Source organism: Kribbella sp. NBC_01510 (assembly GCF_045040325.1).
Lineage (GTDB): Bacteria > Actinomycetota > Actinomycetes > Propionibacteriales > Kribbellaceae > Kribbella.
The window spans coordinates 1,589,687-1,818,499 of record NZ_CP109418.1 but is presented as its reverse complement, the minus strand read 5'-3'; the positions used below and the strand labels follow the sequence as shown (position 1 = coordinate 1,818,499).

The window sequence follows — 228,813 nt, the reverse complement described above, 5'->3', positions numbered from 1 at the left end:
GATCGCGCAGCACGCGTTCGGGGACACGCAGTTGCCGGTCGGCGTGGTGACCGGCGTGGTGGGTGCGCCGTACCTGATGTTCCTGCTGGCTCGGGCCAACCGGGTCGGGAGTGGTGGCTGAGAGATGGAGAACTCTGTGGAACACAGCTTGGCTGCCGATGGGCTCGCGGTCGGCTACGACCAGCGCGAGATCATCCACGACCTGTCGGTGCGGATCCCGACCGGGAAGATCACCGTCATCGTGGGCGCCAACGCCTGCGGCAAGTCCACGCTGCTGAAGACACTGGCCCGGCTGCTGAAGCCGTCGCGCGGGACCGTGCTGCTGGACGGCAAGAGCATCCAGTCGATCCCGACCCGGGAGGTGGCGACCAAGCTCGGATTGTTGCCGCAGTCACCGACCGCACCGGAGGGGATCACGGTCGCCGACCTGGTCGGGCGCGGGCGATACCCGCGGACCCGGTGGATCCGGCAGTGGACCAGGACCGACGACGAAGCGGTCGCGGCCGCGATGACGTCGACCGACGTACTCTCGCTCGCGGATCGGCCGATCGACGAGTTGTCCGGTGGTCAGCGGCAGCGGGTGTGGATCGCGATGGCGCTCGCGCAGGAGACGGACATCCTGCTGCTGGACGAGCCGACGACGTTCCTCGACCTGACCCACCAGTTCGAGGTGCTCGATCTGCTGGTCGACCTGAACAAGTCCGAGGAGCGGACGATCGTCCTGGTCCTGCACGACCTCAACCAGGCCTGTCGGTTCGGCGACCACCTGATCGCGATGAAGGACGGCGCCATCGTTGCCGAGGGCAACCCTCGGGAGGTGATCACGGAGGAGGTCGTCGACGATGTCTTCGGCCTCGCTGTCAAGGTCGTCCCCGACCCGGTCGCCGGTACGCCGATGGTCGTCCCGATCGGCCGCCACATCACTCGCACCAACGCCGTCAACGATGCGAAGCCGTCGGCCGCGACAGCATCTCCCATTGCGGCCGCCCTGGCCGCCTCCGCCGCCGCCAACGGCATCTGCCGCCCCATCGACCGCTGAGCCCCATACCCCGATCCGGATACCCGGCCTCGAGTCGTGGATCGCGGCTCTGTGCCAAGCGCCGTACGTCCACCAGAATTCACGACTCGGTGCCCGCGCGGAGGTCGCGGGCCGACAAGTGGTGGGGGCGGACCTGCGCCACTCAGCAACCATCCCCGAGTCACCCCGCCCACGCTCGGCAACTCGCGGAGGCCGGTCATCTCCGGGGGGTTGGAGAGTGGCAGCAGTCCGCCGAAGTGATCGCCGTGCAGGTGAGAGACGACGATCGTGCGGATCTCGTTCGGATCGAGGCCGGCCTGCCGCAGCGCGGTGAGACTCGTTGCCCCCGCAGTCGACCAGAACCTGCGATTCCAACGCGATGCAGGTCTGAAAGCGTCCGCCAGACCCGCATGCGTACCCACTGCCAACGATCGTGACGTCCGTCATCGCGCCACTCTGGCGCGGGTCTGGTACAGGATCAGGCCGGCCAGGAGGGCGCCCAGGGTGCCGAGGGCGAGGTCGCCGAGGGTGTCGGTGTACGCCGTCTGGAGCTCGGTCGAGTTGCGGACGAAGGCGAAGTACTCACCGATCTCCCACACCACGGCCGCGGTAGCGCCGAAGCCGAGGGCTACGAACGCCGTCAGACCGCGGGAGAGGTTGCGGAGTGCGAAGGCGAGCAGGACGCCGGCGGTGAGGAAGCCCCAGAGGATGAAGTGCATGGCGTCGTCCCACCAGTTCACCGTGTCGAACAGGTTGAGCCGGTTGCCGATCAGATCGATCAGCCACGGGAGCGTCATCAGCAGGTCGGCGGGCCACGGGTAGCGGTCGTGCAGCTTGCTCTTCGCCCGCCCGTAAACCCACCACCACAGCGGCAGCGCCATCGCGCCGATCGGGTAGACGATCAGCCGTACGGTCGACGCCTTCCCCTTGATCCCGCTCAGGTCCGGCCAGATCAGTGCCGAGAGCAACAAAGCGAAAAGCAGTACCTTCGCGGTCAGAGCGGCGTACCGGATGACGTTCACCCGCACCGTCGGCGTGGCCGTGGCAACCATCGTCGTCATGCCTCTCAGTCAAACCGACCGCTGGGCGAGGCGGATGAGTACAACTACGCGAAAGACCCCCGCGATGCCGCCATTGTGGCGGATCGCGGGGGCCCCGGACAGAGGATCAGCTGACGCTGATCAGGTCGACCACGAAGATCAGGGTCTCGCCGGGCTTGATCGCGCTGCCCGCGCCGCGGTCGCCGTACCCGAGCTGCGGCGGGATGACCAGCTTGCGCCGGCCGCCGACCTTCATCCCCTGGACGCCGGTGTCCCAGCCCTGGATGACCTGGCCGACGCCGAGCTGGAAGGCCAGCGGGGCGCCGCGGTTGTACGACGCGTCGAACTCCTCGCCGGTCGAGTGGGCCACGCCCACATAGTGCACATTGACCCGGGAACCGGCCTTGGCCTCGTCGCCGTCGCCCACGGTGATGTCGGTGATCTCGAGATCCGCCGGCGGCGGCCCGTCCGGAAAGTCGATCTCTGGCTTCTCAGTCATGTCACAAGCTAAGCAGATCAGCCCTCGGACCGTTCAAGCGCCCGTTACCGGCCGGCCAGAACCTCGCGCAGCCTGGCGGCGAACTCCTCCGGCTTGCCCGGCATCCCGTACTCGTTGCCCAGAAAACCGCCGTGGTTGCTCGGGAACGTCACCGGCGCGAGCCCGAGCCGCTCGGCAACCGCCTTCCCGGCCCGGCCGGCGAGCTGCTGCCGGGACTCGTCGCCGACGGCGAGCACCAGCCGGTCCTTCGCCTTCTCGAGGGCGTCGAAGTCCGGCTGGTACGACGTACAGCCGCGGATGTTCTGTCCCAGCAGGGCGTCGTCGCGCGAGCTGTCGTCCTCCGTCGGCAGCCCGAACGTGGCCGGGTCCGGAACCAGCTGCTCGGTGTAGTCCGCCGGGAGCTCGCCCTCGAAGCCGACCAGCGCGATGAACTTCGCCATCCCCGCGCCCATGCCGTCCCGCTGATAGGTCTGGTAGATGTCCTCGCACGCGGCCAACGCCGCCTCGCGGTCCGGCAGGATTCCCGCCAGCGGCGGTTCGTGGGCGACCAGCGTGCTGATGAGGTCGGGTCGTTGCGCGACCAGGGCCAGCGCGTTCACCGCGCCACCGCTGCTGGCGAACAGCTCGACCGGACCGGCGTCGAGGGCCTCGAACAGTGCCACCAGGTCGGCCGCGTGGTCGTCCGGGGACAGTTCACCCCAGCCGTCGGTGCGGACGCTCCGTTCCACCCCGCGCGGGTCGTAGGTGACCACCGTCCGGTCGGCGAAGTACGAGGCCAACGTCGGGAAGCCGCTCGCGCCCATCGGCGAAGCGATCAACAGCAGCACCGGCTGGTCGCGCTCGGCGAGATCGCCACGGACGTCGTACGTCAGGGTGGCGCCCGGGACGTCGAGCGTATGGGTGACGGGGTCCGGCATGGCAGCTCCTCGATGGTTCGTGATCGCGAACGATCGTGCTCTTCACCGGGGAGCCTAGACCGCTCCCGGCCGACCTGGACAGAGTCGGCATGGACCCGTCCGGCGTTACGTCGGCGATCGGGCGGAAGAAGATCGTGCTGATGCTCGCGGCGGTCGTCGTCCTGACCGCGCCCGCAACAGCATGGCCGACGCACGCCGGGGTTCCAGGCTGCGACGATCTCGTTCGGCGTGAGTGAGAAGGCACCCGGTAAGGTGCCAGCGGTCCCTGTGACGCCCTACGAGACCGCATGCCGTGCCAGCCGACCGTCCGGGCGGATGACTCCGCCATTGTGATGCTTGACGGCCATGTGCAGGTAGGCCAACAGGCCGATCGGAGTCAGCACGAGACTGGAGAACAGTGAGTAGAACGGCATCAGCAGCATCCAGCGGTCACGAGCCCGCCAGTGCAGCCAGATCACCAGCAGGTAGTAGATGCCCACCGCACCGACCAGCGGGAGCCCAGGATGGATCACGGCCGCCCAGCGGAACGGGAACGCTCCGATCGCGATGACCGCGCCGTACAGCCAGAAGAAGGGGTGCCAGATCACGAAGCGGATGTTGGTGACGAACAGCCGGAACTCCCCACCGCTCCAGGCAAGTCGCTGACGCCACCAGGCCTTCAGGGTGTTGGGTGCCGACGTCAGGATCTCGAACGGAACGTGGCCAATCTTGTAGCCGATGGTCTTGGCGATGACGCCGAATTCGATGTCGTTGCCCTGGAAGAACAGCGAGTGCCGGTTCATGACATCCCGCAGCGCGATCGTCCGACCGGCATGGCAGGCGCCGGACACCAGCCAGGGTGCGATGAAGCGCAGTTGCATCGCCAGCCGGTACTCGTGCCGCTGCAGCTTCACCAGCCAGTTCGGCTCGTCGCGGATCACCAGTCGGACGCTGGTCACGTCGTAGCCGTCCTCGCGAATCTCGCCGACCAACTCGTCGAACGGCCGGACGGTTGCGGAGTCCGCGTCAAGCATGATGACGTACTCCGTGTCGACGATCTGCAAGGCGTCACGGATGATCCGGTCGCGGGTGGTGCCGGACGTGGCGCGCTGACCCGAGCCGGTGGTAACCAGGCTGGGGCTGCGATAGATGTTGAAGCTATGCCGGTTGGCGATGGCGGCCAGGTCGGCGTAAAACTCGGGCGTCTCGCCAGCCGTGGTGCACAGGACGACCCGGGCGTTGTACTGCGCCAGGTAGCCGACGTTCTCCAGGTAGCGGGCGCTGCCGTAGATCGGAACCAGGACAGTGAAGTCGGCGTGCCAGGCCTTTGTGTCCTTGTGGCCGAAGCCGCGAGCCCGCAGCCCGGCGACGGTGTCCAGCAGCGCCATTGCCAGCACCGGCAAGAAGATCATCCAGGACGCGTTCACGCAGCGATGCCGTTCAGGGTGTTGGCCTCGATCAGCCGGAGCATCTCGGCGCGCAGGTCCTGCGGGGTCGCTCCGAGGCGGACGGACCGGTACAGGATCTCTGCCTCGCCCTGCAGCATGGCGTGCTGGCCGGTCTCTCCATCGACGTGCACCTTGCTGATGCGCGGGTGCGGGGTGTCCCTGCGGGGCTCAAACGGGTCGTACAGTTCCTCGTGCAGCTTCTCGCCCAGACGTAGGCCGGTGTAGACGATGTCCGGCGTGCCCGTCTGGGTCAGCCGGGCAAAGCGATCGATGACGTCCAGGATCCGGATCGGGTCGCCCATGTCGAGCACGTAGGTTTCGCCGGACTCCGCGAGCACTCCGGCCTCGATCACCAGGGCGGCTGCCTCGGGGATCGTCATGAAGTACCGGGTGACGTCGGGGTGGGTGACCGTAACCGGCCGACCGGCGCCGACCTGCAGGTCCAGGGTCTCCAGGAACGAGCCTCGGCTGCCGAGCACGTTGCCGAACCGCACACTGGCGATCCGGGTGGCCGAGCCGACGTGGCTGGCCGCGATCAGTTCGCCGAGACGCTTGCTCATACCGAGCACCGAGGTCGGCCGGGCGGCCTTGTCAGTCGAGATGTTAATCACGCGCTTGACGCCCGCCGCGATGCTGGTCTCGACCACGTTCTCGGTACCCCGGACGTTGGTGATGATCGCCGCAGCCGGGGACTTCTCCAACAGGGGCAGGTGCTTGTACGCGGCGGCGTGGAATACGATGTCCGGCCGGACAACCTCCATGACCTGCGCGATCTGGGAGCGGTTGGCCACGTCGGCGAGGACGTAATGCTGGTCGTCAAGCAGGCCGATGCCTTCGATCTCCTGTTGCAGCCGGTAGAGCGCGTACTCGTCCTTGTCCAGGTAGTACACCTCCAGGACGCCCAGCCGGTGCAACTGCCGGACGATCTCGGAGCCGATGGAGCCGCCGGCGCCGGTGACCAACGCGGTGGTCCCAGCGACCAGGTCAGACGCCTCCCTGCCGTAGACCGGATCGGCTGTCCGGCAGAGCAAGTCGGACGCCATGCGCGACCAGGTCCTCATTCGATATCCCTCCGTTGTGATGATCAATGCCCCCGCTCCCTTTGAGTCGAGTACGTAGGACGCCCCCGAGTTCGAACAGTGGTGGGACGACAGCCAGCACCCGTACTCCCTCCCGCTCCAGCGCACTCTGGAGATCGCCCGCGGCCCGGCCCCGCCTTCACCAACCGCACCACCGTCCCCGTCACGTGGACCGCAAACGCCTGCTACTACTGGCACTGGAACCGGTAACCGCAACGTCTGAGGAAGTGCGGGACACCCCCCATATGCACGCCCCGCACTTCTTCGGACGCTGCGGTTCTGTCACTACTTGATTCCGCTCGCCTGTTCGCTGGTCCTCGTATCGACCAGCTGAGTGACCACCCTGAGCAGGTGCTGCAGCTCGGAGGCGGTGGGCGCGAGCTCGTACGCGTGGTGGTGGCAGGCCCGGCTGAGTGCGTTCCAGGCGTACTCCGCCTTCGCCGCGATCCCGCTCTGGTCGAGCGCACGCAGGACCAGAAGGCGGGACCGCATCCGGACGGGGTGATCGATGCTGACGATCAGGCGGGCACAGCGCGCGCTGACCTCCGCCTCCAGCGCCTGTCGGATCAGGAATGCCGCAATCCGCATCCTCCGCGGTAGGGCTGGAGGGTGGCTACCATCGAGCATGTCGTTGGCGCGCTGGAGCAGTTCCTCGGACTTCACGGCCGCGCACCGAGCAGGTCGTCGACGGTTCGGCGAACATCCGCAAGGGCTCCAGCTGGGTCGGCCGCCAGCTGACCGTGAACCCCACGGCTGCAGAGGTTCACCGTCGCCTTCCGGTACGACGCCGGCGCGCTCCATTTGCTCAGATCTCTTCCGGCAGCGCCGTATAGGGCGAGAGCGATCCGTTGAGTTGTCTTCAGAGCCTTGGTCCAGGTTTCCTCAACCTCGCCACGACTAGCCCCGCCGGTGAGTCGATGACGGAAGTAGATCTCGTGCGCTGCCGCCTCGACCGCGAGCCGTGCGTACGCGGGGATCGCCTGGTCGAGCACGGTCGCCGGAACGTTCTCGTCCCGAAGCAGATCACGCAGGTCATCCACATATCGTCGGGCCGGCGACTGGCACTCGGTGACCTCGACCTTGGACCCGGCGCTGCGCTCGACCTGGACGATCCGTGCGAGAGGCGCAGTACGTCGCACCGATTCAGCGAGTCGGTCGTCATGGCTGAAGACGACAACCTGTCGATTCCTCGCGTACTCGATCAGCACCTCGGTCAGGCCGTCCACCTTCGCGGGATCCATCGCCTGCACCGGATCGTCCAGTACGACGAATTGCAGCGGGCTCGCCGACATCGTTGCCCGGGGCAAGAACAGCGCCAAGGCGATCGCGTTGAGTTCGCCCTGGCTCATGACCGGCAGGGCTTCGGTCGCGACGCCGTCAACGGTGGCCTTCAGATTCACCTTGCCACGCGTCCGTTGACCGGAGAGCGTGATCTTGTCCAGGTCAATGCTGCTCTCCTGGCGGAGCTTCGCCCAAATCTTCCGCGCCTCGTCCGCGAGTGGTTCGATTCGCCCGTTGCGCAGGGTCTCGGCGTTCTTCTTCAGCCAGGCGAAGGCCGCAGTAACCTCTGCGAGGTCGGCGCTGACCGCGTCCGCCGCGCGTTTTAGCTCGACCCATGCGGCGATCCGCTGGGCGAGCTCGCGCCAACTCTCGTCTCGTCCGCTCAGCTGTGCGGATGCCTCGTCACGCAGCAGTGAGAACCGCGTAATGAGCGACGCAATCCCGGACGTGAGGTGCCGAGCCAGCTCCACGTCGGAGGATGGTGCCTCACGCCAGGCCTTCAGCGTTGCTTCCGCTTCGGGCAGGCCAGCCAGCGCCAGGTCGCCCCTCAGAATCGGGAGTTCCGGTACGGCGATCTGGGCGAACGCGGCCTCTCGGCACTCCGTCAGCTTCTGGTGGGCTGATCGGACCGCGGCCAGTTCCACCTTCTCGGCTTCGAGTTGTGCGGCGACGCGTTCACGCCACGAGCCATCAAGTGCACCGACACTACAAACCGGGCAACTCTGGTCGCCGTGCTCTGAGTAGAGAGCAAGTGCCTGCTCCAACAGGTTGCTCCGGGCATCCGCCCGTGTCGGTCCAGCGCCCATCAGCGCCAGTTCCTGAACCGCGGCGAGGAGGTCTTGGGCTGCGCGTTCGACCTCCTCTCTGTCGGGGATGGCGACCTCGCTCAGGGCCTGAAGACGCTCGCCGAGTTGGTCCGGTGCCGACATGCCCGTCGCGAGCCTGCTGAGCAGCTCGAGGTTCGGCTTGTTCTTCTTGATCTCAGCGAAGGCCGACTGAGCACGCTCGTCCTGCGCCGACTCGAGCAGCAGCCTCAGTGCGCGCTTCGCTGCAGTCACCTCGGTCGATGGACCCTTGAGTCGCTTCACCTCGTCCGAGAGCCGGTCAATTCCGTCTGCGATCTGATCCAGCCCGAGGATGTTTTCGAGGGATCGATACAGGTCGGTTGGAGATCCGTCGAGCCGCCGGCCCAATTCGTCGTACGAGAGGATCGGTCGGTACAGCTCAAGGGCGTTGCGCCACCCGAGTGAGTCGATACCGGCCTTGCGCTTCGCGCTCTGGCGCTGGGTCCAGACCTTGCGGTCTTCGAGATTGCCGTCGGCGGACCATTCGACGCCGATCTCCGTCCGGCCGGCTCCCTCCTCGGCCAGTTCGATCTGAAGGGCAGCCGGGTGGCTCTGATGCAGGTTGCGCCATGAGTCCTTCCAGAACGAGGCCTTCTTGCCGAACCAGCGGTAGCTGTCGCCGGTGAGGGCATACTCGAGGGCCTCGGCAAAGCTGGATTTCCCCGAGCCGTTCCGGCCGGCGACAACAGTGAGGCCTGGGCCCGGGTGCAGATCGAGTCGCGAGGTCTCGCCGATGCCCCGGAAGCCCGACACGCTGATCGACTTCAAGAAGGCGCCGACCGGTGGCTCCTCGACTTTGGCGGTGGCAGTGCCGGAGGTCGACCTCGTCGCGGCCACTCCGCTCAACTCAGCGGCCAGGGCGTCGTCACCTTGCATTGAAGCGAGCACCAGGAACGTCTGTCGTTCGGAGAGTTCGGGGTCGTCCGCCGCCAGATTGAATACGGTCTCGACAACCGAGAGGTCTTGCACAGCTGCCGATGGGGTCTGCGTGTTCGTCAGTTCGGTTTCGTTCATGACTGCGGAACCTCCGGGAACCAGGACGTGACGACGTTGACGAGATGGACGAGGTTCTGGGTACGCATGACGGGTGCGGAGGCCTCCGGCTCGAAGTCCGGCCGAGTCGCCGACTGCCGCCAGATGCCAGCGTCGGATACCGGCGCAGCCATGTGTGGATTCAAGGTGGCGAAGAAGGCGGTGATGTCGTCGTCAGCGATCTCCTTTGCGCGGAGCGCATGGAAGGTGCCAGCAAGCACGCGGAGCATGCCGACCGAGCCCAGCAGCGAGCGGCTGCGCAAATCGACCGCACTGAGCCTTCCCTCGGCGACGTCGGCGAGATCACCGAAAGCCTCGGTGATGCAGTCGAGGAAGCCGTGTACACCTTCGACGACAGCCTCGTCAGACAGTTCGCTCTCACGGCGAGAAGTGATTCGCCCGCCGGCCCCGACGGCGACTGCCTTGGTGAGGTCGGCGACGTGCTTGGCGCCGATCAGATTGAGGTTGTTGCGAGTCATCCGGTCCTGCTCCAGATCGACTCGGCCCTTGAGGAGCGCGTAGTCGAGTACGCGGTCGAGGGTTCGGTTGGCGATCTTCGAGCCGTCGAAGCGAGCGCGCAGGGCGGTCGAGATCCCCTTCGCGTTGTCTGCCACATCGACGAACATCTGCCGGGCGAGGACGGAGTCGGGCTCGACGTAGATGTCCAGGCCGATGGCCTCGTGCTCCAGCCGGCTCAGCGCCTCCCGCAGTTCGGCGAGCCTCGCTTCCAGTTTCGTGGCGCGGTCACCAGAGCGAGCCCGGGAGAGATCCCGGTCGCACTTGCTGATCTCCTCGGTGAGTTGACGGAGACGCAGCCTGGTGCCGAGGATCCTGTGCTGCCCATCGATGGTGGTGAGGGCGCCCACCGTCCCCGTGGACCACGGGATGTCCAGGTACCCGACCTTGCCGTCGCTGCTCTCCAGCGGGTGGAAGGTGCAGCCGCCGTTGTCCCGCGCTAGCAGGGTGGGCGCGACCCAAGCCGAGTGTGTGCTGACGTAGTCGCCGAACGACTTCGCATGCCGCGGGTCCACCTTCCGGTTGTCCGGATCGGGCTGGCTCGGATCCGGGACCGGCAGGATCTTGTCCAGGTCCAGCAGCGGAACGCGGGTGCTGTACACAGTGCGGCCGCCCTGAAGGCTGCGCATGGCGAGGTAGGTGTCGGTACGGCGGCCGGCCGTGATGCGGCTCGTGTCGACGCTCAGCGTCATCGAGGCTCCAGGGAGTTAGTGCGGCGTGAACGGCATAAGAGAATCATGCTTTGTGAACATAGTCAACAGGAAACTCACGAGGTGCTGTGTACACGCTCTGGACTGTGTATGGTTGCGCTGCGGCCGCAGTGGCGCCGTTCCACGGAAGGAGACTCATGGACCAGCCAGGCATGGTCTCGTCGACTGGCATCGCGAAGCTGGCGGGCGTCGGCCGGGCGGCCGTGAGCAACTGGCGTCGGCGCTACGCGGATTTTCCGCAACCGGTGGCCGGTACGGCGACCAGTCCGGCGTTCGACCTCGCCGCAGTGGAGAGGTGGTTGTCGTCGCAGGGCAAGCTGCCGGCCGCTAGCGCTCCGGAGCGGATCTGGCGGGAGATCGAGGCGGCCTCGGGCGGTCCTGATCTGGCAGGCGCCTTGTGGCTTGCCGGTACGTCGCTCTTCGCGCGCTGGGCGGATGCCGAAGGCGGTGCCGAGCTGTTGTCTCCTGACCGGCTGGCCGGCGTCGTGCGTCGAGTCCACCCAGTGGCCGCTGACCTGTTGGCCAAGGGTATGCCTGAAGCCTGGTCGCCTCGAGAGCAGGCGGTACTGGCGGCTGTCGAGCGACTCGAGGCCGATGAGGAACCGGCCGTTGTGTTCGAGCAGCTATACCAGCAGTACTTGTCCGCTCGTGGCTCCGCATCCGACTACATGACGCCCGCCGGGGTGGCACGGTTGATGCTGCAGCTGGCTGGGCCTGTGGGCAGTGTGATGGATGCCGCGTGTGGCACTGGCTCGCTGGTGGCTCAGGCCGTGGTCGCGGGCGGGGGAGCTCCGGTTCAGTGCTTTGCCCAGGATCTCGACGCAACCGCCGCCCGGATCACCCAGGTTCGGCTACTGTTCGCGCACCGGCTGGCAGGCGCAGGTGGTCCTCCGTCGATCGTGCGCGTTGGCGACTCGCTGCGGGCTGATGCTTTTCCTGGCCAACTGGTTGATGCGGTGGTGAGCAATCCACCATTCGGCCTCCACGACTGGGGACACGATCAGCTCGCTTACGACCAGCGTTGGGCCTTCGGCGGCCTTCCGCCACGCACCGAACCGGAACTGGCCTGGGTCCAGGATGCGCTCGCTCATCTTGAACCGGGCGGCCTGGCAGTGCTGCTGATGCCGCCGGCCGCCGCGTCACGGTCGGCGGGGCGTCGGATACGTGGTGAGCTATTGCGCCGCGGTGCGCTGCGGGCGGTGATCGGCTTGCCGGCGGGGTTGTTGCCGTCCACATCCATCGGTCTGCATATTTGGATTCTCCGCCGACCGGCTGGTGGTGAGCAGCCGAGCCACATGCTGGTCGTCGACACCGCGAGTGCTCCCGACGGTCGCAAGGTTGACCTGGCCGCCGTCACCGATACCGCGGTTGACGCGTGGCGGGCGTTTGACAGGGAACCTGCGGCCTTTGGTGAGCAATCTGGTGTCTCCCGGGCGGTTCCGGTGATCGAACTGCTTGACGAGGACATTGACGTCTCGCCTGCGCGTCATCTTCCGGCCGACGTCGGGCCGGAACTCGATGCCGCGGATCTCCTTGCCGCCCGTGATGATCTTGTTCGCCACCTGGCTTCGCTGGAGCGCTCGATACCTCGTTTCGTCGAAGGAGGTGAGTCATCGCTGGCGTCCGCGAGGCGCGCGTCTCTCGAGGAGCTCACACGAAGCGGGAGCCTGGTGATCCACCGCCGGCTGCTGAGGTCCGGTGCGGAGGATGCTCCTGCGAACGCGCCGGCCGTGACCGGCGTCGATGTTGTCCGATGCGCAGCACCGAGCGGTAGCGCACCGGCCGATGCTGTCTCCGTTGAAGCTGGTGATGTGCTCGTGCCCAGCCTTGGCCGTGCGCTCATCGCGCGTGTCGCGACGGACGAGCAGGTCGGCGCGCGGCTGGGGCCGAGCTTGCGCGCTATCCGAGCCGATCCGCAGGTGCTGGATCCGTGGTTTCTGGCGGGGGTGTTGTCGGCTGGTGAGAACGCGCGCGAGGCTGCGCGGACGTCGTCGACCATGCGCGATGTGATGCGGGTCAACGTCAAGCGGCTGCAGGTGCCGGTGCTGCCGCTGGAGGATCAGAAGCGCTACGGTGAGGCGTTCCGTCGCCTCGCCGAGTTCGAAGCGGTGCTGGCACGTGCCTCCGATGAGGGCCGGGAGTTGGCTCGCGGACTGTCCGATGCGCTGAGCAGCGGCGTTCTTGCCCCTGAGCCGGGCGAATGACACGACCTTGGTATCGATTCAGCCTCCCTCGGTAACGCTCGGGAGCATTCGAACGATCCACTACACGTACATGGGGAGAGGGATCCGTTGAGCGACACGACGCCGAAGAACCTGGCGAACTTCATCTGGCAGGTAGCTGACCTGCTGCGGGGGGACTACAAGCGAGCCGACTACGGCAAGGTGATCCTGCCGTTCACCGTGCTGCGCCGCCTGGAGTGTGTGCTGGAGCCGACGCGCGACGCGGTGCGGGAGAAGGCGAAGGATCTGTCGGGAAGTTCGATGGATCCCACGCGATTCCTGACTAAGGCGGCCGGGGACCGACGGTTCTACAACATCACCGCGCACACGCTGACTTCAGTTGCGAACGCGCCGGACGAAGCGGCGAAGAACCTGCTGTCCTACGTACGCGGCTTCTCTCCGAACGCGCAGGAGGCGTTCGAGAAGTTCCGCTTCACCGAGCAGGTGATGAACCTGGCCGAGGCAAAGCTGCTGCACCTGGTCGTGTCTCGATTCGCCGACTTCGACCTGCATCCGAATCGCGTGTCGAACCACGAGATGGGCTACGTCTTCGAGGAACTGATCCGGAAGTTCGCTGAAGACTCCAACGAGACTGCCGGTGAGCACTTCACGCCGCGAGAGGTCATCAAGCTGATGGCCGGCCTCCTCATCGCGCCTGACCTGGCCGACATACAGGTGCCTGGGATGAGCCGGACAGTGTACGACCCGGCCTGCGGGACCGGCGGCATGCTCACCGCGGCAGAGGAGTTCATCCTGTCGCACAACTCCGCGGGCCAGGTCTACTCGTTCGGCCAGGAGCTGAACCCGGAATCCTGGGCTATCTGCCGCTCGGACCTGATGATCAAGAACCAGGATCCGGACAACATCAAGCTTGGCAACTCGTTCACCAGCGACCAGTTGCCGCAGAAGAAGTTCGACTACATGCTGTCCAACCCGCCGTTCGGTGTGGAGTGGAAGAAGGCCCAAGCCGAGATCGTCGAGGAAGCGAACGACCTGGGGATGCGCGGCCGCTTTGGCGCAGGCCTGCCGCGGATCAACGACGGTTCGCTGCTGTTCCTGCAGCACATGCTGTCGAAGATGCGGCCGGTGAGCGAGGGAGGCAGTCGACTGGCGATCGTCTTCAACGGCTCGCCGCTGTTTACCGGCGCCGCCGAGTCGGGTGAGTCGAAGATACGCCAGTGGATCCTGGAGAACGACTGGCTGGAAGCGATCGTCGCGCTACCGGATCAGCTCTTCTACAACACGGGCATCTCCACGTACTTCTGGATCCTTACCAACCGCAAGGCTCCGGCGCATCAGGGCAAGGTCGTACTCCTCGACGCCCGCGAGTACTGGGCGAAGATGCGCAAGTCCCTTGGCGACAAGCGCAAGCTGATCCCTGACGACAAGATCGAGAAGATCCAGCGCCTGTACGCCGACGCGCTGGCGGTTGCCGACGACCCCGAGCACGAACTGCATGGCAAGGTGAAGGTCTTCTGCAACGAAGACTTCGGATACCACCGGATCACGGTGGAACGCCCGCTGAAACTACGGTTTGAGGTCACCGACGAAGCGCTGGTCGAACTGGAAGCCGCCCTCAAGTCCGGCAAGTCCACCTCGCAGTATGACGGTCGCGACAACCTCCTGGCGGCCCTCCGGGGATTGGTCGGCGAAGACCCGTCCTACAAGAAGGCAGCCTTCGCCTCAACATTGCGCGATGCGCTGGCCAGCCTCGGTAAGGTGCCGCCCGCGGTCGACAAGGCAGTCTGGAGCGCGGTGTCGGTACGCGACGCAGAGGGCGAGCCACAACTCAAGAAGGGCGCGTCCGAGCCCGACCCCGAACTACGCGACAACGAGAACGTGCCACTCGACGAGGACATCGACACCTACGTCGAACGGGAGGTCCTCCCGCACGTCCCCGACGCATGGGTCGACCACGACAAAACCAAGATCGGCTACGAAATCCCCTTCACTCGCCACTTCTATGTCTACACTCCACCGCGTCCGCTGGCAGAGATCGACGCGGAGTTGAAGGAACTGGAAGCCGAGATCCAGCAACTCCTCGGCGAGGTAGCGTCATGAGCTGGGCTTACAACGTCAACACGGCCGCGCTTGATGTCGCGCCGCCAGATTGGCGCCGGGTTCCAGCCTGGACGATCTTGAGACGGCGCGATGAAACTCGCCGCGCGGATGCTGAATTACTGTCGGTCTACCGCGACCACGGCGTTGTTCCGAAGAGCAGCCGTGACGATAACTTTAACAAGCCAAGCGAGGACCTGAGCGCGTATCGCTTTGTTCGACGAGGTGACTTGGTCCTCAATAAAATGAAGACTTGGCAAGGATCGCTCGCGGTATCGGACTTCGAGGGAATCGTTAGCCCGGCCTACATTGTGTGTGAGTTGTCGCCAGACGTTGACGCGAGGTTCGTGCACCACCTTCTAAGGTCGGAACCCTATATCAATCTCTATCGTTCTGTGTCGAAGGGTATCCGCCCGAGTCAATGGGACTTGCCGTTCGATGAGTTCAGGATGTTGCCTTTGCTGCTGCCGCCGCTGGAGGAGCAGCGACGCATCGCCGACTTCCTCGACACCGAGACAGCCCGTTTGGACAATCTCACTTATCTCAGGTTGAGGCAGAGAGCGTCCCTTGACGAACGCAGATGGGCGCATTTCGAGCGCTCGCTGTCCAGTGTGTCCTCTGAACCCGGGCGTCTGCGGAGGTCGTTTGACTCCATAATCGATGGCCCTTTCGGCAGTGCCTTCTCCAGTGACGACTATGTAGATAGTGGAGCGAAGGTTGTCCGTCTTGGAAATATCGGGTTCGGCGAGTATCGCAGGGATTTGCAGGCACATATTTCAGAGGATCTCTTTCGGCGTTTCAGTAGATACAGTGTGTTACCGGGAGACGTGCTGATCGCTGGCTTGGGAGATGCTAAGAACCACGCCGGTCGAGCGTGTGTAGCGCCGCCCAACCTTGGCCCGACTATTGTAAAAGGAAAATGTTTCCGCGCTAGAGTGATATCCGGGAGGGCGGATCCCAATTTCATCGCGCTGCTGCTTTCTTCGCCGCGGGGAGAGTCAGCGTTCGAAAGTCGTGGATCCACGCGCTCAATGATTAACCTTGAAATAGTCAAGTCGGCTGTTTTTCCCATGCCGTCATTAGAAGATCAGCGATCGATGGTCGCGGAAACGGGCGAACATTGGCGCTGGCTGGCTAACGTAGGACGAGTCATTGATTCCCAGACCTCATTGGTCGCGGAGAGACGGCTCGCATTGATCACCGCAGCAGTCACAGGGCAGATTGATGTGGCCACAGCCAGGGGAGTGGACGTGTCGTGACGAGGGCACATACGGAGGAAGCGTTTGAGGAGGCGGTTCAGGGGGCGTTGGTCGCGACTGGCTGGCTCCACGGGAGTGCAGACGCGTATGATCGCGAGTTGGGGCTTGACGCCAGTCAGTTGATGCCGTTTGTGCAGGTTGTGCAGCGAGATGAGTGGGACACGCTCGTTCAGTATGCGGGTGGCGATCTTGCGCTTGCTGAGCAGGAGTTCCTGCGCTTCTTGGCGAAGGAGATCGACGGCCGCGGTGCGCTCGACGTGCTGCGTAATGGTGTGAAGGATCGGGGTGTGCGGATCCGGCTGGCCTACTTCCGGCCGGCGCATACCGTGGCTGAGGATGCGTTGGACGAGTATCGGCAGAACCGGCTCTCCGTCATCCGGCAGCTTCGGTATAGCGACACCAGCACTAACACCCTCGACCTGACGCTGTTCGTCAACGGTATCCCCGTCGCCACTGCGGAGCTGAAGAACCCGCTCACCAGGCAGACCGTGGAGGATGCCAAACGCCAGTACCGCTACGACCGCGACCCGAAAGAGTTGCTGTTCGCGAAGCGGGCGTTGGTTCACTTCGCCGTCGATCCGGATCTGGTCTTCATCACTACGAAGCTGCGCGGAAAGGACACGGCGTTCCTGCCGTTCAACCAAGGCACCGGGGGCGCGGGCAACAGTGGCGGAGCAGGCAACCCGCCCGTTGACGCTGATGGCTCCGGGTATCGCACCGCCTACCTCTGGGAACAGGTCTGGAACCCGGACAACTGGCTCGACCTCATCAAGCGCTTCCTGCATGTCGAAGATCCGAAGAACGCGAAGGGTAAGGGCCGCACCAATGGCCGCATCAGCGTGCATGACCGCACGCTGATCTTCCCGCGCTACCACCAGTGGGACGCCGTGCGGAAGCTCACCGCGCACTCGGCGCGGCGCGGCTCCGGCAACAACTACCTCGTCATGCACTCCGCCGGCTCTGGCAAGTCGAACACGATCGCCTGGCTGGCCCACCGACTCTCCACCTTGCACGGCTCTGCGGAACCAGGCGCGCTCGACGAGGACGCAGTACAGCAAGGGCTTATCGCGGCCAATGAGCCGGTCTTCCACAAGGTCGTTGTGATCACCGACCGGTCCGTGCTGGACAAGCAGCTCCAGGACACGATCTACCAGTTCGATCACACTCCTGGCGTCGTAGAGCGCATCACCGGGACGGGCGGCTCCAAGTCCGCGGAGGTCACGAAGGCTCTCGCCAACACGGCCACTAAGATCGTCATCGTCACCGTCCAAACCTTCCCCTATGTGCTCGAGGGCGTCTCGGCGCTTGCGGACAAGCGGATCGCAATCATCGTGGACGAGGCGCATTCCGGACAGTCCGGCGACTCGGTCACCAAGCTCAAGAAGGTACTGCGTGGGCTCGGCGCCGAGGAGACCGGCGATGACGAGGACCCGCTCACGTCGTCCGCCCTGGCCCGCGGACGGCACCCCAACCTGTCGTACTTCGCGTTCACAGCGACGCCCAAGAGCAAGACCCTGCAGTTGTTCGGCGTAGACGACCCGGTGACTGGTGATAAGCGGGCCTTCCACGTCTATTCGATGCGCCAGGCAATCGAAGAGGGGTTCATCCTCGACGTCTTGCGCAACTACACGACGTACAAGACATACTGGCGCGTCGCCAAGGAGGGCGCCGAGGAGATCGAGGTCAACCCTGACAAGGCGGGTGCTGAACTGGCTCGCCTGGTCTACCTCGACCCGGCGACCATGCTCGGGCACGCGGAGGTGATCCTTCGCCACTTCCACGCTCACACGCGCAAGCAACTCGGTGGTCGGGCCAAGGCGATGGTGGTCACTCGGTCGCGGGAGAGCGCAGTACGGATGTATCAGGCGCTGCACGAGAAGCTGGATGACCTGAGCATGGCCGACCCGGGCATCCTGGTGGCCTTCTCCGGTGAACTGTCGGTCGACGGGATCAAGTACACGGAGCCTGTCATGAACGACCACATCTCCGAGAGCGAACTGCCGGGCGCGTTCGCATACACCCGCGCCGACGACCCGAACGCCAAGGCGCGTACCGGTGACAAAGATGGTGCTCCACTTCGCCGCGAGTTCCGGATCCTCGTTGTCGCCGACAAGTATCAGACCGGGTTCGATCAGCCGCTGCTCACCACCATGTACGTCGAGAAGCCGCTCTCGGGTGTTGCCGCGGTGCAGACGCTGTCCCGGCTGAACCGCACGCATCCGTTGAAGAATCAGGAAGACCTGTTCGTCCTTGACTTCGCCAACGAGGCGGAGAACATCCAGAACGAGTTCAAGCCTTACTTCGAGGAGGCCGTGACGACGCCGGCCGACCCGAATCTGCTGTACCAGAAGCAGCGCGCTGTGATGGATCACCAGATCCTAGTCGAGTCCGAAATGCATGCGTTCATCGACGGCTACCTCGGCGCTCAGCCGGCGGTGGAGGCAGAGGGCGGCGGTCGGAGCTGGGAGAAGAAGCACGCCGGCCTGTATCGGCACATCGAGCCCGCTGTGCAACGCTTCGACAAGTTGGCGGCTGAGGATCGAGACGCTGCGGACCTGTTCCGCTCGGACCTCACTGACTTCGTCCGCAAGTACGGCTTCCTTGCCCAGGTCATGCAGTTCACCGATGCCGAACTGGAACGCCTCTACCTCTACGGCAGGCATCTGCTCAATCGCCTGCCGGCCCGGCAGAATCCGGCGATGGACATCGGTGAGGTCGACCTCACTCACCTCCGGGTCAGCAAGACCGGTGATCATGACGTCAGCCTCGAACCCGAAGGCGAGCAGGTGCTGCCCGGGTTCGACGAGGGCGGGGGCGGGATCGTCAAGGACCCTCGGACCGCGCTGCTCGCGGATCTGATCAATGACTTCAATGAGCGCTATGGCCTTGGGCTCAGCGAGGCTGACAAACTCATGTACGAGGAGCGGGTTGTTGCCGCGGCTGAGGATCCCGATCTCGAGCAGGCGGCTATTGCCAGCCGCAACGAGGGCGACTTCGAGATGCCGTTCAACAAGCGGTTCCCGGACATCATGGTCGAGCGAGCCGAGGTGGGTACCAAGTTCACCGAGAAGTTCTTCTCCGACAGCGAGTTCCAGGGCCGACTCACCCGCGAGGCCCGCAAAGCGGCGTACCGGATGATCCGGCGTCGCCACAACCTGCCTGAGGCCACGGGGTGAGCCGAGACCTAAGGCTTGATCGCGGAGCGTGACGGACGGCAAACTGTCCAGACACCTTGGGGAGGAGGGGCGTGGCTGCTTCGTCACAGGTCATCGCCGGACGTTATGAGTTGACCACGCCCATCAGCCGGGGAGGCATGGGCGAGGTTTGGCGTGGGTACGACACGGTGCTCGACCGCGACATCGCAGTGAAGCTCATCCTTCCCGGCATCGTTGACACGGAGGAGGATCGCGAGGAGCTGATCGGCCGCTTCAAGCGCGAGGCCAGAGTCACCGCGAAGGTCGAACATCCTGGCGTGCCGGCGGTCTACGACGCAGCCTTCGACTCCAGCGTTGATCGGCTGTTCCTGGTGATGCAGCTCGTCCACGGGGTCTCGCTGGCCGACGTGCTCGCCGAGCGTGGCGCCCTGCCGACGGCATGGGCGGCTTCCATCGGGGCGCAGATCTGTGCCGTCCTGTCGTATGCGCACGCGGTGCCGATCGTGCATCGCGACCTCAAGCCGGGCAACATCATGATCGCCGAAGGTGGCGGCGTGAAGGTGCTGGACTTCGGTATCGCGGCAGTACTGCGAAGTGGTGTCACCAAGCTCACCTCGACCGGGCGCATCGTCGGCACAAAGCCGTACATGTCGCCGGAGCAGATCCAGAACCTTCCGATCAGCCCGCGCAGCGACCTGTATGCCCTGGGCTGTCTCCTCCACGAAGTTCTCAGCGGTAGGCGTGTGTTCGACGCCGAGGACGAGATTGCCTTGATGTATCAGCATCTTGAGTCGGCCCCCACACCGCTGCGCCAGCTCGTACCGGAAGTGCCGGCCGATCTGGAAGCCTTGGTGCTGGAGTTGCTGGCCAAGCAATCGACGGATCGGCCGGAGAGCGCCTGGGTGGTCTATGACCGCCTGGTGCCCTTCCTGCCGTCGTCCGAGCCTGACTCCGATGATCAGGAACCGCCGGCCGGTGCTGTGCCCGATCCGACGCGGCCGTATCGACGTCCGGGCGCCCCCCGCCCGCGACCTCGCGTCACGTCGGTAGCCGAGCCGTCGATGAGTCCGGATGTCGACCAAGAGGAGATCGACGATGCGCTCGCACAGGTCGAGGAACTGGTCGATCACGATCGCTTCACTCAGGCCACAGATATGTTGGCCGAGTTGATCCCCCGCGCCTCCGCGGCTTTTGGGCTTGACGGCACGTCGGTGCTCGATCTCCGCGTCAGCTACGCGGCAACACTGTTCCTCGGCGGCGACTATCGCAGAGCCGCGCCGCAGTTCGAGGCGCTAGCGGCCACGTTCGAGCGGATCAAGGGGCCGCACGACGAGGAGACACTGGACTATCGGCGCCAGGCGGTTGTCTGCCGAATCGCGCTGGGGGAAACTGACGCGGCCATTCCGGAACTCGAGTCGATCATTCGCGTTCAGGAGCAGGTTGATGCCTTCAGCCGCGACTACGTGGAGTTGCGTCTGAGTCTGGCGCGGCTTCACATCAGCGCTGGTCGGCACCAGGAGGCGCTGGACGAGTTGCTGCGCCTGCACCACGACGCCGTTCGCATCCTTGGCCCAGACGATGAACTCAGTGCAGACATCCACGAGGTGCAGACTCGGCTCGAGCAGGCAGCGAGTGACTGAGCAGCGATAGGCGCATCGATCAATCAGAGGGGCTGCGAACGTGGTTGTGCAGGGGGACGCGTCGGGATCGCAGGTCGGCGATGCGGCGATTGACCGAGCCAGGTCGAGGGTTGGCCGACCCGCGCACGACCTACTTGCGAGGCTCGAGGGCATACACCGTCGGGCGGAGATTCTCTCAACTCAGCCGGAGGCGATCCGTGCCAGCGCACGCGATCAGACTGCGCTGCTGACCCGACGTCAGTTCCAGGCTGAACTGGAGAACCTTCCCACTACCGCATTGCAGGAGGTGCTCGGCAAGCGGTCGAACATCTGGTCGAAGTCGGCGTAGCGGGTGACGCGGGTGAGGACCTGGTCGCCTTGGAAGCGGAACCGGATCAGCGACCCTTCCATGATGTTCTTGCGGCTGGAGTCGTTGACACGGATCTCGGTTGTCTTTCGGCCGGTGGCGATGAGATCGAAATAGCGCTTGTAGATGCCCATCTCGTGGGCTCGGATCTGCGGCTCGGTGGGTCGTGCGGTCATCAGTCGGCCAAGTCCTTGACAGTGAAGAATTGCTTTGGGTCTGAGAAGCTCGTTGACGAGCCCGAGATCTGCGGCAGCTTCTTCGGCGTACCAACTGAGCTTGGGCGTCCCGGTCGCGATAGGCTCGGCCATGCCCTGGAACAAGCCGTTGACTACCGGCGACCTTCATAAGCTAGCCGAGGATGCGTTCGACAGTGATGACCCGCAGGTGCTTGCTGCCGATCTTGTCGAGGCGGTCGAGCGCGGCGAGGTGGCGGACAAGGCGGACATCGGCCTCGCGCTGATGTTGGCTGCGGAGATCAGCGACGACGCAGGGGATCCGATGGCCGCCCTGCCGTTGGCCGAACGTGCGGTTGAGGCGTACGAGCTGTATGGAACACCACCGTATGGGTATCCACGAGCCTATCGGGCGCAACTGCTGATGAAACTTGGCCGCGAGGAGGCGGCGATGGCTGAGCTGTCGGCGCTGCGCGGGCTGCTGACGGAGGATGTCAGCGCGGCTTCCTACCTGAGGGACGTGTTGTCGGCCGCCGGCCGAGCAGAGCTCGCGGAGCAATGGTTGTCCGAGGCGCTGAATGAAGCGTTGCGGAGGCGGTCTGAGCTGGAGTCGAACCGATCGGATCCGGCGTACGGAGAGGCTGCGACGGTTGCCTATCAGCTCGCGCAGCAGCGTTATGGGATCCGGCGTGATCTTGGGTTGCCGTATGATGCCAACGACGCTCTGGCCGACCGCCTGCTGGAGTCGGTGGCGGGCCAACTGAGCGCCGACGAAGACGATTACGAGGGCACCGCGGTGCTGTTCTGGCCGAAGACGCAGTTCGACGCTTTGCTTGCCCGCTGGCCGGCACTCGCCGAGCAATACGGCCAAAGCTGGGATGAGCACAGAGCCCGGCTGCAGCAGGGACTCACGCTCCTCACCGACTCCAGCGTCACTCAATTGGCTCTGCTGTCCGGTTCGGCCGACGGCTTAGCCGAGTACGCGTCGAGCTGCGATGGCGACCCGGTCGATCCTGAGGTGCGCCAGGGATACGTCGAGCATCTGGAGCATGGGGATCCGCACGAGGCCAGATGGCCGCCCGGGCGGAACGAGGCCTGCTGGTGCGGGTCGACGAACAAGTACAAGAAATGCTGTCTGCCGCGCTCCTCGTGACCCGGCGGTCCGCACCAGTCGCCCCACCGACCGGGCCACCCGGTCCAGCGTCCGAGCCGTCGCGCGACCGGCGGGGAGTGCCGCTTGGCCCCGAGATGTGCATTTCGACAGGACGTGTCGTCACGACCCGGCCGGTGCCAGGCGTGAACGCGCCGACCGACCACCGCCCCTGGACCGACACATCCTGTCGAAAATGCACACCCGGGCCACCCTCGGAACACCCGGGCCACCCTCGGAAGGCCAGCTCACCTATCCCCGGGACTTCGGCGACCCACCACTGGAAGCGATCGAGCCGCCACACCGCAACCGGACCTCGGACACTACAAAGTAGGAGTCAGGGGCGGCCGGCGTGGTGCGCTGGGGCTGTGTGGGTGAGGAGACGGCCGGTGTGGGGACCGTTCAGGAGGCGGTCGAGGTTGGACTCGAAGGACTCTTGCATGTGCCAGTCGGCGATGAGCATGTAGAGGGTTCGGCCGTCTTCGCCACCCAGCGTGCAGGCGAAGCCGGCGTGTTCGAGCGGGACGGTTTCGAGGATCTTGCCGCCTTCGGCGATGCGCAGGCAGGCGGGGGCGTCGTCTGCCCAGCCGGGCGTCCAGATGGCGCCGTCGGCGTCCATCACCATGCCGTCGCCAGGATGCGGAGCCCACACACGGCGGTTCGACAACGAGCCGTCGGATGAGAGGTCGTACCCCGTCAACGTGCCGGCGAAGGACTCCGCGATCACGAGGGTCTTGTTGTCGGGCGTGATCACCATGCCGTTGGGGAAGGCGAGTTCGTCGGCTACCCGCCGTACCGAACCGTCGGGAGTGATCAGCAGGATGAAGCCGGGACGTTCGCCCTCACCCGGATGGAAGTCGCAGCCGCCGTTGACGTAGATGTTGCCGCGCCCGTCGACAACGATCTCGTTCAGACTGCCGTACGAGGAGACATCGGCATGGACCACCAATTCGCCGGAGGGTTCCTGGCGCAGCAGCAGCCCTTCCTGCCCGGAGGTCACCAGCAGGCGACCGTCCGGCAGCCAGTCGATCGAGAACGGGAGCGTAGTCGGCACCCGAGCCATCACCTCGCGGTGACCGCTCGCGTCGACCGCCAGGACCTCCTGCGTCCCCCAGTTGGAGCACCACAGACGCCCGTCATGCCACCGCGCCGACTCCCCGATCACAAGCCCCGTCAGCAGTACCTCGGTCATCGCACAACTCCTTCCGTCTTTACCCCTACACGAACAGAAGAGGCGCGAATCGACCGCACAACGTCCGAAGAATCGTGGCTTATAGCCCACGACTCTTCGGACGTAAGCGACCTACTCTTGTCGATTTGGCTGCGACGACGCGGTGGTGGGCTTGGTGTTGTGCAGTTGGGTGATCGCGGTGGTGAACTGCGGGTACCGCGCCACCCAGGCAGCCGGTGTCGGCGCGGGCCAGTGTCGGGCTCGTCGTCGATCGGTTACCTCCAGTGAAAGCGCAGTCTTACACCGCCCGGGGGGCGTCCGGGCCAGAGCACGCTAGGCTGATGGCCCGTGAAGGTCTTGGTGATCGGCTCCGGCGGCCGCGAGCATGCACTGGTCTGGGCGCTGGCCCAGGACCCCGATGTCGAGCAGGTCGTGGCGGCCCCGGGTAACCCTGGCATCGCCGTGTTGCGCCCGGCGTACGACGGGCAAACGATCGTTTGCCGTTCGGTGGACATGTCCGACCACGATGCGGTGGTCGCGCTGGCGAAGGCGCTCTGCGCCGACCTGGTCGTGGTCGGACCGGAGGCGCCGCTGGTGGCTGGGCTGGCCGATCCGCTCCGGGATGCCGGGATCGCGGTCTTCGGCCCGTCCAGGGACGCCGCCCAGATCGAGGGTTCGAAGGCGTTCGCCAAGGACGTGATGGCCGCGGCGAGCGTGCCGACCGGCCGGGCCTATGTGTGTACGACGCCTGAGCAGGCGGCGGAGGCGATCGACGCTTTCGGGCCGCCGTACGTCGTGAAGGACGACGGCCTGGCCGCGGGCAAGGGGGTCGTGGTCACCTCCGACCGGGACGAGGCGCTGGCGCATGCCGCCGAGTGCGAGCAGGTCCTGATCGAGGAGTACCTGGACGGCCCCGAGGTGTCGCTGTTCGCGATCACCGACGGCACTACCGTGCTGCCGATGCAGCCGGCCCAGGACTTCAAGCGCCTCGGTGACAATGACGAGGGCCCGAACACCGGTGGCATGGGCGCCTACACGCCGTTGCCCTGGGCACCGGACGACCTGGTCGCCGAGATCACCGAGAACGTGCTGCAGCCGACGATCGACGAGCTGCGCCGCCGCGGTACGCCGTTCAGCGGCCTGCTGTACGCCGGTCTCGCGCTGACCTCGCGGGGTGTCCGGGTGATCGAGTTCAACTGCCGCTTCGGCGACCCGGAGACGCAGGCCCTGCTGCCGTTGCTGAAGACCCCGCTCGCCGGCCTCCTGTACGCCGCCGCGACCGGGAAGCTGGCCGATCACGGACCACTGAGCTGGCAGAGCGCTGCATCAGTGGCGGTCGTGGTCGCCGCGAAGAAGTACCCTTCCAGCCCGCGCAGGGGTGACGTGATCAGCGGTGTCGACCAGGCCGAGGCCGACGCGGTCCGCGTCTTCCACGCCGGTACGGCGCTCGACGGCGACGAACTCGTGACGTCGGGCGGCCGGGTCCTCGCGGTCAGTGCCACCGGCAAGGACCTCGACGAGGCCCGGCAGCGCGCCTACGCCGCGGTCGGCCAGATCCGCATCAAGGGCTCCCAGCACCGCACCGACATCGCCCTCAAGGCCGCGCGCGGCGAGGTCACCGTCTGAGCCTGCGGGTGCGGACATGAAGAAACCGCCGACCCCGGGACGGGCCGGCGGTTCCGTTCTGCCTGGGTCAGGCGGTGCGCGGTTCCGCGCTGCTCAGCTTCGGCATCAGCTCGGCCTCGGCGGGGACCCGCCTCAGGTGGGCGAAGCCCAGCGCCGACAGGATCAGCAGGAGCCCGGCCGCGATGAAGGCGGCGATGGCGCCGATGAGGGCGATCTCGCCCATCTTCCCGAAGGCGTAGGCGTTGAGCAGCAGGCCACGCAGCGTCTCACCGCGGAAGACGGTCTGCACCTGGCCGGCCAGCTTGGCGTCGGTCGGGTTGGCGAGCGACTCCTGGGACAGCTGCGAGTAGGTCTTGCCGCCGGCCATCTCGTTGATGTGGACCGCGATGAAGTGGTTGGCGTAGGCCTCGGCCTGCGCGCCGGTCACCAGCTGCTGGCCGGCGTACTGGGACAGGTAGGGCTTGACGGCCGGGTCGTTGAGAGATTCGCTGCCCGCCTTGGGGAAGAAGATCTTCTGTGCGGCGAGCTGACTGTGGACCTGGTCATCGACGAAGTTGTGTGCCCACAGCATGAGACCGCCCGCTGCGACCAGGACGATCGCGAGGACGAGGCCGGCAGAGGTGAGCAGCGCGTCGAACGTCTTGCGGCGCATGATCGGTTCCTTTCAAGCCGCGGGGTGCGGCTGCAGAGTGTTGAGGTGTGCTACTTCGAGTGTTCGGCCCGCGGCCCCGTCGCGGCTATGCACCGAACGGCCCTGATCCGTAGGCCGATGGACCCGCATCAGTCGGGAACCTTTCCGCCGTTCCCGACACAAGACGAGTGCAAGGCAGTCGTGTCGGGAAGGGAGCGCGGATGCGCAGCGGTGTGGAGTCGTGAGCGGCCTGCTGGTCGTCGAGGACGGAGTGAGAGTGTCCGGTAGTTCGGACCGGCGTCTGTGGGACCGGACCGTGGAGGGCGACGCCGACGCGTTCGCAGAGCTGTACGACCGGCATGCCCGGGCGATCTACAACTTCCTGTATCGGCGCACCGCTTCCTGGAGTGACGCCGAGGACCTGACCTCGGCGGTCTTCCTGCAGGCGTGGCGGCGGCGGTCCGAGGTGGTGCTCGACCGCGAGTCGGCCCTGCCGTGGCTGCTCCGGACCGCCGACTACACGGTGCGCAACGACTGGCGCTCCAAACTGCGGTACCGCCGGGCACTGGCCGCCGCGGAACGCTTGCCCACCGAGATCGGCGACCACGCCGACGAGGTGGTCGGCCGGATCGACGACGACGAGCGGATCCGGGCCGCCCGTGCGTCGCTGAAGCACCTGCGCCGCCAGGAGCGGGAGATCATCGAGCTCTGCGTCTGGGCCGGCCTGGATCAGGCCGCCGCCGCAGTCGCACTCGACGTCCCGATCGGCACCGTGAAGTCCCGGCTCTCCCGCGCTCGCAAGCGTCTGCGCGAACTCAATCTTCCGTCTGTTGTGGAGAACCAGTCATGAACACGCTGCCGCCGGAGCGGGATCTGCCCGCCGTTACCCGAACCCGTCAACGTCATGAGCTGATGGCCATCGTCGACCACGAATCCGCCGCACCCGGCGGGCGCCGCCGCTTCGTCCCCCTGGCCGCTGCCGCCGCAGTCGTCCTCGTCATCGGCGCCGCGATCGCCGTACCGTCGCTGCGCAACGACAAGTCGGCCGGCCCGGCCGGGAGCCCGACAACCGCGGCGCTGGGGGTTCGCACAGTCTTCGAACCGCTCGACGCTCGCAGACATGCGGCCTTTGTCGCGAAGTGCATGGGGACTCGCAGGTTCAGCCCACCGGCCAAGCAGCTCGACGGCTTCGAGGCCGTGAACCCGCCCGAGAATGCGCGCGTGACGACCTTCGTGATCTATTCCGCGATCGGCGGCTGGGACTACTGCGGGTTCGGCCCGAAGGGCAATCGGGTCGGAGGCCATGGCCTGAACGCCGGCCAGGCGATCTTCGATCCGATCTCGGAAACCGGGGTAGGCACCGGGGCCTACGTGAAGGGCGTCGCTCGCGTCACCATCACCCCGCGCGGTGGGAAGACGTACGAGGCGGAGCTCCGGCACGGTTTCTACTTCGCATCTGTGCCCGATGTCCCGTTCGACAGGACGCGCACGGACAGTACGCCGGAGGAGTACGTCACCCGGGCGTACGACGGGAACGGCAAGCTGATGTACACGAGCCCGAGGACCGTCGCGGAGCTGAAGGTCCGTCAGGCCCGGTGCGTCCTGGATCCGGCCGGCAAGACGTACCTGGCCTGGAGCGGGCCGTCACTCGAGGAATCCGGTGACGGGTCCACCGAGCACCCTGCTCCGGGCATGCCCGACCCGAAGACCTGTATGCAGGCCCTCATCTGGAACTGGCTGCCCTGACGATGCTCCCGTGCCGCCCCGGTTCGTTGCACCTGGCGAACCGGGGCGGCAGCCGGTGGTCTTGCCTGCGAGGATGGTGGGGTGCTGCGCAGCTGGAGGTTCGCCCTGCTCGCCCTGGTGATCGGCGTCACGCTGGCAGGGTGGTCTGCGTACGGTGGGTCCGGTAAGTCCGCCGTCGTGCAGCTGGCGGTGTTCGTCGTTCTCGCGTTCCTGTTCTCGCCGCTGGTGTTCCCGCGATCGGTGAGCGCGGCCGAGGCGGCGGTCGGGGGCAAACCCATCGTCTACTGGCGACCTGGGTGCCAATACTGCCTGCGACTGCGGTTGGTGCTGATCGGTGCGGCCGGTCGAGCGTCCTGGGTCAACATCTGGGCCGATCCCGAGGCCGCTGCGGCGGTGCGGGCGGTCGCAGACGGCAACGAGACGGTTCCGACCGTGGTGGTCGACGGAGTGGGCCGAGTGAATCCCGGGCCACGATGGGTGCGGGAGCGGCTGCGGGCTGGACCGGTGGCTGAGTAGGTGGCGAGACCAGGGAGAATGGAGGGGTGTCGAAGCCCAGCAAGCCCCGGATCCCCAACGTTCTCGCCTCCCGATACGCCAGTCTGTCGATGGCGCAGCTGTGGTCGCCCGAGCACAAGATCGTGCTCGAGCGGAAGCTGTGGGTGGCGGTGCTCAAGGCTCAGAAGGAGCTCGGGGTCGACGTGCCGGACGGTGTCGTCGAGGACTACCAGCGGGTGATCGACCAGGTCGACCTGGAGTCGATCGCGGCCCGCGAGCGGGTCACCCGCCACGACGTGAAGGCGCGGATCGAGGAGTTCAGCGCGCTCGCCGGGCACCAGCACATTCACAAGGGCATGACGAGCCGGGACCTGACCGAGAACGTCGAGCAGCTGCAGATCCGGGCGAGTCTCGAGCTCGTCCGCGATCGCGCCGTGGCGACCGCCGTACGGCTCGGGCAGAAGGCCGCCGACCACGCGGCACTGGTGCTGACCGGCCGGTCGCACAACGTCGCCGCGCAGGCGACCACGCTGGGCAAGCGGTTCGCCTCCGCGGCGGACGAGCTCCTGGTCGCGATCGCGCGGATCGAGGAACTGCTCGAGCGCTATCCGCTGCGTGGCATCAAGGGCCCGGTCGGTACGTCGCAGGACATGCTCGACCTGTTCGGCGGCGACCCGGCGAAGCTGGACAAGTTGGAGAGCGACATCGCCTCCCACCTCGGGTTCAGCCGGACGCTGACCAGCGTCGGGCAGGTGTACCCGCGGTCCCTCGACTACGAGGTCGTCTCGGCGCTGGTGCAGCTGGCCGCGGCGCCGTCGAGCCTGGCGACAACGATCCGGCTGATGGCCGGGCACGAGCTGGTCACCGAAGGGTTCAAGGAGGGCCAGGTCGGGTCCTCGGCGATGCCGCACAAGATGAACACCAGGTCCTGCGAGCGCGTCAACGGTCTCGCTGTGATCCTGCGCGGGTACGCCTCGATGGCCGGCGAGCTGGCCGGCAACCAGTGGAACGAGGGTGACGTCTCCTGCTCCGTCGTACGGCGGGTTGCGTTGCCGGATGCGTTCTTCGCGCTGGACGGGTTGTTCGAGACGTTCCTGACCGTGCTGGACGAGTTCGGGGTGTACCCGGCCGTGGTCAGCCGGGAGCTGGAGCGGTACCTGCCGTTCCTGACCACGACCAAGGTGCTGATGGCGGCGGTCAAGAACGGCGTCGGCCGGGAGACCGCGCACGAGGTGATCAAGGAGCACGCCGTCGCTACTGCGCTGGACCTGCGCAAGGGCCTGGCGGAGAACGACCTGTTCCGCCGGCTCGGCGCGGACGGCCGCCTCGGCCTGACCGAGGAGCAGATCATCGGCATCGTCGGCGAGCCCCTGTCCTTCACCGGCGCGGCGGTCGCCCAGGTGAACACCGTCGTCGCCCAGATCGACGAACTCGCCAAACGCCACCCCGAGGCCGCCGCCTACACGCCGGGTGACATTCTCTAGCTCGTGTTCGAACCGCTCACGTGGGCGCTGGTGGCGCTCTCTCTTGCCGCGATGGTGTACGCCATCGTGCTGGCAGCGCGCGACAAGCGGATCGATTGGCCGCTTCTGGGCGTCCTCGGGGTGGTCGAGGTCGGCCTCCTGGCCCAGCTGGTCATCGGCATCGTGCAACTGGTGCAGACCTCCCGGGATGTCTCGGGACCGTTCTTCATCGGGTACTTGGTCGGCTCGCTGCTCATCTTGCCGATCGGCGCGCTCTGGGCGCTGGCCGAGAGCAGCCGGTGGGGCGCCGGTGCACTCGCGATCGCCTGCCTGGTGATCCCGATCCTCGAACTCCGCCTGCACGAGATCTGGACGGCGTGAGATGACGGACCCCGAGGCGACCAGGCATGGACCCGGCCGGATCTTGATCGCGGTGTACGGCGTCTTCGCGCTGGCCGCCACCGCTCGGGCCGGAGTGCAGATCGCGACCAAGTTCAGTGACGCGCCGATCGCGTACATCCTGTCGGCCGTTGCCGCGGTCATCTACTGCGCGGCGACCTTTGCGCTGGCCAAGGCGACGAAGGTCTCGCGTCGTGTCGCCACGGTCGCGATCGCCGTCGAGTTGGTCGGCGTCCTCGCCATCGGAGCCTTCAGCTACGCCGTGCCGGACGACTTTCCGGATGCCACCGTCTGGTCGCATTTCGGCCAGGGTTATGGGTTCGTGCCGGTCGTGTTGCCGGTGCTGGGCCTGCTCTGGTTGCGCCGTACCAGCTGATTCAGACTGCCAGGAAACTGCCAGCCCTGCGCAGGGGCTGACTCAGGTTGACCGGACAGCATCGGTGGCATGCAGATTCCAGGTCATCCTCGGGTCGAGATCGTCGTACCCGTCAAGAACGAGGAACACGACCTCGGTCCGAACATCAGGCGGCTGCGGGCGTTCCTGGATACCGCCTTCCCGTTTCCGGCCGAGGTCTGCATCGCGGACAACGGAAGCACGGACGCGACATATGAGATCGGCATGCTGCTCGCCACCGAGCTGTCCGGAGTCCGGATCGTCCGGCTCGAGCAGTCCGGGCGCGGCCGAGCGCTGAAGCAGGTCTGGTCCGAGAGCACGGCCGATGTGCTCGCCTACATGGACGTCGACCTGTCCACCAACCTGAACGCGCTGCTGCCGCTGGTCGCACCGCTGTTCGCGGGGCACAGCGATGTCGCCATCGGCACCCGGTTGTCGAACAGCTCCCGCGTGGTCCGGCGGCCGAAGCGGGAGTTCATCTCGCGCTCGTACAACCTGTTGCTGCGGGCAACCTTAAGTGCACATTTCTCCGACGCTCAGTGCGGGTTCAAGGCGATCCGCGCCGACGTCGCGCGGGAACTGCTGCCGCTGATCCAGGACACCAGCTGGTTCTTCGACACCGAACTGCTGGTCCTCGCGGAGAAGGCCGGGCTGCGGATCCACGAGGTGCCGGTCGACTGGGTCGACGACCTCGACTCGCGGGTCGCGATCGCGAAGACAGTCGGCGAGGATCTGCGGGGGATCTCGCGGCTGATGCGCGATCTCGGCCGCGGCCGGATCGATCTCGAGCCGATCCGGGAGAAGTACGGCCGCCCGCGGATCCTCGATCCTCGTACGGCGATGGCCGCGCGCGTACTGCGGTTCGGTGCGATCGGCGTGCTGAGCACCGCGGCGTACGCACTGCTCTATCTCGTGCTGCGGCAGGGCATGCCGGCCCAGGTCGCGAACGTCCTGGCGCTGTTGATCACCGCGGTCGGCAACACCGCTCTCAACCGGCGGATCACCTTCGGGGTCCGTGGTCTGGAGAACCGGTGGCGTCATCAGCTGCGGGGCCTCGTTGCCTTCGGCATCGGCTGGAGCCTGACCGCGTGCTCACTGTGGCTGCTGCACACGGCGATCGCCGTACCGCATCAGGTGGTGGAGATCGCCGTCCTCACCATCGCGAACCTGGCCGCGACTCTGGTCCGGTTCAGCCTCTTCCAGGCGTGGGTCTTCGACGACGACGCGCCGACCCTGCCCGCCTTCGAACCCCCGGCGGTTCTCGACCAGACCCGGAGCAACTGACATGGCAACCCTGACCGACCCCGTCCAGGCGACACCACGCCGGGCTCGGACGATCAGTACCCAGTACACGATCGGCCGCGACAAGGTCCTGTACGGCGGGCTGCTGGCGCTGACCGCGATCGCGTACCTGTGGGGACTGTCCAAGAACGGCTACGCCAACGAGTACTACGCGGCCGCGGTGCAAGCCGGGTCGACGAGCTGGAAGGCCTGGTTCTTCGGCTCGTTCGACGCGTCGAGCTTCATCACCGTGGACAAGACGCCGGCGGCGCTCTGGGTGATGGGGCTGTCCGGGCGGATCTTCGGGTTCAACATCTGGAGCATGCTGGTGCCCGAGGCGCTGATGGGCGTCGCGAGTGTCGGGTTCGTGTACGTGTCGGTCCGGCGGTGGTTCTCCGCGAACGCCGGCTTGCTGGCCGGTGCGATCCTCGCGCTGACGCCGGTCGCCGTACTGATGTTCCGCTTCAACAACCCGGACGCGCTGCTGATCCTGCTGCTGTGCGCCGGTGCGTGGGCGGTGACGCGGGCGATCGACTCGTCGCGGCATGCGGCTCGGTGGATGATGCTGGCCGGGGCGCTGGTCGGGTTCGGTTTCCTGACGAAGATGTTGCAGGCGTTCCTCATCCTGCCGGCCTTCGGGCTGGCGTACCTGATCGCCGGGAAGCCTGCGCTCGGGAAGCGGATCGTGCACAGTGTGCTGGCGCTGGTCTCGCTGATCGTCAGCGCCGGCTGGTGGGTCGCGATCGTCGAGTTGCTGCCGGCGTCGGCACGGCCGTACATCGGTGGGTCGTCGACGAACAGCATTCTCGAGCTGACGCTCGGCTACAACGGCCTCGGACGGTTGAGCGGCAACGAGACCGGCTCCGTCGGCGGCGGACAGGGCAACCCTGGGTGGGGTGGCGCAGCCGGTGTGCAGCGGTTGTTCGGCGGTGAGTTCGGGTCGCAGATCGCGTGGCTTCTGCCGGCTGCTCTGCTCGCGACGATCGTCCTGGTCGTTGCTGCGGGCAAGGCTCCGCGGACGGACCGGACGCGGGCGTTCGCCGTACTGTGGGGTGGTTGGCTGGTCGGCACCGGGCTGGTCTTCAGCTACATGCAGGGGATCATCCACAGCTACTACATGATCGCGCTGGCGCCGGCGATCGGGGCGCTGATCGGCGCGGCGATGTCGGTGCTCTGGCGGCGCCGGGACCAGTGGTTGCCGCGGGCAACGCTGGCCGGTGGGATCCTGCTGACGGCCGGCTGGAGCTTCGCGCTGCTGAACCAGACGCCGACGTGGCAGCCGTGGTTGCGGTGGGTGGTTCTGCTGACCGGTGTGATGGCGGCCGGTGCGCTGGTGTTGCTGCCGGAGCTGAAACTACATCGAACGGCGGCTCGGCGGGCCGGGCTGTTCGCGGGCGCGCTGCTCACGGTGAGCGCGCTGGCCGGGCCGACGGCGTACTCGCTGTCGACGATCAGCACGGCGCATACGGGTGCACTGCCGTCCGCTGGGCCGGCTGGAGCCGGCGGGATGCGGGGTGGGCCTGGTGGCGGCTTTGGTGGCCGGATGGGTACGCCGCCTGGGCAGACCGGGAACGGGACGACGGGCAACGGTACGGCGGGTGGGCCGGCGACTGGGAACGGTGCGACCGGCAACGGGACGACTGGTGTGCCGGGGACTACCGGTGACGGGACGACTGGGCCTGGTGCGCGCGGCGGTGGAGTCGGTGGATTCCTTGGTGGTGGCGGGATCAGTGGAGTGTCGACCGACTTGGTGACGCTGCTGCAGCAGGGTGCGAAGGGTTACACCTGGGCGGCCGCGGCGGTCACGGCGAACGGAGCCGCGCCACTGCAGATCGCATCCGGCGAACCGATCATGGCGATCGGTGGCTTCAACGGCACCGACCCGGCGCCCTCCCTGACCGAGTTCAAGCAACTGGTTGCCCAGGGCAAGATCCACTACTTCATCGGCAGCGGCAGCGGCGGAGGCGGCTTCGGCGGCGCCCGTGGCGGCACCTCCAGCGAGATCTCCACCTGGGTATCCGAGAACTTCCAGTCCCGAACCGTAGGCAACACCACCGTCTACGACCTCACCACCAACACCACAAGCTAAGAACCGGAGCACACCTATGACGCAAAACCCCACCTCCAATCCAGGCGCCACTCCGGAGGCCCAGTGGCAAGCGGCGCGTGCGGCCGGCCCCCGCCCGCAACACGACGCAGGCGCCGCACCGCAGTCCGCCGCCAACCCCGCCCCGCAGTTCAGCGCGGGCGCCGCATCGCAGTCCGGCGGAGGCGCTGCTCCGCCCCAACCCACCACTGGTCCTGGCCCGCAGTACACGCGAGGCGCCGTACCTCACCAGACCGACGGGCCTGGCCCGCAGTACGGCCCGGGGGTCGCGGCTTCTGCGGGTGCGGCTGGCACGGCGCCGGCGGCTGAGGGGGCTGGGAAGGGCGGCGGGCGGCCGAGCAATGTGGTGTTGGCTGGAGCAGGTTCGTTGCTTGCGGTGCTGGCGTTCCTTGGTGGCATGGCGGTTGGCCACTCGTGGGACGGGACTTCGACGCAGCAGAACCAGTTCGGCGGCCCCGGCGGTGGTGGCTTCGGCCGCTTCCCGGGACAAGGCAACGGTCAGGGCACCACCGGTCAGGGCAACACCGGCCAAGGCCAGGGCACGCTTCCCGGCCAGGGACAGGGCAGCACGGGTCAAGGCAGCACGGGCCAGGGCGGCACAGGTCAAGGGAGCACGGGGCAGGGCACGCTTCCCGGGCAGCAAGGGCAGGGCACCCAGCCTGGCACCGGTACGCAGAACGGTTGAGCCCACACCAGCTGACCTCGCGAAAGCAGCCCGGCGGGCCTCGAGCGGACACTCGGCCCGCCGGGCACCGTGCGGCGTCCAACCCCACCTTGTGCACGGGGCAACCATCCAGGAGGCCCGCAGGTGGTTGATGGGTGCACAAGGTGGGCTGGGAGTGTCCACCAAGTGGAACGGACTGTCGCGACGGAGGATAACGACACGCGAAGACGGTTCGCCAGGTGGTGGGGTGGGGTAGGGATGGGGGCGTGGAATGGTCGAACGTCACCTGGTTCCTGACCGCCCTCGGTGCGGTCGTCGTACTGCTGACGCGCGTTCGCCTCGGCGGCACCGTTGTCGACGGCACCGGTCACGGCGCCGGCCGGCACGGGTACTCAGCCGCCCTGCTGAGGCTGCACACCGTCGTCGGCGTCATCACCCTGCTTGGGTGGGTCGTTGCCCTGGTCACCGGTCACCGCGGGATCGCCCTGGTCGTACTGACCGGATGGTGGCTGCTGACGGTCATCGGATTGTTGCTCCTGGCCCGTTGGCTTCCCAGCGGGGGCAAACACTCCGAGGACAAGCAGAGCGACGCGTGGGGCTCCGGCGCAGGCCTGTCCGTCCTGGGCCACGTCGGCATGCTCCTCGGCGTTTGCTACTTCACGTTCGTCATCATCACCGACCGGTTCTGAGCCCTTCGATCAGCGCGGTGACAGAACGCCGAACGCCGGCTTCGAACGCCTCTGGTGAGAGCGTTGCCCCCGCCCCGGCGACCCGGTCGTACAGGAGTCCGTCCATCATCGCGGCGACCGGCCAAGCCGCTTCCGACGGATCTGGTACGCCGAGCCTGTCGAGCAACTTTGCGAGCAGAGAACGTAGTTGCCGTCCGCCCGCATCGATGGCGGTCCGCAACTCCGGCTGACGACTCGCCTCCAGCGACAACTCGTACCGCGCGACCAGATCGTCCGGCCGATCCCGCGCCAGCCCGACCGTCATCCCCACCAACAACTCCACCGGCGGCACGCCCACACCGCTTGACGCCTGTACGCCCTCGGGTGCGGCGGCGCTCACGTCACGCGCGAGCATGCGGTTGACGCAGGCGGTGAGGAGGGCGTTGCGGGTGCGGAGGTAGTAGGACGTCGAGCCCGGCGGGAGGCCGGCCTCCGCGTCGACCGCGCGGTGGGTGAGCCCGCGCAGGCCGCGGGTCGCGACGAGGTGGATCGCGGCGTCGGCGATGGCGTCCCGGCGATCCGCGCCCAGCGGAACCTGCTTCGTCACGCCGGTCAGTCTCGCACTTCCCAACCTAACTCTACAGATGTAGAGTCTCAGCCATGAGTACGGCGATCGTGGTGGGAGCGGGCATCGGCGGGGTCACGGCGGCCGTCGCGCTGCAACGGTGCGGGTGGCAGGTCACAGTCCTGGAGCGCGCTCCGGAGTTGGGTGAGGTAGGAGCCGGGATCTCGGTCTGGCCATCGGTGGTCGCCGTTCTCGAGGAACTCGGGGTGAAGGGTGTCGAGAAGGCGTCCGCGGTCTCCAAGCCGGCCGGGATGCGCAAGCCCGACGGCCGATGGGTCGTCGCGGCGGCCGATCTCGGCGTCGAGATCCCGGTGATGATTCACCGGGCGCAGTTGCACGACCTGATCACGGCCGAGTTCGGTCCGGCCGTCACGGTCCGCACCGGGTACGACGTCACCACGATCACCCAGGACGACATCGGCGTGACGATCAACGACGACCTACGGGCCGACCTGGTCGTCGCCGCGGACGGGATCCGCAGCACGATCCGGACCACGCTGTATCCGGCGTACGAAGGGCCGCGGTACTCCGGGTGCACGGCGTACCGCGGGATTGCGGATGTGGACATCGACGACGGTGGCGGGGAGACCTGGGGCCGGGGGCAACTGTTCGGATTCGTACCGCTGATCGACGGTCGGTACTACTGGTACGCGACGGCGAACCAGCCCGCCGGTGCTCGGAGTGAGCCGGCGGCGTTCCGGACCTGGCACGACCCGATCCCGAAGCTGCTGGCCGGCTCGGAGAAGGTGCTGCAGAACGACATCTATGACCTGACGTTGCCGCTGGTGCCGTTCGTGCAGGGGCGGGTCGTGCTGCTCGGGGACGCGGCGCACGCGATGACGCCCAACCTTGGACGCGGTGCATGCTCAGCGATCGAGGACGCCGGCGCCCTCGCCCGGCACCTCGGCGAGAGCACTGATCTGATCACTGCTCTCGCTCGGTACGACGCCGAGCGCCGCCCCGCGACCACCAAGCTGGTCAAGCGGTCCCGGGGTCTTGGCCGGGTGGCCCAGGTGGAGAACCCGGTGGTGTGCGCGATCCGCAACGGCCTGTTCACCCTCGGCGGCAAGCTGGTGTCCCTGCGGAAGCCGAAGCGCAAGGTGAAACAATCGCGTCCGTGACCACACTTCCGCAGGCGCCCGAGATCCCCGGTGCGAAGCATGTCCACTCCGGCAAAGTCCGGGACCTGTACGAGCTGGAGTCCGGCGATCTGCTGATGGTCGCGAGCGATCGGATGAGTGCCTTCGACTGGATCCTGGAGCCGCCGATCCCGGACAAGGGCAAGGTGCTCACCGCGATGAGCCTGTGGTGGTTCGAGCAACTGGACATGCCGAATCACATCCTGTCCACCGACGTACCGGCCGAGGTCGCGGGCCGGGCAGTGGTGTGTGAGCGGCTCGCGATGTTCCCGGTCGAGTGCGTCGCTCGCGGGTACCTGAGCGGCTCCGGTCTGCTCGACTACAACGACACCGGCGCGGTCTGCGGCATCCCGCTGCCGCCCGGGCTGGTCGAGGGCTCCCGGCTGGACGAGCCGATCTTCACCCCGGCGACCAAGGCCGACCTCGGTGAGCACGACGAGAACGTCTCGTACGACGCTGTCGTGGCGACCGTCGGCGCGGAGACTGCCGCTGCGCTGCGGGACCTGACCCTGGCCATCTACACGCGGGCGCGGGCGATGGCGGAGGAGCGCGGGATCATCCTGGCCGACACGAAGTTCGAGTTCGGTGCGCGGGCGGACGGGACGATCGTGCTGGCCGACGAGGTGCTGACGCCGGACTCGAGCCGGTTCTGGCCGGCTGACCAGTGGGCGCCGGGGAAGCAGCAGCCGTCGTACGACAAGCAGATCGTCCGTGACTGGCTCCAGTTCGACTCCGGCTGGGACCGTCACTCCGGCGAAGCTCCGCCGCCCCTGTCCGACGAGGTGGTCGAACGCACCCGATCGGCGTACGTCGACGCGTATGAGCAGCTGACCGGCCGAAAGTTCGAGGGCTGAACCACATTTGAGGGGGCCAACCTCGGAAGTGGTGGGTTGCCCCGTTGAGATCCCAGGGGCAGCCCACTATCTGAGGGGTTGACCGACTCCTGCCCGATGTGTGGGTGATCGTCGGCCGGGTGTGCTGCGGGATAGCGGCGATGTCTGTGTCCCAGGCGCTCGCACCACGTCCTGTCCCAGGTCCCGGCCACGACGTCCTGTCTCGGGGCCCGGCCGGCCGCGGGATCCGCCGCGGCCTCGCGCAGGTACCGGGGACCGCGGACAAGGCACAACCTGTCCGAGGACCCCAGAGGGTGTCCCAGGTCCCGCAGCTCGGCACCGATCCCACCGCCACCAGCACGAGCCCCGCCCAGTTGCAGCAACCCCCGGTGTGGTCCACCACGGTGGCGGCCGCTGCGCGGGATCGGCTGGACGGAGGCTGATCGGATGCCGTTGGAGGCTGGGACGTGCAGCTCGACAGGAAGTGTCGGCCCCGGCCGCGGCCGGGCGGCCGGTTTCAGGCGTGAATGCCTGACCCGGCCAACACCCCGGCACCGACACATCCTGTCGAGCTGCACATCCCAACCGCCCCACACTCACACCACCCCACACATCCAGCAAGACAGCCGAAATGGCCTCCACCAAACCCACCACGACCTGTCCCAACCCACCACGACCTGTCCCAACCCACCACGACCTGTCCCAGCCCACCACGACCTGTCCCAGCCCACCACGACCTGTCCCAGCCCACCACGACCTGTCCCAGCCCACCACGACCTGTCCGAGCCCACCACGACCTGTCCCAGCCCGCCACGACGTGTCCCAACCCGCCGGCTCCGGTCCCGCCCGGTGCTGTGTGTCGGCGCGGACATGGCCCGATCGACCCATCTCATGGGTTGACGTCCGAGATGGTGGGTTGGCGCCCCGGAATCCGGTACGCCAACCCACCGCATCGGACGTCAACCCACCGCATCGGACGTCAACCCACCGCATGGGACGTCAACCCACCAGATGCGCACGCCGGGTCGCCTACCGCCTGGGCGAGTTGGCGAACCGCCGGACAACCAACGCCGACCGCGTGCCCGGCATACCTGTCGGGCCGGTGGTTTCACCGATGACCTACCGCCCGTCACATCACCCACACATGAAACAGAAGTACCGGCCGGGCCCATCAAACTGGTCTAGAAGAGGCCGACGCCCAGGGCCAGGAGGACGAAGCGGCCGGCTCGGCCGGCCAGGACGGACAGGCTGAAGGTGAGGACGCCCATCCGGGAGGCGCCGCCGATCAGGGCGACGCCGTACAGGGGTGGGATCCCGACGAAGGCGCTCAGCAGCGTGACGGGGATACCCCAGCGGCGGTCGCTCATCGCGTCGAGCAGCCGCTTGCTGACCTCGCGGTTCCACTGCACGAACCGGCCCCAGCGGGTCCCGAGGTTGACCGGCTTGGGCTCCTTCGTCTTCCGGGCGGCGTACCCCGGCCGATAGCGGACGGCGAGGAACATCGCGACCTTGCCGATGGTCTGCCCGATCGAGATCCCGATCGCGGCCACCACCGGGTCCAGTGCGCCGGACACGCCGACGCCGAGGACGTACGCCTCCGCGTTCAGCACCGGTACGACGGCGGACCCGATCCCGAAGCCCACCGCCAGCACGAGCTGCCAGACCCACATGACCCCGAGGCTATGCGCCGCGGCCAACGTTGCCACGCAACTCAGCCCCACACCCGGGGTGAACCAGGGTCCCGCCCGAGCCGGCCCGTCGCCCCCTTGACAGCCACGGCTGACTGGGTACGGCGAGCCGCCGTCCACGCAGGATCGCGGTCAGCCGGAACGACGGGACCACCTCGACAGTGTCCTGCGATGCACTCATGAACGAGTCTCCTTTTGCTGGGAGATGCGTTCGAGGGCGCTGTCGAGCCAGCGCAGGTCGGCGTCGAGGTGGGCCACGATGTACTCGCGGACCAGCGGCGAGGTCGGGTCGTCTGCGGCCGGCGTCTCCCGTAATTCGCGGATCCGGCGCAGGTGGCTCGCGCGCTGCCGGGCCAGGAACGCCGCCACGTCACCACCGGTCCGGATCGCCGCGACGAGTTTGCGCAGTACCTCGTCCGCGCTGCCCCAGGCGGGTGGCACCGGGTCGCTGAGCCAGTCCGTGAGGTGGTCGCGGCCCTTGGTCGTCAGCGCGTAGACCGTCCGGTCCGGGCCGCCGCCGGAGGTCTTGTCGACCACCTCGACAAGTCCGTCCCGCTCCAGCCGGCCGAGTGTCGTGTACACCTGCCCGAACGCCAGCGGCCGGCTGTCCGGGAACCACGTGTCATGGCCGCGCTTCACGTCGTACCCGTGCGCCGGGCCGGTCGAAAGCAGCCCCAGGACGAGCTCGGCGGTTGCCATGGCAGCGACTATACACTGCGTGTATGTACTGAGTGAATAGTCCACGATGCGGAGTTCTGGGGCTGGATCGGTAGGATTCAGGCGTCACCCCGGAACGAGACCTGGAGTAAGTCAGTGGCTCGCGTTGTCGTCGACGTCATGCTCAAGCCCGAGATCCTCGACCCGCAGGGCAAGGCGGTGCACGGCGCGTTCGGCCGGCTCGGCTTCGACGGCGTGGCCGATGTCCGGCAGGGAAAGCGGTTCGAGATCACCCTGGACGGCGAGGCGACCGAGGAACGGGTCGCCGAGATCCGCAAGGCCGCGGACACGCTGCTGGCCAACCCGGTGATCGAGGACTACACCCTCCACGTCGAGGACGCGCAGTGAAGATCGGGGTCGTCACCTTCCCCGGCTCGCTCGACGACGTCGACGCCCGCCGCGCAGCCGCGGTGGCCGGTGCCGAGGCAGTCGCGCTCTGGCACGGCGACGCCGACCTGCACGGTGTGGACGCGGTCGTCCTGCCGGGCGGCTTCTCGTACGGCGACTACCTCCGGGCCGGTGCCATCTCGCGGTTCGCGCCGGTGATGGACACCATCATCAAGAGAGCCGGCGAGGGCCTGCCGGTGCTGGGGATCTGCAACGGCTTCCAGGTGCTGTGCGAGTCGCACCTGCTGCCGGGCGCTCTGATCAAGAACCACCACCGCAAGTTCATCTGCAAGGACCAGCCGCTGCGGATCGAGAACAACCGCACCGCCTGGACCAGCGACTACGACGCCAACCACGAGATCACCATCGTGCTCAAGAACCAGGACGGTTCGTACGTCGCCGACGAGGCGACCCTGGACCGGCTGGAGGGCGAGGGCCGGGTCGTCGCCCGCTACCTGGACGAGAACCCGAACGGCTCGTACCGCGACATCGCCGGGATCACCAACGAGCGCGGCAACGTGGTCGGCCTGATGCCGCACCCGGAGCACTGCGTCGAGCCACTGACCGGCCCCAGTACGGACGGCCTGGGCTTCTTCACCTCGGTGCTGAAGGCCGTCGTCTCCAGCTGATGAAGTCGTCAAGGTTGCGGCGCCTCCTGGCCCGCAGCCTCTTTCTGACCGCGGCGGCCGTGCTCGCCGCCACCGGTACGGCGAACGCCCAGCCGGCGAGCCTGATGGCCAAGGTCGTGGTGATCGGCGTCTCCGGTCTGACCTGGAGTGACGTGAAGGCGTCGCCGGAGCTGACCGCGCTGGTCGACCAGTCGAACGTCGGCTCCATCACCGTGAAGACCGCCGGCCCGCACACCTGTCCGATCGACGGCTGGCTGACGATCAGCGCCGGCACCCGGGCCTGGGGGAGTGTGGCCGACCTGCCCTGCGGTGACCTGCCGGCTGTCACCAACGGCAAGGTGGCCGATTGGCAGACGTACATCGACCGCCAGGCCGAACACCACACCGGCGCACCGATCGGTCGTCTCGGTCAGGCCGGCTACCCGATGTGCGGCTTCGGACCGGGTGCGGCGATCGCACTGGCTCACACCGACGGCTCGGTGGTCAACTGGCAGCCCGACTTTGACGCGGCCAGGCTGGCGAGCAATGACTGCGGTGACGCGGTCATCGACGCCGGCGCGCTACCTCTCAGGGAAGGGCGCGCGGAGGCGCGCAATCGGGTCGCGGATCTGGTCGCCCAAGCCCGGGCCGCCGGCGGATGGGTTCTGCTGGTCGGCGTCAGCCAGGAGGTCGCCAACGCACACCAGGAGCCGCTCGTTGCGATGCAGCTCCCGCCGGACAACGGTCCGCGCTGGCTGACGAGCGACAGCACCCGCCGACCGGGTCTGATCCAGCTGACCGATATCACCGCAACCATTCTCAGGGGGCGGACAGCCGCAGAAGTCGATCCGGCTGGGGTGGCGAAGGCTGGGCCGCTGGATGGGAACGAGATCCACTCCACCGGTGACGTGCACACCGATGCGGACGCGGTGATCGAGAACCGGCTGGACACCAACCAGCGGTTCGAGCAGCCACGGCCGATGCTGGTCGCGGTCTCGATGACGATCCTGGCCGCGGAGCTCCTCGCGATCGCCTGGTTCTGGATCACGCGCAGCCCGCGGTCCCGTCGTACGCTCGTCTTCACGCTGTTGACGCAGGGTGGATTCTTCATCGCGGTGTTCCTGTCCACGGCGACCGTGTGGTGGCGGTGGCCCGCGCCCGCTTTCTCCTTGTACTGCGTGGTTCTCGGGATCAGCGTGGTCCTGGCAGGCGTGGCTCAGGTCGTGCTGAAGCGCTATGCGTTCCTGGGGATCGCGTTGACGGCGTACGTGATCTTGCTGGTGGACGGCGTGCTTGGGACGCCGCTGCAGTTCGGGAGCATGTTCACCGACGGGCCGGTGATCGGTGGACGGTTCTATGGCTTCGGCAACTCCACTTTCGCGACGCTTGCGGTCGCAGCCCTCGTCACTGCCGGCTGGGCCGCGCAGAAGCTGATCGACAAGAGCAGAGCGCAGGCCGCGCTCGCTGTGCTTGCGATCGGCGGCGCTGCGATCGTGGTGGACGGCAGACCCGGCTGGGGGACCGACTTCGGCGGCATCATCGCGCTGACCCCGGCTGTGCTGCTCATGGCCTGGCTGACCTGGCGCGGCAGCATCTCACTGCGTGCATTGATCGGTGTGGGTCTGACCGGCGTGCTAGCTGTGTCCGCCGTCGCCTACCTCGACTATCTGCGGCCGCCGGACCAGCGGAGCCATTTCGGCACGTTCGTGGCCCGGCTGCTCGACGGGGACGTGAGCGACGTACTGATCCGCAAGCTGCAGATGGCGGTGCAGTTCTTCACCGGTCCGTCCGGCTGGGCCATGCTCGTGGCAGTGGTGCTGTGCATGCTCGCCACTGTGCTGCCCGAGAAGGTGCCCTCGGAGTCCTACCGCCGCTTCTACACCAGTCTGCCGATGATCCGGCCGACTCTCCTCGCCCTGTCGACCTGCGGTCTGGTCGGCATGCTGCTGAACGACGCCGGCGTCGCCCTACCCGCGATCATGGCCGGCTTCGCCGTACCACTGCTGGTGGCTCACCTTGTGACCGCTGAGCAGCCCGCTACCGTTTCACCTGAGTCCCACCTAGTGCAGGAGTCCTAACGTGTCCACCGACACTGTCAGCAACGCCAGTAGCACCCCTGACGTCGAGCAGCCGTGGGCGGAGCTCGGCTTGAAGCCGGATGAGTACCAGCGGATCCGGGACATCCTGGACCGCCGGCCGACCAGCTGCGAGCTGGCGATGTACTCGGTGATGTGGAGCGAGCACTGCTCGTACAAGTCGTCCAAGGTGCACCTGCGCAAGTTCGGCGAGATCCCGCAGGAGACGCCGGCCGGGAAGATGCTGGCCGGCATCGGTGAGAACGCCGGCGTCATCGACATCGGCGAGGGGTACGCCGTCACGTTCAAGGTCGAGTCGCACAACCACCCGTCGTACGTCGAGCCCTACCAGGGCGCGGCGACCGGGGTCGGCGGCATCGTCCGCGACATCCTCGCGATGGGCGCCCGCCCCGTCGCGGTGATGGACCCGCTGCGGTTCGGCCCGCTGGACGCGCCGGACACCAAGCGCGTGCTGCCCGGGATCGTCTCCGGCGTCGGTGGCTACGGCAACAGCCTCGGCCTGCCCAACGTCGGTGGTGAGGTCGTCTTCGACCCGACGTACCTGGGCAACCCGCTGGTCAACGCGCTCTGCGTCGGCGTGATGCGGCACGAGGACCTGCACCTGGCCAACGCGACCGGCGTCGGCAACCAGATCATCCTGTACGGCGCCAAGACCGGTGGCGACGGGATCGGCGGAGTGTCGGTGCTGGCGTCGGAGACCTTCGCCGAAGGCGGTCCGACCAAGCGGCCGGCGGTCCAGGTCGGCGATCCGTTCATGGAGAAGCTGCTGATCGAGTGCACGCTGGAGCTGTTCGCCGCGCGCGTGGTGGAAGGCATCCAGGACCTCGGTGGCGCGGGCCTGTCGTGTGCGACGTCCGAGCTGGCGAGTGCGGGCGAGGGCGGCATGTACGTGTCGCTCGACAAGGTGCCGCTGCGGGATGCGTCGCTCGCGCCGGAAGAGATCCTGATGAGCGAGTCGCAGGAACGCATGATGGCGGTCGTCACGCCGGACAACGTCGAGGCGTTCCTGAAGATCTGCGCCAAGTGGGACGTGCAGGCCGACGTGATCGGCGAGGTCACCGACACCGGCCGGCTGCAGATCGACTGGCACGGCGAGCGGGTGGTCGACGTACCGCCGCGGACCGTCGCGCACGAGGGGCCGGTCTACGAGCGGCCGTACGCGCGCCCGGACTGGCAGGACGAGCTGCAGGCCGACGGCGCGGAGAAGTTGCCGCGGGCAACCACACCCGCCGAGCTGCGGGACACCCTGCTGACGCTGGTCGCGTCGCCGAACCTGTGCGACAAGTCCTGGGTGACGGACCAGTACGACCGCTACGTGCTGGGCAACTCGGTGCTCGCGCAGCCCGAGGACAGCGGGATGATCCGGGTCGACGAGACCAGCGGGCTCGGTGTCGCGGTGTCGACCGACTGCAACGGGCGGTTCGCCAAGCTCGACCCGTACACCGGCGCGAAGCTCGCGCTGGCCGAGTCATACCGCAACGTCGCGACCACCGGCGCGCGGCCGGCCGCGGTGACCGACTGCCTGAACTTCGGCTCGCCCGAGGACCCCGCTGTGATGTGGCAGTTCGCCGAGGCGATCCGCGGCCTGGTCGACGGCTGCAAGGAGCTCGGTATCCCGGTCACCGGTGGCAACGTGTCGTTCTACAACCAGACCGGTGACACTCCGATCCTGCCGACCCCGGTGGTCGGCGTACTGGGGGTCATCGACGACGTCACCCGTCGTACGCCGATCGGCTTCACGCCCGAGATGGAGGGCCACCAGCTGTACCTGCTCGGTGAGACCGAGGAGGAACTGTCCGGGTCGGAGTGGGCGCACGTCATCCACGGCCACCTCGGTGGACGGCCGCCGGCGATCGACCTGGCGGCCGAGCACCAGTTGGCCGACATCCTGATCAACGCGTCCCGCGACGGCCTGATCGACGCGGCGCACGACGTCAGCGACGGCGGCGTGGCGCAGACGCTGGTCGAGTCGGCTCTCCGCGGCGGTGTGGGTGCGCGGGTGTGGGCGCCGGACGGGCTCGACCCGTTCCTGTTCCTGTTCGCGGAATCGGCCGGCCGGGCGGTCGTCGCCGTACCGCGCACCGAAGAGGTCCGGTTCACCGACATGTGCACGGCCCGCCGCTTCCCGCACGCGAAGATCGGCGTCATCACCGGCGACACCCTCGACGTCCAGGACCAGTTCGAGGTGCCGCTGACGGAACTGCGGACGGCCTGGACGCAGACGCTCCCGGCCGCCCTCAACTAGCCGGCCGCGCGACGACCCGGGCGCTGTGAGTGCCCGGGTCGGCAGGCCGTACCTGTCGGTCTCAGCCGACCAGTGCCACGCGCTGAGTCGCCTCGGCCAGGACGCGGTTCAGGCCGGCCTGGTCCTGCGGACGACCGGCGACCGTGACCTCGATGTAGGCCCGCTTGCCGTGCTCCAGGGTGTCGATGAAGCGCGTGGTGACCCAGCGCTGGCCACGGGCCCCGTCGCGGTACGTGTAGGTGATCGACGTGTAGGCGACCGGCGGCGCGGTCCACGGCACCTTCGACTTCACCGTGCCGTGGGCGCGGGCGACGATCTTCAGGCCGGGGACGCCGTGCAGGGCCTTGACCCGCTGCTGGGAGGCGGTGTTCACGCTGACCTTGCCGTCGAGGCCGCCGTCGACCCGGAGCATCCAGGTGTTCGAGCTGTCGGTGAACTTCGCCTCGTACAGGCCGAGCCGGGTGAACTTCCAGCCGGTCGGCGCGTAGACCGAGACGTTGCAGTTGCCGACGTGACCCCAGCACTTGTACTTGTAGCTGAGGCTTGCCGGGTTGAGCGCGGGCTTGGCGTGGGCCGCGACGCTCGTGCGGGCCGGCGCGGCGGCGTCACTCGGCGCGACACCCAGTACGAGCCCCACGGCACCGATGATCGCGGTGCCGACCAGTACGCGAAGCGTGGTCTTCTTCATGTTTCCGTCCTTCATGGCCAGGGGCTCCGTTCGGCCCTTCGCGACTTGAGATGACGTGGTGCCCGCCCGCGGTTGAGCGCCGACCTTGTGAGCAACGTCTCCGCGGGACCCGGCAACCAAATGGCGTTCGGCGGTCGGGCCACCGGGCGTCTGGCACACTCGAAGGGACGAGTGAGGTGAGCGGATGGCGGAGCGGCGGCCGGTCAAGCCGAGTGAGCTGATGGGGCTCGCGGTGGCGGCCGGGCAGGAGGCTCGGGTTGCGGCTGCGCGGCGCCGGATGGCTGGTTTGCGGTTGAGCGATGAAGAGCGGCGGATCTGTACCGACGAGCTGGCCGAGCAGTTCGCGGTCGGTCGGCTGGATGAGGGCGAGCTGCATCGGCGGGTGGATCGGCTGAACGACGCGGTGACGCATGCCGACCTGCAGCCGATCTTCGCCGACCTCCCGGCTCCATCGCTCTACAAGCCCGAGTCGAAGAAGCCTGGCAAGTGGCGGTGGGCCGCGTTCGCGGGCGCTGTGTGGATGGCCCTGCCGTTCGCGCTGACCGGACTGGTGCTGATGGTCTTCGGCCGTGAGATCGCGGCGGCGATCTTCGGGTTGCCCGCGCTGGCCTGGGTGTTCTTCACGTACCGCTGGGCTTCTCGCCCGCAGCGCGAGGAGCGCCGTCGGTCAGGAAGCTAGCGTCGACCCCGCCCGTCACCCGAAAGGCGCCGCCATGCCCGAATCCGCCCACGCCGTCGCTGTTGACCAAGCTGGCGGGCCGCCGGCTACGCGCGGCGGGCATTACGTCCCGCAGCGGGCGCCGCTGAAGCCGGTCCCGTTCCAGAAGCTGCCACCCGGCGCGATCGAACCGCGCGGCTGGCTCGCGCGACAGCTCGAGCTGCAGGTCAACGGCCTCTGCGGCCGGTACGACGAGATCTCGGACTTCCTGGTCTACGACACCAACGGCTGGGTCGATCCGGCCCAGGGGGCCTGGGAGGAGTTGCCCTACTGGCTCCGCGGCTTCGGCGATCTCGGTTACGTGACCGGCGACACCGGCGTACTGACCAGGACGCAGCGCTGGATCGACGGCATCCTTGCGACCCAGGCTCCGGACGGCTGGTTCTGTCCGGAACGACTGCGGACCTCACTGGAGGACGGTCCGGACTTCTGGCCCGGCATGCCGTTGCTGGCCGCGTTCCGGTCCTGGTATGAGTACTCCGGCGACGAGCGGGTCATCCCGTTCATGACGAAGTACCTGCAGTTCCAGAACACGCAGCCCGCCGAGGTGTTCAACCGCTCGTGGGGTGCCTTCCGGTGGGGCGACAACATCGATACTGCGTACTGGCTGTACAACCGCACCGGCGACGAGTGGCTGCTCGACCTGGTGACGAAGATGCACTCCGGCTCGGCCGACTACATCACTGGCATTCCTACCTGGCACAACGTCAACCTGGCGCAGGGATTCCGCGAACCGTTGCAGTACTGGCTTCTGAGTGGCGACGTGCAGCACCGGGCGGCGACGTACCGGAACTATGCGACGGTGATGGGGCGCTACGGTCAGTTCCCGGGTGGTGGGTTCGCGGGGGACGAGAACTCGCGGCCTGGGTTCGGTGACCCGCGGCAGGGGTTCGAGACGTGCGGGATCGTCGAACTGATGCACAGCTGCGAACTGCTGACCCGCTTCACCGGTGACACGGTCTGGACGGACCGGTGTGAGGAACTCGCGTTCAACTCGCTGCCGGCGTCGTACGATCCGCAGCAGCAAGTCATGCACTACATCACCTGTGCCAACAGCGTGCAGCTCGACGACCGGCCGAAGCACGGGCAGTTCGAGAATCCCTTCGCCATGCAGGCCTACAAGTACGGCGTGCATCAGTATCGGTGCTGCCCGCACAACTACGGCATGGGCTGGCCGTACTACGCGCAGGAGCTGTGGCTGGCGACGACGGACAACGGACTGGCGGCGTCGATGTACGCCGCCAGCAAGGTCACCGCTCGCGTCGGTGCGGGAGACCTGGTGAGCATCGTGCAGGACACGGAGTACCCGTTCTCCGACAAGATCACCTTCACAGTGCGGACTGCACGCGATGTCCGATTCCCCTTCTATCTAAGGCGTCCTGGCTGGGCGCAAGACGTTTCGGTAGATGTGAACGGCCAGCCGGTCCGGACTGCCGGCGAGTGGATGAAGGTGGATCGCACCTGGCACTCGGGCGACCGCGTCGAGCTGGTGCTGCCGATGCGGACCACCACCCGGGTGTGGAACGACAACCACGACTCCATCTCCGTCGACCGTGGTCCGCTGACCTACTCGCTGAAGATCGACGAACGCTACGAGCGCATCGGCGGCACCGAGGACTGGCCGGAGCTGGCTGTCTATCCGGAGTCTCCGTGGAACTACGGTCTGGTGCCGGATGCGCAGTTCGACGTCGTACGGCGGGACGCCGGCGAGAACCCGTTCACCACCGAGGGCGTGCCGCTCGCGTTGACCACGCAGGCTCGGCGGATCCCGCAGTGGGAGACCGACACTGAGGACGTGGTCGGACTGCTGCAGCCTGATCCGGCCCGCTCATCGGAGCCGGTCGAAACGGTGACTCTCATCCCGATGGGCGCCGCGCGACTCCGGATCACGTCCTTCCCGCAGGTGTCGTCAGATGGAGAGGAGTGGATCCGCCGTACCCGGATCACCGCCTCACACGTCAACGACGGGGACTCACTCGAGGCGGCGGACGACGGCCGGCTCCCTACGTCGTCCGCGGACACATCAATCCCGCGCTTCACCTGGTGGGACCGGCGTGGGACGACGGAGTGGATCCAATACGACCTACGCGAAGTCCGCGACCTCTCCCAGGCATCGGTCTACTGGTTCGACGACACGGGGTCCGGGGAAAGCCGGGTGCCGGACTCGTGGCGGGTCTTGTGGCTCGACGGGGAGACCTGGCGCGCAGTCGACAACACCATCCCGTACGCCGTGACCGCAGACCAACTGAACACGACAACCTTCACACCGGTCCGGACGCAGTACGTCCGAGTCGAGGTCGGACTGCGTCCGACCTGCTCCGGTGGAGTTCTGCACCTGGCCCTCGACTGATGGACCAGGCGTACCTAAGGACAGGAAGTAGTGCGGATCCGGGCGGAAAGTTGGCTCGGGTTCACGCTCAGCCGGGGCTATACGTAGATGACTACATCCTGTTCTTAGGTACGGCGGATGGCGGTGCCGTGGGTGTTGGCGAGGTGGGACCGGGGCTGAACTAGCCTGTGGGGCGTGGAGGCTAGGTTGCGGCTGGCGGTCGCTGCGGATGGGCCGGCGATCGCGGAGTTGGCGCGGGCTTCGGTGCGGGAGGTGTTTCCGGCGTACCACGACGAGGTGCAGACCGCGAGCGCGGCGGAACACATCACCACTCTGGACACCGCGCTGATCGATGACGGCACGTACTACGTGTACGAGGCCGCCGACGAGATCGTCGCGTGTGGTGGGTGGAGCCGGCGGAACAAGCTGTTCAACGCGAGTACGGCGGGCGCCGACGAGCGACTGCTGGACCCGGCCACCGAGCCGGCCCGGATCCGGGCGATGTTCGTCCGCGGGGACTGGACCCGGCGCGGACTCGGGCGAGGGATCCTGACCGCCTGTGTCGACGCGGCCCGGGCGGAGGGGTTCACCCGGCTCGCGTTGATGGCGACGCTGCCCGGCGTACCGCTGTACAAGGCCTTCGGATTCACCGAGGTGGAGCCCGTCGACCTTCCCATGCCCGACGGCGTCGTCCTCGAGGGAGTCGCAATGGAACGACCGATCGACCTGGAGGACTACGCATGACTGCAGGCACCAAAGTCTTCGCCCCGGACGGCACCGAGGTCGTCCTCGGCGAGATCGGGACCCGCGTGCTGCTGAAGAACTCCCGCGTCCGCGTCTGGGAGGTGTCACTGCAACCCGGCGAGGCACAGGGCTGGCACCTGCACCACAACCCGTACGTCGTCCTGTGCCTGTCGACGTCCCCCTGTCACATGGACTGGCTCGACGGCAGCCCGGCACGGCAGCTGAGCGAGACCGTCGGCGGCTCGGTGTATCGCCCGGTGTCGCCGGTGCACATGCTCACCAACGACGGTACGGCGCTCTACCTCAACCGGTTGATCGAGATCCTCGACCTGGGCGAGGAGGCGACCGGCGACCCGTACTTCGTGGTCGCGGGCGTACCCGCGGACGCCGGGTTCGAAGAGGTCGGTGAGATCCCGGCCAGGGTGGTCGTCGACGAGGACGACGTACGCGTCCAGCACGTCACTCCGGACGCAGGCGAGGCCTACACCTGGCACACCGGCGCCTACCCGGCCCTCGTGGTCGACCTGGACCTCGACAACCCCGACGTCACCTACCTGGAGCCCGGCGAGACCTACACCCTCCCCGCGAAGCCCAACCGCACCGCCGGCTTCAACCTGGTCGAGCTGTTGTACTACAGCAAGCCGCGCACCTGAGCAGCGTCCCGTGCCGCCAGCACCGCGGCAGTGTCGACCTCACTGAGAACTGCCTGCCGTAAGCGTGCCTTCACCAGCGGGACCTGCGGACCGACCGCGCTGAGCTCCTCCACCCCCAGAGCAGCAAGCAGTACTGCGGACTGCGGATCGCTGGCGAGGTCACCGCAGACTGCGACGCGAACGCCTGCGTTGCGAACGACATGGTCGATCAGCTGCAGTACTGCGGGGTCGAGGCCGTCGGCGAGTGGGGCGACGGCGGTGTTGGTGCGGTCTGCGGCCGTTGTGTATTGGGTGAGGTCGTTGGTGCCGATGCTGACGAAATCCAGCCCGGTGGCGAGGGTGGCGATCCGGAGTGCGGCGGCCGGGACCTCGACCATGATGCCGACCTCCAGGCCGTCGGGCCGTGGGCCGAGATCGTCCAATTCGTGGAGTCCCCAGGCGACCTCGTCCGCGGTCGTCACCATCGGGAACATCACGTGCACCGGAGTCTCGGCCGCGACCCGGCGGACGGCTTCGAGTTGATCGCGCAGCAGTTCGGGACGCCGCCGGAACACGCGGATCCCGCGCTCGCCGAGGAACGGGTTAGCCTCCCGGTCCTGCGGCAGGAACGGCAGCGGCTTGTCGCCGCCGATGTCCCAGGTCCGGATCGTGATCGGCTTGCCGTCCAACGCTCGCGCGATCGCCCGGAACTGCTCGACCTGCTCGTCCACGGTCGGCGCCGTACGCCGATCACCGAACAACACCTCGGTCCGCACCAGCCCGGACCCGTCCGCACCCCGCGCCTCCACCGCATCCTGGACGGCGCCGACGTTGACGAGCACGTCGATCGTCCGCCCGTCCACGGTCGTCGCCGGCTCATCGGCCCGCGTCAACGCCTGCTCCCGCTCACCGCGCCGCTCAACGATCGTCGCCCGTACGGCGTCTTCGTCCGGAGCAATCTCGAACGACCCGACCCGCGCGTCAAACGCAACCACCACCCCCGCCGGCACCTCGACGTCCCCGATCCCGGTGATCAGCGGAATCCCGCGAGACCGAGCCACAATCACCCCATGCCCGGTCGTCCCCGCGGCCCGCACAGCAACTCCGGCAATCCGGCCGGCATCAAGCGTGGCAGCCGTCGCCGCATCCAACTCAGGCACGACCAGGATGCTCCCGTCGGCAGCGCTGTCCGGGGTAGCTCCGGCCGACGTGGGTTCGTCGGCGGCGCTCCCGGTGAGAGCGCGCAGTACGCGGTCGCGGACGGCTCGCACGTCCTGCGCCCGTTCCCGCTGGTAGGCGTCGTCCAGTCCCTCGAAGGCGGCCGCCAGTTCGTCGTAGGTCTGCTTCCACGCGACGGGGGCAGGCGTACCTGCGGTGATCGCCGCCCGGATCTCCTCCAACGGCTTGCGATCGTTCAGCAGCGCGAGGTGCGCGGCGAAGATCTCCCCATGGTCCGGGCTGCCGTCCCGCAATCCGCGAAGCTCGTCCCCAACTGTCGCCACCGCCTGGTCGAGGCGACCCAACTCGTCGTCCCCGGCAACGTAGCCGCTCAGGTCGACCGCCACACCGGCCAGGACCGCGGGCCCGATCGCCACATCCAGCCCTGACCCACCGGTCCCCGCGGATCCACCCGTGCCTGGCTCCGGTGCGCCTCCTCCGGCAGCTCCTGCTCCGACTCCGCCGGCAGTGTCGCCGAAGTTTTCCCCTGCCAGCTTGGTGATCGCCGCCAGGACCTCGGCAGCCTGCGCACCGCTCGCTCCCACCCGCAGCCGGTGACCCTGCTGAGCGTTCAGCGTCGCGACCATGCTCAAGCTGCCGGCGTCAACCGGCCCACGCCCCGTGTCGAGATCGGTGAGCGTGACAGTGGCATCGAAACCATTGACCAGGCCAACGAGTCGCGCAGCCGGCCGCGCGTGCAGCCCGTGCTCGTTGCTCACCGCAACTTCCACCGTCTGGTCGGCCTCAACCGCAGCAGTCGACTCGGCAGCACCGCCGACTCCGAGGTGGTCCTGCTTCCCGAGCAACCCGCGCTCGGCCTCGGCCGCCACCGCGTCGAGAGGCGCGCCGGTGGACGCGGTGACCACTGCGGCGACCAGGCCCTCGACCAGTGGCGCGCTGGACAACCGGACGCGCCCGGCGAGCTCGGGATCGACGAACTCCAAGGCCAGTTCGGCGCTCAACACGGCACTGCCGAGGTCGAGGAGAATCAGTACGCCGTCCGGGCTGTCGGCGGTCGTGATCGCCTCGGAGACCGCCGCCGCGTCCGTGCCGAACGTCGTCTCGTCCAGCCCGGCCGCGACCGCGATCACCGGACGGCTGTCCTCAGCAACCATCTCCGACGCCAGCCCCACCGCCGCCGCAGCCAGCGCCCGGCTGTGCGACACCACCACGATCCCGATCATGGGAGCGTGCGAGCAGCCGACTCCAACAGCAACGTAGTACTGGTCGCACCCGGGTCCTGGTGGCCGGCGCTGCGCTCGCCGAGGTAGCTCGCGCGGCCCTTCCGTGCCACCAGCGGCACGGTCGCATCCCGGCCCTTGGCGGCCGCCTCCGCCGCCGCGGTCACCGCACCGGCGAGATCCGATCCGCCTGCCACGGCAGCGTCGTACGCGTCCAGGGCCGGCGCCCAGGCGTCGTACATGGTCTTGTCGCCCAGCTCCGGCTTGCCGCGCTGAAGGATCCCACCGACCCCGGCCGTGAACGCCTCCCCGATCGTCGCCGGGGTCAGTTCGGCGCCGGCCAGCGCGGTCCCGAAGCGCAGGAAGAACGTGCCGTACAGCGGCCCGCTCGCCCCGCCGACCTTGCTGACCAGCGTCATCCCCGCCTTCTTCATCAGCTCGTCGACCGACCCGAACGCGGTCCCGTCCAGGACTTCCACGATCGCCCGGAACCCGCGGTCCATGTTGATGCCGTGGTCCGCGTCTCCGATCGCCGCGTCCAGTTCGGTCAGGTACGCCGCGTTGTCGTGAAAGGTACTCGCGGCATCCCGCAGCCAGTTGACGAAGTTGTCCACTCCCATGCTCACGCGCCCCAGCGTAGGCCGGGGGTGTTCACCGGTGCGTCCCAGAGGCGTACCAGTTCGTCGTCCACCTTCAGCAGCGTGACCGAGCAGCCGGCCATCTCGAGGGAGGTGATGTAATTGCCGACCAGAGAGCGGGCGACGGTGATGCCCGCGCGGTCGAGCAGTTTGGCGACCTCGTTGTACATCAGGTACAGCTCGATCAGCGGCGTACCGCCCATGCCGTTGACGAAGGCAATGACCGAGTCGCCTTGCTGATAAGGAAGGTCGCTCACCACCGGGTCGACGAGCATCGCGGCGATCTCGCGAGCCGGTGCCAGTGGCAACCGTTGCCGGCCGGGCTCGCCGTGGATGCCGATGCCGACCTCCATCTCGTTCTCGGCCAGGTCGAACGTCGGCTTGCCGGCCGCCGGGACCGTGCAGGACGTGAGCGCCATGCCCATGCTGCGGCCGTTGTCGTTGACCTTCTTCGCCAGGTCCGCGATCTCCTGCAGCGGGCGCTCCTCCTCGGCCGCCGCGCCGACGATCTTCTCCAGCAGCACGGTCACGCCGACGCCGCGGCGGCCGGCGGTGTAGAGGCTGTCCTGTACGGCGACGTCGTCGTTCGTCACCACCGACAACACCTCGGTGCCGGCGTCGGCGGCGGCCAGTTCAGCGGCCATCTCGAAGTTCATCACGTCGCCGGTGTAGTTCTTCACGATGTGCAGGACGCCCGCACCCGCGTCGACCGCCTTGGTCGCGGCCATCATCTGGTCCGGCACCGGCGAGGTGAACACCTCACCGGCACAGGCCGCGTCGAGCATCCCGGGTCCGACGAACCCGCCGTGCATCGGCTCGTGTCCCGACCCACCGCCGGAGATCAGTCCCACCTTGCCCGGCCTCGGGGCGTCCTTGCGGTACACGATCCGGTTTTCCAGATCCACCCGCAACCGATCCGGATGCGCTGCCGCCATCCCCTGCAGCGCCTCACTCACAACATCACCAGGTTCGTTGATGAGCTTCTTCATGCCACCCATCTGAGCACACGCCCGCCCGGAACGGGAGTCCCACGCTCAGGCCGCCGTCGTCGACGGCAACGGGATCGACCGGATCGATCGGCTCACCGTGAGCGGAGGAGCCGCGACGGTGATCAGAACGCCCAGGACGCAGACTCGGCGCGCTGATGGCCGGTCTGCCGCGTCCTGGTCGGAGGCCGGACCCGGATCCGGTGACCTGAGACAGCTTGCGGTGGGCGGAGACCTGCAATACCAGGGCCCCTCCCACCACGTCCTGTCCCAGGCCCTCCCACCAGGTCCTGTCCCAGCCCCTCCCACCACGTCCTGTCCCAGCCCCTCCCACCACACGTCCTGTCCCAGCCCCTCCCACCACGTCCTCTCTCGGGCCTCGGCCACCACGTCCTGTCTCGGGCCCCGGCCACCATGTCCTGTCCCGGGCCCCGGCCACCACGTCCTGTCTCGGGGCCCGGCCGACCGCGGGATCCGCCGCGGCCTCGCGCAGGTACCGGGGACCGCGGACAAGGCACAACCTGTCCGAGGACCCCAGAGGGTGTCCCAGGTCCCGCAGCTCGGCACCGATCCCACCGCCACCAGCACGAACCCCGCCCCGTTGCAGCAACCCCCGGTGTGGTCCACCACGGTGGCGGCCGCTGCGCGCGGGATCGGCTGGGCGGAGGCTGATCGGATGCCGTTGGAGGCTGGGACGTGCAGCTCGACAGGAAGTGTCGGCCCCGGCCGCGGCCGGGCGGCCGGTTTCAGGCGTGAATGCCTGACCCGGCCAACACCCCGGTACCGACACATCCTGTCGAGCTGCACATCCCAACCGCCCCACACTCACACCACCCCACACATCCAGCAAGACAGCCGAAATGGCCTCCACCAAACCCACCACGACCTGTCCCAGCCCAGCACGACCTGTCCCAGCCCAGCACGACCTGTCCCAGCCCAGCACGACCTGTCCCAGCCCACCACGATCTGTCCCAGCCCACCACGATCTGTCCCAGCCCACCACGACGTGCCCCCAACGCGCCGGCTCCGGTCCCGCCCGGTGCTGTGTGTCGGCGCGGACATGGCCCGATCGACCCATCTCATGGGTTGACGTCCGAGATGGTGGGTTGGCGCCCCGGAATCCGGTACGCCAACCCACCGCATCGGACGTCAACCCACCGCATCGGACGTCAACCCACCGCATGGGACGTCAACCCACCAGATGCGCACGCCGGGTCGCCTACCGCCTGGGCGAGTTGGCGAACCGCCGGACAACCAACGCCGACCGCGTGCCCGGCATACCTGTCGGGCCGGTGGTTTCACCGATGACCTACCGCCCGTCACATCACCCACACATGAAACAGAAGTACCGGCTGACCCATCAAATGGCCAGGCCCATCAAATGGCGGCGCGGTTCACGTGGTCGCGCGGCGAGGGTGCGGGGTCGGTCAGTCCTTGGGGCGGAGGAGGGGGCGGACGACCTCGCGGGCGTCGTGGATGCGGGACTTGACGGTGCCGAGCGGGGCGCCGACGAGAGCGGCGATCTCCTCGTACGAGAGGCCGTAGACGTCGCGGAGGACGAGTGGGGTGACCATCTGCGGGCGGTCGCGTTCGAGGGTTTCGAGGGCCTCGAGCAGGTCGAGGCGGGTGCCGGCGATGACGCTGGTGGTGCGCGGGTCCGGCTTGTCCATCGTCTCCGGGTTGTGCGCGGCCTGCGCCGTACGCTTCAGCTTGCGGTACGTCGAGCGCGCCGAGTTCGCCGCGACCGAGTGGACCCAGGTGGAGAAGCTGCTCCGGCCGGAGTACGTGCCGATCTTGGTGGCGATGTTCAGCAGCGCCTCCTGGGCCGCGTCCTCAGCATCCGCCGAGTACGGCAGCACGCTGCGGCAGATCCGCAGTACACGCGGGTAGATCTGCCGCAGCAGGTCGTCCATCGCGTGTTTGTCGCCCGCCTGGGCCCGCTCGGCCAGGGTCCCGAGGTCGTCGGTCGGGCTGGTGCTCTCGCTCATCTGCGCCTTCGCTGTCGATCGGCCCCCGGCCTGGGACTCTTGGTACTCCATAATGCCTTGTATGGGGGTCCCAACCAGGCTTGGCCGCTACGTCGTGCGACGACGCCTGGGCTCGGGTGGTTTCGCTACGGTATGGCTTGCTCACGATGAGCAACTGGATGCCGAAGTGGCGATCAAGGTGCTCGCCGACAACTGGGGGCACGACGACTCGGTCCGGCAGCGGTTCCTCGAGGAGGGCCGGTTCCTGCGCCGGGTGGAGTCCGAGCACGTCGTCCAGGTCCACGACGTCGGCGAACTCGAGGACGGCCGGCCCTTTCTCGTGCTCACGTACGCCGACCGCGGCACGCTGGCCGATCGACTGAAGAAGCAGCCGCTGCCGGTGGCCGAGGCCGTCGACGTCGTCGTCCAGGTCGGCCGCGGCCTGCAGGCCCTGCACCGGCGCGGCCTGCTGCACCGGGACGTGAAACCGGCGAACGTTCTGTTCCGCAGCACGGACGACGGCGAGCGCGCCGTACTGTCCGACCTCGGCCTGGGCAAGTCCCTCGACGAGGTGTCGCGAATCACAATGCCCGGCGGCACCCCGTCGTACGTCGCTCCCGAACAGGCGATGGGTGAGCGGCTGGACCAGCGGGCCGACCAGTACTCGCTGGGCGCGGTCGCGTACGCCGCTCTGACCGGGAGGTCACCGCATCAGGTGGACGGGCTGGGCGCGGCGAGCCGGGTCGAGGCCGCGCCGCCGCCGAGCTCGCTCGGGTTCGACCTGCCGGATCTGGTCGACGCCGCCATCGTCCGCGCACTCGACCCGGACCGGGAGAAGCGCTGGCCGGACGTCCAGTCGTTCACCCGCGAGCTCGTCGGCGCGTTGGACGAGACGACCCACGACTTCCCGCTCTCGATCCGCGAGTCGGTGACGGTCGCCGTACCCGCGGGCCCTGAGGAGGACGGCGAGCCGACCGCCCTCAGCGATGCGAACACGCCGACCATCGTCAAGACGTCGTCCACTCCGGACGCCGACTCGAGTGTCGGGGTGCTGGCGGCGGCAGTCGAGTCCGCAGCCGCAGAGCTTGCGGCCGAAGGTACGGCGGAGTCGCCGACGGGGACCGGGACCGCCGGGGCGCAGCCCGAGCCCCCTGCCCCGCGGAAGCGGCAGCGCGGCCGGTGGGTGATCGCGGCCCTACTCGCGCTGATCGTGGGCGGCGGCGCGGGCTTCGAGGGGCAGCGTTATCTGGCGGCGCGCGAGCTGATCGGCGTCAACTACAGCGGGTTCTCGCTGACCCTCCCGCGCGGCTGGGCGAAGTCGGTGGCCGACTCTGAGTGGCAGCCGCCAGGCAGCTCCAAGTCGTATCCGGCGCTCCGGCTCAGCCAGGACGGCGACTGGTCGACGCGCACCCCGGGCGTCTTCGTCGGTGTCACCGATGCGCGCGACGTCAAGCTCGCCTTGGTCGCCAGTCCGCAGTTGAACTGCAACACGCTGGGGGATCCGACGCCGTCGACCGGCGACGGGCGGACGGTGACGGATCAGGTTTCCAGCGGCTGTGGGGACGGCGGCGCTATGCTCTTCCAGCGAGTCGTGGACACGGGGACCACCGGCTCGATGCTCATCCAGGTCCTGCTGCCGAAGAACCAGCCCGACCGCGCCCGCGAGATCGCCGAATCGGTCCAGTACACCGGCTGATGAGCACCGGCCCTGTTGTCCCAGCACGCTTGAGGAATCCCTGGTGCGAATCCCGACGGAACGGCTCCGGCCGTCCCCTGCGCTGATCCAGTCGACCCGGCGGCGCTTCTACCGCCTCCGCTCCACGATCTTCCGCACCATCTGGCCGATCGACTGAACGATCAGCTACACGGTGAGCCAGGTAGCCGCGAGGCCGAGGAGCCAGAGGCCGCCTCCGAGCCAGGCCAGGGTGTGCAGGCCGCTGACCATGTTGTGGCTGACGACTGCGCCGTACACGGCGACGCCTAGAGCACCTACCGCCTGGCGGCAGGTGTTGTTGACGCCGCTGGCCAGGCCGGCCCGGTCTGGCGGAAGGGACGCGACGGCTGCGTTGACGACCGCGGCTGTCAGGAAGCCCATGCCGAGGCCAAGACCCAGCTCCACCGGTACGACGGCCGCGTAGCCATCGCGTACGCCGAGCAGACAAAGCGATCCGGTGGCGCCGAGGATCAGTCCGATCGTCATGGGCAGGCGTGGGCCGTAGCGGGCGGTGATCCGGCCGGACACCGGTCCGAGTACTGCGAGCGGGAGGAAGAGCGGGATGAGCTCGAGACCAGCCCGGAACGCGTTGTGGGCAAGGTGTTCCTGCAGGTAGAGCGTCATCACGAGCACTGTGCCGAGGCCGACGAAGTTCATCAGTCCGGCAACCACGTTGGCGCCGATGAAGTCCGCGCCGATCCGCAGTCGGGTCCGGGCACGCTTGTGCGCTGTCTGCACTCGGGGCACGAGCCGCCACGCCACCGGCAGGCCGATGGCGATGATCGGCAGATTGATCAGGAAGACCGCACGCCAACCGAGCCCGCTGACCAGTGCGCCACCCAGGAGAGGCCCAGAAGGCAGCGCAAGTGCTCCCGCACCGGCCCAGATGCCGACCGCGCGTGCTCTTGACCCACTGTCGGCGTACAGGTCGGTGATGACGGCCAGGGTGCCGGGGAGGAGTAGTGCGGCGCCGACGCCCTGCACTGCTCTTGCTGTCACGAGTCTTGCTGTCACGAGCAGCTGGATATTAGGGGCCGCACCGCAACCCAGCGACGCGAGGCCGAAGACAGCGAGACCTGCGAGCACCACGCGCCTATGGCCGATCCGGTCGCCCAATGCGCCGAAGACGAGGAGCAGTGCGGCCAGCGTGATCATGTATCCGGCGACAACCCACTGCTGCCCGGTCAGACTGGTGTCGAGCCCGGTCCGGATGGACGGCAGAGCCACGTTGACCACTGTCACGTCCAGCTGGACCAGGAAGATTCCGATGCAGAGCAGGCCGAGCAGCATGCGTCCCACCCTCCCACCGGAAAACTTCGGGCTGCGCCGAAGTGTGGCGATGTCAGCATGGAGACATGAACGGAGATGCCGACATCGCACGCGCGGCCGCTCCCGAGCGGTCACGCTCGCCCCGACCGGCCGTCAGGAGCTGAGTAAGCTCGTCGAGCTGTCCAGGAGCTTGTCGAGGGTGTTGGTCAGCGAGGTGTGATCGGCGAGTCGTCGCGAGCGGCCGAGTCGGCGGCGTGCTGCAGGACGTCTTCCAGCGCGGCCTGGTCCTGGGGGAGTCCGGTGACCGCGATCTCGAAGGTGCAGAGACCGTCGCCGTTGGCAACCCAGCGGACGACTACGTAGCGGACCGAGTTGTCCGGCACATAGGTGTAGACGAGCGTCGCGTCGTGGGTGTCGGGATCGACGGTCTGGGACTTGATCGAGAGCATCTGGTTGGCGGGGACCGTCCCAAGATCCACGAGCTTTGCGGCCATCGAGTCGGCGGGGGACCGGCGGATCGTGAACCCTGCCTCGATCCGCAGCCAGCGCTTGCCGGTCGGGTCGGTGTAGCGGCCGATCTTCGGGGGATCCGGCTGGGTGAAGTTCCAGTTCCCCGGCACCCGGAGGCTGACCTCCGAGCGCACCACGCTGGTCGCGGCGAACTGGCGGGTCTTGTAGTGGAGGTCGTCCGCGTTGAGCGGTTCGCTGTTGTCCGGCACGATCTTCTTCGGCGGCGGGGTCGGCGTCGTACCGACCGTGGGTGATGGTGTCGACGGCTGGAGACTTCCGAGCGGGGCGGCCACGCCGGATGCGTCCGACCGCTCGGCGGTCGTCAACAGCCCGACGCCGTACCCGCCGGCGCCGCCGATGGCGATGACCGCCACCAGCCCGGACGCCAGCAGAGCGCCAACACTCCCCCGTCCAGCCACGCCGGCCCCACCTCCCCAGCTCTCCCTAAACCAAGGACCCGCAAACTGGACCCCAGGTTGCATCCCTCAGATAACAATTCCGTGAAACACCCACCCCGACGAGTCAGTCCTCCGGGGTTACCGACTGGGCTGCTTCGTCGGCGACCAGTTCGAGGGCCTTGGCGTCCTGGGGGAGGCCGGTGATCGACATCTCGACGTTGGCCAGGCCGTCGCCGGCGGTGGCGACCCAGCGGACCATGACGTAGCGGACCGTCTGGGTCGGAATGTAGGAGTAGATCAGCGTCGAGATCGGCCGCGACTGGCCGTCGTCGCCGGTGACGGTGTCGTCGGTCTGCGAGACGATCTGGAAGTTGTCCTCGTACGGCAGGCTCGACTTCAGTTGGGCGATCAGCCGGTCCCGCTGCTGAGCAGGGGTCAGCTCGACCCGGAAGCCGGACTCCACCCGCACCCCGCGTTCGCGCAGGGAATCCAGGAACTTCACCTCACCCGGCGCCTTCTTGTTCACCGACTTCTCCCAGCCCGCCGGCACCCGCACCGACAACCGCACCGGCGGCAACGACTCCTGGTGAACCGTGAACGTCTGTTTCCGGAAGTCCAGGTCGTCCACCGTCAGCGCGGGCAAGTTGCTCGGCACGGGGGTCTTGACCGGCAGGGACGGCTCGCTCGGGGAGACGTCGCCGATGGGGACGGCGTTGCCGGAGGCGGTGGGGAGGGGGGTGTCGAGGTAGTCGCCGGTGAAGTAGCCGCCGGTGGCGCCGAGGGCTACGGCCAGGAGGAGCAGACCGGTCAGGAGTAGTCGTTTCACCCGGGCACCGGTCCTGGACTCACGGACGCGGTGTGCGGGGAGGGCAGGGCAGGACCGCCGGTCGGCAGTACGGCGTACGCCGTACGGGCCGGGTCGGGAGAGGCGGTCGTGAGCACGGTGACATCTTCTCAGGCGAGGCGGGCCGCGGCGCAAAATCCGCGGCGGACGGCTTTTCACACCGATCCAGACTGAATCCTTTCAATGAGGTCTTGACACCCTCCGGGGGCGTCCGTAGCGTCCCGCGTGTCAAAAGTAACACCATCTCGCGGTTACTTCACATCGCCCGGCGGTATCTCAGCGTTCCATGCTCAGGAGGAACCATGACACTCGATCAGTCCGTCAGCCGAAGGCGGCTCCTGCAGCTGATGGGTGGCGCCGCAGCGGTCGGCACGCTGGCAGCCTGCGGCGGCAACGGCGGCTCGGCGTCGTCCGGCGGTCAGCTGAAGGTGATCGGCGCCGGCAGCCAGGAAGCCGGTCTGCGCAAGGCACTCGACGACTACAAGAAGGTGCACTCGGACTTCGACTTCAACCTCTCGTTCTCACCCGCCGATCAATTGCAGACCGCGCTCCGCGCCCAGCTCGCGGCCGGCAACGCGCCCGACCTGCACGCGGTCTACCCAGGCAACGGCAGCGCGATGTCGATGGTCCAGCTGAGCAAGGCGAACCTGCTCGCCGACCTCAGCGACCAGTCCTGGACGCAGAAGGTCCCGGCCGGCTTCAAGGGCGCGTTCGGGCAGGACGGCAAGACCTACATCTTCTCGCCCGGCACCAGCGTGCTCGGCGCGATCTACAACAAGAAGGCGTTCGCCACCGCCGGCGTCGAGCCGCCGACCACCTGGTCGGAGCTGCTCACCGTCTGCGACAAGCTGAAGAAGAAGGGCATCGTCCCGATCGCACTCGGCGCGCAGACGCCGTGGGTGACCCAGCTGATCGACTACGCGCTGGTCCCGGGCACGGTCTACGCCAAGACGCCCGACTTCGACGACAAGATGATCGCCGGCAACGCGTCGTTCGCGGACTCCGGCTGGGCCGACGCGATGACGAAGTACCTGGAACTGCAGCGGCGCGGCTTCTTCAACGACAACCCGAACGGTACGACGTACGAGCAGGCCACCTCGATGGTCGGCACCGGCAAGGCCGCGATGGCCGTCCAGGTGTCCGCGGTGCTGCAGGCGTTCCGCGAGGCGTCGCCGTCACCGGACGACCTCGGCATGTTCCCGTTCCCGGCGACGGATGTTGCCGCCGACAACTGGATCCCCGGCGGCGTGGTGGTCGGCATCGCGGTCAGCGCGAAGAGCAAGAAGGCCGAGCAGGCGAAGAAGTTCATCGAGTACTGCGGTCAGCCGGAGACCGTGAACGCGTGGGCCGAGGCGGTCGCGTGCGTCCCGCTGTACTCCGACGGCGACGCGAAGGTCGACCCGGTGCTGACGCCGTTCCTGCCCTACCTGAAGGACGACAAGGCCGTCCCGTTCATGGACCAGCGTTGGCCGAACGCCGAAGTACAGCCCACCCACTTCGCCGTCGTCCAGGAGCTGCTCGGAGGCAAGACCACGGTCGACGGCGCGCTCAAGAAGATGGACGAGGCCTACCGGAAGTCCGCATGACCATCACTGCAGAGGCGGTACGCCGCGACGCCGTGAAGGTATCGCGGCGTCGCCGGGGCGGTATCACGCCGCCCTGGCTGTTCGCCGCTCCCGCCCTGGTCGTCTACGCGCTGGTGATGCTCTACCCGAGCATCGTCGGCGCGGGTTCGGCGTTCACCGACTGGTCAGGTGTGGGCGAGTCGCGCTCGTTCGTCGGGCTGGAGAACTTCGAGCAGCTCTTCCACGACGACCAGGCGCTCGGGGCGTTGCGCAACACGTTGTTCCTGACCATCGCGATCGTCGTTGTGCAGAACGGGATCGGGCTGCTGCTCGCGCTCGGGGTGCACGCCGGCATCAAGAGCCGGATGGTCCTGCGCGTGGTGTTCTTCGCGCCGGTCGTGGTCAGCCCGGTGATGGTGTCGTTCCTCTGGAAGTACGTCTACAACCCCGCGCCGGACGCGGGACTCAACGCCGCGCTGAACGCGATCGGGCTCGGCTCGTTGCGGCAGGACTGGCTCGGGAACCCGTCACTGGCGATCTGGTCGGTCGCCTTCACAGTGATCTGGCAGTGCGCGGGCTACTCGATGGTGATCTTCCTGGCCGGTCTGGAAGGCGTTCCGCAGGAACTGCACGAGTCTGCAATGGTGGACGGCGCCGGGACGGTCGCGCGATTCCGGCACATCACCTGGCCACTGCTCGCGCCCGCGGTGACGATCAACGTGATGCTGTCGACGGTCGGCGGCCTGACGTTGTTCACCCAGATCATCGCGATGACAAACGGCGGGCCGGGGTACGCCACCGACACCTTGTCGACCGTGCTGTACAAACAGGCCTTCGTGTACGGGAAGTTCGGCTACAGCACCGCGGTCGCGCTGGTCCTGGCGATCTTCGTCGCGGCGGTGTCCTTCATCCAGATCGGGTACCTGCGCTCGAGGGAGACGACGGCATGAGGAGCGGCTACCGGCCCCGCACCCTGGTCCGCGAGGTCGTCATGATCGCGGCCGCGGTCGCGTTCCTGTTCCCGGTCTATGCGCTGGTGACCTTGGCCTTCAAGGATCCGGAACAGATCGCGAACAAGCCGCTGTCACTGCCCGATCCGCCGTCGGTCGGCAGCTTCTCGAAGGCCTGGCAGTCAGCCGCACTCGGATCCGCGCTGCTCAACAGCACGCTGATCACCGTGTCGAGTGTCCTGATCCTGATCGTGCTCGGGTCGCTGGCGGCGTACTTCCTGGCCCGGACGGCGTCCCGGCTGAGTTACAGCCTCTACATCCTGTTCCTGGTCGGCATCATCCTGCCGTTCCAGCTCGGGATGATCCCGCTGTATCAGGTGGTCAACGACCTGGGCCTGCTCGGGACGTACCAGGGCATGATCCTCTTCTACACGGGGATCCAGCTGCCGTTCACGGTGTTCCTCTACACCGGATTCATCCGGTCGTTGCCGGCCGACTACACCAACGCGGCGCTGATCGACGGCGCCTCGCATCTGCAGGCCTTCGGCTACGTGATCTTCCCCCTGCTGCGGCCGATCACCGGGACCGTGCTGATCCTCAACGCGGTCCACATCTGGAACGACTTCTTCACCCCGCTGCTGTATCTCGGCGGCTCCGGCCGGGAGACGGTCCCGGTCAGAGTGTTTGCCTTTGTCAACGAGTACACCTCCGACTACGGACTCGTCGCAGCCGGCCTGGTGCTCGCGGCGCTGCCGATCCTGGTGGTGTTCCTGGTCCTCCAGCGCTACGTCATCCGCGGCTTCTCGTCCGGCCTGAAGGGTTAGCCGGTAGGGCCGGCAACAGCACACCTCGTGCAGCTCGACAGGATGTCTCGGGCGACAGAACGGGGATCACGGCGTAGGCATGCGGCCGGCGACGAGGAGTGGGCGTATACGTCCTGTCGACCTGCACCCTCCCTGGCATGAGGACACCCACACCGCCCTACTGAACGGCCTTGGGTCAACCCGTGAGATTCTCCCGCCGAGAGCCTCCCGCGGAGCGTCTGCCTGCGGGAGGCCGGTGGCTCAGTGCCGTGGAACCGGGACTCCCCGGCGGGCGTCGTACTGCGCATGAAGCTCAAGGTCCGGGTCGTGCACTACCGATGTCAGGGGCGCGACTGCTGGTACGCCGACATCGATGACGCGGACGATCGCCAGCCCGACGATCCCTACTGGTGCGCCGACGGCTGCCGCACGCAGGCCGAGGCCATCACCGCCGCGTGCACCCAGCTCGCGGCCCTGGACCAGGCGATCGCCGCGGGCACTCTTCCCCGCCGGATCAGCGAGATTCCGGCCCGCGGTAGAACCGCGGCCGCCTAACATAGGGCGATGCTCGGGGAATCGGACGGCACGACAGGCAACGCCACGATCGAGCAGATCGGCCGGCGCCGGACCTTCACCACGACACTCCAACTCGCGCTCATCCTCGCGGTGGTCCAGTGGCCGATGCGGGCCGCGGTCCACGACGCGGCCGGCTCGGCCATCGCGTGCGAGGTGCCCGGCCGGCTGTCGCTGCTGGTCGACGCGATGTTCATCATGGCCTACGTCTACGCGGCGTTCCGGGCTTACAAGTACGTCAAGTTCCTCACCCGTCAGTCCTTGCTCAATCGTGAATCCTGGCAGGGGATCGCGGCGATCGGCTCGTGGCTGGTCTTCGGCGCGGCCGGGCTCGACGTCGTCGAAGACATCCGGCTGTGGAGCGAGTTCGGCGCGTCGACCGGCGCGTGCGCTGATCTGTCGACGGGCTGGTTGACCTGGCTGATGCGGGCGGTCGCACTGGTCGGAGCGCTCGTACTCGCGGTCTCCTTGTTCGCCACGAGCCGGCTGGGCCAGCGGAAGTTGTACGGCGTCCGGCTCGACCCACCGGTGACGTTCAAGCGGCCGATGGACGATGGCAAGGACTCCGGCCGGCTCGTGATCACGTGCTCGGGCGGCGGCATCCGTTCTGCGTCGCTCTGTCTCGGCGCGCTGCAACTCCTGCGCGAGCGAGGCCTGTACGACAAGGCCTCGACGGTGATCGGCGTCAGCGGCGGCGGCTACATGGCGGCGGCCTTCCACGTCCTGCGGCGGACCTGCACCGACCCGTTCTCACCCGGCTCGCCGGAGCTGGCGAGGCTTCGCCGGCAGACCCGCTACCTGTTGTCGGGCGGCCGGGCGATGTTCCGCGCGGCGCTGTCGGTGCTGTTCGGTCTGGTCGTCAACCTGTTGCTGATCGGGATCATGCTCCGCGCGATCGCCTGGGTGCTCGGCTGGTTCCTGGCCGACCGGCAGGTGATCCTGCCTGGATACTCCGAGATCCGGGTCGACTGGCGGCCGAACGACTCGTGGTTCTTCGTCGGCCTGTCAGTCGGCCTGCTCGCGGTCAGCGCCGCGATGTTCGTGATCGAGAAGGTCTGGGATCGCTGGGCCCGGATGCCGGACGCGGTCCGCACGGTCCTGACGACGATCGGGAACGTCACCCTCCGGTACGGCCTACCCGTCGCGGGGCTGCTCCTCGGCGTACCGGGAGGCCTTTATCTCTTGGGGGAACTGCCCGGTGACTCGTCCGATCAGCCGAGTCTGCCGTCCGCCTTGCTGGCGTTGGTCGACCCCACGAAGCAGGGTCTCGCGTCGTTCACCACGTTGGTCGTCGTACTGATCGGGCTCGGCAAAGCGGTGTTGAACGGGCTCGCGGTCGAGGGCAAGTCGGCGCCCGGGGTGCGGGCCCGGCTGCTCGCGTTCGCGCGGACCGAGCTGGCGCCCTGGGTGGGCAGCGCGATCATCATCGTTGCCGCGGTCATCGTGTTGCTGCGCTGGACCGGCGGCTACGCGACCGACCGTTCCTATCAGGAGGACTGGAACGTCGCGTTGATCCTGGCCGCGATCGCGCTGGCGATCAAGCTGCTCACCGACGCGAACCGGACGTCGCTGCACTCCTTGTACCGGGAGCGGCTGTCGCGCGCGTTCCTGGTGACGCGCAAGGACAACGGCGCCGCGGTCGCACTCGACTACCACCTGCGGCTGCGGTACTCCGAGTGGGCGAAGCCGGTTACCGGCGGTCCGCAACTCGTCATCGCCGGGGTCGCGAACGTCGACGACCCGGACTTCGTGCCGACCGAGCGGGACTGCGTCCCGTTCATCTTCGATGCCGAGCAGATCGGGATCGTGGGGGACCGGTCGCTACCCGACGGTGGGCACCGTACGACGGACGATTACGAGCGCGAGGCCGACGTACTCAAACGCGAGGTGACGGTGCCGGCGACGATGGCGATCAGCGGTGCGGCGCTCAGCCCACTCACCGGCCGGGTGAATGGCCGGACCAGGCCGGTCCGGCTGCTGCTCGCCGTACTGAATGCCCGCCTGGGTGTGTGGCTGCCGAACCCGTACTGGAACAACCGCGCGGAGCCCGCCTTCCCCGAGCAGCACGGCTTCGTGCCGAAGGTCCGGCGCTACATCGGCAGCGTGATCGACAAGCCCGGCCCGTACCGCCTGCTGCACGAGGCTGTCGGGTCGCCGTCGATGTACGAACGGCGGATCTACGTGACCGATGGTGGTCACTACGACAATCTCGGGCTGGTCGAGGCGCTCCGTCGCAAGCCGGCCCAGGTGATCGTGATCGACGCTTCGAACGACGCCGAGGACCGGCTCACCGCGCTGGCCGAGGCGATCGCGACCGCGCGGATGGACCACGGCATCCAGATCGACATCGACCCGGCGCCGATGATCCGCGGGCCGAAGCCGCGCGCCGACCGGGCCTGGGCGTACGGCATCGCGACGCATCCGCTCCAGGACGGCGAGGAGAAGCAGTACAAGACCGAGATCTTCTTCGTGAAGGCGGTGCTGGCCGGCCAGCTCGAGTGGGATCTCGAGCAGTACGCCGTCGAGCACTCGGACTTCCCGCGCCGGACCACGGGCGACCAGTTCTACGACGAGTGGGATTTCGAGGCCTATCGGGCCCTCGGGTACGCGCTGACCCAGTCCCTCACCGATCACCACCGCGTCGCCGCCCGGCTCGCCGACTTGTAACACTCCGTCACGGTGACTGGATGTAATCCCCGAGGGGGACTCACCATGGCGACATTCAACTCACCACCGGGCTGGCCTGCGCCGCCGACGCCCGACTGGCAACCATCAGCGGGCTGGCAGCCCGACCCGTCCTGGCCGCCGGCGCCTCTCGGCTGGTCCTTCTGGCTGAACGCGCGCGGCCTCCGCTCCCGCGGCCCGAGTAGGCGGTACGGCGCTGAGCCGCCGCTGAAGCTGGTCGCGGGCTGGGTGGCCGGCGGGACTGCCTTCCTCGTCATCCTGGCGGCGATCGGTGGTGGCGGCAGCGAGGCGTCGACCGCCGCCACGTCGGTCCCTGGCCCTGCCGTGACAGTCCCCGGGCCGACCACCACCGTCACGGTGCGGCAGACGGTTCCCGGGCCTACGGCAACTATCACGCCGCCGCCGCTGCCGGCCCGGACCGTGACGATCAAGGCGCCGCAGGCAACTACCACGGTGACGGAACCTGTGCCGCTGGTGCAATTGCCTCAGGCCGTCAAGCCGGGAAAGACGACGGCACCCCCGGCAGCGGCTTACTACGCGAACTGCTCGGCGGTGCGGGCGACCGGCAAAGCGCCTTTGTACGCAGGGGATCCGGGCTACGACTCACACCTGGATCGCGACCATGACGGCGTGGCGTGCGAGTGATGCCTTGACGACACTCTGTAATCACGGCTGAATCTGTGGATAACCCGCGTTCGGGCTGTGGACAAGGCAACGGAATCTGTGGACAAGGCAACGACTGCGGATGCCGATGCACGTGCAGTCCGCCTGGTGAGCGGGTGGTTGCCGTCGACCGGTGCTGGTGGTCTGATGGGTGACCGTGCACCGGGCGAAACTTTACGAAGATTTAGCCGTGACGTTCGGCGCGCCAGGTCGTTGATCTGTCAGACAGTTCGCGATCAGCGGATCGCTGGGGAATCCGGAGGGACCGCTCGTGTACCGATTCAATCCACCGCCCGACTGGCCGGAGCCGCCGAGTGACACCTGGCGCCCACCTGCGGGTTGGGAGCCCGACCCCGAATGGCCGGACGCGCCGGCCGGTTGGGGCTTCTGGGTCAACCGCAACGGCCGTCGGTCCAGCGGCCCGATCGGCGCCTATGGAGCCATCGACGCCGGCCGCCTGGATCTCGCCACCGCCGACCCCGCCCTGGTCCTGATGCACTCCTGACACCCATCGAGCCGCGACCCGGTCCTGGGTGCGGCTCTCATCACCTCTCCTGCCGGCTAAGCGCAATCGCCGGGAGTGCTCGGCTCCCACACGCTTCCCAGCCGCGGGAGCCGCGTCGCGTCCACCGAGCCGCCGCGTCGTGTCCGCCGAGCCGCGGCGTCGTGTCCGCGGAGCCGCCGCGTCGCCGCCCGCCGAACCGCCGTCCGCCGAACCGCCGTCCGTCGGGCCGCCGTCCACCGAACGGCCGAGCCCCGTCCGGCGAGCCACCGAGCCCCGGGGTCGCCGTCCGTCGGGCCAGCGTCCCCGGGGTCGCCGTCCGTCGGGCCAGCGTCCCCGGGGTCGCCGTCCGTCGGGCCAGCGTCCCCGGGGTCGCCGTCCGTCGGGCCGGCCTCCGCGGAGTTGCCGGGCCGCTGGCCAAGTCGGGCGTGGGGGGCTTGGGTGGGTTCCGGGGGGCGTGAACAGGAAATAACCTGTCGTGGGGCCCCGGTTGCTGTCCGAGCCCCCGGCTTTCGGCGGGCTCTGGGGTGGGCCGGGCGCGAGGGTGGAGCCGGGTTCCGGCGCGAGGGTGGAGCCGGGTTCCGGCGTGGGAGAGGAGCGGGGCTCGGGGGCGGGGTTGGTGGGTTGTGGATCGGGGTGGCGGGGTGACCGAGTTCGGACGTGGGGTGGCGCGTTCTTATCGTCTTCTGGTGTTATGTTATCAATGCAGATAACACCCGACCTGGAGGCGTGATCGTGGCAGGACCCGGCTGGATCGGCGTCGACCTTGGTACGCAGAGCGTGCGTGCCGTGGTAGCCGACGCCGACGGCATTGTCCTGGCGCGCGCGACCCGCCCGCTGACGAGCCACCGCGACGGCGCACGGCACGAGCAGGACCCGCAGGCCTGGCTCGACGCGGTCGACGGAGTGCTGGCCGAGGTGACCCAGGGCCGAATCGAAGGTATCTCCATCTGCTCCACCTCCGGCACGTTCCTCCTCACTGACCCGAGCGGCCGCCCGGTCACCCCCGCGCTCATGTACGACGACGCCCGCGCGGCCGACCGTCGTGACCACATCGTGGACGCCGATCCGGAGCGCTGGTCGACCGCCATGCAGCCCACCTGGGCTCTCCCCAAGATCCTTGCGCTCGTAGCAGACGGTTACGACCTCGCCAGCCAGCGCGTCGTCCACAGCGCCGACTTCGTTGCGGCCCACCTGGTCGGTCACCCGGTCGCCACCGACACCAGTCACGCCCTCAAGACCGGCTACGACCTGATCGCCGATACCTGGCCGACCGCCGCCTTCGAGAAGCTCGGTCTGCCGATCAGCGCCTTCCCCGACGTCGTCCTTCCCGGCACCGAGCTCGGCCGCACCTCGGCCGGCGTCCCCGTCTACGCCGGCATGACCGACGGCTGCGCCGCCCAGATCGCCGCCGGCGCCCTCGCCCCCGGCGCGTGGAACTCGGTCCTCGGTACGACGCTCGTCCTCAAGGGCGTCAGCAAAGACCTCCTCGACGACCCGACCGGTGCCGTCTACAGCCACCGTCACCCCGACGGCGGCTGGCTCCCCGGCGGAGCGTCCAGCACCGGTGCCGGCGTACTCACCGAGCTCCTGCCCGGCGCAGACCTCGACGCGCTGGACCAGGCCGCTCGCGCACTAGGCCCGATCGACGCCGTCACCTATCCGCTCACCAAGACCGGCGAACGCTTCCCCTTCGTCGCGCCGCGGGCCGAGCCCTTCACCCTCGGCGCGACCCCGGACGACCTGCACACGTACGCCGCCGTCCTGCAAGGAGTCGCCTTCATCGAGCGCCTCGCCTTCGAGCACCTCGAAAAGCTCGGCGCCGACCCGGTCCGCTCCGTGTCGTTGACCGGCGGAGCGACCCGCAGCGGCTACTGGAATCAGCTCCGCTCCGACGTCCTCGGCGTACCGGTGGAGCTTCCGGCCGTCCCGGACCCGGCGTACGGCATGGCCGTCCTCGCTGCCTCGGCCGGGACCGAGGTCACCGCGACCGCGCGCAGGATGGTCCGTGTGGACCACATCCTCGAGCCGCGCAAACAATCGCTCGACGACCTGTACGGCGAGTTCGTCGCCGAACTGGACCGCCGGGGGTACCGCGGATGAGGACCACGATCGTCCTGGCCCGTCATGGCCGGACCGCATGGCATCACGGCAACCGGTACACCGGTTCGACGGACCTCCCGATCGACGAGGTCGGCGTACGACAGGCGCAGCAACTCAAGGAGTGGGCCACCGACTACGCGCCCGACGCGCTCTGGTGCTCACCGATGCTGCGGGCCCGGCAGAGCATCGCACCGGCGGCCGAGGCGCTGAGGCTCGAGCCGACGCTGGATGCGCGGCTGCGCGAGGTCGACTTCGGCTCGGCGGAGGGCAAGGTGCTCGGCGAACTCCCGCCGGCCGTGGCCAAGGCGTTCCAGCTGGATCCGGTGCGCGACCACTTCCCGGGCGGTGAGCATCCCGCCGAGGCCGCCGATCGCGTGCACGAGGTCTTCCAGGAGATCGTACGGCGGCATGACGGTCAGAAGGTGCTCGTCGTCGCGCACAACACCCTCCTGCGGTTGCTCGTGTGCAGGGCGCTCGGGTTGCGGCTGAACGACTACCGCAGACTGCTACCTGCACTCGGCCCCGCGGCGTTGGTGCGTTTCCGGTGGGAGGACGGCACAGTGGGTCTCGAGGCGTACAACCTTCCCGCAGTGCGAATGGAGACCCTGGCATGACATCGGATGTCGACGGTGACACCACCGAACTGAGCCGTCCCGCGCGCCGGCAGGCCGAGATCGCGGCCTACGTCGTCAAGCACGGCTCGGTCTCGGCCAACGATCTGGTCGAAGCGTTCGGGGTGAGCGTGATGACGGTGCACCGCGACCTCGACGAGCTCGAGCGCCAGGGCGTGGTGCGCAAGTACCGCGGTGGCGTCAGCGCGCAGCCGACCAGCGTGTTCGAGAGCAACGTGGCCTATCGGCTGAACACCGCGACAGCCGAGAAGGCCGCGCTGGCCCGGCATGCCCGCGCGATGATCGAGCCCGGCATGTCGGTGATGCTCGACGACTCGACCAGCGCGCTGGCCCTGGTCGACCTGTTCGAGGACATCACTCCGTTGACCGTGGCAACGAACTTCCTGCCGGCGATCAGCAAGCTGACCCAGCTCCGGGACATCACCCTCGTCGCCCTCGGTGGGATCTACTCCGCGACGCACGACTCGTTCGGCGGGATGCCGTGCGCGGAGGCGGTCGAGGCGCTGCACACCGACCTGCTGTTCTGCTCGGTGTCCGCGGTGTCGCCGACGCACGCGTTCCACCAGGAGGAGGAGATCGTCCTGGTGAAGCGGGCGATGCTGCGGTCGGCGCGGACCAAGGTGCTGCTGGTCGACCACGCCAAGCTGCAGCGCACCGCCCTGCACCGGCTCGCCCCACTAACCGACTTCGACATCGTGGTCGTCGACGAGAAGACCCCGGAAGACTTGATCACCCCGCTGCGCGACCACGGCGCCACCGTGGAGGTTGCGAAACTCTAGGAGGGGGAGCTTATGGACGTCGGAGTAGACGTCGGCACCACCGTTACCAAGGCCGTCGCGTTCGACGACGACGGGCGGCCGGTGGCCGAGGCGTCCCGGCCGACCAGGCTGGTGCGGCCCGGGACCGGGCGGTTCGAGCACGAGACCGCGGAGATCGTTGCCTCGGTCAACGGGGTGGTCGGTCAGCTGGCTGGAACCGTGGGCGACCGGCCCGGCGTCCTGGCGATCACCGCGCAGGGTGACGGCCTGTGGCTGGTCGATCCGGCCGGTACGGCGCTCCGCCCGGCGATCTCGTGGTTGGACGCGCGGAGCAGTGCGATCCTCGATCGCTGGACCGCCGACGGTGTCGCCGAGCGGGTGTTCCGCCGATCCGGCAACCGGATGTTCCCAGGCGCCTCAGGTCCGCTGCTGGCCGCCGTACTCGCGGAGGAGCCTGACGTCATCGCTCGCGCCGGGACAGCGGCGTACTGCAAGGACGTCGTGATGCAGCAGCTCACCGGCGTTCGCGCGACGGACGTGTCGGACGCGTCCGCGCCGTTCCTCGACCCACGCACGAATCAGTACGACGACGAGGCGCTGAAGGCGACCGGACTCTCGGAGCTGAAGCACCTGCTCGCACCGGTGGAGCCGGTCGGACCAGTCGGCGAGCTGCGCGATGACTCGACCGGAATGGCCCGCGGGACCAGGGTCTCCGCCGGTCCGTACGATCTCCCGGCCGCAGCCGCGGGCGCCGGTGTCTCCCGGCCCGGCGATGCTCTCCTGACCGTCGGTACGACGCTCGCCTGCCAAGTGGTGACCCGCGAGCTTCCCGTGGACGGCGAGCCCGCAGGGTTGTTCCTCGGCACCTGGACACCCGGAGTCTGGCTCCGGGCGATGCCCGCGATGGTCGGTACGGCGGCGCTCGATCGGGTGCTCGCCCTCGTCGGTGCCGGCACGGACCGCTTGCCCGAACTGCTCGCGGAGAGCCCGGTCGGCGCACAGGGCGTGACGGTTCTTCCCTACCTTTCCGAAGCCGGCGAGCGCGCGCCGTTCGTGGACACCCGGGCCCGCGGCACGATCGACGGGATCTCGCTGTCCACGACGGCGGCCGACGTGGTCCGTGCGACCTGCGAAGGGATCGCGTACGCCGCTCGCCACTGTCTGGAGGCGGCCGGGTGGACCGGCCGGGTGACCGTCTGCGGCGGCGGTGCCCGCAGCCGGGAATGGACCCAGATCCTCGCGGACGTGCTGAATGCGCCGCTGCACACGGCCGAGGCCGAGCAGGTCGCCGCCCGCGGTGCGGTGATCTGCGCGCGCCGCGCGATCGATCCGGACAGCGCCGGACCGGAGTGGATCGCGGAGACCCGCCAGGTCGATCCGGACCCGGCCCGGGCCGCGTTCTATGCCGAGGGTTACACCCACTACCTACGCCGGATCGAGGCGGCCCGCCCGCGCTGGTCCGACCCCGCACCGACCTTCGACCAGCAGCGCTGAAACGCACCGCCTTCACTTCAGGAGTTCGATGAGAACCGTCAAGACATTGCTCGCCGGCGACCACTTCGTTCGCAACGACCTGCTCGCCTCGGCACTGTCCACCATCCGCGGAGTCACCTTCGACCTCCGCGAGATCACGCTGCCCTGGCCGCTGACGCCGTACGGGCGGGTGGCCGAGGTGGACGAGGCGAGCGACGCCGAGGACCAGCTCATCGCTGCGCTGGACGGGGTCGAACTGGCGATCACTCAGATGGGCCCGTTCACCGAGCGGGTGCTGGACTCCGCACCGGAGCTGCGCTTCCTGGTCGTGTGCCGCGGTGGACCGGTGAACGTGAACGTGCCCGCGGCGACCAAACGCGGGATCGTGGTGGCCTCTACCCCCGGCCGCAACGCGGTCGCGGCCGCCGAGCATGCGGTCGCCCTGACGATGGGTGCCCTGCGCAACCTTCCCCGCCTGCAACGCACCCTGGAGCAGGGCGAGTGGCGCAGCGACCTCTACGCGTACGACGAATGCGGCCTGGAACTGGACGGATCGACGGTCGGGCTGATCGGGTACGGCGCGATCGGGCAACGAGTCGCCCGGGTGATGCTTGCCTTCGGCGCGCAGGTTCTGGTCGCCGATCCCTACATCGACGAGGCTCCCGAAGGCATCGAACTGGTCGAGCTCGACGACCTGCTGCGACGGTCCGACGTGGTCAGTCTGCACGCCCGGCTGACCGACCAGACCCGCGGGCTGATCGGTGCCGACCAGATCGCGTTGATGCCGCGAGGCGCCGTACTCGTGAACACCGCGCGCGGCGGGCTGCTCGACTACGACGCGACCGTGGACGCGTTGGAGTCCGGGCAGCTGGGTGCGGCGGCTTTCGACGTGTTCCCGGCTGAGCCGGTCCCGGCGGGATCGCGGTTGCTGACCGCACCCAATGTGGTGATGACGCCACACCTGGCCGGCGCGACCCGGCAGACCGCTCACCGAGCCGGCTCGATCGCCGCCGAGGCGGTCGCCGCTTATCTCACCGGGAAGGACCCGGTGGGACTGGTCTCGGCGTAATCAGGGCACCTGTACCCATCATGAAACTCGCAACATCAACCACCTGGACCGAACTGCTGCTCCTCCTGGTCGCGTTCGTGCTGTCGATGATCATCGGCATCGAGCGGCAGCTGCGGCAGAAGAGCGCGGGGATGCGGACGCACACGCTGGTCGGCACCGGGGCTGCCCTCTTCACCCTCGTTTCGGGGTTCGGCTTCAACGCTGTGCTCGGCACCGAGGTCAACCTCGACCCGTCCAGGATCGCGGCCCAGATCGTGTCCGGCGTCGGCTTCCTCGGCGCCGGGGTGATCTTCATGCGCCGTGATGTGGTCCGCGGACTGACCACCGCGGCCACCATCTGGATGACCGCCGCGATCGGGATGGCGTGCGGTGCCGGGATGCCGGTGCTGGCGGTCGCCGCGACCGCGCTGCACCTGGTCGCGGTCGGTCCGTTCGCCCGGGTCGGCCGGTTCCTGCCGTCACCGGACCGGCGTCGCCTCGTGACGGTGCGGTACGACGACGGGTCCGGCGTACTGCGCTCGATCTTGTCGACCGCGACGTCGATGGGCTTCGAGGCGTCGGTCGTCGGCACGGAGGTGCACCGCGACGGCGACCGGCCACAGGTCCGGGCCTCGATGCGGTTCAGCGGGCGGCCGCCGTTGCAGCACCTGGTGCTCGCGCTCGACGACCTGGACGGCGTCACCGGAGTGCGGCTGCGGAACGATGACGACGACGATTGAGATCATCAGCTAAGCTGATGGTATGAACTCGTCTGATGCCGCTGCCCACGAGATCCGTACCAGCCTGTTCCGGCTGGTCCGCCGGCTGCGTCAGGAGCGACCCGAGGGGGAGCTGAGCTATTCCCAGCTGAATGTGCTGGGCTGGCTCGAGCGTGAAGGCCCGATGACGAACGCCGACCTGGCTGCCGCCGAGCGCGTAACCCCACAGACGATGATGCGCGCGACCGCCGACCTGGTCGCCACCGAACTCATCAGCCGTGCTGATAATCCGACCGACCGACGCCAGGTGCTGCTGAAGATCACCGCGGCCGGCACCACCCTCGTCCGCGAGGACCGCCGCCGCCGCGACACCTTCCTGGCCCAGGCGATGGCGAGCACCCTGACCCCCACCGAGCGGGAGCTCCTCCGCCTGGCCGCCGGCCTGATGGACAAACTCTCCGAGGTCCAGGAATGACGAAGGCTGTCGAAGAGACGCGCGCTGCCGAGGAGGTTCAGGCGCAGCCGGGGCTGCCGGCGAAGTATGCGGCCTCGGTGGGGTTGGGCACGCTCCTGCAGCCGCTCAACTCGTCGATGATCGCGGTTGCCCTGGTGGCGATCGGGAACGACTTTCACGCCGGCACCGAGACTCAATGGCTGGTGTCCGGGCTCTATCTCGCGACCGCGATCTCCGCGCCGACCGCTGGGCGGCTGGCCGATCTTCTCGGTGCGCGGCGCGTGTTCCTGGCCGGACTCGGACTGGTGGCTCTGGTCTCCGCGCTGGCTCCGCTCGCGCCGAGTCTCGGCTGGCTGATCGCGGCGCGGGTGTTGCTCGGCATCGGGACCGGCGCGCAGTTCCCGTCCGGCGTCGCGATGATTCGCCGGATCGCCGATCGGCGGAAAGCCTCCGCGGTCGGCGCGCTCGGGCTGATCTCGGTCTTCGCCCAGACGTCCGCCGCCCTCGGTCCGAGCGTCGGCGGCTTCTTGGTCGGCAGCTTCGACTGGCAGGCGATCTTCCTGGTCAACCTGCCGGTGTCCGCGATCGCCGGCTTCTTCGTCCTGCGCCTCGTGCCCGCCGACCCACCGCGACCGGCCGACGACGGCCGCAAGCTGTGGCGTGAGATCGATCTGGCCGGCCTGTTCCTGTTCAGCCTGGCGATGACCGCGGTGATGCTGGTCCTGCTTTCGCTCACCGGCCAGCCGACCTGGTGGTTGCTGGCAGTAGCAGTCCCGGTGGCTGTGCTGTTCGTCCTGTGGGAACGGCGGGCCGCCACCCCGTTCGTCGACGTCCGCCTCCTCGCCCGCAGTGCACCGCTCTCGCTCGGCTACCTCCGCACGATGCTCACTTACGTCGCGTTCTACGCGATCTTCTACGGCCTCCCCGGCTGGCTCGAGCAAGCCCGCGGGCTCGATCCGACACAGGTCGGCCTGGTGGTTCTCCCCATCGCGGCCCTCGGGGCGATCACCGTTATCGGCGCCACCAGACTCGCCCGCAACCACGGTCCACGGCTCCTGCTGGTGATCGGCTCGGCCGGGCTTCTGGTCGGCGGTGCCGCACTCGCCTTCGGCGTCCACGCCGGTACGCCGATCGTCGTACTCGTCCTGATCAGCGCGGTTCTCGGCGTACCCAACGGGTTCAACGGACTCGGTAACCAGCTTGCCGTCTACAGCGCCGCGCCGCCCGAGGCCGCCGGTGCCGCGGCCGGTCTGTTCCGGACCTCGCAGTACGTCGGCGCCAACCTGGCGTCGGCCGCGATCGCGCTGGTCTTCGCCGGACCGGCTAGCGACGCCGGCCTGCACCGACTCGGACTCCTGGTCGGTGGAATCGCTACGATCCTGCTCGTTGATGTGATCTTCGTGAGAAAATCACACTGATCATCTATACGACACCATGAAACGGTGATAATTTCACCGCGTGCTGAACATCCCGCCCCTCGCCGACCTCTGCGCGCTGGCCGCCACGCTGGCGACCGCGGCCGGTGAAGAGCTGCTCGCCCGCCAGCAGAGCCTCTCGATCGACGCGCCCGATGTCGAGACCAAGACCTCCGCCAGCGACCCGGTCAGCGCGGCCGACCGCGCGTCCGAGAAACTGATCACCGATGGTCTCACTGCGGTCCGGCCCGGCGACGGCCTGCTCGGCGAAGAGGGCGCCACCCGCCCGTCCGACACCGGACTCACCTGGGTGATCGACCCGCTCGACGGCACAGTTAACTATCTCTACGACCGCCTCGACTGGTGTGTCTCCATCGCCGTGCAGGACGAAGCCGGCGCCTTGGCCAGCGTCGTCCACCAGCCTCGGACCCGCATGACCTGGTCCGCGATCCGTGGCGGCGGTGCCCGCCGCGACGGCTTCGTACTCGGACCACCACGACAGGTCGGCCTCGCAGCGGCTCTGGTGAGCACCGGGTTCTCGTATCTTGCGGAGCGTCGGGCCGAACAGGCTGACCACCTCCGCCGCGTGCTGCCCGCCGTACGAGATGTACGGCGCGGCGGGTCGGCCGCGCTCGACTTGTGCTCGGTCGCCGACGGGACGGCGGACGCGTACTACGAGCACGTGATCCAGCCCTGGGACATCGCCGCCGGAGCGCTGATCGCGCGCGAGGCCGGCGCCGACACCATCGGCGGACCCGGCACCGCACTCCCGAACGGCATCTTGGCCGCCGCTCCCGCGCTGGCCGTCGCTCTTGTCGAACTACTCGCCCTATCAACCCTGAGGAGGTCGGTGTGACCACACTGGACCTGCCGGTCCGGACTCATCCGGACGAACGCCGGCTGGCCGCCGGTGTCGACCACAGACGGCGCCGGCGCCGCCGCGAGTACGGGCTGTTCGCCCTGCTGGTGGCGCCGAACCTGCTGGTGATCGCGGTCTTCGCGTACTGGCCGATCATTTACAACGCCTTCCTCAGCCTGACCGACTGGAACATGATCGCGGCCCGGCCGACCTTCGTCGGGCTCGCGAACTACGGCCGCACGCTGACCGATCCGGCGTTCCACAAGACGCTGTGGATCACCATCGTGTTCACCGGTCTGATCGTGGTCGGCAGCCTGGTGATCGGACTGGCGCTCGCCTTCCTGTTCAACCTGCCGCTGAAGGGCCGCGGCGCGGTCCGGACGATCGCGTTCGCGCCGCACGTTCTGTCCGGCGCCGCCGTCGCGACCATCTGGGCCTTCATCTTCGACCCCGGCTACGGCCTGATGCGGGCGCTGATCGAGCCGTTCGGCGCCGAGCCGCCGGACTGGATGAACAGCTCCGACTGGGCGTTGCCGGGCCTCGTCATCGTCTACCTGTGGAAGAACGTCGGCTTCGCCGCGCTGATCTACCTGGCCGGTCTGCAAGGGCTGCCGAAGGATCTCGACGAGGCGGCCGCGATCGACGGTGCCTCGACGTGGACCCGGTTCCGGGCGATCAAGCTCCCGTTGCTTGCCCCGATCACCTTTTTCCTGCTGATCACCACGGTGATCGGCACCTTCCAGGCCTTCGACGTGATCGCCGTGATGACTGGTGGCGGCCCTGGTGATGCCACCACCACGCTGAGCTGGTCGATCTACAACGAGGGCTTCCAGGCGTTCAACGCGGGCCGTGCGGCCACGCTGTCGATCATCATGTTCGTGATCCTGCTGGTCGTCACCGCGGTGCAGGCCCGGGTGATGGAGAGGCGGGTGCACTACCGATGAAGGTCCGCGCGATCCAGTACGTCGTACTGATCGGTGTGGCGGCCGTGTTCCTCGGCCCGCTGTACTGGCTGTTGTCGACGGCGTTCAAGCAACCGTCCGAGATCTATCAATGGCCGCCGGCGTGGTGGCCGCACCTCACCTGGGAGAACTTCAGCCTGGCCTGGAAGGCCGCGCCGTTCGACCGGTTCTTCCTCAACTCCACGATCATCACGGTGCTCGGCACACTGTTGAAGGTGACGAACGCGGTGCTGACGGCGTACGCGTTCGCCTTTCTGCGGTTCCCGTTCAAGAAGGTGCTGTTCTTCCTGGTGCTCGGCGCGATGATGGTGCCCGGTCACGTGACGCTGCTGCCGAACTACTTGACCGTGGCAACACTCGGCTGGATCAACACGTATGCGGGCCTGATCATCCCGGGCATCGGATCGGCGTTCGCGACGTTCCTGATGCGGCAGCACTTCCTCACCCTGCCGACGGAGGTGACGGACGCGGCCGCGGTCGACGGCGCCGGACACCTGCGCACGTTGTGGCGGGTGGTCCTGCCGATGTCGCAGCCGATGCTGATCACGGTTGTCGTGATCACCGCGGTCGAGGAGTGGAACAACTTCGTCTGGCCGCTGATCGTGACCAACTCCGCCTCGATGCGCACACTGCCGGTCGGTCTGCTGATCCTGAAGGACGAGGAGGGCCTGGCGGCCTGGGGAACGATCATGGCCGGCACCCTGCTGGTGCTCGCGCCGATGCTGCTGATCTTCCTGATCGCCCAGCGCTACATCGTCGGCGGGATCACCCAGGGAGCTCTGAAGGGATGAGAATGCACCGCAGGATGTTCCTCGGGGTCGCAGCCGGCGCGACGCTGGCGGGCTGTGGCTACCGCTCGGTCGACGCGATCTACTCGCAGCCGGCCGGATCCGTGCCGAAGCAGTACGCGAACCGCGTCCGCGTCGTCTTCTGGACGTCGTACGGCGGGGCGAACGGCAAGGCGGTCGACAAGCTCGTTGCCAAGTTCAACGATTCCCAGCAGGATGTCTACGTCGAGGTGCAGTTCCAGGGCAGCTATGACGACGTGGCCCAGAAGGTTGCGGCCGCCCTCGTTGCCAAGCAGGCGCCGGATCTGGCCATCCTCTCCGACGTCACGTGGGAACGCTTCTTCCTGAACGAGGCGCTCGAGCCGCTGAACGGCTACTTCACCGACGGCTTCGGTCCGGCCGTCTATCAGCAGAAGCTGTTCGGCGAGTACGTCGTGAAGGGGCAGAGCTGGGCGGTTCCGTTCGCCCGCAGTACGCCGATCCTCTATTACAACCGGGATGCGTTCGCGAAGGCCGGCCTGCCGGATCGCGCGCCGCGGACCTGGAGCGAACTGCGGTCCTGGGCGCCGGAGCTCGCCAAGGTGCAGTCCGGCGGACGTTCGCTGCGGACGATCGCCTTCGCGAAGATCGACGGCGACTGGCAGTTCCAGGGCAACGTGTGGCAGTTCGGCGGTGCGTACTCGAAGGGCCTCGACGTCACCATCGACCAGGACGGCGCGGTCGCCGCGGGCGAGTGGCAGCGGCAGATGGTGCACGACCTGGGAGCTGCCTACATGGCCAGCAGCCCGAGCACGGACTTCGCCAACGGACTGGTCGGCGTCATCCAGGAATCGACCGGTGGCATGAAGACCATCTCGAGCAAGGCGAAGTTCAAGGTCGGCGCCGGGTTCATCCCGTCCGAGGTGGCGTCCGGGCTCGCCACCGGTGGTGGCGGGATCGGGATGTTGCGGAATATCTCCGCCGAACGCAAGCAGGCCGCCGCCACGTTCCTGGCGTTCCTCGCCCGGCCGGAGAACTCGGCCTTCTGGACGACGCAGACCGGCTACCTGCCGGTGGTGAACGCGGCCCGCGAAGACCCCGAGCTGAAGAAACTGATCGCCGAAAAGCCGAACTACGGAGTCGCGATCGCCCAGCTCGCGAATGCCCGCCAGCAGGACGCGATCCGCCTCTACGGCCGCAACGCCAACGTCGTCATCTACACCGCCCTGCAGCAGATCTACGCCGACAACGCCGCCCCCAAGAAGGTGTTCGCCTCGGTCGCCGGCCGGCTCGACGCGATCGGCGCCGAAGTCAAACGTCTCTACGAGGAGAAGGTTCTGTGATCATCACCGGCCATCGCGGTGCGCTGGGGACCGAACCGGAGAACACGTTGCGGTCGTTTCGGCGTGCGGTTGCCGACGGGTGTGACGAGATCGAGCTCGATCTTCGCGTTACCGCCGATGGTGAGCTGGTGATCTTGCACGACGCGACTGTCGACCGGACGACGTCCGGATCGGGGGAGGTCGCGGCGATGTCGTACGACGACCTGCGGTCGCTCGACGCGGGACTTGGCGAGGTGGTGCCGACCTGGGCGGAGACGGTCGCCGAGATTGGAATCCGCTTCCAGGCCGAGGTGAAGGCGGCGGACGCCGTACCGCTGCTGGCGCAGACGCTGAAGGCGGATCCGTCGCTGGCCGATCGGACGCTGGTGACGTCGTTCCACCCGGAGATCCTGCTGGCCGTCCGCCGCGCCTTCCCGGCCGCGGCGACCGGCCGGATCTTCGGCCGTACGCCGCCTGTCGCCGAGCTGGTCGCCCTCACCCGGGAGGCCGACGCCGGCACGGCCCTCTGCGGCATCGCCGGCCTGACAGTGGAGGGCGTGGCCGAACTGCACGAGTCCGGCCTGGATGTCACCGCCTGGCCGGTGCCGGACCAGGCAACCCTCGCCCAAGCGGCCACCCTCGCCGTCGACGGCATCACCACGGACAACCCGCACCTGCTCCAGCCGGTGCGATAGCGGACCGCCACGCCATCACAATCTGATCCACCCGGCCACTCCCAGCGTGGCCCGCCCGCAGAACCGCGGATTGTGATGGCCTGGCCGTCCGGGTGCGTGGTCCGTGTCACACGTTTCAACGTGTGAATTTGTTCTTCCGTAGAAGATAAATGTGTGATTGCCTTGCTCGCATGGGAATCAGCATCGGTGTGGTCGGAGCCGGCCAGTTCGCGCCCTCGTTCCTGCGGCTGTGGTCCGCGCACCCGGACGTGTCCGACGTGCGGCTGACCGACGTACTGCCGGAACGGACCGCCGCGATGGCGGCCAAGCAGGGCATCTCGATCACCTATCAGTCGTTCGACGAGATGCTCGCGTCCGACGTGGACGCGGTGGCGATCTTCACCCAGCGGTGGCTGCACGGCGAGATGGCGATCCGGGCGCTCGAGGCCGGCAAGCACGTGTACTCGACCGTCCCGATGGCGATCGAGGCGGACCAGATCGCCCGCATCATCGAGCTGGTCAAGGAGACCGGCCTGACGTACATGATGGGCGAGACCAGCTACTACTACCCGTCGTCGGTGTACTGCCGGCAGAAGCTCGAAGGCGGCGAGTTCGGCCGGGTCTTCTACTCCGAGGGCGACTACGTTCACGACATGGACCTCGGCTTCTACGCCGCGTACCAGTACAGCGGCGGCGAGGAGTGGAAGAAGACCGCTTCGTTCCCGCCCATGCTCTACCCGACGCATGCCGTGGGCAACGTTCTCTCGGTGACCGGGCAGCACGCCACACACGTGTCCTGCATCGGGGTGAAGGACGACCGTGGCGACGGTGTCTTCGACAAGGACGTCAGCCAGTTCGACAACGACTTCAGCAACGCGACCGCGCTGTTCAAGCTCGCGGACGGTGGCGTGATGCGGACGAACGAGATGCGCCGCGTCGGCTACCCGTCGCACATCCGTGAGTCGCGGCTGCGCGTGTTCGGGACCGAGGGCAGCTTCGAACAGCTCGCGACGACCACGCTTTGGCAGACCAAGGAGGGCGTCGAGGACGTCAGCCAGTTGATGGAGACCAAGCCCAGCAGCTCGCTCGACGACGCCGACCTGGCGAACGTCGACCCGGCGCTGCGAGACGCGTTCCGGTCTGGGCTGTCGCCGGTGCACGACCGGAGCCGCCTGCCGGCCGAGTTCGCCGGCATGCACAACGGCCATGAGGGTTCGCACCACTTCCTCGCCGACGATTTCGTCCGCGCGGTCGCCGACAAGGCCCTTCCCCCGGTCAACGCCTGGGTCGCCGCCCGCTACACCCTCCCCGGCATCTACGCCCACCAGTCCGCTCTGCAGGGCGGCGTACAACTCGAGATCCCCGACCACGGGGACGCGCCCGCCTAGACGTCGCTTTCCGGAACATCTCTGCCACCAGGTGGCCGCTTGTTTCCGGAAAGCGGAGCTAGAGGTAGTTGCTGAGCTCGATGAGATTTCCATCGGGGTCACGCAGGTAGACGCTGAGGATCGGCCCGGTCGCGCCAGTGCGCTCGACCGGGCCTTCCTCGATCTCGACGGCGTGCGCGATCAGCTCGGCCCGCACCTGCTCGATCGGGTCGTCGACGACGAAGCACAAGTCCGCGGTCCCTGGCCCCGGACACGCCGCCTTCGGCTCGAACTCGTGCCCGACCTGATGCAGATTGATCTTGCTGGTCCCGAACGCGAGCGCCCGCCGGCCACCCTTGAACGTGACCGCCTCCATCCCCAGCACCCGCTGGTAGAAGCCGGTCGTCGCCTCGAGATCCGCGACCGTGAGCACCAGATGGTCCAGTCGATTCACCTTCATGCTTTGTAGGATCGCGTATGGCTCTGGATCTGTTCGCCGGGATCTCGGTGAGTGACTACGCGGCCGCGGTCGCCTGGTACGAAAAGCTGCTCGGAGCGCCGCCGAGCTTCGTGCCGAACGACATCGAGGCGGTCTGGGAGGTCGGCGAGCATCAGTTCCTCTACATCGAGGTGGTGCCTCAGCATGCCGGTCATGCTCAGCACACCTTGTTCGTCGAGGACTTCGAGGGTGTGATCCGGGCGATCGCCGAGCGCGGGATCGAGCCGGCGGTGCGTGAGACGTACGAGAACGGCGTCCGGCACGTCACCTACTACGACCCGGACGGCAACGAGGTCTCGTACGGCGGCGCCCCGGTCGAGTGACACGTGTCGCACGGTCGAAAGTGGTTCAGCGGGACAGATGGCTGACTCTCGGGGGAGGGGCCTTTATCGGGGGCTGGGGAAATAGCGGCGCTCCGGTCGGTTCCGTGGGGTTTGCCCGTGCCGTCGACCGGATCCCCAGGCCATCACAACGAGGCGCGGACGATGGCCTCGCGCGGGCGGTCGCGGCGTTTCGGTGATTGTGATGGCCTGGAAGTCCGCCACAGCCCGCCCGGCGGTGGGTTGGGCGATGCCGCGCCGCGGATCGGACGTGCACCACTCACCAAGCGGCGCGATGCCAGCGATGCCCGCTTGGCCGCGAGCAGTCGGCGGTTGCCGGACCGGGTTGGTGAGTGTGCCACGTCCGCCCAGGTCGCGACCCGCGGGCCGGCCGGGTCAGACTGGGGAGGATCTTCCACCCGGTCCGGTCCACCCGGTCCGGTGCACCCGGTCCGGTGCACCCGGTCCGGTGCACCCGGTCCGGTCCACCCGGTCCGGTCCACCCGGTCCGGTCCACCCGGTCCGGTCCACCCGATCCGGGACGAGATCCTCCCCACCCCGGCGGCAGCCGACAGAACCAGGCCGACTGCCGAGACGCGAAGGAGGCGAACGGACCCCCCCACGGATGCGTCAGCCGAAATAACGTGTGTCAGCCCACCGGTTCCTGTCCGGGGCCGCAGCTCCTTGCACCCCCAGCCGGCTACCTCACCCGAGTTCAGGGTTCGTGGTCGGCTCGGTAGCGGAAGAGGTCGGGGAGGAAGTTCTCCAGGTTGCCGATCTCCTCGACGTGGTGGCGGGTCCAGGCGGCGAGCTTCGGTGTGGGGAACGCGCGGTCGTGGGCGATCCGGTTGAGGAACAAAGTCGCGAGCGGAGTGGTGTCGCCGACGGTCAGCCGGGTCGTGTAGCGGGAGCCGCCGCTGGCGGGGGTGAACTCGTTCTCCAGCCGGACCATCGAGCTGCCGAGCAGGCGCTTCGTCATGATCGCTGCCTGGCTGTCGACCGTCTCAACGGTGACGTGAAGGTCCATCACCTTGCCGGGATCACGCCCGAACGCCTCGGTGAGATGCAGCCGCGAACCCGGGCCGACGACGGCGCCAGGGCTCGTCAGCTCGTACGAGATGTGGTCGAGCGGATGCCAGACGAGATACCGCGGCCAGATCCCACCGGCGTACTGCATCGTCCCGGGGATGTGCCCGTACCACCAGGCCAGCATCTCCGGCGTGACCTGCTCGAGGGGTGCGTGGGTGATCGTGACGATGGTCCGGTTGTTGTCCGAGGACATCGACACCGCCGCTGACTCGAGCGGCCGCAGCGGCCAGAGAACCGGACGCGGGGCAGGCAGTTCCGGCGCCTTCATCCCGAAACGGTGCCCGAACCCCACGCCCCCAAACCCGCCTCACCCCCGGACCCGTCTCACCCCCGAACCCGTCTCACCCCCGGACCCGTCTCACCCCCGAACCCGTCTCACCCCCGAACCCGCCTCACCCCCGAACCCGCCTCACCCCCGAACCCGCCTCACCCCCGAACCCGCCTCATCCCCGAACCGCGATCACGTCCAGCTGCCCCCACGCCAGAATCCGGACCGCGACCACCACCCGACCTTCCAGCTCCGCCCGCAACAGCCGATGGACCCCATCCAGAACGGTGAGCCGCCCATCAGTTCGCCGTACGACGTCCAGCGGGTGGTCGAGGTCCGCGGCCATCGTCCGTTGGTACCGCTCGTGATACCGCACCGGATCAGCCGCGACCTGATGCGGCGTGACCTGGAACGGGCGGCCGTCGTACAGCCAGAACGGCAGGTCGAGGTGCGGCGCCAGATCGGCAAGTGGGACCCGGGTCGTGGGGAGGTCCAGGCGATGGAGTACGGCGACATCCCAGTGGAAATCGAGGAGGTACGGGCGTAGGTCCGGGGGAACGAGGTGGGCCAGGGGGAAGGGTTGGCGGGTCACTCGTAGATGCGGCGGAGGCGGTGGGACATGGAGTTCTCGATGTGCTGGGTCATCGCGGACTCGGCGGCTGTGGGGTCGCCGGAGGTGATCGCCTCGACCAGGGTGCGGTGTTCGGTCAGGACCTCGGGGCCGATGTCGCGGTCGTAGTGCAGGCGGAAGATGTGCAGGTGGCAGTGGGTGCGCTCGAAGGCCAGCCGGACCTGCTCGCTGCCCGACAGCGCCGCGATCAGCAGATGGAACCGGTTGTCGTGCGCGGTCAGTGACTTGTAGCCGGCGTAGTCCACCGACGTCGGCTCGACCGCGTTCGCCAGTTCCGCCTTCAGCCGCGCGCGCCCCTCGGCGTCGATCAGCTCGGCCGCCCGGCGCGCCGCCCACGGCTCCAGCAACTGCCGGAACCGGTACAGGTCGTCGAACTCCGCGAGCGAGAGCAACGGTGTCGCGCGGTACCCCTTCAGCGGCTCCTTGACCGCCAGTCCCTCCGACTCCAGCCGCGCGAGCGCCTCCCGCACCGGCGTCGACGACACCTGGAACTCCCGCGCCAGCCCGTCGATCGAGATCCGCGCGCCGGGCCGGATGACGTGGTCCATCAGCATCGTCTTGATCGCCTCGTACACGTCGTCGGCCAGCATCTGCCGCCGGAGCAACCGCCGGTCCTGCGGCTGAGGAGTCCCAACGAGGTGCGTGGGTTCCGTCATCGGCTCTCTCCGGATCCTGGTCGCGGCCTTGACCCAGCCGGTCGGGTTCGGCAGGGTGACACTGGTAATCATGCATCATGCACGATTTGGCCCCGGCATAGCTACGGGAAGGCAGAAACGATGGTGAGGTTCGACGAGGTCGGCGTACGGCCGGAGCCGGGGGACAACGTCGCGATCGCCTCCCGCCGGCTCGAGGCCGGCACCGAGATCGAGCTCGGGGGTACGACGGTCACGCTGCCACACACCGTGCTCGAAGGACACCGCTTCGTGATCGACCAGGTGGGTCCTGGTGAGGCGCTCACGTCCTGGAACACGCCGTTCGCCCGCGCCTCCCGCGACCTTCGCCCCGGCGACTACGTCTGTACGCCGACCAGCCTGGCCGCGGTCACCGCCCGCGGAGTCGAGGGCCTTCCGGCCGAACCGTCCGCCACCAACGAGCCGCTCGACCCGTACGAGCTCGACGAGTCAGCGCTGAACTTCGGCCAGCAGGTGACCAGCGTCGAGCAACCCGGCACCTTCCTCGGCTACCCCCGCGAGCAGGGCGCGGCCGGCACCCGCAACCACGTCGTCCTGATGGCGACCAGCTCCCGCAGCAGCGGCTTCGTCACCGAGCTCTCCCGGCGCTTCGACGGCGCGGCCGCGGGCGACGGCGTCGTACCGGTTGCGCACACCGAGGGCGGCGAGGACGAGGTCCCGAACAACCTGCACTTCCTGCTCGCCACTCTGGTCGGCTTCACGCTGAACCCGAACGTCGGCGCCGTCCTGATCGTCGACACCGAGGACGACGTGGTCTCCGGCCAGGCGATCAAGGACTTCATGGCCGAGCACGACTACCCGGCGATCAAGGTGCCGCACGCATTCTTCACCCGCCGGGCCGGCTTCGAGCACGACCTCACCGAAGCCGGTGCACTCGTCGAGCCGTGGCTGCCGATTGTCGACCATCAGACGCGCACCGAGGTCCCGCTCGCGGATCTGAAGATCGCCCTGCAGTGCGGTGGCTCCGACGCGTTCTCGGGCATCTCTGCCAACCCGCTCGCCGGTCTGGTCGGTGCGGAGGTGATCAAACACGGCGGCAGCGCCGTACTCGCGGAGACCGACGAACTGATCGGCGCGGAGCCGTACGTACTGAAGAACGTCCGCGACCTCGCCACCGCGCGGCGGTTCCTCGCCACGATCCGCTCGTTCAAGGAACGGGTCGGCTGGCACGGCCACACCGCCGAGGGCAACCCCTCCGGCGGCAATGTCTATCGCGGTCTCTACAACATCGTGCTGAAGTCGATCGGCGCCGCCCGCAAGCTGCCGCGCGAGGTGCGGCTGGACCACGTGATCGAGTACGGCGAACCGCTGCCCGGCAACGGCTACATCTTCATGGACAGCCCCGGCAACGACCTCGAGTCCGTGGCCGGCCAGATCGGCAGCGGCTGCAACCTGATCTTCTTCACCACCGGGAACGGCTCGATCACCAACTTCCCGTTCGTACCGACCGTCAAGTTCGTCACGACCAGCGCCCGGTACGAGCGTCTGCACGCCGAGATGGATGTGGACGCGGGCCGGTACCTGACCGGTACGCCGATGGCGGACCTGACCGCGGAGACGTTCGACCTGACCGCCCGGGTCGCGTCCGGCGAACCGAGCGCGGGGGAGCGGGCCGGCCACAGCCAGGTGTCGATCTGGCGGAACTGGAAGCAGAGCGGTCCGCGCGAAGGCGTCTCGATCAGCACCGACGGCCGGATGAGCCGCCAGTTGGCCGACCTCCCGGCCGAGGATCGTGACGCGCCCCTCGATGGCCTCCCCTTGGCTGGGCTTCGCTCCGATGCACGCACGGCGGCACGCCTGCTGCAGGTCGACGACCGTCTCGTGCCCGAGGCTGTCGGGCTGATCCTGCCGACCAGCCTGTGCTCCGGCCAGATCGCACTGCGGCTCGCAGCCCAAGCGGAGGTAGAGAAGTGGGCCGGTGACGCGGTCACGCGAATGGTCGCGCTCCCGCACACCGAGGGGTGTGGCAGCAGCGGCGGCGCGTCCGAGGAGACGTTCGCCCGCATCATGGTCGGCTACCTCCTGCATCCGAACACGCGGATGGCTCTCCTTCTGGAGCACGGCTGCGAGAAGACCCACAACGACTACTTCCGCTCGCGTCTGGTCGAGGCCGGCAAGGACCCGTCCCGCTTCGGCTGGGCCAGCATCCAGGCCGACGGCGGTCTCGATGCCGTCGGCATCAAGGTGAAGGACTGGTTCAACAGTTTCGACTTGGACAAGCCGGTCGAGCAGCGCGGCAACCTGGGCGCACTCACGGTCGGCCTGGACGCGCGCGGCCCGTTGACGGACACGACTGCGGAGGCGCTGGCGCTGATCGGCCGCGAGATCGTCGGCTCCGGCGGTTCCGTCGTACTGTCGTCGCGCGGTGCCCTGCTCGGGCACGCCGGCTTCCGCGCGGCCGCGTTCGGCTCGGCGGATGAAGTGGGGCCGACGATCGCGCACGGGCAGCGGCTCGCGCAGCCGGGCTGGCACGTGATGCGGATGCCCGGCACCGACTGGATGGAGACCGCGACCGGCTTCGGCGCGAGTGGTGTCCAGCAGATCCTCGCGCATGTTGCCGGCGGCACCTTGTCCGCGCAGCGGTTCGTGCCGGTCGTCGAGATCAGCAACGATCCGGAGACGGTCGCGACGTTCGGCGACGACCTCGACGCGGTCGCCACCGGTGACGCGGCCGACCAGGCCCGGATCGGCCTGGACACGATCGCGATGGTGGCGAGCCGGCAGCTCGTCCCCAAGGCAGTTGCCTCCGGCAACGTCGGCTTCCAGATCACCCGTGGCCTGCTCGGCACCTCGATGTAACTGTGCACTCTGAATGAAGGGTCTCTCCATGCATTTGGTCCGTTACCAGTCCCCGGCCGGCCGGCCGGTGGTCGGCGTACGCACCGGCGACACCGTGGCTCCGCTCGAAGGCGTCAACAGCGTCGCGGAGCTGCTGCGACTCCGGCTGGACGAGTTGCAGACGGCGGTCGGCAAGGTCGGGGAGGCGGTCCCGGTCGACGGCGTGAAGTTCCTGCCGCCGCTGGACGGACGGGGCGAGGTGTGGTGCTCCGGCGTCACGTACGAGCGGTCGCGTGGCGCTCGGATGGAGGAGAGCACCGAGCAGTCCGTGTACGACAAGGTCTACACGGCTGACCGGCCCGAGCTGTTCCAGAAGGCGCCGGCCTGGCGGGTGGTGACCGACGGCGAGCCCGTCGGGATCCGGGTCGACTCCGGTCACGACGTACCCGAGCCGGAGCTCGCGGTCGTCGCGAACAGCCACGGTCAGATCGTCGGGTTCACGGTCTGCAACGACATGAGCTCGCGGTCGATCGAGGGCGTGAACCCGCTGTACGTGCCGCAAGCCAAGCTGTTCGCCGGTGGATGCGCGCTGGCGACCGGGATCCGCCCGGCGTGGGAGGTCGCCAACCCGAAGGACCTCGAGATCGGCGTGGTGATCGAGCGAGCGGGCGACGAGGTGTTCGCGGAGACGACGTCGACCGCGAAGCTGGTGCGTGAGCTGCAGGACCTGATCGACGTGCTGTTCCTGCCGAACGACTTCCCGGACGGCGTGATCCTGGCGACCGGCACCGGGATCGTGCCCGAGCTGGACTTCGCGCTGGCCGAGGGCGACATCATCACGATCACGATCGCCGAGGTCGGCACGCTGACGAATACGGTGGCCGTCGGCCGGGAACCGTTCACGTTCCTGGCGACAGACAACTTGGAGGAGAAGCGATGACCCAGGACACCACCCCCGCCGAGCTGGAGCAGGCGCTGGTCGCGGCGACAGCGGCCGCACCGGCGCTGGGCGCGGCCGAGCCCGCGGTCCGGGCCGGGTGGATCCGCGCTGTCGCCGACGCGCTCGACGCGGCCGCGGACGAGCTGGTGCCGATCGCGATGCGGGAGTCCTCGCTGCCCGAGGCACGGCTGCGGGGCGAGGTCGCGCGCAGCACCGGTCAGCTGCGGATGTTCGCCGACGTTCTCGAAGAGGGTTCGCTGCTCGAGGTCGTCATCGACACCGCGGACGCGCAGGCGAAGCCGGTGCCGCGTCCGGACCTGCGGCGGGTGCTGGTGCCGCTCGGGCCGGTGCTGGTGTTTGCCGCCAGCAACTTTCCGTTCGCGTTCAGCGTCTGCGGCGGGGACACCGCATCCGCACTGGCTGCGGGGTGCCCGGTGATCGTCAAGGCACACCCGGGCCACCCCGAGCTGTCCGCGCGTACCGCCGAGGTGATGATCTCGGCGTTGCGGGCCGCAGACGCGCCGGATGGTTCGCTCGGGCTGATCCAGGGCTTCGACGTCGGCGTCACCGCGCTGAAGGACCCGCGGATCACCGCGGCCGGGTTCACCGGCTCGGTGCCGGCCGGGAAGGCGCTGCACGAGATTGCGGTCACCCGGCCGGAGCCGATTCCGTTCTACGGCGAGCTCGGCAGCCTGAACCCGGTGTTCGTCACCCGGACGGCGATCGATGCCCGGGGCAAGGACATTGCGACCGGGTACGTCGGTTCGTTCACGCTCGGCGTGGGTCAGTTCTGCACGAAGCCCGGTCTGCTCTTCCTGCCGTCCGGTCATGGGCTCCAGGAGCAGCTGACCGAGGCGACCGGTGGGGTAGCCGAGGCGCCGATGCTGAACGACCGGATCCACGACGGATTCAGCTCCGGGCTCGACCGCCTGCAGAAGGTCGACGGCATCCGGGTCTGGGCCTCTGGCGGTGCGACTCTGCTGCAGACCACGGTCGCGGAGCTGCTGGCTCGGCGGGACGAGATCCTGGAAGAGTGTTTCGGCCCCGTCTCGATCGTCGTGGAGTACGACGGGGTCGAGGAGTTGAAGGCGGCTGTCGAGGCCTTCGAGGGGAATCTGACCGCGACGCTCCACGCTGAGGACGCGGACGCCGAGTTGGCGCGTGAGCTGCTGCCGTTGCTGACGGCCCGCGCCGGCCGCGTGCTCTGGAACGGCTGGCCGACCGGGGTCGCGGTGTCGTGGGCGCAGCATCACGGCGGTCCGTTCCCGTCGACCGTCGGCTCGATCCACACCAGCGTCGGGGTGACCGCGGCCCGCCGGTTCCAGCGGCCTGTCGCGTACCAAGACGCTCCCGATGCGGTGCTGCCCGACGTACTGAAGGACTCGAACCCGGCCGGCATCAGCCGCCGGCTGAACGGGACCGTAACCACAGCTGAGGTGACTCGATGAGCGATCTTCCCCCGACCAACGACCCGGGTGACGCCGACCTTCCGGCCGACGTCGCCGGAGAGCCGACCTCTGAGAAGACCGGGACGACCGGTGAACCGGGGCGGCCCGATGCGCCGATCGGGCGGCGGAGTTTCGATCACTGGTTCGGTGAGAAGGACCGCAACGGGTTCATCCACCGGTCCTGGATGCGGGCGCAGGGCTTCTCCGAGGAGGTGTTCGACGGCCGCCCGGTGATCGGCATCTGCAACACCTGGTCCGAGCTCACGCCGTGCAACGCGCATCTGCGCCGGCTCGCGGACTCGGTCAAGCGCGGCGTCTGGCAGGCTGGTGGATTCCCGCTGGAGTTCCCGGTGATGTCGCTCGGCGAGACGATGCTCCGGCCGACCGCGATGCTGTTCCGCAACCTGCTCAGCATGGACGTCGAGGAGTCGCTGCGCGGCAACCCGATCGACGGCGCCATCCTGCTGACCGGCTGCGACAAGACCACGCCGGGCTCGATCATGGGCGCCGCCAGCGTCGACCTCCCCACCCTGGTGGTCACCGGCGGTCCCATGTTGAACGGCAAATTCCGCGGCTGCGACATCGGTTCCGGTACGGCGGTCTGGCGGTTCACGCAGGACCGCAACGCCGGCCGGATGTCGGAGGCGGACTACGCGGCGGCCGAGTCCGGCATGTCCCGCAGCAGCGGCCACTGCATGACCATGGGCACGGCGTCGACGATGGCCTGCATGGCCGAGGCGCTCGGGCTCCAACTGACCGGGTCCGCGGCGATCCCGGCCGTCGACTCGCGGCGGTACTCGATCGCCCAGCAGGCCGGTCAGCGGATCGTGAAGATGGTCGAGGAGGACCTCAAACCCAGCGACATCCTGACGCGCGACGCCTTCGCGAACGCGGTCCGGGCGAACGCGGCGATCGGCGGCTCGACGAACGCCGTCATTCACCTGCTCGCGATCGCCGGCCGGGTCGGCGTCGACCTGACGCTGGACGACATGGACGAGTGGGCCCGCGGGGTGCCGTGGCTGGTCGACCTGCAGCCGTCGGGCAAGTACCTGATGGAGGACTTCTACTACGCCGGCGGCCTGCCCGCGGTGATGAAGGAGATCCTGCCGCTGCTCAAGGCCGACGCGATCACCGTGACCGGGAAGACCATGGGCGAGAACGTCGCCACCGCGGAGCGGACCGACTGGAGTGGTCAGGAGGGTCAGCCCGCGACCGCCGTCATCCGGCCGGTCGGCAACCCACTGGGCAGTGGTGCGGGAACCGCCGTACTGAAGGGGAATCTGGCGCCGGATGGTGCCGTGATCAAGCAGTCGGCGGCGTCCGAGCGGCTGCTGCAGCACCGCGGCAAGGCACTGGTGTTCAGCAGCATCGAGGAGTACGACAAGGCGGTCGACGATCCGGAGCTCGACGTCGACGAGGACACTGTGCTCGTGCTGCAGAACTCCGGTCCGCGCGGCTACCCGGGCATGCCGGAGGTCGGGAACATGACGATCCCGCGCAAGCTCGCCGAGATCGGCGTCGACGACATGGTGCGGATCTCGGACGCGCGGATGAGCGGTACGGCGTACGGCACCGTCGTACTGCATGTCACGCCGGAAGCGGCTGTCGGTGGGCCGTTGGCGCTGGTGCGGACGGGTGACTGGATCGAGCTCGACGTACCGGCTCGGCGGTTGCATCTGGATGTGTCCGAGGAGGAGTTGGAGAAGCGACGTGCCGACTGGCAGCCGCCGGTGCCACCGACGGATCGCGGCTGGGCCCGGCTGTACGTCGACCACGTCACGCAGGCGAACCAGGGCTGCGACCTCGACTTCCTGATCGGCCGCACCGGCTCCGCCGTAGCGAGACAGAGCCACTGATGACGTCCGCACAACCGCCGAGCGAAGCAAGGCGTTCGTGGGGGCCGTTCGAGGCCATCCGTGGGTTGCGGCCGGCGGGTGTGCTCCCGCCGGTGACGCCGATCCGGCGGCTGATCTCGGATCTGCCGACCTCGCCGGACCCTTACGCCGCCGCGCAGGAGGCCCTGGACCCGCTGCGGGATCGGATCCTGCCCGGCGCGCGGATCGCGGTGACCGCGGGCAGCCGGGGGATCCACGATCTCGTGCCGGTGGTGAAGGCGGCGGTGGACTGGCTGACCGCGGTCGGCGCTGCGCCGTTCGTCGTACCGGCGATGGGCTCGCACGGCGGTGCGACCGCGGACGGTCAGCTCGAGATGCTCGCCGGCCTCGGGATCACCCCGGAGTCGGTCGGTTGCCCGGTCGAGGCGACGATGGAGACCGTTGTCGTCGGCACCCTTCCCGACGGTACGCCGGTGCACCACGACGCGCTGGCCGCGAAGGCGGACGGCGTCCTCCTGGTCAACCGCGTCAAGCCGCACACCGACTTCCGCGGACCGATCGAGAGTGGCGTGGCGAAGGTCCTCGCCATCGGGCTCGGCAACCACAAAGGCGCTGCCGCCCTGCATGCCGGCGGAATCCCGTCGCTGGGTGGCGCGATCGAGGCCGCTGCCCGGATGGTCGTTGCGCAGGGCAAGATCCTGGGTGGGCTCGCGATCCTGGAGAACGCGCTGGAACGGACCGCCGCGGTGGAGTTCGTCGAGCCCGACGGCATTGCCGGCCCGGCCGAGAACGCCTTGCTGCAAAGGGCCGGCAGCCTGCTCGGCCGATTGCCGTTCGACGAGCTGGACGTCCTGGTCGTCGACGAGATGGGCAAGGACAAGTCCGGTGCCGGGATGGACACGAACGTGATCGGCCGGTGCTGGGTGCACGGGATCCCTGAGTTCGACTCGCCGTCGATCGCGGCGATCAGTGTGCACTCGCTGTCGCCGGCGTCGCACGGGAACGCGTCCGGTCTCGGTCTGGCCGACGTCATCCCGGCCCGAATGCTGGAGCAGATCGACCTGCAGGTGAGTTACGTGAATGCGCTGACCTCTGGTGCCGGCGGAGCGCGGCGGTCCCGGTTGCCGATGGTGATGGAGGACGACGAGGCCGCCGTACTCGCCGCGGTGACGATGTGCGGCCGGCGGGACTGGTCCGAGCTCCGGCTGGCCCGGATCAAGGACACCCTTTCCCCGAACGAGTTGATGGTGACGCCGGCCCTGCTGACCGAGTCGGCCGAGCGTTTCGACCTGGAGATCACCGGTACGGCGCGGGACCTGACGTCGGCCGGGCGGCTTGGACCCTGGAGTGACAGATGAACCTTCGCGAAGCGCGCGCCCTGCTGGCCGATCGTGGTTTCCGCCCGGGGGAGACGTCCACGCGGACGTTCCCGGACGGATCGCCGTACAAGGTGGAGATCCCCTCCTGTGAAGGGCCGCGGGTGATGACCGCGGTGCTGGAGGAGGCGAAGACCCGCGGGATCACGATCGACCGGGTGTCGCAGGGCAGTGGTGTGATGATGCTGACCGACGCCGAGATCGAGGAGATGCTGTCGCTCGGCGCGTCGGCCGGGGTCGAGGTCTGCCTGTTCCTCGGGCCGCGTGGTGCGTGGGACATCGGTGGGCAGGCCAAGGTGTCGGCCGCGGTCGGTGGTGTTGCGCGAGGCAACGAGATGGTTGCCGCGTCGCTGTGTGACGCCTACCGCGCGGTGGAGCTCGGCGTCCGGAGTCTGCTGGTGGGAGACATCGGCGTCCTGGAGATCCTGGGCGCGTTGAAGGTGGAAGGTGAGCTGCCGGCCGATCTGGTGCTGAAGACGTCGGTGCTGATGCCGTTGCCGAACGCACCGACTGCTCGGCTGTACGAGCGGTTGGGCGCGACCAGCCTCAACGTGTCGACGGACCTGCCGGTGCCGGTGCTGGCGGAGATCCGGTCCGTGACGACCGTACCGATCGACATGTACATCGAGGTGCCGGACGACCAGGGCGGGCACGTCCGGTTCTACGACGTACCGGAGATCGTCCGGGTCGCGGCGCCGGTGTATCTGAAGATGGGTCTGCGCAACGCGCCGAACATCTACCCGGTCGGTGCGCACCTTTCCGGTACGGCGGAAGCCCTCGGGCGCGAGCGGGTCCGCCGGGCGGAGTTGATCCTGCGGCTGCTGGCCGAACAGGATGAGGGATGAATGATCCGCTGGTAGCTCGGCTCCGGTCGGCGCTCGGTGACGCGGCGGTCGTCGACGATCCCGACGTACTGGACAGTCATCGCAACGATCACGCGACCTTCTGCACTGCCGGGGTGCCGCGCCTGCTGGCCCGTCCCTCGTCGACCGCTGAGGTGGTCGAGGTTCTGCGGGCGGCTGGGTCGTTCGACGTTCCGGTGGTGACCCAGGGAGCTCGGACCGGGCTGTCCGGGGCGGCCAACGCGATCGACGGATGTTTGTTGCTGTCCACCGCTCGAATGAACCGGATCTTGGAGATCTCGGTCGAGGATCAAGTGGCGGTCGTCCAGCCAGGCGTCGTGAATGCCGATCTGTCCCGGGCTGTGCTGGCGCAGGACTTGTTCTACCCGCCGGATCCGTCGTCGTGGGAAATGTCCACGGTGGGTGGCAACATCGCGACCAACGCCGGTGGGCTGTGTTGTGTGAAGTACGGCGTGACGGCAGATTTCGTGCGCGGACTGGAGGTGGTGCTGGCGTCGGGCGACGTCGTCCGCACCGGCCGGCGGTCGGCGAAGGGCGTCGCGGGCTACGACCTCACGCGGTTGATCGTCGGATCCGAGGGCACATTGGGCGTGGTCACCGAGGCGACGCTCGCGCTGCGTCCTGCGCCGGAGGCTGCGCTGACCGCGGCTGCCACCTTCCTGTCCATCGAGGACGGGATCGCCGCCGCGGCTGCCGTCATGGCGTCCGGCCTGCGTCCCTCCCTGCTCGAGTTCATCGACGGTCCGACCGCGCGTGCCATTCAGGACTACCGCGACATGGGGCTGCCGGCGGACGTCGGATCGTTGCTGATCGCGCAGTCGGATCGTGGCCCTCGTGCGGCCGAGGACGTTGCCCGGATCGCGGCGATCTGTTCTGCGCATGGCGCCGTCGAGGTCGCCGAGGCATCCGACGCCGAGGAGTCGCGGATGCTGCTCGAGGCGCGCCGGCTGGTGAACTCCGCTCTCGAGCCGCTCGGAGTGACGCTGATCGACGACGTCGCCGTACCGCGGTCGAAGCTGGTCGCGTTGCTGCGCGGGATCGCGGAGATCGGCACGAAGTACGACGTACTGATTTGTTGCCCTGGGCATGTGGGTGACGGCAACATGCACCCGACCGTCGTCTTCGAACGCGACGATCCGGCGGCTGAAGCTCGCGCGCTGGAGGCCTTCGGCGCGGTGATGGAGCTCGGGCTGGCGCTGGGCGGGACGATCACCGGCGAGCACGGCATCGGCACGTTGAAGGCCAGCTGGCTGGAGACAGAGCTCGGTCCGGTGAGTCTGGAGTTGCACCGGCGGATCAAGCAGGCCTTCGATCCGGAGAACCTGCTCAATCCCGGCAAAGTCCTCGTGTGATGCGGGTCGACGTCGAGCCGTCGGACAGCCTGGATGCCCTGCGCCGCAAGGCCTCGATGGTGCGGCCGTCGCCACGGCAGGTCGCGTGGCAGCGGCAGGAGCTGACCGCGTTCGTGCACTTCGGGCCGAACACGTTCACCGATCTGGAGTGGGGGACCGGTGTCGATGATCCGGCCGTCTTCGACCCCTCGGCGCTCGACTGCTCGCAATGGGTGCGGACGCTGGTGTCGGCGGGCTTCAAGAGTGTGATCCTGACGGCCAAACACCACGACGGCTTCTGCCTGTGGCCGAGCCGGTACCTTCCACATACTGTTGCCGCGAGCCCGTATCGCGGTGACGTCGTGGCCGCGTTGGCCTCGGCGTGTCGGGAGCAAGGGCTCGGGCTGGGCTTCTACTTGTCGCCGGCCGATCTGTACCAGGAGAAGGCCGACGGGGGGTACTACGGCAACGGCAGCCCGGTCGTGTCGTCGGAGATCCCTTCGCTGGTCGTCGACGAGTCGCTGCCACGGTTCCGGTACGACGTGGACGACTACAACCGGTTCTACCTCAACCAGTTGTACGAACTGCTGACGCAGTACGGGCCGATCGCCGAGGTCTGGCTGGACGGCGCCAACCCGACGAGCACGGCGCAGGCCTACGCGTATGAGGCGTGGTTCGATCTGATCCGGCGGCTCGCGCCCGACGCGACCATCGCGGTCGGCGGGCCGGACGTGCGCTGGGTCGGCAACGAGGACGGATTCGCCCGTGAGACCGAGTGGAGCGTCGTACCCTTCGCCGGTCAGCGGATGGTCGCCGAGCAGACCGCGTCCGACGTGGCCGGCCCTCCGTTACTGCGGAAGGCCGACGAGCTGCGGTGGTATCCGGCCGAGGTCGACGTCTCGATCCGGCCGGGCTGGTTTTACCACGCTGCTGAGGATTCGGCCGTGAAGTCGTTGCCGGAACTCCTGGACATCTATCGCAAATCGGTTGGCCGCAACGCAGTACTGCTTCTGAACATGCCGCCCGACCGCCGCGGGCTGTTCGCCCCACCGGACGTTGCCCGACTGGCCGAATTCGGCGCGGCGGTCCGCGAGTACTACGAGACCGATGTGTCGTTGCCGGCAACCGTGAACGTGATCGACCTCCGCGAGGACATCTCACGCGGCCAACAGGTCGAGTCCTTCGCCGTCGATGCTTTGCTTGCCGGCGAGTGGACGCAGGTCGCCGCCGGTACGACGATCGGCCACCGGCGACTGCTCCCACTCGACGAGCCGCTGCCGGTGAGCGCCGTACGCCTGCGCATCCTGTCATCGCGGGCCGAAGCGACCGCGGCGCTGTCCCTTCACTACGACCCGACCATCTGACGGTCCCCCTGCCTGGAGTCGAACCAGGGACCCGGCCTTCGGAGGGCCGAGCGTGCATCCGTCACCAGAGGGTCAGGTACGCCGCCACCTGGTGCGGCGTACCTTTCGCGGTGTTACTCCTCGACTGAGACGACGCGGGTCCAGTCGGAGCAGTCGGCTTCACACCAGACGTGATCGCCCGCGTGGGCGATCCGATCACGCTGCACATGCCCACAGGCAAGCCGCACCCGGCGCAACGCGTGACCCTGCTTCACTGGAGCACCGGTCCTACCGCCGGGCACTCGCTTTCGATTCCTGAGGTCGGCCATGGCCGGTCCTCCTCTCTTTCCTGTTGCTATCGGTTGCCCAGGGCTCCTTTGCCCTGGCGCGTGCAGGAGGCAGGATTCGAACCTGCTCAGTCGAGACAACGGGTTTACAGCCCGCCCCACCTCTCCCACGGTGGCGCTCCTGCTCATCGCTTGGGGAGGTAGCGACCACGGTCGCGCAGTACTCCTGGTACTCGTCCCCGAACGTCTCGGCGAGCCTTCGTTCCTCACACAGAACGTCGCGATGCACAGCGGCCTCGGGGATCCGGGGGGTCCGTAAGACAGCGGTCAACTCTGGGTTCGTGTGGCTTCCTCTAGTGCGTTGACGAAGGCGTCCGGTTGTTCGATATGGCGGATGTGTCCGGCGTCGTCGATCACGTTCGGATCCCGTTGACCTCGATCCGCCCTCGCGGGCCGGCGGTTCAGGCCAGGCGGACCAGGGAACCGCCGGCGGTGATGCCGATCGAGGTCTGTACGCCGGCCACGGTCAGGTCGACGACGTACGTCGTACCGGACCAGCGGGTGCGATACGTGACCGAACCGGTTGCCGGCACCGGGGCGATGAACGACAGGATCGACGCCGTCGTCCCGGACCGCGCGAACATCAGTGTGGGCGCTGCCAGCCGCGTGGTGATGTTCGGATAGGTCCAGCCCTGGATCGGGTTGGTCTGCGCCTGCTTGAGCAGGATCGCCCCGGGTGGCAGCGGCTGCCGGTAAGGCACCTGGAACAGGATCGTCCGGGTGGTGTCGCCCGGCCGCATCGCCAGTGCGGTCGTCCGCGAGTACACCGTCGCCTTCTGATCCGACGGCAGATGCCACAGCGTCTGGAACTGTTGTGCCTTCTTGGCCGACGCCCGGTCGAGCGTGACGACCAGATCCGGACTCCTGAGCACCAGCGTGGCCCGGACGCGGCTGATCCCGGTCCCGGGGACGTCTGAGAACTCGTAGAAGTCCGACGTCGGGTTCAGTGCGTACCGCGTCAGCTTGGTGGCCGGAAGCAGGTCAGCCGACAGCGGCGTCGTCATCGAGCTCTGCGCGAACGGACTCTTCGCCCACGTGCGCCAGACGTCGTTCTGGTAGCCGGCGTGTCCGCCGTCGATCACGATGTCGCGTCCGCGAGCGGTGTACGTGAGCGACGTGTGGTCGCTGTGCCCGTGCAGCTGTCGCGCCGGCCCGTACCTGATGCTGTACGACGACTGGTCCGCGAACGTAGCGTTCGTGCCCCAACCGGAGCGGCCGAAGACGTAGCCCGCGGAGTACACCCCGACGCGCTGCGTGGGTGCGATCCCGGATGCGCCCTGGGACCCGGCGTACTCGAGTGGTGTCCCGGCGATAGGCGCCGTACGCACGACCTCGGAGTCGCCGATCTGATGGAGATTGCCCAGCGAGTTCGTCGCCAGGGCAAGCCAGTCCGCCATCAGGGCGCGTCGCGTGGTGATCGTCGTACCGGGGTCGGCGCCGCACGCGCGCAGTACGTCGACCGCACGGCCCCAGAGGGAGTAGTTGAACTGTGCGTACGCGGTCGACTGCTCGTTGGTCGATCCTTGCGCGTCGATCGAGGTGGTGATGGCGGCAGCGAGACGATTCTGGGCGAGCGTCTTGTAGTCCGCGCGATCGAGTGTGCAGCCGACGCCGAACAGGGCGATGCTCTCGTCGGTGCCGTGATTCCACGCACCGCTCCAGTTGTTGACCAGGAACGTGGCGTGGTCGAGCAGGGCGCTGTCGAGCCAGGAGTACTGCGCCGGGAGCGTGGTGACCTTCAAGCCGGCCAGGACCGCTTGCCGGGTACAGATGATCACGTTGGTGCGGTGCATCGTCGACTCCCAGGCGCCGACGTCCGCCTTCCAGGAGTACGGATTGTCGAGCACCCAGTCGTGCACGATCGTCGTCACATGCGCCAGGGCGTTCGTGTCACCCTGGCCGGCCGCGGTGATTCCCTGCCCCAGCCAGCGCAGTGAGTGGAACCACATGTACCAGCTCGGATTGTTGTAGGGGTTGAGTTTCCAGTTGATGTTGCCGCTGCCGTTGCCGACCTTGTACGGCTTGAACCCGCCCCAGGCATAGACGTCCTGCAGGACGGACGACAACGGTGTCGCATCGTCGACGGTGCTGAACCCGGGGCACGTGTACGTGCCGGCAGCTGCCACCCCCGCCGTCGACTTGGCGTCGCGCCGCGTCGTGATGTCCTTCGCCGGCGCGGCGGTCGCCGCGATCACATTTGTTGCCCCCGGCACGAACTGCGCCCCCGGTGGCTCCGGCAGATCCGCCGCGACCGCGATCCCCGGCCCCGCCGCCACCGCTCCCGCGGCGGCTGTCCCGCCAGCACCAGCCGCGCACGCGACCAGCAGCCCAAGCACCAGAATCCACCGAACCATGTACGTTCCCCACCACTAATCCGCGGCCCCCCCAGGCGGCGGTGACAACCCCGTCACCCGCACGATGGTCAGTTCGCAGGAAAAGTTGCGGGCAGCCCCGACAACCTCGAAGCGTGCCTACGCCCTACCTCTCGGTATCAGCGGCGAGAGCAAGCTTCGACCTTGACAGCCGGCCCACGTCTCCCACGGTGGGCCGGCGGCCCTGGGAAGGTCTCGCGGGAGCCGACTGTGCGGCGTAATGTCAATTCATGGTGCCGTTCGGCCGGAAGACTCCGGTCCAGCTGACCGTGGAGCCGTCGACGGTCACCGCCGGCGAGGAGATCATTTGCCGCGTTGACGTCGGGGAGATCGACGCCAAGGTTCAAGGTGGCCAGGTCGAGCTCTGCTATATGAACACCTACTCTCAGCGCCCTGACAGCGACGGGGACAGCACGGCCACCGCGGCGGTGATGGTCCAGACGGTCCCACTGTTCGCCGGTCCCCCGGAACCCGGCCAGCGGGTCTTCCGCTTGCGCCTCCCCAAGGACGCACCCCCGAGCGTCGAAGACACCGTCGAGTGGCAGGTCTGGGCCACCGTGGACCGGCGTCGAGGCCTCGACACCTGGGAGGACGTGCCCCTGGTCGTCCAAGCCGCCCCCGGCGTGCTGGCACACCGCATGCAGACTCCGACGGAGTCTTCGACCGAGATACCGATGACCGTCGAGCTCGCGACACGAGAGCTTCGGCCCGGTGGCATTCTGGCCGGCACCGTGACCGCGAACCCGGCTGTCGAAGGGGTCACGCGGGGCTTGCGTGTGCAACTGGTCAGCGAGCGCCACGAGCAGGACGGCATCGTCAAGCGCGACGTCGAGGCCGTCGCGACGCTTACCGGTGAAGCTGATCTGCGGCCGGGCGTATCGATCTTTTCCCCCTTCCAGATCGCTGGCCCTGCGGACCCCGCCCCGTGCTGGGAAGCGGAGTACAACTCACAGCACTGGTACCTGGAGGTCGTCGCCGACCTGCCCTTCATGCGGGACGAGGTCACTCGCATCGAACTGTTGGTAACTCAGGGACGGAGAGTGCAGGACGTCAATGAGCCACCACGTCGCTAGTCTCGGCCGCACAACCAGCGACGATTCCAGCCTCCGCCGAGCAGTGACACTCACCAGCCCTGCAGAACTGACCTTCGTCTACTGCACCCTGCGCACCCCGCACCGGATTCGAACCGGCGGCCTTCCGGCTGAGAACCGGACGTCCTGCCACTAGACCAACGGGGCCTGCAGGGACGGCCAGTTCGATCCAGCCGTCCCCAGCGGTGAGAGCGAGATTCGAACTCGCGGGCCGGCGAACCGACCGACGGTTTAGCAAACCGCTGCCCCTGCCTTCAGGCGGATCTCACCAGACCGTGCATAAGAACAGGAGGTAGTCCCCGATTGCTCGCGCCCAGCCGCCCACCGACGCCTGCTGACCGGGCCAACCACCCACTACTTCCTGTCCTTCTTGCACGCTCTCCTGCTCTTGGTCGGCGCCGCCCGCCGTCTCCCCTGACGACGGCGGGCGGCGCATCTTGTGGATAACTTCCAGGCCACTGGGCCTCGCACTTGTACGCTTAGTGCAGAGGAAGAGGCGCACGACGGGCAGGCGCACGCCGGACACTCGCAGCCGGGCAGCCACACCCCACCGGGCAGACGCAGCCGGACAACTCCAGCCGATTCAGCCCTTGACGCAGATGAGCTGCTTGAGGTGGGCGACGACCTCGACCAGGTCGGACTGGGCGGCGATGACGGACTCGATGTCCTTGTAGGCCGCGGGGATCTCGTCGATCACCCCGGCGTCCTTGCGGGACTCGACGCCCGCGGTCTGCGCAACCAGGTCGTCGACCGTGTACCGGCGCTTCGCCTCGTTGCGGCTCATCCGCCGGCCTGCCCCGTGTGAGGCCGAGTAGAAGGACCGCGCCGAGCCGAGCCCACGGACGACGTACGACCCGGTGCCCATCGACCCCGGGATCAGCCCGAGGTCTCCGAGCCCGGCCCGGATCGCGCCCTTGCGGGTGACGAGCAGGTCGAGCCCGTCGATGTGCTCCTCGGCCACGTAGTTGTGATGGCACGAGATCGGCTGCTCGAACCGCACTTCCTGCGGGAACGACTCCCGCACCGCCTGCATCACGAGCGCCAGCATCACCGCGCGGTTCCGCGATGCGTACTCCTGCGCCCACGTGAGGTCCCGCCGGTACGCGTCCATCTGCGGCGTACCGGACAGGAACACCGCGAGATTGCGGTCCGGCAGATCCGCGTTGTGCGGCAGGTCCCGGGCGATGCGCATGTGCCGCTCGGCGAGTTCCTTGCCGATGTTGCGGCTGCCCGAGTGCAGCATCAGCCAGACCCGGTCCTCGTCGTCGAGGCAGACCTCGATGAAGTGGTTGCCACCACCAAGAGAACCCATCTGCTGCTTGGCCTTCCGCTCCCGGTCCTGCACCCCGTCGTGCAGGCTGGTGAACCCACCCCACAGCCGATCCCACGGCCGCGGGTCGAGCCCGAGCCGACGGACCCCGACCGGCTCCACATGCGCCCGGAAACCGACCGGTACGGCGGCCTCGATCCGCGACCGGATCGCCGCCAGGTCGTCCGGCAGGTCCGCGGCCGTCAGCGAGGTCAGGACGCCTTCCATCCCGCACCCGATGTCGACCCCGACCGCGGCCGGCGATACCGCCTGCTTCATCGCGATCACGGACCCAACGGTCGCGCCCTTGCCGAGGTGCACGTCCGGCATCACCCGGACCCCGTGCACCCACGGCAGCGCCGCGATGTTCCGCAGCTGCTGCAGCGCCTGAGCCCCGACCTCGTGCTCGGGCGCCCACATGAGCGTAGAGCTCTTGGCCCCACTCAGCTCCACCGGAAACTCCACGTTCATCTCCCCACTCTCCTCGATGGTTGACATGCGGCGGAAGCAGGTCTCGAACCTGCACGCCCGCTGAGGGCTGACCGTTTTCGAAACGGCTGCCGTTAGGCCGAAGCTCGGCTTATTCCGCCTGGGACAGCTGCCAGGGCAGGGGTCGAACCTGCGGGGCCTCGGGTCAGAACCGAGGGTGGTCACCGTCGCCCACCTGGCATCGCACTCCGCCGCGACGCCGGATGGGTGTCGCGTCAGAGCGCTAACTCGGCACGGGAAGGGATCCATGGCTGCCACAACAGCGACATCCCGGCCTCTTCCGGCGTGCGCGAGCCCTTCTTCTCGTTGCACGCTGCGTGCGCGGCGACGGCGTTCAGCCACTCGCCGCGTCCGCCACGTGAGCGCGGGACGACGTGGTCCATGGTGGTCGCTCCCGGCTTGCCGCAGTACGCGCAGATGTACTTGTCCCGCTTCAGTACGCCGACTCGCGTGTACTGCAGCCGCCCCGACGCGTACCGCCACTTCGTCACCACGTACCGGACCAGGCGCAGCACTCGAGGAAGAGGGAACGGTCCGATGCTGGCGCCGTCATGCGCTTCCTCGACGACGGCGACCTCCCGGACGAGCATCCGGATGGCGTGCGGGATCGACACGACATGGAGCTGCTCGTACGAGGCGTTCAGCACGATCACACCGCTCATGTGGTTCCTCCTCCCTTCCAGTGTGCCCGACCGCGCGCCGTCAGGTCGGTGATCTCGGTGTCGGTCAGTCGGTGCGGCCCCAGGGATTCGAACCCTGAACCTCCTGGTCCTAAGCCAGGCGCCTCTCCCAGTTGGGCCAGAGCCGCAGGTACTGCGTTTGTGACGTACGGCGACCGCCCGCCCGGGCCCGGCCGTCGTGCGGATCGGGTACGACGCTCTCCGTCGTACGCAGCGGATCGTCGTGGTGAGGGTGTCCGGCGGGGCTCGAACCCGCTTCCTCCGGGTCCACGTCCCGGCGCATCGCCCACTTCCGCTTCGGACACAGCACGCCCGGCAGGACTCGAACCTGCACCCTCCTGCTTCGTAGGCAGGCGCTCTCTCCGATTGAGCCACGGGCGTCCAGTGCCCTGCGCCGGATGTGGTGCGGAGTTCCGTCGCAGGGCACGTCTGTGGCGCCCGCTCGGCCGGTAGCAAGCATCCTGCGGGCGCCTGGTCCAGCTGGAGGGACTCGAACCCCCGACGTCCTCATCCCAAATGAGGTGGCCTAGCCGCTGGCCGACAGCTGGTGACGTCCCCAGGGCGTTGCGGCCCCGGGGACGGTTGCCCGGGTCGCGCCCGGGCGTCTTCCCCGGCGCACGGGCGGCGCCGCAGGGAAGGTCTCCTGGACCGGTCCGCGGCCCTGGAGAAAATGCGATGAATGTCCAGTTGTCAATTGTTCGTGCCGGTATTCGTGAATACCGGAAAAGCATCGGTGGAAGGAATCGAACCCTCATGACGCGGGTTTGGAATCCGGTCCGCAACCATTGCGCACCGACGTGGGGTGAAACGGGCAAAGAAAAAGGAGCCGCCTGCTGCCGGACACCCGGCTCAGACGACTCCTGGGAAAATCTCCCGCTCGGAGATCACCCAGGTGGGCCGCCCGTACGCGGGCTCAGCTCGCTGCCGAGCTGGTGGTAGAAGGCGTCTTCGCGCACGGATCGCAGGCATGCCGACAAAACCATGGGGCCAGGCCGCCATGCCTTTCTCGGGTTCCGCGTGCCGTACACGATGTCTCCTCGATGTAGTAGTCGTTGCGGAATTAGTCTCACGCATCCCACACAGCCAAGTCAACGCATTTCCCGCATCAATTGTTCCCGAACCTATTAACTGCCCTCTCCGACGTACATCGCCCCCCTCAGGTTCCCCACCCACCCCGAGGCTCGGCCCTCACTTCCGCGCCCATTCCGACCTGCCGGCCCCGCAAGCTCTGCGCCTCACCTCGACGCCCAGACCCCTCGAGTTCTGCGCCCCTCACCTTGGCTCCGGGCCCCTCAAGTTCAGCGCCCCGCCGCTCCGATTCCGTCCGCCAACCCGGCTCCCGGGCCCCTCCACGGACCGCGACCACTCAGCTACGATCGCGACAGATCCGGCCGGGCGGGGTATCCGATTCGGAATCACCCCCACCCTCCCGCTACACTCTTGCCTCGGCGTCCGCGCCACCCGCCGCCTTAGCTCAGTCGGCAGAGCGTCTCACTCGTAATGAGAAGGTCGTCGGTTCGATTCCGACAGGCGGCTCCACCCGAACCCCCAGGTCATCCCTGAAGGAGCGGGGCCGGTCAAGAGGTGCTTGTGACCGTGCTTTCTGCTTCTCCGCTTGGGTTGGAGGCGCCGAGGTAAGGCGTCGGGGTCAGGGCTCAGGCGTGCCCCGACCGCGCGTGAGGCCTGCCTCACCCGTTCGGCGGACATCGTCTGTGATCGGTCAGGAGACCGCGCCGTCGGTCGTGCCCTGATCAGGAAACGAGTCGTGCGTGGGTGCCGCGGTGGGTTCCTGCCGGCAACGCATCTGCTGCGAAGTCACAAGACGCCCCTTCTTGGCGTGAGGAGCAGCGCGAGCGCGACCGCCGCAATCGTGTATCCGGCGAGGACGAGGCCACCCGCGGATGCGGACAGCAGCTTCCCGTCGAGGTTGATCGAGGGGCCGAGCTGCAACAGCGCATAGGTTGCGTCTCCGGGCATCCACCTTCCGACCGCCGGGAACGACGCGGCCAACTGACTCGACTCGGCCCAGTGCGCCACCATCTCGGCGTCGGTCACGACCGCCCGGCTCGACTGTCCCGCAAAACGGTCGTTTCGGAACAGACGGAGCCCGGATCCGCTGTTCGATGAATCTGGGCATGCGTGGTGTGCGCACGATTTGCTCTGCAAAGTCACCACCGCGTGCGGATCTTGGTGGGTGGCCTCCGCCGCCTGATTCGATCTCAGCCCTGCCGGGTCATCCGGACCTCGAACTCGGGCTCGTAGTTGACGCTGCTGTCCGGATCGACTGCCATCTTCAGGTCGCCTCCGGACAGGTGCGTGAAGACCACGGTCCACGGGTTGCAGTCCCGGTTTACGGGGGCGAAGCGCATCGTCAGCCGGGAGTCGGTGGCGTCGCTGACGGTCAGCGGGCCGCCGTAGCACGATGAGGCGCCGCTCGCCAACTCGCCCTTTTGCAGCTCCTTGCCGAGCGTGGCAGTGAACTGCGCTCCGTCGGGGCCGTTGCTGCCGTGCCACTGGCCGTCGAACGACGCCGGGATCGTCTTACCGTGGGCGGCCTCATCGAGTACCCGCCAGGTGACCACACCACCCACGAGCAACGCAGCGACCGCTAGTGCGGCCACGATCACCCGTCCTCGGATCGTCCCCGGCCTCCAACGCCTCCGAGACGTCGTCGGTGTGGTGGGTCCCGGCTGGCGAGCCGGCGTCATTGCCGTCAGCGGGCGTCGGATCGGGCCAGTCGCGCCGGCCGCGGCGGCCGGTCCCATCGGTGGCGCCAGGTCGGCTGCGTCCGACGGAGCGGTGTAGGGTGACCCGCCGAGGACGGCCGCCGCCGCGGCCCCGACGGTGCGACTGTCGTCGTCGGCCAAGGTCTCGAGGGCCTGTCGGGCAGCCAGCACCAGACCTTGGTGGCGGCCGGACAGCAGCCGGGCCAGCTCGTCCACCGCACCGGCCCGGACGCCGGCGAGCGGGCTCTCGATGGATTGCTGGAGATCCGGCGGCAGCGCGGCCGGTTTGGTGACCGGCGTGTTGCGCCGAGCGATCACCAGGTCACCCTGGACGCCGAAGGTCCACTTGCCGGGCGTCTGGTGCGGGGTCACCTCGCGAACCGCGTCGTAGACGTAGTCGTACAGCTCGTCCAGGTCTACATACCCGTCCTGGTCACGGTCTGCCTCCCCAGTGCTGAGACCACGGACCATCGCGGTCGTGAACACCGAGGGAGCCGGATCGCCGGACTCGGTGAGCTCACCACCCTCGAAGGCGTATTCGACGGCGCCTGACGCCGTGATCACCGCTCGCCCGCGGCCACCGAAGCGCTCCTCCAGGTCCATCACCTTGGTGGCGCGCGCCCGCATCCCGCGATCGAAGGCGCCGGCGTAGCAGCAGTCGAGGAACAACACGATGCGGTGCGACCGGCTCTGAGTCATCCGGCGGTTTACGAAGTCGGCGGCGACCGCGGTCGCACCCAGCAGGCGGAGCCGAGTGTTCGCCATCGCGAAGTACAGTTCGCCGTCCTGGTCCTTGATGCCATGGCAGGAGAACTGCAACAGTAGGAGGTCGTCTGGAGAGCGGTCGGTAAGGAACTCCTCGACGGCCTCATTGACCAGGTGGGCCGGCTCGTTCAGCAGCGTCCGGACCTCGAAGCCGCCGATCTCCGGGTCGCTCAACACCGCCGCCAGGGCGCCGGCGTCCGCGGCCGGAGCCCGCAGTTCGCTGAGCCCCGGATCCTGGTACTCGTTGCTCGCCACAATCAACGCGCTGCGGCTGCCGCGAGCCGACTCCAACCAGGCGCCACCAGCCATGGTCACAGTGTGCCGTCGGGCCGACCGGTTGGGAAGGCGCCCAGGCGCCAGCACGAGCATGTCGCCCGGGCGCAGGTAGCCAGCCAGGCGATGAGCTCGGGCCGGCCTCGCGGCCGGACTGCTTGTCGGCGAACACCTTGCTGCGCCGGGTCTCGGTCAGCGTCCGCGGCTGCCGGTGTGGCCGCGTGGGCCTGCGCAGGACCTTGATCGCGGCACTGCCGCGGACGACGCCATCGTCCTTGGCCGATTCGCTGCCTGTTCCGGGCTGCAGTGAATCGACCCGCCGGTTAGCTCCACGGCGACCTGGTCGAGGTCCACCCAATCCACGACGCGCGAGCCAGCGCCTGACGCAAAGGTCGCCCGAGGCGTCGCGACTGGCTGTAGCGACGCCGCCGGGTGGTGTCGGCAACGATCAGCACCCGGGCGCCCACCGCACCGAACCGGGCGCATGCCTGCCACGCCGATCACTCGACCGGCTGGCCGCGCAGCACGACCTGGCGCACTGCTCGCAGCCCGGTCACGTCCCGGGCCAGGTCACCGGCGACCACGATCAGGTCCGCGTCGTAGCCACGTGCTAGTCGTCCCTTGCGCTCGCCCAGCCCGCACACCTGTGCCGCGGTGCTGGTCGACGCAGCCAGTGAGTCGACGACACCGGCCACCGCGGCGAGTTCCACGACCGACTCGGCGTACAGCCCGTGGGCCTTGTTCGGCCCGATCCCGGCGTCGGCGCCGCCGACCAGCCGAACCCCTGCCTCGTGCATCTGCCGGACCAGATTCTGGCGCTTCTCGACCAGCTCCTCAGGGGTGACACCGGCCTCGCGCATCCGCTGCTTCAGCGCCACCGGCGCGCGGCGCAGCGCCTCGACGGTGAACCCTCCGATAGTCGGGCACACGGCCATCCCACTGTCCGCGAGCGCCCGGAGCTGCGCTTCGGAGGCAGCGATGTCGCGGAGCGCGGCCAGTCCCGGCGCGGCGGAGTCCCCGGACCGTGTGAGAAAGCCGGCGTGCTCGAGCCCGTCGGTGCCGACCGCGACCGCCTGGTCGATCGCCAGGGCCGCGTGCGCGTGAGCGGTCACCGCCAGCCCGGCTCGGTGGGCCGTGTCCACGAGCAGCCGTAGCTCGTCGAGGGCGAACTGGGGCGCATAGATGTCGGTGTCGGGTGTGTTGATGCCCCCGCTGGCCATCACCTTGACCACGTCGACTCGCCGCTCGACCCGCTGCCGGACCGCGGCGTGCAGGTCGTCGGCCCCGGCCGCCTCTCCGCCGAGGTACCAGCAGTGGCCGTGTGGTGTCGTGACTGGCGGGCCCGAGGCCACGATCCACGGCAGCCCGTCGTCGCGGGCGCGCTGTGCGTCGCGCCGGTCGACGACGTTGAAGTTCCTGTCGCCCAGGTCGCGCACCATGGTCACCCCGGCGGCCAGGTGCCGGCGCAGCGCCTCGGTCACGACGGCCTCGATCTCTTCGTTGCTGTAACCGGCCACCCGGTCCAGCGCCATCGGCCCGCTGTCGGCAACCAGGTGTACGTGAGTGTCGATCAGGCCAGGCAGCACTGTCGCGTCGCCGTGGTCGTACAGGGCGCAGTCGGCGGGGAGGTCGTACGTGGCGGCCTCGACCCCGAAGATGCGGCCGTCGTCGATCAGGACGGTGACGCCTCCCGCCACGAATCGCTCACCATCGAAGCACACACCCGCCCGGACCGCATACACAGGACTTCCCTACCCCCTAGGCCGCAGCTTGACAAGGATCGGCTGGGGCCAAAATGCGCCGGCCCGGTGGGCCTCGCGGTGATCTGATCGATGCGCTCGGCACCCACACTTTCTGACGGTCTCGTGGTCGCTGCCCGTGGCGAGAATGTCCCTCAAGGTCAATGGTCGTTAGGTAATTGTGATTCGTGACTGGCGAGCGTAGTTTTTCTGGCACGGATCCAGGTGCCGCGGATCCATCGCTGGGCCAGCGGACGGGGGGAGTTGTAGCGGCGGCGTGGAGCCATTCGTGGAGCGAACTGCCCGATACGGATGAAAAATACGGGCACCGGAGATAGGTTCCTTGCAAGGCATCACGCCTGAAGACGGCAGATGTGACGGTGACCTTCCTCCTCGTAATGAGAAGGTTGTCGGTCCGACGTCGACAGGTGGCCCAACCGGCAGCGCGTGGCGCGGAGGCAGCACCCGACCCGCCGACAACGTACGGATCTGCCGAATTCAGGAAGTTCCGCGGCGGACCCGATCGTCGTCATCCTGCGGTAGAAGGGTGCGCGGTTCCGCTACCGTCAGGCTATGGTCATGCTTGCTCGAAGAGTCGTCAGGTACCAACGTCGGTTGCTCGCCGGTGTTCGAGGCTTGTGGTGGTCGTGATGGTCGAAGGCTCAGGACGTCCTCGAAATGATTCGGTGAATGAGGGTACAGACCGGGACGATGACCTTGTGGTCCCCGGTTTGACGGTTCAGCGTGAAGCCCCCCTCGAGTCGCTGCAGGCTCAATTGATCGGAACTCTCGAGATCGACACTTCAACAAACTGCCTGGTAGTCCGCATTGCAGTCGGCACCGGCGACAGGCTCGTCGACGTCGACGTTGCTTGGCCCCCAGGCTGGAGTGTCGCAATCCGTGACGGCGAGATCGTCCTGATCGACGCCGCCGGGCAAACGGCCCGGAGGCTGGGCGACGAAGTGTGGGTCGGGGGAGGTTCCGTGGACGCCGACCAGGCCAATGTTGTTTCGTGTACAGGCCGCAAGCAGGTATTCGTAGCGTCTGGGTTCAGTGGTCCGTGAGTTCTCGCCGCCCGGCATCAGGACGCTTGGCGTGCGAGGCGAACCAACTGCCACGAGCCGCCGTCCTGGCGTCTGATCGCCGGCCTCTTGACCAACAAAGTGCGGTCGTGTCGCGGACAGTTAAGGCGCGTGGAAATGCCGAGGACTGTGGGCCATCGACAACGAGCGCATGTCATTTTGCGTACGGAGCGCGGACGAGGCCAGTGTCTGTCGCGTTGCGCGACGAGCTACTTGCTCGAGTCGGGCACGCGCCGAGCCATCTCGTCGACCACCTGATCGACCCGCTCGACAATGATCCGTTGTTGCTGATCCGGCGCGAGATCGATGAACCGGGTCCATGGCAGCACAGTCTCGACGTACTGCATGCTGCCGTCGTCGGTTTGTCCGGGCGCTCTGATCAGTCGGCTCCGCTCGTTGTGGAGCACGAGGACAATAAAGAGCCGTTGGCCGCCGGTCGCCGCGCGCCATTTCAGAGCCGAGTCGAGGAGCTCGGCCTCGGCCGCCGTGGCCTCAGCGAGCTCTGTTACACGCTCTTCCTCGCGCAGGCTGAAGTAGCGCTTCCATTCCTTGTCGTACTCGCTGCCCGCGTGGAGCTTCAGCCAGTGCTGGTCAGTAGTCACTGGCACCTGCAGCTGAAGTACCGTCCGGGAGGACATTGGCCATAGCGCCGATAGTACGGGCGGATCTCCGGTCGGAAACGTCCGGATCTGCCGCGTTCCGCGCACTGTCGTGCCGATGAGCGGATGTGTGGTCTACACCGGCGTGAAGGCGTCGGGGTCCTCGTCGAGTCGGGTGCGGAACGCATCGACGAGCGTTTGATCTCCGGGTATCGCCCGTCCATACTCGTCATCGGCTCGCACCTCCAGGTCCTCCGCTCGGTCGTCGTCGTCCAGCGCGCCTGCGTTCATTTCCTGTTGCACCATTGCCACGACATCCGCGGCTGAGTCGAGCCGCAGCCAGTGGTAGCCCGACTGAGCCGCTTCCAGTTGCTCCGGCGTCATGCGCTCCACAGCGTCCAAGAGCCCACCGCTCATGGCCAGATTGTGCAGGCGAAGAGCAGACGTCAGCGCAAGGTCGCCCAGGCTCGGGTCGAGGCCTCCGCCGTTGATAGCGGCGCGGTTCCAGATCTCGTCGGCGGCATCCATGAAGCGAATCTTTGCAGCAGGGCTCTCTGCTCGACGCCACGACCGCGGCGGCCACGGAACGCACTCACATGCCGCGATCCGCGCGACTGCCCATGACCGGACGAGTCGTGCGGACACCTGGATAATCGCCCCATGGCGAAGTGGCTCTGTCCGTGCGGCAACCAGATCAGGTCCAGCGGCGCGATCCCAAACCCGCAGGAGTGGCACCTTCTTTCTGACGCCGGTCTAAGCGAACTCTTCGACGATCACGTTCAGGACGTCAGCCCCGAAGACGTCGAAAGGCGAAGCCGATACGCGTACAGATGCGATCAGTGCGGACGACTTCACGTCTTCTGGGACGGCCTTGGCGAGTGGCCGCCGACCATCTACTCACCGGAGAGCACCTGAACCGACTCCCTGGGCCAACCACCGCGGATGCCGCGCTTCGCACGTCCGGATCTGCCGCGAGGAGTGAAACGCGACCGTGTCGATGTCAGATCACTTGAGTTGGCCGACCGGTCAGCACGATCGGATCACCCGGAGTAAGTCGGCTCCGGTAGCGACCAATGCCACGGCCTCATTGAGGCCTTCTGGCAAGTGAATGCGCTGAGCTTCGTCGGTGAGGCACGTCGGACAGCCGACGGGCATGATCACCCAGCGAGCCGCCCGCGCTCCTTCAACGAGGAGCTCCCATGGCTTCTGTCCGGTGATGTGGTTGGCCATCATGCCGTCGCCGTCGAGGTAGACGACTGCCGAGCCGTCGCCATACTCCACGAGCAGGTAGGAATGCTCGGGCTCCTCGCGCACGACGAAAGGATCGAGCACCTGCCGCATTAGTTCACCGCCGCCGGGCACGGCGTCACCGTGTGCGAGCCGCTGGAAGAAGACATCGAAGGACACAGGCACACAGTGCCACGGTGGATGTCAAGAGCGCACGGATCTGCTGCACGCAGGGCGGCGCAGCGTGGCCGCTCATGCCGCCTGAGGTTAGTAGCCTTGCCTTCATGTCGACCAAGTCGGAGCGACGGGCCGCGCGCGAGGTGGTTGCGGCGTATCACGAGGCGCGTTTGGGTGAGCTTGTCGGGCGTGTAGGGGAAGCGCTGGATCGCTTTCGCGCCGGCGATCTGGACGCGTTCGCCACCGATCAGGTCATCTTCCAGTACAGCCGTGCCGCGAACGAACTGTGGAAGTTCTGCAACCTCTCCGACGTCGTGTTCACCGCGCAGGTAGTTGCCGAGCGGGCACCGACGGACTGGTGGGAACGTGGAGCGCCGCAGCGAAGATAAGTCGGTGACGCAGATAGCGATGAGGTCGGCTCGACCTGCGGCGATCAGCCCGGTCATGCCGATGTGCGTGCGTCTTGACCGGGCACGCCGCGCTACCGAACAGGGACCCGAACCGATCGAGCAGCTCACCGTCTCGAGCCCTCGACCCGTTGGGCGGTGGCATTTTCAGCGGTGCCAGCGGTGCCACACGAGCCGAAGCCATCGACGTTGCTTCGTAGCCACCGGCTCGGCCGTACCACCACTGGGGCAGATCCGCTCCGCGGATGGCAGCTTGATGCCGGCATGGAATGCGACCATCCGCTGTCGGTCGTCGTCGAGGCCGCTGGAGGGCAGCCGGTCCGCGATGCGAGCCCGCTGCTCGTCAGGAAGCCGGCCCCAGGTAGTTGCTGCGCTCACCTCGAGCCAGTTTCTGAGGCCAGCACGTCCGAGGGACGCCAGGTGCGGGTCTGGGTCGGCCGCGGCACGCAGGTCAGCTTCCGCGCGATGCCAGCCACCAGCTTCGCGCGAGAGTCGCCATGCGGCACGCCTGCTCGTGGGCTGGGTCGATGCCCAGGCCACCGCGGCTGTAGATGCCGGAACACCCAGCCTGGCAAGCCCGCGGGCGGCGGCCGTACTGACGCGGGCGCCCGGGTCGAGAAGGACCGGCGTGAGCAGCTGAACGACCTCGTCCGGCCGTCCGCGACCGAGAACGGCGTTCACAGCCGCTGCCCGGACGCGGACGCTGGCGTGGTCGAGGTGCGCTACGCAGGTCGGCAGGTCCGTCTCGTCGCCGACGACGGCGAGACCGTCCATGCACGCCGCGCGTACCCGAGCTGCGACTCCAGCGTCCGTGAGCTCTTGGCGGTAGTAGGAGGCGACGTTGAATCCTCGTCGGTGGGCACGCCACCGCGCCTGTTCGCGCACTCGAGGCGCCCGATCGGTCAGCAGCCGGCCGAGAGCGGTGTCGCTGAGGTCGGCGTCAGGCACGCGCGTCAGCGCCACGAGTCGCGCCTCGACGGAGTTCGCGTCTAGAAGAGCGGCCAACTGGTTTGCGTCTGGGGTAGCCATCAGCCAGTCGGCGCACGTCCCGCGTAGCCACTGGTCGGGGTCGTTTCGAGCAGCAGCGACCAAGTCCTCCGAAGTGAGCAGTTCTCGGGTGTGGCCGAACGTAAACGCCCAGCGGCGCACGTGTCGCCGGTCGCTGGCTGCCAGCCTCGACACCAATTCGCTGGCAGGCGTGGCCTGAAGGAGGGCATCTTGTACGTCGGCAAGGGCCTGGGCGGCGTGCTGCCGGTTGCGGCCAGCCAGGAGCACGTCCAGGACCAGCTCGGCTGTGTCCGGAGCCAGGCGCGGGCGGAGGCCCTCCCATGCCTGCATGCGCACCTGTGACACATGGTCCAGCAGGCGCACGCTCAGGGCCGACGTGGCCACCTGAGAGCTCGCTGCTGCCAGGGCCTGCGTTGCGCGCTCCCGAAAGCGGCCATCGACGTGCATGCTCGTCACAGCGGCGACGAAGCCACTGGGCTCACCCACGGCCGTCCCCAGCCATCCCCGGACTCCGCTCACCGGCGTCCTGTCCGCGTACGTGAACCTCCGGGCCGCCTGGTCGAGGAGCAGCCAAGAGCGACCATCGAGACGCCCAAGCGTCTGCGAACCAACAAGCCAGTCCGCGGGTCCACCTTTGATCGCTGCCGCAGCCAACCGGGTGGCGAGCTCGCGAGCTTCCTTCGCCGTGATCACGCGGCCATCTTGTCCTGTTCGGACGCAGCAGTCGCATGGGTTTGCCCCGCGTCTAACTGGACAGGGACATCGAGCCGCCGATTCACACTCAGCTCAGGAATGTCCTGTCATGCTGCGATTCGCGCAATCATGCCGATGTCAGCGCGCGGCATGGTTGGCAGCGGCACTCCAGCACTCCTTGCCTGCCACGTTTTCCCGGGACTCAGAATGCTCGCTCGCTGCTCGACGGGCCGGTGAGAACTGTGGGCACGTACTCGAGGCGCCGCCGCTGCGGTCGATCGCCGGCATTGGTCACGGCGGCTCCGCCGCACGCGACAACAACCATGGTCGAGCCGGACTGTCGGGGCGGTCGATCGGACGCGGGATCGCGTGTTCGACGACTTGATGGGCAGATGGCAGAGCGTTCATCGGCGTTGGGGCCAGCGGCGGTTCAGCTCGTGTCATCAGGCTGAACTATTCGGGCGGATCGTGCGTGTTCATCTGTACAGGCCTCGGCTCGCACAGGCCCACGAGTGTAGGGCAGGTCAGGACATGTCATCGCAGCCTACGGCAACCGGTTCATTCCGTTCGTTCGGTGTCAGCCACCGCACGCTAATCGCATGGCGACTACTTAGTGCGATCATGTTGCTGGTGATGGGCGGGATCCATCTCTACCTCGTGTTCTACGGAGTAGGCGGCTTGCTTGGCGCGCTGTTCCTGCTGAACGCGGTTGGCGCGCTCGTGCTGGCAATCGCGGTGACCGTGCTGCGTGGGCGGCTCCTGACGCTGGCAACGGCACTGAGCCTGCTATTCGTGGTGGGCACGCTGCTTGCGCTGGTGCTCGCGCTGACCGTTGGATTTTTTGGCATTCACGAGGTCTTAAGCTTCAAGCTGGTGCCCACCACACTGGTGGTGGAGTCCATCGGCACGATCGTATTGGCGGTAACCGCCGCGCTCGTGTTGCGGTCGCGACGAGCATCCTGACGGCGCACTTACCGGCAACATCACACCTTGTGCCTATGGCTCCGATCATCGGTAGCGCCGATCATCGTCGTCGTATCCATGGGCACAAGCAACGGAAACTGATCTGCCGCGATCCGCGCGCTCATGGTCGCGGGCGGACACCCAGAAGACGAGAGGTTACGGTCGCCTGGTGACCTACGAATTCAACCTTGTTGCAGAGAGTGGGGAACTGCGCTTTGTCGGGCGCGGCTTCGAGCGGGCCACGTTCCTTCTGTCCGAATTCCAACCTGCTACCCGGGTGAGCCTTGTCGGCACCCCGCCTGCGCGGATCCTGGCGCTGGGAAGCGCCACAGAGATCGCACCCGGGCTACTTGCCGACGTCGAGGCACTCGCAGGGACGCCGCTTCGATACGAGCTGTTGGACTAAGCCGCCGCGTCCGCTCACGCCGCGATCCGCGCGCTGTCATGCCGAGATCAGGAAGTTCCGCAGGGACCCGATCGTCCTCATCCTGCCGTAGAAGCCGGTTCAGTTCGCCGCCCGTCCGACCCGACCCGTGCTGTGGTTCAGCAACTCCAGGTCGACCATGACCATCGCGACCCTGTCAGAGGCATCGCGCCCGATTCGGATCGGATAGAACCCATCGCCCATGCCGCAACTGATGAAGACAGCCGCTGTGCCACCCGAGGCGTCGGCAATGGCCGCGAACCCGGCATCGCTGGCTTCGCGTATGGCGGCGTCGCCCCGGTCTTCATCGCCACTAAGCAGTGCGAGCGACTCTCGCTTGGAAGCGTCGTAGAAGCAGGCCGTGCCGGCGTCGACACCGACTCCAAGGACCTTGCCGTCTGATCCCTCGTCGACCCAATTCCACCTGGCGACTGGGTTGTCGCTGATCTTGACTGTGGCCGCCGTCACGAGACGGCGGGGGAGGTCAGTCCGCCCGTTGGAGGGCAATGCAACGACGGACAGCAACACGGGGTAGGTACCCGGAGGCACCTGCGCCACCACAGGCCAAGCTTCGTCGAAACTGCCAAAGTAGGCGGGATCACCAGCGACGACCCGCCCTGTGGCAAGGTTCAGATGACAAACCTCGACAACCTCCAGCGTGGACACGTCGCCCTCGCGCCATCGATGCTGCGCGCCCTGTTCCAAAAGGGCCTCGGCAGCCAGCCAGTCATCAAAACCCATTCATCCAACCTCTCCTGAGACGCCACAAGCTACCAGGACGAGTGCCGGTCCGCGCGATGCATGGAATGCACTCATCTGCCGCCGAGAGTGCGCGGTCATGCCGGTGAGCGGCGTTGGCGACGGCACGGGAAACTCCCACTCGTGCCAGGGCTACTTACGGAGCATTGTCCAGAGTGTCGGGCCGTCTTCTGGGAGTGAGATCTCCTGGATCACGGCGAAGCCAAATCGCTGGTAGAGCGGCACGTTCCTCAGATTGCTGCTCTCCGTATAGGCCGGCCCGCCAATGCTTGCCAGGCGGCGCTCCAGCAACGCCGACCCGACGCCTCTTCCCGGCGTCGAGGCGCCGAGCTGCGCGAGATACCAGAACTGTCCGGCCGGCCTCGCCCGCGTGAAGGCGCGCTCCAGTACAACGCCGCGGCGGAAACCCGAGCCCATCCCAAGAAGCAACCTCGACAACCCCATCAGCCCTTGTCGAAGTGACAAGCTGTGGCCCGGTGGATCCCACAAGGCAGCCCCCACCGGTTGACCGTCGTCCAATGCGATGTCGGCGCAACCGGGAGCGGCATGCAGGTGAGCGGCATGAGCTCGAAACATCTGAACGTCGCCGCCTGCCTTCGGCATGAGCCAGCGGACCACGGGATCGGCGACGAACGCAGTGGCCAAGACCCTGCTGATTGCAGTCTGGTCCTGCGCCGTGGCTCTGCGGACCTCCAGCATGGCCAGGAGTCTATGGGGCGCAGCCTCGCCAAACGAGAGCAGACTCGGACATCCGCATCTGCCGCGATCCGCGCGTTCGATGAGCGGCGTGCGCGCAAGGGAATGATCGGGCGTGCTGGCTGGCGTTGCAGTTACGTCTGCATGGCGACGTGGTGGAAGGCCTTATTGGCTCGGCACTCGCTTGACCCGAACCTGGCCGGGCATCGACCGAGCGGTCCGAGCGGCCGGCCCAGGCACGGAGAACTCGGAGTTGAGATATAACGGGCATGCCTTGTCGTTTCGTCTTCGGTGAGCGTTGGTGATCCGGCACTGGCTACGATCGCAGAATGACCGAGACCATCACTCCTCGGCAGCTTGCGGCCGAACTGAGCGTCAGCGACCGGATCATTCGCCAGTGGCTTCGCGACCAAGGATGGCAGAGCGTCCCCTACGCTCGCTGGGAACTTACGCCCGATCAGGCTGACCAGGTCCGAGCCCGCTTCCGCCGCTGATGTGTCCACCGGCGGCCTGAGGCTGCTGCACGGACCGCGTTTGAGACGCACGCTCATGCCGCCCGAGCTCACTCACATGCCGATGAGCGGACACGCCGGGGGTGCTAGCTCGCGAAGACTTCTGAGGCGAATTCCGCGTCGGCCTTAGGGTCGACGGCCAAGTGCCAGTGCGCCGTGATCTTCCCGTCCCGCAGGTGGTGGACGTCGACATACTGGCCGGTGTGGCTGCGGTCCCCGAACGTGAGCGTGCTCTCGTGGAGGATCACGGCGTGCTCGTCATTGGCCAAAATGTCGTGGATAGCGACGCTCATCTGCATGCCCGCGTTCTGGAAGACCTGGCCCAGGAAGGCCATGACCTGGTCGCGTCCGCGGTATACGCCCTCCATGCCCGAGGTGGACTCGTACCAGGTGATGTCGTCGTCCAGCAGCGCCGCGAATGCGGCCATGTCTGCCTTGTCCATGGCCTCGTAGGCCGACCGGATGACAGCGGCATTCGGGTGCTCGCTCATAGCCTCTCTCCTCAGTTCAAACCGTGTCGTGGTGTGGTGCTCGCCTTTGCCCCGGCCACGACCTGGCTTGGCAGTGGGCCACGGACCAATGCGGCTGGATCCATGCAATCGACCCTGCCGACGACCACAGGCGAAGACATCACTTGATCAAGTGATGTGCCGTGCCGCCGAATCGACAGGGCCGCAGTCCGCCGCGTAGTCGCCTGTGGCGCACGACGGACCGCCCGCTCATGTCGACAGCGATCCGCTCACATGTGGGCCGGTGCACCGCCCAGCTCGTCACTGCGACTGTTGAGCCGGCGGTGGCTGGCGCGGTCGCCTCCGGTCCCTCGTGCGCACAGACGCGGTAGTGGTCGGGGTTGACGCCGGCGGCGGTGCAGACCGCCCCCTGATCGTGGGTCGGAGTGGGCCGGCGGACGGGGGAGTTGTAGCGGCGGCGTGGAGCCATTCGTGGAGCGAACTGTCCGATACGGAGGAATAATACGGACACCGGAGAGAGGTTCCTTGCACGAATCACGCCTGAAGACGGTAGATGTGACGTGACCTTCCTCCTCGCAATGAGCAGGTCGTCGGTTCGACTCCGACAGGCGGTCCGCTGTGATGTTCAGGACATCCCGTACAGGTGAACCCACGTTTGGTGGGTTCACCTGTTTCCCTTCTTGACTTGGGTCGCGTTCGGGCAGGCGCGAGCCGGGCAGTGCGCTGACCTGCAGTGTTGCAATCACCCCTTGAGCCCGCCCGCGAACTTGCGCACTAATCGGGGCGCAATTCTCCTGATCAAGGCCGATCACCGCCACCGTCGACAGTTGCTCCGGGCAACCATCGGTGCAGCCGGGTCGCCCTGAACCGGGTGTCAGGCGAGCCGCTCGATGTAGGAGGTGCGACTGGCGAGGCCACGAAGGCTCTGTTCAGCGTCTATCCGCGCAGCCTTTAAGGCGTTTGCGGTACCAAAGGACGTCCGTTCCGGATGGGAAGTCCTCGACGCAACCCACTAGTTCGTAGCCGTTCCGCTCATAGAGAGCCCGGGCCTGAAAGGCGTAGGTGAAGTGGACGGTCTGCGAGCACCCGCGGGCTGCCGCTTCGGCTTCGGCGGCGGCGAGGAGCCGCGTCGCGAGGCCGCGCCCACGGAGACTCGGCTCCACCCACAGGCTCTGCAGTTCGCAGCAGTTGCCCCAGGTCCACCCGCTGATGCCGGCGACGACCGTGCCGGCGTCGCGGACGAAGATCGCCAGGTCGGCTTCGCCGCCGAGTCCCATGGCGGCGGACGCCTCATGACGGATCTGCGTTTCGAGGACGTCGATGTCGAGCGGATCCGGATGATCCTCGATGTGGAACTCGACAGCGGTCGGCTCGTCAGACACCGGCGATCTGCTCGATCAGCGAGATGTCGTCGAAGTAGGTCCGGAAGGACCGGATCTTCCCTTCGCGGAAGTCGGCCACGGTGACGCCGGGCAACTGGACGTGCCGTCCTGTTGCTTCCAGCACGGTGTCCCCGAGCACGAGTGGCCCGGTGTGGTCGGATTCGACGAGCCATTCGGCGAATGCCTTGTTGCCTACTTCGTCGAGTCCCCGGAACGTGATCACGACGTTGGAGAACGCTTCTTCACGGAGGGCGGACAGGTCAGCGAGTGCTGCCAGCCCGAACACGGTGGCGTATGGTGACCAGCCGACGACGTCATCGGTGAACAGGGTCTTCAGATCTGCCGATGCGCCGCCGACCTCGGCCTTGAGCGCGTTCGCCAGCACCTCTTTGCGAGATCCACTCATTTCAGCCCCCTGTTCCTGCCGGGAATCGATCGATTCGGCATCTTCTGGCAATCGGGCACGCGTTCATGTCCCGAGTATCTTCGCCTTGGCAGCGGTGAACTCTTCGTCTGAGAGCGCGCCCGAGGTGTGCAGCTGTGCGAGGTGTTCGATCTCGTCGGCCGGGTCCGCCGGAGGGGGCGCATATTGCGCCTGGTCATCGGCCGGTGCCTGGTCGTCGGCGGGTGCCTGGTCGTCGGCCTGCTGCTCGTCGGCCTTCTTGGTCTCGTGGTGAGCGATCGCCGCTCCGGCAATGAGCGCGCGCCGCCTTGTCCGTCGCCTGAAACCCATGGGAGAACTCCTTCCCGTTCGTCCGGCCGACCTGCGTCGGTCCGGACAGTGCGCGTCCATCGCCGCATCACCAGTCGACACGAGCTATCCGCACCAGCCACGTTGCCGCACCGGGCCGTTGTGCACACTACCCAGATGGGGTGATTCCCGTGATCGTGATAGCAGCCCGGCGGGCCGCGGCGCTCGCGATTTCTGTCACGAGCGCACTCGGTTGTGCGCCTCGCGAGCAGACTCTGAGGTCCGCTGTGCACTTGGGCAATCGCCGCTATCGGTCGTTCGTCGGGTGTGAACGTCGTTCAGGTCCCGCCGACAGTCGTGGTGGCCAAGGTCCTTGGGCGAAGAGTTGGCGAGGACGGCGACCAGATTCTCGCCGAGTGTCTGGCTGATGTCTGCAGGCGACAGCGGATGGTAGCGAAGGTCGTGACGCCGCTGAGGCGGCGAGCATCTCCTCGGGGAACAGCCGATGACAGTTCCGGCGCACCGCCGGTTCGGCCTCTTGCCGACCCGGGTCGAAACGAAACGCCGCTGTCCCGTCCAACAATCCCGGCTGCCCGGCCGCCACATCCACCGTCATCGACCGCTGCCGGTCTGGAGCCGGATCTACGCGTAGTTCCTGGCCGATCCACGCCCTCTAGGCGGGCATTGGCGCCCGCGAGAACACCAATCACCGGCGGAGCTACGATGCTGGCGTGCGGACGCCGATCAGGAACCCGCCGGACCCGATGTATGCGGAGTTCGAGGTACACCGGACGATGATCTGTGACCGCGTCCGCACCGGGGCCTTCCGGCGTGCGATCGAGTCGGTGGTGCGCCCCGGCGACATCGTTCTCGATGTCGGAGCGGGAAGCGGCATCTTGAGCGTGTTCGCGGCGCGGGCGGGTGCCGCGCGCGTCTACGCGGTGGAGCGGACGTCGGCCGCCGTGCTGGCGCAGGAGCTTGCCGCCGCGAACGGGGTCGCGGAGATCGTCCAGGTGATCCACGGCGACCTCATGGACCTCGAGCCGCCAGAACGTGTCGATGTGATCGTCTCGGAGTGGCTCGGTGGGTTCGGGATCGACGAAGGGATGCTCGTTCCGGTCATCGTCGCCCGTGACCGCTGGCTCAAGCCGGGTGGGGTCATGATCCCCCGTTTGGTCACGGCGTGGGCCGCGCTGGTGCACGACCGCTACCTCGCGGAGATGGTGGAGTTCCTGCGGGACAACCCGTACGGCCTCAGGTTCGACGACCTGATCGAAAAGACCGTCAACGAGATCTTCTATTCCGGCACCTTCCGTCACCTCGCGGCGCACGACAGGCGCTCCGAGGCGAGCCAACTGTGGGCGACGGACGCCGGCCTGATCCCGCTTCAGCAGGCGCAGGCGCCTCACCAAGCCGAGGCGGTGCTGCCCGTCCTTGACCACGGAACGGCCAACGCGCTCGCGCTGTGGTTCAGCGCCGAACTCGCGCCCGGCATCTCGCTGTCGGTGGGACCCGGCGATCCGCCGACGCACTGGGGGATGACGACGGCCCCGCTACGCTCGCCCGTGGAGCTCACGCCCGGTATGTTCGTCCGCGCCAGAGTGAGGACCGCCCCAGCCCGGTCGGCCGGGACATGGACCAGCTGGGCTGTCGCGCTGCCAGGCGCCGACTGGGAGGAGCACGACGAGCAGGCGGTCTGGCAGGAGATTGACGACTGAGCAATCTCAGCAACCGCCGGGGGCTCCCCGGCGGCGCAAGCGTGTCGCCGGAGCGCTCTCATGGCTGCCCTTCCCCCGGGTTTGGGCACCAGCACGGAGTTGTCCGCCCGGTAGGGTAGTTCGTCCCTGTCAGGAGCCCGTGGATCTGGCCTGCTCTTCTTTGCTCGGGGGGAGGCAAGAGTTCAAAGCTGACGACCACCGGTCAATGCTCGTCGTCGAGGAGTACTGCTAGGTGGCGGTGAGTGTGCCGTCGACCGATCCTCCAAACCGGCTACCTGCTAACGGATTTGCTAACAGGACCTGTGGACGGCCGTAGACGGATCCCCCCGATCCGAGCCCCTGCACGCTCAGCACCGGACACGGCAGATGGCTCCGTGGACTCATGTCGACGGCCGATCAGCACCTTTGAATCTCTCGGAGTCGACCGGGCCGCGTGCGATTAGCGAGCGATTACGAGGGGTCAGCCGGGGTCACCCGATGGACACCGGCCCGCGCTCGGGGCTAGGCGGTGAGCGGGCCGTCGACCGATCTTTCAAGCGGGCTACGTCCGGGGGAGTGCTGCCCCCGAGGTGCCCCCGGACGGCCCGGAACAGCCGTCAACGAACTGTGACCAGCGAGCATCTTCGACACTCGGGATCGCGGGTCGCTCGGCTGTCTGCGCCTGTGGTGACGGACTCGTCATTAGAAGGTCGTCGGTTCGATTCCGACAGGCGCCTCCACCCCTGGTCAGAGGCAACTTCGAGTCTCGGCGTTTCGTCGTTCCTAGTTGCGGTCGCGGCGATGCCCTTGTCCTACAGTCTCGGTCGGAGGTCGTTGTCTCGAACCAACATCCTGACCCGGCACCATCGCGGAGCCGCTGCTGCGCGGGACCGGGTTGGGAACCCTGCCGGTACTGCGCCGGCGGCGCAGTACCGGCAGGGGGTCAGGAGATGCGATAGAGGGAGCCGCCGGCGGAGATTCCGACGGATGTGCGGACTCCGCCTACGGAGAGGTCGACGATGGTGGCTGTGCCGGATGTACGAACCGCGTAGGTGACGCCTTGGGTCGCTCCCACGGGGACGATGAAGGAGAGAATCGAGGCGGAGTAGCCGGACCGGGCGAACATCAAGGTGGGGGCCGAGTTGCGGGTGGTGATGTTCGGGTAGTGCCAGCCCTGGATGGGGCTGGTCTGGCCCTGCTTGATCAGGATGGCGCCGGCCGGGAGGGCTTGCTTGTAGGGCACTTGGAACAAGATCGTCCGCATCGCGTCGCCGGTCTTCATCGCCAGCGCGGTGGTGCGGGAGTAGACCGTGGCCTTCTGGTCCGACGGCAGGTGCCACAGCGTCTGGAACTGCTGGGCTGTCGTCGAGCTCGCTCGGTCCAGCGACATGATCAGGTCTGGGTTCTTCAGCACGAGCACGGCCCGGGTGCGGTTGATCCCGACGCCCGGAACGTCTGTGAACTCGTAGAACTCCGACGTCGTAGAAACCAGGGAGCGTGTCAGCTTCGTTGCCGGGTATTTCTCCGCCGACAGTGGTGTCGTCATTGTGCTGGCCGAGAACTGACCTTTGGCCCACGTGCGCCAGACGTCGTTCTGGTAGCCGGCGTGGCCACCGGTGATGAGGATGTCGCGGCCGCGGGCGGTGTACGTGATTCCGGTGTGGTCGCTGTGGCCGTGCAGAGCGCGTGAGGGCCCGAAGCGGATGCTGTACGTCGACTCCTGCGAGAATGGGCGCGTCTCTCCCCAGCCGCTCCGCCCGAAGATGTAACCCGCGGAGTACACGCCGACGCGCTGCGGCGGGACCACTCCCTTGGTGCCAAGGGATCCCGCGTACTCCGTGGGGGTGTCGGCGAACTGGTTGGTGCTGACCACTTCGGAGTCGCCGATCTGGGGCAGCTTGCCCTGCGAGTTCGTGGCGAGCGCGAGCCAGTTCGCCAACAACGCGCGCCGCGAGCTGATCGTCGTACCCGGGTCGGTTCCGCATTCCTGCAGAGCCGTGACCGCTCGGCCCCAGAGCGAGTAGTTGAACTGGGCATACGCGGTCGACTGCTCGTTGGTCGATCCCTCTGCGTCGATTGAGGTTGTGATGCCGGCGGCGAGGCGGTCCTGGGCGGTCTGCTTGTAGTCCGCGCGATCCAGCGTGCAGCCGACGCCGAACAGCGCGATGCTCTCGTCGGTGCCGTGGTTCCAGGCGCCGCTCCAGTTCGCGATCAGGAACGATGCGTGGTCCGTCAGTGTCTGGTCGAGCCAGGCGTACGCCGGTGGCAGTGTGGTTTGCCCGAGCCCGGACAGGACTGCCTGTCGGAGGCAGAGCAGCACGTTGGTCCGGTGCATCGTGGACTCGTAGGCCCCGATGTCGCTCTTCCACGAGTACGGGTTGTCCGTGACCCAGTCCTTCGCGATCGTGGTGACACGATCCATCGCGACGGTGTCACCCGTGCCGGCGGCGGTGATGCCCTGGCCGAGCCAGCGCAGCGAGTGCAGCCACATGTACCAGCTGGGGTTGTTGTACGGGTTGAGCCGCCAGTTGATGTTGCCGTTGCCGTCGCCCACCTTGTACGGCGCGAAGGTGCTCCAGGCGTAGGTGTCCTTGAGGAGGTTCGCGACCGGGTTCGGGTCGTCGATGGAACTGTAGCCGGGGCAGGTGTACTTGCCGGCTGTCAGCGACGTGGTGGTGGACGTCTTGATATCGGTGGCAGGTGGAGCGGTCGGCGGGATCACGTTGCTTCGACCCGCCTCGAACTGGGCAAACTTCGGCTCCGGCAGATCCGGCGTGACGGCAATCCCGGCCGACGGAGCGGCGGACGACCCACCGGTGATGGTGAGGGTCGCCACAACAGCGGCGGCCGAGGCCGCAGCGATCCAGCCGACCAACTTTGCAGACATGACAGCTTCCCCACCCTGTAAGACACTGATGCCGCTCTCAGCGGCCTGACCACCCCGTGGCGCCCCGCAGCTCGGCGACCGCTCGCCGCAGTACCGATGCCGGTGCTGATGCGAAGCTTCATGGTTCTGTGCGGAGTTCGCAATGTCAAAAGCTGCAACCACCTCCCCGCAGTACTTCGCCTGTCAGGTCGCAGCTCCCGAAGCACCGTCCGGCTCTCGTCAGGCGCGACTCGTACCTAGACCGTCGATCTGCACCAGCTTGCCGCTCGACGTCACCTTCACCACCACAGTGCCGCTGCGGTAACCGAAGGCCGGCAGCGCGATGACGGCCCGGTACTGGAGCTTCGCGTTGTAGAGGCTGACGGTTCCGACGGCGACGTTGTTGACGTACACCCGCACCGAACCACAGGTCGGACACTTCGTGGCCACACCGGAGCCGGTGTCCGATCCGGTCCAGGAGACCGGAATCGTGGACGCGAGCGTGAACGGTTGCGCCGGCCCACGCAGTACGGCGGCAGGCCCGCTCTGATCGACGAGCCATGGCTTCGTGACCGACGCCGTTCGTCCGTTGGGGTGGGTGACGCTGACCGTCAGCGTGTGCGCGCCGGCCTTCTGGGCGGGAGCCTGCCAGGTCCCGGGCGCGCAGGGTGTCGCCGGGCCGCTGTCCACCCGGCAGCTCAACGCAAGCCCGCCGATCGCGTCGTCGGCGTCCGCGACGGTGATGGTCGACCCACCCCAGGAAGCACCGTGGCCGAAAGTCGGTCAAGATTAGCTGCCTCGTGGGGGAAGCGCCAGTGCGGTCAATTTCCGTTGACCGGCCTCTGCGCAAGGTGCGCGTTGCGCAGAGTTGGTCTGATACAGAATGGTTGCTCGCGTCAAGGGACCGCGAGCGTCGCGGCAATGATCCCGTGGTCGATCGGTCTCGGAGTTGGGGTCGACATGCGTGGCATCACTCGTGCACAAAGTCTTGGATAGCCGATGCGACGACGAAGATCCTCCTCGTCATGAGAACGTCGACCTTCGCGTTGCTTGGGCTTGCCGCCGATCCCAGCAAGTGGCATCCGCCAGCAGATGCGGCGACAGATGTCCGTCAGGCGTTCCGATCACCGTCGAAATGCGGCCGCCAGCTGGCTGATCACACCACAGGCCGGCTCTACGGAGCCAGGCCTCATCGCGGCTTGCTTGTGACCTATGCCTCTGTCGCCTCGCGACGGAGTGCGCACACGCTGACGGTAGAAGTTGCATCGTGGGGAGGTGATGGCGGTGCCTCCGATTGTGGGTGACATCGTCGTTGAACGGCGTCGGATCCCAGCTTCGGCAAAGGGAGAGACATGATGAGATCGCGCGACATCCACGCCACGACCGCGGGGATGCTGCTCATCGCAGCGACCGCCGCGAGTTTGGTGGCCACGGCCCTCTTGGGGTCGCTCCTCGACGGGCCCGGCTTCCTGGCGGGCGTGTCCCAGCACCAGGATCGAATGCTCACTGCGGGACTCTTCCAGCTGGTGGCAGCCTTCACCAGCGCAGCCATCGCCATCTCGTTCTACCCCGTGCTGCGGACATACGCAGCCGGCATGGCGCTGGGATCCGTCGGCTTCCGGCTCATCGAGGGGGTGTTCTATGCCCTCTCGGCTGTCGGCACGCTGGTCCTGGTGGCGTTGTCGGACCAACTGTCGGCGAGCGGAGTGATCGGCGCGACTACGCAAGTATCGGGCGAGCTGGTACGCGACCTGCGCGAGGCTGCCGCAGTGGCAGGGGTGTTGGCATTCTACACCGGCGGAACCCTGTACTACCTGGTCTTCTTCCGGTCACGACTGATCCCGCGTTGGCTGTCGATCTGGGGCCTTGCGGGTACGACGTTCGGAGCCATCGGTGCCCTGCTCGTCCTGTTCCGAGCGATCGACACCATGTCGGGTCCGCAAGTTGCGCTAAACGTCCCGATCGGTGTGCAGGAGATCGTGCTGGCAGTCTGGCTTATCTGGAAGGGATTCAGCACGACCGTCCCGGCACCGGTTGCTGATCCGGGTACGCCCCTGACCCACGCTCGGGCTTGACGAAGTACGACGCCGCTTCTGACGGATGCGCGGACAAGTAGCCGCGATCCGCGCACTCATGCCGATGACAGTGCCCGCGCGTCGGCTGGCACATTCGACATGGCCGAGGCCGGCTGACTCTGTCCTGTCGGCGCGCTGGGGCAGGACGACCGCTCGTCGAGGCGCGCGGAGGCGTCGCACTGGACGTGCGGTGGCCGACAGGATAGGTCCCGCAGCGTTCGATGCCGACGGCATGCACCTGACACGTGCGGCTTACGAGGAGCTGGTGTCGGAGATCGCCGACGCGATCGAAGCGAGCACCCAGTGAGACCCCTCCCGGTGGCGTGATCGACGTGCAGCGCAGGTTCCCCCGGACGCCACCGAGGGACCGACCACGAACCACCCTGCCAAACCACGGAGTCGTGGGCTGGGAAACGTACGCATCTGCCGCATTCCGCGCGCTCATGCCGAATTCAGGAACCCCTGGAGACCTGCGCGAGCGAGCACGCTCGCCTCTTGACCGCGCCGACCTGAACCTAAACGGTGGCAGCTATCGCGGCGATGCGGAGGGACTGCCCGCGCCTTGACACGTAACCGTCAATTCTGGCTCACGCTAGTCCCGAGAATCAGCACCAGTACCAGTCGTCGGTCAGGTGTAGACACTCACCGAGTCCGAACCTTTCGTCGGCCACGATGAAAGTCTCCGCCGGCGACACGCTGTGCACATAACCGATGGATCCACCAAGGATGCTCTGGTTCTGTTCGAGGTAGACACTCCCAGCCGACGTCCCGGCTGCTTTCCCGGTGATCGACAGGTCGTGGGCCCACCACGGCAGGTTCTCACCGGAGTCGAACAGATCCTCGGCCACCAGCGGAGGCGGATGTGCCGCGATGTAATCGAACTGCGCCCGATGCAGCCGCAGGTAACTCGACGGCTCGAGCAGCGACCAGTTAGTGAACCACACCGCGACCAGGCCAAGAACCATACCGACCACGACCTTCGCGGACCGCCCTCGGACGAAATACACAGTCGTCACCACCGCAACCAGCCAGCAGCCGAGTTGGCCTACCTGGAACACGAGGGTGAACCCCCCGAACGGCGGCACCGGAACCACCTCACACAACACCACCAGCCCCCATAGCGGCACAACAGCCCCCACTGGCAGCCGACGTCTCCCCTCACTTGTCGCGGGGACGGGCATCGTCGTCATGCCCGGGGAGACTACCGCGAGCAGGGTTTGGTTCGTTTCCGGGAAGGAGCCAGAACCTGCTGCAGCTGCAGCTGCAGCTGCAGCCGAAGATTAAGGAGCTGTAGACGTCGACGACCCGGGAACGGACCAACGAGAGACTGATAAGGCCGGCATGCGCAAAATCCGTGTGACTTGCACTCACATGCCGCGATCCGCGCGGATATGCCGAGTTCGGGACGTTGGCAAGCAGTCGCTCAGCGCAGGCGGCGGTCTACGAATCCCGACTCGAAGCTTCCAACGGAGACTGCCTGGCGAAGCGCGTCTACAGTTGTGTGCTCCTGCGTGAGGTGACCGAGATCCTTCGCCATCCACTCGAAGGATCGAAGGCGTTCGTCGACTGTCACGAGGTCATGCGTGTGATCGAACATCATCGTGAAGTAGGAGCGATGATCGTCGAATCGCGTGCCGACCACCTCATCCGGCACTGCCGATCCAAGTAGCGCATAGTCCACGACGACGTGACCGTTGTTGGCGCGACGGATGGCCTCATCACCCGTCCAGGCCCGGACTGCCGCTCCCACAGTCATGGCCCGCCGTGACCATGCGGCGCCGCGATCCAACTCGAAGACCCACGTGAGTTCGTCAGAAGTCACGAACCACCGGGCACCCCGTGCACGACTCATCCCAGCGGCGTCCATTGCGGTGACGACAAGATGTCGGATTTCGTGGGCCTCCACGCCGCACATCCTGTCACCCCTGCAACGCACGGATCTGCCGCCGAGGGTAAAGCGCGCTCATGCCGATGTGCGGATGTCCCCAAACCGCGCCGGGCGGCCTAGCGTGAACCCACGGTGACAGCGACGACCCGGAGGCGACCATGGACCAGGAAGAGATCTGCGCGGAGATGGATCGCGTCCGAAACGACTACCGAGATCTCGTCGACACCGCCACAGTCGCCGAGCTTCGCAAGCCAACCGACGGCACGAAGTGGAACAACGAGCAGTTGCTGTTCCACATGCTCTTCGGGTACTTACTGGTGCGGAACCTGAGGATTCTCGTCTGGGGGTTTTCCCGACTACCCGACGGCGCGTCCCGGCGGTTCGCCGCGCTCCTGAACGCCGGCGCCCGCCCGTTCCACGTCATCAACTTCGTTGGCTCCCTGTTCGGTGCGCGCACTCTGGGATACGCCCGGATGGAGCGGCTCATGGACCGCGTGCTGAGCAACCTCCAGACATCGCTGCGAACACGGCCGGAGCGTGCACTGGACCGAGGCATGCATTTCCCAGTCCGTTGGGACCCCTACTTCACGGACTACATGACACTGCGGGACGTCTACCACTACGCCACCCAGCACTACGACCACCATCGCAAGCAACTGACCCTCGCGAGCGTTCGGGGGTCGTGAGGCTCGGGTCCTGAACGCGCGGATCTGCCGCGTTGAGGGCAGGCTACGCACGTATCGGTCATCCGCCGAAATGCGTGGACCTCAACCCCGGCTGGGGCACCATGGGCGCGTGCCTGATCGAGTCATGTTCGTCCAACTCAAGACCGGCCACGGAACCGACCAAGGGCCGGCCTGGATCAGCCGTGTGAGGTTCAACAGAACCTGGAAGACGGCCTATTGGCACGGCCGAACCCTGGCCCGCGGCAAGGGCATGTGGGACGCGAACTTCTACGACACAGACACGCACGAGGAGTTCTGGCTGTCCGGCCCTCATCGCGACCGTCGAGACACTCGTTGGAGCAACATCGAGCCGACGGTGGACGACGACGTCCTCGACGTCTACAACGCCTTCCTCGACGGCGCCCCCCTGCCCGGACGTGAGCGTGGCTGAACGCCCTGACATGCCGCGGAGAGTGAAGCGCGCTGATGCCGAATTCAGGAAGTTGCTCAGCGGACTAGATCGCCGTCCACCTGCGGCTGGAGGAGCGCGCGGTTCGGATACCGTCGGGCTATGGCCGGCTGGGAGAGTCTGCGTGTGGATCTGCGGCGGTTGCGCGACGAGTCACCGGGCGCGCTCGTGGTATTTCCTGCCCCCGATTTCGAGCGGCGTGAGCGGCGGTTCCGCATCGATCTGGCCGCCTGGGCAACCGACATCGCGGTCATGTTGAACGCGAAGTACGGGGACGTTGTGGATCTGCGTGTCGGGGCGATGACCTTTCCGGCCAGACAGCTGTGGGTGACCGACTACTCACGCCAACTACACGGAGAACCTGCTGAATCCGCCGGGCTCGACGTGCAACCCCTGTCTCCGTTGACGGTCCGGACCGGCTGGTACAAGCACCAAGACGTGCTGGTAACGAATCGGGCCGCGCACGAGCAAGTGCTCCTCACCGCCGGCGACCTGACATCAGCGGTGACCGACAGCTCCGGCAGCGTGGTCGGTCTGTACGTCGGCCCGCACACCATGGCCCGGGTGGGGTTCGCCATCGAACCTCACCAGAGCCGCCCCGTGCCCGTCCTGATCGGCACAGCCTCGGTGGTTCCCGACCTGGGGTACGCAGTCCCGCCCGGACAGTGGCAGCTGGTCATCGCACCACAGACCGACAACGGCAACATCCTGACGGCGCCGATGGAAATCACCATTACGCCGTAAACAGCACGAGGAGCTCCGCTCAGCGGCTCACTGGGATGCACCCCACACCCCATCGACTTTCATGCCGGGCCCTTGGGGACAACCAAGAACGCACTGATTTGCCGGTGTCCGGTGCACTCACGATGAGTGGACTCCGACCTGGGCTAGCGTGTCGGCGTGCTCCTCACAAGCGGCAACATCCAAGAGGAGTTCCTAAGGACCTTTCCGCAGGCAGCCGCCGCTGTTGAGGCAGACGACGGCGCAGATCCCGCAGGGCGCGTCGACTGGGTGTTCCGCCACGATGTGATGCCCCACGCCATTGGCGACCCGGCTGCCCTGCGCGATGTCTTCGCCTGGATTGAGCGATTGCTGCAGTCCACTGACAGCATGATCGACTACTGGACTGCAGTACGCCTCCTTGGTCGGACGTTGGGGTGGCCGGAATGGGTGCCTCTCGTCGAGGCGCACGCAGGGCCACTGCTTGCGACAGCGATGAGCAGATAAACCTACGCCTCAGCCGCACGCTCATGCCGCTGTCAGCGCGAACCAACATGCCGATGAGCGCGCTTTGCCGTCCTGCCGATCTCAGAGCATCGCGCGTCGTGCAGGATGTTCGCCATGGGCGTGCTGTTCGACTACTTCGCAGCTGCATCCGATGAGGAAGCGGCGACCGTCGTTGATCGTGTTGGTGGCCCCGGGTCCCAGGCGACGATGATTACTCTCCCTGAAGGGCGGCAGCGCGGGATATTCCGGCGCAAGCGCCCGGCGCCAGAGCCCGCGCTCGGCGCAGATCCCGACCTCGTCGTTCACGACACGCTTTCGGTCAAGGGCATTGACCCTGTCGTGCAACTGGGAACGCTCGAGGAACTGCTCACGGGGCGGCCATACGACGAGGTGGTCGACGATCCTCGAAGCGGTCACAACCTCGCAATGCGCGACGGGGGTGAGCGCCTTGTGGTGACCCCCTGACCCCCTGACCGCGGCCCTCGCCGAGGCCGGCGACGAGACCTTGGAGCGAGTGGCCTGAAACGGAAGAGTTCTGGAACGCGGCCGGCCCAACTGACCTCGCGGAGTTCCTGAAGGAGTTGGCCGGACTTGCCCAGCGAGCGCGGGCTGGCGATCAGAAGCTCTACTGCTGGATCTGTGTCTAGCCACTGAGACGTGCGCTTGGCCGCGGGCCGCGACCGAGGGTGGTCGAGATGCATGGCATGACTCGTGGCACGAAACGACGGCTACGCATGGGGAATCTCGCGCTTGCTGCGGGTGCCCGTGTTGCTAGAAGCGCTGGTAGAGAGCGGATGCGACGCTGTCGTTCTTCCTCGCAATGAGAAGGTCGGTTCGATTCCGACAGGCGGCTCCGCCCGGAGCACCAAGAAACCCCAGGTCAAGGCACATGACCTGGGGATCTTTCATCTCTCGGTCCCATTAGAGGGCCTAGCGGTCGTGCTAACGCGGTCGCAGCGCGGACTGGTCCGGGCCGCCTTCGTCCTCCTCGTTCGGAGGAGCGTTCCGGCCGCAGCGACGGCGATGGAGTCAGTTGGCCCTGGGTTGCGGCTTGAAGCGGCGAACTTCGTGTGGCCAACCGCAGGCCTCTGCGACCTTGGCCGCCCACATCTTGGCGGTCTCGTCATCGGCCACGTTCACCAGAGCGAACCCGCCCAGAAACTCCTTGGTCTCGACGTATGGTCCGTCGGTGAGCAACACCTCGCCACTGGTGGGGTCGGCGCTGTAGACCGGGCCGTCCTCCTCCTCCAGCCCCCCGGCGAAGACGTAAACGCCGGCAACCTTCATCTCGTCCACGACCGCCCTGGCGAGTGGCCCGCGCCCGCCGAACCACTCTTCGGTGTGGTCACCCACCCACTGTTGGTTGAAGTAGATGAGGTACTCGGGCATGTCTGCTCCTTCGGCTCGAGCGGACCCGCTGTCCGCCTCCACCTACGCTACGAACGGCGCCCGGTGGATACGACAGGCTTTCGGCAAGAGTTTTCACGGGACCTCCGCCGTACGGCCTCCGCTCAGGCGCCATGTATCCCGTGTTCGCGGAAATCCTCGGCCACAGCCAGCCCGACACCACCGCGGTCTGCGAACGGGTCCCTGACGGGGCGCGCTCCTGACCGCTGTGGGGGCCACGAGCGGGCGACATGAGCGCTATGACGCCGAAGTTCATCCGGATGCGTGTCGGGCCTGCTCCAGGTTCGACTGGTGGGGGCCGGAGAGCCAGTCTTGATCCAGACGCGCGTCGACCGGTTCCTCTCCTCGCCGCAACGCGTCGATGTAGGCACGATCGGCGGCCAGGCGGGCCGCCGCCTCGGGACCCTTGGCAACGGCGCCGTGGCCGGGGACCACGACATCGACGTGCCTGGCAGCCTCACCCAGCCGGTCGAGTGCCGTCTCGTAGGCGCTCACCTGATCGGGGCGGCGAGGGTCGAGGAGCGGGATCAGGACGTCGGAGAGCATGTCGCCGGCAACCAGGACGCCACGGTCCGCGAGGAGGACCGCGGCGTGGCCGATGGCGTGCGCCTGATGCTCGACGATCTCGCCGGGCACGGGTCCGCCGTCCTCGGGCAGCGGGGTGAGGAGCCCGATCAGTTCGAGAGGGATGCCCGACGCGCTCTCCGCTGCCATTTTCTGTGCCCGCTCTCGGGCTTCGCTAGCTACCTGGGCGCCGCCGGGAGTGGCGTAGCGCGGCACCTCACCGAACCGGGGATGCCACAGCAGGTGGTCCCAGTGGGGATGGGTGGAGAACCCGGCAACCACCGGAATGCCGAGCCGGTCCACGTCATCGGCGAGTTCGTTCAGATCGGAACCGTCGATGCCAGGATCGACCAGGATCAACCCACCCTCCCCGCGCACCACGATGGCATTGCTCCAGACCCACTCGCTTTGACGGACCCAGACACCGTCAGCCACCTGATTCAGCATCCATCGACTCTGTCAGTACAGCCACCCCGGCGCAATCACGCTGAGCAGGAGAATGCGCCGGGTCTGCGCGTCCTGCCGGATTAACCTCTGATGGATCGGCCGGCACCCGAGCGGCACGATGTGGAGAGGAGCCGAGCATGGGCGAAGTGACCAGCTCGCCGATGGGCAAGACCTATCTGTCCACCGCGGTGACGGAGGATGGCAAGCCCAAGCAATTGGTCTCGAACACGCGCACTCGGCTGGAGTTCGCGGAAGTGCCCAACCGGAACGACGAGGGTCCGCGCGCGTGTATGACGTCCTCAGGGCGTACGCCGGTTGCAACGAACTCTCCGGCACTGTCGACCGCACCAGAACAGAGCTGACCTCACCGGGGTCGTCCACCACCGACCACGCATGCACAGGGGAAACTGCCGAGGTGGAGACCGCGATCCTGACCACCCTCAGGGCCAAGGTCACCTACACCATCGACTACAACCGTCTGACCCTTCTGACCCCCGCCGGGACCGGCCTCGACCTCACCGCCGTCCGCTGAGCCTGAAGTCGAAGGCCCTGGTTCGACGGGGTTTCGTAGGAGACCAGCAGCCGGCCATCGGCGTGCGGAGGCCTTCAGGCGGGGGTCGGGGTTGGCCAGCCGGCGTGGTCTGCTGCCCAGGCCAGGGCTTCATCGGCGACCTGCTCCCAGCCCTTATGGGCGGGTAGCAGGTGAGGCATGCCTTCGTATTCCTTGATCTCGGTGATGGTCTTCGGGGACTTGTAGTGCTTGGCGTTGGAGCGCTGCACGCTCGGCGGCATGAGGTGGTCCTCGCCGCCGGAGACGAACAGCAGCGGGGGCCGGTTGCCGTTGTGGTAGTCGACGTGGACGTCCTGCGGGCCGGGCTCGAAGTTCGCCAGCACGCTGTTCCAGAAGATCCGCCCGGATGCCGGGACGTGGTACCGGTGGTAGAGCTCGAGGGACTCCTCCTCGGTGAAGGTGTTGGCGAACGTGTACTTCCACTGCTCGGGCGTCAGGCTGACGGCCTTGTGCCGGTTGGCCGGGTTCTTCAGCACCGGGAACGACGCCTTGAGCTGGGACAGCGGGATGACACGCACGCCCTCGGTCGGCGCGGAATTGATCGCCACACCCGCGACCCCGAATCCGTGGTCCAGCAGGACCTGCGTGAACGCACCGCCCGCGGAGTGGCCCATGAGGATCGGCGGCTCGTCGAGGGCGCCGACCACCGACTCCAGATGCGAGACGATCGCCGGGGCAGTCAGCGCCTCGATCGGCGTCGGGTCGGCGTTGAGGGCCTCGACCTCGACCTCGAACCCCGGGTAGGCGGGCGCGATGACGTGGTAGCCGGCTTGTTGGTAGCGGTCGATCCAGTGTTCCCAGCTGCGCGGTGTCACCCAGAAGCCGTGGACGAGAACGATGGTCTTCATGAGGGGCTGTCCTTCCGGCGGTAGTCGGTCTGGTGACCTACACCTCTATGTCCGAACAGCTCGGCGACATGTGACAAGAACTGTCCTCGCGCTGTTGACGTTCACCTGCGGATGCGGGCTAACTGAGGCAACGCGGTACGCCGGGGTGGCTCTGGTCGCCGTTCGACGTCAGGAGGAGTCATGGCCAACGATCGCAGCGATGCGACTGGCTTTGAGACGGATATCAAGCCCCTGTTCCGCGAGATCGACCGCCAATCGATGCTGAGGCACTTCGACCTCTGGTCATACGACGACGTCAGCCGGTACGCCGACGCGATCCTCGCGCGCCTCCGAGACGGCACCATGCCATGCGACGGCTCCTGGCCCCAGGCGCAGATCGACCTCTTCCAACGGTGGGCGGAAGATGCCAAGCCGCAATGACCGCTGACTCGGCGAGGGCGGAGGGATGCAGGGAAGGGCTTCTCTCGCGGATCGTCGCGATGGTGCTTGGGCTGGGGGTGGGGCATCCGGTCCGGGTAGGGATTGATGGGTCGGATGCGGCCGGGAAGACCACGCTCGCTGATGAGTTGGCGGAGCGGCTGCAGGGGCATCGGCCGGTGATCAGGGCTGGGGTCGATGGGTTTCGGCGGCCGCGGGATGCCAGGCCGCGGCCGGGGGAGACGTTCCCGGGTGGGTACTTCGATGACTGGTTCGACAACGAGGCCGTCGTGGATGGTTTGCTGTTACCTCTCGGGCCGGCCGGGGATCGTCGGTACACCACCATGACGTTCGATGATCGTGCGGACTTGCGGGTGGTTGCGCCGGCTCAGGTCGCGGCGTCTGATGCGGTGCTGGTGTTCGACGGGGTTTTCGTGCTTCAACCCGCGCTAGTGGCGTATTGGGAGGTGGGCCTCTACCTCCACGCCGATGAGGGCGAGATCTTGCGGCGCGGTGTTGCCAGGGACAGTGAGTGGTTCGGGGGCGAGGAGGCAGCCTTGCATGCACTGACGACGAACTTCCTCCCTGGATATCGGCGCTATCAGGAGCTGCACGACCCAGCGGCCGTCGCGCACGTCGTCGTCGACAACACCGACCCGCAGCACCCCGTCGTACAGAAATTCACTCCGCCTGCCAGTGAATGAGGACGTCGTCGGCAATGTCGTCGATGGTGCGGGCGGCTGTGTTGATCGCGAAGTCGCTGACATCGTCGGCGGTCAGTAGTGCGGACAGTTCGGCGGCGCGGGCGACGAGTTTGGTCAGACTGGCGCCGCTCTCGCGGCCGCGACCGTGGATGCGCTGTGCGAGGTCGGCGTCCGGCGCGTCGAGACGGCAGATCACCACTGGTCCGCCGGTGGCGGTCTCGAGTTGCCGGCGGTCGTTCAGGTTCTCGACGACGCCTGCGACGATGAGGCGGCGGCTGCCGGTCTGGCGGGAGTTCGACCACACCGCAGCCAGGTTGGTTGCCTTCAACCGCGACTGATGCGGGTCGTCGTCCGGAGCCGGCCAGGCAGCTCCGAGAAAGTCGAGGTCCGCGAACGCGGGCGCCAGTCCGAGGTCGGTGCAGCGATCGAACACCCGCCATCCGACGGACGTCTTGCCGACCCCCGGAGGGCCGGAGAGCACGAGAGCAGGTGGCGCTTGCACCCGACCGATGATGTCGCCCAGTACCTGCGCGCGCAAAACGATTTCTGCCGATCAGACGGAGCGAGGCGGAGAGCCGTTCTCCAGGTACGTCGCCGACCGTCGGGACGTGAGAGCGGCCGCGACCCGTGCGAACTGTTCGGCGTCCAGTAGCTGCTCGGCCTCGTCGAGAGTGGCGAATCTGAAGCTCTTCACTTCGGCCGGATCGGTCACGATGCGATCGATGTCGGCCGGCGCGAGTACGCCGCCGTCGAAGAGGAACGCGACGACCTCGGTGAAGTCGCCGGACCGGCCCATCCAGTCCACGGCGAGCAGATCGCCGGGCTCGACGTCGAGGCCGATCTCCTCCCGGACCTCGCGCTGTGCGGCGAGGCGTGGCGACTCGTCCCGCTCGACCATCCCGCCGGGAAGATCCCAGGTCGGCTTGTACGGCGGCTCGAGCACCAGCAGCCGGCCGGCTTGGTCCGTGAACAAGCAGTCGGCCGCCATCCGTTTGGTGGGGAACTGCGCGGTGAAATGAACATCGTCGCCCACGTTGCAAGCCAACCACAGGTCAGTCGGCCGGATCGAGGTAGTACCTCAGAGGGCTGTCGTGGCCATCGCGCCGGCTGCTGATGCCGACCCGTTCGGCAGCCCGGACCTGCGCTGGATCGACTGAGATGCCCCAGTCCTCCAGGAAGAGGTCGGCACCCGTGAGGTCGGCGCCGTACAGGTCCTTGGTGATCTGGAAGGATCGGCAGAGCTTGCCGGGCGAGTTGGCGAGCTGATCGGCGCCTCGTGGCTTGTCCCACTCGGCGGTCATGGCTTCGACGCCCTCGACCGGTGTCGCGCCGCGGATGAAGATCACGTCGGGTACGTCGGCCCGGTTCACGACGGCGGCGAACTGATGCCACTGGCCATAGATCAGGTACACGTACGCGACACCGCCGGCCCCCCACATCACGGAGGTCCGTGGCGTCTTCTTGTTCCCGTGGTGGACCGCGTCGGTGAAGGCCGGGTAGGCCTCGACGTCGCGGATCACACCGGCGACGCGGCCGGCGCGGGTCTGGCGGACGAGGACCTTGCCCAGGAAGTCGGTCGCGCAGTCCGACGCCGGGCGCAGATAGAAGTCGCGCGCTAGCTTCCTGGCGGACAACGGGCGAACGGGCGACCTCATCGACCCATCATCGCGCCTACGATCGCTCACCTGGCGAGGAGGTGGATGTGTCGGTTGATGAGCGGGCGGCTCGGGCGGAGGGGCGGCTACGGGCGGCGTACGGGATTGTCCGGGATCTCGAGCTGCTGGAGCGGTGGGGGAAGTACGGCGAGGTGGTGATTGTCGGGTCGGTTGGGATCGGGGTTGTGGAGCCGCTGGACATCGACATGGAGATCCATTCGGATGAGCCGCGGGTGGCTGACGGGTTCGCGGTGATGGCGGCGTTGGCCGAGTTGCCGAAGGCGCGGCGGATCACCTACCTCGATGCTCGCGATCGGCACGAGCAAGGGCAAAACTGGAAGCTCGAGTACGAGCTCACCTCGGATGAGACGTGGACGATCGACACGTGGGTCTTCGAGCATGCGTCGACTGTCGCGAGCGGTGCGGCGTTGACCGCGGCTCTTCGAGAGGCACTGACCCCGGAGACTCGAGACCGGATCCTTGCCATCAAAGAGGAAGCCGAAGGGTTGGGGGAGCGGGCGCGTGGCTACTGGCTTTATCAGGCGGTGTTGGATGCCGGCGTCAACAACTACGCCGAGTACCGGGAGTGGCTCGGGGATTGGAACATCTACGAGCGGACGTCGTGGATGCCTCGCCGCGGCTCCCTCTCGAGCCCATCGTGACACCCCCTCTCAACCTTGAACTTTTGGGAACTCCCAACGCCACGACTCCGCGGCCAGCGTGAAGGTCCAGTCCGCGCGTACGCCGTCAGCCAGATAACCGACCGTGGGTACGGCGATCGGCGGATAAGGCACGTGCCGCAACAGCCGGACGGCGTCCGCACGCGAGAACCACTGCGCATCCATCACCGACCCATCGGGATCGTCGATCGCGAAGGAAGGGTCGCTCACCGACACCACGTAGTTCCACGACCGCGACAGCGTCCGCCCGGCCTCGACCGCGTGAGTCGTCCACACAAGTTCCAGCGCATCCGCGTCGACCCGCAGCCCGGTCTCCTCGCGCAACTCACGAACCGCCCCGTCCGCCGGCCTCTCCCCAACCTCGACCGCGCCACTCGGCAGGTTCCAGTACGCCGCGTCCCACCCCTCGTACTGCTCCCGCACCAGCGCAAGCCGGCCGTCGTACTGCGCAATCACTCCGGCATACCGACCCATCCGCCGAGCCTAGGACGTCAGTCGGGAGCTCGTAGTTCCGGAAGGGGAGTGTCCGGAATGGGGTTTACGGTGCCGGTATGACTGAGACATGGTGGGAACCTCCGCTGGCTGGTACCGAGGCTGAGCACCTGATCGGGGCGCTCGATCGGCTGCGTACGACGTTCCGCTACAAGGTCGACGAGCTCGACGCGGCCGGGATGCAGGCGCGGATCGGGGCGTCGACGATCACGCTCGGGGGTCTGCTGAAGCACCTGGCGGCGAACGAGGACTACATGTTCACCGTGAAGTTCCGCGGCGAACCGATGGACTCGCACTGGGACGAGAACGGATGGCAGGACGACAACGACTGGGAGTTCAACTCCGCGGCCGACAACACGCCCGAGGAGCTCTACGCGCTCTGGGATGGCGCGGTCGCCCGCTCGCGGGAGCGCGTCACCGCTGCCCTCGCCGACGGTGGGCTCGACCAGCCCGCGCATATCAGCTGGCCCGACGGCCGGCACGCGAGCCTGCGCCGCCTCGTCTTCGACCTCGTCGAGGAGTACGGCCGCCACACCGGCCACGCCGACCTCCTCCGCGAAGCCGTCGACGGCCGCGTCGGCGAGGACCCGCCCCCCGGCTGGCACCCCGTAGGCGCCCGCACGCCACAAACCGCCTGACCCTGTACGACGGCCCGGCGCTGACCACCCACCGGGCCGCCGTACGAAGGACTCATTTGACCCGTGTGAGCGTGCCGTCAGCCGCTACGGAAATGGTGCTGCTCACGCCGTCGACCTTCAAGGTGATGCGTACGCCGGAGCCCTGCTGCGACGTGGTGTAGGCGACGGCCCCCTTGCTGCGGGTTGGGACGATGACGGACAGGATCGACGCGGTGCGGCCGGAGCGGGTGAACTTCACGACCGGGGCGGGGTGGCGCTTGTCGATGGTGGTGTAGTGCCAGCCCTGGATCGGGTCGGTGTTGCCGGTTGCGACCTGGATCGGCGTGGTCTGCTGCTGGAACGGGATCTGCAGCAACGTCGTCTTGACCCGATCGCCCGGCCTCGCGGCCACCGCAGAGTTGCCGTTGACAACCACCTTCTGGTCCTCCGGCAGATGCCACAACGTCTGGTAGTCCTGGGACGACGGTGACGTCCCGCGGTCCAGCACGACCATCAGGTCCGGATCCTTCAGCACCAGCACGCCCCGGGTCCGGTCGATCCCCTTGCCCAGGGAGTCATGCAGCTCGTAGAACTCCGACGTCGGCGCGATCGACGACCGCGTCAGCTTGGTCTCCGGGTGTTCCGCGGCGGTGGACAACACCGTCATCTCGTTGTGCGAGAACTGGCTCTTCGCCCAGCTCCGCCAGTCGTCCATCTTGTAGCCGGCGTGCCCGCCGTCGATCAGGACGTCCCGGCCGTGCGAGGTGTAGGTGATCGACGTGTGGTCCTCGTGCCCATGCAGCTTGCGCGCCGGCCCGAACCTGATGCTGTACGTCGATTCCTGGGTGAACGGCCGCGTCTCACCCCACCCGGTCCGGCCGAAGATGTACCCGGCGTCGAAGATCCCGATCCGCTGGGTCGGCCGGATCCCTTGCGCGCCGAGGGTCCCGGCGTACTCGAGAACCGTGCCGGGGACCGGCGCGGTGCGGACCACCTCGGAGTCGCCGATCTGGTGCAGGTTGCCGAGCGAGTTGGTGGCGAGCGCGAGCCACTTCGCGAGTTCGCGCCGGCGTGCCTTGATCGTCGTACCGGGGTCGACGCCGCACTTCTCCAGCACGTCGATCGCCCGGCCCCAGAGCGAGTAGTTGAACTGGGCGTACGCCGTCGACTGCTCGTTGGTCGAGCCCTGGGTGTCGATCGACGTCTTGATCGCGCTGGTCAACCGATCCGCGGCGACCTTCTTCAGATCGCTCCGCCCGAGCGTGCAGCCAACCCCGAAGAGGGCAAGGCTCTCGTCGGTGCCGTGGTTCCAGTCACCGCTCCAGTTCTTCCGCAGGAACCACGCGTGGTCCAGCAGCGCCTTGTCCAGCCACGCGTACTCCCGCGGCAGCCGCGACACATGCAGCCCGGATAACGTTGCCTGACGCAAGCAAATCAGCACGTTGGTGCGGTGCATCGTCGACTCGTACGCGCCGATGTCCGACTTCCACGAGTACGGGTTGTCCTTCACCCAGTCGTGCGCGATCGCGCTGACCCGCTGCAGCGCACGCCGATCGCCATTGCCGGCCGCCACGATTCCCTGGCCCAGCCAGCGCAGCGAGTGCAGCCACATGTACCAGCTGGGGTTCTTGTCCGGGTTCACCCGCCAGTTGATGTTTCCCTTGCCGTCGCCCACCTTGTACGGCGCCGTCGTACCCCACGTGAACGTGTCGCGATAGAGGTTGGCCAACGGGTTCGCGTGATCGATCCCGCTGTACGCCGGGCACGTGTAGGTGTTGCGCTTCGCCGGCGTCGGCGGGGCGGTCGGAGGTTCGGCCGTTCGGACAACGGTCGGGTCCGGGGCGGCCTCCGGCTTCGAGCCGCCCCGCGGGATCATCAGCGCGGTCGCCAGGACGGCGACGCTCGCCGCCAGCGCGATGGCGAGCCGGACCGTCGTTCCAGCTGTGCGGGGATGTCTCGCGGGCATTGCTCGTCCTCACCGCATGCCCAGGGCACGCCTGTTCTGGCCTAGACCTGAATTAGGACCGAACGAGTCCCTGGATTCCGGTCCGGTGGTTTGCGTGACACGCCTCGATTCCGCGGCGTCGGCGGGTGCTACTGGGTAGACGTCAGGCGGTCCGGAGAAGGTTGCAACCGGCATCGATCACGGTGCCGTCACTCCACGTCCAGGTACGTCGCCATGCACATTGGGACAGCTCATCGCGTCCAGGTGGATCCCCCCGAGGTCAGAATGTTTCCTCTGTCTGTCTAGATGCCCTGACTCAGGGAAAGGTTGTGCGGATCGCCGACTCCGGTTCAGCCGTGCTGGATCGCCTGCAGAATCAAGGTGTTGCGGGCCGTCTGCCCGGCCGGGACTGTCGTGTGCCGGCCATCCCGCAGGTCGGTCCGCATCCGCTCGGGACGGGCCGCGAGGAACTCGGCCCAATGCACGATCCGCAGGTTCCGGTAGCGCTCTTGGGCCTGGGCCAACTGGAGATCGACCCACTCACTGTTGCGCTGATCGGCGACCTGCACAGAGGCCGGCTCGTCGGTCCGCGACACCTGGACGTTCACCCAGTACACGGTCCGGCTGGGCCCTGCGATCCACAGCGCCCGATCGACCTGCGCGGTGAACGCCGGCGGGTCGAAGATGTCGTTCGAACCGACCGCCATCACGATCCGATGCGGCAGCCCGTACACGCGGGCCCACGCAGCCATGGCGTCGACGGCAGCCGACGTCGGCTGACCGGCCCAGCTGTACTCGGCGAACGACGCACCCGTCCGCTGAGCCAGAAGTCGCCCGAGTGCCTCCCCGTCCTGTACGGCGATGCTGTCGCCGAACAGCAGGACCCCGTCAGTCGCCACGACGTGGCGGACGTGCGCACCACTGGAGATCACCTTGGCGTTGGACCGCCAGGAACCGATCCTGCCCGACCCGTAGCCACCATTGCTCGTGGCGGGAGCGGCGGCGGCCTTCGCATGGGCAGTGGGGGACTCGAGATGGATGAGTACCAGCAGCGTTGCGGTCAGGACCGCGACGATGACCGCGGATGTCGCCCCGCCGCGAGCGGTGGCGAGCGCATGATGCCGGAGCATGCGTGGACCTCCCTGTGACGCCGTACCCATCCTGATAACGCGGAAGGCGGCGCAGGGGTTGCCATCCTCAGGGACTGCCTTGCAGCGCGTCGGCGATCAGGTCGTTGCGCGCGGCCCGACCGACCGGCGAACTGGTGTGGACACCGTCGCGCAGGTACTTCCCCAGTCCGGCCGGCTGCGAGTTGAGGAACTCGGACCAGTGGATGATCTTCAGGTTGGGGTGGCGCGCCGCGGCTTCCTCCAGCTGCTGGTTGATCCATGCGCTGTTGGCCCGGTCGGCGGCCTGGACGTCGGCGCTCTGGCGGAACCGGCTCACCTCGACGTTCACCCAGTACACGGTCCGCTTCGGGCCCGCGATCGCCATCGTCCGCTCCACCTGCGCCCCGAACGCCGGCGGGTCGAAGATGTCGTTCGTGCCGACCGCCATCACGATCCGGCTGGGCAGGCCGTAGTCGCGCGCCCAGCCCGCCAGCGCGTCGACCGCCGCGGACGTCGGCTGACCGGACCAGTCGTGGACGGCGATCGAGTCGCCGGTCCGCGTCGCGAGCAGTTGCTCCAGTGCCAGGCCGTCCTGGACGGCGATGCTGTCGCCGAACATGAAGATCCCGTTGAACGTCAGGACGTCCCGGATCTGGTCGTCGGGCGTGATCCGCCGGAGCAGGTTCTGCCACGGGCCGAGCGTGCCCGAACCGTAGCGGCCCGGTGGCACGGTGGTAGGCCCGGGGGGTGCCGCAAGGAGGCCGGTGTCCAGGCCCGCGGGGCTCGGCGAGCGGGGCTCGAGCAGCACCAGCAGTCCGCCGATCGCGGTGAACACGGCCAGCGTCACGACGATTGCCATGGCCGGAGCGATCACGGACTCACGGAGTCTGCTCCGCATACCCTCCACTCCCCCCAGTTTCGACATACACCCTCATAACTTCTTGACGCGCTGAACCGTGGTATCCGTTGCAAACCTTCTCCATTTATCAGATGCGGACACGCCCGGAATGGTTGTCACACCCCTGACTCGACCGCGGACCGTGCCCGCATCCAGCCGGACAGTAGTCGCCGCGCATCCCTCACTTGGTTAATGTCCGGAAACCCCGGATAGGTTCCAGCCATGCCAGAAATCGACAAGCCGGGATACACGCCGGCCGCCGTGTTCCGGCGTACGCCGGCGGAACGAGCGGACCAGGAGCTGGCCTGGCAACGCCCGGACCAGACGTTCTTCGCGGCCGGCGCCTGTCACATTCTCGCGTGGGAGTTCGTCGCGCGCCATCCGTCGTACCGGGTCGCCGGTCTGCGGAAGGTCGGGGAGAAGAACCCGTCGCACGTCATCGCGACCGACGGGACCTGGGCGTTCGACCATGACGGGTGGACGCCCGAGGCCGAGCTCCTCGCGGCGACGGCCGAGTACGAGCCGGAGACCCGCTGGGAGCTCATGCCGATCACGACCGGCCTCGCGGGCTTCTGTGCGGACCATCGGCACCGACTGCCGGAGCAATTCCATGCCGACCCGCGGCCGCGCGCCCGGGCGTACCTCGACCGTTACCCCTCGAGCCCGGCCTGACCGGGGACCCCGGCCACAGACCCGGATCGGCTGGGGGTCGCGAACTGTCGGCGGGCGGGTTTACTGTGCGGGCAAGAGGCCTCACCACCGGGTGCGGCCGGTTGGGGGAAGTGAGTTTCTGATGGCGGCTCGGCTCAATCCGTACATCCAGTTCGAAAGCAACGCGCGAGCGGCGATGGAGTTCTACCAGAGCGTCTTCGGCGGTGAAGTGGCCTCGAACACCTTCAAGGAGTTCGGTGCGAGCCACGGCCCGGACGATGACGACAAGCTGATGCACAGTCAGCTCGAGACGCCGAGCGGCTTCACGCTGATGGCGGCCGACACGCCGCAGGGCATGCCGTACAACCCGGGTGAGAACATCGCGATCAGCCTGAGCGGCGACGGCGACGAGCTCCGCGGGTACTACCAGAAGCTGTCCGAAGGCGGCAAGGTCACGGTCCCGCTGGAGAAGCAGATGTGGGGCGACGAGTTCGGCATGGTCACGGACAAGTTCGGCATCAACTGGATGGTCAACATCGCCGCGGCCGGCTGACGCGCACCCGGCGCCGGTGCGCTCGCCCGCGGTCGGTGGGGTGATGCGGCCGGCGGACGGGCGGCGGATGCAGTGGTGGGAGGGCGGGGCGCCCGACGGCGTCCCGATCTTCTTCCTGCACGGCTGCCCAGACACACGACATGCCGCATACGCCGGTGACGCGGCGGCTGGGCGTAACGGCGTACGACTGATCGCGGTGAACCGGCCCGGCTACGGGACGTCGGATGCCTGTGCCTCGACACATCTGTCCGTGGCCGACGACGTCGTGGCCGTTGCGGATCGGCTCGGGATCGACGGCTTCGCCGTGCTCGGGATGTCGATCGGCGGCCCGTACGCCTTGGCTTGCGCAGCGCGTCGTCCGGACCGCGTGACGGCCGTGGGAGTAGCGACGAGCCCGGGCAGTGTCCCCGAGCTGGACCCGCCGATCCACCGAGATGATCTCGGCCCCGAGGAGCTGGCGTTCTTCGCCCGGCTCGCCACGCTGCCACCGGACGACGCGGTCGCGGCGATGCGCTCCGGCTTCCAGGCGTACGTCGCCCAGCTCGATCCCGCCGACCCGGACGACACCGCCCTGGCGCGGCGCTTCCTCACGGAGCTGGACCCGCGCGACGCCGAGGTGATCAGGCGGCCGGGACCGGTCGTCGACGGCCGCGCGCTCGGCTCCGACGCCGCGATCGCCGCCGCGGTCCGCGAAGCGCTGACGAACCCGGCCGGCTATCTCCGCGACGCCGCGATCTCCTTCGCATCCTGGCCTTTCCGCCCCGAGCGGATCACGTGCCCGGTCCTCCTCTGGTACGGCGACTCGGACGCGAACGTCTCGCCACGCAACGGGCACTGGCTCGCCGAGCGGATCCCGCGGGCGACTCTGGTGATCCGCGAGCAGACCACGCATCTCGCCGTACTGCACGAATATTGGGACGAGATCCTCGAGGCTTTGCGGCTAGCGTGAATCGCATGGGACTCAACGACCTGCTGTACGACCCGATCCGGCACAACAACTGGGCGACGAAGAGCCTGATCCAGTTCTGTCGCGCGCAGAACCTCACGCCCGAGCAGCTCGAGGTCACCGGCGTCGGCACGTTCGGCGGGATCCTGGCGACACTCGATCACATCGTCCGCTGCGACGGCAGCTACGTACGGCGGATCGCCGACAGCCCGCTCGACTTCGTCGACGGCGAGCACGCGCAGGACTTCGACACGCTCGAGCGGTGGAACGACGAGGCCGGCGCGGTATGGGAGGAGTTCCTGGCGAAGCCGATCGACGTCGAGCGGGTGATGATCGTCGACGACAACACCCGCGGGACGCGGGTCGGCATCTTCATCGCACAGGCGATCAACCACGCCAACCACCACCGCGAACAGGTCTGCGCGATCCTCACCGGCTTCGGCATCGAGGCCCCCGACATCCAGGCCTGGGAGTACGCCTGGCAGACCAACCGCATCTGGGACCTCCCCCCAGCCGAACAGCCCGCCGGCTGACCCCGCCGGCGCCCGCTACCCCGTTTGAGGGGTCAACCGGCTGTTCTGGTCGATGTGTGGGGGATCGTCGTCGGCCAGGTGTGCTGGTCGGGATAGGGGGCGGTGGGCAAGGAGGCAAGGTGGGAAGGTGTGCCGAGGCTGGGTCGGGCGGTTGTGGCGCGCTTGTTCTCCTGCGGATCGGTCCACCTCTGGTGGGCTGGGACACGTCGTGGTGGGCTGAGACAGGCAATTCCTTGTCCCAACCCACCACGACCCGTCCCAACCCACGGCCCCACCCCACGACCCCAGCCCACGGGCCCCGGTCCCCGCCCGGTGCTGTGTGTCGGCGCGGACATGGTGCCGAGCGACCCCCATTTGGTGGGTTGGCGTCCGAGATGGTGGGTTGGCGCCCCGGAATCCGGTACGGCAACCCACCACATGGGACGTCAACCCACCAAATGCGCAAGCGGGCCGCCGACCGCCTGGGCGAACTGCCGCCCCCGGACGACCACCACATCACCGGCTAGCCGGCAGTAGCACACGCCGGCACACCGCCGCCCCGAGCACCAAGCTCGCCTTCCTCGACGGCCCACAATCTCAACCAGGCCACCGCGTGCACCAGTTCAAGGCCCGTCACATCACCCACACATCAAGCAGAAAACCGGTCAACCCCTCGACGTGTGGCTTGGCCCCACGAAATCTGGCGGCCGAACCCATCGCTTCCGGGGTGACCCCTCAAACGGGAATCGCGCGGCCCTCGTCAGTCGAGGGCTTTGGTCAGGAGACCGGCTTCGTACGACCCGCCGAGCTGGTTGAGGGTGACGGCCAGCCGGTTGGTGGCGTTGATCATCGCGATCACGGTGACGAGCGCGATGAGCTGATCCTCCTCGTAGTGCTTGCTCGCCCACGCCCAGGTGTCGTCGGAGACGCCGTGGGTGTCGGCCAGGCGGGTGGCTTCCTCGGTGAGAGCCAGGGCCGCCTGCTCGGCCTCGGTGAAGACCGTCGAGTGGTGCCAGGCGGCGACCAGGCTGAGGCGGGTCGCGGTCTCGCCGGCCGCCGCGGCCTCCTTGACGTGCAGGTCGATGCAGTGACCGCAGCCGTTGATCTGGCTGGCGCGCAGCATCACCAGCGCCTGCGTGGTCTCGGACAGGCCTGACTCCTGGACGGCCTGGTGAACGCCGAACATCCGCTTGCCGAGCCTGGCGCCGAGCTCGTTGCTCATCAGGTCGATACGGGGTTCCGTCATGATGTCCTCACTTGTGAGATCTACTGGACGAACACGAGATGCCGCCGAGCCGGCTGCTGTGACGTGACGAACGCCATACCGATCGAGCTGTCACAGAATCCCGGCGGCCGGCATCTGGTGGGCGACAGCCGACGGCGCGAAGGAGCCAGCCATGACCGGTACGGACCGAGCCACCGAGGCGTTCGTTGCGCATCGCAACCTGCTGTTCACAGTCGCCTACGAGCTGCTCGGCTCGGCCGCTGACGCGGAGGACGTCCTGCAGGAGACGTGGCTGCGCTGGGTCGGCGTCGACCTCGACACCATCCAGGATCAGCGCGCGTACCTGGTCCGGATCGCGAGCCGCCAGGCGCTGATGCGGCTACGGACGCTCGGCCGCCGCAAGGAGTCGTACGTCGGTCCGTGGCTGCCCGAACCCCTGCTCACCGCGCCGGACGTGGCCGAGGACGTCGAGCTCGCCGACAGCGTCTCGATGGCGATGCTGCTCGTCCTGGAGACCCTGAAGCCGACCGAGCGGGCCGTGTTCGTGCTCCGGGAGGTGTTCGGTCTGGAGTACGACGAGATCGCGGAAGCCGTCGACAAGAAGCCGGACGCGGTCCGGCAGATCGCCCATCGCGCCCGCGCCCACGTCGCGGCCCGGCGGCCCCGCGGGATCGTCTCCGCCGACGAGACCCGGGACGCGCTCGAGGCGTTCCAGCGCGCCATCAACACCGGTGACCTGCAAGGCCTGGTCGACATCCTCGCGCCGGACGTCGTCTTCCTCGGCGACGGCGGTGGCGTCGTCCAGGCGCTGCCCGAGCCGATCGTGGGCGCTGACAAGGTCGCCGGCCTGTTGGCGCTCGGGCTGCGCCGGCTGGGTGAGGCGTCGGTGGAGCTGACCCAGATCAACGGGCAGCCGGCCCTGATCCTCCGCTTCGACGGAGAGATCGACACCGTGACAGCCATCCGGCTCGAGGACGGCCTGATCACCGGTCTCTACGCCGTACGCAACCCCGAGAAACTATCCCGCCTGGAGCGGGAGATCACTCTGAGCCGCTGAGCCGCCGGACCAGCTCCGCCGACTCCGGGACCGGGGTCAGCGGAGTGCCGTGGGCCAGCCAGTTGCGGAGATTGTCGACGACCAGGTTGCCCATCGCGGTGCGGGTGGGCATGGTGGCCGAGCCGACGTGGGGGAGCAGGACGGCGTTCGGGAGGGTCAGGAGGTCGGGGTGGACCTTCGGCTCGTGCTCGAAGACGTCCAGGCCGGCGGACAGGATCGTGTTGGTCCGCAGAGCGTCGACCAGTGCCTGCTCGTCGACGACCGAGCCGCGGGAGACGTTGATCAGAATGCCGTCCGGGCCGAGCGCCTGCAGGACCTCGGCGTCGACGAGGTGCCGGGTGCTGTCGCCGCCGGGGATGACGATCATCAGGATGTCGACGTCGCGGGCCATCTCGACCAGCGTCGGGTAGTACCGGTAGCCGACGTCCTTGCGGCGGCGGTTGTGGTAGGCAACGGAGATGCCGAACGGCGTGACCCGGTCCGCGATCGCCTGCCCGATCCGGCCGAGGCCGAGGATGCCCATCCGGCGGCCGTGCATGGTTGCCCGGGTCAACGGGTAGGGGCCGTCCTGCCACTTGCCCGCCCGCAGGTACCGCTCGGCCTGGGGCAGCTCACGGACGGCCATCAGCAGCAGCCCGAGGGCGGTGTCGGCGACCTCGTCGTCCAGCACGCCCGGGGTGTTGGTCACCACGACGCCGCGCTCGGCCGCGGCGTTCGCGTCGATCCGGTCGTAGCCGACGCCGAAGCTGGCCACGATCCGCACCGCGGGCAGCCGGTCGAGGAACGGGCCGTCGATCCGGCCGCCGCCGGTGGCGACGGCAACGATCTCGTCCCGGCGGGCCGCGAGAACGGCGTCCGGGTCACTCTCCTCCCAGAGCCTGATCAACTCACAGTGGCCCTCCAGACCCTGCGCGACCGCCGGATGCATCGGTCCTGGCATCAGTACCACTGGTAGTCCCACGGGTTCTCCTCACCGATGTTCACCGCCACTTTCCCGCTCAACCCTATTTCCTGTCGCCGGTCGGTACGACGATCAGGGGAGGAGGTCATCATGATCATCGACTGCGCGTACTACCGGGACGGTCGCCGCCAGCACGTCGAGGCGATGTCGGTCGAGGACGCCGCCGCCAGTTGCAAGGCCGGCGGATTCGTCTGGCTGGGCATGTTCGAACCCACGGACGACGAGCTGACCCAGGTCAGAGAGAGCTTCGGCCTGCACGAACTGGCCGTCGAGGACGCGCAGACTTTCCATCTCCGGCCCAAGATCGAGCCGTACGAGGGCGACATCAGCCTGGCCATCCTGCGCACCGCCCGGTACGACGACGAGCGCGAAGAGGTCGACTTCGGCGAGGTGAGCGTGTTCGTCGGGCCGGCGTTCGTGATCACCGTCCGCCAAGGCGTGGCCAGTGATCTGCACGGCGCCCGGATCCGGCTGGAGCAGCGCCCCGAGCTGTTGGAGGCCGGGACGAGCGCGGTGCTCTGGGCGATCCTCGACCAGGTGGTCGACGGTTACGGCCCGGTCGTCGCCGAGCTGGAACGCGACATCGAGCAGGTCGAGCAGACCGTCTTCGCCGGCTCCGTCGCGCCGACCGAGCGGATCTACCTCCTCCGCCGCGAGGTGACCGACTTCTACCGGGCCGTCCACCCGCTGCTCGCCGTACTCACGACCATCGAACGCGGTGCGCGGGACACCCAGCTGCTGCCGTACTTCCGCGACGTGCACGACCACCTGGTGCTGGTGAACGAGGAGGTCGCCGCGCAACGCGACCTGCTCGCCACCGTGCTGGAGGCGAACATGGCGGTGATCGGCGTCGAGCAGACCAAGGTCAGCGTCCGGCAGAACGCGACGATCGAGCAGCTGACCATCCTGGCCACGATCTTTCTGCCGTTGACCTTCGTCACCGGGTTCTTCGGCCAGAACTTCGGCTGGCTGACCGAACGCATCGGCGCGGAGTGGGACTTCCTCGTGCTCGGCATCGGCGGCCTGCTGGTGCCGTGCGTGGCCCTGGCCATCTGGTTCCGCCGCCAGCGAACCGCCCGCCACTCAACCTGACGCCAGCTCGCTCACCGGCACCGGTCTCTTGCGTCCGAAGATCTGAGGGCCAGAACCCTCAGATCTTCGGACGTAGCGTCTACTCGGGCCAGCCGCCGAGGTTGAGGTCGGCGATGACGATGGGCTGGCCGGTGGCTAGGGACTGGTTGGCGGCGATGCCGACCGCGACCGCGCGGACGCCGTCGTGGACGTCGGCGGCGCGACCGAGCGGGTCGTTGCCGGGCCCCTGGAACAGGTCGGCGTAGATCAGGCGGTCACCGCCGCCGTGACCGCCGACGCCGCGGGGGATCTCGACCTCGACCGCGGGGGCCCAGTGCTTCTGCAGGACCAGCCGCTCGCCGTCGGACCGTACGTCGCCGGCGACCACGCGCTCGGACGGGTAGCTCGGGTCGATCTGGTCGTCGATCACCGCGGCCCGCTCGACGACCTCCAGCTCCGCGCGTCCCTCGGTGCCGTTGACCGAGACGCGGTACCCCTCCCAGGGGGAGTGGGCGTTGAGCGAGTAGCTCAGCCGGGCGCCGTTCGCGTACTCCGCGATCACGGACATGTTGTCCTCGATCGTGATCCCCGGTCCGAACACGTCCTGGTCGCGACGGTAGCCGTCGTACTTCTCGCTCTCCCAGTACAGCTGCCGGTTGACCTCGTCGGTCCGCAGATCCAGCAACCACGGATCGTTGCCCGAGTCATCGATCGTGCCGCGCTCTGGTCGGCGCCCAAGGCCACGGGCGGCCGCATTGCCGTCGCCGTAGAAGAACAGGCCGCCGGACGCGAACACCCGGGCCGGCGTCGAGGCGATCCACCAGTTCACCAGGTCGAAGTGGTGGGACGCCTTGTGCACCATCAGACCACCGGAGTTCTTCTTCTCGCGGTGCCAGCGGCGGAAGTAGTCCGCGCCGTGCCGGGTGTCGAGCACCCAGTGGAACTCGACGCTGGTGACGGTGCCGATCTCGCCGTCGGCGATCAGTTGCCGCAGCGCGCTGTTCCGCGGCGAGTAGCGGTAGTTGAAGGTCACCACCACGGACTTGCCGGACTCGGTCATCGCATCGACGATCTGCCGGGTGCCGTCGGCATCGATCGTCAGCGGCTTCTCCACGATCACGTCCGCGCCGGCGCGCAGTAGCCGGGAGACGACCGCGGCGTGCGTGTAGTCGGGGCTCGTCACGACCACGCGGTCGACGTACTGCTCCTTGACCATCCGCTCCAGGTCGTCAGCGCCGTACTGCGGGAGCTCCGGACCGCCGAGTTCCTGGACGTACCGGTCGTGATACGCGAGGCGGCCCGGGTTCGGGTCGAGGAGAGCGACCAGCTGGGCCTCCTGCGGATGATCCTCGAGGATCGCGCGAACGTACGCCCGCGCTCGTGAACCGGTCCCGGCGACTGCATAGCGTCTGGGCACGACGACTCCTTCTACTCGTGTAGAACACGCACGCTAGCAATCGCTTTCCAGGCGGTCAAGGGTCGTACTATCGGCACATGCCGAAGGCCACCCCAGTCACCCGGAACGACGTGGCGCAGTACGCCGGGGTCAGCACGGCGGTGGTCAGCTACGTGGTGAACGAGGGCCCACGGCCGGTCGCGCCGGAGACCCGGGACCGGGTGCTGGAGGCGATCCGTGTGCTCGGCTACCGGCCGAACGCGACCGCCCGTGCGCTCCGGATGGGCACCACCCGGACCTTCGGGCTGATCACCCCTGACGGCGGCAACCCGCTGTTCGCCGAGCTCGCCAAGGCGATCGACAAGGAGGCCGCGGCCCGCGGGTACGTCGTCCTGCAGACCGGAGCCGACGGCGACCCGGCCACCGAACAGTCGAAGATCGCCGAACTCCTGATCCGCCGAGTCAGCGGCCTCCTCCTGGTCGCGCCCACGGAAGACCCCGACCTGAGCGAGACCGACATCCCGGTGATCGCGATCAACCGCGTGTTGTCCACGGTGAGCTCGGTCCGACCGCAGTACCGCGAGGGAGCCCGTCGCGGCGTGGAGCACCTGCTGGAGCACGGCCACCGGCGCATCGGTCTGGTGATCGGTGGTGGCCGATCGGGGGAACGCGAGTTGGGCTGGCGGGATGCGCTGCGGGCGGCCGGGCTCGAGGACGGACCGATCGCTCGCACCACCTTCAGCCGGCGGGGCGGGTATGACGCCGGCCGTGAGTTGCTCGCGGCAACTAATCGGCCGACGGCAGTCTTCGCCAGCTCCGACCTGCAGGCCGTCGGCGTCCTCCGCGCGATCCATGAGGCCGGCCTGCGAATCCCCGACGACATCGCGGTCCTCGCCTTCGACGGCACGGCCGAAACGGAATACAGCTGGCCGCCGCTCAGCGTCATACGGCAACCGCTGGAGCGCATGGCCCGCGAAGCAGTCAGCCGCCTGATCGACGGCCAGGACAAGGTAGAAGCGGTGACCTACCCCGCCGAGCTCATTCTGCGAAAGTCCTGCGGCTGCTAGAGCGTGCCGAGGTCTTCGAAGATCAGGGCGGTGCGGGTGGCGAGGACCTCGGGGATGGCTTGGAGCTTCTCGAGGACTACGCGGCGGAGGCCTTCGTTGTCGGTGGCGCGGACCAGCAGGATCGCGTCGAAGTCGCCGCCGACCAGTGCCATGTGCTTGATCTCGGGGATTGCCTGGAGTTGCTCCCGGAGGGACCGCCAGGAGCTCTGGCGGAGACTGAGCGTGACGTACGCCGACGTCGCGAGGCCGAGCTTGAGCGGGTCGACCGTGACAGTGAAACCGGTGATCACCCCGGTCGTCGTGAGCCGCTCGACGCGGGCGTACGCGTTCGCGCGGGAGATGTGCACCTGGTCCGCCAGAGCCCGGATCGAGAGCCGTCCGTCCCGACCGAGCGCCTCGACGATCTGCCGGTCGACCTCGTCCAGTGCGGGGGCGACGACCATCTGTCCAGGACCGGCCCGGTGGACCATCACCTCATCGGACATCGTGCTCCTTCATCGGCACCGGATCGAACCAAACGTCTCGTGATTCTTCCAGGTCTGGATCCGATTGGCCAGAAGTACGACGATGAGGCCACCGTCCGTCTCCTGCGCAGGAGGGTCACGTGAGCGAGCGAAGCGAGTTCACCATCAAATACAGTCCACTTCGCGCCTCATCGGCGCCCGGAGCGAAGCGAGGACGTCGATGAGCCTCGTCGAGGAGCGTTTGCTCCCGTCTGCGGAACCCGTCCGGTTGATCGACCAGGACGGCGTACCGCACGCCAATCCGTCGTACCCGCTGCCCACCAAGGACGCGCTGGTCGACGGTTACGTTCAGTTGATCAAGGGGCGCCGGATCAACGACCAGGCCAGTGCGCTGGTCCGGCAGGGCCGGCTCGCCGTCTACCCGTCGTCGCACGGTCAGGAGGCCTGCCAGGTCGCGGCCACGATGGTGCTGCGCGAGGGCGACTGGCTGTTCCCGACGTACCGCGACACCGTCTCGATCGTGAGCCGCGGCGTCGACCCGATCGAGACGCTGACGCTGCTTCGCGGCGACTGGCACTCCGGGTACGACCCGTACGCGCGCAACGTCGCGCCGCAGTCCACGCCGCTCGCGACGCAGCTCACCCACGCGGTCGGTGTCGCGCACGCGGCGCGGCTGAAGGGCGAGGACACCGTGGTGATGGCGCTCTGCGGCGATGGCGGGACCAGCGAGGGCGACTTCCACGAGGCGCTGAACTTCGCCGCCGTCTTCCACGCGCCGGTCGTCTTCTTCATCCAGAACAACGAGTACGCGATCTCGGTGCCGCTCGCCAAGCAGAGTGTCGCGCCGTCGCTGGCTCACAAGGGCATCGGGTACGGCGTCCCCGGCGAACGGGCCGATGGCAACGATCTCGCCGGGCTGCTCGCCGTACTCGGACAGGCCGTGGAGAAGGCGCGGGCGGGGGAAGGCCCGCAGCTCGTGGAGGCACACACCTACCGTGTGCAGGCGCATACGAACGCCGACGACGCGACCCGCTACCGCGAGGACGCCGAGGTCACGCCGTGGCTGGACCGCGATCCGATCAAGCGGCTCGAGACTTACCTCGTGGCGCAAGGGCTGCTCGACGATGCGGTCCGCGAGCGGGCGGAGGGTGCGGCGGCTGAGGTCGCGGACCAGCTTCGCGACGGGCTGATGCCGGAGCCCGAGGTGGACCCGGCGGATCTGTTCGCGCATCTCTACACCGAGCAGACGCAGCAGCTGCGGGAGCAGGCCGCGTTCCTGCGCGATGAGCTGGCGCGAGAGGAGGCCTGAGCTGATGACGCACATGAAGATCTCCGTGGCCCAGGCGCTCAACCAGGCGCTGCGGGACGCGATGAAGGCCGACGACACCGTGCTGATGTTCGGTGAGGACGTCGGCGCGCTCGGCGGTGTCTTCCGGATCACCGACGGGCTGACCGCGGAGTTCGGCGAGGATCGTTGCTTCGACACCCCGTTGGCCGAGTCCGGGATCGTCGGGATGGCGGTCGGACTCGCGATGAACGGGATGCGGCCGGTGGTCGAGATGCAGTTCGACGCGTTCGGGTACCCGGCGTTCGAGCAGATCGTGTCGCACGTCGCCAAGATGCGGAACCGGACCCGCGGCCGGATCACGCTGCCGATGGTGATCCGGATGCCGTACGCCGGCGGGATCGGCGGCGTCGAGCATCACTGCGACTCGTCAGAGAGCTACTACGCGCACACGCCCGGTCTGACCGTGGTCGCGCCGGCGACCGTCGCAGACGCGTACACGTTGTTGCGCAAGGCAATCGAATTCCCCGATCCGGTCGTGTTCATGGAGCCGAAGAAGCTCTACTGGGCCAAGGAAGAGGTCGATCTGACCGAGGACCAGCCGGGTATCGGGACCGCCGTCGTACGGCGGGAGGGCGCCGACGCGACGTTGATCGCGTACGGTCCGACGGTGCCGGTCGCGCTGGAGGCGGCCGAGGTCGCGGCGGCCGAGGGGCGGCAGCTGAGCGTGGTGGACCTGCGGTCGATCGTCCCGTTCGACGACGAGACGGTCTGCGCGGCGGTACGCCGTACCGGCCGGGCGGTCGTGGTCGCGGAGGCGAGTGGGTTCGCGAGTGTGTCGTCGGAGATCGTTGCCCGGGTCACCGAACGCTGCTTCCACTCGCTGGCCGCGCCGATCCGGCGGGTGACCGGGTTCGACATCCCGTATCCGCCGCCGAAGCTGGAGAAGTACCAGCTGCCCGGCGTCGACCGGATCCTCGACGCGGTCGACGACCTGCAGTGGGAGGACTCGTGAACACGTTCCTCCTCCCGGACCTCGGCGAAGGCCTCACCGAGGCCGAAATCGTCCGCTGGCTGGTGAAGGTCGGCGACGTGATCACCGTCGACACCCCCATCGCCGAGGTCGAAACCGCCAAGTCCGTAGTCGAGCTCCCTTCCCCCTACGCCGGCACCATCGAAGAGCTCCACGGCGACCCAGGCACGACCATCCCGGTCGGCAAACCCCTCATCACCATCGCCGAGGCGAACCCGAGCACGCCTTCTCGCGAGCAGGCCGGCTCCGGCGGAGCCGGCGCGCGGCCGGACGAGGCCGGCGAGGCGTACCGCCACGAAGAACGCGCCGGCTCCGGCAACGTCCTGATCGGCTACGGCACCGGAGCCGGGGCCACATCGGGCCGCCGGCGCAAGCCCCGCCCTTCGGCGACGGTTTCCGGAACATCACTGCCACCCAGCGCAAACAATGTTCCGGAAAGCGGAGACGCGCCGCGGGTGCCGCTAGTCGTCTCGCCGCTGGTACGTCGGCTCGCGCGGGATGCCGGCGTGGATCTGAAGGGCCTGACCGGGTCGGGTGAGGGCGGTCTCATCGTCCGGCGGGACGTGGAGTTCGCGATCGCTCGCCGGCTGGGGACCGAGGACGTCCTGGTGCAGCCGGTGACCGTCGCGCAGAGCTCCCGGACCGGGCTGGCGGAGTTGCGGCGGGAGCCTATGAGTGGGTTCCGGAAGGCTGTGGTGGCTACGTTGAGTCGTAGCCGGGCGGAGATTCCGGAGGCGACCACCTGGGTGGACGTGGATGCGACCGCGCTGGTCGAGCTGCGCGAGTCGTTGCGCTCGGCAACCGATGGCGGGCCGGGGTTGCTGGCGTTGATGGGGCGGTTCGTGGTGGCGGGGCTGCTGAAGTATCCGGAGCTGAACGGGTACGTCGACACCGAGCGCGAAGAGCTGGTGCAGTACGACGGCGTCAACCTCGGCCTGGCCGCCCAGACCGACCGTGGTCTCGTCGTGCCGGCGGTGGCGAACGCGCACCGATTGACGACGCGGGCTCTGGACGAGGAGATCCGGCGGCTGACCGAATCCGCGCGCGCCGGCCGGCTCACGCCGTACGAACTCTCCTGTGGGACGTTCACGCTGAACAACTACGGCAGCTTCGGAGTGGATGGCAGCGCGGCGATCATCAATCACCCGCAGGTCGCGATCCTCGGCGTCGGCCGGATCATCGACCGGCCGTGGGTGGTCAACGGTGAACTCGCGATTCGCAAACTCACCCAGCTGTCCCTCGTCTTCGACCACCGCGTGTGCGACGGCGGCACAGCAGCCGCCTTCCTCCGCTTCGTCGCGGACGCCTTCGAGAACCCGGCCTCGGCTTTCGCGGACCTCTAGAAGGACACGGTTGTGAGGTTGGTGGTATCGCCGGCGCGGCTGACTGGCTCCGGGAGATACAGGGGAGGGAATTCGCCCCGGCCCGCCGCTTTCGGCCACAGCAGAGATCGACTTTGTGCACCAGATCCGTACCCGGAGGGTCGGCGCCGTACGGATCTGGTGCACAAAGTGACCGACCAAGCCAGCCGGGCGGGGCAGCGAGCCGGCCGGGTGGCGGCGACCAGCGACAGGGGCTGGCGCAGTGGTGCCCGCTGGGATGGGGTTGGTTTCCGTCGGCTACCAACCTCCTGACCGAGTACACCTAAAGGTTGTCCGCGATTGCCGCTAGCGTGGCGGTATGGCCAAAGCTCCGGCCGACAAGGTTGCCCTGTTCGACGCGCTCGTCGAACTGTTCCCGGACGTCGAGCGGAAGGGCGCCGGGTTCCCGTACACCTCGGCCAACGGCAACATGTTCTCGATCCTGAACGAGAACGGCACGCTCGCGCTGCGTCTTCCCGCGGCCGAGCGTGACGCGTTCCTGACCAGGTACGACACGACACTCAACGTCGCCTATGGCGTGGTGCAGATGGAGTACGTCGTCGTCCCCGACGCGCTCCTGGCGAACACCGATGAGTTGCGCGAGCACTTCGCGGTGAGCGTCGCGTACGCCCGATCGCTCCGGCCGAAGCCCACGACCCGCAAGAAGCCCGCAGCCCGCAAGAAGCCCACGACCGGCCAGAAGCCCACGACCCGGAAGAAGCCGGCGGGTTAGGAGAGCTGGCGCGGGCGGAGGCCGATCAGGATCACGCGGAGGCCTGAGCTGAAGCGGGCCTCGGGACCGGCCAGGCTCTCGCGGTTCAGGTAGGACGCGAGGCTGGCCGCGTCGACTCCGAGCGCACCGCCGGCCTCCCGTGCCCACCGGAACTCGTCCATGCCGCTGCGCCGGATGACCGCGGCCCAGGCCGAGTCGGTGACCGCGGACCCGACCAGGTAGTGGAAGATCGCCGACACGGCCGAGTCCAGGTACGCGCCCTTGAACCCGGCCGACTTCAGTATCGCCTGCACCCGGTCGGTCACTGCCTGGTAGTTCGGCCCGAGCCCGGCATGCGACGGAAGCAATTGCGACGCCCACGGGTGCATCCACAACGCGTGGTACGCCGCCTCGACGACCACGGTCACCTGGTCACGCCAGTCGCCTATGCCCTCCGGCACCAGTGCGTCCGCGAGTACTTCGTCAACGGCGAGCTCGAGCAGATCGTTCTTGTTCGCGATCCGCCAGTACAGGGCCGAGGTCGCGGCGGTCCCGAGCTCGGCGGCCATCACCCGCATCGAGAACGTGTCCAGACCTACTCGGTCCAGCACCTTGATCGCCGTCCGGACGATGTCGCCCCGACTCAGCCGCGTGCGGGTCGGCTCCGGCTCGTCCCGCAGCCACACCGACCCGAGCACCGTCTTCTGATCTGCCTCGCGCGTCACCCGCGAGAGCATAGCGAAACCACTGTTCTTCGTTAAAGAACACTGTTTCAGCGGCGTGTCGGGCCCGCACAGCTTGCGCATGACACCTCAGCGCCTAAGAATGCCTTGGTCGAGCGTCCCGGGGGCAGGCTTGAGCACGTGACTCGTGCTCGGTCGTGGGGGCGGATGCTTGGGCGTCGGCCGGTCAGTCCGACCGGCCTCAGACCATGGGGTGGGGAAACTTGTGAACGACACATCGATGGACGCGCGCGTGCGCTCGAAGCGGTCTCGCGCGGTACCGCTGCTCAGCAGCATCGGCGCGCTGGCGCTCGCGCTCGGTGGCGTCACGCTTGCGCTGGCTCCGTCCGCCTCGGCGAGCGGCGCGATCATTGACGGCAACCCGACCTGCGAGGACGTGATCCCGGGTTCGACCCAGATCAAGTTCGACCCGCCGACGCCGGGATCGGACACCGCAGACGGCGTGACAGTGACGTGGACCGAGCGCATCCTGGCGGCCGACGACCCGGATCACCCCGGTGACCAGACCGGCGGTCAGGTGGTCGACTTCACCGCCACGGGCGGCGTTGTGCTCGCCGTACTGGTCAAGGGCGGTCCGGCGGCGAACTACTACAACTACGAGCCGGCCGGGACGACCGCGGATACCGGCCTGCACCCGCCGGTGAACTCGAACAATGACAAGTACTACGGCATCAGCCATGTCACCTTCTGCGTCAAGAAGGTGACCCCCACGCCGACGCCGTCCGAAACCCCGTCGCAGACGCCGAGCGAGACGCCGTCGGAGACCCCGAGCGAGACGCCTTCCGAGACGCCGAGCGAGACACCTTCCGAAACTCCCAGCGAGACCCCGTCGGAGACCCCGAGCGAGACGCCTTCCGAGACGCCGAGCGAGACACCTTCCGAAACTCCCAGCGAGACGCCGTCGGAGACCCCGAGCGAGACGCCTTCCGAGACGCCGAGCGAGTCCCCGTCCGCGAGCCCGAGTGACACGCCGTCTGCGTCGGCCTCGCCGTCGGAGACTCCGGTCGCGGTTCCGACCGATATTGATGCCGGTCAGTCGGGTGGGCTCAAGCTCACCTCGGCGATCACCGGGCACCAGAGTGCCTGGGGGCTCGCACTGCTCATGGTCGGCGGTGTGCTGGTCCTGGCCGGTGTCCTGAAGTCACGGCGGTTCCGCGGGCAGCACTCTGCCTGACATGTCCGCGCAGCGTCGCCGCCCGGGTCGCGCTCGGTCGTCATGGTTGACGATCGCGGCTCTGGCGGCAGGCGCCGCACTTCTGCTGGTTGGTGGATTCCTGCAGTTCACCGGCGGCAAAGCTGACGACGGCCGCCAACCGGCGGCCGTCGGCCGGCCCTCCGCGTCAAGCCAATCGCCGGGTACGACGTCCGCCGTGCCCGGGAAGCCGTCGACGCAGACTGAGAGTCCTCGACAGAGCACGCCACCGCCGGAGGTCCGGAGCTCCGCACGGCTCAAGCCTGTGGACCCGATCAAGGTGTCAGTGCCCAGTCTCGGTGTCTCTGCCCGCGTGCTCGGGATCCGCGCCCGCGGCGGCACGCTCATCCCACCGTCGAACCCACTGCTCGTCGGCTGGTGGTCCGACGGCGCCCGGCCCGGAGCGGCCAAGGGTTCGGCGATCATCACGGGGCACACGGTGCATACCGGCGGTGGTGCCTTCGACGACCTGGACCGGCTGACCGCGGGCGACGCGGTCACGGTGACCACCGGTCGGAGCACCATCAACTACGTGGTCGCGTCGGTGACCGTCTACCGCAAGAAGGCGCTGGCCAAGCAGGCTGCGCGCCTCTTCGACCAGTCCGTCCCCGGCCGGCTCGTCCTCGTCACCTGCGAGGACTGGGACGGTACGGCGTACCTCAGCAACGTGGTAGTCATCGCCACCCCCAAGAAATAGGTGGCCGGTCCCCGTGGACCGGCCACCATGACTGAGAAGAGTCGTCCTGCCGCCGCGAATGGGGCAAGCGCTTGACAGGGGCACATCGGTGACGGGTCATGGCTGTGTGACGCGACCAAAGTCATGACGCCGTGGACCTCGGTACGACGACCGGACCGGCGTACCGGCGAAAACTCGAAGCTATGACCGCATCGCGTATCAACCGGGCCCAGTTCCTCCGACGCGCGGCCGCCCTCGGCCTGTTCGCGACCACGACCGGCATCACCACTGCCGCGACCGCCTCCGCCGTACGACCCAATCTCGAGCTCAAGGGGGTCGCCTACGACACCGGGACCGGATTCGTCGGCGACGACAGCCGGATGCTGTGGCGGAACAGCATCATGCGCGGCGAGATCCACGCGATCCGCCACCGGCTGCACGCGAACTGGGTCAGCATCTACGGCAGCGACGTACGCCGCCTCACCGACACCGCGACGGCCGCACTTGAACAGGGGCTGACGGTGTCGATCCAGCCGCGGTCTTTCGACGAACCGCAGGCCGACGAACTGGAGAAGCTGCTGCGCAAGGTCGCCGTCGAGGCCGAGCGGTTGCGGCGCCGCTACGACCAGGAGGTGATCCTGGTGATCGGGTGCGAGTTCATGCTGTTCACGCCGGGCATTGTCCCGGGCGCGACGTTCTTCGAGCGGGTCGAGTACCTGACCAAGGGCGAGTTCGACATGGCAGAGCTGCAGCGGAAGTTCCGCGCCTTCACCGCCCGGATGGTCAAGGTTGCCCGCAGCAACTTCAAGGGCCGGATCACGTACGGCGCCGCGTCCGACCTGGAGCGGGTGGACTGGTCCCTGTTCGACCTGGTCGGGCTGGACTACTACTCGTACCACGCCGACCGCGCCGGTCAAGCTGGCGCCGTTCCGTCGCTGGGGCAAGCCGATCCTGATCCTGGAGTTCGGGTGCTGCACCTTCACCGGCGCAGCCGAGCTGGGCGGCATGGGGTGGGACATCGTCGATTACAGCGGCGATGTGCCGGTGATCCCGCCACAGTACGTCCGCGACGAACAGGAGCAGGCCGACCACCTCGCGAACATGCTCGGCGTCTTCACTGCCGAGGGGTTCCTCGGCGCGTCGCCGTACACCTTCATCTCACCCGACGCCCCGCACCGCCCGCACGACCGGCCCCATGACGAGGACATCGCCGCCTTCAGCCTGTGCAAGGTCCTGCGTGACCACGATGCCGATCCGGCCTCGCCGTACCGCTGGCAACCGAAGAAGTCCTTCCACGCTGTCAGTGCCTTCTATGGGCGCTCGTGACAGTCTTCGGGGATGTCTGAACACCTGGGTGTCTACAGCGACTGGATCGAGCATGCGAGCGCGCCGGCTGCCCGCACGGCGAGCCTGCCGGCGAGCGAGCAGGTCCGCGACGTCGTCCGGCGGATGGTCTCGACCGCCGGCGCCGCCGACGGCCCGTCAGAGGTCGAGGTCGAGCGGCGCTGGACGGCCGGCGGGTTGATCGGTGAGGAGATCTCGTACTCGGTCGGATTCGGCCCCGGACGCACGCCTACGTGCTGAAGCCGGCCGACGCCACCGGACCGCTTCCGGGCGTACTCGCGCTGCACGGCCACGACGGCTTCAAGTACTACGGCAAGGAGAAGATCGCCGACACCGATCAACCACCGTCCGCCGCGGTCAGGGTACTGCGCGACGGCCTGTACGAGGGCCGGGCCTTCGCCAATGACCTGGCCGCGCAGGGCTACGTCGTCCTGGTGCCGGACGTCCTCGCCTGGGGCAGCCGCCGGTTCCCACTGGAAGACATGCCGCCGCAGATCACGTCGGGTGTGGATCTCGAAGTGTCGGAGGACGGCAACGATCTGCGGGCAACCGCCGCGTACAACACCGCCGCAGGTCATCACGAACACCTCGTCGAGAAGTACTGCACCCTCCTCGGTACGACGTTCGCCGCCGTCGTCACCCGGGAGGACCGGATCGCACTCGCGTACCTGCTCGGCCGCGACGACACCACCGATCGGACCGCGAGCATCGGCCTGTCCGGCGGTGGGTGCCGGTCCGCGTTGCTGCGGGCAACGAGCAGCGAGCTGACCGCCGCCGTGGTGGTCGGGATGATGGGCACGTACAACTCGCTGCTCGACCGGAACGTCGTCAGCCACACCTGGATGCTGATGCCGCGGATGTTGCCCGCCGAGGTCGACTGGCCGGATGTGGCGGCCTGTCAGGCGCCGGCCTCGCTGCTGGTGCAGTACAACCGGCAGGATGAGCTCTTTCCGCTGGACGGAGCCACCTCCGCACACGACCGGATCGCGGCGCACTATGCGGCTGCCGGCTCCGCGGCGTCGTACATCGGTCAGTTCTTCGACGGCCGGCACAAGTTCGATCTCGCGATGCAGGATGCGGCGTTCACCTGGTTGCGTGAGTCGTTGTGAGGCTGCCCGGACAGAGCGGGCCGATGGCCGGTTCCTGACGCCACACTGGCGCTCGGCGTATCGGACCGGCCAGGGTTGATGGCAGTCGAGAGAACGGGAAGGGCGTATGACGAACAGCAACGCCGACAAGCACACCGAGTCGACCGGCTTCCAGGAGCAGGCGCCGTACGACGAATCGATCGACCTGCGTACCGATTTCGTGATGGTCTACGGCCTCAACGACACGACGCCGGAGCGGATCGCCCGCTGGCGCGCGGCCGGGTATCGCGTGCACCTGATGACCGGCATCTCCTGGGGCACCTATCAGGACTATCTGGATGGACGGTGGGACGGCTCCGACCACTGGGCCGACGCGCAGACCGCGGGTGACGGATCGCCGATCCTGCACGGTCAGAGCACCGACATCCCCTACATGGTCCCGACGTTCAGCTTCACCGAGTACCTGGTCCAGAAACTCCGGCCGATCATCGAGCTCGGTGTCGAAGGCATCCACCTCGAAGAGCCCGAGTTCTGGGCCCGAGCCGGCTATTCGGAATCGTTCAAGCGGGAGTGGCAGGCCTTCTTCGGTGAGCCGTGGCAGCCCCCGCACAGCACCGCCGAAGCGCATTTCCGCTCCGGGCAGCTCAAGCAGCACCTGCTCTCCCGCAGCCTCGACCGGGTCACCTCCGTGCTGCGGGACGCAGCCCTCCAGCAGGGCCGCCAGGTGCGCTTCTACGTCCCGACGCACAGCCTCCTGAACTACACCCAGTGGCAGATCGTCAGCCCCGAATCACGCCTGCGGACGCTGCCCTCGATCGACGGTGCCATCGCGCAGGTGTGGACCGGAACCTCCCGCACGCCGAACGTGTACGCCGGAAAGGTCGCCGAGCGCACGTTCGAGACGGCGTACCTGGAGTACGGCATCGCCCAGGACCTCACCCGTGGCACCGACCGTCGGATGTGGTTCCTGCACGACCCGATCGAGGACCACCCGGACCGCACCTGGGAGGACTACCTGGCCAACTACCAGCGCACCCTCGTCGCCTCGCTGCTGCACCCGGGCGTCTCGCGGTACGAGGTGGCGCCGTGGCCGAACCGGATCTTCAATCGCCCCTACCTGCGCGAGGGATCCACCGAACGGCAGCCCATCCCGCCGGACACCGCCACCAGCTACCTGATCGCCATGAACAGCCTGCGCGACCTGGACCAGCCCGAGGTGCGCTGGGCCAGCGAAGGACCGCGGATCGGGATCGCGCTCTCGGACACCGCCATGTTCCAGCGCTGGTCACCCGGTGGCGAGAGTGGACACTACGACGGCCTGCAGGACGCGCTGGCGCTGGAAGGCCGCGAGCAGTTGCATTTCTCCGACTTCTACGGTCTGGCGCTGCCACCGCTGTACGACGGGCAGCGGGTCAGCCCGGTCCAGCTGGAGAACGTGATCGACACTCCCGATGCACTGGACGATGTCGACGTACTCGTCCTGAGTTACGAATTCCAGAAGCCGCTGGCACCCGGTATCCATTACGCACTCGCCGGATGGGTCAGCCGCGGTGGCAGTCTGCTGTACGTCGGCGACGGCGCCGATCCGTACCACGAGATCCGCTCCTGGTGGACCGGCCGCTACGACACCTGCGCCGACCACCTGGCCGAGGCGCTTGGCGCGGATCTCGACAGCGACCGCGTTCAGCCGATCGGTAAGGGCCGGGTGCGATTCCTTCCGTCCCGGCCGGCCGGCTTCACCGAATCGCCGGAACGCGCCGCCGAGCTGGTCGCGGCGATCCGCGAGTTGGCCGAAGCGGGCGGCCACACCTGGGAGTCCACCAACTGGCTGTCGGTGCAGCGTGGTCCGTACCTCGTCGGAGCCGTGCTGGAGGAGGCCGGCGGCTCGCATGTCGTCGAGGGCAACTACCTCGATCTGCTCGACCCGCAACTGGGCATCGTGCGGAAGCGGGAACTACGCGCGGGTCAGCTGACCTGGCTCCGCGATCTGACCTTCGACGAGGAACCGCTGCTGGCGTCCGCCGGCCGGGTCGTGGACTGGGAACGCGACCAGACCGGGATCCGCTACGGCTGTGAGGCTCCACGCGGGGTGCAGGTGACTACCGCGCTGCGCGTTCCGGCCGAGCCGACGGCCGTCCGGGCTGACGGTGCCGACGTCACCGACCTGCGGTACGACGCCGAGGTCGGTGTGCTGTGGCTGCGGCATCCCGGCGTTCCCGCCGGGACACGTGTCGAGATCAGGTTCTGATTGCTTCAGGCAACAGAGTTGAGAGCGGAGCGGCGGTACGGCGACGGTCCAGCAGGCTGCTGATCAGGGCGACCATCAGGCCGGAAACGGCGAGCGCGGCGCCGACCCAGTTGGGCGCGGTGTAGCCAAGGCCGTGCTGGATCGTCAGCCCGCCGAGGTACGCGCCGATCGCGTTGCCCAGGTTGAAGGCGGCGATGTTGGCCGCGGACGCCAGCGCCGGAGCGCCCTTGGCCTTGTCCATCACGCGCTTCTGCAGCGGCGCGACGGTGGCGAACCCGGCCGCGCCGAACACGGCGATCGTGACCGCGGACGGCACCTTGCCGTGCGCGGTGAAGACGAACACGACCAGCACGGCGGCCAGCAGCGCCAGGATCACGGTGAGACTCGGCATCAGTGACCGGTCCGCCGCCTTGCCGCCGAGCAGGTTGCCGATGACCAGACCGACACCGAAGAGCACCAGCAACCAGGTCACGGCGCCGGCCGAGAAGCCCGCGACCTCGGTCATCATCGGCGCGATGTAGGTGAACGACGCGAACACCCCGGCGAACCCGAGCGCCGTCATCGCCAACGCCAACCACACCTGCAGACTCTTGAACACGGCCAACTCGCTCCGCAGCCCAGGACCCTCGGACGTGTCCTGCCGAGGGACGAGGAACACGATGCCGAGCAGTCCGATGACACCGAGCGCGGTCACGGCCCAGAACGTCGACCGCCAGCCGAACTGCTGGCCGAGTGCGGTCCCGCCCGGAACGCCGAGCACGTTCGCCACGGTCAGTCCGGTGAACATGAGCGCGATCGCACTCGCCTGCTTGGCCTTCGGCACCAGCGATGCCGCGACCACCGAGCCGACGCCGAAGAAGGCTCCGTGGGACAGCGCAGCCACGATCCGTCCGGCCATCAGAACGCCGTACGACGGAGCGACCGCGGCGACCAGGTTGCCGGCGATGAAGACGCCCATCAGCGGGATCAGCACGGTCTTGCGGGACACCCTGGACCCGATCGCGGTGAGCAGTGGAGCGCCGACCACGACGCCGAGTGCGTAGCCGGAGATGAGCAGGCCGGCGGACGGGATGCTGACCCCGAAGTCCGTCGCGACCTCGGGCAGCAGGCCCATGATGACGAACTCGGTCGTGCCGATCCCGAACGCACCGATGGCGAGCGCGAGCAGAGCCGCAGGCATGACTGGTGATCTCCTCGAATGTAGTCTTATGACTGTTACCGGCGTGTGCGATAGTTGCACACGCGGGCTATTGCACAAGCGCTATGATTGCGCATGCAATCGTGAAGTTCAAGTGGAGGACTCGTGGGCCTACCGGATGACGCCGCCGAGGCGCGGGCGCAGGGGTGGCGGACCCTGGCCGCTCTGCATGCCCGGATCGAGGACGAGCTGGAGCGCGCGCTGCAGAAGCAGCACGGCCTGTCCGTGAGTGAGTACAGCGTGCTCGACGTACTGGCGCGGCAGGACGACTACCACCTGCGGATGAACCAGCTGTCCAACGCGGTCGTGCTGAGCCAGTCCGCTACCACCCGGCTGGTGAACCGGCTGGAGGACCGCAAGCTCCTGCAGCGGTACCTGTGTCCGACCGACCGCCGCGGCATCTACACCGAGGTCACCAAGGCCGGTCGCGACCTGCTCGACCAGGCCCAGCCCACGCATGACGCCGTACTCACGGCCGCCCTGGAGAAGGCCGCGGAGCTGCCCGAGCTGGCTCCGCTGGTCGATGCGCTGGACAGGCTGACGATGAAGGTCTGAGATGGCCCGCCGGTGCGACAATCGGAAGCTCTACATCTGGTTGATGGGCAGTTGCCTGGTGCTGATCGGCCTGGCCTGGTTCGTCGTGCGCTTCTTCTCGGTGCCGGTGGCGATCGGGATGAGCGCGGTCGCGGCCGTGCTGCCGCCGATCGCGGTCATCGTGGCCAACTGGGGTCAGGACTGAGCCAGTTCTCCCGGGGTGGGGTCCAGATAGAGGTGCCGGACCATCGGGAACTGCCGCCGTACGTCGGTGTCGACCTGCTCGGCCAGTTGCTCGATCGCGGAGCCGGTGGTCCGCATGTCGGCGAGGTCGACCGTCGCCACCACCAGGACCCGGTCCGGCGCCAGTCGCAGACTGAGCAGCTCCAGGACACCTTCGATACCCGGCGTGCCGCTGATGATGCCGCGGATCTCCTGCTGGACTTCGTCCGGCAGCGCCCGTCCGATCAGCATGGTCTTGTTGTCCCGGCCGAGCGTGAACGCGACGACGATCAGGAGCAGGCCGATCGCGATCGACGCCGTACCGTCCCAGAAGTGCTGTCCGGTGACGACGGCCAGGGTCACGCCGATCGCCGCGATCAGCAGGCCGATCAGGGCGGCCGAGTCCTCGAAGGCCACCGTCTTGACGGCTGGTTCCGCGTTCTTCAGGTGGGTCAGGAAGGGTACGCGGTGCTCGCGGGCCTCCCGCCGTACCTGGGTGATCGCGCGGAGCCAGGACGTCCCCTCGAACACGAACGACACCGCCAGCACCGAGTAGATCACCGCGAGCGCCGCGATCGGTTCGGGAGCGAACAGCGAGCGCAGGCCTTCGGCGATCGAGAAACCGGCGCCGAGCACGAGGATCCCGACCGCGGCGAGCAGGGACCAGAAGTACCGCTCCATCCCGTAGCCGAACGGGTGCCGCGCATCGGCCGGTTTGCGGCTGCGGTGGAGCGCGGTCAGCAGGAACACCTGGTTGAGGGTGTCGGCGACCGAGTGCGCCGCCTCGGCCAGGAGTGCGGTCGACCCCGACAGCAGGCCGGCGACGACCTTCGCGATCGCGATCGCGAGGTTGGCCGCGCCGGCCAGGAGGACGGTGCTGTCGGATTCTTCTGCCATCAACTCCGCGTGCCCGCGGCCCCGCTGCTCCAAACCAGAACGTCGATGAACGCCGCGGCGAGCGGGTCGGGCTCACCCCGGGTGTACGCCGTGAGCGTGCGGCAGACGCGTGGTTCCGGGTGCAGGACGTGACCGTCGAAGTCCTTGGGCAGGATGTTGTCGGGGACGAGCGCGGGACCGAGGCCGGCGGCGGCGAGGGCAGGTGCGGCGGCTGTCTGCTCGGTCCGTACGGCGACGCGCGGTTCGAAACCCGCTTGTGCACAAGCGAGATCGAGTACGTCGGCCAATCCGTGGCCCGGGGTGTAATGGACCCAGGCGCGGTCGGCGAGATCCTTCATGCTGACGGTGTCACCGATGGCCGCGGGGTCGTCGGCCGCGACCACCACGACGAGCTCCTCGGTCCCGAGCGTGCGGGTGACGCCGGTCCAGCCGGCCGGCTCGGGGCCGACGGCGAGATCGGCCTGGCCGGCGTTCATGGCCTCGACGAGCTCGTCGGTGTGCCGATGCTCGAACAGCCGGATGCCGACGTCCGGGTAGGCCTGACGCCAGCTTCGCAGTGCCTTCGGGAGCACGCCCAACGTGATCGAGTAGAGGGTCGCGATCTGGAGCTCGCCGACCTCCAGCCCCGCCGCTTGCCGCGCGGCGCAGCGGGCCCGGTCCGCGTCGGCGAGCGCTGCGCGGGCGTGGGGCAGCATCGCGCGGCCGGTCGGGGTGAGCCGGACGTTGCGGGGGAGCCGCTCGAGTAGCGGCCCACCGGCCGAGCGCTCCAGGGTGCGGATCTGGTGTGACAGTGCCGGCTGCGTCACATGCAGCAGCTCGGCGGCCTTGGTGAACGACCCCTGGTCGACCACGGTCACGAGGTATTCGAGCTGCCGCAGCGTTGTCATGATCTGAGCTTATGGCATCGGTGAAAACTATGTCTTTGTCTTATCCGCGCAGGTCAGGCAGGCTGTCGGGCATGGACAAGGTCGCGTTGGTAGTCGGTGCCCGTGGGGTGATCGGGACGAATCTGGTCGAGCATCTGTCGTCGTTGCCGGACTGGCGGGTGATCGGGCTGTCCCGCCGCGGCGGGGTCGACGTCCCGGGCCGGGTCCGGCACGTCGCCGTCGACCTGCTCGATCCGGACGACACCCGGGCGCAGTTGGCCGGGCTGTCCGAGGTGACCCACGTGTTCTACGTCGCGTACCAGGACCGTCCGACCTGGGCCGAGCTGGTCGCGCCGAATCTTGCGATGCTGGTCAATGTGGTGGACGCGATCGAGCCGGTCGCGCGCGGTCTCCGGCACGTCAGCCTGATGCAGGGCTACAAGGTGTACGGTGCGCACCTCGGACCGTTCAAGACGCCGGCCCGCGAGGACGATCCGCCGCACCTGCCGCCGGAGTTCAACGTCGACCAGCAGCGATTCCTCGAGGACCGGCAGCAGGGCAAGACCTGGACCTGGTCGGCGCTGCGCCCCTCGGTCGTCGGTGGTGTCGCCCTCGGCAACCCGATGAACCTGGCGGTCGGGATCGCCGTCTATGCGTCGATGTCGAAGGAACTCGGCGTACCCCTGCGGTTCCCGGGCAAGCCTGGCGCGTACGACGCCCTGCTGGAGCTGACCGACGCCGGATTGTTGGCCAAGGCAACGGTCTGGGCGGCGACCGCGCCGGCCGCGGCGAACCAGGCGTTCAACATCACGAACGGTGACCTATTCCGCTGGAACGAGCTGTGGCCGAAGCTGGGTGCCTGGTTCGGGCTGGAGGTCGCGCCGCCGTTGCAGCTGTCGTTGACAGACGTGATGGCCGACAAGGAGCCCTTGTGGAAGGAGATGCAGGCGACGCACAGCCTGGCCGCGACCTCCTTCGCCGAGATCTCGTCCTGGCCGTTCGCGGACTTCGTCTTCGGCTGGGACTACGACTTCTTCGCCGACTCGTCCAAGGCACGCCGCGCCGGCTTCCACGAGTACGTCGACACCGAGCAGATGTTCTACGACATCTTCACGGACTTACGCCGGCGCCGGATCATCCCGTGACCAGGTGATCCACCGCGCCGCGCCGAAGGCGCGGCAATTGATATGGCATGCTCCGGGCTGTGGCGGCGATGGGTGCGGGTAGGTTGCTCGGAACGAATCTGCGGACTCGGCGGGACGAGCAGGGCATCTCGCTGTCCGAGCTGGCGCGGCGGTCCGGGATCGCGAAGGGGACCCTGTCGCAGCTGGAGTCCGGGGCGGGGAACCCGACGATCGAGACAGTGTTCAGTCTGTCGAACGCTCTGGGCGTCCCGGTATCGGCCCTGCTGAGCGAGTCGCCGACCGCGGACCTGGTGCTCGTGCGGTCCGCGGACATCGACGTACTGTCCGGCGACGCGATCGACCTGCGGATGCTGCGGCGGCTGGAGAACCCGGGTGGGTTGTTCGAGATCTACAACCAGGAGGTCCGTCCGGACGCGGTCCAGCATTCGGATGGTCATCCGGGGACTGAGCATCACATCGTCCTGAGCGGGCGGTTGCGGATCACCTCGCGGGGGCGGACCGAGGAGCTGGGGCCGGGGGACTACCTGGCGTTCCGGGCCGGCGGGCCGCACGGGTACGAGGCGGTGGACGGGCTGGTGCGGTCCGTGCTGCTGCTCGAGTACCCGCCGGACGCGTATCCGATCACGCCTGGCGGGCCGCATCTGCCGGGATAGTTCCTGGAGAGTGCGCGGTGAGTGCATTGACCGTGTGCCGGGGCGGCGCGTACGCTCGGAATCGTTCATTTTAGTGAACGCTTCCGACGGAGGAGTGTGCAATGCCCGGATCCGCGACGCCCGATGTGGTGATCGTCGGCGCGGGCATGGTCGGGGCTGCCTGTGCCGAGGCGCTGTCCGCGGCCGGGGTTCAGGTGCTGGTGATCGACCGCGATGGGCCTGCCGCCGGGACGACGGCGTCCGGCGAAGGCAATGTTCTCGTCTCGGACAAGGAGCCCGGGCCTGAGCTCGAGCTCGCGATCGCATCGCGGGCCGAGTGGGACGTCGTACTCGATCGGCTGCCGGCGCGGGTCGCGGACGTCGAGTGGGAGTCCAAGGGCGGGGTCGTGGTGGCTACCGGTGAGCCCGGGCCGCTGCGGGAGTTCGCGGCCAAGCAGTCGGCAGCGGGGGTCGATGCTCGGGTGATCACGCCTGCTGAGGCGTTCGAGCTCGAGCCGATGCTCACTCCTCGGGTGACGGTTGGCGTGCATTACCCGGACGACGCGCAGGTGCAGCCGGTGCTCGCGGCAACGGCTTTGCTGGCCGCGGTTCGCGACCGGGGTGGCGAGGTGCGGTCGGGGGTGACTGCGCTCGGGGTGCGGCAGTCCGGTGGGCGAGTCGTGGGCGTGGACACCTCGGACGGCGACATCGCGTGTGGCGCCGTACTCAATGCTTGTGGTCCGTGGGCTGGGGCGTTCGGAGCCGCGGCGGACGCGCCGATCCAGGTGTTGCCGCGGCGCGGGATGATCTTGGTGACGGCGCCGCTGCCGGAGTGCGTGCGGCACAAGGTGTACGACGCGGACTACGTTGGTGCGGTCGGGAGCGGTGACGCGGACCTGCAGACGTCGACGGTGATCGAGTCAACGCGAGCCGGGACCGTCCTCATCGGCTCGAGTCGCGAACGCATCGGCTTCGACGATTCGCTTCGGGTTCACGTACTGCGCGAGCTCGCCCGGAAGGCGGTTGGCTTGTTCCCGTTCCTGGGCGACGTTCCAGTCATGCGCGCGTACGGCGGCTTCCGTCCGTACGCCCCGGATCATCTGCCGGTGATCGGTCCTGATCCCCGCCTCCTCGGCCTCTGGCACGCGACCGGCCACGAAGGCGCCGGCATCGGCCTGGCCCCCTCGACCGGCCGACTGATCACCGAGCTCTTCCTCGGCCTCACCCCCCACGTCGACCCTGTTCCCTTCCGGGTCGACCGCCCGGCGGTGGTAGCCGCATGACCGCCTACTTCCGTCCTCACTCGGACGACCCGGCCGAGATCAGTACGTCGCCCGCCGTACAAGTCACCATCGACGGCGAACCGGTCACCGCCCGAGCCGGCCAAACCATCGCCGCGGTCCTCCTCGCTCAGGGCCGCACGTCGTGGCGCACCACCCGGAGCACTGCGCGCCCCCGAGGCGTGTTCTGCGCCATCGGCGCGTGCCACGACTGTCTGGTCATCGTCAACGGCACCCCCGACACTCGAGCCTGCCAGCGCACCATCCAGGAAGGCGACGCAATAACCGCCCAACCCGGCGCCGTCCTCCCCCACCCCTCCGCCCCAAGCCCCGAGCCCACCACCCCGAACCAGCCACCCGACACGGCGCACCCAACTCCCGCCCAGGCGCAGGGGCCTACTCGTACCCGGGAGCAGCGCTTCGCCCTCAACCGGCCCTCGCAGTCCATCCCCGATCACCCGCGGCGCACTGCCCTGAACGAGGCGCCGCAGGCAGCGCGGGGTCCTGCGATGGATCGCCCGCCGAAGGTGGCTGATGTTGTGGTGGTTGGGGCTGGTCCTGCGGGGATCGCGGCGGCTCTGGCTGCTGCGGATGCTGGTGTCGACGTGGTGCTGATTGACAGCGGGCGGGCTGTGGGCGGGCAGTTCAACAGGCAGTTGCCGGTGGAGTTCAACCCCCGGCGTCCAGGGAAGTTGCAGCACGGGTGGAAGGGTTTCGCGGAGCGGCGGGATCGCGTGGGTACACACCCACGGATCACCCACCTGGCGGAGAGTTCGGTGTGGGCCATCGAAGGACTCCGCCTGTGGGTGCAGCGCGGGCCGGCGGATGCCGTGGGCCGGGAGGTCTTCGCCGTCGACGCCAAGGCCGTCGTGCTCGCGACCGGAGCCTATGACCGCGTACTTCCCTTCCCTGGTTGGGATCTACCGGGGGTCTACAGCGCAGGTGCCGCACAGGCGCTCGCGAAGGGACAACGCATCTCGGTCGGGAAACGCGTGATCGTCGCAGGCACCGGCCCGTTCCTCCTCCCGGTCGCGGAATCCCTCGTCGGCGTCGGCGCCCACGTCGTCGGCCTACTCGAGGCCAACTCCCTGAAGACAGTCCGCCAGGGCTGGGCCACCGATCCGCTAGTTGCCTCCAGCAAGCTTCGTGAAGGCCTTGGGTACGGCGCCCTGCTGGCCCGCCACCGCATCCCCCTCCGCCACGGCTGGACCGTCATCGCCGCTCACGGCACCGACTACGTCGAGGCCGTCACCATCGCCCGCCTCGACGACAACTGGAACCCGATCGCAGGCACCGACCGCCGCGTCGAAGTAGACGCTGTCTGTCTAGGCTTCGGCTTTACCGCCCAACTAGAACTAGCAGTCTCCGCCCACTGCGACGTCACCACCGGCCCCGACGGCGGCCCAGCCGTAACCGTCGATGGCAACCAGCAAACCACCACCCCCGGCATCTACGCCGCCGGCGAACTAACCGGCATAGGCGGCGCAGACCTCTCCACAGCCGAAGGCCAAGTAGCCGGCACCGCCGCAGCCCACCACGCCCGAAGCCCAAAGAGCCCGCCGCAGCCCCCGGCGGCCGCAAGCACGGCGGTGGTGGAGGAAGCGCGCGCGGCAGTGTTTAAGGGGCGGCGGTTTGCGGTGGCTTTGGGGAAGGCTTATCCGGTGCGGGAGGGGTGGCGGGGGTGGAGTCAGGCGGAGACGGTGGTTTGCCGGTGTGAGGAAGTTACGCGGGGGGAGATTGAAGCCGCGGTCAGCGAGCGGGGCGTGGGGGATGGGCGGGGGCTGAAGCTCAGTACTCGCGCGGGGCTCGGGCTGTGTCAGGGGCGGGTGTGTTCGCGCACCGTCGCCGAGTTGGTCGCCGGACCAGGCGACGTACCGAAACCAAGCATGAAACGACCGATCGCCGTGCCTGTCAGGTTGCGGGATTTGGCTGAGGCTCAGGAGGAGCTGTGAGCGAGAAGTTGGACGGCGTGATCGTCGCCACCGCACTGCCGTACGCCGAGGATGCGTCGGCGCCGGCGGGGTTGCGCCCGGATCTGGACAAGTTCGCCGAGCATTGCCGCTGGCTGGTCGACAACGGCTGCCGCGGTGTCGGGCCGAACGGCTCACTCGGTGAGTATTCGTCACTCACCGACGACGAACGCCGGGCCGTCGCGCGGACCGCGATCGAGGCCGTCGGCGACGATGGCATCGTGGTCGTCGGCGTGCACGGTGTCGGCGCGCACCAGGCGCGGGCCTGGGCGGAGAAGGCGGCCGAGGACGGCGCGGACGGCGTACTGTGCCTGCCGCCGACCATGTACCGGGCGAACCGCGGCGAGGTGCTCCACCACTTCACCGAGGTCGCGAAGGCGGGCCTGCCGGTGATGGTCTACAACAACCCGCACGACACGAAGGTCGACCTGACGCCGGACCTGCTGGCCGAGATCGCGCAGATCGAGAACATCGTCGCGGTCAAGGAGTTCTCCGGCGACGTCCGCCGGATCCTGGAGATCCGCGAGCAGGCGCCGGACCTGGCCGTGATCGCGGGTGCCGACGACCTGACCCTCGAGGCACTGCTGATGGGTGCGACCGGCTGGTTCGCCGGGTTCCCGAACGTGTTCCCGAAGGAATCGGTCCGCTTGTTCGACCTCGCCGTACAAGGCAAGCTGGACGAGGCCCGGGCGTTGTACGAGCCGCTGGTCGCCGCGTTCCGGTGGGACTCGCGGACCGAGTTCGTCCAGGCGATCAAGTACGGCATGGACTACGTCGGCCGGTACGGCGGTCCGTGCCGCCCGCCGCGTGGGCCGCTGGTCCCCGAGCACGTCGCACAGCTGGAGCAGGACATGAAGAAAGCCGTGGAGTCCCTCGGATGAGGTCTGTCCGGACGATCACCGCGATCGATTCGCACACCGAGGGGATGCCGACGCGCGTCGTGACCGGCGGCGTCGGCGTCGTCCCAGGTACGACGATGGCCGAGCGGCGCGAGTACTTCGTCAAGCACCTGGACGACCTGAGGTTGTTCCTGATGAACGAGCCGCGGGGTCACTCGGCCATGAGCGGCGCGATCCTGCAGCCGCCGACCCGGTCCGACGCGGACTGGGGTGTGCTGTACATCGAGGTCTCCGGCTGCCTGCCGATGTGCGGCCACGGCACGATCGGCGTCGCCACGGTCCTGGTCGAGTCGGGCATGGTCGAGGTGACCGAGCCGATCACCAAGGTCCGTCTCGACACCCCGGCCGGCCTGGTCGTCGTTGACGTTGCCGTGAGCAACGGTCGGGCGGAACACGTCACCTTGCGCAACGTCCCGTCGTACAGCCACGCCCTGGATGCGGCCGCGGACGTGCCGGGGCTGGGGAAGGTGACCTACGACCTCGCGTACGGCGGCAACTTCTACGCGATCCTGCCGTTGGAGCAGCTGGGGATCCCGTTCGACCGCGCCGAGAAGGACCGGATCCTGAAGGCCGGGCTGGACATCATGGACGCGATCAACGCGACCGATCGGCCGGTGCATCCGGTCGATCCGGGGATCAACGGGTGCAAGCACGTGCAGTTCACCGCACCAGGTCTCGACGGCGCGGACTCGCGGAACGCGATGGCGATCCACCCGGGCTGGTTCGACCGGTCGCCGTGTGGCACCGGTACGTCGGCCCGGATGGCGCAACTGCATGCCCGCGGCGAGCTGGCGCTGAACACCGACTTCGTGAACGAGTCGTTCATCGGCACCCGCTTCACCGGCCGCCTCATCGAGGAGACCACGCTCGGCAACCGCCCGGCCGTCGTACCCACCGTCACGGGCCGAGCCTGGATCACCGGCACCGCCAACTACCTACTCGACCCCGACGACCCGTTCCCAGCCGGCTTCGTCCTCTAGCCGCCGGCCGGCTCGCCGACCGCGGGGAGAGTCCACCTCGTGTTGCCCGCGTGCCCGAGCAGTCAGCTGTGGAGTTTGGTGCGCCAGTCGTCGGGGACGTTGCCGCCGGGGACCGGCTGATCCTCCGGGCGGGACTCCGGCGGTGCGAGCTCGGGGCCGTCGTAGTACTGGGACTCGCCGTAGTGCCAGAACCAGTCCTCGCCCGGCTCGAAGCTGCGGACGATCGGGTGACCGCTCGAGGCCGCGTGTGCGGAGGCGTGCTGGGCCGGGGACGAGTCACAGCAGCCGATGTGGCCGCACTGGGCACAACGGCGGAGGTGGAACCACCAGCCGTCGACCTGCAGACAGTCCGCACAGCCGGTCCCGCTCGGTGGGACCGTCGCGTCGATCCCCGGAATATCCGTCATAGCGGCCATCCTTGCGCGCCCCAGCCTCCCGGACAAGCAGGACCCCCCGCCGCGCGCCCGGTTGACCGGTCAGCCGGCAGGTTCGCCGTAGCCGCCACCGCCAGGGGTCTCGAGCACGAGTACGTCGCCGGCGGCCACGGAGAGCGAATCATTGCCGGCCATCTGTGTGACGGAGCCGTCCGGGTGCTCGATCCACTGGCCGCCGAGGCCGCCGGGCAGGCCACCGGCCATGCCGTACGGCGGCACGCGGCGGTGACTGGCCAGTGTGCTCACGGTCATCGGCTCCAGGAACCGTATCCGGCGGCGGCCACCGTTGCCGCCGCGCCAGCGGCCCGCACCACCGCTGCCGTCGCGGATCTCGAAGCTCTCCAGCTGGACGGGGTAACGCCACTCCAGCACTTCCGGATCTGTCAGCCGTGAGTTCGTCATGTGGGTCTGGACGACGTCGGCCCCCGCGAAGCCTTCGCCCGCGCCGGCTCCGCTGCCGACGGTCTCGTAGTACTGGTGACGGTCGTTGCCGAACGTCACGTTGTTCATCGTCCCGGAGCCCTCGGCCTGCACGCCGAGGGCGGCGTAGAGGGCGCCGGTGACGGCCTGCGAGATCTCGACGTTGCCAGCGGCAACCGCCGCAGGGTACTCCGGTGACAGCATCGTTCCCGATGGGATGATCACCCGCAGCGGTTCCAGGCAGCCCGAGTTCAGTGGGATCTCGTCGTCCACCAGGGTGCGGAAGACGTAGAGAACCGCGGCCATCACCACCGAGGACGGCGCGTTGCCGTTGCCGTGCTGTTGTGCGGAGGTTCCGGTGAAGTCGATCTCCGCCGTCCGCGCGGAGGCATCCACCCGGACCGCCACCTCGATCCGCGCACCCGAGTCGAGCTCATAGCTGTAGCTGCCGTCGTGGAGCGACGGGATGATCCGCTGCACTGCCTCGGCCGCGTTGCGGCGCACGTGTTCCATGTACGCCGATACGACGTCAAGGCCGAAGTGGTCGACCATCGCCCGCAGCTCCTCGACCCCCTTCTCGTTGGCCGCGACCTGGGCCCGCAGGTCGGCGATGTTCGTCGCGGGGTTGCGCGACGGGTACGCCGCGGTGCGCAGCAGTTCGACGGTTTCGCGCTCTCGCAACGCGCCGCCCGAGACCAGCAGCCAGTTGTCGATCAGCACCCCTTCCTCCTCGATCCGGGTGCTGTTCGCCGGCATCGAACCGGGCGTGATGCCACCGATCTCCGCATGGTGGCCGCGGGACGCGACGTAGAACAAGATGTCCTTACCAGCCCGATCGAAGACCGGGGTCACCACGGTGATGTCGGGCAGGTGGGTGCCGCCCCGGTAGGGGTTGTTGAGCACGTACGTGTCGCCCGGCGCCATCCGGCCGGCGTTCGCGGCGATCACCATCTTGATGCTCTCGCCCATTGAGCCGAGGTGGACCGGGATGTGTGGTGCGTTCGCGATCAGGTTGCCCTCGGCGTCGAACAGCGCGCAGGAGAAGTCCAGCCGCTCCTTGATGTTCACCGACTGTGAGGTGCTCTGCAGCCGCACCCCCATCTGCTCGGCGATCGACATGAACAGGTTGTTGAAGATCTCCAGCATCACCGGGTCGACCTCGGTCCCGATCCCCTGCCGAACCGGTCGTGCCGCCACCCGGTTGAGCAGCAGGTGGCCGAGATCGTTGACGCCGGCCCGCCAGCCGGCTTCGACCACCGTGGTCGCGTTGGCCTCGGCGATGACCGCCGGTCCGTCCACCCGGTCGCCGGGGACGATGTCGTCGCGCTGATAGAGGTCGACGTCGACCCACGCGCCGGCTGAGAACATCGGTACCCGGGCCACGGCGCGCAACTCGCCACCCTGTCGCTCCGGGCGGATCCAGTTGTCGTCGCCGGTTCCGGCGGCGCCGAGCAGCTCGAGCGACACGGCCTCCACGACGATCGGCCGGTCCGCCATCAGGAAGGAGAACCGTCGCCGGTAGGTGGCCTCGAACTCCGCCACCATCTCGTCCACCTCGCCGACAGACACGGCGACGGCGGTGTCGGTGCCGTCGTAGCGCAGCAGCGCGCGACGGATCGCGGTGATCCGCTCGGCCGGGATGCCTTCGCCCTGGAGTTCGCGACCGGCGTCGCTGGTGAGTTCGTCGAGGACCCGCGCGAGCTCAGGGAGTACGGCACCGCTCAGTGTCGTCTCGACCGCCCGCTCGCGCAGGGCGGCGACGTCGGCGACACCCATGCCGTACGCCGAGAGCACGCCCGCGAGCGGGTGAATGAGCACCTGTGTCATTCCCAGCGCGTCAGCGACCGCGCAGGCGTGCTGGCCGCCTGCTCCGCCGAACGTCGCCAGGACGTACTGGGTGACGTCGTACCCGCGTTGCACCGAGATCTTCTTGATCGCGTTCGCCATGTTCGCGACGGCGATGTCGGCGAAGCCGGCTGCGACCTCCTCCGGAGCCCGCCCGTCCCCGATCACGGTGGCGAGCTCCGCGAACTTCCGCCGTACGACGTCTGAGTCGAGCCGCTGGTCGCCGTTCTCGCCGAACACGGCCGGGAAGAAGCCCGGCTGCACCCGGCCGAGCATCACGTTCGCATCCGTGACCGTGAGCGGACCTCCCCTGCGGTACGACGCGGGGCCCGGATCCGCGCCCGCCGATCCTGGACCGACGCGGTAGCGGCTCCCGTCGAAGATCAGGATCGAGCCGCCGCCCGCCGCCACGGTGTGGATGCTCATCATCGGCGCGCGCATCCGCACCCCGGCGACCAGCGTTTCCAGCTCGCGTTCGAACTCGCCGGCGTAGTGCGACACGTCGGTCGACGTGCCGCCCATGTCGAAGCCGATCACCCGGTCGAACCCGGCAGCCGTCGTGGTCCGCGCCATCCCGACCACACCCCCCGCGGGTCCGGACAGGATCGCGTCCTTGCCACGGAACGCGTGCGCTTCGGTGAGCCCGCCGTTCGACTGCATGAACATCAGCCGCACACCGGCCAGCTCGGATGCCACCTGATCGACGTACCGGCGCAGGATCGGGGAGAGGTAGGCATCGACCACGGTCGTGTCGCCCCTCGAGACCACCTTCATCAGCGGGCTGCACTCGTGCGACAGCGAGATCTGGGTGAAGCCGACCCGGCGGGCGATCTCGCCGATCACCGCCTCATGCCGCGGATAGCGGTAGCCGTGCAGCGACACCACGGCTACCGATCGCAGGCCGTCGTCGTACGCACGCCGCAGGTCCTCGGCGACGGCCTGTTCGTCGAGCGGGACGAGGACCTTGCCGTCGGCGGCCACCCGTTCGTTCGCCTCGATCACGGCCGAGTAGACGAGCTCCGGCAGCACGATCTCGCGGGCGAAGATGCGGGGGCGGTTCTGATAGGCGATCCGCAGCGCGTCGCGGAAACCCTGGGTGATGACGACGACGGTCGGCTCGCCGTCGCGCTCGAGCAGCGCGTTGGTGGCCACCGTCGTGCCCATCTTGACGACCTCGATGCGCTCGGCGGGGATCCGTTCGCCGGCCGGCACGGCGAGCAGCCGGCGGATGCCCTCGACGGCGGCGTCCCGGTAGCGCTCCGGGTTTTCGGACAGGAGCTTGTGCGTCACCAGGGTTCCATCCGGGCGCCGGGCGACGAGGTCGGTGAAGGTGCCGCCACGGTCGATCCAGAACTCCCACTTCCGCGCCATGCGCTACCGCCTTTCCGGACAGCCGTCGTGGTGGTGGGACCGACTCTATGGATTGTTCAACAATCCTGCAAGAGGGTTGTTCCACCAAGCTTTCACCGATCGGCCGGATTGCGGGATGATGCGGAGATGAGCACGGGTGAGGCCGACGACACACCCCGGCAGGCGTGGTTGCGGTCGGTTGCCGCTGATGTCGCGCGGCTGGACCGCAGCAGTTCGGCCGAGCGGGCCGCAGACATCCTGCGCCGCAGCATCACCGAAGGTGCACTGCCCCCGGGCGCCCAACTGTCCGAGATGGAGCTGACCGCGGTGCTGGAGGTCAGCCGCAATACGTTGCGCGAAGCCTTCCGGCTGCTCACCCACGAGGGGCTGCTGGTCTACAAGCTGCATCGCGGCGTGTTCGTCCCGGAGCTCGACGAGCGGGACGTGGTCGACCTGTACCGGCTCCGCCGGGTGCTCGAGGTCGACGTCGTGCGGGGTCTGGCCGAGCGCGAGCCGGAGCTGCCGGCGAGCCGGCTCGAGCCGTTGCAGGACGATGTCGAGGCCGCCGAGGCGGCCGCGCTCGCGGATCGCTGGCCGGCCGTCGGTACGGCGAACATGCGGTTCCACGAGCACCTGATCGGTCTGGCCGACAGCGCCCGGATGGATGCGATGACCGGGCGGCTGCTGGCCGAGTTGCGGCTTGTCTTCCAAGTGATCGCGGCCCCGCGTGAGCTGCACCGGCCGTACATCACGCGAAACCGTGAGCTGCTCGAGCTGCTCGAGGCGCGTAAATACGACGAGGCGGCGGCTGACCTGCATCAGTACCTGCTCGACTCCGAGCACGGTCTGCTGGAGGCGTTCCGGGCCCGTTGAACCACGAGATTCGATAAGGGCTTGCGCGCCCCCGCGCAGACCTGAGTTGATGAACTCTGACCGTCAGCTGCAAAGGGGAGCTCAGCTCATGACCGAAGACGACCGGACCGATCCGACCCCGAAGTCCTACCGCCCGATCGACGCCAAGGGATTCCGGGACTTCGTCTCGCGGGGCTGGGGCCCGGTGGACCGGTCGGTGACGGTGCCGGAGGGGCTGGCCGAGGCTGCGGCCGCGCACCGGCGGAAGCTCTCCGCCGCGCTGCCGGGCCGGCGGATCGCGCTCGCGGCCGGCCGGGCGCCGGTGCGCTCGAACGACACCGACTACCAGTTCCGCGCCGACAGCGACTTCGTCTGGCTGACCGGTTGCCAGGCGGAGGGCGCCGTACTGGTGCTGTCGGCGGACGGTGAGGCGACGCTGTACCTGCGGGAGACCGCCGGTCCGGACGAGGCGGACTTCTTCGCCAACGCGCGGGACGGCGAGCTGTGGATCGGCCCGGTGCCGGGGCTGAAGGACTGGTCGGACGCGCTGCAGATCGCCTGCCGTCCGATCGAGGAACTGCCGGCGGCCGTGCGCGGCGCGGTGCCGTTCATGCTGTCGACGCCCGGTGTCGAGCCGATGCTGGACGCGCTGGTCCGGACCTCTCCGACGGACGGCAACTCGCTGCGCCAGACGCTGGCCGAGCTGCGCCGGATCAAGGACGACTGGGAGCTGGACCAGCTGCGCGAGGCGGTCGCGGCCAGCGTGCTCGCGTTCGGCGATGTGGCCCGGGAGCTGCCCGAGGCCATCCGGGGTGGCGGCGAGCGGTGGCTGCAGGGCACCTTCGACCGGCGTGCGCGGACCGCGGGCAACGGCGTCGGGTACGCCTCGATCGTTGCTGCCGGCCACCACGCGCCGGTGCTGCACTGGGTCCGCAACGACGGCCCGGTGAACGAGGGCGACGTGATCCTGCTGGACGCCGGGGTCGAGACCCGCACGCTCTACACCGCCGACGTGACCCGGACCTTCCCGGCCACCGGTGAGTACACCGCGGCCCAGCGGCAGGTGCACGACCTGGTGCACAAGGCGCAGTTGGCGTCCCTCGATGCCGTCAAGGTGGGAGCGCCGTACCGGGCCTTCCAGTACGAGGCGCTGCGGGTGCTGGCCGAGGGCCTGCGGGACTGGGGTCTGCTCGACGTGTCGATGGACGAGCTGCTCGGCCCGGACGGACAGCAGCACCGGCGGTACATCGTCTGCGGGACCGGGCACTACATCGGCCTCGACGTGCACGACTGCGACGCGTCCCGGCCGGAGGCGTACTTCGCCGGCGACATCGAGGCCGGGATGGCGCTCGCCGTCGAGCCGGGGCTGTACTTCCACCCGAACGACGAGACCGTGCCGCCGGAGCTGCGCGGGATCGGCATCCGGATCGAGGACAACGTCGTGGTGCATGCCGACCGGCTCGAGATCCTCACCCAGGACCTGCCGATCACCACCGACGGACTGGAGCAATGGACCCAGTCGCAGCTCAACGCTCGGTGACAGGCCGTCTACGCAAAATTAATCGTCACAAGCAGTAACATTCGCCCCGCCGCCGACGATGTATCGAGCGGGGGAGGGTCGAACTCGGCAGGGCGCGTGGCAGTGGGGGGCCGCGTACCACGCGCCCAGCCGAGCCGGCCCCGACTGGGGCCAGGGGGGACCCAGGATCCCTGGGCACGGGGAGTAGTCATCATGAATCTGCGAGTGCGAGTAGTCCACTACGGAGATCAGCACTGGTACGCCGACATCGACGATGCCGACGATCCGCAGCCCGACGACCCGTTCTGGTACGTCGACCACTGCCGATCGCAGATGCAGGCACTCGAGAGCGCCTGCGCCGAACTCCGTCTGCTGGCGGGCCGCCTGGTCCGCGGCGACCATCTCGACCGCGTTTTCGACGTGGCCGGCGTCCCGGTCTGAGGGACCACACGGACACCGGGGCCGGTGCTGGTTGGGAGGCGCCGGCCCCGGATCTCTCTCAGCCCACCGGTGGTACCGCTGCGCAGCTGGTGCCGCGTTCCGGCACCTGACGCGAGACCAGATAGGCGTCGATCGTCGTCTGCATGCAGGGGCTCGAGTTGTAGCTGCCGTGCCCCCAGCCCTCGTAGGTGAGCAGTACGCCGTACCTGCCGAGCTGGCGTTCGACGCTCCGGGCCCACTCGTAGCCGGTGGCCGGGTCATGCATCGCGTTCGCTAGCAGGACTGGAGTGGTCAGACCGTGGACCTTCAGCCGGTGCTGCGGGTTGGCGGCCGGCGGCTGCCCGAGGCAGATCGACACCGCCATCAGCTGGCCGGGGTAGCGCATGTCGGGGTTGTTCCTGGCCAGCCGGTCGAGATGGCCGGCGTACTCCCGGTAGTTGCGGACACCGAGGTTCCAGTCCTGGCAGAACACCGCCAGCGGATACGACGCGAGTCCGGGCGGGACCGGCGCCTGCCCGGTCGGCGGCGTACTCGCGTCGAGTTGCTGCAACGTCTCGGCAAGCGCGACCCACTCCGGGTCGTAGAGCTTGCGGAACACGAAGAAGCTCAGGTTGAACGGTGTGATCGCGACGGTCGGGTGCTGCGGATCCGGCACCTCGCCGTGGTCGGCCCGGGCGAGCAGGTCCGCCCACAAGGTGTGGATATCGCGACCGTGCAATGCGCAGGTTGTTGCCGCGTCGCACCATTTCACGAACTCGGAGAACGAGTCCTGGGCCGCGGTCGCCTGGGCGTCGAGGAACTCCTTCGTCGGCGCGGCACTGTGGTCGCTCACGCTCTCGAGCACCATCGCGCGCACCCGGCCCGGGTACGTCTCGGCGTACTGGCCGCCGAGCACCGTTCCGTACGAGCTGCCGTGGAAGGAGATCGTCGACTCGCCGATCGCCCGGCGGATCGCGTCGACGTCGTGGACCGTCTGCCAGGTGTCGAGGTGGTCGTACACCGGCCCGGTGTGGTCGCGGCAGTCGGTCGCGAGTTGCTGGTTGTAGCGAATGGTCGCGCGGAACTCGGCCGCACTTTTGATGATCGGTGACGGCTGCTTGACCAGCAGCGCGGCCGTGCACTTCACCGGGTTGCTGCGGGCGACACCCCGCGGGTCGAAGCTCACGATGTCGAACTGGTCCTGCAGGTTCTGACTGAACCGGGACATCCCGGTCTTGACCCGGTCGACGCCCGAGTCGCCGGGACCGCCCGGGCCCCACATCAGCACGCCGACGCGGTCGGCCGGCGACTTCGCCGTACGACGGGCGATCGCGAGGCCGAAGGTGGGGCCGTCGGGATCGTGCCAGTCGACCGGCACCTGCAGGGTCGCGCACTGCGATCCCTTCACCTCCTCCGGATCATCCTTGCCCTCGGGCTTGCAGTCGGACCACTGCACGGTCACTTGCCTGGGTACGGCGGCCGGCGCCGGTACTGCGGTGAGGCCGGCCGCAGCGAATCCCAGGACCACACCCCACGCGGTGGTCCTGAGAACTCGTCGGGACTTCATCAGCGAATCTCCTGTCTGGGGACTCCCTCGATCCTCAGCAACCGCTTGCCTCACCACATCCGGGACAAGCCCTCGCCAGACCCCGGCCGGCCCTTGGGGGACTCGTTGGGGTCGGTCGCTGATGGTGCGGATCGGCCGGATTGACGTTGCCGGTGGGAGCGCCGTACCGTCCAGATCGTCAGTCAATTCAACAGCCGCATGAACCCGTGCGGGAGAGACCCGGGCGTGACCCGGGCGCCGTAGGAGCAACTCTCCCCAAGAATCTCTCAGGCACCTTCACCGCGCGGGCGAGGCACCTCTGGAGGACTTCCGGTCCAACAGAGTGGGGAGGACACCAAACGGTCAACGGCGACCGGAAGGAACCTCCACACGATGGCGATCAGCGTCTTCGATCTGTTCAGCATCGGGATCGGCCCGTCGAGCTCCCACACGGTGGGGCCGATGCGCGCCGCCCGCACCTTCGCACTCGGCCTGGCCGACGCCGGCCTGCTGGCCGCGACGGCGAGGGTCGAAGCGCAACTCTTCGGTTCGCTCGGTGCGACCGGGCACGGCCACGGCAGCAACAAGGCGGTCCTGCTCGGGCTCGAGGGCGAGGACCCCGAAACCGTCGTCACCCATTCCGTCGACGCCCGGGTCGAGACGATCCGCGAGCGCGGTCGAGTACTGCTGGCCGGCACGCACGAGATCGCGTTCGACGAGAACACCGACCTGATCATGCACCGGCGCAAGGCGCTGCCCTACCACCCGAACGGGATGAGTTTCGTGGCCCGCTCGGCGGACGGCGCCGTACTGCGGGAACGCACGTACTACTCGGTCGGCGGCGGATTCGTGGTCGACGAGAACGCGGCGGCCGGCGACCGGATCGTGCTGGACACGACCCCGCTGAAGTACCCGTTCACCACCGGTGCCGAGTTGCTCGACCGTTGTCGCGAGTCCCAGCTGTCGATGAGCGAGGTGATGCTCGCGAACGAGCTCGCCTGGCGGACCGAGGAGGAGATCCGGGCCGGGCTGCTGCACATCTGGCAGGTGATGCAGGACTGTGTCCGCGAAGGTTGCGAGACCGAGGGCATTCTGCCCGGCGGCCTGAAGGTGCCGCGCCGGGCACACTCGCTGCACCGTCGACTGAGCGCTGATCCCTGGTCGGTGGATCCGCTGAAGGTGATGGACTGGGTCAACCTGTTCGCCCTCGCGGTGAACGAGCAGAACGCGTCCGGCGGCCGGATCGTCACCGCGCCGACGAACGGTGCCGCCGGCATCATTCCCGCCGTACTGCACTACTACCGGCGGTTCGTGCCGGGGGCGACCGACGACGGTGCGGTCAGATTCCTGCTGACGGCCGGTGCGATCGGTGTGCTGTACAAGGAGAACGCGTCGATCTCCGGCGCCGAGGTCGGCTGCCAGGGCGAGGTCGGGTCGGCCTGCTCGATGGCGGCGGCCGGGTTGTGTGAGGTCCTCGGCGGTACGCCGGGGCAGGTCGAGAACGCGGCCGAGATCGCGATGGAACACAACCTCGGCCTGACCTGCGACCCGGTCGGCGGGCTGGTGCAGATCCCCTGCATCGAGCGGAACGCGATGGCGTCGGTGAAGGCGATCAATGCGGCCCGGATGGCGATGCACGGCGACGGCGTCCACGTCGTCACCCTCGACAAGGTGATCAAGACGATGCGCGAGACCGGCGCCGACATGAAGATCAAGTACAAGGAGACGTCCCGCGGCGGCCTCGCCGTCAACGTCATCGAGTGCTGATCACCAGGGCACGTTGCCGTCCAGGCTGAGGTACTGGCCGGTCGGGCCGTTCGGACCGATCGTGGCCAGGCGGACGATGATCTCCGCGCCCTTCCCGACGCTCTGCACGCCCCGGTGATTGTTGAAGTCGGTCGCGGTGAACCCAGGGTCGACCGTGTTGATCCGGAGCTCTGGTAGTTGCTGCGCGTACTGAACCGTGAGCATGTTGAGGGCCGCCTTGGACGATCCGTAACCCGCCGCGTATACCCAGACCTGTACGGCGGGAGGCCAGACCTCCGGATCGACGGCGGTGGCGATCGAGCCGAGTCCGCTGGACACGTTCACGACAACCGGGTTGTCGCTGCGGTCGAGCAGCGGCAGGAAGTGGTGCAGCATCCGGACCGGCCCGAACACGTTGACGTCGTACGTGATCCGCAGGTCGTCTGCCGTCAGCTCCCGGGCGGTGTGCCGCGGACCGAGGATGCCGGCGTTGTTGATGAGTACGTCGAGCCGGCCGGCCTCGGACTCGAGTTGCCGGGCCGCGGCTGCGACGGAGTCGTCGCTGGTGACATCCAAAGGGAGGTAGTGCGCGCCGAGGTCGGTCGCGGCCTGCTTGCCGCGCTCGGGATCCCGGGCGCCGAGGTACACGGTGTGTCCCGCCGCGACGAGGCGACGGGCGGTTTCGAAACCGAGGCCCTTGTTGCCCCCGGTGATGAGTGTCGTGGTCATGACTCCACCCTCGCGCTGCGGCGATCGGCCAGGTAGTGCCCGCGATGTCCTAGGGAATGGCAGTACCAGGCTGGTTAGGGGTGTGCGCGGAATACTGGGCGTATGGGTGAGCTCGGCCGGACACTGCACGCATGGCGCGATCGAGTGACCCCGGACGAGGCCGGGCTGCCGGCGGGCGAACGGCGGCGGGCACCTGGGCTGCGTCGCGAGGAGTTGGCGCAGCTCGCCGGACTGTCGGTGGACTACATCGTCAGGCTCGAGCAAGGCCGCTCGGACTCGCCGTCGGTGCAGGTGCTGACCGCGCTGTCCCGGGCGCTTCGGCTGTCCGATGCCGAGCGCAACCATTTGTTCGTACTCGCGGGGCAGGTGGAACCGTCCCCCGGCCGGATCTCGTCGTACATCCCGCCTGGGGTGCACCGGATGGTCGATCAGCTGGTGGGTGCGCCGCTCTGCGTGTGCGACGCGGCCTGGGGACTGATCACCTGGAATCCGCTCTTCGCGGCCCTGATCGGGGACCCGTCGGAGTGGCGGGGCCGCTGGCGCAACATCATCTGGCGGCACTACGCGGCGCCGGGCGAACGCGTGCTCCAGACACCCGAGCAGCGCCGAAGCTTCCAGATCGCGATGGTGACGGACCTGCGCGCCTCCCTGGCCCGCTATCCGCACGATCCGGAACTCAGGGCGCTGATCGACGAACTGCGCGCCGGGTACGACGAGTTCGCCCAGCTCTGGGATCAGCCCGTCGTCGGTTTCCATCAGACCGAGCAGAAGACCATCCGCCATCCCGGCCTCGGCACCCTCGTCATCGACTGCGACGTCCTCACCGTGCCGGGCAGTGACCTGCGCATCGTCGTCTACACGGCCGCGCCGAACAGCGAGGCCGCCGAGAAGCTGCGCCTGCTGTCGGTCATCGGCCTGCAAACCCTGAGCTGAATTCTGAACGCGCGAGTCCTGATAACGGACAGAGATGCTACGAGTACGCACCGGTTATCCAGCTGCCAAAAGGTTGCGATCTAGTGTGGAATTTCTTCCACGGTCTGTTTGAAGCGCTGGTTCAACCGCTACTCTGCGGAACCGTGAGACCGTTCCCTGCCACGGCACCCGGCCGCCCGCCCTGGCAGAACCCGCAGCGACTTCGACAGGTCGCCGCCGGCGCCGGCGTACTGCTGCTGCTGTACGTCGTCCTCTTCCTCACGGCGCTGGCCGGCGGCCCGCGGATCGGGGCCTCGTTCCTCCCGCTCCCGGGTGGTGGCCCCGACCCGGCCAACCCGGTTGCCGGCCTCGAACCCGGTCAGCCCAGCCAGAACGTCCCGGCGATCCCACGCGGCACCACGGCCACGCCGATCTCACCCGGCACCACCCCGCCCACGCCGTTGCCGACAGCAACGACTCCTGGAATCGGTGCGACCACCGCCCGCGTCCCCGGCGAGAACACCCCGTACCCGACGCCGGCCCCGGGCCGGCCGACCACGCAGATCGTCGACCGCTTCGAGCCGACCATCCCGGCCGCCACCAAGACGCCAGCCACGCGCCCCGCCGATCCGCCCGTCACCCAGCCCACCACGCAGCAGACCACCAGTAATCCGACTGCCCCACCCCCGACCAGCACCACCCCGAGCACCCCGCCGACAACCCCCGAAAACCCAGACCCGCCGGACTCACCGTCCCTAGGCGGCCTCCTCGGCGCCCTCCTCAACAAGCTCGGCTTGTAGCTCATGTACGTGTGTTAGGGTTGGTACATGTCGATGAAGCGCACAAACGTCTACGCCGATCCTGAGGATCTGGCGCTGATCAAGGATGCCGCCCGTCGACGGGGGATTCCGGAGGCGGAGATCATCCGTGAGGGCATCCACCTGGCAGCGATGGCGACCCGGGTCTGGGATGAACCGCTCGACTGGCCGACCTTCGAGGGCACGGGTGAACCGGTGACCAAGGACGAGATCCGCGCCGAAGTCGAGCGTCGTACCGGCCGGTGATTCTCGTCGCCGACACCTCGGGCATCATCGCGGCGTTCGACCGCAACGCGCCCGAGGGCACTGATTGCAGGAAGCTTCTGCAGGAGGCCGGGACCGTCATCCTCTCGCCGCTGGTGCTCGCCGAGGTGGACCACCTGGCCAGGGCTCGGCTGGGAGCGGAGGCGCGATCCACGATCCTGGACCTCTTGCTGACGCAGATGCGGCGGATGCGTTTTCAGGTGCCGGATATCGGCGCCGAGACACTCGCGACCGCTCTTGCTGTCATGAGCCGGTATGCCGATCTGGATCTCGACCTGGCCGACGCCGTCAGTGTCGCCTTGGCTGCCGACTACCGCACGGACGCCGTCCTCACGCTCGATCGGCGGGACTTCCGGGCCTTGCGCCCGCTCACCCCGCACAAGGCATTCCGCCTGCTGCCCGACGACCTGTGATCCTCAGGCGGTCCGGAGATCGTGGCGGCCCGCCGATGGCAGAGAGAGGCTCAGTAGGCTTCCACCTCGGTTGTCTTCGCGTTGCCGCCGAGGGTGGGCTCCAGGTTCACCTGCCAGCTCTCGTTCCGGCCGAAGGCCTGTTCGAACTTCTGGAACGAGCAGTCCTCGCCGAACTGGCGACGGGTGGGACTCCAGTCCGCGCCGCTCTTGAAGTAGATGTGGTACGCGCCGCCGATCCGGCTGATCGTGGCGGCCTTGCCCGCCTGGATGTACATCATCACGTGCGGCTTGGCCGGCGGCTTCCCGTCGGTGACGATCGAGACCGCGACGTCGTTCGCCGTACCGTTCGTGACCTTCAGCCGGCCCGTGCCGGTCGGGCCGCTGCGGATCACGATGGCACCGTTCGACGGGCGCACGGGCTTGGGTTCCGGTCCGGGATCGGGCAGCGTGCCGCCGAACTTCAGCCCCAGGCGGTCCAACGGCACGGTCGCGCCGCTCAGGTCCGCCCGCAACTGCCGCTGCACTTTCTGCGAGGTGTAGGCGACGCCACCGCAGCGCGCGTTCGCCTCCGTCCGGTCGGAGTTCGACAGGGTCTCGGCCGCCGACCCGAGACTGTCCTGCAGCACCTCGTGTACGGCGGTCAGCCGCCTGGTCACCGTGAGGTCGGCCAGCTGTGACGAGGCCGCGTCGAGTGAGTCGGCGAGCGTGGTCATCGCCTCGGTCAGACCCTCGGCAGTGCGCACCCGGGTCAGCGTGCGCAACGGACCGGCCAGGCTCTGCTCGAGCTTGGTCAGCTCCGCCTGGTACGCGGCCGACCCGAGCGGACCGGCCGGTGGTACGGACGCGGCCGGCGCCGGTGCGGACGTCGTACCGATCGTGGATGGTGACGACGCGACCGGAGTCTCCTCCGGCGTGCCGCTACAGCCGGCGAGCACGGCCAGCATCCCCACCCCTGCGCAGAGCGCAGCACAGCGCTTCATGTACTTCCCCCCAGGTCGCCCCAAAACCCTGTGCCGCATAGGGTATGCGCACACCTGCCTCGGAAGCGAGTGGCGTCAGTCCCGCGGAGCCGGCCGCACGAAGGGGAACGCGAGGGTCGCCCGGATGTTCTGGCCCGTCAGCATCATCAGAACGCGGTCCACGCCGATCCCCAGGCCGCCGCTGGGAGGCATCGCGTACTCCAGCGCGTGGAGGAAGTCCTCGTCGAGGGACATGGCCTCGGGGTCGCCGGCGGCGGCTTTCAGCGACTGCTCGGTGAGGCGGCGGCGTTGCTCGACCGGGTCGACCAGTTCGGAGTACGCCGTACCGATCTCGGCCCCGAATGCGACCAGATCCCAGCGTTCGGCCAGGCGTGGTTCGGATCGGTGGGTCCGGGTCAGCGGCGACGTCTCGAGTGGGAAGTCGGTGTAGAACGTCGGCAGCGTGGTGGCCGGCTCGACGAGTTCGTCGTACAACTCCAGGACGAGCTCACCGGCGGACATCTCGAACGTCGTGTGGACGCCGTGCTCCGCGCAGAGCTCCCGGAGTCGCTCGGCCGAGGTGCCGGCGTCGATCGTCACCCCGGCGGCCCGGCTGACCGCGTCGTGCACGGTGATGACCGGCCACTCACCGGAGATGTCGATGTCGCCGTCCGGCCGGCGGATGATCGGCTTGCCGAACACCGCGGTCGCGGTCTCGATCAGCAGCTCGCGGGTGAGCTCGCGCATCACGTGGTAGTCGGCGTACGGCTGGTAGGCCTCGACCGAGGTGAACTCCGGGTTGTGGGTCGCGTCGGCGCCCTCGTTGCGGAAGTTCCGGTTCAGCTCGAAGATCTTGCCCATCCCGCCGACGCTGAGCCGCTTCAGGAACAGCTCGGGCGCGATCCGCAGAAACAGTTCGGTGTCGTAGGCGTTGATGTGGGTGACGAACGGTCGCGCGTTCGCCCCGCCGTGCACCGCCTGCAGCATCGGCGTCTCCACCTCGATGAAGCCGCGCGACTCGAAACCGTTGCGCAGGGCACGGACCGCCGCGCTGCGGTGCCGCATCATCTGCAGGGAGTCCGGGTTCATCACCAGGTCGATGTGCCGCTGCCGGACCCGGGCCTCCGGATCGGTGAATCCCTTCCGCTTGTCCGGCAAGGGATGCAGGCACTTGGCCGCCATCAGCCAGGCCGTCGCCGCGATCGAGAGCTCGCCGCGGCGGCTCGTCACCACCTCGCCGGTGACGCTGACATGGTCGCCGATGTCGACCAGGCGCCGCCACTGGTCCAGCGGCACCTCGCCGCACGCCTCAGCGGTCAGCATCACCTGCAGCTGGGCCAAACCGTCCTGCAGCTGGGCGAACGCCAGGCCGCCGTGGTTCCGCATCCGCATCACCCGGCCGGTCACGGACACCGTTTGGCCGGTGTGGTGATCGGGCGGCAGGTTGTCGTGCAGCTCGCGGATCCGCTCCAGCGTCTCCGTCCGCGGCACGTTCACCGGGTACGGATCGATGCCAGCGGCAATGAGTTCGACCAGCTTGGTCCGGCGGATCAGCTCCTGCTCGGTGAGCTTGCGATCGGGCAGCGCCGGCCGCAGCAACTCCTCTTCCTGCTGCCGTACGGCGTTCGCGAACCGGCCACCGTCCGACGCCATGATCGCGTGCCGTTCGGCGGTCTGGACATTGTCGACGCGCGTCCAGGGCCGGGGTGCGGGCAGGAAGCCCTCCGCGGTCCCGGCCGCCAGCAGCACCTGGGCGAGCGACGCACCGCGCGAGTAACAGATCAGCCGCTGCGACCAGCGCGGCAGGTACTTCTCGTTCGACTGGTAGAGGCTCTCCAGCTGCCAGAACCGCGACGCCGCCGTCAGCAGCGCGCTGGTCAGCCGCAGCACCGGCCCGGCGCCGACCCGCTCGGCATCGCTGAAGATCTCCCGGAACATGGCGAAGTTCAGCGAGATCCGGTGCAGCCCGAGATCGCCGCAGGCGTCCACCAGCGACGTCACCATGAACTCCATCAAACCGTTCGCGGACTCCGGATCCCGCCGCATCACATCGAGCGAGACACCCCGGACACCCCACGGCGCGAACGACAGCAGTCCGCGGACGGCGCCGTCCGCGTCGCGCGCGATCACCATCACGCATCGCGCGTCGGCCGGATCGCCCAGCCGCCCGAGCGCCATCGAGAACCCGCGCTCGGTCCGCGCTCCCCGCCACTTCTCAGCGAGGTGGACGTACTCCGTCATTGCCTCAGGTGACACGTCGCCGTGCCGAACCACCTCGGCGTGATAGCCGGCCCGCTGGACCCGGGTGACCGCCTGCCGGACCGGCCGCATCGTCCGGCCTTCCAGCGTGAAGTCGGCGACGTCGATGATCGCCTCGTCGCCCATCGCCAGCGCCCGCAGGCCGGCATCGACGTATGCGTGGGCCGCCTCCTCGCTCGCCGACAGGACCGCGGGGGACCAGCCGTACGTGCGCGCCTCGGCGAGCCAGCGCTGGATCGCGGCGGGCCAGGCGGCCGGATCACCCAAGGGATCGCCGCTGGCCAGGCTGACCCCGTTGACCACCCGGTAGGCGATCGCGGCGTCGTTGCCGGGGGCGAAGATGACCGCCTTGTCCCGCCGGGTGGCGAAGTACCCGAGGGAGTCCCGCTCGCCGTGCAGCAGGAGCAGCCGCCGGACCTCGAGTTCCTCGGCCTGGGTGAGGTAGCGGACCCGGCGGACCGAGCGGAGGAAGATCCAGAACGCGATCACCAGCGAGGCGGCCGAGATCGCGCCGACCGTCAGGCCGATCCAGCCGTGCCCCTCATGCCCGCCCATCTTGTTCCGGGACTGACCGAGCGCGGCGATGACGGCCCAGCCGATCTTCTGCCGCTGACCGGTCAGCGTCCGCGGGAAGATCTGGGTCAGGGTGATGCTCACCGCGATCGAGATCAGCAGGCCGAGCACCAGCGCGCCGATCGCGAGCCGCCGGGTGCCGGGTGCCAGCCGGGCCGGGAACGCGGCGCGGATGTTCCACAGCAGCACGATGATCGCGGCCACCACGACCACCTGGACGATGCCCCATTCCAGGTCCTGGACACTGGCGGGGCCGAAGTCGCGGAGCAGTTCGGCATCGTTCGGGTTGGCCAGCCGGACGCTGGTGAACGCGACGGCCGCGGTCTGCGCGACCAGCCAGAGTACCTGGAAGACCCACAGGACCCAGAGCAGCGCCGCCCGTTTGCCCCGCAGCAGTGCGCTGCCGACGACGGCCAGGTAGACGGCCGAGAAGAAAGTATGCCCGGCCGGGATCCCGAAGAAGTCGAACGCCATGTCGACGCGTTTCACGTACGCCGGGGCGAAAATATGCAGCGGGATCGCCAGGAACGACCACACCGCCGCGAACACGACGACGCGGCCCACCCAGACCGCGGCGCGCTGCTTCCACGCGGGGATCACTTCCTGCTGTTCCGGCCGCACCAAGCGATCATCCCACTTGTTCGCTGAGACTTCGGTCGCCCTGGGTCTACCTGGATGGTATAGCTGACGCCACAGTCAATCCTTTGGTTGACGTGCCGCTCGCCTGCTTATTGTTGGCGACAGTGCTACCAGGTCTCAGGCAGGCTTTCCTACGATGACCGTGATCTGGATCGTGCTGCCCGGCCTGGCTGAGACTCCTGAGGAGTTCGGCCGGGTCGTCGAGCTGTTGCCGGGGCAGGATGTACGGGTCATCGATCCGTGGCGTACGCCGATCACGTCCGACGTCGACGAGTTGCGGACGGCGGCCGGCGTACCGGCGGGGGCGGAGGTCGGGCTGGTCGGGCACTCGATCGGCGGACTGGCGGCGCTGCGCTGGGCGCTGACCCGGCCGCTCGAGGTGACCAGGCTCGTCCTGGTCGACACCAGTCTCACCTCGGAGATCGGGTGGCGCGGGCTCTACCCGGGGACACGCGGTGATCGGGCGGCCCGGGCGTTCCTGCGCTTCCTCGGTCGGTTCGGCGGACCGCAGTTGCTGGGTCCCAGGCTGCGGCGGCTGTTCGTCCGGATCGGCAGCCGGTCGAACCACGATCTGTTGTCGAAGGCAACCGCCCGGGCCCGGTACGGCGCCGCGGCGTCGTGGCTGCTGTTCTGGGACGAACTGGCGAGCAGCTGGGAACTGGCCGCCGAGGTCGCCAAGCTCGTCGCCGGTCCGGTCGGCGCGCTCGCCCCCACCACGCTCCTGGTCGCCACTGGCGGCACCTCGCGCTTCACGGCCGCCCGCTGGCTCGCCGCCCAACGCCGCCTCGCCACCACCCTCAGCGGCACACTCGACGTCCTACCCGACTCCGCCCACCTCATGCACCTCGACCGCCCCGACGCCATCGCCGCCGCAGTCGTCTATCGAAACGGCCGCGGCAGTGCCTATGAGTGATGAGGTCAGGTGGTGCTGGTGAGGGCGGGGGTCGGGAGTTTGCGTTGCCAGACCTCGTCGAGAGCCATCCGCATGGCACCGGTGACCACAGCGTCCTCGGCCAGGGCGGACAGCTCCAGCTTTGGGTGGTTGAGAGTCAGCAGCCGCAGCTGGTCCGAGATGGCGTCGAGCAGTACGGCGCCGGCCCGAGCGACGCCGCCACCGATGACCACGGCGGTCGGGTCCAGCACCAGTACGGCGGGGGCCAGAGCGCGGGCGAAGTCCCGGGCGACCCGTTGCACGACCGCCTGAGCCACCGGGTCACGCTCTGCCGCGGCCGCGAACACATCGGCCGTGTCGAGCTGCTCTCCGCCCAGCTCGGCGAGGCGGGACTGTGGGTTGTCCAGAGCGGCCTGGCGGCCGAGTGCGGCGATCGCCTCCGAGCCGACCGCACGCTCCAGCGGACCCCGGCTGTCCTCGGGGTTGATGACGTCATCCGGAGCGGTGGCGATGAAGCCGATCTCGCCGGCCGCGCCAGTACCGCGGTGCAGCCGGCCGTCGATCACGATGCCGGCACCGAGCCGCTCACCCCACTGGACGGCCAGCAGCGTGCCCGTCCCGCCACGAGCGGCCGCGATGGCCAGTGCGGCCAGGTTGGCGTCGTTGTCGAGCATCACCGGGCAGTCGAGCAGACCGCGGACGTGCTTGATCAGGTCGATAGCGGACCAGCCCGGCACGCTCGGGACCAGCTGGACCCGGCCGGTGTGCTCGTCGACGATGCCAGGGCTGGCGGCGACCACGGCCGCGATGTCCTCGGCCGGCACCTCGGCCTCCGCGAGCGCCTCGTTGATCACCTCGCCGATGACCCCGAGCAGCTCTTGTGCGGTCCATCCGGGTCCGGAGCGCCGTACCAGGGAGAGCTTGCGGCCGGCCAGGTCGGAGACCCCGACGGTCACCCGGTGCGGGCCGACGTCCAGACCGAGGACCGGGGCCGCACGGCCGCGGAGCGAGACGCGGATCGCCGGCCGCCCGAGTGAACGGTCGGCCGAATCCGGGCCGTGCTGCTGCAGCCAGCCGGCCTCCAGTAACTCGTCCACGGCCTGGGCCACGGTCGGTCTGGCCAGACCGGTCCGTTCGACCAGTTCGGCGACGCGGAGTGGTGCCGGCGCGGATCGGCGGACCGCATCCAGGACCGCGGCGACGTTGATCCGCCGCAGCATCGTCGTACCGCCGCCGCCGACCGTTCCCTTGCTCATGTCCGACCCCTTGCTTGCCACTCGCCTATCTTAATAGAAAGCGAGCGTTCATAAATTACCGTGACGTGTGTTTCGCGTCGGCTGGCGGACGCCGATGCGTGAGTCGACAACTATCACCCACCGGGGGCCCGATGTCCCAGCACACGCGCCGGTGCCGAAAGAGTCACTGCCGCCGTCAGTCCTGGAGGACCGTCCGGGCGAAACTGCTCAGTGCCTCCCGATCCGGTTGCTGTGTCTTGGTCATCAGGCTGGCCACATGCTTCTCCACGGTCCGGGGCGAGATGTGCAGCCGGGAGGCGATCGACTTGTTCCCGATCCGGTCGACCAAAAGCTGACAGACCTCGTACTCGCGGGTGGTGACGCCGAGCTGGCGCAGATGCGCGGGCACCTGCTCGGTCCCGCTCCGCCGCTGCGAGACGGTCGCTCCGAGCTGCCGCAACAGACTCCGGCACGCACTCGCCACCGCCGGGATCTCCGCGTTGTGGAAGTAGTCCTCAGCTTGCCGCAACCACGCGACCGGCTCGCCCCACCCGTCCGCGTGCGCCGGCTCGGCCACCATCCGCAGCCCGAGGTAGCGCGCCAGCGGATAGATCGACGCGGTCTCGAGCGCCTCGATCACCTTGGCGTTCGCCGCGTCGTACCGCCCGTCCCGCCCGAGCAGTACGGCGTGCGCCAGTTGGACGAACTGCTTGTTCCACCGCATCCCACTGGCGGCCGTCGCAGTGACCGCCTCGAAGTGCGCCCAGCTGTTCCTGCCGGACAGTACGCCGAGTAGCAGGCCGAGCCCGTTCTTGCCCGAGGTGTGGAAGGTGGTCGGGTTCTGAGCGTCGTACGCGAGGGCTTGCGCCAGGTCGGAGTCGGCCAGTTCGCGGTTCTCCTCCAGGAGTGCGCAGAACGCACGAGCCAGGCCGTAGGAGTACGGCAGCTCGTACGACGCGCGCTCGCCACCCCAGTTGGCCACCTCGGCGAGTGTCGCCTCCATCGCGGCCCGCCGGCCCCGGTGTGCTTCGAGAATCGCCTTGGTGGACAGGAAGTACGTCGCCGACCGGCCCATCCGGAGTCGCCGGGTGACCGCCAGGCACTCGTCGATGATCGCGGCCGCCTTGTCGTACTCGGATCGCAGGATCGCCTGCTGACCGAGGATCCCGTCCACCTCGTAGACCAACGGGATCGCGCCGATCCGCAGCGCCTGCTGCCGGGCCCGCTCCAGCTCGAGAATGCTCCCGTTCGCGAGGCAGATCGTCCCCGCCTGGAAGATGTGCGAACAGACCCGCTGGAACGTCATCGCATGCTCTTCGGCGACCTGCCGGGCCCGATGGAAGTAGTCGATCGACTGATCGAGGTCGTGCTCACGGGCCAGAATCCCCAGCAATTGCAGGGAGTCGCAGGCCACCGCGGGCAGCTTGGCGCGTTCGGCCGCCGCCGCGGCGCGGGTTGCCAGCTCGGTGGCCGCCTTCAGCCGCCCGGGACTCGATCGGGCCAGCTCGAGGTTGGCGGCGATCGCGTCGACCGGCGCGATGTCGGCGTCGGCGGCGTCGATACCGAGCAGCGACCGCGCGGTCGCGACCTGGGTCAGTGCGGCCGACCAGCGACCGGCCATGTGTTCGAGGTTGGCCAGCTGCACGTGCAGAGCGGCGACCTTGCGACTGTCCAGGTTGCGGTCGGCCATCTCCTCGATCGTCGCGGCGTGGTCCCCGCTGGTCTCGAACTGGCCGGTCTCACTCAAGGCGATCAGCAACGAGCCCAGCACCTCGGCGCGGCAGGTGGTGTCCGGATCGCCGGCCAGCAAGGCATTCGAGCGCTCCAGCAGCTTGACCGCCGACGCCATCGACCCTTCGTCGAATGACCGCCTCCCGGCCGTGGCGAACAGCCGGCCGGCGCGGGCTTTGTCGCCGCCCGTCTCGGCGAGTTCGGCGACCATCGGGCACCACTCGCCCGGCAGTCCGGGATGCAGCTCCTCGATCGCGTCCGCACACCGTCGCGCGAGAGTGGAACGCTCGGTCGGTGTCAGCCCGGCCAGCAACGCATCGGCCGTCAGCGGATGCCGGAACGCATACCAGTCCGGCACCGGCTCGTCCGGCCCGACCAATTGCGCAGCCAAGCCGGCACGCAGCGTGGCCAACAGCAACCGTTCGTCGGTCCCAGTGGCTTTGCGTACGACGCTCAGCGGGAAGCGGTGACCGATCACCGCCGCCAGCACGAGCAGGTCGCGCGACTGCGGCCCAAGCTGATCGGTGCGGCTACTGATGCTCCGGACAACGGCCGCGGGCACGTTGGTCTGCAGACCGTCGACGACCTGCACACTCCCGTCGGCCCTGGACAGCAGTTGCCCCGTCCGGCTCGCCTCCTGCAGCAGTTCCTCAACGATGAAGGGGATTCCGGCGCTGTCATGCCACAGCCGGTCGACCAGTGTGTCGGGTACGCCGCTCGTGGGCACCTCGAGACAGCCGGAGGCCAACTCACCGACCTCGGCCCGGTCCAGCGGCGGCAGCTCGATCAGGGTTGCCGTTCCGCGTTGTGCTGACAGTCTGGCCAGCTCGAGCGCCGCACAGGTCTCGGAGCGCAGAGTCGCGACCAGTGCGATCGGCTGGTCCTCCAGGTTGTCGAGCAGGTACTCGATCACTGCCAAGGTCTCAGGATCGGAGCCGTGCAGATCCTCCAGTACCAGCAGGCAACCGCGGTCCTTCGCGACCAGGGCGAGTAGCCGCAGGACGGCCTCGCCAAGGACGACGGTCGAGGTCGCGGTGTCGTGGGCCGTACCGTCGTCCCAGTCCGGGATCAGCCGGCTGAGCACCTGACGGTAGGGGCCGAGTCCGTCGGTGGCGGGCATCTCGCCGCGGCGGACGAGCGACAGCAAAGCCTCGGTGAACGGGCGGAACGCAACCATGGCGCCGATGGCCCCGACCCTTCCACGCAGGGTCGCCATTGCGTCATCCAGTGCTTTGGTGGTGGCGAGTCCGGCCAGCCGGCTCTTGCCGATGCCGGGCTCACCGACCAGGAAGACCGCACCCCCGTGGCCCCCACGGGCCGCGGCCAGCAGGTGGTCGAGATGATCGATCTCCCGGTCCCTGCCGACCACTCTGGGCGAACGGGTCTGCATGCTTGCCAACTCTAACGACGTATCGCTGACCCCGCAGTGAATCGGCGAAGCCGGTCGCCCCCCAGGGCCGGCCGGCTCCGCCGTTCAAACGTTCGCTGGGCGTCAGTTCAGGCTGATGGTCGGCCAGGTGCTGGCGAGTTCGTTGCCGACGGCTGCGATCGCGAAGGTGCTCAGGCCGACGGTGCCGACCAGGGCCATCGCACGGGCGCCGACTTTGGTGCGCTTCGGCAGTGTGATCGGACCGAGCGGGTCGGTGGCGTCCGGGGCGGTGGACTGGGCGTCGGGCTGGGACTCGGGCTGGTGCTGGGCGGTCATGCGCTTCCCCTGTCGCTGTGTGGGTTCCGGCGCTGTGATGGGCGCCTCGACCCGGTGGTTGGTTCGAGCAGCAGCACGGACGGAACGCGTTCGGGGAACGCCAGCCGGAGCAGGCCGTAGCCGATTCCCGCCAGACCGGTCAGCAGGCCTGGAGATGGAACCGCCCGCGGTGTCCCGCACTGCGGCCCGTACTGCTGTACTGCGGCGAGCACCAGCCCGGCACGGCGTCGCCGTACCGCCTCGACGGCTGGGTGATCGCGTTCGGCCAGCCACATCAGTGGCTCGACCGCGCCGAGCTCGCCGTGACACAGACTCATGTCGGCGAGCACCGGACGTTCTGTCGCGGCCCTCAGATACGCGTCGAGGTCCGCGGGTACTCCGGCCGCCAGCCGGGCCAGTGCGGTGCCGGCGTCACCCGAGCACCAGCCGTGGCCGGCAGGCCGGTCCCCTCGATCCAGATCGGCAGCCGCGCGCGCGGCATCCAGGTACCTGTCGCCAGGTACGCCGTACTGACCGAGAGACCACGCGATTCCCTGGTAACCGCGAGCGAAACCGTGATCCGCTGCTACTCGGCCACGGAGGCCGCTCTCTACGGTGGTTACCAGTTCGTCGGCGTACCGCGTGGCCAGTCTGTGTGCCGCCGGGAGGCCGTCGATCGCTTGCATGGCGGCCAGTCCACCGGCTGCGCCCTCGGCGTACGTCGGGAACTCGGTGGGCTCGGGGACGAGCCGCTCGGTGAGTTCCAGCGACCCTGCCAACCAGGTGGTGAGCTCGGAGTCGCCGAGGAGTTCGCACAGGCGGTCGAGGCCGTAGCTGATGCCACCGAGTCCGTGGAAGCCGGGTCCCACGAGTTGCGCCGACTCCGGGTCCGCGGCCAGGGCCTCGAGCAAGTGGGGGAGCGGACGGATCGCGTCGCGGGCGAGATCGCAGTACTTGCCGGCTCCGGTGAGGACGCCGACCTGCGCAAGGAAGAGCGCCGTACCGGTGTAGCCGTTGGAAAGCCCTGCGCCCATTGGCCTGATGGCCCAGTGGTGGTCGTCGAGCAGCTCGAGACCGAGCCAGTTGGCCGCGCCGCCGCTCTCGCTGATCACCTGCGCGACGATCTCGTCGGCGATGTCGGTGGCCGCGGCGAGCATGCACTCGGGGTCCGCCTCGGTGGCGCCGAGCCACGGCCTGCTGGCCGCCGTGGTGTGCACGATCGGCTCCGGCCGGGTGGCGAGCGATGCCGAGATCAACCACTTCTGCCGGTGCTCGTCGATGTCGCCGAGACTGGCGATCTTCGCCTCGACCGCGGCCAGTCCTTCAGTGGCGAGGACGTTGGCGATGCGGGTGCCGTCTGAGGACCAGACGTCACGGCTGTCCGGACGAGCAGTGAAGAGCGGTACGTCGCCGGCCCACAGGTCGGCCAGCTCGTAAGGCACCAGGTCGCGCAGGGACTCGTCGGCGTCCCACAACAGGTCCAGTAGCCGGCTGCGACCGGCCGCGTCCCGCAGTGCGTCCGGATGCGTCGACTCGTCCAGCAGGCCCGTATAGAGACTGGTGCTCCTCGGGACGAACCTGATCTGGTCCGCAGCACATCGAGCCAGCAGACCGTCGGGCCCGATCAGCTCGTCGCGATGCCAGGCGATCGCCTCGTAGGCGGCCCGGAACCCTGTCAGCACAGCGATCTCGTGGTCCCGCGGCTCGATCATCGCACCGTCGAGCAGTGGCCGGTTGGAGGCGCTGTGCGTCCGGCCAGGACGCCGGACCAGGTGCATCGAGTCCAGACCGGCATCGGCCCAGTCGACCACACCCATGGGCGCCGCCGCGTCCGCATCACCGCCCAGCCCGGACAGGTCCGCCACTCCGTGCTCGCCAGTGACTAGTAGCGGCAACAGCGCAGTGCGGTAGACCGAACTGAGAAGCGCGCGGTAGGCCGGGTCGCGGCTGAGCGAGCCCACCGGTGTGTTGCTCGGATGGAACAGGGTCTCCACGTCGACGAGGACAGGCTGGTCGCCGACGGCGATCAGGTTCTCGTAGTGCATGTCGGTGCCGTCCAGCACATACAGCAGCGCCAGTAACGCGCCCTGCCGGTGATAGAAGCGCCGTACGCCGGCCAGATCGTCACACTGCTCGTGTACGACGTACTCCAGCCAGCCATAGCCGTGACGGGTCAGCAGGTCGACCGTGCGGATGTCCAGACCGGTCTTGTCGTTCTGCCAGTCGACGAGCTCGTTGAAATGCCGGTGCAGGCCGAGCGGCCGGGGCTTGTAGACCAGCCGCCGCCCGTCCGCGAAGGTGAGGGTCGCTGTGCACCGCCCGCCGCGGTGGGGATCGCCACCGGGCTCGATGGCGGTCAGCGCGCCGGGGTCACGGCCGCCCAGCAGTCCGGTGACGAGCGACTCACGGTCGTCGGCGAGCCGTGCCAGCAACTCGAGATGCCCCTCGACCGCCTGCCGGCACGACTCGCCCAGGACCCGCGCCAGCACCGGGTAGGCGGCCAGGAACTCCGCCAGCTCGCTCCCTCCGACGAGCCGGTGGGTGAAGTCCAGGAACCGTTCGGCCGGGGTCTCGCCGGCCAGCTCACCGCGGTCGCGGGCGCGGGCGAGCTCCAGCACCAGCGTCCGCGACGCCAGCTTCACCAGCCGCAGCCCGAGCCGATGCAGGAACTGCTCGGTCAGGACGCCGGTGTGCCCGGCGGCGACCAGATCGCGGCGGGCCGCGGTCAGGAGGGGTTCCAGGCAGCGCATAAGCGCCTGCCGCCAGTCCGTGCCGGGCCCACCCGCTGCCTCGGCCGCCCCACCTGACGTGTGGCCGCCGATGACACCGGTCCCTGCAGGGCCCCGACCGGCGGCAGGCGCGCTCGGTGGGAGAGCGGTACTGCGCTCCACGTACTCGACCCAGGCCGGAGCGGTCTGGGTCAGCTCGTGCGGGCGCATTCCCGCGGACCACCAGGTGTCACGCTGGTCGGTCCGGGCCCGCCCGGTGGTCACTGAGTTGAGCACGCGCACAGGCTGCCATCGGCGACGGGGTCGGGGCATGGGTAACCAGCCCCCATATTTAGCTGGGGGCTCGTGGCGGCGTCGGGTTCGAGCCTTGTCGGCGATGCCTGCCGCGGGGCGACGACTGGGGGTTGACCACCCCGCGGCAGCAGCGCCCGGCCGAGCGGCCTCTGGTGGAAGGCCGGCCGGCTCAGGTCGGGAACGCTACGGTTCCCAGCTCGGTGTCTGCACTCCTGGTTGGCCTCCTCTGTCCGCGAATCCGCAACGATCGCCGGGAACGATGCCGTGACGATCCGGCCCCGGGCAAGGGCTCCGAACCCCCAATTTCCGGCCGCCCGGCAGGCCCGGACAGATGGGTGTGGAACGGCCGGAACATGGGGGGCGAACACCCATGTGTGATGCCGCGGACACTGCGACGGTGAACAGGTGCTCACCCCTGTCGCTCCTGGACTGCCCGTCTCGGCTCACTCCGTGCTGGACGTCGTACCGCAGCTGCCCGGTCAGTCGGCTGCGGCCGCGCTCCGGGAGACCGCGGAGGTGGCACAGGCTGCCGACGACCTCGGCTACCGCCGGTTCTGGGTGGGGGAGCAGCACGGCGTCCGAGGCGTCGGCAGCGCGGCACCGGCTGTGCTCGCTGCGGTCCTGGCCGCGCGGACGGACCGGATCCGGCTGGGCGCCGGCGGTGTTCAGCTGGCCAACCATCAGCCGCTGGTCGTCGCAGAGCAGTTCGCCGCACTGGCGGCGGCGTACCCGAGCCGGATCGACCTCGGCGTGGGTCAGCAGCACAGCCTGATCCCCAGTACGGCGGCCGCACTCGGCGGTGGCGCCCGGGACGCGTTCTCGCAGCGGCTGGACGAGCTGTGCGGCTTTCTCCGGGACGGCTTGCCCGGGCGAGCACCTGTGGGCGACGTACGGCTGACACTGGCCGGATTGCCGCCACCGGTGTTCGTACTGGCCGACCATCCGGGTGCTGCGGCGACTGCCGCTGTCCGTGGGCTGCCTGTGTTCCTGGCGCATCACTGCGCGGCCGCCGGGACGCCGGCGGCGGTGGCGGCGTACCGGGACCACTTCGAGCCGACCGGGCCCACGGTGAAGCCGTACCTCGCCGTCACGGTCGGTGTGGTCGCGGCCGACTCGGAGGAGGAGGCGATCATCCGGTTCGCGGAGTACGTGCGGGTGAAGACCCGTCTCGGTACGACGGGACCGCGAGCGACACCGGTCGAACTGATGGCGGTCCTCGAGCAACCACTGACCGGCCGCGAGCGCGGCCGGGCCGAGCGGATGCTGGACGACCCGAGCACCATCGTCGGCTCGAGAGCGTCCGTCGTGGCGGAGCTCGGCGGACTGGTCGCCAGTACGACCGCCGACGAGATCATGCTGGTCCCACTCGCCTTCGACGGCCTGGTCCGGTCGGCGATCCTCCGCACCATCGCCGCCGGCCTGACCCGCATGGTCCGCACCATCCCCAGGCACGCCCCACCACTGATCGCCACCGCCTAGTGTGGGTACTGCCGACTAGTGAGAGGCGGGCTCATGTCACGGGAGCGGGAAGTCGTCGAGGCGTGTCCGACCGAGCTGTACATCGGGGGGAAGTGGGTAGCGGCCGAGGGTGGCAAGACCCTCGCCGTCGAGGACCCAGCCACCGGTACGACGCTCTGCGACGTGGCTGATGCCAGTCCGGCCGACGGCAAGGCCGCACTGGACGCAGCGGTCGCCGCGCAGGCGGACTGGGCCGCGACGCCGCCGCGAGAGCGTGGTGAGGTCCTGCGCCGTACCTATGAGCTGATGACCGAGCGGGCCGACGACCTCGCGCTGCTGATGACGCTCGAGATGGGCAAGCCGGTCGCGGAGTCCAAGGGCGAGATCGCCTATGCGGCCGAGTTCTTCCGCTGGTTCGCCGAGGAGGCCGTCCGGATCGAGGGCGGCTACCAGATCGCGCCGAACGGCAAGGGCCGCTTCCTGGTGATGCGGCAACCGGTCGGGCCCTGCCTGCTGATCACTCCGTGGAACTTCCCGGCCGCGATGGGCGCCCGCAAGATCGGCCCGGCCGTCGCCGCCGGCTGCACGATGGTGATCAAGCCGGCCTCCCAGACCCCGCTGTCGATGCTCAAGCTGGCCGAGCTGATGACCGAGGCCGGACTGCCGGCCGGAGTGCTGAACGTGATCACCACGCACAACGCCGGCGGTGTGATGGAGCCGCTGATCCGGGACGGCCGCGCGCGCAAACTGTCCTTCACCGGCTCGACCCAGATCGGCCGGAAGCTGATCGAGCAGGCCGCCGAGCAGGTGCTGCGGACCAGCATGGAGCTGGGCGGCAACGCGCCTTTGCTCGTGTTCGCCGACGCCGACCTGGACAAGGCGGTCGACGGCGCGATGCTGGCCAAGATGCGCAACGGCGGCGAGGCCTGTACGGCGGCCAACCGGATCTACGTGCAGACGCCGGTGATGGACGCGTTCGCGGCCCGGCTGACCGAGCGGATGGCCGCGCTGAAGGTCGGCCGCGGCACCGAGGACGGGGTCGACGTCGGCCCGTTGATCGACGGGACCCAGCGGGACAAGGTGCGCGAGCTCGTCGACGACGCGGTGGACCAGGGCGCGCGGGCGCTGACCGGCGGATCGGTTGCCTCGGGCAACGGATACTTCTACCCGCCGACCGTGCTGGCCGACGTCCCGCAGAGCGCCCGGCTGCAGAAGGAGGAGATCTTCGGCCCGGTCGCACCACTGACCGCCTTCGAGACCGAGGAAGAAGCGGTCCGGATGGCGAACGACACGGAGTACGGCCTGGTTTCCTACCTGTTCACCAACGACCTCACCCGCGCGCTGCGTGTCTCCGAGAAGCTCGAGACCGGGATGATCGGCCTCAACCAGGGCATCGTCTCCAACCCGGCCGCACCGTTCGGCGGCGTCAAGCAATCCGGCCTCGGCCGCGAGGGCGGCACCGTGGGCATCGACGAATACCTGGAGATCAAGTACGTCGCGATCAACGTGGACTGATCTGTTCGACGGTCAGGGTCAGGCGCTGGATGCCCCAGTTGCCGGCGGCGGGGCCGGGCGGGAACCAGACGTCGACGATGTCGTCCTTGATCCAGCTGCCGATGTCGGCCGCGTAGCAGTGGCCGTAGCCGGGCACCCACAGGCGGGTCCCCCACGGGATGATCCGGGCATCGACCGCGCAGATCCCGGTGCCGGCGTTGTAGCCGAGCGCGGTCTGAGCGACATCGTTGTACGCCGAGACCCGGTAGTTCAGTGTGGTCCCGGGCGCCAGGGCGAACGCGGCCAGCCGGTTGGACGGGTTCAGCCGGTACGACGTGGTGATCTGCCCGATCGACGACGCCGCGGTGTCCTCCGACGACATCGCATAGACCTGGTAGTGCGCACCGTCGCACGGGCTCGCATCAGTCACCTGCAAGGCCGGCTGACCCCAGTCACTGATCCACTGCAGCGCCTGACCGTTCTTGAACGCGCGATACGCCTTCGCACCGGCCACCCGGCCGAACGTGAACGTCACCTTCCCGTCCGCGCCGAGCCCGCCGTCGATCCCCGTCGGCGCGGGCAGTCGTCCGCTGACGTCGTACGGCGGTGCGGTCGTTCCGTCGCCGTGACCACCGGAGATCGGCCGGTCGGGAATCGGTCCGGTGTAGAAATGCTGACAGGCCGGCAGTGCCGCAGAAGCGGTCGCCGGTGAGACCAGAAGGGCGCTGACGCTGACCAGGACGATGCTCAGAGCACGCATCACGGCAATGCCTCCAAGGTGGGGCGGGACCATGAGGTTTCACCCTCAAGTAGCCGTCCCGCACCCCACTTAGTCAAGGTCTCGACGTAATTCAGCTCACCAGATCGTTCGCCGAGCGCAACACCGGTACGCCGACCTGCGCCGGAGCCGTCCCGCCCGTCACATGGAAGGTGTGGTGCTCGCCCGCGGACAGGGTGATCAGGCACGAGTCCACCCGCGCCGCAGCGTCCAGCCGGTCCGGGAACAGCGCCAAGTCCTTCGCCAGTGCGGTCGCGGTAACGGTCACGTCGTACCCGTCGGTGGTCGGAGCGACCGACGCGGTGTAGGCGTCGCCGGCCAGCCGCAGCGCGGTGTCCTCGACGAAGTACCAGTACGCCGTCGACTCGCCGCTGCGGACCTCGAGGTACTCGCGGTGGGGGTCACCCGGCGTGGCGACCGACTCGGGAACCGAGCTGAGGACCGCCGAGCGTGGTTCGACCTCGAGCGCGAACGTCTCCTGCGCGAGTACCGTGCTGTCTGTGCCGGTCGATCGCCGACGGACCGTGATCTCACCCGTCCAGATCGCGTCCGTGTCGTTGTGCGCGGCAACCGCTAGTCCGTCTTCCCGCGGCTGCACGGTCAGCAGGCGTTCGGCGTACACGCGCTGCAAGGCGAACCACAGCGGCTTCCGGATCCCGTGCCCGTCGACCGCTGCCCACGACACCACCGGCCAGTTGTCGTTCAGCTGCCAGACCACCGCGCCGGTGTTCAGCGGGAACAGGCTGCGGAAGTGCTCGATGCCATAGGCAACCGCTCGGGCCTGGTTCAGCTGCGTCGTCCAGTGCCAGTCGTCGATGTCCTTCCACCCCGGCAGGTGATCCCCGAGTCCGCGCTCCAGCTTGAGGTTGCCCTCGAAGGCCTTCTGGTGCACGAGCATCTGGGCGCCGTACGGATCCAGCGGCGCGTCGTGCACGACCGAGGTCAGCGTCGACCACGCCGGCGGCCCCTGGAACCCGAACTCCGACACGAACCGCGGCTTGTACTTGCGGTACGTCGTGTAGTCCACCTGGTTCCAGACGTCCCAGATGTGCATCGTCCCGTGCCGCTCGTCGTTCGGGTGGATGAAGCGGTCGTACGAGTACGGGCTGCCCGGCGAGTACGGCGTTCGCGGGTCGAGCTCGGCCACGATCTTCGGCAGCAGGTCGAAGTAGTACCCCTCACCCCAGGCACGCCCGGCCAGCGGCACCCGCCAGCCCCACTCGACGTACCCCCAGATGTTCTCGTTGTTGCCGTTCCACACCGCGAGGCTGGCGTGCTTGCTCAGCCGGCCGACCGCGTCCCGCGCCTCGGCCTCCACCTCGCTCCACAGCGGCTCGTCCTCCGAGTACGCCGCACACGCGAACAGGAAGTCCTGCCAGACAAGGATTCCCAGCTCATCGCAGACGTCGTAGAAGGCTTCGCTCTCGTAGATGCCGCCTCCCCAGACGCGCAGCAGGTTCATGCCGGCGTCGACCGCGTCCTGGATGCTTGTGCGATAGGTCTCCGGCGTCAGCCGGGTCACGAACGCGTCGTCGGGGATCCAGTTGGCGCCCCGGATGTAGATCGGCTTGTCGTTCACCGACAGCACGAACGGCGTCCCGTCGTTGTCCGGGGCAACATTCAGCGACACGGTCCGGAACCCGACCCGCCCGTTCCACTCATCCCGGTCGTCCACCGTGACGGTCACGTCGTACAGCGGCTGCTCGCCGTGTCCGCGCGGCCACCACCGGTCCACGGCGTCGATCGTCGAGGTGAGCTCGACGGTCTCGGTGTCGGCGGCAACTGTCGCCGTCTGCGTCGTGCCGCCGACCTCGACGGCGATCGACGCGTCGCCGCTCTCGCGGTCGGCCCACGCGAGCGCGACGTGAGTGGTCAGGACACCCCGGTCGCCTTCGACACCCGCCAACGGACGGACCGTGTCGATCCGCACACCGGACCACGACTCGATCCGGATCGGCCGCCAGATGCCCACGGTCGCGACATCCGGACCCCAATCCCAGCCGAAGTTCGACGCCATCTTCCGCAGCTCGTTGTACGGGTGCAGATTCGTGTGCGGCCAGTCGCCGACAGTCGCCCGGATCTCCTCGGCCCTCGACACCGGACCGGCAAACTCGATCACCAACTCGTTGTCACCGGCAATCAAGGCCTCGGTGATGTCGAACCGGTACGAGCGGTGCTGGTTCGCGGTCCGGCCGAGCTCCCGGCCGTTCAGCGTCACCGTCGCCACCGTGTCGAGGCCCTCGGCGACCAGCTCCTGCCGGGTGTTGCCGTCCGCGGCCCAGGTGAACTCGGTCCGGTATCGCCAGGACGTCCGGCCGATCCAGGCCAGCTTCGACTCGTTGTCACCGTCGAACGGATCCGGGATCTCGCCCGCCGCGAGCAGGTCGGTGTGCACCTCGCCGGGCACCGTGGCAGCGATCGGCCGCCCGATCAGGCCCTCCGGCGCGGAACCCTCCAGCGCACTCACGGTCCAGACAGCACCGCCGTCGGTGGTCAGCGGCACGACATTGAGCGTTGTCACAGGCGTTCTCCCAGGTGAACCGGTTTAGTCGGTGCGAACCGCTCCCGGTCGAGGGGAGCGGGGATTATCAGTCTTCCAGCACGACGCGTCGCCACAGGTCGGCGATCGCGCGGTGTCCGGCGGCGGTCGGGTGCACGCCGTCGTTCGCGAGTGTGGCCGCACCGACGGCCGCGGCCTGCCGGTTCAGCTCGACCTCGGCCGGTACCAGGATGGCGCCGTACTCGACGGCGAGCTTGCGGACCACGTCCAGCTTCGGATCGAGGTCCTCGCGCCACGCCTCCTGCCCGTCCTTCACCGGGAGCAGGAAGGGCTCCATCACGACGACGGGGCAGGTGAGCGGGTCGAGCATCGCCCGGTACGACTCCTCGAACGACTCGGCCGTCGTCGGGTCGTCCTCGTCGTACCGTCGCCAGGTGTCGTTGATCCCGATCAGGATCGACACCAGCGACGGCTCGTGGGCCAGCACATCGGCGGACCACCGGGCGGCCAGGTCGGCTGCCCGGTTGCCGCTGATGCCGGCGTTGACGATCCGCGGCCGGCGCGGACCGAGATCGTCGTACAGGTTGCGCACGTAGCCGTCGCCGAGCCCGTCCGGGTCGGTACGGCGGCCGCAGTCGGTGACCGAGTCCCCGGCGAACACGAGGGTCCGCCGGGGATCGAGGAGGATCGTGGTCACAGGGTGGCCGCGGTGACGTCCCAGTCGTCCGGCAGGATCGGCGCGACCTCGACGGTGCTCTGCACGTCGACGAACGCGCCGGTGTCGATCGACTCGGTGATGGACGCCATCACGTCGACGATGTGGAACGCCAGCGCCCCGGTCGCCCGGTGCGGCCGGCCGGCCCGGATCGCCCGCGCCATCTCCAGCACGCCGGTGCCCCGCTCGGCCACCGCCGTGGTACTCGCGAGCGTCTCCCACTCGTCCGCGCCCCGGCGGCGGATCTTGACGTCCCCGGCGAACCCGTTCGGGTCCGGTACGGCGAGCGTCGCCTCGGAGCCGGTGATCTCGACGAACCCGGCCCGCGACAGCGGCGAGTCGAAGCTGAAGATGCTCTGCGACGACTGCCCCGACTCGAACCGCGCGATCGCGCTGACGTGGGTCGGCACGGTCACGTCGAAGTCGGTCCCCGCCAGCGGACCGGATCCGATCGTGCGCTTCTCCCGCGACTTCGACCCGAGCCCCGCCACCGCGCCGACCGGACCGAACAGCTGCACCAGCGTGGTCAGGTAGTACGGGCCGATGTCCCACAGCGGTCCCGCGCCGTCGGAGAACAGGAAGGCCGGGTTCGGGTGCCAGGACTCCGGGCCGGGCGACTGCATCAGGGTCAGCGCAGTCAGCGGCTGACCGATGTCACCGCGCTCGATGATGCGCCGCGACTCCTGCAGGCCCGGACCCAGGATGGTGTCGGGTGCGCAGCCCAGCCGCACGCCCGCGTCCTGGGCTGTCGACAGCAGCTTCAGGCCGCTGTCCTGGTCGAGCGAGAACGGCTTCTCACTCCACACATGCTTGCCTGCGGCAACCGCTGCGAGGGCCACCTCGACATGCGCGACCGGGATGGTCAGGTTGACCACGATCTCGACGTCCGGGTGGTTCAGGACCGCGTCGGGACCGCCGTGGGTCTCGATCCCGTACTGCTCGGCCTTCTCCTTCGCCGCCTCCGGCCGCAGGTCGCCGATCGCGACCACCTTCAGGTCGGGGAAGCTCTGCATGCTCTTGATGTAGGCGTCGGAGATCACCCCGGCGCCGATCACCCCTACGCCAACAGCGGTCATGCCGGTGCGCCCTCTCCGGTGAGGAAGGTGTAGCTGCCTTCGACCGCGTCGAAGATCTCGCCGGAGAAGTCGTCCAGCTCGACCACGCGCAGCGCGTTCGGCGCGGCGGCCAGGATGTCCCGGACCGCGATGACGCCGGCGCCGACCGCAACCTGGGCCTTGTTGTCCAGGGTGCCGTCGCCGTCCTTGACGTGGATCGCCTTCACCCGGTCGCCGAACTTGCCGAGCAGCGCCGGTACGTCGGCGCCGCCGACGGCGGCCCAGTAGGTGTCCACCTCGAGGATCACGTCGTCGGACAGGTTGTCGACCAGGATCTCCAGTCCGTGCGCGCCGCCGATCTTGGACTCGAGCTCGAACTGGTGGTTGTGGTAGCCGACCGTGATGCCGTGGTCGGCGGCCTCGATCGCGGCCTTGTTCAGCCCGTCGGCGATGACCTTGATGTCGTCGGCGGACTGCCAGCGCGCGGGGTCGGTGTGCGGGTCGATCACGGTGGTGATGCCGAGCCGCTTCGCCGCGGCGTAGATCGGGGCGCTGTCGTCCCGGAGCAGGCCGGCGTGGGCGGTGGGTGCCGAGAGTCCGTGCTTGGGCAGCGCCTCGGCCAGCCGGTCCGCGAAGGCGGTGACACCGAAGGGTTCGACCTTCGTGTAGCCGATCTCCGCGATCCGGGCCAGGGTGGCGTCGAAGTCCTCTTCGAGCTTGCCCCGGACCGTGTACAACTGGAGGGACAGGTTGTCCACTGCGACCATGGTTTCTCCTCGTCGCCGGCGCCTCGCCCGCTGCCCTGGGGTTCACACCGACTGATAAGCCGAACCGGTTAAGTAACGACGACAACGCTATCCCACCCGACCCCGCCGACACCACCCTCCGCCCAACCACTGGGCGGTCACCATCCCGCAAACCCTCCAACTGAGTGGAGATCCCCCGAGCCAGGGGGTTGCCCCCTCAGATTCCGACGGGGCAACCCTCCATCAGAGGGGGCATCCCTTCAGTTGGAGGGTTTGCGGCGTGGAGGGGATGTGATCAAAGGATTACACTCTGCGCCTGGGCGGTGACACGGTGTAGGAATCGGCGCACACTGGAGGATTCCGGACCGACTCGTCAGCGGTCCGGCCGCCGTGAGGGGTGTTCGTCGTGGCTCGAGTGACCATCAAGGAGATCGCCAGACGCTGCGGCGTCTCGCAGGGCGCGGTGTCGTACGCGCTGAACAACCAGCCGGGGGTCTCCGCGGCCACCCGGGCTCGGGTCCTGAGAGTGGCCGCCGAACTGGAGTGGGTGCCCAACCGGGCGGCCCGGCAGTTTGTCGGCGGCGCGCAGCGAGACGTTCGGGCTCGTCCTTGCCAGGACCGTGCAGACCCTGATCGAGGAACCGTATTTCATGGGCTTCGTCGGTGGCGTGGAGTCCGTGCTGGGCGAGAAGTCGTACGCGCTGGCCCTGCAGGTCGTGGCGGACCTGGCCGGGGAGCAGGTGACGTACCGGAAATGGACCGCGGAGCGGCGGGTCGACGGCGTGATCGTGGTCGATCTCCGGGTCGCCGCTTTCTGGATCTCCTCACCGGAGCCGTCCCCCAGGCACACCTCTACTCCACCCCACTGCTCATCATCCGCGACAGCTCAGGCCGGCCACCGCCTGGCTAGCACCTCGCCCAGACTCGAGGCCTCGGACAGGGGCGCGTGGGTCTGAACAGGTTATTGCCTGTTCAGACCCACCGGACCCTGTTCACGGCCCCGCCTGGTGGGCCTCAGCAGGCTGTCACCGTGACCGGTACGCCGTTCAGCGCGGCGGTGCCGGCGACGGGGTCGGTGAAGTCCGCGTCCGTCACGTCGTTGGCGCTGGGGCCGGGGACCTGGTTGGCGACGGAGAGGTGGGTGCCGGGGCGGCCGTGGCCGAAGCCGTGCGGGAGGCTGACCACGCCGGGCATCATGTCGTTGCTCGCGGCAACTTCCACCGTGACCGACCCGGCCGCGGACGTCACCGTGACCAGCTGCCCGTCGGCCAGGTCGCGCTTGGCCAGGTCCTCCGGGTTCATCAGCAGCTGATGCCGCGGCTTGCCCTTCACCAGCCGGGCCGAGTTGTGCATCCACGAGTTGTTGCTGCGCAGGTGCCGCCGCCCGATCAGCAGCAACTCGCCGTCACTCCCGGTCGCGAGCGCCTCCAGCCGGGGCAGGTCGTCCAGGATCATCCGCTGGGCGAGGTCGATCCGCTTGGTCTTGTGGTGCAGCGCCCCGGGCAACGCCGGCTGCAGCGGCCCGAGGTCGACCCCGCCCGGCGATCTCCGCAGCTTCCGCAGCGACAGCCGGTACGGTCCGATCCGCAGTCCGAGGTCGACGATCCGTCGCGGCGACAACCGCAGTCGTGCCATCATCTCGACCTTGCGCCGGCTCATCGGCGTACGGCGTACCAGGCCCAGACCGAGGTCGCGGAAGATCTCCCAGTCGTGCCGGGCCTGCGGGGGCTTCGGCAGAACGGCGTCGTTCCAGCGCGAGGTGTTGCGGACCGCGAGCTGGTGGAAGATCACGTCGTAGTGGTCGCGCTCGAGCGGCGGCGCCGGCGGCAGGATCACGTCCGCGTGCCGGGTGGTCTCGTTGATGTACGGATCGACCGCGACCATGAAGTCCAGCGTGCCGAACGCCTCGTCGAGCCTGCGGCCGTTCGGCGTGGACAGCACCGGGTTGCCGGCCACCGTCACCATCGCGCGGATCCGGCCGTCACCCGGCGTCAGGATCTCCTCGGCCATCGTCGACACCGGCAGCTCGCCGCCGAACTCGGGCAACCCGCGGACCCGGCTCTTCCACAACCCGAGGTGGCCACGGCCGAGACCGAGCAGCGCGTTCACCGCCGGCCGCGGGAACATCGTCCCGCCGGGCCGGTCCAGGTTCCCGGTGATGATGTTGAGTACCTGGATCGCCCACTGACAGATCGCGCCGAACTGCTGCGTCGACACCCCGACGCGTCCGTAGCAGGCCGCCCGGTCGGCCGTCCCGAACTCGCGGGCGATCCGCCGGATCACCTCCGCGTCGATCCCGGTCATGCCCGCCGCGCGCTCGGGTGTCCACGGCTCGACCGCGGCCTCGACCGCCTCGAAACCATCGACGTACGACGCCGGCCGAGCGTGACCGTCCTCGATCAGCTGATGGATCAGCGCGAGCAGGAAGGCGGCGTCCGTGCCCGGCCGGATGAAGTAGTGCTCGTCGGCGACGGCCGCGGTCTCGGTCCGGCGCGGGTCGATCACGACGACCTTGCCACCGCGCTTGCGCAGTTCCTTGAGCCGCCGCCCGAACCCGGGCGCGGTCATCATGCTCCCGTTCGAGGCGAGCGGATTGGCGCCGAGCATAAGCAGGTGCGACGTCCGGTCGATGTCCGGCACCGCCACCATCAGCTGGTGCCCGTAGAGCAGGTACGACGCGAGCATGTGCGGGAGCTGGTCGATCGAGGTCGCGCTGAACCGGTTCCGGGTCCGGAGTTGCCGGATCATCGTCGGCAGGTGGGTGAGCGCGCCGAGGCTGTGCACGTTCGGGTTGCCGAGGTAGACGCCGACCGAATCCCGGCCGTGCTCGCGCTGGATCTCGGTCAGCCTCCCGACCACCAGTTCGTACGCCGCCTCCCACCCGAGCTCCTGCCAGCCGTCGGGAGTCCGCCGGACTGGCGTGGTCAGCCGGTCGGGATCCTCCTGGAGATCGCGCAGCGCGACCGCCTTCGGGCAGATGTGGCCGCGGGACAGCGGGTCCGACTCGTCGCCGCGGATGTCGGTCACGCGGCCGTCCTCGACCGTCACGAGCACGCCGCAGATCGCTTCACACAGGTTGCACGAGGTCCGCCGTACCGTGGTCGCCATCCAGCCAAACTACCCCCGGGTAGCCTGTCCGGCCATTACTCGAAGCGCGCCTCGTCGAGTCGCCCGAGGATGGCGTCGACGGTCTCGCCGGCGGAGAGGTCGGAGTTGTCGAGCCAGAGTCCGCGGCGCGGGCTGAACGCGTGCAGCTCGTAGTCGAGCTCGTCGACCAGGTGGTACGCCCCGCCGATCCGGCTGGAGATCACCTCGGGTCGCGGCGTCAGGACGACGAGATACCGTGGGCGGGTCCGGATCCCGTCGAGGAACTCGCGGAGCAGTTCGCCGATCACCACGTCCTCCAGGACCACGGTGAAGCCGGCGTCCGCGTACCCGTCCGCGACCTGGCAGGCGAGCCGGTAGCGGAGCTGGAGCTGCTTCTGGGCCGCGGCGCTGTCGTCGCGCATCGAGGCCTGTCCGCTGACGATCATCCGGCGGAAAACGTCGCCGCGGAGGTGTACGCCGTACTGGAATCTCTCGGCCAGTAATTGGGAAACTGTCGACTTCCCCGCCGCCATGATCCCGCTGACGACGATCACCCCCTCGGACTCCATGCGGTGATGTTGCCACGCGGCGCAAGGTTTTGGTCAGGTCTCCCCGAATCTTGTCTGTAACCGGACAGAAAACCTTGGTTTGCAAGGCTTTTCAGGCCAGCAGTGACTCGACGTGGAGCCGGAGAAGCTGCCGGACCCGGGTCGGTGTGGTGCGGTCGGGCTGGATCGCCGCGTGCAGGGCCAGCCCGTCGATCACCGCGTGCAAACGCTCGACCTCGCGGCGTAGATCGAGGCCCTCTTTCAGAAGGCCGGCCTGGGCGAGTGCCTGCAGGAGCGATTCGCAGAGTTGGCGCAGTCCGTTGTGCACGGTGTCGACATGTTCGTGCAGGGTGCCGGCGCCGGACTCGGCCTGGGCCTGGGCCATGAACGCGATCCAGACGTCGAACTCGGCGCGGCGTTCGGCGTCGAGGGGGAGGGCTTCCTCGAGGTAGCGCAGCACGACCGTGGTCGGGCTGCCCTTGGCGTCCAGAGCCTCGATCCGCTGCGTCACCCGTCTGGTGACCAGATCCATCGCGAAACTCAGCAGACCGTCCTGGTCCGGGAAGTAGTACCGGACGGCCCCCGGTGACCAGCCGGCCTCGGCGGCGATGGTGCGGACCGAGGCCGCGCGGATGCCGTCGCGGCGGACCACCCGCCAGAGCGCCTCGGCGATCTCCTCGCGGCGGGTCTCGTGGTCGACGATCTTCGGCATGGGTCCTTTTTAGCACAGTCGTGTTAGAGTCTTGTCTCAACACAGTCGTACTTAATAACTCGGGAGGGTGAACCGCTGTGCTGCTCGCTGTGATCGCCGGGTGTGAGATCGGCTTCTGGGTTCTGCTCGCCGCCGGGATGGTGACGCGCTACCTGCTCAAGCTGCCCAGGGCGGGCCTGGTGCTGCTGGCCGCCGTACCGCTGGTCGACGTGGTGATGCTCGCAGCCAGCGTGATCGACATCCACGGTGGCGGGGTGCCGGCGTTCAAGCACTCACTGGCCGCGATCTTCATCGGGGTCAGCGTCGGTTTCGGTCATCAGACGCTGAAGTGGGCGGACAAGTGGGCCGCGCACCTCCTGGGCGGTGCGCCGCGCCCGGTCAAGCCGCCGAAGCGCGGTCCGGAGCGTGCTCGTCGCGAGCGCGCCGGATGGTTCCGTCACCTGCTCGCGTACGGCGTCGGAGTCGGCATCATGATCGGCCTCGGCCTGCTGTCCGGTCGTGGGTACGACGCCGCCCTCGCGCCGGCCTGGACCTGGACCGTCGTGCTGGTGATCGACGCCATCGTCTCGTTCAGCTACAGCTTCGACCGCGCCGAGGACGAGGCCCGGGAGAAGCAGTCGGTCTGAGATCCCCTCGCCCGGCGCTCCGGCGTCGTACATTTCGGACATGACGACGACGGGGCGTAGCTGGGCCGGGATGACCGCTCTGGTGGTGGCGGCCGGGATCGTGATCCAGCTGATCGTGACGGCGAACGGGACCGAGGGGTTCTTCCCGGACAACCCGGACCGCGTGTTCAACGTGTTCGCGTACTTCACCATCCAGTCGAACCTGTTGCTCGGCGGGACCGCGCTGATGCTGGCTCTGCAACCGGACCGGCCGCAGAGCACGCTGTTCAAGACGCTGCGGTTGAACGGCGTGCTCTGCATCGCCGTGACCGGGATCGTCTACCACCTCGTGCTGGCCGGCTCGGACGACCTGCACGGGTGGGCGGCGGTGGCCAACTTCCTGCTGCACACGCTGGCACCCGTGGTCGGGGTGCTGGGCTGGCTGCTGTTCGGTCCGCGCGGGCAGACCGATGCGCGGATCGTCTCGTGGTCGATCGTTTACCCGCTGCTGTGGCTGGTGTTCACACTGATCCGCGGTGAGTTCGTCGGGTTCTACCCGTATCCGTTCGTGAACGTCGACGAGCACGGGTACGCACGGGTGCTGCTGAACTGTCTGCTGGTCGCGGTACTGTTCCTGGCTCTGGCGGCCGGGGCGACCTACCTCGACCGCCGCTTGCACCGGAAGACAACCGTCGAAAGGTAGACCCGTGCTGGTGACCTCGCGCTCGTACGCCGAGTACGAAGCGATGTTCGACCTGAAGGACCTCCCCGACTCCGTGCTCGACTGCTGTGCGGGTGGTGCCGGGTTCACTGCCGAAGCCGCAGCCCGTGGCGTCGACGCGATCGCCGCGGATCCGGCGTACGAGCTCGATCACCCCGAGCTGGTCGACACGGTCCGGCGGAGCCTGCCGGCGACGGCCGGGATCGTGGACGAGCATCAGGGGAGCTTCGTCTGGCACTGGTACGGGTCGCCCGAGCGCAAGGACCAGTACCGCATCGAGGCCGCGGACGCGTTCCTGCAGGACGTCGCGGCCGCGCCCGAGCGGTACCTCGCGGCCGGCCTCCCGGAGCTGCCCTTCGGTGACCGGCGCTTCGAGTTGGTGCTGTGCTCACACCTGTTGTTCACGTGGGCCGACAAGTACGACCGCGACTGGCACGAGGCGGCGCTGCGGGAGCTGATCCGGGTGGCCAACTCCGAGGTCCGCATCTTCCCGCTGGTCATGCAGGGTGCTGGTGAGTCGGTGCCGTATCTGCAGGAGATGCTGCAGGGGCTCGACGGCGTCACCTGGGAGATCCGCAAGGTGCCCTACGAGTTCCAGGCCGGGGCCGACGAGATGCTGGTCATCACTCGCACCTGACGTTTGGTGCTTCCCACCCGATCGCCATCCCGGATGAGTTGCGCACTGACCCGCCACGAGGGGTGGGAAGCGCCAAACGGCAGCTACCGCGTGCCTGCCCGGCCGATCGAGTGGTGGAGGGCGCTTCACCACTCGATCGGTTGGATGGCCGGCTGGTTCAGCGGAGGTACCTGCCGCAGACGGGCCACGGGGAGGCGCCGCGCTGGGCGTAGAGCTTCTTCGCGCGCGTCAGCTGCTCGCCCGCGGACGCCTTCGCCGGGCTGCCGGAGCCGCCCACGCTGCGCCACGTCTGCATGTCGAACTGGAACAGCCCGTAGTACCCGGCCGAGTTGACGGCCCGCGGGTTCCCACCGGACTCACAGTTGGCGACCTTGGCCCAGGAGCCGCTCAGGTTGGCCTTGCCGCTGGACGTGGAGCGATCCTGGGACCGGCTCTCCCGCACCTTGCGCTCGGCCTTGCGGACCTTCTTCGTCTCGACCTTGTGGGTCTTCTTCGCGGTGACCTTCCTCGGCGCGGGAGCGGCGGCCTTCTTCGCGCCGTCCAGCGACAGGGTCTGCCCGATGAGGATCAGGTCCGGGTCCTCGAGGTTGTTGATCTTCGCCAGCTGATGCCAGTCGGCACCGTTCGCCTGGGCGATTTCTGAGAGCGTGTCGCCGGCCTTGACCGTGTAGTCGGTCGCGAAGGCCGCGCCGGCGCCGGCGGCGGTGATGCCGGCCCCGAGACCGGCGATCGTGATCGTCCGGGCCACCCGGCGAGTACTTCGCCGGGGGCGCGCATGTCGGGCTTTGGACATCAGAAAAGCGCTCCTCGTGAGCTGGGCATGGTGGAACTCACCAGGCCCCCCGTCAGGGGATGGGGGCATCCGGGCGGGTCACAGGACAGCGTCCGAATGGTCACGCCACGGTAACGACGCGACCTGAGCCATCCTGTGCGACCTTGGCCCGAAGCGCAAGGCCAATCGGGGGATCTGCCCCGGGTTTTTCCGTCGCTTGACGTAGCGAAAGCCCAACAACAGAACGGTTTCCAGTGCGACGCGCCGAAGGTTTGAGCGCGGCTGGAGGGGGTAAGCAACGCTGAGCAACCGCCCGGTTTCCCGCCCGTGCAGACGTCGGGAACACCCCGTTTTCCCACCTGCTGGACCTGCGTTGTCTCAGCGCCGGAAGTATCGCGACGGGACCAGGTCCGTGGTGAGCTTCCGGATCACGTCCTGCTCCTCGGCCGGCCACGCCTCCCACACCTCTCGCGCCCACGTGATCAGCGCGGCCTCCACGTCCCCGACGTCACCTGCAGTGAGTACGTCGTACGCCGTGAGCCGGCCGACCGTCGCGGGTGGGGTCAGCGCGGGCCAGTCGTCGTACGAATTGGCCATGATCCCGTGGGCGGTGCGGACGTCGATGGTGCCGGAGCCGCGCTCGAAGTACATATAGAGGCCGTTCAGTGCGAACACCGGCCCGATGCGTGGAGCGTCCGGGCTGACGTGCTGGGCGCCGTACGCGTCGATCCGCAGCTGGTGCAGGTACCCGAGCCGAGCCGCGTGCTCCAGCTCGTAGCCGAGCAGCTCGCCGGCGACCTCCAGGCACTCCGGGGAGGCGGTGTTCTTAGCCTCACCCGGCCAGTCCGAGCGTGGGAGTACGGCGCCGCACCCGGGGCAGGCTGACTCTTTCCCCACCCCACCGCCCGATTCGTGCGTGTCATCCGGGGAGTTCACTCGTTGATCGAAGCACGGGCATCGTCGTCCGGCAGCTGGTTTTCACCGCCCGCAACTTCACTTCCAGTGCCTCGTACACACCCAAGAGCGACGACTACTGTCATCCCGTGACCGCCGAGAGCACCCTGTGGAAGATCCACGGCGAACGCCTGATCGACGACACCCGCCGCCTCCGCCTGACCATCGCCACCGTCGAACTCCCCGACGGCGTGCAGTTCGAGCAGTACGTACTACGGATGCCGAAGGCCGCGATGATGGTCGTCCTCAACGACGCCCGCGATCACGTGCTGATGATGTGGCGCCACCGCTTCATCATCGACCGCTGGGTCTGGGAACTCCCCGGCGGTTACGTCGACCCCGACGAGGATCCGGCGGTCACCGCGACCCGCGAGGTGGAGGAAGAAACCGGCTGGCGCCCCCGATCCGTCGAGCCCCTCGTCACTCTCCAACCTTCGGTCGGTACAACGGACGCGGAGAACCTCCTGTTCATCGCCCATGGCGCTGACCACATCGGAGATCCCTCCGACATCAATGAGGCAGAGCGCATCGCCTGGCTCCCTCTGGACTCGTTGCCCGGCCGCATCCAAGCCGGCGAGATCATCGGCGCCGCTTCCCTCGTCGGCCTCCTCCACGTCCTAGCGTTCCCGCGCTCATGACGGAGCAATGGCTAGAGGTACGTCGGGAGTTGCAGCAGAACCGTTTTCGTTGGGGTGTCGAGGCCGCTGCCGACTATCCCGCGGATCGTCGAGTGGCCGGGACACCGTTGCTGGCGGCATCGACGTGGATCCCGGCGCAGCCGATCCCGTTGGCCTCCATTCGGTTGGAGTTCGAGCCCGATGCGGAGTTCGACGGGGTGACGGGCCTGGAACCCACGGACACCCTGCCCCTGCGACCGGACGGCAGCCGCTACCCGTCGTACGCCGAGGCCATTGCCGACCTGGCGTCCCCGGCTGTCTTTGAGAACCGCCCGACGTACAGACTCCTGTCGGCGGACCTGACCGCCGCACAGCCCGTACTGTGCCTGGGCCGAGGCACCTACTTCGACAGCATCAACACCGGCGAAGCCTCCGCCCACGAGTACGCCGCGCGCCGCCTTGGCCTGCGTGGATCGAGTCCGCTGCGCACCGCGATCGGGGAACCCTGGGACCCAACCCGCCGCCCGACCAACCTGGCGATCAGCACCCTCACCATCCGCCACGACAAGACGACCGGCGACTCCACCTTCCTGATCCACTGGCGTGATCCCGCCAAGGTGGGTCACGCCGGCGGCCTCTACCAGGTCGTTCCGTCGGGCGTCTTCCAACCAAGCGCCGACGCATCCTGGAACGAACGCCACGACTTCTCCCTCTGGCGAAACCTCACCCGAGAACTCTCCGAAGAACTCCTGGGCACGTCAGAAGACCACGGCAGCGACTCCGCCCCCATCAACTACGAAACCTGGCCCTTCGCCACCGAACTCTCAGCTGCTCTCACGGCAGGCTCGGCCCGGGCGTACTGCGTAGGCCTAGGCGTAGACCCGCTCACCTTCGCCACAGACCTACTAACAGTCCTAGCAATCGACGCCGACATCTTCGACACCCTCTTCGCCGACCTCACCACCAGAAACGACGAAGGCCGCGTCCTCACACCCCAACCCTTCACCGCCGACTCAATCAACGACTTCGTCCACCACAAACCACTACAAGCCGCCGGCGCAGCGATCCTCCAACTCGCCTGGCAATACCAACTGGTCGCGACCAGGGAGCTGGGCGACTGGAGTCGTGATGTTGCGAGACTGAAAGCGGACCGCCGGCACTCACCAATCTGCGGTTTCCGGTCGAGCCCTTTCCTACGCGAGCGTGGCTAGAGGTCGTCGATCGAGGTTGGTGAGTGGCAACGGTCCGCGCCGGACACCAGACCTGACGAACCCACCGAAATCACGCCGCCGCCGATACGCAGCGCAGCGGTCACAACGCGAGGCCGCGGACCCCAAACAGGGACCTTGAACACGAAATAACGTGTTCAAGGCCCCACCGCCTGACCCAGCTCCCCACTCCAGGTCAGCGAGCAACCTCTCAGCAACTCGTCGCCGCCGGAGCCACCATCACGCGGTTCAAGCGACCACAGTTGCCTCGCGCCACATGCCGGCGTGGGTAGTCGGCCGCGCGCGACGCAGGAGTGCGCAGGCGCGGGCGACACGAGGTGGCCGAGAAGGCCGCGAACGGGGTGTGTTCGTCAGCCGCGCCGATGAGCACGGCACCAAGACCATGCCCGCAGAGGTACGGGTGGGCGGGAGCGCGCGTAGCTGACGCGACGGAGGGGCAGCTGCGTTGCACGCGTGGGCTATTACACCGGGTAGGTGTGGATTTCGGTGGCTTTTAGGGTGGCGTGGAGGGGTTGGCCGGGGGATAGGTGGAGGTCGGCTACTGCTGCGGGGGTGATGTCGGCCAGGAGGGTGGCTGGGCCAGTGGGGGTGGCGTTGAGGCGGACTCTGACTGTGTGGGCGTGTTGTTCTATGCCGGTGACTACGGCGGGCCAGGTGTTGCGGGGGCTGCCTGAGGGTGGTGAGGGGTAGAGGCTGACCGCGGTGGGTGGGAAGGCGACGTGGACCGGGCCGGTGGCTGGTTCGGCGAGGGTGATGGTGCCGCCTTCCACCAGGTCGACCGTGGTGCCGGAGGCGGTGCCGCGGTAGAGGTTGAGACCTACTAGTTGGGCTACGTAGTCGGTGCGGGGGCGGCGGGCTATCTCGGTGGGGCGGCCTGCTTGGACCATACGACCGTTCTCGACGATGACCAGCCGGTCCGCGAGGACCATGGCGTCGAGTGGGTCGTGGGTGATGAGCAGAGTGCGGCCTTCGTAGCGGCTCAGGTGTTGGCCGAGTTCGGCGCGGACGTGGAGCGTCGTACCAGCGTCCAACGCGGCCAAAGGCTCGTCCAGTAACAACAGTTCGGGGTCGGTGGCCAGGGCTCGGGCCAGGGCGACTCGTTGGGCTTGGCCGCCGGACAGCGAGCGCGGGCGGGTACGCGCGTACGACGACAAGCCGACGATCTCGAGCCAGCGCGAGGCCTCCGACCGGGCGGTGTGTTTGTCGAGTCCGCGGGCGCGGAGGCCGAAGGCAACGTTCTCGAGGCAACTGAGGTGGTCGAAGAGCAGGTAGTCCTGGAAGACCACGCCGATCGGCCGGCGGTCCGGCGGACGGAATGTACGCGGGGGTTCGTCCCACACGTCAGAACCTAAAGCGATGCGGCCACCGCCCAGCGGCAAGAGGCCGGCAATCGCGCGGAGTGCGGTGGTCTTGCCGGCGCCGTTGGGGCCCAGCAACGCGACCACCTCACCTGGTTCGACAACCAGGTCCAACGAGAGCTCGAAGGAGTCACGGGTCACTCGCACGTCGGCGTACAGAGTCATCGCAGCCCACTGATCCAGCGCTCACGCAGAGACGCCAGTACGAGGACAGACACGATGAGAAGCACGATGCTCAGTACGACGGCCACGTCCGGGTCGGTCTCCAACGCGAGGTACACCGCCAGCGGCATGGTCGTCGTACGGCCGGGGAGGTTGCCGGCGAAGGTGATGGTGGCGCCGAACTCACCCAGCGCGCGAGCCCAGCACAGTACGGCGCCTGCCACGACACCTGGCGCGATCGACGGAAGTGTCACACGTCGAAAGGTCAGCCAGCGACCTGCGCCGAGTGTCGCGGCCGCCTCCTCGTAGCGAGGGTCAGCGGCTCGCAGTGCGCCCTCGACAGCGATCACCAGGAACGGCATGGCAACAAAAGCCTCCGCCACGATCACACCGGCCGTCGTGAACGGCAGAGTGATGCCGAACCACAGATCCAGGTGCTCACCGATCAGTCCGCGTCGCCCCAGAACCAGCAGCAGTGCAACACCGCCCACTACCGGTGGCAGGACCAGGGGGACGGTCACCAGAGCCCGGATGACGGCGCGACCGGGCAACTCGCCGCGAGCCAGCAGCCAGGCGAGCGGGATGCCCAGGACAAGGCACACCGCAGTAGCGGAGGTGGCGCAGATCAGGGACAGCCTCAGCGCCTGCCAGACGTCCGGACTGGACAGACGGCTCGGCAACGTCGACCAAGGCGCTTTGGCCAGCAGACCGATCAGAGGGACGACCAGGAACGCCAGTCCGAGCAAGGCAGGCAGCAGGAGCACGAGGGGCAACCGCCCACTGGTGCTCCTGCTACGACGACTCACGGTGGGTCGAAACTACTACGACCTACGGCGCGCTGAAACCGGCAGCGGTCATGACCGCCTTGCCCGGGTCGGACAGCACGTAGGCGACGAACGCCTTGGCGCCGTCAGGGTTCGGAGCCTTGGTCAGCGTCGCGATCGGGTACTCGTTGATCGCCTCGTTCGTTTCGGGGAACTCGATGCCCTCGACCTTGTCCTTCGCCGACAGTACGTCGGTCTTGTAGACGAGGCCGGCGTCGACCTCGCCGAGGCCGACCTTGGTCAGCACGGCCTTCACGTCCTGCTCGAGGCTGTCCGGCTGCGGCGTGATCCCGGCCGCCTTGAACACCGTGTCGGCCGCCGCGCCACACGGCACCTGTACCGCGCAGATCGCGATCTTCTTGTCCTTGTCGGCGAAGTCCTGCAGCCCGGTGACCTTGCCCGGGTTCCCCTTCGGTACGGCGATCTCCAGCGTGTTCGTCACGAACACCGTCGGAGTGATCTTGTCCGTCACCTGGTCCATGTTCTTCGGCGACGCCGAGGCGAACACATCCGCGGGGGCACCTTGATTGATCTGCTGCGCCAGCGCCGAGCTTCCGGCGAAGTTGAAGGTCACCTTCACGCCGGGGTTGGCTGCCTCGAAGTCCTTGCCCAGCTGGGTGAAAGTCCCGGTCAGGGAGGCCGCCGCGAAGACGTTGACGGTCCCGGACAGAGCCGGCGTACTGCTGCTGCCCGACGGCGAGGACGACGCCGCCGGAGTGTCGTCACCGCAGCCGGCGAAGGTGAGCGCTGCAACGGCGGCGAGAGCGGCGAGCGCGGTACGACGGAACATCAGGCCTCCGGGATTTCGACGACGACATGGGTGGACTTGATCGACGCGACGGCGACCACACCGGGCTCCAGACCGAGCTCGTCGGCGGCCTCGCGACTCATCAGCGACACGACGCGGAACGGCCCGGCCTGCATCTCGACCTGGGCCATCACACCGTCCTTGATGACGCGGGTGACGATCCCCCGCATCCGGTTGCGAGCCGATGCGGCGGTGGTGTTCCCCGGCTCCGGCGACTCGGCCAGCTCCTGGGCGAATCGGGCGAGCGCTTGCCCGTCGATCGCCATCCGGCCGCTGTCCTGGACTGACGGCAGCCGGCCCTGGTCGACCCAGCGACGGACCGTGTCGTCGCTGACTCCCAGGAGCGCTGCCGCCTCAGTGATCCGCAAGTTCGGCACGGAAGACAGCATACTGCCGCAGATGCGGATTGTTGCCCGACCTTTTCCACAGTCACCGACCGGTGACGGAAAGTGTCTGCCAATCCGCATAAGTTAAAGGCATGAGGACATCGGGGTTGCGGGACTACCTGGACGGGCCGCACAAGGCGGCGCGCGACGTGGTGCGCGCAGGGCTGGCGGATGCGGAGCTGTTCGACCTGGCCGTGCGCCTGCCGCGGGACGAGTACCGCGACAAGGTGCTCGACCTGCTGCAGCAGATCACGGCCGACGGGCACCCGGCGCGCGGCTTCCCGAAGGAGTACGGCGGTGAGGGCGATCTCGGCGGGTTCATCGCCGGGTTCGAGATGCTGGCCTTCGGGGACCTCTCGCTGATGGTGAAGGCGGGGGTGCAGTTCGGCCTGTTCGCCGGCGCGATCCTGCATCTGGGGACCGAGAAGCACCATGAGCGGTATCTCGCCGACGCGGTCGGTGGCCGGTTGCTCGGCTGCTTCGCGATGACCGAGACCGGCCACGGGTCGAACGTCCAGGCGCTCGGTACGACGGCGACGTACGACGCCCCGACCGGGGAGTTCGTCGTCCACACACCGACCGCGGCGGCGCGGAAGGACTACATCGGCAACGCGGCGCGGCACGGGCGGATGGCGGCAGTGTTCGCGCAACTCGTGGTCGGCGGTGAGAGTCATGGGGTGCATTGCCTGCTGGTCCCGATCCGGACAGACGACGGTACGGCGATGCCCGGGGTGGCGCTGTCCGACTGCGGCCCGAAGCTGGGACTGAACGGGGTGGACAACGGGCGGATCGTGTTCGACCAGGTCCGGGTGCCGCGGGACGCGTTACTGGACCGCTATGCCCAGGTCGATGCCGATGGCAACTATCAGAGTGAGATCCAGAATCCGGACCGCCGATTCTTCACCATGCTCGGGACGCTGGTGCAGGGGCGGGTGTCGGTCGGCGGTGCGGCGATCAACGCGAGCAAGGTCGCGTTGACGATCGCGATCAAGTACGGCGCTCAGCGTCGGCAGTTCGGTGCGCCGGGGAGCGCGGAGGAGGCGTTGCTACTGGACTACCGGATGCACCAGCGACGGTTGTTGCCGTTGCTTGCGCGGACGTATGCCTTGCACTTCGCGCAGGGTGAGTTGGTGGACGAGTTCGTGCGGGTGTTCGGGGAAGACGGCACCGAGCACGACAGGCGGGCGTTGGAGGCGCAGGCGGCTGGGACGAAGGCGCTCGGGACGTGGCACGCGACCGAGACGATCCAGATGTGCCGCGAGGCGTGTGGCGGTGCCGGTTACCTGGCGGAGAACCGGCTGGCGACGTTGAAGGCGGACACCGATGTATTCACCACCTTCGAGGGGGACAACACCGTCCTGCTGCAGTTGGTGGCGAAGGGTCTGCTGACGGACTACCGGGAGTCGTTCGGGAAGCTGGACCCGCTCGGCACGGCCCGGTTCATCGCGGCGCAGGCGGTGGAGATCGCGGTCGAGAAGGCGGCCCTGCGACCGCTGATCGAGCGGCTGCGGGACGTCGTACCGAATCGGAGTGACGCGGCCGATCCGGATGCGGGGTTGCGGGACGACGCGTACCACTCGGGGCTGCTGCGGTTCCGGGAGGAGCACATGTTGTCCGGGGTCGCGCGGCGGCTGAAGGCGGGCATCGATGCGGGCGACGAGCCGTTCGAGGTGTTCAACCGGTGCCAGGACCACGTGATCGCGGCCGGGCGGGCGCACGTGGACAGGATTGTGCTCGAGGCGTTCCAGGGCGCCGTACTGGACGCGCCGGAGGAGAGTCGCGAGCTGTTGAAGGACGTCTACGACCTGCACGCGCTGGCGACGATCGAGGCTGAGCGGGCCTGGTACCTGGAGCACGGGCGGCTGTCGCCGGGGCGGTCGAAGGCGATCACGGCGCTCGTGAACGAGTTGTGCGCCGCCGTCCGGCCCACCGCGGTCGAGCTCGTCGACGCGTTCGGTATACCGGGCGGGGCGGTGGAGGTGCCGATGGTTGTACCGTCGCAGCATGAGTGAGTCGATCGAACCCGCGTCGGCCGCCGAGGCCGCCCGCGAACTCGCCCGGGTGTTGCTGGAGCAGGCCGACGCTCTGGACCTGCACGACCTGCGGGCCACCGGCGCGATTGAGAACGTCCGGGTCCAGGCCCGGGCGCTCGCGGACGCCGTCCATGAACGGGGCTGGGGTGACATCTTCCTCGGGATCGACTCGTACGACCCCGACGAGCTGGACGACCTCCCGCTCGGGCCGGACGACTTCGACGACCCCGCGGACTACCGGGAGATCGTGGAGGGTGTGGACGATCTCGAGGAGCTCGAGGAGCCGCTGCTGCCGGAGAACGGGGTCCGGGTCAGCTACCAGGCGCGGTACGACTATGTGGTGACGGATCCGGACGCGTTCGTGCAGTACGTCCGGAGCCGGGCCGACGAGGCGCAGAACGACGAGGTGATCGACGACATCGAGGACGCGCAGTCGGCGTTCGAGCTGCTGTGTTACCTCGACGGGATGGGGTCGAAGGAGTACGACTCGTTCGGGCTGATCCCGGCCGGCGGGGAGGAGTCCCACCGGATCGTCGAGTTCTCCCTGTGGGACCTCGACCCGACCCGCCGCGACGACACCTACCCGTACTGACCACCGACCCGCCGCCGTTTGAGGGGGTCAACCCCTTCGCGTGTGGGTTGCGGAACCGAAGTTTGCCTCCGCAACCCACCACCCGCGGGGTTGCCCCTCAACGGCGCACGCACCAAGCCGGGGTTGTGAACTGGGCCCGGGGTTGTTGTTGCGGAAGGCAACGGTTCTACGGAAAGTGAAGGATTATCTACGGAGAGTTGCCTTGTTCAAAGGCAATGCAAATGTTTGATCCGGGGGATTCCCGGGGATCGCGGCCCATGACAACGTTCTGTTGTCGGCGGCGGACGGGTCGCTGACACAGGCTCCAGGTGGTTCCCGAAGTACTCCCGTCCGCGACCGGACTGTACCTCCCCTGCCGGTCACGGAATGAGGCATCGGGCCCGCCCGCCTTCGGGCCGACTGCCCTCGGGGCAACAGCAGGACGCCGGCCGTGCCGCTAGGGCAGCCGGTCGCCAGTGAGGTGGCGACCGACGCCCGGCACGGTCGGCGTTTCCGTTCCCGGGTTGGTGTCTGGTGCTGCTGGGGATCAGACACCA

214 protein-coding genes, 10 tRNA genes, 4 pseudogenes and 1 riboswitch (1 of these 229 running past the window's edge) are annotated in these 228,813 nt (G+C 68.1%); of the genes and pseudogenes, 128 read left to right on the top strand and 100 right to left on the bottom strand.

Features of this window, described 5'->3' with window-relative positions; all coding sequences use genetic code 11:
* Both OG558_RS08990 and OG558_RS08985 read left to right on the top strand, forming a co-directional pair.
* Positions 1-121, top strand: partial view of a FecCD family ABC transporter permease gene (locus OG558_RS08990; RefSeq protein WP_405069791.1) — the end only. The gene continues 923 nt to the left of window position 1, outside the view; the window shows 121 of its 1,044 coding nt (coding positions 924-1,044); its start codon lies beyond the left edge, outside the window; it ends in the stop codon at positions 119-121.
* Positions 122-124: 3 nt separating this feature from the next.
* Positions 125-1,039: an ABC transporter ATP-binding protein gene (locus OG558_RS08985; protein ID WP_405069790.1), complete on the top strand. Its 915-nt coding sequence runs from the start codon at positions 125-127 to the stop codon at positions 1,037-1,039.
* Positions 1,040-1,233: 194 nt separating this feature from the next.
* On the opposite strand, the pseudogene OG558_RS08980 reads toward OG558_RS08985, so the two are convergent.
* From OG558_RS08980 to OG558_RS08965, 4 genes and pseudogenes are all read right to left on the bottom strand, one after another.
* Positions 1,234-1,440: pseudogene (locus OG558_RS08980) on the bottom strand (MBL fold metallo-hydrolase); the annotation flags it as partial.
* 21 nt (positions 1,441-1,461) lie between these two features.
* Positions 1,462-2,079 (bottom strand): hypothetical protein, encoded by a 618-nt coding sequence (locus OG558_RS08975; RefSeq protein WP_405069789.1) that lies wholly within the window; start codon positions 2,077-2,079, stop codon positions 1,462-1,464.
* 106 nt (positions 2,080-2,185) lie between these two features.
* Positions 2,186-2,557, bottom strand: a complete 372-nt coding sequence (locus OG558_RS08970) for an FKBP-type peptidyl-prolyl cis-trans isomerase (RefSeq protein ID WP_328524434.1) — start codon at positions 2,555-2,557, stop codon at positions 2,186-2,188.
* 44 nt (positions 2,558-2,601) lie between these two features.
* Positions 2,602-3,474 (bottom strand): alpha/beta fold hydrolase, encoded by an 873-nt coding sequence (locus OG558_RS08965; protein ID WP_405069788.1) that lies wholly within the window; start codon positions 3,472-3,474, stop codon positions 2,602-2,604.
* 89 nt (positions 3,475-3,563) lie between these two features.
* Between OG558_RS08965 and OG558_RS08960 the strand changes: the two genes are divergently transcribed.
* Positions 3,564-3,710, top strand: a complete 147-nt coding sequence (locus OG558_RS08960) for a hypothetical protein (protein ID WP_405069787.1) — start codon at positions 3,564-3,566, stop codon at positions 3,708-3,710.
* Positions 3,711-3,749: 39 nt separating this feature from the next.
* On the opposite strand, the gene OG558_RS08955 is transcribed toward OG558_RS08960, so the two are convergent.
* The 5 genes from OG558_RS08955 to OG558_RS08935 all read right to left on the bottom strand — a co-directional run bounded on the left by OG558_RS08955 (position 3,750) and on the right by OG558_RS08935 (position 10,346).
* Entirely contained in the window at positions 3,750-4,865 is a 1,116-nt protein-coding gene (locus tag OG558_RS08955; RefSeq protein WP_405069785.1) for a glycosyltransferase family 2 protein, read from the bottom strand.
* Between the two features lie 11 nt (positions 4,866-4,876).
* A complete protein-coding gene (locus tag OG558_RS08950; RefSeq protein ID WP_405069784.1) occupies positions 4,877-5,944 on the bottom strand; it encodes an SDR family NAD(P)-dependent oxidoreductase in 1,068 nt (355 codons plus the stop codon).
* 321 nt (positions 5,945-6,265) lie between these two features.
* Positions 6,266-6,643, bottom strand: a complete 378-nt coding sequence (locus tag OG558_RS08945) for a hypothetical protein (protein ID WP_405069783.1) — start codon at positions 6,641-6,643, stop codon at positions 6,266-6,268.
* On the bottom strand, positions 6,640-9,120 hold the full coding sequence (locus OG558_RS08940) for an AAA family ATPase (protein WP_405069782.1): 2,481 nt from the start codon (positions 9,118-9,120) through the stop codon (positions 6,640-6,642). Before OG558_RS08940 ends, OG558_RS08945 begins: the two co-directional genes overlap by 4 nt.
* Positions 9,117-10,346 (bottom strand): DNA sulfur modification protein DndB, encoded by a 1,230-nt coding sequence (locus OG558_RS08935; RefSeq protein WP_405069781.1) that lies wholly within the window; start codon positions 10,344-10,346, stop codon positions 9,117-9,119. Before OG558_RS08935 ends, OG558_RS08940 begins: the two co-directional genes overlap by 4 nt.
* A gap of 155 nt (positions 10,347-10,501) precedes the next feature.
* On the opposite strand from OG558_RS08935, the gene OG558_RS08930 reads away from it, so the two are divergent.
* The 5 genes from OG558_RS08930 (at position 10,502) to OG558_RS08910 (ending at position 20,698) form a co-directional block, all read left to right on the top strand.
* A complete protein-coding gene (locus OG558_RS08930) occupies positions 10,502-12,568 on the top strand; it encodes an N-6 DNA methylase (protein ID WP_405069780.1) in 2,067 nt (688 codons plus the stop codon).
* Positions 12,569-12,655: 87 nt separating this feature from the next.
* Entirely contained in the window at positions 12,656-14,647 is a 1,992-nt protein-coding gene (locus OG558_RS08925) for an N-6 DNA methylase (protein ID WP_405069779.1), read from the top strand.
* Positions 14,644-15,903: a restriction endonuclease subunit S gene (locus OG558_RS08920; RefSeq protein ID WP_405069778.1), complete on the top strand. Its 1,260-nt coding sequence runs from the start codon at positions 14,644-14,646 to the stop codon at positions 15,901-15,903. Before OG558_RS08925 ends, OG558_RS08920 begins: the two co-directional genes overlap by 4 nt.
* Before the next feature lie 122 nt (positions 15,904-16,025).
* The gene (locus tag OG558_RS08915) at positions 16,026-19,079 is read left to right on the top strand and encodes a type I restriction endonuclease subunit R (RefSeq protein ID WP_405069777.1); all 3,054 of its coding nucleotides are present in this window, start codon (positions 16,026-16,028) and stop codon (positions 19,077-19,079) included.
* A 71-nt stretch (positions 19,080-19,150) separates the two neighbouring features.
* The gene (locus OG558_RS08910; protein ID WP_405069776.1) at positions 19,151-20,698 is read left to right on the top strand and encodes a protein kinase domain-containing protein; all 1,548 of its coding nucleotides are present in this window, start codon (positions 19,151-19,153) and stop codon (positions 20,696-20,698) included.
* A gap of 237 nt (positions 20,699-20,935) precedes the next feature.
* Here OG558_RS08910 and OG558_RS08905 read toward each other — a convergent pair whose 3' ends face one another.
* On the bottom strand, positions 20,936-21,352 hold the full coding sequence (locus OG558_RS08905) for an ASCH domain-containing protein (RefSeq protein ID WP_405069775.1): 417 nt from the start codon (positions 21,350-21,352) through the stop codon (positions 20,936-20,938).
* On the opposite strand from OG558_RS08905, the gene OG558_RS08900 reads away from it, so the two are divergent.
* Positions 21,351-22,370 carry an SEC-C metal-binding domain-containing protein gene (locus tag OG558_RS08900; RefSeq protein WP_405069774.1) on the top strand — a complete coding sequence of 340 codons (1,020 nt, stop codon included), beginning with the start codon at positions 21,351-21,353 and terminating at the stop codon, positions 22,368-22,370. The genes OG558_RS08905 and OG558_RS08900 overlap by 2 nt on opposite strands.
* Positions 22,371-22,704: 334 nt before the next feature.
* Here the strand turns inward: OG558_RS08900 and OG558_RS08895 are convergent, their stop codons facing one another.
* Positions 22,705-23,559 (bottom strand): SMP-30/gluconolactonase/LRE family protein, encoded by an 855-nt coding sequence (locus OG558_RS08895; RefSeq protein ID WP_405069773.1) that lies wholly within the window; start codon positions 23,557-23,559, stop codon positions 22,705-22,707.
* 327 nt (positions 23,560-23,886) lie between these two features.
* Here OG558_RS08895 and purD point away from each other — a divergent pair, with 327 nt between their 5' ends.
* Positions 23,887-25,164, top strand: coding sequence for a phosphoribosylamine--glycine ligase (gene purD / locus OG558_RS08890; protein ID WP_405069772.1), 1,278 nt, complete (start codon positions 23,887-23,889; stop codon positions 25,162-25,164).
* A 67-nt stretch (positions 25,165-25,231) separates the two neighbouring features.
* On the opposite strand, the gene OG558_RS08885 is transcribed toward purD, so the two are convergent.
* Positions 25,232-25,816 (bottom strand): hypothetical protein, encoded by a 585-nt coding sequence (locus OG558_RS08885; protein WP_405069771.1) that lies wholly within the window; start codon positions 25,814-25,816, stop codon positions 25,232-25,234.
* Between the two features lie 220 nt (positions 25,817-26,036).
* On the opposite strand from OG558_RS08885, the gene OG558_RS08880 reads away from it, so the two are divergent.
* From OG558_RS08880 to OG558_RS08835, 10 genes are all read left to right on the top strand, one after another.
* Positions 26,037-26,645, top strand: a complete 609-nt coding sequence (locus OG558_RS08880) for an RNA polymerase sigma factor (RefSeq protein WP_405069770.1) — start codon at positions 26,037-26,039, stop codon at positions 26,643-26,645.
* Positions 26,642-27,541, top strand: coding sequence for a hypothetical protein (locus OG558_RS08875; RefSeq protein ID WP_405069769.1), 900 nt, complete (start codon positions 26,642-26,644; stop codon positions 27,539-27,541). The genes OG558_RS08880 and OG558_RS08875 overlap by 4 nt, the downstream gene beginning before the upstream one ends.
* A gap of 81 nt (positions 27,542-27,622) precedes the next feature.
* Positions 27,623-28,057, top strand: coding sequence for a glutaredoxin domain-containing protein (locus tag OG558_RS08870; RefSeq protein WP_405069768.1), 435 nt, complete (start codon positions 27,623-27,625; stop codon positions 28,055-28,057).
* A gap of 26 nt (positions 28,058-28,083) precedes the next feature.
* Positions 28,084-29,520 (top strand): adenylosuccinate lyase, encoded by a 1,437-nt coding sequence (purB, locus tag OG558_RS08865; protein WP_405069767.1) that lies wholly within the window; start codon positions 28,084-28,086, stop codon positions 29,518-29,520.
* Between the two features lie 3 nt (positions 29,521-29,523).
* Positions 29,524-29,880 (top strand): hypothetical protein, encoded by a 357-nt coding sequence (locus OG558_RS08860; protein WP_329482685.1) that lies wholly within the window; start codon positions 29,524-29,526, stop codon positions 29,878-29,880.
* Between the two features lies 1 nt (position 29,881).
* The gene (locus tag OG558_RS08855; protein WP_405069766.1) at positions 29,882-30,274 is read left to right on the top strand and encodes a hypothetical protein; all 393 of its coding nucleotides are present in this window, start codon (positions 29,882-29,884) and stop codon (positions 30,272-30,274) included.
* A gap of 69 nt (positions 30,275-30,343) precedes the next feature.
* A complete protein-coding gene (locus OG558_RS08850; RefSeq protein WP_405069765.1) occupies positions 30,344-31,576 on the top strand; it encodes a glycosyltransferase in 1,233 nt (410 codons plus the stop codon).
* A gap of 1 nt (position 31,577) precedes the next feature.
* Positions 31,578-33,662 (top strand): ArnT family glycosyltransferase, encoded by a 2,085-nt coding sequence (locus tag OG558_RS08845; protein WP_405069764.1) that lies wholly within the window; start codon positions 31,578-31,580, stop codon positions 33,660-33,662.
* A 415-nt stretch (positions 33,663-34,077) separates the two neighbouring features.
* On the top strand, positions 34,078-34,365 hold the full coding sequence (locus OG558_RS08840) for a hypothetical protein (protein WP_405069763.1): 288 nt from the start codon (positions 34,078-34,080) through the stop codon (positions 34,363-34,365).
* A gap of 245 nt (positions 34,366-34,610) precedes the next feature.
* A complete protein-coding gene (locus OG558_RS08835; RefSeq protein ID WP_329482680.1) occupies positions 34,611-35,033 on the top strand; it encodes a hypothetical protein in 423 nt (140 codons plus the stop codon).
* Here OG558_RS08835 and OG558_RS08830 read toward each other — a convergent pair.
* Positions 35,017-35,619, bottom strand: a complete 603-nt coding sequence (locus OG558_RS08830) for a TetR/AcrR family transcriptional regulator (protein WP_405069762.1) — start codon at positions 35,617-35,619, stop codon at positions 35,017-35,019. The two genes, OG558_RS08835 and OG558_RS08830, sit on opposite strands and share 17 nt — an antisense overlap.
* Positions 35,620-35,672: 53 nt before the next feature.
* Between OG558_RS08830 and OG558_RS08825 the strand changes: the two genes are divergently transcribed.
* The 3 genes from OG558_RS08825 (at position 35,673) to OG558_RS08815 (ending at position 38,052) form a co-directional block, all read left to right on the top strand.
* A complete protein-coding gene (locus tag OG558_RS08825; RefSeq protein WP_405069761.1) occupies positions 35,673-36,758 on the top strand; it encodes an FAD-dependent monooxygenase in 1,086 nt (361 codons plus the stop codon).
* Positions 36,755-37,630, top strand: a complete 876-nt coding sequence (locus OG558_RS08820) for a phosphoribosylaminoimidazolesuccinocarboxamide synthase (RefSeq protein ID WP_405069760.1) — start codon at positions 36,755-36,757, stop codon at positions 37,628-37,630. The genes OG558_RS08825 and OG558_RS08820 overlap by 4 nt, the downstream gene beginning before the upstream one ends.
* A 293-nt stretch (positions 37,631-37,923) precedes the next feature.
* A complete protein-coding gene (locus tag OG558_RS08815; RefSeq protein WP_405069759.1) occupies positions 37,924-38,052 on the top strand; it encodes a hypothetical protein in 129 nt (42 codons plus the stop codon).
* A 738-nt stretch (positions 38,053-38,790) separates the two neighbouring features.
* Here OG558_RS08815 and OG558_RS08810 read toward each other — a convergent pair.
* Genes OG558_RS08810 through OG558_RS08800 form a run of 3 tightly spaced genes read right to left on the bottom strand, consistent with a single transcriptional unit; the run spans position 38,791 to position 39,996 of the window.
* Positions 38,791-39,279, bottom strand: coding sequence for a hypothetical protein (locus tag OG558_RS08810; RefSeq protein WP_329482676.1), 489 nt, complete (start codon positions 39,277-39,279; stop codon positions 38,791-38,793).
* A 10-nt stretch (positions 39,280-39,289) separates the two neighbouring features.
* The gene (locus tag OG558_RS08805; protein ID WP_405069758.1) at positions 39,290-39,478 is read right to left on the bottom strand and encodes a hypothetical protein; all 189 of its coding nucleotides are present in this window, start codon (positions 39,476-39,478) and stop codon (positions 39,290-39,292) included.
* A complete protein-coding gene (locus tag OG558_RS08800) occupies positions 39,475-39,996 on the bottom strand; it encodes a helix-turn-helix transcriptional regulator (protein ID WP_405069757.1) in 522 nt (173 codons plus the stop codon). Before OG558_RS08800 ends, OG558_RS08805 begins: the two co-directional genes overlap by 4 nt.
* Before the next feature lie 114 nt (positions 39,997-40,110).
* Between OG558_RS08800 and purS the strand changes: the two genes are divergently transcribed.
* The 4 genes from purS to purL are packed head-to-tail and all read left to right on the top strand — an operon-like array spanning position 40,111 to position 45,350.
* On the top strand, positions 40,111-40,362 hold the full coding sequence (purS, locus tag OG558_RS08795) for a phosphoribosylformylglycinamidine synthase subunit PurS (RefSeq protein ID WP_132156044.1): 252 nt from the start codon (positions 40,111-40,113) through the stop codon (positions 40,360-40,362).
* Positions 40,359-41,030 carry a phosphoribosylformylglycinamidine synthase subunit PurQ gene (gene purQ, locus OG558_RS08790; protein ID WP_405069756.1) on the top strand — a complete coding sequence of 224 codons (672 nt, stop codon included), beginning with the start codon at positions 40,359-40,361 and terminating at the stop codon, positions 41,028-41,030. Before purS ends, purQ begins: the two co-directional genes overlap by 4 nt.
* The gene (locus tag OG558_RS08785) at positions 41,030-43,087 is read left to right on the top strand and encodes a hypothetical protein (protein ID WP_405069755.1); all 2,058 of its coding nucleotides are present in this window, start codon (positions 41,030-41,032) and stop codon (positions 43,085-43,087) included. The genes purQ and OG558_RS08785 overlap by 1 nt, the downstream gene beginning before the upstream one ends.
* A 1-nt stretch (position 43,088) precedes the next feature.
* Positions 43,089-45,350 (top strand): phosphoribosylformylglycinamidine synthase subunit PurL, encoded by a 2,262-nt coding sequence (purL, locus tag OG558_RS08780; protein WP_405069754.1) that lies wholly within the window; start codon positions 43,089-43,091, stop codon positions 45,348-45,350.
* A 61-nt stretch (positions 45,351-45,411) separates the two neighbouring features.
* Here purL and OG558_RS08775 read toward each other — a convergent pair whose 3' ends face one another.
* The gene (locus OG558_RS08775; protein WP_405069753.1) at positions 45,412-46,038 is read right to left on the bottom strand and encodes a hypothetical protein; all 627 of its coding nucleotides are present in this window, start codon (positions 46,036-46,038) and stop codon (positions 45,412-45,414) included.
* A gap of 184 nt (positions 46,039-46,222) precedes the next feature.
* On the opposite strand from OG558_RS08775, the gene OG558_RS08770 reads away from it, so the two are divergent.
* The 4 genes from OG558_RS08770 to OG558_RS08755 all read left to right on the top strand — a co-directional run bounded on the left by OG558_RS08770 (position 46,223) and on the right by OG558_RS08755 (position 50,482).
* Entirely contained in the window at positions 46,223-46,717 is a 495-nt protein-coding gene (locus tag OG558_RS08770; RefSeq protein WP_405069752.1) for a DUF1707 domain-containing protein, read from the top strand.
* Positions 46,718-46,751: 34 nt separating this feature from the next.
* Positions 46,752-49,106, top strand: a complete 2,355-nt coding sequence (locus OG558_RS08765) for a beta-L-arabinofuranosidase domain-containing protein (RefSeq protein ID WP_405069751.1) — start codon at positions 46,752-46,754, stop codon at positions 49,104-49,106.
* Between the two features lie 174 nt (positions 49,107-49,280).
* Positions 49,281-49,829, top strand: a complete 549-nt coding sequence (locus OG558_RS08760) for a GNAT family N-acetyltransferase (protein ID WP_405069750.1) — start codon at positions 49,281-49,283, stop codon at positions 49,827-49,829.
* Complete coding sequence (locus OG558_RS08755; RefSeq protein WP_405069749.1) at positions 49,826-50,482, top strand: hypothetical protein; 657 nt, start codon at positions 49,826-49,828, stop codon at positions 50,480-50,482. Before OG558_RS08760 ends, OG558_RS08755 begins: the two co-directional genes overlap by 4 nt.
* Here the strand turns inward: OG558_RS08755 and OG558_RS08750 are convergent.
* The 5 genes and pseudogenes from OG558_RS08750 to OG558_RS08730 all read right to left on the bottom strand — a co-directional run bounded on the left by OG558_RS08750 (position 50,461) and on the right by OG558_RS08730 (position 56,472).
* The gene (locus OG558_RS08750) at positions 50,461-52,398 is read right to left on the bottom strand and encodes an HPr family phosphocarrier protein (protein WP_405072132.1); all 1,938 of its coding nucleotides are present in this window, start codon (positions 52,396-52,398) and stop codon (positions 50,461-50,463) included. The two genes, OG558_RS08755 and OG558_RS08750, sit on opposite strands and share 22 nt — an antisense overlap.
* 54 nt (positions 52,399-52,452) lie before the next feature.
* A pseudogene (gene dhaM, locus OG558_RS08745) lies at positions 52,453-52,863 on the bottom strand (dihydroxyacetone kinase phosphoryl donor subunit DhaM); the annotation flags it as partial.
* On the bottom strand, positions 52,860-53,480 hold the full coding sequence (gene dhaL / locus OG558_RS08740; protein ID WP_405072131.1) for a dihydroxyacetone kinase subunit DhaL: 621 nt from the start codon (positions 53,478-53,480) through the stop codon (positions 52,860-52,862). The gene dhaL and the pseudogene dhaM, both read right to left, overlap by 4 nt.
* Positions 53,481-53,482: 2 nt before the next feature.
* Positions 53,483-54,487 (bottom strand): dihydroxyacetone kinase subunit DhaK, encoded by a 1,005-nt coding sequence (dhaK, locus tag OG558_RS08735; RefSeq protein ID WP_405069748.1) that lies wholly within the window; start codon positions 54,485-54,487, stop codon positions 53,483-53,485.
* A gap of 1,424 nt (positions 54,488-55,911) precedes the next feature.
* The gene (locus OG558_RS08730; RefSeq protein ID WP_329482663.1) at positions 55,912-56,472 is read right to left on the bottom strand and encodes a sigma-70 family RNA polymerase sigma factor; all 561 of its coding nucleotides are present in this window, start codon (positions 56,470-56,472) and stop codon (positions 55,912-55,914) included.
* Positions 56,473-56,524: 52 nt separating this feature from the next.
* Here OG558_RS08730 and OG558_RS08725 point away from each other — a divergent pair, with 52 nt between their 5' ends.
* On the top strand, positions 56,525-58,147 hold the full coding sequence (locus OG558_RS08725; RefSeq protein WP_405069747.1) for a serine/threonine-protein kinase: 1,623 nt from the start codon (positions 56,525-56,527) through the stop codon (positions 58,145-58,147).
* Positions 58,148-58,312: 165 nt separating this feature from the next.
* Here the strand turns inward: OG558_RS08725 and OG558_RS08720 are convergent, their stop codons facing one another.
* The 3 genes from OG558_RS08720 to OG558_RS08710 form a co-directional block, all read right to left on the bottom strand.
* On the bottom strand, positions 58,313-59,455 hold the full coding sequence (locus OG558_RS08720; protein WP_405069746.1) for an MFS transporter: 1,143 nt from the start codon (positions 59,453-59,455) through the stop codon (positions 58,313-58,315).
* A 185-nt stretch (positions 59,456-59,640) separates the two neighbouring features.
* Positions 59,641-60,363: a hypothetical protein gene (locus OG558_RS08715; protein ID WP_405069745.1), complete on the bottom strand. Its 723-nt coding sequence runs from the start codon at positions 60,361-60,363 to the stop codon at positions 59,641-59,643.
* A 103-nt stretch (positions 60,364-60,466) separates the two neighbouring features.
* Positions 60,467-61,168, bottom strand: a complete 702-nt coding sequence (locus OG558_RS08710) for a hypothetical protein (protein WP_405069744.1) — start codon at positions 61,166-61,168, stop codon at positions 60,467-60,469.
* A gap of 320 nt (positions 61,169-61,488) precedes the next feature.
* Here OG558_RS08710 and OG558_RS08705 point away from each other — a divergent pair, with 320 nt between their 5' ends.
* From OG558_RS08705 to OG558_RS08605, 21 genes are all read left to right on the top strand, one after another.
* The gene (locus OG558_RS08705) at positions 61,489-62,772 is read left to right on the top strand and encodes an ABC transporter substrate-binding protein (RefSeq protein WP_405069743.1); all 1,284 of its coding nucleotides are present in this window, start codon (positions 61,489-61,491) and stop codon (positions 62,770-62,772) included.
* Positions 62,769-63,701: a carbohydrate ABC transporter permease gene (locus tag OG558_RS08700; RefSeq protein WP_405069742.1), complete on the top strand. Its 933-nt coding sequence runs from the start codon at positions 62,769-62,771 to the stop codon at positions 63,699-63,701. Before OG558_RS08705 ends, OG558_RS08700 begins: the two co-directional genes overlap by 4 nt.
* Positions 63,698-64,525, top strand: a complete 828-nt coding sequence (locus OG558_RS08695; RefSeq protein WP_405069741.1) for a carbohydrate ABC transporter permease — start codon at positions 63,698-63,700, stop codon at positions 64,523-64,525. Before OG558_RS08700 ends, OG558_RS08695 begins: the two co-directional genes overlap by 4 nt.
* 243 nt (positions 64,526-64,768) lie before the next feature.
* Positions 64,769-65,059 carry a hypothetical protein gene (locus OG558_RS08690; protein WP_405069740.1) on the top strand — a complete coding sequence of 97 codons (291 nt, stop codon included), beginning with the start codon at positions 64,769-64,771 and terminating at the stop codon, positions 65,057-65,059.
* Positions 65,060-65,068: 9 nt separating this feature from the next.
* On the top strand, positions 65,069-67,744 hold the full coding sequence (locus OG558_RS08685) for a hypothetical protein (RefSeq protein WP_405069739.1): 2,676 nt from the start codon (positions 65,069-65,071) through the stop codon (positions 67,742-67,744).
* A gap of 45 nt (positions 67,745-67,789) precedes the next feature.
* The gene (locus tag OG558_RS08680; RefSeq protein ID WP_405069738.1) at positions 67,790-68,407 is read left to right on the top strand and encodes an excalibur calcium-binding domain-containing protein; all 618 of its coding nucleotides are present in this window, start codon (positions 67,790-67,792) and stop codon (positions 68,405-68,407) included.
* 289 nt (positions 68,408-68,696) lie between these two features.
* Positions 68,697-68,930 (top strand): hypothetical protein, encoded by a 234-nt coding sequence (locus OG558_RS08675; protein WP_328524385.1) that lies wholly within the window; start codon positions 68,697-68,699, stop codon positions 68,928-68,930.
* A 726-nt stretch (positions 68,931-69,656) separates the two neighbouring features.
* Positions 69,657-71,030 carry an FGGY-family carbohydrate kinase gene (locus tag OG558_RS08670; RefSeq protein ID WP_405069737.1) on the top strand — a complete coding sequence of 458 codons (1,374 nt, stop codon included), beginning with the start codon at positions 69,657-69,659 and terminating at the stop codon, positions 71,028-71,030.
* Positions 71,027-71,644 (top strand): histidine phosphatase family protein, encoded by a 618-nt coding sequence (locus tag OG558_RS08665; RefSeq protein ID WP_405069736.1) that lies wholly within the window; start codon positions 71,027-71,029, stop codon positions 71,642-71,644. Before OG558_RS08670 ends, OG558_RS08665 begins: the two co-directional genes overlap by 4 nt.
* Entirely contained in the window at positions 71,641-72,441 is an 801-nt protein-coding gene (locus OG558_RS08660; RefSeq protein WP_328524382.1) for a DeoR/GlpR family DNA-binding transcription regulator, read from the top strand. Before OG558_RS08665 ends, OG558_RS08660 begins: the two co-directional genes overlap by 4 nt.
* Positions 72,442-72,453: 12 nt before the next feature.
* A complete protein-coding gene (locus OG558_RS08655) occupies positions 72,454-73,914 on the top strand; it encodes an FGGY family carbohydrate kinase (RefSeq protein ID WP_405069735.1) in 1,461 nt (486 codons plus the stop codon).
* A 28-nt stretch (positions 73,915-73,942) separates the two neighbouring features.
* Positions 73,943-74,962 carry a 2-hydroxyacid dehydrogenase gene (locus tag OG558_RS08650; protein ID WP_405069734.1) on the top strand — a complete coding sequence of 340 codons (1,020 nt, stop codon included), beginning with the start codon at positions 73,943-73,945 and terminating at the stop codon, positions 74,960-74,962.
* A 20-nt stretch (positions 74,963-74,982) separates the two neighbouring features.
* Entirely contained in the window at positions 74,983-75,681 is a 699-nt protein-coding gene (locus tag OG558_RS08645) for an MgtC/SapB family protein (RefSeq protein ID WP_405069733.1), read from the top strand.
* A gap of 22 nt (positions 75,682-75,703) precedes the next feature.
* Positions 75,704-76,135 (top strand): MarR family winged helix-turn-helix transcriptional regulator, encoded by a 432-nt coding sequence (locus tag OG558_RS08640; RefSeq protein WP_405069732.1) that lies wholly within the window; start codon positions 75,704-75,706, stop codon positions 76,133-76,135.
* A complete protein-coding gene (locus OG558_RS08635; RefSeq protein ID WP_405069731.1) occupies positions 76,132-77,532 on the top strand; it encodes an MFS transporter in 1,401 nt (466 codons plus the stop codon). Before OG558_RS08640 ends, OG558_RS08635 begins: the two co-directional genes overlap by 4 nt.
* Before the next feature lie 40 nt (positions 77,533-77,572).
* Complete coding sequence (locus OG558_RS08630; RefSeq protein WP_405069730.1) at positions 77,573-78,385, top strand: inositol monophosphatase family protein; 813 nt, start codon at positions 77,573-77,575, stop codon at positions 78,383-78,385.
* Complete coding sequence (locus tag OG558_RS08625) at positions 78,382-79,332, top strand: carbohydrate ABC transporter permease (protein ID WP_405069728.1); 951 nt, start codon at positions 78,382-78,384, stop codon at positions 79,330-79,332. The genes OG558_RS08630 and OG558_RS08625 overlap by 4 nt, the downstream gene beginning before the upstream one ends.
* On the top strand, positions 79,329-80,141 hold the full coding sequence (locus OG558_RS08620; protein WP_329482641.1) for a carbohydrate ABC transporter permease: 813 nt from the start codon (positions 79,329-79,331) through the stop codon (positions 80,139-80,141). The genes OG558_RS08625 and OG558_RS08620 overlap by 4 nt, the downstream gene beginning before the upstream one ends.
* Complete coding sequence (locus tag OG558_RS08615; RefSeq protein ID WP_405069727.1) at positions 80,138-81,460, top strand: ABC transporter substrate-binding protein; 1,323 nt, start codon at positions 80,138-80,140, stop codon at positions 81,458-81,460. Before OG558_RS08620 ends, OG558_RS08615 begins: the two co-directional genes overlap by 4 nt.
* Positions 81,457-82,134, top strand: a complete 678-nt coding sequence (locus tag OG558_RS08610) for a glycerophosphodiester phosphodiesterase (RefSeq protein WP_405069726.1) — start codon at positions 81,457-81,459, stop codon at positions 82,132-82,134. Before OG558_RS08615 ends, OG558_RS08610 begins: the two co-directional genes overlap by 4 nt.
* Before the next feature lie 170 nt (positions 82,135-82,304).
* Entirely contained in the window at positions 82,305-83,501 is a 1,197-nt protein-coding gene (locus OG558_RS08605) for a Gfo/Idh/MocA family protein (protein WP_405069725.1), read from the top strand.
* Between the two features lie 58 nt (positions 83,502-83,559).
* On the opposite strand, the gene OG558_RS08600 is transcribed toward OG558_RS08605, so the two are convergent.
* Entirely contained in the window at positions 83,560-83,940 is a 381-nt protein-coding gene (locus tag OG558_RS08600; protein ID WP_405069724.1) for a VOC family protein, read from the bottom strand.
* Between the two features lie 17 nt (positions 83,941-83,957).
* On the opposite strand from OG558_RS08600, the gene OG558_RS08595 reads away from it, so the two are divergent.
* Positions 83,958-84,302: a VOC family protein gene (locus OG558_RS08595; RefSeq protein ID WP_405069723.1), complete on the top strand. Its 345-nt coding sequence runs from the start codon at positions 83,958-83,960 to the stop codon at positions 84,300-84,302.
* A 712-nt stretch (positions 84,303-85,014) separates the two neighbouring features.
* Here the strand turns inward: OG558_RS08595 and OG558_RS08590 are convergent.
* The 3 genes from OG558_RS08590 to OG558_RS08580 form a co-directional block, all read right to left on the bottom strand.
* Positions 85,015-85,656: a hypothetical protein gene (locus tag OG558_RS08590; protein ID WP_405069722.1), complete on the bottom strand. Its 642-nt coding sequence runs from the start codon at positions 85,654-85,656 to the stop codon at positions 85,015-85,017.
* A gap of 175 nt (positions 85,657-85,831) precedes the next feature.
* Positions 85,832-86,248, bottom strand: coding sequence for a hypothetical protein (locus tag OG558_RS08585; protein WP_405069721.1), 417 nt, complete (start codon positions 86,246-86,248; stop codon positions 85,832-85,834).
* The gene (locus OG558_RS08580) at positions 86,245-87,015 is read right to left on the bottom strand and encodes a GntR family transcriptional regulator (RefSeq protein ID WP_329482632.1); all 771 of its coding nucleotides are present in this window, start codon (positions 87,013-87,015) and stop codon (positions 86,245-86,247) included. The genes OG558_RS08585 and OG558_RS08580 overlap by 4 nt, the downstream gene beginning before the upstream one ends.
* A 48-nt stretch (positions 87,016-87,063) precedes the next feature.
* On the opposite strand from OG558_RS08580, the gene OG558_RS08575 reads away from it, so the two are divergent.
* From OG558_RS08575 to OG558_RS08540, 8 genes are read left to right on the top strand one after another with little or no spacing between them, the layout of a single operon-like run.
* A complete protein-coding gene (locus OG558_RS08575; RefSeq protein WP_405069720.1) occupies positions 87,064-89,778 on the top strand; it encodes a UxaA family hydrolase in 2,715 nt (904 codons plus the stop codon).
* Positions 89,779-89,806: 28 nt separating this feature from the next.
* Complete coding sequence (locus OG558_RS08570; RefSeq protein ID WP_405069719.1) at positions 89,807-90,697, top strand: fumarylacetoacetate hydrolase family protein; 891 nt, start codon at positions 89,807-89,809, stop codon at positions 90,695-90,697.
* Positions 90,694-92,145: an aldehyde dehydrogenase (NADP(+)) gene (locus tag OG558_RS08565; RefSeq protein ID WP_405069718.1), complete on the top strand. Its 1,452-nt coding sequence runs from the start codon at positions 90,694-90,696 to the stop codon at positions 92,143-92,145. The genes OG558_RS08570 and OG558_RS08565 overlap by 4 nt, the downstream gene beginning before the upstream one ends.
* Positions 92,142-94,001: an IlvD/Edd family dehydratase gene (locus tag OG558_RS08560; RefSeq protein ID WP_405069717.1), complete on the top strand. Its 1,860-nt coding sequence runs from the start codon at positions 92,142-92,144 to the stop codon at positions 93,999-94,001. The genes OG558_RS08565 and OG558_RS08560 overlap by 4 nt, the downstream gene beginning before the upstream one ends.
* Positions 94,001-95,338 (top strand): DUF2088 domain-containing protein, encoded by a 1,338-nt coding sequence (locus OG558_RS08555; RefSeq protein WP_405069716.1) that lies wholly within the window; start codon positions 94,001-94,003, stop codon positions 95,336-95,338. Before OG558_RS08560 ends, OG558_RS08555 begins: the two co-directional genes overlap by 1 nt.
* Positions 95,335-96,201 carry a U32 family peptidase gene (locus OG558_RS08550; protein ID WP_329482625.1) on the top strand — a complete coding sequence of 289 codons (867 nt, stop codon included), beginning with the start codon at positions 95,335-95,337 and terminating at the stop codon, positions 96,199-96,201. Before OG558_RS08555 ends, OG558_RS08550 begins: the two co-directional genes overlap by 4 nt.
* Entirely contained in the window at positions 96,198-97,571 is a 1,374-nt protein-coding gene (locus tag OG558_RS08545) for an FAD-binding oxidoreductase (RefSeq protein ID WP_405069715.1), read from the top strand. Before OG558_RS08550 ends, OG558_RS08545 begins: the two co-directional genes overlap by 4 nt.
* Entirely contained in the window at positions 97,571-98,914 is a 1,344-nt protein-coding gene (locus tag OG558_RS08540; protein WP_405072130.1) for an alpha-L-fucosidase, read from the top strand. The genes OG558_RS08545 and OG558_RS08540 overlap by 1 nt, the downstream gene beginning before the upstream one ends.
* A 369-nt stretch (positions 98,915-99,283) precedes the next feature.
* On the opposite strand, the gene OG558_RS08535 is transcribed toward OG558_RS08540, so the two are convergent.
* Together OG558_RS08535 and OG558_RS08530 are read right to left on the bottom strand one after the other, a co-directional pair.
* A tRNA-Tyr gene (locus OG558_RS08535) sits at positions 99,284-99,365 on the bottom strand.
* A 276-nt stretch (positions 99,366-99,641) separates the two neighbouring features.
* Entirely contained in the window at positions 99,642-101,594 is a 1,953-nt protein-coding gene (locus OG558_RS08530; RefSeq protein ID WP_405069714.1) for a heparinase II/III family protein, read from the bottom strand.
* A gap of 248 nt (positions 101,595-101,842) precedes the next feature.
* Here OG558_RS08530 and OG558_RS08525 point away from each other — a divergent pair, with 248 nt between their 5' ends.
* On the top strand, positions 101,843-102,685 hold the full coding sequence (locus tag OG558_RS08525) for a hypothetical protein (protein ID WP_405069713.1): 843 nt from the start codon (positions 101,843-101,845) through the stop codon (positions 102,683-102,685).
* 93 nt (positions 102,686-102,778) lie between these two features.
* On the opposite strand, the gene OG558_RS08520 is transcribed toward OG558_RS08525, so the two are convergent.
* From OG558_RS08520 to OG558_RS08475, 10 genes are all read right to left on the bottom strand, one after another.
* Positions 102,779-102,850 (bottom strand) — tRNA-Glu (locus OG558_RS08520).
* 36 nt (positions 102,851-102,886) lie between these two features.
* Positions 102,887-102,973: transfer RNA gene (locus tag OG558_RS08515), tRNA-Ser, on the bottom strand.
* Between the two features lie 313 nt (positions 102,974-103,286).
* Positions 103,287-104,483: an RtcB family protein gene (locus OG558_RS08510; RefSeq protein ID WP_405069712.1), complete on the bottom strand. Its 1,197-nt coding sequence runs from the start codon at positions 104,481-104,483 to the stop codon at positions 103,287-103,289.
* 28 nt (positions 104,484-104,511) lie between these two features.
* A tRNA-Ser gene (locus OG558_RS08505) sits at positions 104,512-104,602 on the bottom strand.
* A gap of 8 nt (positions 104,603-104,610) precedes the next feature.
* Positions 104,611-104,682, bottom strand: a tRNA-Gln gene (locus tag OG558_RS08500).
* 34 nt (positions 104,683-104,716) lie between these two features.
* Positions 104,717-105,163, bottom strand: a complete 447-nt coding sequence (locus OG558_RS08495) for an HNH endonuclease (RefSeq protein WP_405069711.1) — start codon at positions 105,161-105,163, stop codon at positions 104,717-104,719.
* 72 nt (positions 105,164-105,235) lie between these two features.
* A tRNA-Leu gene (locus OG558_RS08490) sits at positions 105,236-105,309 on the bottom strand.
* A 103-nt stretch (positions 105,310-105,412) separates the two neighbouring features.
* Positions 105,413-105,486: transfer RNA gene (locus OG558_RS08485), tRNA-His, on the bottom strand.
* Positions 105,487-105,488: 2 nt separating this feature from the next.
* Positions 105,489-105,562: transfer RNA gene (locus tag OG558_RS08480), tRNA-Arg, on the bottom strand.
* Between the two features lie 91 nt (positions 105,563-105,653).
* Positions 105,654-105,729, bottom strand: a tRNA-Pro gene (locus tag OG558_RS08475).
* 915 nt (positions 105,730-106,644) lie between these two features.
* Between OG558_RS08475 and OG558_RS08470 the strand changes: the two genes are divergently transcribed.
* Positions 106,645-106,720: transfer RNA gene (locus OG558_RS08470), tRNA-Thr, on the top strand.
* Positions 106,721-106,996: 276 nt separating this feature from the next.
* On the opposite strand, the gene OG558_RS08465 is transcribed toward OG558_RS08470, so the two are convergent.
* From OG558_RS08465 to OG558_RS08440, 6 genes are all read right to left on the bottom strand, one after another.
* On the bottom strand, positions 106,997-107,236 hold the full coding sequence (locus tag OG558_RS08465; protein ID WP_405069710.1) for a hypothetical protein: 240 nt from the start codon (positions 107,234-107,236) through the stop codon (positions 106,997-106,999).
* Positions 107,237-107,400: 164 nt separating this feature from the next.
* Entirely contained in the window at positions 107,401-108,981 is a 1,581-nt protein-coding gene (locus OG558_RS08460) for a caspase domain-containing protein (protein ID WP_405069709.1), read from the bottom strand.
* Positions 108,982-109,445: 464 nt separating this feature from the next.
* The gene (locus tag OG558_RS08455; RefSeq protein ID WP_405069708.1) at positions 109,446-110,642 is read right to left on the bottom strand and encodes an amidohydrolase family protein; all 1,197 of its coding nucleotides are present in this window, start codon (positions 110,640-110,642) and stop codon (positions 109,446-109,448) included.
* Positions 110,643-111,975: 1,333 nt separating this feature from the next.
* Positions 111,976-112,368 (bottom strand): hypothetical protein, encoded by a 393-nt coding sequence (locus OG558_RS08450; protein ID WP_405069707.1) that lies wholly within the window; start codon positions 112,366-112,368, stop codon positions 111,976-111,978.
* Positions 112,369-112,500: 132 nt separating this feature from the next.
* Positions 112,501-112,893 (bottom strand): hypothetical protein, encoded by a 393-nt coding sequence (locus OG558_RS08445; protein WP_405069706.1) that lies wholly within the window; start codon positions 112,891-112,893, stop codon positions 112,501-112,503.
* A 498-nt stretch (positions 112,894-113,391) separates the two neighbouring features.
* Entirely contained in the window at positions 113,392-113,772 is a 381-nt protein-coding gene (locus OG558_RS08440) for a hypothetical protein (protein ID WP_405069705.1), read from the bottom strand.
* A 17-nt stretch (positions 113,773-113,789) separates the two neighbouring features.
* Between OG558_RS08440 and OG558_RS08435 the strand changes: the two genes are divergently transcribed.
* On the top strand, positions 113,790-114,158 hold the full coding sequence (locus OG558_RS08435) for a hypothetical protein (RefSeq protein ID WP_405069704.1): 369 nt from the start codon (positions 113,790-113,792) through the stop codon (positions 114,156-114,158).
* Positions 114,159-114,323: 165 nt separating this feature from the next.
* Here OG558_RS08435 and OG558_RS08430 read toward each other — a convergent pair whose 3' ends face one another.
* Positions 114,324-115,181, bottom strand: a complete 858-nt coding sequence (locus OG558_RS08430; protein ID WP_405069703.1) for a HEAT repeat domain-containing protein — start codon at positions 115,179-115,181, stop codon at positions 114,324-114,326.
* A gap of 213 nt (positions 115,182-115,394) precedes the next feature.
* On the opposite strand from OG558_RS08430, the gene OG558_RS08425 reads away from it, so the two are divergent.
* The 3 genes from OG558_RS08425 to OG558_RS08415 all read left to right on the top strand — a co-directional run bounded on the left by OG558_RS08425 (position 115,395) and on the right by OG558_RS08415 (position 117,246).
* On the top strand, positions 115,395-115,526 hold the full coding sequence (locus OG558_RS08425) for a hypothetical protein (RefSeq protein WP_405069702.1): 132 nt from the start codon (positions 115,395-115,397) through the stop codon (positions 115,524-115,526).
* 972 nt (positions 115,527-116,498) lie between these two features.
* A complete protein-coding gene (locus OG558_RS08420) occupies positions 116,499-116,840 on the top strand; it encodes a hypothetical protein (RefSeq protein ID WP_405069701.1) in 342 nt (113 codons plus the stop codon).
* 169 nt (positions 116,841-117,009) lie between these two features.
* Positions 117,010-117,246 (top strand): hypothetical protein, encoded by a 237-nt coding sequence (locus OG558_RS08415; RefSeq protein ID WP_405069700.1) that lies wholly within the window; start codon positions 117,010-117,012, stop codon positions 117,244-117,246.
* Between the two features lie 99 nt (positions 117,247-117,345).
* Here the strand turns inward: OG558_RS08415 and OG558_RS08410 are convergent, their stop codons facing one another.
* Positions 117,346-118,005 (bottom strand): DUF4241 domain-containing protein, encoded by a 660-nt coding sequence (locus tag OG558_RS08410; protein ID WP_405069699.1) that lies wholly within the window; start codon positions 118,003-118,005, stop codon positions 117,346-117,348.
* A gap of 150 nt (positions 118,006-118,155) precedes the next feature.
* On the bottom strand, positions 118,156-118,722 hold the full coding sequence (locus OG558_RS08405; protein ID WP_405069698.1) for a hypothetical protein: 567 nt from the start codon (positions 118,720-118,722) through the stop codon (positions 118,156-118,158).
* A gap of 326 nt (positions 118,723-119,048) precedes the next feature.
* On the opposite strand from OG558_RS08405, the gene OG558_RS08400 reads away from it, so the two are divergent.
* The gene (locus OG558_RS08400; protein WP_329482591.1) at positions 119,049-119,213 is read left to right on the top strand and encodes a hypothetical protein; all 165 of its coding nucleotides are present in this window, start codon (positions 119,049-119,051) and stop codon (positions 119,211-119,213) included.
* A gap of 104 nt (positions 119,214-119,317) precedes the next feature.
* On the opposite strand, the gene OG558_RS08395 is transcribed toward OG558_RS08400, so the two are convergent.
* The 4 genes from OG558_RS08395 to OG558_RS08380 form a co-directional block, all read right to left on the bottom strand.
* Positions 119,318-119,722: a nuclear transport factor 2 family protein gene (locus tag OG558_RS08395; RefSeq protein ID WP_405069697.1), complete on the bottom strand. Its 405-nt coding sequence runs from the start codon at positions 119,720-119,722 to the stop codon at positions 119,318-119,320.
* Between the two features lie 908 nt (positions 119,723-120,630).
* A complete protein-coding gene (locus tag OG558_RS08390; RefSeq protein ID WP_405069696.1) occupies positions 120,631-121,083 on the bottom strand; it encodes a GNAT family N-acetyltransferase in 453 nt (150 codons plus the stop codon).
* A complete protein-coding gene (locus OG558_RS08385; RefSeq protein WP_329482588.1) occupies positions 121,076-121,489 on the bottom strand; it encodes a nuclear transport factor 2 family protein in 414 nt (137 codons plus the stop codon). Before OG558_RS08385 ends, OG558_RS08390 begins: the two co-directional genes overlap by 8 nt.
* Positions 121,490-121,552: 63 nt before the next feature.
* Positions 121,553-121,816 (bottom strand): SHOCT domain-containing protein, encoded by a 264-nt coding sequence (locus OG558_RS08380; protein WP_405069695.1) that lies wholly within the window; start codon positions 121,814-121,816, stop codon positions 121,553-121,555.
* 689 nt (positions 121,817-122,505) lie between these two features.
* On the opposite strand from OG558_RS08380, the gene OG558_RS08375 reads away from it, so the two are divergent.
* Complete coding sequence (locus OG558_RS08375) at positions 122,506-123,492, top strand: 50S ribosomal protein L11 methyltransferase (protein WP_405069694.1); 987 nt, start codon at positions 122,506-122,508, stop codon at positions 123,490-123,492.
* Between the two features lie 922 nt (positions 123,493-124,414).
* On the opposite strand, the gene OG558_RS08370 is transcribed toward OG558_RS08375, so the two are convergent.
* A complete protein-coding gene (locus OG558_RS08370) occupies positions 124,415-126,358 on the bottom strand; it encodes a heparinase II/III family protein (protein WP_405069693.1) in 1,944 nt (647 codons plus the stop codon).
* Positions 126,359-126,577: 219 nt separating this feature from the next.
* Entirely contained in the window at positions 126,578-127,027 is a 450-nt protein-coding gene (locus OG558_RS08365) for a hypothetical protein (RefSeq protein WP_405069692.1), read from the bottom strand.
* Between the two features lie 662 nt (positions 127,028-127,689).
* Here OG558_RS08365 and OG558_RS08360 point away from each other — a divergent pair.
* On the top strand, positions 127,690-128,412 hold the full coding sequence (locus OG558_RS08360) for a DUF4386 domain-containing protein (RefSeq protein WP_405069691.1): 723 nt from the start codon (positions 127,690-127,692) through the stop codon (positions 128,410-128,412).
* A gap of 605 nt (positions 128,413-129,017) precedes the next feature.
* Here OG558_RS08360 and OG558_RS08355 read toward each other — a convergent pair.
* Positions 129,018-129,497 carry a hypothetical protein gene (locus OG558_RS08355; RefSeq protein WP_405069690.1) on the bottom strand — a complete coding sequence of 160 codons (480 nt, stop codon included), beginning with the start codon at positions 129,495-129,497 and terminating at the stop codon, positions 129,018-129,020.
* Between the two features lie 338 nt (positions 129,498-129,835).
* Complete coding sequence (locus tag OG558_RS08350; RefSeq protein WP_405069689.1) at positions 129,836-130,318, bottom strand: hypothetical protein; 483 nt, start codon at positions 130,316-130,318, stop codon at positions 129,836-129,838.
* Positions 130,319-130,458: 140 nt separating this feature from the next.
* Between OG558_RS08350 and OG558_RS08345 the strand changes: the two genes are divergently transcribed.
* The 5 genes from OG558_RS08345 (at position 130,459) to OG558_RS08325 (ending at position 133,126) form a co-directional block, all read left to right on the top strand.
* Positions 130,459-130,986 carry a DinB family protein gene (locus OG558_RS08345; protein WP_405069688.1) on the top strand — a complete coding sequence of 176 codons (528 nt, stop codon included), beginning with the start codon at positions 130,459-130,461 and terminating at the stop codon, positions 130,984-130,986.
* A 109-nt stretch (positions 130,987-131,095) separates the two neighbouring features.
* Entirely contained in the window at positions 131,096-131,416 is a 321-nt protein-coding gene (locus OG558_RS08340) for a hypothetical protein (protein ID WP_380110894.1), read from the top strand.
* A 120-nt stretch (positions 131,417-131,536) separates the two neighbouring features.
* Positions 131,537-132,178 carry a hypothetical protein gene (locus OG558_RS08335; RefSeq protein ID WP_405069687.1) on the top strand — a complete coding sequence of 214 codons (642 nt, stop codon included), beginning with the start codon at positions 131,537-131,539 and terminating at the stop codon, positions 132,176-132,178.
* A 156-nt stretch (positions 132,179-132,334) separates the two neighbouring features.
* Positions 132,335-132,661 (top strand): hypothetical protein, encoded by a 327-nt coding sequence (locus OG558_RS08330; RefSeq protein WP_405069686.1) that lies wholly within the window; start codon positions 132,335-132,337, stop codon positions 132,659-132,661.
* Between the two features lie 114 nt (positions 132,662-132,775).
* A complete protein-coding gene (locus tag OG558_RS08325; protein ID WP_405069685.1) occupies positions 132,776-133,126 on the top strand; it encodes a hypothetical protein in 351 nt (116 codons plus the stop codon).
* 564 nt (positions 133,127-133,690) lie between these two features.
* Here OG558_RS08325 and OG558_RS08320 read toward each other — a convergent pair.
* Both OG558_RS08320 and OG558_RS08315 read right to left on the bottom strand, forming a co-directional pair.
* Positions 133,691-134,050, bottom strand: coding sequence for a YciI family protein (locus OG558_RS08320; RefSeq protein ID WP_329482575.1), 360 nt, complete (start codon positions 134,048-134,050; stop codon positions 133,691-133,693).
* A gap of 270 nt (positions 134,051-134,320) precedes the next feature.
* Positions 134,321-135,079, bottom strand: coding sequence for an MBL fold metallo-hydrolase (locus tag OG558_RS08315; RefSeq protein ID WP_405069684.1), 759 nt, complete (start codon positions 135,077-135,079; stop codon positions 134,321-134,323).
* A 137-nt stretch (positions 135,080-135,216) separates the two neighbouring features.
* Here OG558_RS08315 and OG558_RS08310 point away from each other — a divergent pair, with 137 nt between their 5' ends.
* Positions 135,217-135,441 (top strand): hypothetical protein, encoded by a 225-nt coding sequence (locus OG558_RS08310; RefSeq protein ID WP_405072305.1) that lies wholly within the window; start codon positions 135,217-135,219, stop codon positions 135,439-135,441.
* Positions 135,366-135,611, top strand: a complete 246-nt coding sequence (locus tag OG558_RS08305; RefSeq protein ID WP_405069683.1) for an META domain-containing protein — start codon at positions 135,366-135,368, stop codon at positions 135,609-135,611. The genes OG558_RS08310 and OG558_RS08305 overlap by 76 nt, the downstream gene beginning before the upstream one ends.
* Before the next feature lie 74 nt (positions 135,612-135,685).
* Here OG558_RS08305 and OG558_RS08300 read toward each other — a convergent pair whose 3' ends face one another.
* Complete coding sequence (locus tag OG558_RS08300; RefSeq protein ID WP_405069682.1) at positions 135,686-136,498, bottom strand: alpha/beta hydrolase; 813 nt, start codon at positions 136,496-136,498, stop codon at positions 135,686-135,688.
* Positions 136,499-136,678: 180 nt separating this feature from the next.
* Here OG558_RS08300 and OG558_RS08295 point away from each other — a divergent pair, with 180 nt between their 5' ends.
* Complete coding sequence (locus tag OG558_RS08295) at positions 136,679-136,918, top strand: hypothetical protein (protein WP_405069681.1); 240 nt, start codon at positions 136,679-136,681, stop codon at positions 136,916-136,918.
* Positions 136,915-137,619 (top strand): uridine kinase, encoded by a 705-nt coding sequence (locus OG558_RS08290; protein WP_405069680.1) that lies wholly within the window; start codon positions 136,915-136,917, stop codon positions 137,617-137,619. The genes OG558_RS08295 and OG558_RS08290 overlap by 4 nt, the downstream gene beginning before the upstream one ends.
* On the opposite strand, the gene OG558_RS08285 is transcribed toward OG558_RS08290, so the two are convergent.
* The 3 genes from OG558_RS08285 to OG558_RS08275 are packed head-to-tail and all read right to left on the bottom strand — an operon-like array spanning position 137,597 to position 139,274.
* Positions 137,597-138,121, bottom strand: coding sequence for a hypothetical protein (locus OG558_RS08285; RefSeq protein WP_405069679.1), 525 nt, complete (start codon positions 138,119-138,121; stop codon positions 137,597-137,599). The two genes, OG558_RS08290 and OG558_RS08285, sit on opposite strands and share 23 nt — an antisense overlap.
* Before the next feature lie 51 nt (positions 138,122-138,172).
* Positions 138,173-138,652, bottom strand: coding sequence for an NUDIX domain-containing protein (locus tag OG558_RS08280; protein ID WP_405069678.1), 480 nt, complete (start codon positions 138,650-138,652; stop codon positions 138,173-138,175).
* 19 nt (positions 138,653-138,671) lie between these two features.
* A complete protein-coding gene (locus tag OG558_RS08275; protein ID WP_405069677.1) occupies positions 138,672-139,274 on the bottom strand; it encodes a DNA-3-methyladenine glycosylase in 603 nt (200 codons plus the stop codon).
* Between the two features lie 47 nt (positions 139,275-139,321).
* Between OG558_RS08275 and OG558_RS08270 the strand changes: the two genes are divergently transcribed.
* A complete protein-coding gene (locus tag OG558_RS08270) occupies positions 139,322-139,936 on the top strand; it encodes a hypothetical protein (protein WP_405069676.1) in 615 nt (204 codons plus the stop codon).
* 9 nt (positions 139,937-139,945) lie between these two features.
* Here OG558_RS08270 and OG558_RS08265 read toward each other — a convergent pair whose 3' ends face one another.
* On the bottom strand, positions 139,946-140,428 hold the full coding sequence (locus OG558_RS08265; protein ID WP_405069675.1) for an NUDIX hydrolase: 483 nt from the start codon (positions 140,426-140,428) through the stop codon (positions 139,946-139,948).
* A gap of 77 nt (positions 140,429-140,505) precedes the next feature.
* Between OG558_RS08265 and OG558_RS08260 the strand changes: the two genes are divergently transcribed.
* The gene (locus OG558_RS08260) at positions 140,506-141,084 is read left to right on the top strand and encodes a DUF664 domain-containing protein (protein ID WP_405069674.1); all 579 of its coding nucleotides are present in this window, start codon (positions 140,506-140,508) and stop codon (positions 141,082-141,084) included.
* A gap of 52 nt (positions 141,085-141,136) precedes the next feature.
* Here the strand turns inward: OG558_RS08260 and OG558_RS08255 are convergent, their stop codons facing one another.
* The 3 genes from OG558_RS08255 to OG558_RS08245 form a co-directional block, all read right to left on the bottom strand.
* Complete coding sequence (locus OG558_RS08255) at positions 141,137-143,029, bottom strand: heparinase II/III family protein (RefSeq protein ID WP_405069673.1); 1,893 nt, start codon at positions 143,027-143,029, stop codon at positions 141,137-141,139.
* Positions 143,030-143,358: 329 nt separating this feature from the next.
* Positions 143,359-144,138, bottom strand: a complete 780-nt coding sequence (locus OG558_RS08250) for a hypothetical protein (protein ID WP_405069672.1) — start codon at positions 144,136-144,138, stop codon at positions 143,359-143,361.
* Between the two features lie 67 nt (positions 144,139-144,205).
* The gene (locus tag OG558_RS08245) at positions 144,206-145,015 is read right to left on the bottom strand and encodes a hypothetical protein (RefSeq protein ID WP_405069671.1); all 810 of its coding nucleotides are present in this window, start codon (positions 145,013-145,015) and stop codon (positions 144,206-144,208) included.
* Between the two features lie 222 nt (positions 145,016-145,237).
* On the opposite strand from OG558_RS08245, the gene OG558_RS08240 reads away from it, so the two are divergent.
* The 4 genes from OG558_RS08240 to OG558_RS08225 all read left to right on the top strand — a co-directional run bounded on the left by OG558_RS08240 (position 145,238) and on the right by OG558_RS08225 (position 147,698).
* Complete coding sequence (locus OG558_RS08240; protein ID WP_405069670.1) at positions 145,238-145,687, top strand: hypothetical protein; 450 nt, start codon at positions 145,238-145,240, stop codon at positions 145,685-145,687.
* Positions 145,688-145,808: 121 nt separating this feature from the next.
* Positions 145,809-146,219, top strand: a complete 411-nt coding sequence (locus OG558_RS08235) for a VOC family protein (RefSeq protein WP_329482565.1) — start codon at positions 145,809-145,811, stop codon at positions 146,217-146,219.
* A 16-nt stretch (positions 146,220-146,235) separates the two neighbouring features.
* Positions 146,236-147,168: an alpha/beta fold hydrolase gene (locus OG558_RS08230; RefSeq protein ID WP_405069669.1), complete on the top strand. Its 933-nt coding sequence runs from the start codon at positions 146,236-146,238 to the stop codon at positions 147,166-147,168.
* Between the two features lie 5 nt (positions 147,169-147,173).
* Positions 147,174-147,698: a DinB family protein gene (locus tag OG558_RS08225; protein WP_405069668.1), complete on the top strand. Its 525-nt coding sequence runs from the start codon at positions 147,174-147,176 to the stop codon at positions 147,696-147,698.
* A 739-nt stretch (positions 147,699-148,437) separates the two neighbouring features.
* Here the strand turns inward: OG558_RS08225 and OG558_RS08220 are convergent.
* Positions 148,438-148,923: a carboxymuconolactone decarboxylase family protein gene (locus tag OG558_RS08220; protein WP_329482562.1), complete on the bottom strand. Its 486-nt coding sequence runs from the start codon at positions 148,921-148,923 to the stop codon at positions 148,438-148,440.
* Positions 148,924-149,074: 151 nt separating this feature from the next.
* Between OG558_RS08220 and OG558_RS08215 the strand changes: the two genes are divergently transcribed.
* Positions 149,075-149,959 (top strand): RNA polymerase sigma-70 factor, encoded by an 885-nt coding sequence (locus OG558_RS08215; protein WP_405069667.1) that lies wholly within the window; start codon positions 149,075-149,077, stop codon positions 149,957-149,959.
* On the opposite strand, the gene OG558_RS08210 is transcribed toward OG558_RS08215, so the two are convergent.
* Positions 149,943-150,920 carry a 2-hydroxyacid dehydrogenase gene (locus tag OG558_RS08210; protein WP_405069666.1) on the bottom strand — a complete coding sequence of 326 codons (978 nt, stop codon included), beginning with the start codon at positions 150,918-150,920 and terminating at the stop codon, positions 149,943-149,945. The two genes, OG558_RS08215 and OG558_RS08210, sit on opposite strands and share 17 nt — an antisense overlap.
* A 90-nt stretch (positions 150,921-151,010) precedes the next feature.
* On the opposite strand from OG558_RS08210, the gene OG558_RS08205 reads away from it, so the two are divergent.
* Entirely contained in the window at positions 151,011-152,012 is a 1,002-nt protein-coding gene (locus tag OG558_RS08205) for a magnesium and cobalt transport protein CorA (protein WP_405069665.1), read from the top strand.
* Between the two features lie 79 nt (positions 152,013-152,091).
* Here the strand turns inward: OG558_RS08205 and OG558_RS08200 are convergent, their stop codons facing one another.
* The gene (locus OG558_RS08200) at positions 152,092-153,408 is read right to left on the bottom strand and encodes a Gfo/Idh/MocA family protein (RefSeq protein ID WP_405069664.1); all 1,317 of its coding nucleotides are present in this window, start codon (positions 153,406-153,408) and stop codon (positions 152,092-152,094) included.
* Positions 153,409-153,485: 77 nt separating this feature from the next.
* Between OG558_RS08200 and OG558_RS08195 the strand changes: the two genes are divergently transcribed.
* Positions 153,486-154,454: a LacI family DNA-binding transcriptional regulator gene (locus tag OG558_RS08195; protein ID WP_405069663.1), complete on the top strand. Its 969-nt coding sequence runs from the start codon at positions 153,486-153,488 to the stop codon at positions 154,452-154,454.
* On the opposite strand, the gene OG558_RS08190 is transcribed toward OG558_RS08195, so the two are convergent.
* On the bottom strand, positions 154,451-154,939 hold the full coding sequence (locus OG558_RS08190; RefSeq protein WP_329482556.1) for an Lrp/AsnC family transcriptional regulator: 489 nt from the start codon (positions 154,937-154,939) through the stop codon (positions 154,451-154,453). The two genes, OG558_RS08195 and OG558_RS08190, sit on opposite strands and share 4 nt — an antisense overlap.
* 199 nt (positions 154,940-155,138) lie before the next feature.
* Between OG558_RS08190 and OG558_RS08185 the strand changes: the two genes are divergently transcribed.
* The 4 genes from OG558_RS08185 (at position 155,139) to OG558_RS08170 (ending at position 159,330) form a co-directional block, all read left to right on the top strand.
* Positions 155,139-156,227, top strand: a complete 1,089-nt coding sequence (locus OG558_RS08185) for a thiamine pyrophosphate-dependent dehydrogenase E1 component subunit alpha (protein WP_405069662.1) — start codon at positions 155,139-155,141, stop codon at positions 156,225-156,227.
* A gap of 4 nt (positions 156,228-156,231) precedes the next feature.
* The gene (locus tag OG558_RS08180; RefSeq protein WP_405069661.1) at positions 156,232-157,218 is read left to right on the top strand and encodes an alpha-ketoacid dehydrogenase subunit beta; all 987 of its coding nucleotides are present in this window, start codon (positions 156,232-156,234) and stop codon (positions 157,216-157,218) included.
* Positions 157,215-158,579 carry a dihydrolipoamide acetyltransferase family protein gene (locus tag OG558_RS08175; protein ID WP_405069660.1) on the top strand — a complete coding sequence of 455 codons (1,365 nt, stop codon included), beginning with the start codon at positions 157,215-157,217 and terminating at the stop codon, positions 158,577-158,579. Before OG558_RS08180 ends, OG558_RS08175 begins: the two co-directional genes overlap by 4 nt.
* Before the next feature lie 337 nt (positions 158,580-158,916).
* The gene (locus OG558_RS08170) at positions 158,917-159,330 is read left to right on the top strand and encodes a hypothetical protein (protein WP_405069659.1); all 414 of its coding nucleotides are present in this window, start codon (positions 158,917-158,919) and stop codon (positions 159,328-159,330) included.
* On the opposite strand, the gene OG558_RS08165 is transcribed toward OG558_RS08170, so the two are convergent.
* Positions 159,327-160,034 (bottom strand): TetR/AcrR family transcriptional regulator C-terminal domain-containing protein, encoded by a 708-nt coding sequence (locus tag OG558_RS08165; protein WP_405069658.1) that lies wholly within the window; start codon positions 160,032-160,034, stop codon positions 159,327-159,329. The two genes, OG558_RS08170 and OG558_RS08165, sit on opposite strands and share 4 nt — an antisense overlap.
* Positions 160,035-160,272: 238 nt before the next feature.
* Between OG558_RS08165 and OG558_RS08160 the strand changes: the two genes are divergently transcribed.
* From OG558_RS08160 to OG558_RS08135, 6 genes are all read left to right on the top strand, one after another.
* Entirely contained in the window at positions 160,273-161,226 is a 954-nt protein-coding gene (locus tag OG558_RS08160; protein WP_405069657.1) for a hypothetical protein, read from the top strand.
* A 1-nt stretch (position 161,227) separates the two neighbouring features.
* The gene (locus OG558_RS08155) at positions 161,228-161,941 is read left to right on the top strand and encodes a class F sortase (protein ID WP_405069656.1); all 714 of its coding nucleotides are present in this window, start codon (positions 161,228-161,230) and stop codon (positions 161,939-161,941) included.
* A 182-nt stretch (positions 161,942-162,123) separates the two neighbouring features.
* Entirely contained in the window at positions 162,124-163,119 is a 996-nt protein-coding gene (locus OG558_RS08150) for a hypothetical protein (RefSeq protein ID WP_405069655.1), read from the top strand.
* A 139-nt stretch (positions 163,120-163,258) separates the two neighbouring features.
* On the top strand, positions 163,259-163,504 hold the full coding sequence (locus OG558_RS08145; protein ID WP_405069654.1) for a hypothetical protein: 246 nt from the start codon (positions 163,259-163,261) through the stop codon (positions 163,502-163,504).
* Entirely contained in the window at positions 163,498-164,373 is an 876-nt protein-coding gene (locus tag OG558_RS08140) for a hypothetical protein (RefSeq protein WP_405069653.1), read from the top strand. Before OG558_RS08145 ends, OG558_RS08140 begins: the two co-directional genes overlap by 7 nt.
* Positions 164,374-164,479: 106 nt before the next feature.
* Positions 164,480-166,600 (top strand): hypothetical protein, encoded by a 2,121-nt coding sequence (locus tag OG558_RS08135; RefSeq protein WP_405069652.1) that lies wholly within the window; start codon positions 164,480-164,482, stop codon positions 166,598-166,600.
* Here the strand turns inward: OG558_RS08135 and OG558_RS08130 are convergent.
* Positions 166,590-167,780, bottom strand: coding sequence for an MFS transporter (locus OG558_RS08130; protein ID WP_405069651.1), 1,191 nt, complete (start codon positions 167,778-167,780; stop codon positions 166,590-166,592). The genes OG558_RS08135 and OG558_RS08130 overlap by 11 nt on opposite strands.
* Positions 167,781-167,903: 123 nt before the next feature.
* On the opposite strand from OG558_RS08130, the gene OG558_RS08125 reads away from it, so the two are divergent.
* Together OG558_RS08125 and OG558_RS08120 are read left to right on the top strand one after the other, a co-directional pair.
* A complete protein-coding gene (locus OG558_RS08125) occupies positions 167,904-168,353 on the top strand; it encodes a MarR family transcriptional regulator (protein ID WP_328525704.1) in 450 nt (149 codons plus the stop codon).
* 1 nt (position 168,354) lies between these two features.
* Entirely contained in the window at positions 168,355-168,537 is a 183-nt protein-coding gene (locus OG558_RS08120; RefSeq protein WP_405069650.1) for a DUF3099 domain-containing protein, read from the top strand.
* Here OG558_RS08120 and OG558_RS08115 read toward each other — a convergent pair.
* Both OG558_RS08115 and OG558_RS08110 read right to left on the bottom strand, forming a co-directional pair.
* Positions 168,528-169,451 (bottom strand): cation diffusion facilitator family transporter, encoded by a 924-nt coding sequence (locus OG558_RS08115; RefSeq protein ID WP_405069649.1) that lies wholly within the window; start codon positions 169,449-169,451, stop codon positions 168,528-168,530. The two genes, OG558_RS08120 and OG558_RS08115, sit on opposite strands and share 10 nt — an antisense overlap.
* Positions 169,451-170,338: a LysR family transcriptional regulator gene (locus OG558_RS08110; RefSeq protein WP_329482544.1), complete on the bottom strand. Its 888-nt coding sequence runs from the start codon at positions 170,336-170,338 to the stop codon at positions 169,451-169,453. Before OG558_RS08110 ends, OG558_RS08115 begins: the two co-directional genes overlap by 1 nt.
* A 71-nt stretch (positions 170,339-170,409) precedes the next feature.
* Between OG558_RS08110 and OG558_RS08105 the strand changes: the two genes are divergently transcribed.
* The 7 genes and pseudogenes from OG558_RS08105 (at position 170,410) to OG558_RS08075 (ending at position 177,223) form a co-directional block, all read left to right on the top strand.
* Positions 170,410-171,462: an SDR family oxidoreductase gene (locus OG558_RS08105; RefSeq protein ID WP_405069648.1), complete on the top strand. Its 1,053-nt coding sequence runs from the start codon at positions 170,410-170,412 to the stop codon at positions 171,460-171,462.
* A 47-nt stretch (positions 171,463-171,509) separates the two neighbouring features.
* Positions 171,510-172,115, top strand: coding sequence for an XRE family transcriptional regulator (locus tag OG558_RS08100; RefSeq protein WP_329482542.1), 606 nt, complete (start codon positions 171,510-171,512; stop codon positions 172,113-172,115).
* A gap of 101 nt (positions 172,116-172,216) precedes the next feature.
* Positions 172,217-173,377, top strand: coding sequence for an NAD(P)/FAD-dependent oxidoreductase (locus OG558_RS08095; RefSeq protein WP_405069647.1), 1,161 nt, complete (start codon positions 172,217-172,219; stop codon positions 173,375-173,377).
* Positions 173,374-173,655 (top strand): annotated as a pseudogene (locus OG558_RS08090) ((2Fe-2S)-binding protein); the annotation flags it as partial. The gene OG558_RS08095 and the pseudogene OG558_RS08090, both read left to right, overlap by 4 nt.
* A 228-nt stretch (positions 173,656-173,883) precedes the next feature.
* On the top strand, positions 173,884-175,326 hold the full coding sequence (locus OG558_RS08085) for an FAD-dependent oxidoreductase (RefSeq protein WP_405072129.1): 1,443 nt from the start codon (positions 173,884-173,886) through the stop codon (positions 175,324-175,326).
* The gene (locus tag OG558_RS08080) at positions 175,323-176,225 is read left to right on the top strand and encodes a dihydrodipicolinate synthase family protein (protein ID WP_405069646.1); all 903 of its coding nucleotides are present in this window, start codon (positions 175,323-175,325) and stop codon (positions 176,223-176,225) included. Before OG558_RS08085 ends, OG558_RS08080 begins: the two co-directional genes overlap by 4 nt.
* Entirely contained in the window at positions 176,222-177,223 is a 1,002-nt protein-coding gene (locus OG558_RS08075; RefSeq protein WP_405069645.1) for a proline racemase family protein, read from the top strand. Before OG558_RS08080 ends, OG558_RS08075 begins: the two co-directional genes overlap by 4 nt.
* Positions 177,224-177,285: 62 nt before the next feature.
* Here the strand turns inward: OG558_RS08075 and OG558_RS08070 are convergent, their stop codons facing one another.
* Positions 177,286-177,630, bottom strand: coding sequence for a UBP-type zinc finger domain-containing protein (locus tag OG558_RS08070; RefSeq protein WP_405069644.1), 345 nt, complete (start codon positions 177,628-177,630; stop codon positions 177,286-177,288).
* Between the two features lie 69 nt (positions 177,631-177,699).
* Positions 177,700-181,293 carry a hydantoinase B/oxoprolinase family protein gene (locus tag OG558_RS08065; RefSeq protein WP_405069643.1) on the bottom strand — a complete coding sequence of 1,198 codons (3,594 nt, stop codon included), beginning with the start codon at positions 181,291-181,293 and terminating at the stop codon, positions 177,700-177,702.
* A gap of 126 nt (positions 181,294-181,419) precedes the next feature.
* Between OG558_RS08065 and OG558_RS08060 the strand changes: the two genes are divergently transcribed.
* The 3 genes from OG558_RS08060 to OG558_RS08050 all read left to right on the top strand — a co-directional run bounded on the left by OG558_RS08060 (position 181,420) and on the right by OG558_RS08050 (position 184,084).
* Positions 181,420-182,145 carry a GntR family transcriptional regulator gene (locus OG558_RS08060; RefSeq protein ID WP_405069642.1) on the top strand — a complete coding sequence of 242 codons (726 nt, stop codon included), beginning with the start codon at positions 181,420-181,422 and terminating at the stop codon, positions 182,143-182,145.
* Positions 182,146-182,233: 88 nt separating this feature from the next.
* A complete protein-coding gene (locus OG558_RS08055; RefSeq protein ID WP_405069641.1) occupies positions 182,234-183,664 on the top strand; it encodes an aminopeptidase P family protein in 1,431 nt (476 codons plus the stop codon).
* Between the two features lie 192 nt (positions 183,665-183,856).
* On the top strand, positions 183,857-184,084 hold the full coding sequence (locus OG558_RS08050; protein ID WP_329482534.1) for a hypothetical protein: 228 nt from the start codon (positions 183,857-183,859) through the stop codon (positions 184,082-184,084).
* A gap of 58 nt (positions 184,085-184,142) precedes the next feature.
* Here the strand turns inward: OG558_RS08050 and OG558_RS08045 are convergent, their stop codons facing one another.
* Positions 184,143-185,630, bottom strand: coding sequence for an alpha/beta hydrolase (locus tag OG558_RS08045; RefSeq protein ID WP_405069640.1), 1,488 nt, complete (start codon positions 185,628-185,630; stop codon positions 184,143-184,145).
* A 199-nt stretch (positions 185,631-185,829) separates the two neighbouring features.
* A riboswitch (glycine riboswitch) is annotated at positions 185,830-185,922 on the top strand.
* A gap of 80 nt (positions 185,923-186,002) precedes the next feature.
* Here OG558_RS08045 and OG558_RS08040 point away from each other — a divergent pair.
* Positions 186,003-187,376, top strand: coding sequence for an L-serine ammonia-lyase (locus OG558_RS08040; RefSeq protein WP_405069639.1), 1,374 nt, complete (start codon positions 186,003-186,005; stop codon positions 187,374-187,376).
* Here the strand turns inward: OG558_RS08040 and OG558_RS08035 are convergent, their stop codons facing one another.
* On the bottom strand, positions 187,377-188,084 hold the full coding sequence (locus tag OG558_RS08035; RefSeq protein WP_405069638.1) for an SDR family oxidoreductase: 708 nt from the start codon (positions 188,082-188,084) through the stop codon (positions 187,377-187,379).
* A 102-nt stretch (positions 188,085-188,186) separates the two neighbouring features.
* On the opposite strand from OG558_RS08035, the gene OG558_RS08030 reads away from it, so the two are divergent.
* From OG558_RS08030 to OG558_RS08015, 4 genes are all read left to right on the top strand, one after another.
* Positions 188,187-189,017 (top strand): helix-turn-helix transcriptional regulator, encoded by an 831-nt coding sequence (locus tag OG558_RS08030; RefSeq protein ID WP_405069637.1) that lies wholly within the window; start codon positions 188,187-188,189, stop codon positions 189,015-189,017.
* Between the two features lie 143 nt (positions 189,018-189,160).
* Positions 189,161-189,796 carry a hypothetical protein gene (locus OG558_RS08025; protein ID WP_405069635.1) on the top strand — a complete coding sequence of 212 codons (636 nt, stop codon included), beginning with the start codon at positions 189,161-189,163 and terminating at the stop codon, positions 189,794-189,796.
* Positions 189,797-189,823: 27 nt separating this feature from the next.
* The gene (locus OG558_RS08020; RefSeq protein ID WP_405069634.1) at positions 189,824-190,060 is read left to right on the top strand and encodes a CopG family transcriptional regulator; all 237 of its coding nucleotides are present in this window, start codon (positions 189,824-189,826) and stop codon (positions 190,058-190,060) included.
* The gene (locus OG558_RS08015) at positions 190,057-190,491 is read left to right on the top strand and encodes a PIN domain-containing protein (protein WP_329482527.1); all 435 of its coding nucleotides are present in this window, start codon (positions 190,057-190,059) and stop codon (positions 190,489-190,491) included. Before OG558_RS08020 ends, OG558_RS08015 begins: the two co-directional genes overlap by 4 nt.
* Before the next feature lie 50 nt (positions 190,492-190,541).
* Here the strand turns inward: OG558_RS08015 and OG558_RS08010 are convergent, their stop codons facing one another.
* Together OG558_RS08010 and lysX are read right to left on the bottom strand one after the other, a co-directional pair.
* Complete coding sequence (locus OG558_RS08010) at positions 190,542-191,471, bottom strand: hypothetical protein (RefSeq protein ID WP_405069633.1); 930 nt, start codon at positions 191,469-191,471, stop codon at positions 190,542-190,544.
* A 75-nt stretch (positions 191,472-191,546) separates the two neighbouring features.
* A complete protein-coding gene (lysX, locus tag OG558_RS08005; protein ID WP_405069632.1) occupies positions 191,547-194,903 on the bottom strand; it encodes a bifunctional lysylphosphatidylglycerol synthetase/lysine--tRNA ligase LysX in 3,357 nt (1,118 codons plus the stop codon).
* 154 nt (positions 194,904-195,057) lie between these two features.
* On the opposite strand from lysX, the gene OG558_RS08000 reads away from it, so the two are divergent.
* Positions 195,058-195,834 (top strand): alpha/beta fold hydrolase, encoded by a 777-nt coding sequence (locus OG558_RS08000; protein WP_405069631.1) that lies wholly within the window; start codon positions 195,058-195,060, stop codon positions 195,832-195,834.
* Positions 195,835-195,839: 5 nt separating this feature from the next.
* On the opposite strand, the gene OG558_RS07995 is transcribed toward OG558_RS08000, so the two are convergent.
* The 4 genes from OG558_RS07995 to OG558_RS07980 all read right to left on the bottom strand — a co-directional run bounded on the left by OG558_RS07995 (position 195,840) and on the right by OG558_RS07980 (position 203,468).
* Positions 195,840-197,069 (bottom strand): ROK family transcriptional regulator, encoded by a 1,230-nt coding sequence (locus tag OG558_RS07995; RefSeq protein WP_329482523.1) that lies wholly within the window; start codon positions 197,067-197,069, stop codon positions 195,840-195,842.
* A gap of 175 nt (positions 197,070-197,244) precedes the next feature.
* The gene (locus tag OG558_RS07990) at positions 197,245-200,169 is read right to left on the bottom strand and encodes an ATP-binding protein (protein WP_405069630.1); all 2,925 of its coding nucleotides are present in this window, start codon (positions 200,167-200,169) and stop codon (positions 197,245-197,247) included.
* 102 nt (positions 200,170-200,271) lie between these two features.
* Positions 200,272-200,484 carry a hypothetical protein gene (locus OG558_RS07985; RefSeq protein ID WP_328525731.1) on the bottom strand — a complete coding sequence of 71 codons (213 nt, stop codon included), beginning with the start codon at positions 200,482-200,484 and terminating at the stop codon, positions 200,272-200,274.
* The gene (locus tag OG558_RS07980) at positions 200,481-203,468 is read right to left on the bottom strand and encodes a type 2 lanthipeptide synthetase LanM family protein (protein WP_405069629.1); all 2,988 of its coding nucleotides are present in this window, start codon (positions 203,466-203,468) and stop codon (positions 200,481-200,483) included. Before OG558_RS07980 ends, OG558_RS07985 begins: the two co-directional genes overlap by 4 nt.
* 423 nt (positions 203,469-203,891) lie before the next feature.
* Here OG558_RS07980 and OG558_RS07975 point away from each other — a divergent pair, with 423 nt between their 5' ends.
* Both OG558_RS07975 and OG558_RS07970 read left to right on the top strand, forming a co-directional pair.
* Positions 203,892-204,965 carry an MsnO8 family LLM class oxidoreductase gene (locus OG558_RS07975; protein ID WP_405069628.1) on the top strand — a complete coding sequence of 358 codons (1,074 nt, stop codon included), beginning with the start codon at positions 203,892-203,894 and terminating at the stop codon, positions 204,963-204,965.
* 33 nt (positions 204,966-204,998) lie between these two features.
* Positions 204,999-206,459, top strand: coding sequence for an NAD-dependent succinate-semialdehyde dehydrogenase (locus tag OG558_RS07970; RefSeq protein ID WP_405069627.1), 1,461 nt, complete (start codon positions 204,999-205,001; stop codon positions 206,457-206,459).
* On the opposite strand, the gene OG558_RS07965 is transcribed toward OG558_RS07970, so the two are convergent.
* The 5 genes from OG558_RS07965 to OG558_RS07945 all read right to left on the bottom strand — a co-directional run bounded on the left by OG558_RS07965 (position 206,446) and on the right by OG558_RS07945 (position 212,253).
* Complete coding sequence (locus OG558_RS07965; RefSeq protein WP_405069626.1) at positions 206,446-207,198, bottom strand: 3D domain-containing protein; 753 nt, start codon at positions 207,196-207,198, stop codon at positions 206,446-206,448. The two genes, OG558_RS07970 and OG558_RS07965, sit on opposite strands and share 14 nt — an antisense overlap.
* Positions 207,199-207,289: 91 nt before the next feature.
* Positions 207,290-209,737 (bottom strand): glycoside hydrolase family 2 protein, encoded by a 2,448-nt coding sequence (locus tag OG558_RS07960; protein ID WP_405069625.1) that lies wholly within the window; start codon positions 209,735-209,737, stop codon positions 207,290-207,292.
* A 67-nt stretch (positions 209,738-209,804) separates the two neighbouring features.
* Complete coding sequence (locus OG558_RS07955; protein ID WP_405069624.1) at positions 209,805-210,413, bottom strand: SGNH/GDSL hydrolase family protein; 609 nt, start codon at positions 210,411-210,413, stop codon at positions 209,805-209,807.
* Entirely contained in the window at positions 210,410-211,507 is a 1,098-nt protein-coding gene (locus OG558_RS07950; protein WP_405069623.1) for a Gfo/Idh/MocA family protein, read from the bottom strand. The genes OG558_RS07955 and OG558_RS07950 overlap by 4 nt, the downstream gene beginning before the upstream one ends.
* On the bottom strand, positions 211,504-212,253 hold the full coding sequence (locus OG558_RS07945; RefSeq protein WP_405069622.1) for a sugar phosphate isomerase/epimerase family protein: 750 nt from the start codon (positions 212,251-212,253) through the stop codon (positions 211,504-211,506). The genes OG558_RS07950 and OG558_RS07945 overlap by 4 nt, the downstream gene beginning before the upstream one ends.
* 376 nt (positions 212,254-212,629) lie before the next feature.
* On the opposite strand from OG558_RS07945, the pseudogene OG558_RS07940 reads away from it, so the two are divergent.
* Together OG558_RS07940 and OG558_RS07935 are read left to right on the top strand one after the other, a co-directional pair.
* Positions 212,630-212,728 (top strand): annotated as a pseudogene (locus OG558_RS07940) (LacI family DNA-binding transcriptional regulator); the annotation flags it as partial.
* A 154-nt stretch (positions 212,729-212,882) separates the two neighbouring features.
* Entirely contained in the window at positions 212,883-213,188 is a 306-nt protein-coding gene (locus tag OG558_RS07935) for a hypothetical protein (RefSeq protein WP_405072304.1), read from the top strand.
* Between the two features lie 58 nt (positions 213,189-213,246).
* Here OG558_RS07935 and OG558_RS07930 read toward each other — a convergent pair whose 3' ends face one another.
* From OG558_RS07930 to OG558_RS07920, 3 genes are all read right to left on the bottom strand, one after another.
* Complete coding sequence (locus OG558_RS07930) at positions 213,247-215,340, bottom strand: molybdopterin-dependent oxidoreductase (RefSeq protein ID WP_405069621.1); 2,094 nt, start codon at positions 215,338-215,340, stop codon at positions 213,247-213,249.
* 35 nt (positions 215,341-215,375) lie between these two features.
* Positions 215,376-215,888: an AAA family ATPase gene (locus OG558_RS07925; protein ID WP_328525743.1), complete on the bottom strand. Its 513-nt coding sequence runs from the start codon at positions 215,886-215,888 to the stop codon at positions 215,376-215,378.
* A 91-nt stretch (positions 215,889-215,979) separates the two neighbouring features.
* Positions 215,980-216,579: a TetR/AcrR family transcriptional regulator gene (locus OG558_RS07920; RefSeq protein ID WP_405069620.1), complete on the bottom strand. Its 600-nt coding sequence runs from the start codon at positions 216,577-216,579 to the stop codon at positions 215,980-215,982.
* 77 nt (positions 216,580-216,656) lie between these two features.
* Between OG558_RS07920 and OG558_RS07915 the strand changes: the two genes are divergently transcribed.
* Genes OG558_RS07915 through OG558_RS07905 form a run of 3 tightly spaced genes read left to right on the top strand, consistent with a single transcriptional unit; the run spans position 216,657 to position 218,542 of the window.
* Positions 216,657-217,205, top strand: a complete 549-nt coding sequence (locus tag OG558_RS07915) for a 2TM domain-containing protein (protein WP_405069618.1) — start codon at positions 216,657-216,659, stop codon at positions 217,203-217,205.
* Positions 217,206-217,245: 40 nt separating this feature from the next.
* Positions 217,246-217,887 carry a Pr6Pr family membrane protein gene (locus tag OG558_RS07910; RefSeq protein WP_329482508.1) on the top strand — a complete coding sequence of 214 codons (642 nt, stop codon included), beginning with the start codon at positions 217,246-217,248 and terminating at the stop codon, positions 217,885-217,887.
* Between the two features lie 4 nt (positions 217,888-217,891).
* A complete protein-coding gene (locus OG558_RS07905; protein ID WP_405069617.1) occupies positions 217,892-218,542 on the top strand; it encodes a hypothetical protein in 651 nt (216 codons plus the stop codon).
* Positions 218,543-218,699: 157 nt separating this feature from the next.
* On the opposite strand, the gene OG558_RS07900 is transcribed toward OG558_RS07905, so the two are convergent.
* Together OG558_RS07900 and OG558_RS07895 are read right to left on the bottom strand one after the other, a co-directional pair.
* Complete coding sequence (locus OG558_RS07900; RefSeq protein WP_405069616.1) at positions 218,700-219,335, bottom strand: transglycosylase family protein; 636 nt, start codon at positions 219,333-219,335, stop codon at positions 218,700-218,702.
* Positions 219,336-219,692: 357 nt separating this feature from the next.
* On the bottom strand, positions 219,693-220,250 hold the full coding sequence (locus OG558_RS07895) for a DUF5946 family protein (protein ID WP_405069615.1): 558 nt from the start codon (positions 220,248-220,250) through the stop codon (positions 219,693-219,695).
* Between the two features lie 107 nt (positions 220,251-220,357).
* Here OG558_RS07895 and OG558_RS07890 point away from each other — a divergent pair, with 107 nt between their 5' ends.
* Entirely contained in the window at positions 220,358-220,906 is a 549-nt protein-coding gene (locus OG558_RS07890) for an NUDIX hydrolase (RefSeq protein ID WP_329482504.1), read from the top strand.
* Positions 220,903-222,096, top strand: a complete 1,194-nt coding sequence (locus tag OG558_RS07885; RefSeq protein ID WP_405069614.1) for a hypothetical protein — start codon at positions 220,903-220,905, stop codon at positions 222,094-222,096. Before OG558_RS07890 ends, OG558_RS07885 begins: the two co-directional genes overlap by 4 nt.
* A gap of 479 nt (positions 222,097-222,575) precedes the next feature.
* On the opposite strand, the gene OG558_RS07880 is transcribed toward OG558_RS07885, so the two are convergent.
* The 4 genes from OG558_RS07880 to OG558_RS07865 all read right to left on the bottom strand — a co-directional run bounded on the left by OG558_RS07880 (position 222,576) and on the right by OG558_RS07865 (position 225,643).
* Entirely contained in the window at positions 222,576-223,637 is a 1,062-nt protein-coding gene (locus tag OG558_RS07880) for an ABC transporter ATP-binding protein (RefSeq protein ID WP_405069613.1), read from the bottom strand.
* The gene (gene modB, locus OG558_RS07875) at positions 223,634-224,398 is read right to left on the bottom strand and encodes a molybdate ABC transporter permease subunit (RefSeq protein WP_405069612.1); all 765 of its coding nucleotides are present in this window, start codon (positions 224,396-224,398) and stop codon (positions 223,634-223,636) included. Before modB ends, OG558_RS07880 begins: the two co-directional genes overlap by 4 nt.
* Before the next feature lie 64 nt (positions 224,399-224,462).
* A complete protein-coding gene (gene modA / locus OG558_RS07870) occupies positions 224,463-225,248 on the bottom strand; it encodes a molybdate ABC transporter substrate-binding protein (protein WP_405069611.1) in 786 nt (261 codons plus the stop codon).
* Positions 225,248-225,643, bottom strand: a complete 396-nt coding sequence (locus OG558_RS07865) for a molybdopterin-binding protein (RefSeq protein ID WP_405069610.1) — start codon at positions 225,641-225,643, stop codon at positions 225,248-225,250. The genes modA and OG558_RS07865 overlap by 1 nt, the downstream gene beginning before the upstream one ends.
* Before the next feature lie 101 nt (positions 225,644-225,744).
* Between OG558_RS07865 and OG558_RS07860 the strand changes: the two genes are divergently transcribed.
* Positions 225,745-227,664 (top strand): acyl-CoA dehydrogenase, encoded by a 1,920-nt coding sequence (locus tag OG558_RS07860; RefSeq protein ID WP_405069609.1) that lies wholly within the window; start codon positions 225,745-225,747, stop codon positions 227,662-227,664.
* Positions 227,657-228,277, top strand: coding sequence for a hypothetical protein (locus OG558_RS07855; protein ID WP_329482497.1), 621 nt, complete (start codon positions 227,657-227,659; stop codon positions 228,275-228,277). The genes OG558_RS07860 and OG558_RS07855 overlap by 8 nt, the downstream gene beginning before the upstream one ends.
* Positions 228,278-228,813 lie beyond the last annotated feature (536 nt).

Bases quoted from the DNA above. Each gene is read 5' to 3' on its own strand.
- OG558_RS08150 (WP_405069655.1), top strand. From the start codon at position 162,124: ATGACCGCATCGCGTATCAACCGGGCCCAGTTCCTCCGACGCGCGGCC.
- OG558_RS08770 (WP_405069752.1), top strand. From the start codon at position 46,223: ATGGCGGAGCGGCGGCCGGTCAAGCCGAGTGAGCTGATGGGGCTCGCG.
- OG558_RS07900 (WP_405069616.1), bottom strand. From the start codon at position 219,335: ATGTCCAAAGCCCGACATGCGCGCCCCCGGCGAAGTACTCGCCGGGTG.
- OG558_RS08115 (WP_405069649.1), bottom strand. From the start codon at position 169,451: ATGGCAGAAGAATCCGACAGCACCGTCCTCCTGGCCGGCGCGGCCAAC.
- OG558_RS08385 (WP_329482588.1), bottom strand. From the start codon at position 121,489: ATGAGTGGATCTCGCAAAGAGGTGCTGGCGAACGCGCTCAAGGCCGAG.
- OG558_RS08680 (WP_405069738.1), top strand. From the start codon at position 67,790: ATGGCGACATTCAACTCACCACCGGGCTGGCCTGCGCCGCCGACGCCC.
- OG558_RS08900 (WP_405069774.1), top strand. From the start codon at position 21,351: ATGCCCTGGAACAAGCCGTTGACTACCGGCGACCTTCATAAGCTAGCC.
- OG558_RS08145 (WP_405069654.1), top strand. From the start codon at position 163,259: ATGTCTGAACACCTGGGTGTCTACAGCGACTGGATCGAGCATGCGAGC.
- OG558_RS08170 (WP_405069659.1), top strand. From the start codon at position 158,917: ATGGCCAAAGCTCCGGCCGACAAGGTTGCCCTGTTCGACGCGCTCGTC.
- OG558_RS08595 (WP_405069723.1), top strand. From the start codon at position 83,958: ATGGCTCTGGATCTGTTCGCCGGGATCTCGGTGAGTGACTACGCGGCC.
- OG558_RS08105 (WP_405069648.1), top strand. From the start codon at position 170,410: ATGGACAAGGTCGCGTTGGTAGTCGGTGCCCGTGGGGTGATCGGGACG.
- OG558_RS08400 (WP_329482591.1), top strand. From the start codon at position 119,049: ATGACCGAGACCATCACTCCTCGGCAGCTTGCGGCCGAACTGAGCGTC.
- OG558_RS08620 (WP_329482641.1), top strand. From the start codon at position 79,329: ATGAAGGTCCGCGCGATCCAGTACGTCGTACTGATCGGTGTGGCGGCC.
- OG558_RS07985 (WP_328525731.1), bottom strand. From the start codon at position 200,484: ATGACCGCCCAGCACCAGCCCGAGTCCCAGCCCGACGCCCAGTCCACC.
- OG558_RS08295 (WP_405069681.1), top strand. From the start codon at position 136,679: ATGGCCAACGATCGCAGCGATGCGACTGGCTTTGAGACGGATATCAAG.
- OG558_RS07965 (WP_405069626.1), bottom strand. From the start codon at position 207,198: ATGCGTGCTCTGAGCATCGTCCTGGTCAGCGTCAGCGCCCTTCTGGTC.
- OG558_RS08545 (WP_405069715.1), top strand. From the start codon at position 96,198: ATGAATGATCCGCTGGTAGCTCGGCTCCGGTCGGCGCTCGGTGACGCG.
- OG558_RS08095 (WP_405069647.1), top strand. From the start codon at position 172,217: ATGCCCGGATCCGCGACGCCCGATGTGGTGATCGTCGGCGCGGGCATG.
- OG558_RS07855 (WP_329482497.1), top strand. From the start codon at position 227,657: ATGAGTGAGTCGATCGAACCCGCGTCGGCCGCCGAGGCCGCCCGCGAA.
- OG558_RS08560 (WP_405069717.1), top strand. From the start codon at position 92,142: ATGAGCGATCTTCCCCCGACCAACGACCCGGGTGACGCCGACCTTCCG.
- OG558_RS07930 (WP_405069621.1), bottom strand. From the start codon at position 215,340: ATGGCGACCACGGTACGGCGGACCTCGTGCAACCTGTGTGAAGCGATC.
- OG558_RS08100 (WP_329482542.1), top strand. From the start codon at position 171,510: ATGCTCCGGGCTGTGGCGGCGATGGGTGCGGGTAGGTTGCTCGGAACG.
- OG558_RS08845 (WP_405069764.1), top strand. From the start codon at position 31,578: ATGGCAACCCTGACCGACCCCGTCCAGGCGACACCACGCCGGGCTCGG.
- OG558_RS07935 (WP_405072304.1), top strand. From the start codon at position 212,883: ATGGGCTTCGTCGGTGGCGTGGAGTCCGTGCTGGGCGAGAAGTCGTAC.
- OG558_RS08460 (WP_405069709.1), bottom strand. From the start codon at position 108,981: ATGGCTGGTGGCGCCTGGTTGGAGTCGGCTCGCGGCAGCCGCAGCGCG.
- OG558_RS07995 (WP_329482523.1), bottom strand. From the start codon at position 197,069: ATGAGCAAGGGAACGGTCGGCGGCGGCGGTACGACGATGCTGCGGCGG.
- OG558_RS08975 (WP_405069789.1), bottom strand. From the start codon at position 2,079: ATGACGACGATGGTTGCCACGGCCACGCCGACGGTGCGGGTGAACGTC.
- OG558_RS08405 (WP_405069698.1), bottom strand. From the start codon at position 118,722: ATGCTGGAGGTCCGCAGAGCCACGGCGCAGGACCAGACTGCAATCAGC.
- OG558_RS08530 (WP_405069714.1), bottom strand. From the start codon at position 101,594: ATGGTTCGGTGGATTCTGGTGCTTGGGCTGCTGGTCGCGTGCGCGGCT.
- OG558_RS08920 (WP_405069778.1), top strand. From the start codon at position 14,644: ATGAGCTGGGCTTACAACGTCAACACGGCCGCGCTTGATGTCGCGCCG.
- OG558_RS07880 (WP_405069613.1), bottom strand. From the start codon at position 223,637: ATGACTCTGTACGCCGACGTGCGAGTGACCCGTGACTCCTTCGAGCTC.
- OG558_RS08955 (WP_405069785.1), bottom strand. From the start codon at position 4,865: ATGATCTTCTTGCCGGTGCTGGCAATGGCGCTGCTGGACACCGTCGCC.
- OG558_RS08000 (WP_405069631.1), top strand. From the start codon at position 195,058: ATGACCGTGATCTGGATCGTGCTGCCCGGCCTGGCTGAGACTCCTGAG.
- OG558_RS08040 (WP_405069639.1), top strand. From the start codon at position 186,003: ATGGCGATCAGCGTCTTCGATCTGTTCAGCATCGGGATCGGCCCGTCG.
- OG558_RS08495 (WP_405069711.1), bottom strand. From the start codon at position 105,163: ATGAGCGGTGTGATCGTGCTGAACGCCTCGTACGAGCAGCTCCATGTC.
- OG558_RS08065 (WP_405069643.1), bottom strand. From the start codon at position 181,293: ATGGCGCGGAAGTGGGAGTTCTGGATCGACCGTGGCGGCACCTTCACC.
- OG558_RS08570 (WP_405069719.1), top strand. From the start codon at position 89,807: ATGCATTTGGTCCGTTACCAGTCCCCGGCCGGCCGGCCGGTGGTCGGC.
- OG558_RS08720 (WP_405069746.1), bottom strand. From the start codon at position 59,455: ATGCTGCTCGGCCTGCTCTGCATCGGAATCTTCCTGGTCCAGCTGGAC.
- OG558_RS08575 (WP_405069720.1), top strand. From the start codon at position 87,064: ATGGTGAGGTTCGACGAGGTCGGCGTACGGCCGGAGCCGGGGGACAAC.
- OG558_RS08155 (WP_405069656.1), top strand. From the start codon at position 161,228: ATGTCCGCGCAGCGTCGCCGCCCGGGTCGCGCTCGGTCGTCATGGTTG.
- OG558_RS08345 (WP_405069688.1), top strand. From the start codon at position 130,459: ATGGACCAGGAAGAGATCTGCGCGGAGATGGATCGCGTCCGAAACGAC.
- dhaL (WP_405072131.1), bottom strand. From the start codon at position 53,480: ATGGGAGTGGACAACTTCGTCAACTGGCTGCGGGATGCCGCGAGTACC.
- OG558_RS08010 (WP_405069633.1), bottom strand. From the start codon at position 191,471: ATGAAGCGCTGTGCTGCGCTCTGCGCAGGGGTGGGGATGCTGGCCGTG.
- OG558_RS08060 (WP_405069642.1), top strand. From the start codon at position 181,420: ATGAGCACGGGTGAGGCCGACGACACACCCCGGCAGGCGTGGTTGCGG.
- OG558_RS08640 (WP_405069732.1), top strand. From the start codon at position 75,704: ATGAACTCGTCTGATGCCGCTGCCCACGAGATCCGTACCAGCCTGTTC.
- OG558_RS08320 (WP_329482575.1), bottom strand. From the start codon at position 134,050: ATGCCCGAGTACCTCATCTACTTCAACCAACAGTGGGTGGGTGACCAC.
- OG558_RS08215 (WP_405069667.1), top strand. From the start codon at position 149,075: ATGACCGGTACGGACCGAGCCACCGAGGCGTTCGTTGCGCATCGCAAC.
- OG558_RS08085 (WP_405072129.1), top strand. From the start codon at position 173,884: ATGGATCGCCCGCCGAAGGTGGCTGATGTTGTGGTGGTTGGGGCTGGT.
- OG558_RS08205 (WP_405069665.1), top strand. From the start codon at position 151,011: ATGATCATCGACTGCGCGTACTACCGGGACGGTCGCCGCCAGCACGTC.
- OG558_RS08525 (WP_405069713.1), top strand. From the start codon at position 101,843: ATGGTGCCGTTCGGCCGGAAGACTCCGGTCCAGCTGACCGTGGAGCCG.
- OG558_RS08635 (WP_405069731.1), top strand. From the start codon at position 76,132: ATGACGAAGGCTGTCGAAGAGACGCGCGCTGCCGAGGAGGTTCAGGCG.
- OG558_RS08810 (WP_329482676.1), bottom strand. From the start codon at position 39,279: ATGTGGGTCTGGCAGCTCGTGCTGGCGGTGGGCTTCGGGATCGGGTCC.
- OG558_RS08765 (WP_405069751.1), top strand. From the start codon at position 46,752: ATGCCCGAATCCGCCCACGCCGTCGCTGTTGACCAAGCTGGCGGGCCG.
- OG558_RS08755 (WP_405069749.1), top strand. From the start codon at position 49,826: ATGACTGCAGGCACCAAAGTCTTCGCCCCGGACGGCACCGAGGTCGTC.
- OG558_RS08195 (WP_405069663.1), top strand. From the start codon at position 153,486: ATGCCGAAGGCCACCCCAGTCACCCGGAACGACGTGGCGCAGTACGCC.
- OG558_RS08395 (WP_405069697.1), bottom strand. From the start codon at position 119,722: ATGAGCGAGCACCCGAATGCCGCTGTCATCCGGTCGGCCTACGAGGCC.
- OG558_RS08410 (WP_405069699.1), bottom strand. From the start codon at position 118,005: ATGGGTTTTGATGACTGGCTGGCTGCCGAGGCCCTTTTGGAACAGGGC.
- OG558_RS08940 (WP_405069782.1), bottom strand. From the start codon at position 9,120: ATGAACGAAACCGAACTGACGAACACGCAGACCCCATCGGCAGCTGTG.
- OG558_RS08310 (WP_405072305.1), top strand. From the start codon at position 135,217: ATGGGCGAAGTGACCAGCTCGCCGATGGGCAAGACCTATCTGTCCACC.
- OG558_RS08445 (WP_405069706.1), bottom strand. From the start codon at position 112,893: ATGGATGCCGCCGACGAGATCTGGAACCGCGCCGCTATCAACGGCGGA.
- OG558_RS08930 (WP_405069780.1), top strand. From the start codon at position 10,502: ATGGACCAGCCAGGCATGGTCTCGTCGACTGGCATCGCGAAGCTGGCG.
- OG558_RS08050 (WP_329482534.1), top strand. From the start codon at position 183,857: ATGAATCTGCGAGTGCGAGTAGTCCACTACGGAGATCAGCACTGGTAC.
- OG558_RS08800 (WP_405069757.1), bottom strand. From the start codon at position 39,996: ATGGCAACCGCCGAGCTCGTCCTGGGGCTGCTTTCGACCGGCCCGGCG.
- OG558_RS08645 (WP_405069733.1), top strand. From the start codon at position 74,983: ATGAAACTCGCAACATCAACCACCTGGACCGAACTGCTGCTCCTCCTG.
- OG558_RS08895 (WP_405069773.1), bottom strand. From the start codon at position 23,559: ATGACCGAGGTACTGCTGACGGGGCTTGTGATCGGGGAGTCGGCGCGG.
- OG558_RS08360 (WP_405069691.1), top strand. From the start codon at position 127,690: ATGATGAGATCGCGCGACATCCACGCCACGACCGCGGGGATGCTGCTC.
- OG558_RS08700 (WP_405069742.1), top strand. From the start codon at position 62,769: ATGACCATCACTGCAGAGGCGGTACGCCGCGACGCCGTGAAGGTATCG.
- OG558_RS08235 (WP_329482565.1), top strand. From the start codon at position 145,809: ATGGCGGCTCGGCTCAATCCGTACATCCAGTTCGAAAGCAACGCGCGA.
- OG558_RS07970 (WP_405069627.1), top strand. From the start codon at position 204,999: ATGTCACGGGAGCGGGAAGTCGTCGAGGCGTGTCCGACCGAGCTGTAC.
- OG558_RS07950 (WP_405069623.1), bottom strand. From the start codon at position 211,507: ATGACCGCTGTTGGCGTAGGGGTGATCGGCGCCGGGGTGATCTCCGAC.
- OG558_RS08915 (WP_405069777.1), top strand. From the start codon at position 16,026: ATGCCGTTTGTGCAGGTTGTGCAGCGAGATGAGTGGGACACGCTCGTT.
- OG558_RS08935 (WP_405069781.1), bottom strand. From the start codon at position 10,346: ATGACGCTGAGCGTCGACACGAGCCGCATCACGGCCGGCCGCCGTACC.
- OG558_RS07885 (WP_405069614.1), top strand. From the start codon at position 220,903: ATGACGGAGCAATGGCTAGAGGTACGTCGGGAGTTGCAGCAGAACCGT.
- OG558_RS07860 (WP_405069609.1), top strand. From the start codon at position 225,745: ATGAGGACATCGGGGTTGCGGGACTACCTGGACGGGCCGCACAAGGCG.
- OG558_RS08380 (WP_405069695.1), bottom strand. From the start codon at position 121,816: ATGGGTTTCAGGCGACGGACAAGGCGGCGCGCGCTCATTGCCGGAGCG.
- OG558_RS08540 (WP_405072130.1), top strand. From the start codon at position 97,571: ATGCGGGTCGACGTCGAGCCGTCGGACAGCCTGGATGCCCTGCGCCGC.
- OG558_RS08805 (WP_405069758.1), bottom strand. From the start codon at position 39,478: ATGAGTGCATCGCAGGACACTGTCGAGGTGGTCCCGTCGTTCCGGCTG.
- OG558_RS08030 (WP_405069637.1), top strand. From the start codon at position 188,187: ATGGGTGAGCTCGGCCGGACACTGCACGCATGGCGCGATCGAGTGACC.
- OG558_RS08550 (WP_329482625.1), top strand. From the start codon at position 95,335: ATGAACCTTCGCGAAGCGCGCGCCCTGCTGGCCGATCGTGGTTTCCGC.
- OG558_RS08580 (WP_329482632.1), bottom strand. From the start codon at position 87,015: ATGATTACCAGTGTCACCCTGCCGAACCCGACCGGCTGGGTCAAGGCC.
- OG558_RS08420 (WP_405069701.1), top strand. From the start codon at position 116,499: ATGTTGCTGGTGATGGGCGGGATCCATCTCTACCTCGTGTTCTACGGA.
- OG558_RS07945 (WP_405069622.1), bottom strand. From the start codon at position 212,253: ATGGTCGCAGTGGACAACCTGTCCCTCCAGTTGTACACGGTCCGGGGC.
- OG558_RS08855 (WP_405069766.1), top strand. From the start codon at position 29,882: ATGACGGACCCCGAGGCGACCAGGCATGGACCCGGCCGGATCTTGATC.
- OG558_RS08255 (WP_405069673.1), bottom strand. From the start codon at position 143,029: ATGCCCGCGAGACATCCCCGCACAGCTGGAACGACGGTCCGGCTCGCC.
- OG558_RS08260 (WP_405069674.1), top strand. From the start codon at position 140,506: ATGACTGAGACATGGTGGGAACCTCCGCTGGCTGGTACCGAGGCTGAG.
- OG558_RS08875 (WP_405069769.1), top strand. From the start codon at position 26,642: ATGAACACGCTGCCGCCGGAGCGGGATCTGCCCGCCGTTACCCGAACC.
- OG558_RS08075 (WP_405069645.1), top strand. From the start codon at position 176,222: ATGAGGTCTGTCCGGACGATCACCGCGATCGATTCGCACACCGAGGGG.
- OG558_RS08615 (WP_405069727.1), top strand. From the start codon at position 80,138: ATGAGAATGCACCGCAGGATGTTCCTCGGGGTCGCAGCCGGCGCGACG.
- dhaK (WP_405069748.1), bottom strand. From the start codon at position 54,487: ATGAAGAAGCTCATCAACGAACCTGGTGATGTTGTGAGTGAGGCGCTG.
- OG558_RS08135 (WP_405069652.1), top strand. From the start codon at position 164,480: ATGACGAACAGCAACGCCGACAAGCACACCGAGTCGACCGGCTTCCAG.
- OG558_RS08325 (WP_405069685.1), top strand. From the start codon at position 132,776: ATGGGCGTGCTGTTCGACTACTTCGCAGCTGCATCCGATGAGGAAGCG.
- OG558_RS08665 (WP_405069736.1), top strand. From the start codon at position 71,027: ATGAGGACCACGATCGTCCTGGCCCGTCATGGCCGGACCGCATGGCAT.
- OG558_RS08965 (WP_405069788.1), bottom strand. From the start codon at position 3,474: ATGCCGGACCCCGTCACCCATACGCTCGACGTCCCGGGCGCCACCCTG.
- OG558_RS08565 (WP_405069718.1), top strand. From the start codon at position 90,694: ATGACCCAGGACACCACCCCCGCCGAGCTGGAGCAGGCGCTGGTCGCG.
- OG558_RS08370 (WP_405069693.1), bottom strand. From the start codon at position 126,358: ATGTCTGCAAAGTTGGTCGGCTGGATCGCTGCGGCCTCGGCCGCCGCT.
- OG558_RS08245 (WP_405069671.1), bottom strand. From the start codon at position 145,015: ATGCGGAGCAGACTCCGTGAGTCCGTGATCGCTCCGGCCATGGCAATC.
- OG558_RS08960 (WP_405069787.1), top strand. From the start codon at position 3,564: ATGGACCCGTCCGGCGTTACGTCGGCGATCGGGCGGAAGAAGATCGTG.
- OG558_RS08725 (WP_405069747.1), top strand. From the start codon at position 56,525: ATGCCTTGTATGGGGGTCCCAACCAGGCTTGGCCGCTACGTCGTGCGA.
- OG558_RS08685 (WP_405069739.1), top strand. From the start codon at position 65,069: ATGCTCGGGGAATCGGACGGCACGACAGGCAACGCCACGATCGAGCAG.
- OG558_RS08705 (WP_405069743.1), top strand. From the start codon at position 61,489: ATGACACTCGATCAGTCCGTCAGCCGAAGGCGGCTCCTGCAGCTGATG.
- OG558_RS08265 (WP_405069675.1), bottom strand. From the start codon at position 140,428: ATGGGTCGGTATGCCGGAGTGATTGCGCAGTACGACGGCCGGCTTGCG.
- OG558_RS08185 (WP_405069662.1), top strand. From the start codon at position 155,139: ATGAGCCTCGTCGAGGAGCGTTTGCTCCCGTCTGCGGAACCCGTCCGG.
- OG558_RS08660 (WP_328524382.1), top strand. From the start codon at position 71,641: ATGACATCGGATGTCGACGGTGACACCACCGAACTGAGCCGTCCCGCG.
- modA (WP_405069611.1), bottom strand. From the start codon at position 225,248: ATGTTCCGTCGTACCGCGCTCGCCGCTCTCGCCGCCGTTGCAGCGCTC.
- OG558_RS08020 (WP_405069634.1), top strand. From the start codon at position 189,824: ATGTCGATGAAGCGCACAAACGTCTACGCCGATCCTGAGGATCTGGCG.
- OG558_RS08250 (WP_405069672.1), bottom strand. From the start codon at position 144,138: ATGCTCCGGCATCATGCGCTCGCCACCGCTCGCGGCGGGGCGACATCC.
- OG558_RS08510 (WP_405069712.1), bottom strand. From the start codon at position 104,483: ATGAACGTGGAGTTTCCGGTGGAGCTGAGTGGGGCCAAGAGCTCTACG.
- OG558_RS08225 (WP_405069668.1), top strand. From the start codon at position 147,174: ATGGGACTCAACGACCTGCTGTACGACCCGATCCGGCACAACAACTGG.
- OG558_RS08160 (WP_405069657.1), top strand. From the start codon at position 160,273: ATGGACGCGCGCGTGCGCTCGAAGCGGTCTCGCGCGGTACCGCTGCTC.
- OG558_RS08335 (WP_405069687.1), top strand. From the start codon at position 131,537: ATGGCCGGCTGGGAGAGTCTGCGTGTGGATCTGCGGCGGTTGCGCGAC.
- OG558_RS08300 (WP_405069682.1), bottom strand. From the start codon at position 136,498: ATGAAGACCATCGTTCTCGTCCACGGCTTCTGGGTGACACCGCGCAGC.
- OG558_RS08110 (WP_329482544.1), bottom strand. From the start codon at position 170,338: ATGACAACGCTGCGGCAGCTCGAATACCTCGTGACCGTGGTCGACCAG.
- OG558_RS08190 (WP_329482556.1), bottom strand. From the start codon at position 154,939: ATGTCCGATGAGGTGATGGTCCACCGGGCCGGTCCTGGACAGATGGTC.
- OG558_RS08950 (WP_405069784.1), bottom strand. From the start codon at position 5,944: ATGGCGTCCGACTTGCTCTGCCGGACAGCCGATCCGGTCTACGGCAGG.
- OG558_RS08315 (WP_405069684.1), bottom strand. From the start codon at position 135,079: ATGCTGAATCAGGTGGCTGACGGTGTCTGGGTCCGTCAAAGCGAGTGG.
- OG558_RS08825 (WP_405069761.1), top strand. From the start codon at position 35,673: ATGAGTACGGCGATCGTGGTGGGAGCGGGCATCGGCGGGGTCACGGCG.
- OG558_RS08655 (WP_405069735.1), top strand. From the start codon at position 72,454: ATGGACGTCGGAGTAGACGTCGGCACCACCGTTACCAAGGCCGTCGCG.
- OG558_RS08130 (WP_405069651.1), bottom strand. From the start codon at position 167,780: ATGCCTGCGGCTCTGCTCGCGCTCGCCATCGGTGCGTTCGGGATCGGC.
- OG558_RS08035 (WP_405069638.1), bottom strand. From the start codon at position 188,084: ATGACCACGACACTCATCACCGGGGGCAACAAGGGCCTCGGTTTCGAA.
- OG558_RS08220 (WP_329482562.1), bottom strand. From the start codon at position 148,923: ATGACGGAACCCCGTATCGACCTGATGAGCAACGAGCTCGGCGCCAGG.
- OG558_RS08905 (WP_405069775.1), bottom strand. From the start codon at position 21,352: ATGGCCGAGCCTATCGCGACCGGGACGCCCAAGCTCAGTTGGTACGCC.
- OG558_RS07925 (WP_328525743.1), bottom strand. From the start codon at position 215,888: ATGGAGTCCGAGGGGGTGATCGTCGTCAGCGGGATCATGGCGGCGGGG.
- OG558_RS07920 (WP_405069620.1), bottom strand. From the start codon at position 216,579: ATGCCGAAGATCGTCGACCACGAGACCCGCCGCGAGGAGATCGCCGAG.
- OG558_RS08240 (WP_405069670.1), top strand. From the start codon at position 145,238: ATGCCAGAAATCGACAAGCCGGGATACACGCCGGCCGCCGTGTTCCGG.
- OG558_RS08120 (WP_405069650.1), top strand. From the start codon at position 168,355: ATGGCCCGCCGGTGCGACAATCGGAAGCTCTACATCTGGTTGATGGGC.
- OG558_RS08985 (WP_405069790.1), top strand. From the start codon at position 125: ATGGAGAACTCTGTGGAACACAGCTTGGCTGCCGATGGGCTCGCGGTC.
- OG558_RS08275 (WP_405069677.1), bottom strand. From the start codon at position 139,274: ATGAGGTCGCCCGTTCGCCCGTTGTCCGCCAGGAAGCTAGCGCGCGAC.
- OG558_RS08600 (WP_405069724.1), bottom strand. From the start codon at position 83,940: ATGAAGGTGAATCGACTGGACCATCTGGTGCTCACGGTCGCGGATCTC.
- OG558_RS08070 (WP_405069644.1), bottom strand. From the start codon at position 177,630: ATGACGGATATTCCGGGGATCGACGCGACGGTCCCACCGAGCGGGACC.
- OG558_RS08055 (WP_405069641.1), top strand. From the start codon at position 182,234: ATGACCGAAGACGACCGGACCGATCCGACCCCGAAGTCCTACCGCCCG.
- OG558_RS08840 (WP_405069763.1), top strand. From the start codon at position 34,078: ATGGCGGTTGGCCACTCGTGGGACGGGACTTCGACGCAGCAGAACCAG.
- OG558_RS08590 (WP_405069722.1), bottom strand. From the start codon at position 85,656: ATGAAGGCGCCGGAACTGCCTGCCCCGCGTCCGGTTCTCTGGCCGCTG.
- OG558_RS08785 (WP_405069755.1), top strand. From the start codon at position 41,030: ATGAAGTCGTCAAGGTTGCGGCGCCTCCTGGCCCGCAGCCTCTTTCTG.
- OG558_RS08850 (WP_405069765.1), top strand. From the start codon at position 30,344: ATGCAGATTCCAGGTCATCCTCGGGTCGAGATCGTCGTACCCGTCAAG.
- OG558_RS08290 (WP_405069680.1), top strand. From the start codon at position 136,915: ATGACCGCTGACTCGGCGAGGGCGGAGGGATGCAGGGAAGGGCTTCTC.
- OG558_RS08885 (WP_405069771.1), bottom strand. From the start codon at position 25,816: ATGCGCCGCAAGACGTTCGACGCGCTGCTCACCTCTGCCGGCCTCGTC.
- OG558_RS08605 (WP_405069725.1), top strand. From the start codon at position 82,305: ATGGGAATCAGCATCGGTGTGGTCGGAGCCGGCCAGTTCGCGCCCTCG.
- OG558_RS08730 (WP_329482663.1), bottom strand. From the start codon at position 56,472: ATGAGCGAGAGCACCAGCCCGACCGACGACCTCGGGACCCTGGCCGAG.
- OG558_RS08650 (WP_405069734.1), top strand. From the start codon at position 73,943: ATGAGAACCGTCAAGACATTGCTCGCCGGCGACCACTTCGTTCGCAAC.
- OG558_RS08775 (WP_405069753.1), bottom strand. From the start codon at position 46,038: ATGAAGAAGACCACGCTTCGCGTACTGGTCGGCACCGCGATCATCGGT.
- OG558_RS07990 (WP_405069630.1), bottom strand. From the start codon at position 200,169: ATGCAGACCCGTTCGCCCAGAGTGGTCGGCAGGGACCGGGAGATCGAT.
- OG558_RS08180 (WP_405069661.1), top strand. From the start codon at position 156,232: ATGACGCACATGAAGATCTCCGTGGCCCAGGCGCTCAACCAGGCGCTG.
- OG558_RS08045 (WP_405069640.1), bottom strand. From the start codon at position 185,630: ATGAAGTCCCGACGAGTTCTCAGGACCACCGCGTGGGGTGTGGTCCTG.
- OG558_RS08970 (WP_328524434.1), bottom strand. From the start codon at position 2,557: ATGACTGAGAAGCCAGAGATCGACTTTCCGGACGGGCCGCCGCCGGCG.
- OG558_RS07910 (WP_329482508.1), top strand. From the start codon at position 217,246: ATGACGACGACGGGGCGTAGCTGGGCCGGGATGACCGCTCTGGTGGTG.
- OG558_RS08695 (WP_405069741.1), top strand. From the start codon at position 63,698: ATGAGGAGCGGCTACCGGCCCCGCACCCTGGTCCGCGAGGTCGTCATG.
- OG558_RS08555 (WP_405069716.1), top strand. From the start codon at position 94,001: ATGACGTCCGCACAACCGCCGAGCGAAGCAAGGCGTTCGTGGGGGCCG.